Origin of the sequence: Streptomyces sp. NPDC005808 (genome assembly GCF_042871385.1) — a bacterium.
GTDB lineage: Bacteria > Actinomycetota > Actinomycetes > Streptomycetales > Streptomycetaceae > Streptomyces.
In genome coordinates, this window is sequence record NZ_JBIAIK010000010.1 from 56,498 (window position 1) to 275,341 (window position 218,844).

The window sequence follows — 218,844 nt, forward strand, 5'->3', positions numbered from 1 at the left end:
CGGAGAGCACGTTCTTCAGCTTGGTGCGCACGAAGGCCGGGCCCTTGCCGGGCTTGACGTGCTGGAACTCGACGACGGACCAGAGCTGGCCTCCGTCGAGCTTGAGCACCAGGCCGTTCTTGAGGTCGTTCGTGGAAGCCACGGTTGCGGAATCTCCTGGACTGACGTGGACGACCCCGGGGCACGCGCGCGGCCCGAAGGCTAGAGCGCGAGCAGTTCCTTGGTCGTAATGGTGAGTAGCTCGGGTCCGCCGTCCGCCTCGGGGCGTACGACGAGCGTGTCATCGATCCGGACACCGCCCCGGCCCGGGATGTGGACCCCCGGTTCGACGGTGACCGGCACGCAAGCGTCCAGTTTACCCATGGCCGCGGGGGCCAGCTGCGGGTCCTCGTCGATTTCGAGCCCCACACCGTGCCCGGTCAGCGGAGGAAGGCCTTCCGTGTACCCCGCGGAGTCGAGTACCTGGCGGGCCGCGCGGTCCACGTCACGGTAGGCGGCGCCGGGTGCCAGCGCCTCGCGTCCGGCGCGCTGGGCGGCGAAGACGAGGTCGTACAGCTCGATCTGCCAGTCGGCGGGCGAGGTCCCGATCACGAACGTACGGCCGATCTCGCAGCGGTAGCCGCGGTAGCTCGCGCCGAGGCAGACGGAAAGGAAATCTCCCTCCTCGACCCGCCGGTCGGTGGGCCGGTGGCCACGGCGTCCGGAGTTCGGGCCGGTGCCGACCGAGGTCGCGAAGGCCGGGCCGTCGGCGCCGTGGTCGACGAGGCGGCGCTCCAGCTCGAGCGCCAGATGACGCTCGGTCCGGCCGACGAGGATCGATTCGAGGAGCTCTCCCAGCGCCTGGTCGGCGATCTCGGCGCCGATCCGCAGGCAGGAGATCTCCTCCTCGTCCTTGATCACTCGCAGTTGCTCCACCGCGCCGCCCAGGTCGGCGAGGCGCAACCGTGGCGCCACCGAGCCGAGGGCACGGTGGCGGGTCACGGTCAGGTGGTGCTCCTCGACCGCGAGGGACTCGGCGCCCTGGGCCAGCGCCACATCGGCCGCGGCGACGGCCGGGTCACCACCGGGGCCCGGCAGCATCTGCACGCGCAGCGCCTGGTCCGGGCGTCCCTCCCCGGCCTCGCCGCCCGGCGGGCCGCCGAAGAGCAGCACATCCTCACCCCTGCCGAGCAGCAGGACGGCGCCGCGCGGGGCCGCGCCGGCGAGATACCTCACATTGGCCGGGCGGGTGACAAGCGCCGCGGCACTGCCGCCCGCCGTACAGCGCTCCCGGAGCCGCTCTCGGCGGGCCGCGTACACCTCTGACATAAACCGAGCGTACGAGCGGTGGCCGGATGGCGCCGGTTCAACGGGGCTGGACGGGCGGCGGGCCCGCCGGGACTACTGCTGGGGCGTGCCCGCCGTCGACCGCGGGCCCACCCGGACTACCACTGGGGCGGGCTGGCGATCGACCGTGCGAGGACGTCGTCAAGGACGCGGGCCGTGGTCGGTACGTCGAGCTGCGAGTTGTCGATGATGGGGAGCCCCGAGCCGTACCAGCCGGCCATCCGGCCGTGGATGCGGGCGACTTCCTCGTCGGTGAGGCGGCGGTTTCCGGAGCGCTCGGCGTTGCGCTCCAGGACTATCTCCAGGCCCGGCAGCAGGACGACGGGAAGCAGGCCCGGCCCCACGTGCCGCTTCCAGCCGCCGAGGCCGACGACCGGGCGGTCCGGGAAGACGGCGTCGTCGAGGATGCAGGAGATGCCGTTGGCCAGGAAGTTCCGCGCGGCGAATCCACAGGTGCGGCGGGCCAGGCGGTACTGCGCCTCCGAGTGGTCGTTCCACCCCGACTGCGGGTCCGCGAAGCCCGAGCGCACCCATTCGCGTACGTCGTCGAGGCTGATGTGGGCGGTCGGGACCCGGCGGTGATCGGCCCAGTACTTGGCGACGCTGGTCTTCCCGGCGCCCGCGGGACCGATCAGCAGCACCGCGAGCGTGGTGGACGTCGGGTCGGCCTGGCCGACGACGGGCGGCGCGCTCGGCATGGCGACGGGTCCGCCCGGGGGCAGCTGCACATGGCCGGTGGTGTCCGGCTTGGGCGGCAGGGGGGCGTGCTGCGGTACGTGCGGGTGGGGCGCCAGGTGTCCCGGTGGCGGGCCGGTGAAACCCGGGACCGACGGGGGCGGGGGTACGGGACCCGGGTGTCCGGGCTGCGGTCCGGCCGGCGACCAGCCGGCGGCCGGTCCCTGCCCCGGCTGGTGGGGCGGCGGCAGCGGACCCCCCACTGCGTGCTGCATCCGGTGCCACTCCGTCTCGTACAGGCAATTGGCGCTGCGCGAACGGGGTCTCGGTCCCGCTCGCTACCGAACGGTACCTTCCCCGGCCGCCGTTGTGTGAACGGCCGGGGAGGGTACGAAGTGCCCGTCGGCCAGGGGCAAATCGGGCCAAGTGCGGGCCCGTTGGACGTTAAGTTCTTAAGTCACGTCGCCCCGAGCCGTCGATCCGCGCCTACTCCCCCACTTCGGCGTACGCGGCGAGGAGAACGGCCGGGTCGGGGCCCTCCAGGACGGTCGGCTTGGCGAGGCCGTCGAGGACGATGAAGCGGAGCAGGTTGCCGCGGGACTTCTTGTCGACCTTCATGTTCTCCAGGAGCTTGGGCCACTGGTCGTAGCGGTAGCTCAGCGGGAGGCCCACGGACTCCAGGATCGTACGGTGGCGGTCGGCGGTCGCGTCGTCCAACCGGCCCGCGAGGCGGCCGAGTTCGGCGGCGAAGTGCATACCGACGGAGACGGCCGCGCCGTGCCGCCACTTGTAGCGCTCGTTCTTCTCGATCGCGTGCGCGAGGGTGTGACCGTAGTTGAGGATCTCGCGCAGCCCGGACTCCTTGAGGTCGCCGGAGACGACTTCCGCCTTGACCTTGATGGACCGCTCGATCAGCTCGGCCGTGTGCGGACCGGCCGGCGTACGGGCCGCCTCCGGATCCTCCTCGATGAGCTCCAGGATCACCGGGTCGGCGATGAAACCGGCCTTGATGACCTCGGCGAGCCCGGACACGAAGTCGTTGACCGGCAGCGAGTCCAGCGCGGCCAGGTCGCAGAGCACACCGGCCGGCGGGTGGAAGGCTCCGACGAGGTTCTTGCCCTCGGCGGTGTTGATGCCGGTCTTGCCGCCGACCGCCGCGTCCACCATGGCCAGCACCGTGGTCGGGACGACGATCCAGCGCACCCCGCGCAGCCAGGTCGCCGCCACGAACCCGGCCAGGTCGGTGGTGGCGCCGCCGCCGACGCCCACGATGACGTCGGTACGGGTGAAGCCGGACTGCCCGAGCGCCTTCCAGCAGTACGCGGCGACCTCGGCGGTCTTGGCCTCCTCGGCGTTCGGCACCTGGATGGCGACGGCCTCGTAGCCCTGCTCGGCCAGGTCGGCACGGAGGGCCTCACCGGTGCCGGCGAGCGACTCGGGGTGGATGACCGCGACCCGCTGCGCCTTGTCACCGATCAAGGCGCCGAGCTCACCGAGGAGTTGACGGCCGACCAGGACCTCGTAGGGCTCGGTGCCCGCGGTTCCGCCGACCTGGATACGGGTCACTGCCTCGCTCATGCTTCCTTCAACTCCAGTGCGTCGAGGACCGCTTGGGTGACCTCTTCGGGGATGCGGTCGTCGGTGGCGACGACCGCCCGGGCGACCTCGGTGTACAGGTCGCGGCGCGCCTCCATCAGCTCACGCCACTGCCGGCGCGGGTTGACGGCCAGCAGCGGCCGCGCCGCGTTCAGGCCGGTGCGCTTGACCGCTTCCTCGACGTCCATCGAGAGGTACACGACCTGGTGCCCGGCGAGCAGAGCGCGTGTCTCCTCGTCCAGGATCGCGCCGCCGCCGAGCGCCAGGACACCGTCGTGCTCGGCCAGCGCCCGCTTCACGGCCTGCTTCTCGATCGCGCGGAAGACCGGCTCACCCTCGTCGACGAAGATGTCGGCGATGGTGCGGCCCTGCTCGCCCACGATGTCGTCGTCGGTGTCCCGGTAGACACAGCCGAGCCGCTCGGCGAGCAGCGCACCCACCGTGGACTTGCCCACGCCCATCGGGCCGACGAGGACGATCCGCGGACCGGTCACCGTACGACCAGGTTCTCGAGGTAGGACCGCACGTTGCGGCGGGTCTCCGGGACGCTGTCCCCGCCGAACTTCTCCGCCACCGCGTCCGCCAGAACCAGCGCCACCATCGCCTCCGCGACGATCCCGGCTGCCGGAACCGCGCACACGTCCGAACGCTGGTGATGCGCCTTGGCCGCCTCACCGGTGGCCACATCGATGGTCGCCAGCGCGCGCGGCACGGTCGCGATCGGCTTCATCGCCGCACGTACGCGCAACAGCTCACCGGTGGTCAGACCGCCCTCGGTGCCGCCGGAACGCCCGGTGGTGCGCCTGATGCCGTCCTCCGTCCGAGCAATCTCGTCGTGCGCCTGCGACCCCGGCACCCGCGCCAGCTCGAACCCGTCGCCGACCTCGACACCCTTGATCGCCTGGATCCCCATGAGCGCGGCCGCGAGCCGGGCATCCAGCCGCCGGTCCCAGTGCACGTGCGAGCCGAGACCCACCGGCACGCCGTACGCCAGCACCTCGACCACACCACCGAGCGTGTCGCCGTCCTTGTGGGCCTGGTCGATCTCCGCGACCATCGCCTTCGACGCGTCACTGTCCAGGCAGCGCACCGGGTCGGCGTCGAGCTTCTCCACATCGGAGGGCTTGGGGTAGAGGCCGTACGGGGCCTTCGCCGCCGCCAGTTCGACGACATGCGAGACGATCTCGATCCCGGCCGTCTCCTTCAGGTACGAACGGGCCACCGCACCCAGCGCCACCCGCGCCGCCGTCTCCCGCGCGCTGGCCCGCTCCAGGATCGGCCTGGCCTCGTCGAAGCCGTACTTCTGCATGCCCGCGAGGTCCGCGTGACCGGGCCGGGGCCGGGTCAGCGGAGCGTTGCGGGCCACGTCGGCGAGGATCTCGGGATCGATGGGGTCGGCCGCCATGACCTGCTCCCACTTGGGCCACTCGGTGTTGCCGACCATGATGGCCACCGGCGAACCGAGGGTGAGCCCGTGGCGTACGCCGCCCAGGAAGGTGATCTCGTCGCGCTCGAACTTCATCCGGGCACCGCGCCCATAGCCGAGCCGCCGCCGGGCCAGATGGTCCGCCACCATGTCCGTGGTGATCGGCACGCCGGCGGGAAGTCCCTCCAGCGTCGCGACAAGTGCGGGACCGTGGGATTCCCCCGCGGTCAGCCAGCGCAACCTGCTCAACGGTGCTCCTCATGCTCGCGCCCTGGTACTGCTGCTGCGTACGCGTGTCCTCGCGTACCGCGACGGCGCGGCCGGGTGCGCGGCCCAGGCCCGCCACCCCGATCCTCCCACGTCCACGTATCAGAACCGGTCACAGGTCCATCAGACGGACGGACCCCGGCGGGTCAGCGCCCGGCGAGAGCGTGCTCGCCGGCCTTCCGCATGGCGTCGAGCGGCGCGGGGGAACGCCCGGTCATCTGCTCGACCTGGAGCACCGCCTGGTGCACCAGCAGATCGAGCCCGCTCACGACAGCCCCGCCGTACGCCGACCAGCGCGCCGCGAGCCGGGTCGGCCACGGGTCGTACAGCACGTCGAAGAGGGCGGCCGGCTGCTCGGGGACGGCGGATGCCAGCGCGTCCGTGGCGCCCGCAGGAGTGGTGGCGATCACCAGTGGCGCGCGCAGCGCCCGGTCGGCCTCGGCCCAGTCGGCGATGCGCACGTCGACGTCCAGGCGGCCGCCCCATTGCCGCATCTCGGCGGCACGCTTCGCGCTGCGGACGTATGCGACGACCTCGCCCGTGCAGATCCGTGCCAGCGCGGCGAGCGCCGACGAGGCGGTGGCGCCGGCACCGAGGATCGCGGCGGAGTCGACCTGCTCGATACCCCGTTCGCGCAGGGCGGCGACCATCCCGGGGATGTCGGTGTTGTCACCCACACGACGGCCGTCCTCGGTGAACACGACCGTGTTGACTGCCTCCACCGAGCCCGCCGTCTCACTGATCTCGTCGAGCAGTGGGATCACGGCCCTCTTCAACGGCATCGTCAGCGACAGCCCTGCCCACTCCGGCCCGAGCTTCCCGAAGAACTCCGGCAGCGCCTCCTCGTCGACCTCGAAACGGTCGTACGACCAGTCAGCGAGGCCGAGTTCCGCGTAGGCGGCACGGTGCAGCACCGGGGACAGGGAGTGGGCGATGGGAGAACCGAGTACCGCGGCGCGGCGCCCTTTCCTGTGCTCAGCCGTCATTGGCGCGTTGCGCATTGAACTCTTCGACCAACTTCTCGTGCTCGGCCAAGGTCTTGGTGAAATCGGTCGTCTTTCCGTCGATGGAGATGAAGAACATCCATCCACCACTGTCCGGATTCATCGCGGCATTCAGCGCGTCATCGCCTGGATTTCCGATCGGCCCGGGCGGAAGACCCTTGTAGAAGTACGTGTTGTACGGATCGTCGTAATTCCGGATCTCCGTGGTGGAGATATCGATCTTGCTCTCGTTCTTGAGATAGTTGTACGTCGAGTCGAATTCGAGCTTCTGATTGGTCACCGTGTTCGTCGACTTGAGGCGGTTGTAGACGACGGCGGCCATCTTCTTGAAGTCATCGTGCGTGATGCCTTCGGCCTGAACAAGGCTCGCAACCGTGATGACCTGCAACGGGTTGTCCAGGTTGAGCGTCTTGGCTTTCGCTTCGAGATCGTACTCGCCGTACTTCTCGGCGGCCTGCCCGACCATTTTCTTCAATACGTCCGCGGGCTTCATACCCTTGGCAGCCGGATACGTTGCCGGGTAGAGGAAACCTTCCAGCGGATCCTTGATCTTGCTGCTGTTGTTGGCCCAGTCCGGAAGTCCGAGGCTCTTGTATTCCTTCTCGGCGACACTCTTGGTGGTACCGTCAGCAATTTCGAGTTTCTTGTCGATATTTGCGTAAACATCAACGTTGCGCTGACCGGGTGTGACGATCACGTTGTTCTGACTCTTCGGGTCGAGCATCATCTCGACCGCACTCTGCGCCGACATCTCTTTCTTCAGCAGATAGGCGCCCGCCTGGATCTTGTCTCCATCGGGGCTCTGCGACTGCGCCGAAACGAAGGCGTCGACACTCTTGACGACGCCTGCTTCCTTCAGCTTCTGACCGATCGCGTACCCGCCCGAACCCTCGGGGATTTCGACCGTCACCGTCTCGCTCGTGCCGTCCCCCGCATAGTCGGGCGCCGCGCCGAAACGATCCTGGTAGAACTGGTACCCGAAATACCCGACCCCGCCGATCCCGCCCCCGAAGACCAGGACGACCACCAGACAGGCACACCCGCTGCGGCGTTTCTTGCCCTTGCCGCCGCCTCGGCCCTTCTTGTCACCTCGTCCGCCGCGGCCCTTCGGATCGTCGTCGGCGGAGTCGTCGTCATCGTCGCCGCCCCCCGCGAAGAAGGCGTGCTCACCCTGATCGGGTCCGGGATCCCAGTCGGTCTTCGGCTCGGGTTCGGCGCGACGGCGGGCCGGCGGCTCGGGCGGCGGGTAGGCGTCGGGGGTCCCGTACTGGTCGGGCTGCTCCCCGCCGTACGCGACGGGCTGGCCGCCGTAGGGGTCAGCCGGGTCGGCGGGGTAGGGGACCTGCTGGTGCGCCCCGTTGCCCCAGCCGCTGTTGTCGTACTGCTGCTGGCCCTGACCGCCGTGCTGCTGTTGCTGACCCTGATTCAGATACTGCTGTTGCTGACCCTGGCCCGCGTAGGGCTGTTGCCCTTGACCGCCGTACTGCTGCTGGCTCTGGTCCGCGTACTGCTGCTGACCCTGGTCGACGTAGGGCTGCTGACTCTGGGCAGGGAACTGCTGGGGCCCCTGGCCCTGATACTGCTGCTGTTCCTGGCCGTAGCCACCCTGCTGACCGGTGGCCCACTCGCCGTACTGCTGGTGCTGCTGCTGGTGTTGTTGCTGTTGCGGCTGCTGCGGATACTGCTGCGGCTGGCCGCCGTAGGGGGGTTGGCCGTCGTCGGCCTGCCCTCCCCATCCGTTGTCCCCGAACAACGGGTCCTCCGGATGCCACGGTTCGGAGCCTGGGCCCCGGCCATACTCAGTCATTGATCCCCTAGAGCCGCGAGGCGGCGGGCACGCGGTGCTTGCGGCACCGCCTCCGTTCCGTCTCTTCTGCTGTGCGGCGGCTGTTCGAACAGAGCCGCATCGCGCGGAACGTTACCGTATCGCGATCAGACAACCACTTCGACGCCCTCGCCGGGAGATCTACCCGACACCCGTTCGGACTCCAAAGCCTGCTGAAGGATGATCACGGCGGCTGCCTGATCGATGACGGACCTGCCCTTCTTGGCCTTCACGCCCGAGGCGCGCAGGCCCTGACTGGCCGTCACCGTGGTCATGCGCTCGTCCACGAGCCGGACCGGAACGGGAGCGATGCCGCGGGCGAGGTCCTGGACGAAGGCACGGACCTTGACCGCGGCCGGGCCCTCGCCGCCCTTGAGGGAGCGAGGGAGGCCGACGATCACCTCGATCGGTTCGTACTCCTCGACAAGCTGCTTCAACCGGCGGTGCGCGGCCGGGACATCGCGCCCCGGGACCGTCTCGACCGGAGTCGCGAGGATCCCGTCGGGGTCGCAGGACGCGACCCCGATACGGGCATCCCCGACGTCGATCGCAAGACGACGTCCTCTGCGCATGTCCGAAGCCCCTACTTGGCCGTCTCGGCGACGAGCCGCTCGACCGCGTCGATGGCCTCGCCGACAGCCGCCGGGTTCTGGCCACCGCCCTGGGCGACGTCCGGCTTGCCGCCACCGCCGCCGCCGAGGGTCTTGGCGGCCGTACGGACCAGGTCGCCGGCCTTGAGACCGCGCTCTCGGGCGGCTTCGTTGGTGGCGATGACCGTGAGCGGCTTGCCGTTCGCCGTCGTGAACAGGGCGACCACGGCGGGCCGTCCGCCCTGGATGCGGCCGCGCACGTCGAGGACCAGCTTGCGCAGGTCGTCGGCGCTGGTGCCGTCCGGGACCTGGCCGGCGACGAGAGCGACACCGCGTACGTCCTTGGCGGAGTCGACGAGACCGCCGGCGGCCTGGAGGACCTTCTCCGCGCGGAACTTCTCGATCTCCTTCTCGGCGTCCTTCAGCTTGCCGAGCATGGCGGAGACCTTCTCCGGGAGCTCCTCGGGACGGCCCTTGACCAGCTCCTGGAGCTGGGCGACCACCGTGTGCTCACGGGCGAGGAAGTTGTACGCGTCCACGCCGACCAGGGCTTCGATGCGGCGCACGCCGGAGCCGATGGACGACTCGCCGAGCAGCTTGACCAGGCCCAGCTGGGCGGTGTTGTGGACGTGCGTGCCGCCGCACAGTTCCTTGGAGAAGTCGCCGATGGTGACGACACGGACGCGCTCGCCGTACTTCTCGCCGAACTCGGCGATGGCGCCCTGCTTCTTGGCCTCGTCGAGGCTCAGGACCTCGGCGTGCACGTCCAGGTCGCGGGCGAGCACCTCGTTGATCTGCTGCTCGACATCGGCCATCACCGTGTGCGGTACGGCGGCCGGTGAGCCGAAGTCGAAGCGGAAACGGCCGGGCTGGTTCTCGGAACCGGCCTGGGCGGCCGTCGGGCCGAGGGCGTCGCGCAGCGCCTGGTGGGTGAGGTGCGTGGCCGAGTGGGCGCGGGCGATGGCCTTGCGGCGGCGGGCGTCGATGGAGGCCTGGGCCTTGGCACCGAGGGTGACCTCGCCGACCTGGACGACGCCCTTGTGGACGTACACACCCGGGACCGGCTTCTGGCAGTCGCGGACCTCGACGACGGCACCCGTGTCGAGCCTGATGCGCCCGGTGTCGCCGATCTGGCCGCCCCCCTCGGCGTAGAACGGGGTGCGGTCGAGGACGATCTCGACCTCGTCGCCCTCGGTGGCGGCGGGCGACGAGGCGCCGTCGACCAGGATGCCGACGACCGTCGACTCGCCCTCGGTTCTGTCGTATCCGATGAAGTCGGTCTCACCGGCGGCGTCGGCGATCTGGCGGTAGGCGCCGAGGTCGGCGTGGCCGGTCTTCTTGGACCGGGCGTCGGCCTTGGCCTTGTCCCGCTGTTCCTTCATCAGGCGGCGGAAGCCGTCCTCGTCCACCGAAAGGCCCTGTTCGGCGGCCATTTCGAGGGTGAGGTCGATCGGGAAGCCCCAGGTGTCGTGGAGCAGGAAGGCCTTGTCGCCGGCCAGCACCTTGCCGCCGGCGGCCTTGGTCTCCGAGACGGCGGTGTCGAGGATGTTCGTGCCGGCCCTCAGCGTCTTGACGAAGGCGGCCTCCTCGGCGAGGGCCACGGTCTCGATGCGCCTGCGGTCGGAGACCAGCTCCGGGTACTGCCGGCCCATCATCTCGATGACGACGTCGACGAGGTCCTGCACGACCGGGCCGGTGGCTCCGAGCAGCCGCATGTTGCGGATGGCACGGCGCATGATGCGCCGCAGCACATAGCCACGGCCTTCGTTGCCGGGCGAGACGCCGTCACCGATGAGCATCACGGACGTACGCATGTGGTCGGTGACCACGCGCAGCGAGACGTCGGAGGCCGGGGCCGCGCCGTACTCGACGCCGGTCAGCTCGGTGGCCTTCTTGATGACGGCCATCGAGGTGTCGATCTCGTACAGGTTCTGCACGTCCTGCAGGATCATGGCGAGACGTTCAAGGCCGAGGCCGGTGTCGATGTTCTTGCTGGGCAGCTCGCCGAGGATCTCGAAGTCCTCCTTCGAGGTGCCCTCGCCGCGCTCGTACTGCATGAAGACCAGGTTCCAGATCTCCACGTACCGCTCGTCATTGACGGCCGGGCCGCCCTCGACACCGAACTCCGGACCACGGTCGTAGTTGATCTCGGAACACGGACCACAGGGGCCGGGGACCCCCATGGACCAGTAGTTGTCCTTCTTGCCGAGGCGCTGGATGCGCTCGGCGGGGACGCCGATCTTCTCGCGCCAGATCTGCTCGGCCTCGTCGTCGTCCAGATAGACCGTGATCCACAGGCGCTCCGGGTCGAGCCCGTAACCACCCTTGTCCTGGGGCGAGGTGAGCAGCTCCCAGGCGTAGGTGATGGCGCCTTCCTTGAAGTAGTCGCCGAAGGAGAAGTTGCCGCACATCTGGAAGAAGGTGCCGTGCCGGGTGGTCTTGCCGACCTCTTCGATGTCGGGCGTGCGCACGCACTTCTGCACGCTGGTGGCGCGCGGCCACGGCGGCTTGACCTCACCGAGGAAGTACGGCTTGAAGGGGACCATGCCCGCGGGGACCAGGAGCAGAGTCGGGTCGTCCGCGATGAGCGACGCCGAGGGGACGACGGTGTGACCGCGCTCCTCGTAGAAGCTCAACCAGCGGCGGCGAATCTCGGCCGACTCCATCAGTGGTCCTCATTCCGGTTGTACGTGTACGTCGACCTCTCGACGTACGTCGGGTTCTTGCTGTAGTCCGGGTTGTTGCGGTTCTCGATCGCGGCACGGCGTCGGGGGCCCGGCAGTTCGCGGTCGACGGGCGCGTTCAGACCGAGCACCTCGTCGAGTTCGGCCTCGCGCTGGAGCATGCCGTCGCGGACGTCGAGCGCGAAGTCCTTGAGCCGGTGGCCCGCGTCGATCGCCTTGTTCGCGGCCTGCGCCGCGAGGCTCTCGGGGGTCAGCTGCCTGAGCTTGCGGTTGACTTTGGTGGTGGCCCACACGCCCGCGGCTGCGCCCGCGGTGAACCAGAACGTACGGCGGAACATCGCTGCGTCAGTCCTTCTTCCGCTTTCCCCGTCGCGCCGACGGGACGGTGCGGCCCACGATCACGGTACGGCGGGACGCCTTGGGTGGCTCGTTCTCGCGACGGCCTCCGATGGCCCGGCGCACGCCGTAGCCGAAGGCTGCGACCTTGACCAGGGGGCCGCCGAAGGTGGAGGCGACCGTGGTGGACAGCGCCGACGCGTTCGACGTGACCTCCTGGACGTCGGAGGCGATGGCGTCGACGCGGTCGATCTGGGTCTGCGCGGAGCGCACCGCCGAGGAGGCGTCGGCAAGCAGCGGGACGGCCTGGTCGGTCACGTCCGCCACGAGCTTGGTGGTCGCCTTGAGCGTCTGGGCCAGCCTCGCCAGCGCGACGGCGAGGAAGGAAACCAGGATCGCCCAGAAGACGGCCACCAGGATCCCGGCCACCTCTCCACCGGACACTGTGTGCACCCGCTCCCTGTACGTGCATTGAACCTCGGAAACCACCATTACGGTTTCCCGAGCCTATCGCGCCGAGGCCGTCGTTCCGTACCGCATTACCGCCCCCCGGCACCAGACCTACGGGAAGCGATTGTACGGACCGCGCCCAGGTCAGTACGCTCCGTGTCCCATGCGAGGCTCTCAGCGCTCCGACCGTGCAACGCTCGGCAATCTGCCCCTGGAACTCAACGCGTTCGTGGGCCGCTCGGCCGAGCTCGCCCGCCTCGCCGAGGCGCTGGAGACGTCCCGGCTGGTGACGGTGACGGGCATGGGGGGCGTCGGCAAGTCACGGTTCGCGGCGCGGGCCGCGGCACAGACGGACATGCGCGAGGGGGCTTGGCGCGTGGAGCTGTCCGCGGTGCGCGAGCCGGACCTCGTCGAGCACGCCGTCGTCGAGGCGCTGAGCCTGACGGACCACACGTCGAGGCCGCCGCGCCAAGTCCTTCGCGAGGATCTCGCCGAGCGCCAACTCCTGTTGGTTCTGGACGGGTTCGAGCATCTGGTGGACGGCTGTGCCTCGCTGGTGGCCGAGCTGCTGCGGTGTGCGCCGGGGCTGCGGGTGCTCGCCGTGGGGCGTCGGCCCCTGGATCTGGCGGGCGAGCGGCTGTTCCCGCTGGCGGCGCTGACCGAGTCCGAGGCGGCGGAGCTGTTCGAGGACCGGGCGGCGGCCCGGCTGCCCGGGTTCGCGGTGGACGACGGCAACCGGTCCGACGTACGGGAGCTGTGCCGGCGCCTCGACGGGATCCCGCTCGCCGTCGAGCTGGCGGCGGGGCGGTTGAGCGCCCTCTCCCCCGCCCAGCTGCTGTCCCGTCTGGAGGACCGCTTCCGGCTGCTGACAGGCGGCGGGCGTGACGCACTCCCGCGGCATCAGACCCTGCGCACGGCGATCGGCTGGAGCCATGAACTGTGCACACCCGAGGAGCGGCTGCTGTGGTCGCGCCTGTCGGTGTTCGCGGGGCAGTTCGCCCTGGAGGCCGCGGAGTACGTGTGCAGCGGCGACGGCCTGCACAGCGACGATGTCCTCGATGTCCTGGGCGAGTTGCTCGCGCAGTCCGTGCTGTCCCGCGAGGAGACGGCGGCGGGGGTCCGCTACCGGATGCTGGACACGGTCGGCGCGTACGGCGCGCACTGGCTGGAGGCGACCGGCGATGCCCCGCGGCTGCGTCGCCGCCACCGCGACTGGTACATGGGCCTGGCCACCTGGTGCGAGCTGGACTGGTTCTCGCCCCGGCAGGACGAGGTCGCCGCGCGCGTCGAGACGGAGCTGCCGAATCTGCGCCGCGCTCTGGAGCACTGTCTGACCGAGCCGGGTGAGGCACATCTGGGCCAGTACCTCGCGGGCACCCTCTGGTTCTACTGGGTCGGCTGCGGCCGGCTGTCGGAGGGACGGCACTGGCTGCAGCGCGGCGTGGAACTCGACGGTGACCGTGACCAGTCGCGGCTCAAAGCGCTGTGGGTGCTGGGCTATGTGGCGGTTCTGCAGGGCGACATGATCCCCGCACTGACCGCGCTGCAGGAGTGCCGTGCGGAGGCGGACCGTACCGGCAACCCCACGGCGGTGGCCTATGCCGAGCACCGCACCGGCTGCCTGGCCCTGCTCTCGGACGACATGCCACGCGCCGAAACCCTGCTGCGCTCGGCGCTGGAGCGCTACCACGCGATCGGCGAGCTCAACAGCAATGTCCTGATGGGCCAGGTCGAGCTGGCGATGGCCCTGGCGTTCCAGGGAGATCTGCCGGACGCGGTGAATCTGTGCGAGGACGTCCGCCAGGTGTGCGAGGACCACGGAGAGCGCTGGGCACTGGCGTACGCGTTGTACGTCCTGGCGTACGGGGCTCTGGCCGAGCGCGATCAGGCACGGGCGCGGCGCCTCCTGGAGGAGAGCATCGGCATCGGCCACGCCTTCAACGATCTGCTCGGCACGGTCCTCGCCATCGAGCTGCTCGCGCTGGTCACCGCGGAGGAGGGCGATCCGGCGGAGGCCGCCCTGCTGCAGGGAGCCGCTTCCCGCATGTGGCCGTCGGTGGGCCTGCCGCTGTTCGGCTCGGCGTACTACAACGCGCCGCACGAGCGGTGCGAGGCGAGAGCCCGGGAGCGGCTGGGTGACGGGCGGTACGAGGAGTGCGTACGGGAAGGGGCGCGGCTGGGGCAGGAGGCGGCGGTGTCGCGGGCGCTGGGGCGGGCCGGGGTCCGGCCGCTCGGTGCGGTTCCGGCGCCGCGCGCGCTGCGTCCGGACATGCGGAAGCCCGCCGTCTCGCCCACCTCGAAGGGCGGCGAGACGACGGGCTGACACGCAGGTGGTGCTACGTCTGCCGGAGAGTGATCAGCGGGCGTAGTACTCGACGACGAGCTGCTCGTCGCAGATCACCGGGATCTCCTTGCGGTTCGGCTCGCGGTCCAGGCGGAACGCCAGGGCGCCGAGGTTCACCTGGAGGTAGCGCGGGGTCTCGCCGTCGGGGGCGAACCCACCGGCGCGGGAGACCTCGAACAGCGTCTTGCTGCGGCTGCGCTCGCGGACCATCACGACGTCGTCCGGCTTGACGCGGAACGACGGCTTGTCGACCTTGCCACCGTTGACCTCGATGTGGCCGTGGACGACCATCTGGCGGGCCTGGTAGATCGTGCGGGCGATGCCCGAACGCAGGACCAGCGCGTCAAGACGGCGCTCGAGCTCGATGATCAGAGCCTCACCGGTCTTGCCCTGAACCTTGGAGGCACGCTCGTAGGCGCGGACGAGCTGACGCTCGGACACGTCGTACTGCGCGCGCAGACGCTGCTTCTCGAGCAGACGGACCTTGTAGTCCGAGTTCTGCTTACGGCCACGGCCGTGCTCGCCCGGCGGGTAGGGGCGGGCCTCGAAGTACTTGACGGCCTTCGGGGTCAGCGCGATGCCGAGGGCACGCGACTTCTTGACCTTGGGGCGGGACTGATTCGCCACTTCTTCTCTTTCCTGGGTTTCGGCTCACCAGAGTTAAGGGAGGTCGCATCCGCAGCCTGGGAAACCCCGCGGGCCCTTGATGGACCTGCTGGGCAGCCGCTCCCTGGACTGGGCACATACGTGCAGCACGCGAGTGGCCCACCGACCGTTTCCCGATACCGGGAGGGTGGTGGGCTGCCCGCGACACCTTCGACGGTGCGCGACGCTCCTGGAATCCCCCGTGGAGGCGGGGCTCCGGCTGGATGTCCCGTTCTGGTGGTGCCGACCGGAGCCGGACACGGGACGCAGCGCTTCGAGGATTCTACAGGGTGGTCAGGACCGCCCTCGACCGAGGTGCTGCCTGGTCCATTCCACCGCGTCCGCGTAGCGCGCCTCGGCGCCATGACGGGTCGGGGTGTAGTACTCCCGGTCCTTGAGCTCCTCCGGGGCGTACTGCTGCGGGGCGATGCCCTCGGGCAGGTCGTGCGGATACACGTATCCCTGCGCGTGCCCGAGCTTGGCGGCGCCCTTGTAGTGCCCGTCGCGCAGATGCATCGGCACGGGGCCCGCGTGCCCCTTGCGTACGTCCTCCATGGCGGCGCCGATCGCCATGGTCGCGGCGTTGGACTTCGGGGCCAGGGCGAGGGCGATGGTGGCGTGGCTGAGGGTGAGCGCGGCCTCGGGGAAGCCGATCATGGCGACGGCCTGGGCTGCCGCGACGGCTATGGGCAGCGCGTTCGGATCGGCCAGGCCGATGTCCTCGCTGGCGGAGATCATCAGGCGGCGGGCGATGAAGCGGGGGTCCTCACCGGCCTCGATCATCCGCGCCAGGTAGTGCAGGGCAGCGTCCACGTCGGAGCCGCGGATGGACTTGATGAGAGCGCTGGCCACGTCGTAGTGCTGGTCGCCGTCGCGGTCGTACTTCACGGCCGCCCGGTCGACGGTCTCCTCCAGGGTCTGGAGGGTGATCTCCGGCTCGCCCTTGTCGAGCGCGGCCCCGGCGGCGGCCTCCAGGGCGGTGAGCGCGCGGCGGGCGTCACCGCCGGCGATCCGCAGCAGGTGCTCCCCGGCGTCCTCGGGGAGGGCGACAACGTCCTTGAGGCCGCGCTCGTCGGAGAGCGCCCGCTTAAGGAGGCCGCGCAGGTCATCGTCGCTGAGCGGTTCGAGGGTGAGGAGCAGGGAGCGGGAGAGCAGGGGCGAGATCACCGAGAAGTACGGATTCTCGGTGGTCGCGGCGATCAGCGTCACCCAGCGGTTCTCGACGGCCGGGAGGAGGGAGTCCTGCTGGGCCTTGCTGAAGCGGTGGATCTCGTCCAGGAAGAGGACGGTCTCCTTGCCGAAGCCTCCGGTGGCACGGCGTGCGCTCTCGATGACCGCGCGGACTTCCTTGACGCCCGCAGTGATCGCGGAGAGCTCGACGAAGCGTTTGTTGGTGGCCTTGGAGACCACGTACGCCAAGGTCGTCTTCCCGGTGCCGGGCGGGCCCCAGAGGATCACCGAGGAGGGTCCGGCCGGGCCTGTGCCGCTCTCACCGACGAGTCTGCGCAGAGGGGAGCCCGGCTTCAGCAGATGCTGCTGTCCCACGACCTCGTCGAGGACACGCGGGCGCATCCGGACCGCCAGGGGACTGCTGGACGGGTCCTTCTCCTGGCGTTCTTCCGCTGCGGCGGTGAATAGGTCGGGCTCCACGGACAAAACCCTATGTCACGCCACTGACAGCGCCGTCACGCCCGGGAAGGGCCGCTGTCAGCTGGTCCAGAAGTCCCACCAGCGCGTCAGGATCAGCATCCCGATGATCCCGATGTGCAGCACCGGCAGGACCCAGGTGAACTCGCCGAAGAAGCTCTTCAGCCAGTTCGGCGCGGGCAGGAAGCCGTTGCGGATGTTGGACGAGGTCACGTACCAGAACATGATGATCGTCGCGGCCCACGCCAGGCAGCACCACAGGCAGAGCGAGTTGATGCGGTACAGCGACTGGAACTGCAGCCAGGTGCAGAATCCGACGCCGAAGAGCGTGCCGAAGTTGAAGGTCAGCCAGTACCAGCGCGGATAGGTGGCACGGGCCAGCAGGCTCATGCCGACGCCGATCACGATGGCGTACGTCACCAGGCCGAGCATCGGGTTGGGAAACCCGAAGGCCTCGGCCTGGTCGCTCTTCATGATGTTGCCGCAGGACACAACCGGGTTCAGGCTGCACCCGGGCACGAAGTTCGGGTTCTCCAGCAGCTTGAACTTGTCGATCGTGATGACCCAGGAGGCCAGCAGACCGGCCGCACCGGTGATCACCAGCAGCAGGGCGAGCGCACGGCTGCCGCCGACCGTCCGCGGGGCGGCGGCGGTGCGGTCGTCGTGGTCGGTGGAGACGTCCTTGACTGTCGTCTTGCTCATCACGCCGTTTCCATGGTTTCGAAGGGGCCTGCGGGCACGGACATTGTGCCGCACGCACACGCGTGACCACCGTTCGATGGGCATAAGCAAGCACGCACTGCGGCCGGTTGTGCGATGCCGTTCGAGCGGCCCGCGCCCTCAGCCCAGCCGCCCCGCGAGTTCCGCCACGATGCCCTCGACCGCCACGGCGACCTGCTCCCCGGACTCCATGTCCTTGAGCTGCACCACGCCCTCGGCGAGATCCCGCTCACCTGCGACGATCGTGTAGCGGGCGCCCGAACGGTTCGCGTTCTTCATCGCGCCCTTGAGCCCCTTCGCGCCGTAGGAGAAGTCCGCCGCGATGCCCGCCCTGCGCAGCTCGGTGACCGCACCGAAGAGCACTCGTCGGGCTTCCTCCCCCAGGGGGACCGCGAACACGCTGGTTGACGCGGGGAGTTCGAGCGAGACGCCCTCGGCCTCCATGGCGAGGACCGTACGGTCAACGCCCAGTGCCCAGCCGACGGACGGCAGCGCGGGTCCGCCGATCATCTCGGACAGACCGTCGTAACGACCGCCGCCGCCGACCGCGGACTGGGAGCCCAGACCGTCGTGGACGAACTCGAAGGTGGTACGGGTGTAGTAGTCGAGCCCGCGCACGAGCCTCGGATCGTCCTCGAAGGAGACACCGGCGGCCGTGATCAGCTCGCGCACCTCCTCGTGGTATGCCTTGCACGCGTCGCACAGGTAGTCACGCAGCAGCGGCGCGCCGGTCAACTGCTTCTGGACGTCGTCGCGTTTGTCGTCGAGAACCCGCAGCGGGTTGATCTCGGCGCGGCGGAGCGTCTCCTCGTCCAGGTTCAGCCCGCGCAGGAAGTCCTGGAGGGCGGCCCGGTAGACGGGCCGGCACTCCTTGTCGCCGAGGGAGTTCAGCAGGATGCGGAAGTCGCGCAGTCCCAGCGAGCGGTAGGCCTGGTCCGCCAGGATGATCAACTCGGCGTCCAGCGCCGGGTCCTCGGCGCCGATGGCCTCGGCGCCGACCTGCGAGAAGTGCCTGTAGCGGCCCTTCTGGGGGCGCTCGTAGCGGTAGTAGGAGCCCGAGTACCAGAGCTTGACGGGGAGGTTGCCCGCCTTGTGCAGGTTGGCCTCCAGCGCGGCGCGCAGCACGGACGCGGTGCCTTCGGGGCGCAGCGCCAGCCTGTCGCCGCCCTTGGTCTCGAAGGCGTACATCTCTTTGGTCACGATGTCGGTGGACTCGCCGACCCCGCGCGCGAACAGCTCGACGTTCTCGAATCCGGGCGTCTCGATGTAGCCGTAGCCCGAGTTCCTGAGCGGGGCGGCGATCGCCTCGCGGACCGCGAGGTACTTGGCGCTCTCCGGCGGAACCAGGTCGTACGTGCCCTTGGGGGCCTTGAAGGTGCTCACGAAGTCTCTCGTCACATTCCTCGTCGGGGAGCGTCGAGGCTCCCGGGGCCGGCCGCCACCTGCCGCAGATACGGGTTGGTGGCGCGCTCCTGGCCGATGGTGGTCTGGGGGCCATGGCCGGACAGCACCACGGTCGAGTCGTCGAGCGGCAGGCACACGCGGGCCAGCGATTCGAGGATCTCGGCGTGCGAGCCGCCGGGCATGTCGGTGCGTCCGATGGAGCCGGCGAAGAGCAGATCCCCGGAGAAGAAAACGGGGGGAATGTCCGTGTTCTCGGGCATCTGGAAGGCCACCGACCCCTTGGTATGGCCGGGCGTGTGCGCGACGGACAGCTCCAGGCCGGCCAGCTCCAGCCGTGCGCCGTCGGTCAGTTCGCGGACGTCGTCCGGCTCTCCCACGGTCAGTTCGCCCATCAGCGGCATCCCGATGGCGCGGCCGAGCGCCTTCTCGGGGTCGCTCATCATGTACCGGTCCTCGGGGTGGATCCAGGCCGGTACGTCATGCGCTCCGCACACCGGGACGACCGAGGCGACATGGTCGATGTGGCCATGCGTGAGGATGACCGCGACGGGCTTGAGCCGATGCTTCCTGAGCGCGTCCTCGACTCCCTGGGCGGCCTGATGGCCCGGGTCGATGATGACGCACTCCTCACCCGCGCCGGGGGCGACCAGATAACAGTTGGTCCCCCAGGCCCCTGCGGGGAACCCGGCAATGAGCACGATCGTCCTTTGTTTGTGGCGTACGAGGTCATACGGCGTCGTACGGGGCGGGCGGCTGTGGATCAGAGCCTACCGGCGCTGCCGAATCCTCAGCGAACCCATATACGGTACGGGGCACACGCAGGCGGTCGGCTCACAAGACGCACGCGTCCCACTTGACGTACGAGACGCATGAGGAGAAAACCCGGTGGTCACCCAGGAGCAGCGGCGGCGTCAGCTCGCCCGGGAGAAGTTCTTGCGACAGCAGCAGCGGCGAACTGCCGCGCGGCGCAAGACACACGCACGCAACGCGATCATCGCCTCGGTCCTCGGCGTCATCGTGATCGGCAGCGTGGTGTCGTATGCGACCGGGGTCTTCAAGAACGACGACAAGGCGTCCAACGCGGCCGCGGAGGCGACTCCGAGCGCCTCGGCGCCGAGCGCGGTGCCGGATCCGTGCGAGAAGGCCGCCGCGGGCGAGGTGAAGACGGAGACCTGGAAGACGGAACCCGCGATCACCATCGACAAGTCCGCGGACTACACGATGAAGATGGCGACGACCTGCGGCGAGATAGACATCGCGTTGAAGACGGCCGCGGCGCCGCACACCGTGAACTCGTTCAGCTTCCTCGCGGCCAAGGGTTACTTCGATCACACGAAGTGCCACCGGCTCACCACGAACGGCATCTACGTGCTGCAGTGCGGTGACCCGACGGGCGCCGGCTCCGGCGGCCCCGGCTACACGATCCCGGACGAGAACCTGAAGGACAAATCCCTTGCGGGCGGCGTCTATCCGGCGGGCACCATCGCCATGGCCAACACCGGCCAGGCGCACACCGGCGGCAGCCAGTTCTTCCTCGTCTACCAGGACAGTCAGCTACCGGCCAGTTACACACCGTTCGGAACCATTTCCAAGGACGGAATGGCGGTCCTTGAGAAGATCGCGGCGGCCGGCGAGAGCACCGGCGCGGGCGACGGAGCACCCAACGCGACCGTCGTGATCAACAAGATGACCGTGACGAAATCCTGACCGCCAGCTGCGAAATTTCGGTCGCGCGGGATGCGGACAGCCGCCCTGCCGGTCGCCTATGTTGGCCGTTACGAAACTGTGGACGATGCCCGGGGGCGCTGACGCCTCTCGCAGGCATCATGTGGAGGAGGCGCTGTGAGCAGCGACCCGTGGGGCCGCGTCGACGAGACGGGGACCGTGTACGTGCGTACGGCCGACGGCGAGCAGGTCGTCGGCTCCTGGCAGGCCGGTTCTCCTGATGAGGCGCTGGCCTACTTCGAGCGCAAGTACGAAGGCCTGGTTGTCGAGATCGGCCTCCTCGAAAAGCGAGTGAAGACCACCGACCTGTCGGCGAAGGACGCTCAGGCCGCCGTCGCCCACCTGCGCGAGCAGGTGGACGCACACCACGCGGTCGGCGACCTGGCCGCGCTGCGGGAGCGGTTGGACAAGCTCGTCGAAACGGTCGACGCGCGCCGTGAGGAGCGCAAGGCGCAGCGGGCCAAGCAGTCCGACGAGGCGCGGCACGCCAAGGAGGCGCTGGTCGTCGAGGCCGAGGAGCTGGCGCAGAGCGACCAGTGGCGGGCGGCCGGTGAGCGGCTCCGCGCCCTGGTGGACACCTGGAAGGGGCTGCCGCGGCTCGACCGGAAGTCGGACGACGAGCTGTGGCACCGCTTCTCGCACGCGCGCTCGGCGTTCTCCAAGCGCCGTAAGGCGCACTTCGCGTCGCTGGACGCGCAGCGCGAGGACGCCCGCAAGGCCAAGGAGAAGCTGGTCGCGGAGGCCGAAGGACTGTCCTCCTCGACGGACTGGGGTCCGACGGCGGCGCGTTACCGCGAGCTGATGACGGACTGGAAGGCCGCGGGCCGTGCGCAGCGCGAGCACGAGGACGATCTGTGGAACCGCTTCCGCGGCGCGCAGGACGTCTTCTTCGCGGCCCGCAGTTCGGTCTTCGCCGAGCGTGACGCCGAGCAGACGGAGAACCTGAAGCTCAAGGAGGAGCTGGCCGAGGAGGCCGAGAAGCTCCTCCCGGTGCAGGACCTGAAGACGGCCCGCGCCGCCTTCCGTTCCCTCAACGAGCGCTGGGAGGCCATCGGCCACGTGCCGCGCGATGCCCGCCCGAAGGTCGAGGGCCGGATGCATGCGGTGGAGCGGGCGCTCCAGGAGTCCGAGGAGACCGAGTGGCGCCGGACGAACCCGGAGGCACGCGCGCGTGCCGAGGGTCTCACCGGTCAGCTCCAGGCCGCCGTGGACAAGCTCCAGGGCCAGATCGAGACGGCGCGCGCCGCGGGCAACACCGCGAGGGCCGACAAGCTCCAGAAGGAGCTCGACGGCCGTCAGGCGCTGCTCGACCAGGCGCTGAAGGGTCTGCAGGAGTTCGGCGGCTGAACAACGGCGGTCAAGTCATCCGCTTCTACGTAGAGGGGCTCCCGTACGCAACGTACGGGAGCCCCTCTACGTGGTGTCCGGTTACGGCCTGCGGGCCGACGTGACGCGGTAGACGTCGTAGACGCCCTCGACGCCCCGGACCGCCTTCAGGACGTGCCCCAGGTGCTTCGGGTCGCCCATCTCGAAGGTGAAGCGGGACGTGGCGACCCGGTCCCGGGACGTCTGGACGGCCGCGGACAGGATGTTGACGTGCTGGTCCGACAGGACACGTGTGACGTCCGAGAGGAGCCGCGAGCGGTCCAGTGCCTCGACCTGGATGGCGACCAGGAAGACCGAGGACTGGGTGGGCGCCCACTCGACCTCGAGGATGCGCTCGGGTTCACGGGACAGCGACTCGATGTTGACGCAGTCGTTGCGGTGCACGGAGACACCGCTGCCACGGGTGACGAAGCCGATGATGGGGTCGCCCGGTACCGGCGTACAACAGCGGGCGAGCTTGACCCACACGTCGTCGACGCCCTTGACGACCACACCGGGGTCGGCGTTGGAACGGCGTTTGCGGCCGCGACCGCGGGGGGACGGGACGCTCTCGTCGATCTCCTCGGTGGCCGCCTCCTCGCCGCCGAGGGCCTGCACCAGTTTCTGCACGACACTCTGCGCGGCGACATGGCCCTCGCCGATCGCCGCGTACAGGGACGAGATGTCGGGGTAACGCATCTCGTGCGCCAGCGTGACCAGCGAGTCCCCCGTGAGGATGCGCTGGATCGGCAGGTTCTGTTTGCGCATCGCACGGGCGATGGCGTCCTTGCCCTGCTCGATCGCCTCGTCGCGGCGCTCCTTGGAGAACCATGCGCGGATCTTGTTGCGGGCGCGCGGCGACTTCACGAAGCCCAGCCAGTCGCGGGAGGGGCCCGCGCCGGCCGCCTTGGAGGTGAAGACCTCCACCAGGTCGCCGTTGTCCAGGGTGGATTCGAGCGGCACCAGGCGTCCGTTGACCCGTGCGCCTATCGTGCGGTGACCGACCTCCGTGTGGACCGCGTAGGCGAAGTCCACCGGCGTCGCGCCCGCCGGAAGCGCTATCACGTCGCCCTTGGGCGTGAAGACGAAGACCTCGTTGCGGGACAGGTCGAAGCGCAGGGACTCCAGGAACTCGCTGGGGTCCTCCGTCTCCTTCTGCCAGTCGAGCAACTGACGCAGCCACGCCATGTCGTTGACGCCGTCCTTGTCCCTGCCCAGGGCCTTGGGCGCGTCGGTACGCACCTTGGAGGCGCCGGCGGACGGCTCCTGCTTGTACTTCCAGTGCGCGGCGATGCCGTACTCGGCACGGCGGTGCATGTCGAACGTACGGATCTGCAGTTCGACCGGCTTGCCGTTGGGGCCGATCACCGTCGTGTGCAGCGACTGGTACATGTTGAACTTGGGCATCGCGATGTAGTCCTTGAACCGGCCGGGGACCGGGTTCCATCGCGCGTGCACCGTGCCGAGCGCCGCGTAGCAGTCGCGAACCGTGTCGACCAGGACGCGGATACCCACCAGGTCGTAGATCTCCGCGAAGTCACGGCCGCGGACGATCATCTTCTGGTAGACGCTGTAGTAGTGCTTCGGGCGGCCGGTGACCGTCGCCTTGATGCGTGCCGCACGCAGGTCGGACTGGACCTCGTCGGTCACTATGGCGAGGTACTCGTCGCGCTTGGGGGCGCGCTCGGCGACCAGCCGCACGATCTCGTCGTACATCTTGGGATAGAGGATCGCGAACGCGAGGTCCTCCAGCTCCCACTTGATGGTGTTCATGCCCAGTCGGTGGGCGAGCGGCGCGTAGATCTCCAGGGTCTCGCGCGCCTTCTTCTCCTGCTTCTCGCGCTTGAGATAGCGCATGGTGCGCATGTTGTGCAGACGGTCGGCGAGCTTGATGACCAGGACGCGGGGGTCCTTGGCCATGGCGACGACCATCTTGCGCACGGTCTCGGCCTGCGCGGCCTCGCCGAACTTGACCTTGTCGAGCTTGGTGACGCCGTCGACGAGGAGGGCGACCTGGTCGCCGAAGTCGCGCTTGAGGGTGTCCAGTCCGTACTCGGTGTCCTCGACGGTGTCGTGCAACAGGCCCGCCATCAGCGTGGCCGGGTCCATGCCGAGCTCGGCGAGGATCGTGGTCACGGCGAGCGGGTGCGTGATGTACGGGTCACCGCTCTTGCGCTTCTGGCCGCGGTGCCAGCGCTCGGCGACCTGGTAGGCCTTCTCGACCTGGCGGAGCGTCGCCGTCTCGATCTTCGGGTCGTTGCTGCGCACGATCCGCAGCAACGGCTCCAGGACCGGGTTGTAAGGGTTGGTGCGCTGCACGCCGAGCCGCGCGAGACGGGCGCGCACGCGGTTGGAGGAGCCACCGCCGGTGCGAACGGGCTGCGCCGTGGCCGCCGGCCGGACCGCCGGAGTGCTTGCGGGGCGGTCGAGTTCGGGAGGAGCCGGCTTGGGCCGTGGCTGCTCGGCCGCCTTGTCGTCCGGTGCCGACTGGGCGTGCTCGACCGGCCCGCGGCTGATGTCCTTCGCGGGCGTGGCCGCGGGACCCGAGGTCGCTTCGGGCTTGGCGGCTGTGAGTGGCTGGGCCTCGTCTGGCAAGAGGGCTCCTCGTGCGCGTTCCGGGTCCCCGGTCAGGCTCCGGACCCCCCATGGTAGCGATCCTGGGCTTCGGGCTCTCTTTCGCCCGGTGAGACTGTTCGTACAGGAGAAACACCAGAGGCGGGCACCGGATGTCTCCGGGCCCGCCTCCGCGGTGTCCTACGGGTGTCCCAGGGCTTTCCTGAGGCCTTCCTCGCGGTGGCCTCAGAGCTGGAGCAGCGCCTCCAGCGGAGCGCCCGCCAGGGCAGGCTCCAGGCGGGCGCGGCCGCCCAGGAAGCCGAGCTCCATCAGTACGGCGACGCCCGCGACCTCGGCGCCCGCCCGGCGGACGAGCTGGAGCGAGGCCTCGGCGGTGCCGCCGGTGGCGAGGACGTCGTCGACGACCATCACGCGGTCGCCCGCGGCCAGGTCCTCGGCGTGCACCTCGATCTCGGCGGAGCCGTACTCCAGCTGGTACGCCTGGCTCAGGGTCGCTCCGGGGAGCTTGCCCGCCTTGCGTACGGGGATGAAGCCGAGGCCGGCGCGGACAGCGACGGGGGCGCCGAGGATGAAGCCGCGGGCCTCCAGACCGACGATCTTCGTGGCGCCGTGGCGCAGGCTGAGCTCCGCGAGGGTGTCGGTCAGCGCCGTGAACGCGCCCGGGTCCGCCAGGAGCGGGGTGATGTCCTTGAACACCACGCCCGGCTTCGGGTAGTCGGGGACGTCACGGATGCGGCTGAGCAGCAGCTCCTCGATACCGGTCATCGGCGCTTCCCCGAAGGCCGGCCACGGCCCCGGTTGCGGGAAGCGGGCTGGTTGCGCGGGCCGACGACCGCCGGGGTGGCGTCCTCGTCGTCGTCGAACTCCTCCTCGACGACCGGCTCCTCCACGGACTCGCCCTGAGCCGCGGCCTGGGCCCGCTTGGCGAGTACGCGCTTCCTGAGGGCCTTCATCTGCGGCTCGCGCTCCTTGAGGTCGGCGACGAGCGGCGTGGCGATGAAGATCGAGGAGTACGCACCGGCCGCGAGACCGACGAACAGCGACAGCGAGATGTCGTTGAGCATGCCCGCGCCGAGGACACCGCCACCGATGAAGAGCAGGGCCGCGACCGGCAGGAGCGCCACCACCGTGGTGTTGATGGAGCGGACCAGCGTGCCGTTGATCGAGCGGTCGGCGACATCGCTGTAGGTCCAGCGGGTCTGCTTGGTGATGTCCTTCGTCTGCTCCTTGAGGCTGTCGAAGACGACGACCGTGTCGTACAGCGAGTAGCCGAGGATCGTGAGCAGACCGATCACCGTGCCCGAGGTGACCTCGAAGCCGACCAGGGCGTAGATGCCGACCGTGATGGTGATGTCGTGGATCAGGGCGACGAGTGCGGCCACGGCCATGCGCCACTCGAAGGCGATGGCCAGGTAGATCACGACGAGGATCATGAAGATCACCAGGCCCTGCCAGGCCTTGTTGGCGATGTCCTCGCCCCAGCTGGGACCGACCAGGTCGGCGGCGATCTTCTCCGGGTCGACGTTCAGGTCCTTGGCGAGAACGTTCTTGATCTCGTCGGACTTGCCGGTGTCGATGCCGGCGATCTGGATGCGCAGGCCGCCGCTGCCGAGCTTCTGGACGATCGCGTCGTGGCCGGAGGCCTCTTCCGCGTACGTCTCGGCCTGGTCGACCGAGACGCTGGTCTTCTCCGTGGTGAAGACGGCTCCGCCCCGGAACTCGATACCCATGTTCAGGCCGCCGACCGTCAGGCCGAGGATGGCCGTGATGGTGATCAGGATCGAGAGGCCGTACCAGATCTTGCGCTTGCCGACGAAGTCGTAGCCGATCTCACCGCGGTGGAGCCGGGCGCCGAGGGTGCCGAGCTTCGACATCTCACGCCTCCTTCGTGTCGACGGGGGCGGAGGGGCGACGGGTGCGGCGCAGTGGCGGCTTGGCGCCCAGTCGCTTCGGGTCGAGACCGGACCAGCTGTGGCCGCTCGCGAAGAACTGCTTGCGGGCGAGGATCGTCATCAGCGGCTTGGTGAAGAAGAAGACGACGACCACGTCGAGCAGTGTGGTCAGGCCGAGCGTGAACGCGAAGCCCTGGACCTTGCCGACGGTGACGATGAAGAGCACCGCGGCGGCGAGGAACGACACGAAGTCGGAGACCAGGATGGTGCGCCGGGCGCGCGGCCAGGCACGCTCGACGGCCGGGCGCAGCGAGCGCCCTTCACGGATCTCGTCCCGGATTCTCTCGAAGAACACGATGAACGAGTCCGCCGTGATTCCGATCGCGACGATCGCACCACAGACAGCCGGCAGGTTCAGGGCGAACCCGATGGCAGGGCCGAGCAGCGACATGATCACGTACGTGAGGACGGCGGAGACCAGCAGCGAGGCGATGGCGATGATCGACAGGCCTCGGTAGTAGACCACCAGGTAGAGGACGACCAGGGCCAGGCCGATGCCGCCCGCGATCAGACCGGCATGCAGCTGCTCTCCGGCGAGCGGAGCGGTCACCGTGGTGACGCTGGACTCCGTGAAGGTGAGCGGCAGGGCGCCGTACTTCAGCATGTTCGCCAGGTCCTGCGCCTCGGTCTGGTCGAAGGTGCCGGAGATCTCCGCACTGCCGCCGGTCAGCGCCTGGCTGACGTACGGATCGGAGACGACCTCACCGTCCAGGACGATGGCGAACTGGTTCTGCGGGGTCGTGTTCTGCGCGAGCTGACCGGTGATGTCGGCGAACTTCTTGGAGCCACCGGACGTGAAGTCCATGGTGACCTTCCAGCCCGCGGCACCCTGGGTGTCGAAGACCGCGTCGGCCGACTTGATGTCGGTGCCCGACACGGCGGCCGGGCCGAGCACGTACTTCTGCCACTGGCCGGAGGAGTTCTGACCGCAGGCCACGGTGGAGTCGGTGGACTTGGCGCCGTCGCCGGCCGCGGCGCGGGCCGACTTGTCGGTGCAGTCGAGCGCGGTGTACTCCGCCTGGAGCTTGGCGGTCGCGGCATCCACGCTCTCGGTCGCCGACGGCGAGGGACTGGCCTCGGCCGAGGCGTCGGCCGAGCTGGTCGCCGAGGGCGTGGTGTCGGCCTTCAGGGCGTCTGTGACGGCACGGCCCTGGGAGGTCGCCGTGGCCGACGGGGTGGCGGAGGCCGTCCCGTCGGTGGCTTCTTCGGAGGCACTGCTGGAAGGAGTGCTCGAAGCACTGCTGGACGTGCTCGGGGACGGGCTGGCCGACGCGTCGGTCCCGGAGACCTCGGTGGCCAGGACGGGACGGAAGTAAAGCTTGGCGGTGGTGCCGACCTGCTCCCGGGCCTGCTCGGAGTTCGTGCCCTTGGGGATGTTGACGATGATGTTCTTGTCGCCCTGGGTCTGGACCTCTGCCTCGGAGACGCCAAGACCGTTGACACGGCGGTTCATGATGTCGACCGCGGTGTCCATGTTGGTCTTGTTGATCGCGTTGGGCTGGCCCGGTTCGTTCTTCGCCGTGAGCGTGATGCTCGTGCCGCCGGCGAGGTCGATGCCGAGACGCGGAGTGGTGTGCCCGGAGAGGAACATCCCCCCGGTGAGCGCCACGATGGCGATCAGGATGAGGGCCAGCGAGCGCCCCGGCCTGCTCTGGGCGCTCGTGCTCCGGCCCTTCTTCGGTGCTGCCACCTTCTCGTACTCCCTCTCGGGCCGCCTCACGCCGGGTGAGCGCGCGGGCGGCCATGACATGGTGTCGCGATTCCGTGCGAGAACCGCACATCCCCTCGGCGGCGGGGCGCGAGCGGATCGCGCCGCGGCCTGGGGGTGTGCCTACTTCGCGTCGGACTCGCCGTCGGTCTTCTTCGGCTCAGCTTCGTCGGCCTTGGCCTCCGCGGGCTCGTCAGCCTTGGCCTCCGCGGGCTCGTCGGCCTTCGCGTCGGCGGGCTCGGCGGCGGGCTCGTCCACGGCGTCCTTCTTGCCGAGGTCGATGGGCTTGTCGTCGGAAGCGTCGGAAGAGGCGTCGGCGGCGGGCTCGTCGGTCTCGGTGAGGGAGGACGCGTCGTCCGGGACGACGGTGCCATCGGACTTCAGGTCGTGCTCGACGCCGTGGACGATGCGGTTGTACTCGTCGTCGGACAGGACGGCGCCGATGGAGTTCTTGGCGAAGACGAGGTCCACGCCGGGGGCCGCGTCAAGAAGGACCGTCTCCTCGTTGACCTCCTTCACCGTCGCGTACAGGCCGCCGATCGTGCGGACGCCGGTGCCGGGCTGCATCTCATTGCGCATCTGCGCGGCCGCTGACTGCTTGCGCTTGGCCGAGCGGGTCATCAGGAACATCGCCCCGATGAGCACGATGAACGGGAGGAGGGTCACGAGACTCACGGGTCGGAACTTCCTTCAGTCGACCGCGATGGTGAGCGGCCTATTGGATGGGGGTGTGTGCACCGCCGACAAGGGCGGCATCGGCGGAGTCTAAGCGAGTCCGCACTGATGGAACAACGCTCAGCATGGCACCGGGGTTCCTTCCCCGCGCCGGACCAGCGCCGTCACGTCCCGAACAGGTCCTGTTGTCCGTTTCCGCCGGTTGACTGGTGGGGCGGGGTGAGTCCGAGATGTGCCCACGCGGCCGGTGTCGCCACCCGGCCACGGGGAGTACGGGCGAGTAGTCCCTCCCGTACGAGGAAGGGCTCGGCGACCTCCTCCACGGTCTCACGCTCCTCCCCCACCGCGACCGCGAGCGTGGACAGGCCGACCGGACCGCCGCCGAAGAGCTTGAGCAGGGCTTCGAGCACTCCGCGGTCCAGGCGGTCGAGGCCGCGCGCGTCCACCTCGTACACGGCGAGAGCCGCCGAGGCGATGTCCTTCGTGATGAAGCCGTCGGCCTTGACCTGCGCGTAGTCCCGTACGCGACGCAGCAGGCGGTTGGCGATACGGGGGGTGCCCCTGGAGCGGCCCGCGATCTCGGCGGCCCCCACGGTGTCGATCTCGACGTCGAGCAGGTTCGCCGAGCGGTGGATGACCCGCTCCAGCTCGGCGGGTTCGTAGAACTCCATGTGCGCGGTGAAGCCGAAGCGGTCGCGCAGCGGCGGGGGCAACAGTCCCGCGCGCGTGGTGGCGCCGACCAGGGTGAAGGGCGGCAGTTCGAGCGGGATGGCGGTGGCGCCGGGTCCCTTGCCGACGATGACGTCGACGCGGAAGTCCTCCATCGCCATGTAGAGCATCTCTTCGGCGGGACGGGACATGCGGTGGATCTCGTCGAGGAACAGCACCTCGCCCTCCTGGAGCGAGGAGAGGATCGCGGCGAGATCTCCTGCGTGTTGGATGGCGGGGCCGCTGGTGATGCGGATGGGGGCTTCCATCTCGGCCGCGATGATCATCGAGAGGGTGGTCTTGCCGAGTCCGGGAGCGCCCGAGAGCAGCACGTGGTCGGCGGTGGCGCCGCGCGCGCGTGCGGCACGCAGCACGAGGTCGAGCTGCTCGCGGACCTTCTCCTGGCCGATGAACTCGCCCAGGTCCTTGGGGCGCAGCGCGGCCTCGACAGCCTGGTCCTCGCGGTCGGCGGACGCTCCGACGAGCCGCTCGTCGGCGGCTTCGTCGGTCGGGTCGTCCCAGTTCATTGCGTGTGCCTCGCGGGTGATCGTAGGTGGGCCGGGTTCCGCATCCGGGGTCCGGCCCGTGGCGTAGCCGTCGGGGGCCGCCGGGTCAGCGGGCGCGGTTCAGGGTCTGCAGGGCGGCCTTCAGCAGTCGGCCGACCTGCGGGGTGCCCTCGGTGGCCTCGGCCTGCGGAGCGACCGCGGAGACCGCCTCGTCGGCCTCCCGCGTCGCGTACCCGAGGCCGATCAGCGCGGCGTGCAGCTGGTCGCGCCAGCCGGTGCTGACCGGGGCGCCGATTACGGTGCCGGTGCCGACGGGCGCGCCGAGCCGGTCCTTGAACTCCAGGAGGAGCTTCTGCGCGCCCTTCTTGCCGATGCCGGGGACGGCCATGAGTGCCTTCTCGTCGCCGGTGGACACCGCGCGGCGCAGGGCGTCCGGCGTGTGCACGGCGAGCATCGCCTGGGCGAGCCGGGGACCGACGCCACTCGCGGTCTGGAGCAGCTCGAAGGTCCCCCGCTCGTCGTCGTCCACGAAGCCGTACAGGGTCAGTGAGTCCTCGCGTACGACGAGGGAGGTGGCGAGCTTCGCGGGTTGCCCCATGCGCAGACCGGAGAGCGTGTTGGGCGTGCACTGGACGGCGATGCCGATGCCGCCGACCTCGAGAACCGCCGAGTCGGGGGCGAGGGCGGCGACCGGGCCGCTGACGAAGGCGATCATGCGGTACGGCCTTTCGATGCGGGTGGCGATACGGGCTGAGACGCTGCTGGCGCTGCCTGTTTCGATGCGTGCAGGGCGTGGGCCTGCTGGAGCCGGTTCTGCACGACGGCCTGCTGGAGCCGGCTCTGGGCGGGCCCGCGCCAGATGTGGCAGATGGCGAGGGCGAGGGCGTCGGCGGCGTCGGCGGGCTTCGGGGGCGCGTCCAGCCGCAGGAGGCGGGTGACCATCGCCCCGACCTGGGCCTTGTCCGCGCGGCCCTGGCCGGTGACGGCCGCCTTGACCTCGCTCGGGGTGTGCAGAGCGACCGGGATGCCGCGCCGGGCGGCGCAGAGCATGGCGACCGCGCTGGCCTGGGCGGTGCCCATCACCGTACGGACGTTGTGCTGGCTGAACACCCGCTCCACGGCGACGAATTCGGGCTTGTACTCGTCGAGCCACTGCTCGATGCCCTGCTCGATGGCGACGAGGCGCTGTCCCAACTCGGCGTCCACCGGGGTGCGTACGACTCCGACGCCGCGCATGGTGAGGGGCCGGCCGGCGACACCTTCGACGACACCGACACCGCACCGCGTGAGCCCGGGGTCAACACCCAGTACCAGCACCAAGCCCCCTCTTTCGCTTGCCTGTTTGTGCAGGCTATCGGGTGCCGCTGACAAAGCGACGGGCCGACGGGGTGTGTCCCGTCGGCCCGTTCCGCTGTCAGCGCCTCAGGCGTCGACCTTCGCCATGACGTCGTCGCTCACGTCGAAGTTGGCGAAGACGTTCTGCACGTCGTCGCTGTCCTCGAGGGCGTCGATCAGCTTGAAGATCTTCCGGGCGCCTTCTTCGTCGAGCTCGACCTGCATGGTCGGGACGAAGTTCGCCTCGGCGGAGTCGTAGTCGATGTCCGCCCCCTGGAGCGCGGTGCGCACCGCGACCAGGTCGGTGGCCTCGGAGACGACCTCGTAGGAGTCACCGAGGTCGTTGACCTCCTCGGCTCCCGCGTCGAGCACGGCACCCAGGACGTCGTCCTCGCTCAGCTCACCCTTGGGGACGATCACGACGCCCTTGCGGTGGAAGAGGTAGGAGACGGAGCCCGGGTCTGCCATGTTGCCGCCGTTGCGGGTCATGGCGACGCGGACGTCCGAGGCGGCTCGGTTGCGGTTGTCGGTGAGGCACTCGATGAGCACCGCCACACCGTTCGGGCCGTAACCCTCGTACATGATCGTCTCGTAGTCGGCGCCACCGGCTTCGAGACCGGCGCCACGCTTGACCGCGGAGTCGATGTTCTTGTTCGGGACCGAGCTCTTCTTGGCCTTCTGGATGGCGTCGAACAGCGTCGGGTTGCCGGACACGTCGGCGCCGCCCGTGCGGGCCGCGACCTCGATGTTCTTGATCATCTTCGCGAAGAGCTTGCCGCGTTTGGCGTCGATCACGGCCTTCTTGTGCTTCGTCGTAGCCCATTTAGAGTGGCCGGACATCTGCCTGTCTCCTTCGCGTAACCCATCCCGTACGAACTCCCCGGGCTTTTGGAGCCTGGGGGATCCCCAGATCCTACAAGGACTCCGGTGTCCGGTTCGCGCGCACCATGTCGACGAACAGGGCGTGCACGCGGTGGTCCCCGGTCAGTTCGGGGTGGAACGACGTGGCGAGCGCACTGCCCTGCCGTACGGCGACGATGTGGCCCTCGTGCTCCGCGAGCACCTCGGTCTCGGCGCCCACGGACTCGACCCAGGGAGCACGGATGAAGACGCCCTCCACAGGATCGCCGTCGACGCCCGTGACGTCGACCGCCGCCTCGAAGGACTCGTTCTGACGGCCGAAGGCGTTGCGGCGCACGATCATGTCGATGCCGCCGATGGTCTCCTGGCCCGAGCGCGGGTCGAGGATCTTGTCGGCGAGCATGATCATGCCCGCGCAGGTGCCGTAGACCGGCATACCGGCCCGCACGCGCGCGCGGAGGGGTTCCATCAGGCCGAACAGGACGGCCAGTTTGGAGATGGTGGTGGATTCGCCGCCGGGGATGACCAGACCCTCGACCTCGGCGAGTTCCTCGGGGCGCCGCACCGGCCTGGCCACGGCATCCGCCGCGGCCAGGGCGATCAGGTGCTCCCGTACGTCACCCTGGAGAGCCAGGACGCCTATGACAGGAGTGCTCATGGGTGACTACCAGCCACGGTTCGCGTAGCGCTCGGCCTCGGGGAGGGTGTCGCAGTTGATGCCGACCATGGCCTCGCCCAGGTTGCGGGACGCGTCCGCGATGATCTTCGGGTCGTCGTAGAAGGTAGTGGCCTTCACGATGGCGGCGGCGCGCTTGGCCGGGTCGCCGGACTTGAAGATGCCGGAGCCGACGAAGACGCCCTCGGCACCGAGCTGGCGCATCAGCGCGGCGTCGGCGGGGGTCGCGACACCACCGGCGGAGAACAGCACGACCGGCAGCTTGCCCAGCTCGGCGACCTCCCTGACGATCTCGTACGGTGCGCGCAGCTCCTTCGCGGCGGCGTACAGCTCGTTGTTGTCGTAGCCGCGCAGCCTGGCGATCTCGTTCTTGATCTGGCGCAGGTGGCGGACGGCCTCGACGACGTTGCCGGTGCCGGCCTCGCCCTTGGAGCGGATCATGGCGGCACCCTCGGCGATGCGGCGCAGGGCCTCGCCCAGGTTGGTGGCGCCGCACACGAAGGGGGTCGTGAACGCCCACTTGTCGGAGTGGTTGACCTCGTCGGCCGGGGTGAGGACCTCGGACTCGTCGATGTAGTCGACGCCGAGGGACTGGAGCACCTGGGCCTCGACGAAGTGGCCGATACGGGACTTGGCCATGACCGGGATCGAGACCGCGTCGATGATCTCCTCGATCATGGTCGGGTCCGACATGCGGGCCACGCCGCCGTCCTTGCGGATGTCGGCCGGGACGCGCTCCAGGGCCATGACGGCGACGGCGCCCGCGTCCTCGGCGATCTTCGCCTGCTCGGCGTTGACCACATCCATGATCACACCGCCCTTGAGCTGCTCGGCCATGCCGCGCTTCACGCGCGCGGTGCCGGTCGCAGTGGTTTCGGTGGGCTGTGCGGAGTTGGAGAGCGTGCTGGACACGGGTTGACCTCACTCGGTGAAAGAGGGTTGCTGCACTACCGAGGAAACGCGAGTGAACCAGGCCACAGCAAGGGCCAATGGGGAGGCGGTGGCTCATTTTTCTGCGCCCGCGGGGGCGCAGAACCCCCAGGAGCCCCGGGCTCAGCTCGTCGGACGGTCCGCCAGTGCCACCGGGGCCTCGTCGTCCATCTCGAAGGCCAGCGGAAACGGCGCGTGCCCGGCCAGATGGAACCAGCGGACCGCACGGTGCTCGCGGAGCGCCCGGGCGGCCCGTACGGCGTCGTTGTGGAAGCGCCGGGCCATCGGTACCCGCCGAACCGCCTGGGCCAGCTCCCCGGCGGCCTCCTCGCCCCCGGGCGCGGACCGCACGGCCTCGACCTGCTGAACCTCCCCGAACACGGCCCGCAGCGCCTGGCTCAGGTCGCTCTCGGCCACCTCACGTTGCTCCTCCTCGGCCTGCCGGGCCGCGTGCGCCGCCTCGTACAGCACGATCGACGCGGCCGGATCGAGCACTCCGGACGTGGCCAGTTCCTGGGCGACCGAGGCCCGGCGCAGGAGTTGCGCGTCGAGGGCGGCGCGTGCCGCGTCGATCCGGGCGTGCAGCCGGTCGAGCCGGCCCGCGGTCCAGCTCAGGTAGAGGCCGATCGCGACAAGGCCGACGAGGATCCAGATCAGGGTTGGGGTCACGGGCGGAAGGCTACCTGTGCATGGGCTGAGCTCTTCGAGGCCCCGGACACGGGCAGTTGGAAAAGCGAACTGTGCACTTCCTGGGAGGGGCGGACGTGTCCACCCCCCTCAGCTCGTCTCCCTCAGTCCCGAGCCAGCCCGAACCGCGCCCGCAGCCCCGTGCGTTCATCGGCGGCCACGGCCGCCGCCCCGTCCGTCACCGTCTCGTACACGGACAGGATGTCCGCCCCGACGGTCGACCAGTCGAACCGCCGTACATGCGCGCTCCCCCGCTCGCGCAGCTCCGCGCGACGCGCGGGATCGCCGAGGAGCCGTACGGCGGAGGCGGCCAGTGCGTCCGCGTCCTCGTTGGTGAACAGCTCGCCGGCCGCTCCCTGGTCCAGCACCTGCGTGAACGCGTCCAGGTCGGAGGCCAGCACCGGCGCCCCCGCCGAAAGGGCCTCCACCAGGATGATCCCGAAGCTCTCGCCGCCGGTGTTGGGCGCCACGTACACGTCGACACTGCGCAGGAAGCGTGCCTTGTCCTCGTCGCTGACCATGCCGAGGAACTCGACCCGCGCACGCATCTCCGCCGGCAGGTCCTCGACGGCCTCTTTCTCGTCGCCGCGCCCCGCGACCAGGAGCCGGGTCCGCGGGCGCTCCGCCAGGATCTTCGGCAGGGCCTTCATGAGGACGGGCAGGCCCTTGCGGGGCTCGTCGATCCGGCCGATGAAGCCGAGGGTTTCGCCCTGCCACTCGGCCTTGGGCTTGGCGCGGGCGAAGAAGTCGACGTCGACGCCGTTCGGGATGACGACCGCGTCGCCGCCCAGGTGCTCGACCAGGGTGCGGCGCGCGTACTCGCTCACCGCGATCCGCGCGCGGATCTTCTCCAGGGCGGGCTGCAGGATCGGGTACGCGGCGATCATCGCCCGGGAGCGCGGGTTGGAGGTGTGGAAGGTGGCGACGATCGGGCCCTGTGCGGCCCAGCAGGCCAGCAGACCCAGCGACGGCGAGGCCGGTTCGTGGATGTGGATCACGTCGAAGGTGCCGTCGTGCAGCCAACGCCGCACCCGGGCCGCCGACAGGAAGCCGAAGTTCAGCCGGGCCACCGAGCCGTTGTACGGCACGGGAACCGCTCGGCCCGCCGAGACGACGTACGGCGGCAAGGGGGTCTCGTCGTCCGCGGGGGCGAGGACGGACACCTCGTGTCCGAGGCGGATGAGGTGCTCGGCCAGATCACGGATGTGGAACTGGACGCCGCCCGGCACATCCCAGGAGTACGGGCAGACGATGCCGATCCTCACGGGGACCCCTTCTCTGGATACTGCCGAGGACCCTGATCGGGCCCATTCTGGGGGTCCCTCTCAGGATCGAGGTCCTTGAGCCACAAGCGCTGGAGCATGTGCCAGTCCTCCGGATGGTCGGCGATCCCGGTGGCGAAGGCGTCGGCCAGCGCCTGTGTCATGGCAGACGTCTTTTCGGCCCGGGTGCCTGCCTCAGGGACCTCGACAGGGGGGTGTACACGGCCCTGCATCACGGGCGAGTCGTCGTACCAGAGCGTCACGGGAAGGAGCAGGGCACCGGTCTGCTGGGCCAGCAGCGCCGGCCCGGCGGGCATCCGGGTCGCCTCGCCGAAGAACTCGACCTCGACGCCGGACGCGGACAGATCGCGCTCGGCGACCAGACAGACCAGCCCGCCGTCGCGCAGCCGGCGGGCCAGCGTGCCGAACGCGGTGCCGCCGCTGTGCGGCAGGACCTCCATGCCGAGACCCTCGCGATAGGCGACGAAACGGTCGTACAGCGACTCGGGCTTGAGCCGTTCGGCGACGGTGGTGAAGGGGGTCGCGAGCTTGGTGGTGACCCAGGCACCCGCGAGATCCCAGTTGCCCATGTGCGGCAGGGCCAGGATCACACCTTTGCCGGAGGCGATCCCGTCGGTGAGGTGGTGGACGTCCTTCACCTCGAGGCCCGTCTTCACGCGCTCCTCGCTCCACGCCGGAAGGCGGAAGGACTCCATCCAGTAGCGCAGATACGAGCGCATGCCCGCCCTGGAGAGTTCGGCGAGCCGCTCCGGGGTCGCGTCGGGCACCACGCGCGCGTAGTTGCTCTCGAGACGCCGTACGCCCTTGCCGCGTTTCTTCCATGCGATGTCGGCGATGGTCCGGCCCAGCCGCACAGCGACCGGCTCGGGGAGCTTCTTGACGGTGCTCCAGCCGAGCGCGTACGCCCCGTCCGTCAGCCGGTCCTGGAGACCGCTCACGACGGGGTCCCGCTGCTCCGGGCCTCGGCCGCGGCCGCGGCGTCCGCCTCCGCGGACTCCCTGCGCACCGTCACCACGCGCTGGATCAGCGTGACCAGGCTGCCGACGGCGACGATCCACAGAGCGATGGGCAGCAGTACGTCGATGCCGGGCACACCGAACTTGTGGAAGCCCGCGAGGCCCGCCGCGACCAGTGAGATCACCAGCCTCTCGGCGCGCTCGATCAGTCCGTTGACCGCGACCGGCAGACCGATGGACTCGCCACGGGCCTTGGTGTACGAGACCACCTGCCCGCTGGCCAGGCAGAAGATCGAGACGGCGCACAGGACGTTGTTGTCGCCGCTGCCCGCGTACCAGAGCGCGAAGCCGCCGAAGACCGCGCTGTCGGCGACCCGGTCGAGCGTCGAGTCCAGGAAGGCACCCCAGCGGCTGGTGCGGCCGAGCTGGCGCGCCATGTTCCCGTCGACGAGGTCCGAGAACACGAAGAGCGTGATCACGATCGTGCCCCAGAAGAACTCTCCGCGGGGGAAGAAGACCAGCGCGCCCGCCACCACTCCGGCCGTACCCAGGAGGGTGACCGTGTCGGGGCTTACCCCCCGGCGGATGAGAAACGCGGCGAACGGTGTGAGGACACGCGTGAAGAATGCACGCGCGTACTTGTTCAGCATGGCCTTCCCGAGGGTCGGTGTCGCCGCGCGGCCCCTGCTGGCCACCGGCTGGCCCATCGTAGCCACGCGCGCGCTTGTGCGATGGCCGGGCACCCGCGCCACCTCGTCCCGACGTGCTCACGCCGGTCTCCTGGCGCGATCACGTCCGCTGTATGGACGCACCGTGACGCGAGTGGAAAGCTCGAAGACACCGCGGGCGTCACCGGAGCCGCCACCGCACGCGGATCCGCATGTCCGCGCCCACAGTGACCTCACCGTGCACGGGAGGCAAGGCCATGGGCGACAAGGCGAATGCACACCCCGGAGCCGCCGGCAGGGCTACGGCGGCCGACCACCCCGCGTCCGTACGGAATGTGGTGCTGGTCGGCCACAGCGGATCGGGCAAGACGACTTTGGTGGAGGCTCTCGCGCTGACCGCGGGAGCGGTGAACCGGGCGGGCCGCGTGGAGGACGGCGGCACCGTCTCCGACTACGACGAGATCGAGCACCGGCAGCAGCGCTCGGTGCAGCTCTCCCTGGTACCCGTCGAATGGGACGGATACAAGATCAACATTCTTGACACCCCCGGATACGCCGATTTCGTCGGGGAACTGAGGGCCGGTCTGCGAGCGGCGGACGCGGCCCTCTTCGTCGTCTCGGCCTCGGACGGGGTGGACGGCTCGACCCGGATGGTGTGGGAGGAGTGCGCGGCCGTCGGCATGCCCAGGGCCATCGTGATCACCCACCTCGAATCCGCCCGGTCGGACTTCGACGAGATGACGCGGAGATGCGCGGAGGCATTCGGCGCGGACGACCCCGACGCCGTACTGCCCCTGTATCTGCCCCTCCGCGGCGCACCGGGGCCGGACGGGCACGCACCCGTGACCGGGCTGATCGGGCTGCTGTCGCAGCGCCTGTTCGACTACTCCTCCGGCGAGCGCAAGGAGGCCGAGCCCGGCCCTGATCAGCTGCCGCTCATCGAGGAGGCGCGCAATCGGCTGATCGAGGGGATCATCGCCGAGAGTGAGGACGAGACCCTCATGGACCGCTATCTCGGCGGCGCGGAGATCGACCTCAAGACGCTGGTCCAGGACCTGGAGCGGGCCGTGGCGCGCGGGGCCTTCCACCCGGTGCTGGCCGCCGCGCCTGCCGCTGACGGCGCCCGCCAGGGCCTCGGTACGGTCGAACTCCTCGAACTCGTCACGGGCGGTTTCCCGACCCCCCTGGAGCGCGAGGCACCCACGGTCACCACGCCGGACGGCAAGGCGCGCGAGGTCAGCGCCTGCGACCCGGACGGGCCGCTGGTCGCCGAGGTCGTGAAGACCGCGTCCGACCCCTACGTGGGCCGTGTCTCGCTGGTACGGGTCTTCTCGGGCACCCTGCGCCCCGACGAGACGGTGCACGTCTCCGGGCACGGGCTGACCGACCGTGGCCACGAGGACCATGATGTCGACGAGCGGGTCGGCGCCCTGTCCGCGCCCTTCGGCAAGCAGCAGCGGGCCCTCACACACTGCATCGCGGGCGACCTGGCGTGCGTGGCGAAGCTGAACCGGGCCGAGACCGGCGACACCCTCTCTGCCAAGGACAACCCGCTGCTGATGGAGCCCTGGCAGATGCCGGACCCGCTGCTGCCGCTCGCCATCCAGGCACACAGCAAGGCAGACGAGGACAAGCTCTCGCAGGGCCTGGGCCGGCTGGTCGCCGAGGACCCCACGATGCGCCTGGAGCAGAACCAGAACACCCACCAGGTCGTCCTGTGGTGCCTGGGCGAGGCCCACGCGGACGTCGCCCTTGAGCGGTTGCGCAACCGCTACGGCGTCCAGGTCGACGTGATCCCGTACAAGGTCTCTTTGCGGGAGACGTTCGCGGACCGGGCCGCCGGTCGCGGACGCCATGTGAAGCAGTCCGGCGGGCACGGCCAGTACGCGATCTGCGAGATCGAGGTCGAGCCGCTGCCGAACGGCTCCGGTATCGAGTTCGTGGACAAGGTCGTCGGCGGCGCGGTGCCGCGGCAGTTCATCCCGTCCGTCGAGAAGGGCGTACGCGCCCAGGCGGCCAAGGGGGTGGCCGCCGGCCATCCGCTCATCGACATCCGGATCACCCTGCGCGACGGCAAGGCGCACTCCGTGGACTCCTCCGACGCCGCGTTCCAGACCGCGGGCGCGCTCGCCCTGCGCGAGGCCGCGGCCGACGCCAGGATCCATCTCCTGGAGCCGGTGGCCGAGGTGACCGTCATGGTCGGCGACAACTATGTGGGCGCCGTGATGAGCGACCTGTCGGGGCGGCGCGGCCGGGTCGTCGGGACCGAGCAGGCGGGTGGCGGGCGCACGCTCGTACGGGCCGAGGTGCCGGAGATCGAGATCGGGCGGTACGCCGTCGATCTGCGTTCCCTCTCGCATGGGACCGCGCGCTTCAGCCGGAGTTACGCGCGGCACGAGCCGATGCCGCCTCAGATCGCCGAGAGGGTTCGTGAACAGGCGCGGGACGCTTCGTAGTTGAGGAACTCCCAGGAGTGGTCCGGTTTCCCTTCGCGTCGGCGGACGGCTTCGGTCGTCCGCCGACGAATGTCGGTCCCGGCGGATACTCTGAGAACCTGATCAAGACGATGACCTGATCAACAGGTGTGCGAGGCACGGAAGTCGGGAAAGGCCGCAGCAGCGGACAGCGGCGATGGGGGCGGAAGTGGCGTTCGACGGATTCGATTTCACTCCTGGGGCGCAGGTGCCGCTCTCGGGCTCCGAGGGACAGACGGCCGCGACCTATGCCCTCGCCTCGGCGTCATACCGGGACAGCGGGGTCGAGGAGATCCTCAAGGCCGACAACGAATGGCACAAGTCGACCGTCAAACCCCCGCGGATCAAGCTCTTCTCGCCGAACCTGGGCGAGGCCTTCGCGCGGGCGGTGCAGGACCGGATGCTCGGTGCCGGACGCAAGCCGCTCATCCAGTCCTTCGGCACCGAACCGCAGGTCGTGGTGGAGCACTGCCTCGCGGCGAACCGCATCCGCAGGGAGCGCGACAACTGGCTGTCGGCCGTGATGGTGCTGTGCGGTGTGCTCTTCCTGCCCGGGCTGCTGATATGGCTGCTCGTCTTCCAGATCCGGTCCACCATCGCCAGGCAGGAGGACAAGCGGGCCTCCGCCCTCGCCACCACACTCCTGGTCGCCGTCGGCGCCCTCGCCGTGCTCTTCCTGCTCAAGATGCCGTTCACGGGTTTCTGGGCCTGGTATGCGCGTGCGTCGATCATCCTCCCGGTCGTCGGCTGGCTCTGGGCCAAGCAGATCTGCGAGCGCACCGCCAAGGACCTGCGCGAGCGCTGGGGCAGCCTGCTGTCCGGCGGCGCCATCGGCGCGAAGATCCCCGAGGCGGTGCCCGGCAGCCCCGGCGAGTCCGCGGCCGAGCGGCTGCGTCAGGAGCTGGCTCGGCTCGGCGCCGAGCAGCAGTCCAACTCCGTCTTCTACGCCGGGCCCAAGGGGATACTCGGCATGGGCACCCGGTGGGGCAGCTGGCAGCTCGCCGAGGAGCTGGTGGCGCGCGACGCGAACAAGGAGATCCACCCGTTCCGCAGTTGGGACGTCATCCGGTCCATCCACGACCAGCTCCGCATGCTGGAGCGCGGCCCGCTCAACACCGGCGGCTTCACCAAGCCGACGATCAAGCACTGGATCGTGACGCCGATCGGTGAGAACGCCAAGGCGGTGTCGCGGCCGGGCGGTACGGACGTGGACGCGTACACGATCAAGACCCACGCCATACAGGACATCTGCAACAAGCAGCAGTTCGGCAGTGGCGACCGGCACTATCTCGGGGTCCAGTGGACCCTGTGGGACGGCCAGTTGGTCATCACCATGCTGATCACCGTGACCGTGCTGCACCAGACGCTGCGTATCGAGGTCACCGGGCATGCGCTGGGACCGGTTAACTCCCTGTTCACCAGCAAGCCCGAGGCACCCACGAAGGAGGTCGCGAAGGCGGTCAAGTTCTGGGAGACCCGGAAGGTGAATCTGCCGCTGGTCACCACCGACGAGGTCGTACGGCTTGCGGCCCGCGCTCCCCTGACCTGGTATCCGCCGCTCCTCAACTGGCTCGGCGGCACCCTGGTGCTTCCCGAGCCGTTCGGGCTGCGGCACGCCTGGGCCGATCAGCCGTGGCGGCACCGGTTCATGGCCGACGACGCCCTGCGCGCCGCGGCGCCGGTGCTGCGCGTGGTGCACTCCGCCGCGATCAAGGTGCTCGAGGAGAACGGCGTCGACACGGAGCCGTTCGGGAACCGGTCTTCGTTCCTGAGCACCGCGGTGCAGGATCCGATGCCTCGGAAGGCTGATGTGTACGACGCGTAGCGGCTGGTGGCTTGTGGCTGGTGACGGGGGTGTGCGGGGGGGGCGCCTGCGGTTTGTCGTGGGTCGGGGCCGTGCCGGAGCATCCGTCCTCGGTCTGGCGCGGAATCGGTTGCCTATCGAGGAACCGGCGTTGACGCGCCAGCCGCTGCGGGCGGACGTTCCGGCACGTCCCCTTCCGTCGTCGGGCGGCGGCTCCACACGTCCCTCGGCTGTCGGGCGGCGGCCGTCTTCCCTCCGCCGTCGTACGGGTGCGGGTTCCCGGGCTACGACTCACGGCTCGCAGTCTTCTTTGCCGTCGTGTCGTTTCAGGCCGTTGTCGGCCACGCCTCCGCCAGCATCTTGCGGGTGTCTGCCAGGAGTTGGGGCAGGACCTTGGTGTGGCCGACCACCGGCATGAAGTTCGTGTCGCCGCCCCAGCGGGGGACGAGGTGTTGGTGGAGGTGGGCGGCGATGCCGGCGCCGGCCACTGTGCCCTGGTTCATTCCGATGTTGAAGCCGTGGGCGCCTGAGGCCGTACGGAGGGCGGTCATCGCCTGCTTGGTCAGCTCGCCGAGTTCGGCGGTCTCCGGGTCGGTCAGATCGGTGTAGTCCGCTACATGCCGGTAGGGCACGACCATGAGATGGCCGCCGTTGTACGGGTAGAGGTTGAGCACCGCGTACACCTGCTCGCCGCGCCTGACGATGAGCCCGTCCTCGTCGGACTTGGCAGGGATCGAGCAGAACGGGCAGCCGTCGTCGGCGCCGGGGCCGGTGGGCTTGTTCTCACCCTGGATGTAAGCCATCCGATGGGGCGTCCACAGGCGCTGGAACGCGTCCTGGGTACCCACTCCGATCTGCTGCTCCGGCTCACTCGTCATGAGATGCAGCATATTGCTTCGCCCGTTCGCGGCGTGTCGGCGGGTGCCGAACAAAAGGGTCCACGGCCAAGCTGGGGCGATGGACGACGACAGCAGTAAGGACCGCTGGGAACGGCTCACCGAGATCCCGCTCGGTCTGGCCTCGGTGCTGTACCTCGCCGCGTACGCGGTCCGCGTCCTGGCCCACGGTCTGCCCACCGGCCGGCGGGACATCTGCCTCGCCGTTCTGTTCGCCTGCTGGGCTGTGTTCGTCGTCGACTACGCCGTGCGCTGGCGGCTGAGCGGACAGGGGCCCCGGTTCGTACGGAGACACTGGCTGGACACCGTGGTCGTGGTCCTGCCGCTGCTGCGCCCGCTGCGCGTCGTCAAGGTCTACGAGGCCGTGCAGCGTCGGCGTGGAGAGCCCCGGCTCGCGCTGTACTCGCGGGTGATCGTGTACGCGGGCCTGTCCGTCACGCTGCTCGGGTTCGCGGGTGCCCTCGCCGTCTACCAGCAGGAGCATGCGGCGCCGGGCGCGACGATACGCACCTTCGGCGACGCGGTGTGGTGGACCTGCGCGACTCTCGCGACGGTCGGGTACGGGGATGTGGCTCCGGTGACGCCGGCCGGGCGGACGATCGCGGTCGGGCTGATGGCGTGTGGTCTCGCGCTTCTCGGCGCCGTGACGGGGTCGTTCTCGTCGTGGCTGCTGCAGGTGTTCTCGAGTGAGGGCGACGAGAAGCCCCCGAGGAGCTGAAGCAGCTTCCCGGGGGCCTCGATGACGGGGATCAGACCTGCGTCCGCTCCTCGACCACCTTCGCGATCTTGGCGATCGCCTCGTCGAGGGGGATGCCGTTCTCCTGCGAGCCGTCGCGGTAGCGGAAGGAGACGGCACCGGCCGCCATGTCCTCGTCGCCCGCGATGACCATGAAGGGCACCTTCTGCTTCTGCGCGTTGCGGATCTTCTTCTGCATACGGTCGGAGGACGAGTCGACCTCGACGCGCAGGCCCTTCCGCTTCGCCTCGGCGGCGAACTTCTCCAGGTACTCGACATGCGCGTCGCCGATCGGGATGCCGATCGCCTGGACCGGGGCCAGCCAGGCCGGGAACGCGCCCGCGTAGTGCTCCAGGAGCACCGCGAAGAAGCGCTCGATCGAACCGAAGAGGGCGCGGTGGATCATCACCGGGCGCTGCTTGGAGCCGTCGGGGCCGGTGTACTCCAGGTCGAAGCGCTCCGGCAGGTTGAAGTCGAGCTGCACGGTCGACATCTGCCAGGTGCGGCCGATGGCGTCCTTGGTCTGGACGGAGATCTTCGGGCCGTAGAACGCGGCGCCGCCCGGGTCCGGGACCAGCGGGAGGCCCTGCTTCTCGGCCACCTTGCGCAGCGTCTCGGTGGCCTCCTCCCAGACCTCGTCGGAGCCGACGAACTTCTCGGGGTCCTTGGTCGACAGCTCCAGGTAGAAGTCGGTCAGGCCGTAGTCGCGCAGCAGGTTCAGGACGAAGGTGAGCGTCTTGTCGAGCTCGTCCGCCATCTGCTCCTTGGTGCAGTAGATGTGCGCGTCGTCCTGCGTGAAGCCGCGCGCGCGGGTCAGGCCGTGCACGACGCCCGACTTCTCGTACCGGTACACGGTCCCGAACTCGAAGAGCCGCAGCGGCAGTTCACGGTAGGAACGGCCGCGCGCGTCGAAGATCAGGTTGTGCATCGGGCAGTTCATGGGCTTGAGGTAGTAGTCCACGCCCTCGTCGAGCTGCATGGGCGGGTACATGCCGTCGGCGTACCAGTCCAGGTGGCCCGAGGTCTCGAAGAGCTTCCCCTTGGTGGCGTGCGGTGTGTAGACGAACTCGTAGCCCTCTTCCTCGTGCCGGCGGCGCGAGTAGTCCTCCATGACCCGGCGCACGACGCCGCCCTTGGGGTGGAAGACGGCGAGGCCGGAGCCGATCTGCTCGGGGATGGAGAACAGGTCCAGCTCGCTGCCCAGCTTGCGGTGGTCACGCTTCTCGGCCTCGGCGAGGAAGTCGAGGTGCGCCTTCAGCTCGTCCTTGGACGGCCACGCGGTGCCGTAGATGCGCTGGAGCATGGGGTTCTTCTCGCTGCCGCGCCAGTACGCGGCGGCGTTGCGCATCAGCTTGAACGCCGGGATGTAGCGGGTGGTGGGCAGGTGGGGACCGCGGCAGAGGTCCTTCCAGCACAGCTCGCCGGTCTTGGCGTCGAGGTTGTCGTAGATGGTCAGCTCGCCGCCGCCCACCTCGACGTCCGCCCCGTCGTCCGAGGACGCGGCGCCCTTGATGCCGATGAGTTCCAGCTTGTACGGCTCCGACGCCAGCTCCTCGCGGGCGGCCTCGTCGGTGACCGCACGGCGGGAGAAGCGCTGGCCGCGCTTCTGGATCTCCTGCATCTTCTTCTCGATGGCCTTGAGGTCATCGGGATGGAAGGGCTTCTCGACGTCGAAGTCGTAGTAGAAGCCGTCCTTGACCGGCGGGCCGATGCCCAGCTTGGCCTCGGGGAAGAGCTCCTGCACGGCCTGCGCCATGACGTGCGCGGTGGAATGGCGCAGGATGTTGAGACCGTCCTCGGAGGAGATCTCGACAGGCTCGATCTCCTCGCCGTCCCGCACCGCGTACGCCAGGTCCTTCAGCTCACCGCCGACGCGGGCCGCGACGATGGTGCGGTCGCCGTCGAAGAGGTCGGCTGCCGTAGTGCCCGTCGTCACCACGCGCTCTTCCCGCTCGGAATCGCGTTGGATGATCACACGGACATCTGACACCGGTCTTCTCCTGACTGAGGTGGGCGCGTACACGGCCGCGTACGCAGACAGGAATCGTACCGAGCCTCGGGTCCCGTTCGCTAAACGGTTAACCGCCACCCCCTCTCAGTCCCCGCTGCCCGCCTCCTCGAAGAAGGCCGTGATCTCGGCGGTCTCCTGGAGCGACTTCATCAGCCGGTCCCGCTCGGCCTCGTCGACCTGGACCGGTACGACCCCTGAGGCGTCCGTCAGCCGGCGGAAGCCGCCCCGGCTCTCCAGCCGCCCGTGCACCCGCACCGGCAGCCCGACCAGATGGGCGTGGCCCGCTATCCGGTACGCCTCCTCGTCGAGCGTCATCCGGACGTGCGGGACGTCCGCTCCGGCGACGACCTTGAGCCGTACGGTGCCCTCGCCGCGCGGCCCGGACCTGCGCATCCGTACGACGGCGCCCGTAATGCGCACCGGCACGGACGGCTCCCCGCTCAGGAAGCGGGCCCCGGCCTCACGCAGCACGGGCAGGTCGCCGGGCGAGAACTCGACCGGCTCGGTGGGGGCGGCGCAGCCTTCGGGGACGCCGGCCGCGGGCGCCCACTCCACGGCGATCCGTGCGCCCTCCGTACCGCGTACGAGGGCCACCAGGGCTTCCGTGAGCTCGCGGCTGACGCCTGCCTCGACGGCCGCGTCGAAGGCGTCCATGCCGCCGGTGGCGCGCTGGTAGTCGATGGCCTCGCGGGCGGCGTACAGCGCCTGGTGCAGGCGTACGGCGAAGGGGCGCCCGGTGGCGACGGGCACGAAGGCGGTGAGCTGGCGTCCGCCGGGCTCGGCGCCGACCAAGACGCTCTCCAGGGAGGCGACGGCGGGCCTGCGGTGGCGGGCGCCGTAGTAGCCCGCACGCGCGCGCGTGGCCAGTGCTCCGGCCAGCAGCATCTGGCGGGCGGCGGCGCGCAGTTGTTCCTCGACGGTCCAGGGCGTGGCGCCCACCGGTCCGGTCGGCACGTCACGCCACCAGCGAATCTCGTCGCTGGGTACGGCGAGCGCGATGAGGACGTCGCGCGCGGAGGGCGACGCGCTGCGGGAGAGCGCGAGGAGTGCCTCGCCGAGCAGGTCGTCGCTGTCGGGGAAGGCCCGGCTTTCCGGTACGAGCAGGCTCGTACCGCCGCCGCCGGGCCCGGGTGGGGTCCAGCGGCCGTACCGTCCCGGCGCCCCGCCGCGCCGTTGCCAGCCGTGCCTCTGCAGCAGCGCGCCGAGCACGACGGGGTCGACCTTGTCGGGCTCGGGCGGTTCGCTCCAGTGGGCTTCGGCCGGATGCGGCCTCACCGGCCGCAGTACTTCGTCGATCGGGCGGTGCGTCACGGTTTTCCTCCCGTCCCGATCCGCGTCATCATCTCGCAGAGCGCCCTGTCGTCGAAGATGCGCGCGGTCGGTATGCGGACGGTGGTCCTGCGCCGGCCGGTGACGGGGTGACCGGCGAGGTTGATCCAGTAGCAGCAGTGCCGCAGGTCGAGGCGGTCGTGGCTGGCTCGCAGCCATTCGTCCTGGGATCTGGGCACCAGCATCACGACCAGTATTTTGTGCACCGAGACCGGGGTGCGGGCCAGCTTCTCCAGGTGGGCGTTGTCGAGCATGAAGGAGAAGGCGGGGCCCGGCGGGTTCGGCGGTATCTGGTACGTGCACTTGAGCTGCACCTTGATGGTGACTTCGTCGTCGACCGTGTGCCCGGGGGCGCTGTGGCTGACGTGCCAGTCGATGCCATTGTCGGGAAACGGCTGGGACAGTGAGCAGCCTGCGGCTGCCGCGACGGCGTGCAGATAGCCCACCTGCAGTGTCTCCATGCAGGCGGTGGTAGCGAGTGAGCCTCTGTGGGGTGCTGTGCGCTGGGGCAGCAGCCCGCCCCGTTCGGGCTGCGCGAGTGCCATGAGTCCAACAGCCTTCCAAACCAGGTGTATCCCCGCGACGGGCCGCTGAACTGCGAAGACCCGTATCTCTGTTGTCTCCTCCCGGCGTACGGCGCAAACAGCCCGGGTATCACCAAATTGGCAGAAGACGGCGCGTCAGCTGCCTTGGGTGAACGAGGAGTTGTGTTCGTATGACGTGCTGGTACGAGGGCCCCTTGGCCGCGTTCGACACGGAGACCACGGGCGTGGACGTCGAGACCGACCGGATCGTGTCGGCCGCCGTCGTCGTCCAGGATGCTCCGGGCACCCGTCCCCGGGTGACCCGGTGGCTGGTGAACCCGGGAGTGCCGGTGCCCGCGGGGGCGACGGCGGTGCACGGGCTGACGGATGAGCATCTGCAGCGCAACGGCCGCTGGCCGTCGCCCGTGGTGGACGAGATAGCGAGGGAGCTTGCCGAACAGGCCGCGGCGGGCCGCCCGCTCGTGGTGATGAACGCTCCCTTCGATCTGACCTTGCTGGACCGGGAGTTGCGCCGACATCGCGCTTCGTCCCTCGACCACTGGTTCGAGGCGAAGCCGTTGCGCGTGCTCGACCCCCGGGTCCTCGACAAACACCTGGACCGCTATCGCAAAGGCCGGCGCACGCTCACCGACCTCTGCGCGCACTACGGCGTGGAGTTGGAGGGCGCGCACGACGCGGCGGCCGACGCACTGGCCTCCATGGATGTCGTACGGGCGGTCGGGCGCCGTTTCCCGGCCCGCCTGGAGCGGCTGTCCCCGGCCGAACTGCACACCCTCCAGGCCCTGTGGCACGCGGCCCAGGCGCGCGGCCTGCAGGCGTGGTTCGCGCGCAGTGGCTCGGAGGAGGCGGTGGATCCGGCGTGGCCGCTGCGCCCCGACCTGCAGGCGGCGGCGTAGGCCACGGACAGCGAAAAGGGCGTATGCCACGGACAACGAAAAAACCGGTCCGTCTGTGACGGACCGGCTGTCTCCGGGTGGGCGATACTGGGTTCGAACCAGTGACCTCTTCGGTGTGAACGAAGCGCTCTCCCACTGAGCTAATCGCCCGGGAACGCACCGAACAATACAGGTCTCGGCGGCTGTCGTTCAAACCGCTTCGGTCACACCGCGTTCTGGTGTGCGCCCCGAGCTTCCAGATATGCCCTGAGTCCGCGCCGCCCCGCCCGCATCATCAGCGTGTGATTGGCACGGAAGACGGGCCGGCCGGGCACGGCGAACCGCCGCAGCAGCGGCTTGTTCACCTCGGCCACCTGGTCGTACCGGGCCCGGGTACCGGTCCCGTCGGCGGTGAGCGTCCAGCGCGCCCACCCGTCGATGTCGCCGGACATCGAGATCTGCAGGACGCCGCCCTCCGGATCGCGGCACACCTCCTGCCCGGTGAACGTGATGTCGTACGGCAGGGCCGAGCGGATCCGGATGACACCGCTGTGCCCGTCGAGGCGGGTCACCTCCCGCACCTGCGGCCACCAGCGCGGGTACTCCTCGGCCTGCTCCAGCGCGACGTACACGTCGGTCGGCGGCGCCGGCAGGTCCCACACGCTGCGGAAACGGTAACGGTTCCAGTCCATCTACGGAGTGTGCCCGCCCGGGAGATGAGTACCGCCTGAGTATGCGCACTCATGCCGGGGAACGTGGCCGGGACCACACTCCTCGGCATGACCCATATCCCGCCCGCGGCCGAGGAGTTGCGGTTCCTCGACACCGAGCTGCGGCAACTCGACGCACGCCGGGCCCAGTTGCTGGCCCGCCGCGCGTGGCTGATCCACGCGCTGTATCCGGTACCCGCACCCCGGCCCGCCGCCGTACGCAAGCCCGAGACGGCGGGGCACAGCGTCCAGAACGTGCTTCTGATCCTCGGCGGCGTGCTGCTGACCGTCGCCGCGATCGCCTTCACCCTGGTCAGCTGGGGCCACCTGGGGATCGCCGGACGGGCCCTGGTGCTGGGCGCGGTGACGCTGGCCGCGCTCGGCGCACCCGCACCGCTCCTCAGGCGGGGGCTGCGCTCGACCGCGGAGTCGGCGGCGGGGCTGGGTCTCGCGCTGACGGTCCTTGACGCCTACGCGCTGTACGAGGTGGCGTTCACGGAAACGGACGGCCTCGGGTACGCAGCCGTGGCGTCGACGGTACTCGCCGTGGTGTGGGCGGCGTACGGGCTGACGCTCGGCGCGCTGCACTCGCCTCCGCAGGCAGGTCAGCTGCACCTGCCCCTGCCGCTCGCAACGGCCACGGCCCAGCTCCCGCTGCTCCTCTGGGCGGGCGCGGCCGACGCGGGCGCCCACACCGTGACGGCCGCGCTGCTGCTGACGGCCGCGTTCGACACCGCCCTCGCGCTCCGGTCGCCCGTGAAGTCCGTCTGCGTCGTCGCCACCGCTGGCGCTTACGTCATGGGCGGCTGGGGCACCCTGGCCGCCGGCTGGCTGTCCTGGACGGCCTCCGGCACGAGCGCCGTCGCCCGTGCGGCGGCGCTCCTCCTCTTCGCCGCGGCGATCGCCCTGACGGCGGCGTGGCACGCCCCGAAGGCGCGCGTCGGCATCGGCATCGCGCTGACCGGCGGTCTGATCTCGGTCGCCGGTGCCGGTGGCGTCCTGCGCTCGTCGCTGCCCGAGACCTGGACGGTTCCCGGCTATCTGGTGTGCGGTGTCGTCCTGTTGACGGCCCTGCGCACCCGCTTTCCCGAGCCGGTACGGCACGGTCTCGCCCTGGCCTCTGCCTGCGTGCAGGCCGTGGCCGTGCTGTGGGCGCTGTCCACGGTGGTCGTCGCCCTCCTGGGTCCGGTCGGCTGGGTCGACAGGGCATGGTCCGCCTCGCCGCCGACCGTCCGCGACGCGGTGACGACCGAGCTGCCCTGGCCCCCGAACGCGGCCACGGCCCCTCTCGTACTCGCGCTGGTCGCCGCCGTCCTGGCGATGGCGGCCCGCGGCACGGCCTCCCGGCGCCCGCAGGCCCTGGCCGGCGCGCTGACCCTGGTATGGGCAACAGTGCTCATCATCCCCGCAGCCTTTGAATTGCCCTATACGGCCGGCCTGTTGGCGCAGCTCCTGGTGACTGCGGCTCTCGCGGCGCTCACACTTGGGTCTCCTCGGCTCCCGACACTTCCCGAACCCGTACCTCTCGTCGCCCTCTGCCTCTCCCTCCTCACCTCTCTCAGCCTCGCCTTCCTCGCCCTGGCCTCCAGGCCGGCGACTCTGAGCGTCCTGGCAACTCTGACGCTCCTGTTCGCGGTCGCCGCCCGGCACCCGAGCCTCGGCCCGGTCGCCGCACCGGCTTCGCTCGGCTACGCCACTGCCCTCACGTGCGCCGTCGGGGCGTCCCTCGGCTGGCAGCCGCAGCAGACCGCGCTGCTCGTCCTGATGGTGCCCGTAGCCGCCATGCTGCTCGCGGCGCGCCTCGCCGCCTCCCCGACGACCGCGTCCATGGAGATCACCGGAGCCGTCGCCGCCCTGCTCGCCGTCGGCCTCACGGTCACCGATCCGCCGATGCTGGCCCTGGTCCTGGCCCTCTGCGGAGTGATCGCCGCGGGCACCGCCGTACGAGAGGACCGGCGCCCCTTCGGCTACGCGGCGACCGCCCTGTTCGTAGTGGCCACCTGGGTGCGCCTTGCGTCCTGGGACGTCGGCTCCCCGGAGGCCTACACCCTTCCGGTGACCGTCCCGGCGCTGGTCGTCGGGGTGATCCGGCGCCGCGACACCCGCGTCTCGTCGTGGACGGCGTACGGGCCGGGCCTCTCCGTCACCCTCGTCCCGAGCCTCCTCGCGGCGTGGGGCGACGCCCACTGGATGCGCCCGCTGCTACTCGGTGTCGCGGCGCTCGCCGTCACCCTCGTGGGCGCACGGCACCGCCTCCAGGCGCCCCTCGCGCTGGGTGCCACGGTGCTCACCTTGGACGCGCTGCACGAACTCGCCCCGTACATCGCACAGGTGGCCGGCGCGCTCCCCCGTTGGGCGCCTCCCGCACTGGCCGGTCTGCTGCTGCTCGCACTGGGTGCGACGTACGAGCGGCGGATCCGGGACGCGCGGCGAATGCGGGATGCACTGGGAAGGATGCGCTGACAGGCCCACCTCCACGTCATCCCCAGCGGGTCCACCGCTCCGTCGGACCGGCCTCCTCGAAACCGAGTCCGTCCTCAGCGAAGAAGACCTTGCCGATCTGACGGGGGCACAGATGGTGGGCGAAATACTCGACCCAGGTCCAATCCTGTTCGAGCTTGATGCCTGATTGCTCAAATTCCTTCATGCCGAAGACAAGTGACATGGTGTCGGATCTGACGGGTACTCGGGGACGTTTCCCTTTGGCTCTCGAAGTGGAGTAGCACACTTCTCTTGTCGTACTTCCGAAGAAATGTGACGGCGTTCTGGAATACGTCCAGCGGATTTCCACCCGTGCCCTGGTCTGGACCGTCTACCAAAAGGCCGAGCGAACCTGGAAGCGGATCGTTGCCACCCAGTTCCCGAAACCGCTCCGAGCCGGCAACACTGCAGGGGCAGGACGCCCCCAGGCAGAAACGACGAAGGCGGCCCGGTCCACGTCGTACGTGGACCGGGCCGCCTGACGCGGTGGTGGGCGATACTGGGATCGAACCAGTGACCTCTTCGGTGTGAACGAAGCGCTCTCCCGCTGAGCTAATCGCCCGGGCGCACGGAGAACATTACCCCATGTCAGACGGTGGCTTCGACCGGCCGAGGGGTCACCGAGGGCCCCGCACGCGGAGCATCACTCCTTGATGTTCCAGGGCATCTCGAAACCGAACCTCCAGACGTAGACGGCGACGAGGGCCACGATGATCACGAGCCCGATCGTCGTGAGGATGATGTTGCGGCGGCGCACCTCGGGGTCGAGCGCGCGCTGCGTCGCCTCGGTCACTTTGCGTTTCGTCCAGCGGAGCACGAGCTGCGCCCAGACGAACTCGGTCGCCCAGATCGCCATGCCGCCGAAGATCACCAGCCAACCGGGACCCGGCAGCGGAAGCATGATCACGCCCGCGACGACCACCGCGAGCCCCACGATGAAAACGCCCACCTGCCAGCTCAGGTGCAGCGTGCGACGCGCCTTGATGAAATGCGGCGCCCGTGAACCCAGCGGTCGCTCAGCCTTCGTCTCGTCATCGGCCATGGCGATCTCGCCCGGCTCGTCACTCCCCGTATTCATACGGCCAAACCCTACCCGAGAGAAACCAGTCACCGGAATGGTCCTATCCGGCGAACGTACTCTCGGCCGGACGAGTTACGTAAAGGCACGCAAAACACTCAGAGGGGTTTACAACGGCACCGTAGGTGGCATGTCGATTTCGCCGACGTGCGAATCCCCGAGCGCACACTGAGCGAAAGGCCCTGGCGCTTATGAACACCACGGTCAGCTGCGAGCTGCACCTGCGCCTCGTTGTGTCGAGCGAGTCCTCACTGCCTGTTCCCGCAGGACTGCGGTATGACACGGCCGATCCCTACGCCGTGCACGCCACCTTCCACACCGGAGCCGAGGAAACCGTCGAGTGGGTGTTCGCCCGCGACCTCCTCGCCGAGGGCCTGCACAGGCCCACCGGTACCGGCGACGTCCGAGTCTGGCCGTCCCGGAGCCATGGCCAGGGCGTCGTGTGCATCGCCCTGAGCTCCCCGGAGGGCGAAGCCCTGCTCGAGGCCCCTGCGCGGGCCCTGGAATCGTTCCTGAAGCGAACGGACGCCGCCGTGCCCCCCGGCACGGAACACCGGCACTTCGATCTCGACACTGAGCTCTCACACATCCTGGCCGAGAGCTGAGACGAGATACCTCAGAGCCGCCCGGCGCCATCCACTCGGGGAGATGGCTCGGGCCTCGACAACCGCATAGGGAACACACCGGCGCCGTCGCCGCGGATCTCCGCGGGGGCGGCGCCGGTGTGTGCGCCCGGCGGACCACCGCACCCGCGCAGGTCAGTGTCGGCCGCCTCCTGACCGCGCCCCGGCCGAACAGGCACCCCTCCCCCGCGCCACGAAGCTACTACCATCGGCCAGCATCGGGCGGGCGCCGGCCCGACCCCCAGGCCAGGGAGCGAAACGTGCTGATCACCCACGACACCCGGTGTGCCCTCGACGCCGTGGTGGATCTGGTGAACACCGCGCCGGAGGACCACACGACGGACGACGGCCTCGCAGATGTCGCGGCCCTCGCCGATTTCGTACGAAAGCACGAGATCAGCGACGTCGGTGAGCTGTCGGAGTACGATCTCGCGGCCGTGCACAGGGTTCGTGACCGGTTCGCCGGGATCTTCGCCGCCGCCGATCCGCGGTTCGCCGCCGGTCTCATCAACGAACTGATCGCCGCCGCGGGAACCACGCCCCGGCTCACCGACCACGACGGCTACGACTGGCACGTGCACTACTTCGCGCCGGGCGCCTCGATCGCCGACCACCTCGCGGCGGACTGCGGGATGGCGCTGGCGTTCTTCGTGGTGGCGGGGGAGCAGGAGAGGCTCCGCCGCTGCGAGGCACCCGACTGCCGGCGTGCCTTCGTCGACCTGTCCCGCAACCGCTCCCGCCGCTACTGCGACAGCCGCACCTGCGGAAACCGCCTTCACGTGGCCGCGTACCGCGCGCGCCGCAAGGAAGCGGCGGGCTGACCTGCGTATCTCTTCGGGCCCTGGACGAGGAGGCGGGCGTATCCCGGCACGCTCGGCGGGTTGACGGAGCCCTCGGCGGGTGGCGCCAGGGGCTCCGTGTACGGCTCAGAGCAGCAGCAGGTCGTGCAGCGAAGCCATGAGCAGGAGACAGCCGATCACCGCTAGGAAGATCATCAGCGGTGGCTGGGAGAGCGCGAAGAGACAACCACGCCGCTCCTCGGGCGGGGCGGCGGTGTCGCTCTGTGTTGTGTCCAGCATCTCGCGGGCGATGATGACGCAGCGAACTCCCGCTGTCGATCAACACGCACGGAAAATACGGGAGTTCGCCGGATCACGTGATGACGGCGCTCGAACGTGATCGGTTACGCGCGCCGGGTGAGACCTCCCGGTCGTTTCGGTCGGTCATGACGCCTTCATATGCCGTGCTTCTTCAGGATGGCCTCGATGTCGCTGAAGTCGTCCCCGGAGCCGGTGGCCCGAGGTGTCGCCGCAGGCCGGGCAACAGGGCGGGCGGCCTGGCCCAGCGAGGGCGCCGAGGCTGCGGGGGCCACCGCCTCGCGCTGCGCGGCCCGGGCCGCCTTGCGTTCCTTCCGGGTACCGCCACCGCGCCGCTCCACGGCGCGTGTGGTCATGAACAGGAGCCAGGCGCCGCCGAGCACGACGAAGCCCGCCCACGCGGTCGGACTGAACGCCGTGTCGGCCAGCCAGCCGACGATGCCGGTCATCACCAGGCCGACCGGCACGAGTGAGTAGGCGGCGATGCGCGCGGCCGCGAGGAAGCGCTTGCGATAGGCGGTGACCGCGGCAATACCCAGGCCGGCCGCGGAGACGGCGGAACAGACAGTCTCGGCAATCATCCGGTCCTCCAGGCAGGGGCTCGGTCGGGCGAAGTCGGTTCGTCCCCATCCATCCTGCACCGCCCGGCGCCCGGTATGCCATGCTCCGGGCGGACCTCAGGGACATCTCGGGGTCGGCGTCCTCCCCAGGTCCCGGTCACAGCACGCAGGGCGGGGCCCTCGTCGGTCCCGGTCGGGGTACCCGCGACGGAGCTGGAAGACTGGTGTCTATGAACGACTCCTCATCCGCACGTCCGGCCGCCGTTCTGGACGTCTGGTGCGAACTGCAGTGCCCCGACTGCCGCAGCGCCCTCGACGACCTGCGCGCACTGCGCGCCCGCTACGGCGACCGTCTGGAGCTGCGGCTGCGGCATTTCCCGCTGGAGAAGCACAAGCACGCGTTCGCCGCGGCGCAGGCCGCCGAGGAGGCCACGGAGCAGGGGCAGGCGTGGCCCTACATCGAGGCGGTGCTCGGCCGCGTCGAGGAACTGAACCGCCAGGGCGAACCCTTCCTGATCGAAACCGCCCGTGAACTCGGCCTGGACGCCGAGGAGTTCGATACCGCCCTGATCGACGGCCGGCACATCCTGATCGTCGACGCCGACCAGGCCGAGGGCAAGGCCATCGGCGTGACCGGCACCCCGACGTACGTCATCGGCGGCGAACGTCTCGACGGCGGCAAGAGCCAGGAGGGCCTGCGCGAACGCATCGAGGAGATCGCCGACCGTCTGCTGGCCGAGCAGGAGGCGTAACTCGGACAGCGAGCCCCGTACGCCACTACTGCCTCTGACTACAGCAGGCCCTTGTAGAGGTGGTACATCGTCGTCTCGTAGCCGAGGGACTCGTAGAGCCGCTCGGCCGGGGTGTTGCCCGCGAAGACGTTGAGGGCGATGCGGCTCCTGCCGACGGCCACCGCCTGGGCCTCGGCCAGCAGCATGAGCGTACGGCCGTGTCCCTTGCCGCGATGTGCCGCGCGGACCTCGACGTTGTAGACGAAGGCGCTTTGGTCGCGCTCGCCCACCCACAGGTCGCCGACCACCTTGTCCTCGTGTTCCAGGACGCTGACCAGCATGTTCTCGGTAGCGAGCCCCTCCGGCAGCAACTGATCGTGACTCCGGTTCGACTTGGCGTACGCCTCCGCCTCCGGCACACCACGGCTGATCCAGTCCTGCGCGTAACCCTCCCTGCCCTCCCGGTCCCAGGGCTCGTACTCGGCCTGTGTCATGGGGCGGCCACGGCTGCCTGCGGGCAGTTCGGGCGGGGGCACCTCACCGAGCGCCTTCTCCATCCAGCGGTTGCGGGTGACGTACCCGAGCGCCTTGACGAGCCGGAGTCCGGCCTCGGCGCCGGAGGGGACCGAGGTCTCGATCCGCTCGCAACCCCAGCCGCGCGCCACCTCCTCCGCGGCGAGCGCCGCCACCGTGCCCCGGCCGCGCCGCCGGTCCGGCTCCTCGATGCGGAGCTCGCGGATCTGGGCGACGGCCGACCCGAAGACGGGATGGGTCGCGAGGTGTATGGCGCCCACCGGACGACTGTTCACACACACTTGGTAGCGACGCGAACGCGTCCCGTCGACGGCGTGCTGGAGCGGCTCGGTCGGCCGCAGGGTGGTGGTCATCAGTGGTGTTGTACCCGCCCTGCGGCCTGCCGGTCATCCCGTTTCCGCGACCTGGGTGTCCTGCGGGTGACTTACGGGTCCTCTACGGGTCGAGATCGTTCCCGGAGTGCTTGTCGAAGATCCGCATCGCCTTGGCGGTCACCGGCCCCGGCGCGCCCGGGAGTTCGCGGGTGTCGAGACGGTGCACGGCCTGTACGTCCCTGAGCGTGGAGGTCAGGAAGACCTCCTCGGCGGACCCCAGGACGTCCAGCGGCAGATCGGTCTCCTTGGCACCCGTCCATTCCACGGCGAGCGCGCGCGTGATGCCGGCGAGGCAGCCGGAGGCGAGGGGCGGGGTGTGGATCTCACCGTCGAGGACGACGAAGACGTTCGACCCGGTGCCCTCGCACAGCTGACCCACCGTGTTGGCGAACAGCGCCTCGGTCGCGCCCTGTTCGCGCGCGCGGGCCAGGGCGACGACGTTCTCGGCGTACGAGGTGGTCTTGAGGCCCGTCAGCGCGCCGCGCTCGTTGCGGGTCCACGGGACGGTGATCACGGCTGTGGAGTCGGGTCGCCGGGCGGACTCACCGAGGGCGACGACCAGGGTCGGACCTTGCTCACCGCGGTCGGAGCCGAGCGGGCCGTGACCGCCGGTGTACGTGATCCGCAGTCGGCCCAGGGGCATCGGGTTGGCGTCCAGGACGGTGGCGCAGGCGTGGCGCACCTCGTCGAGGTCGGGTTCGGGCAGTCCGAGGCCGCGTGCCGAGCGGGCGAGCCGGTCGAGGTGGCGGGTCAGCGCGAACGGCCGCCCGTCGACCGCCTTCACGGTCTCGAAGATGCCGTCGCCCACGGTCAGTCCGTGGTCGAAAACGGAGACGCGGGCGGCCTCGATGTCCTGCAGCCCGCCGTCGAGCCAGAGCTTCACTGGAATTCCACCTCGCTGGAATGTGCCGGTCCGTCGTTCGACGTGACGTTCCGGTCGGGGTCCGGCGCGCGGCGGAGCCGCTGTCCGGTGCGGCGTCCCCCGGGACACAGCACGTCAGGGTCCCCCGCCTGCCTCGTACTCCCCCGACGCTACCGCGAGGAGCCTGGCGGCCTTCAGCTCGGTCTCCCGCCACTCCCCCTCCGGGTCGGAGCCCCAGGTGATGCCCGCGCCCGTGCCGAACCGCAGAACTCCCACTTCCCGGTCGATCCAGAAAGTGCGTATGCCGACCGCGAGCTCCGCGGTGCCACGGTCGGCGTCGACCCAGCCGATGCCTCCGCAGTAGGGGCCGCGCGGCGCGGTTTCCAGGGCGTCGATGATCCGCAGGGCGCTGGACTTGGGGGCGCCGGTCACAGAGCCGGGCGGGAAGGCGGCGGAGAGGAGTTCCGGCCAGCCCGCGTCCTCGCGCAGTTCGCCGTGGACGGTGGAGACGAGGTGGACAAGGCCCGGGTGTTTCTCGACGACGCACAGGTCGGGGACGGTCACGCTGCCGGTGGCACAGACCTTGCCGATGTCGTTGCGGACCAGGTCCACGATCATCACGTTCTCGGCGTAGTCCTTCTCCAGGAGGTCCGCCTCGGTGCGTCCGGTGCCCTTGATCGGGCCCGATTCGACGGTCCGGCCCGCGCGGCGCAGGAAGAGCTCGGGGGACGCGGTGGCTATCTCCACGCCGTGGCCGGGCAGCCGAATCGTTCCGGCGTACGGCGCCGGGTTGCCGCGAGCGAGCAGGGCGGCGAGCGCGTCCACGTCGGCGTCGGGGGCGACGGGCGCGGACAGGACGCGACAGAGGTTCGCCTGATAGACCTCACCGGCTGCTATGTGCGCGCGGATACGGCGTACGCCCTCGGTGTACGCGGCGCGGTCGAGGGACGACTTCCAGTCACCGGTGGCGGGGCCCCGCCATTGCCCGGGAACCGGCGCCGGCACGGGTTCGTCCCGTATATCCCGGAAACGAGCGCAGACAAGCCGTCCCTCGAAGTCGGCGGACACGGCCCAGAAGCCGGTGGAGTCCAGAGCCGATGCGTCGCTGGTCACATCGACGAGGCCGGTCGCGATGCGGCCGCCGAAGCGAGCGAGGGGAGGGAGGTCGAGCACGCAGTCGAGTCTAGGGTGGGTGACCTGCGGGTGCCCCGGCCGTGTCCGTGGAGTGGACGTACCGCAGCACGCTGCACAAACGCGTTTTTGTGCTGGCCCCGGAATCCGCTAGAGTTCAACACGTCGCCGCGACGCGCAAGCCGAGCGGAAACGACAAGCGGACGTAGCTCAGTTGGTAGAGCGCAACCTTGCCAAGGTTGAGGTCGCCAGTTCGAACCTGGTCGTCCGCTCGCAGGACGTGGGGGCTCTTCCTGATCCCCCGCACTCCTGGTGGAGTGGCCGAGAGGCGAGGCAACGGCCTGCAAAGCCGTCTACACGGGTTCAAATCCCGTCTCCACCTCCAAGGACGATTAGCTCAGCGGGAGAGCGCTTCCCTGACACGGAAGAGGTCACTGGTTCAATCCCAGTATCGTCCACTGGTCCGCAAGGACTCGGTCCGCGAGGATCCCCGCGCGATTAGCTCAGCGGGAGAGCGCTTCCCTGACACGGAAGAGGTCACTGGTTCAATCCCAGTATCGCGCACGCAGCACCAGCAGCAGGCGTGGCTCAGGCCGCGTGACCCGCGCGATTAGCTCAGCGGGAGAGCGCTTCCCTGACACGGAAGAGGTCACTGGTTCAATCCCAGTATCGCGCACCAGCCGAAACCCCCAACCGTCTCGTACGGCTGGGGGTTTCGTCGTCCCGGGGTCCTCGATGGCCCCGGAGACCTCAGGACGAGAAGAGCATGCGGCCGAAACTCTTCTGGCGGTGATGCCCGCCGTAGTGACCGCCGTGGCCTCCGTGACCACCATGCTGCGGGGCTCCCCAGGCCGGCGCGGGCGCGCCCTGGTACGGGCCGGGCTGCGGCGGCGGCGCGGGCTGAGACCACTGGGACTCCATGCGGGTCAGCGACTCAAGCTCGCCGTAGTCGAGAAAGATCCCGCGGCACCCGCTGCACTGCTCGATCTGGACACCATTGCGGTTGTACGTGTGCATCGGCGCATGGCACTTCGGACACTGCATGCTCGGCTCAACTCCTCGCCGTCGGTACTGCTTCCGCCAGGACAGACACTGCCCGGCTTCGGTCGGTTGCACCCTACTTCGCGAAATCGTGCGCCAACTCGGGCGGAGCGCCGCTCATTCGGTCACACGCGTCGACAACGGCCTGCTCCACCTCGTCCAACGGCCGGTCCTCCGCGGCCGACTTGGCGATCGCCAGCGCCGCCGTCTGCACGGTGAGAGCGCGGGCAGCGACGTCCAGTGCGGGCCAGGGGTCGCCGTGGGCGGGGACGGCCGGGCCGCCCGCGAGCCGGTAGGCGGTCAGAAAGCGGGTCCAATCCTCGGGCGGCAGCAGGCCACAGGCGTACCAGGCGGCCGGGCGTGCCAGGTCCCAGGCCGGGACGCCCACGCCGAGGTCGTCCACGTCGATGAGGAGCCATGGCCCGGTCGCCTCGGGGTGGCGTACGAGCTGGCCGAGGTGGAGGTCGCCGTGGCAGAGGGTGGTCACGTCCGGCATGGGGGCTTCCGCGCGGGCCCAGGCCGGGAGGGCGGCCCAGGCACGCAGGACCGGGACGGCCGCCGGCTGCGGGCCCACCGCCCCGAGCCGGGCGATCGCGCGGGCCGCCTTCGCCGGGCCTCGCATGGTCGGCAGCCCGTCCGGCGCGGGCGCCCGGTGCAGGCGGGCCAGCAGCGTGGCGGCGGCCTCCCACGGTGCCGCTTCGGGTTTCTCCGGGTCGACGGGGGTGCCGTACGGCCAGAAGGTCACCAGCCGGCCGTGGAGGTCGGCGGGCACCGGGCGGAGTGGTGCGAGGAGGGTGCCTGCGAGGAGGGGGTCCGCGGCGACGGCCAGGCGGCGGGCGAGCTCCCCCGGGTCCGTGCCGGGCGCGTGCGCCTTGGCGACGGTGTCGCCGTGGCGGACGACGGTTCCGTCCTGACGGTCGGCGAGGACGGTGTCGGGGTGCGCACAGACACGCTCCGCGTGGGCCGTGCCCCGTGCCTTGGCGGTCAGAGCTGGCAGCACGTCTGCGGTCACGAGTCCCCCTGAAGTGCTTACGGTTTCCTGCGAGCGTACGCACGCACCGAAGGCTCTGAACCGCAACCATCAATTGAGCAACCCCAACGGCGAGCAACCACGTCCGCGAAAGCGGTGCCGGTTTAGGCACAAAAAACGGCAATGCCCGCGCAGCTCCCCAGCTGCGCGGGCATTTTCTGCCGTCCGCCGCACCCCCGTCCCCACGGGGTTTCATGGCCGGATGTCCCCGCCCGGACCGCTCTTCCGGGCCTGGGGCGCCGCTCAGCGCCCCAGCATCACGCCCACGGACGACGCTTGTGTGACCACTGCTTCCCAGCCGCCGAAGAGGACTACGAGCAGGGCCGCCAGGGGGAGGACCATCGCTGTCGCCACCAATGGGTGGCGCCGGCCCTGGCGGCGGGTGCCGAACGCGGCGGCGTATGCCTTGCGTCCCTGCGTGCGGATCACTGTCCGCGATGCCGTGTGGGCCATGGTCCTCTCCTGACCGAGCTTCTGTTGTGGTTGGCAGCGGCGAGTGTCTGACCTCGGGGGACGAGTGCTGCACCCGCCGCTTGACAACAAATCTAGGTGTGCGACGCCGATGGGTCGTCATGCCCTCGTACCGATTGGCGGGCCTCCCGGAGGATGACCGGTGACCTGGGGAGTACTCCTCTGGGTGGAGACCAGGTCCGGAGCCTCAGGGTCTTCCCGGAGGGGGTGTCCGGTCTGCCCTCGGCTATCCCGACTGTTCCGAGCTGTCCTCCCGGGGGACCGGCTGCTCCACCAGCGCCAGCACCCGGGTCGCCATGAAGCGCGCGGTACGCACCACTGATCCGCTTCGGGTGACTTCGCTCACTTCTACGACACCTCGGCGTACTGCGGTCTCCACCCTGCGGCCCGCCCTGCTGGCCACCACCTCGTACGTACGTGTCGTGTCCCCGGCGTCCACGACTATCTCCACTCGGTCACCCTTCACGGGCTCAATCCCCCTTCTGCGACGGATGGTTGGGCTCACAGCCAGTCCAAAGCCGTACTGTTCACACGCTCCCTGACCACCTTTCAAGTTTCCCACCCGGCACTGACAATCGATCGGGCCGAGAGGGCGCGGCCTCTGCGCGCCACCGGCCGCGTAAACGTAAGCTGTGGCTCGTCAAACGGACCGGGCAGCGGGGATGGACATGGCGATGATGCGCCTGAGGCGCGAGGACCCGCGTGTCGTCGGCTCGTTCAGGCTTCACAGACGGCTCGGCGCGGGTGGTATGGGCGTGGTCTACCTGGGCTCCGACCGCCGCGGGCAGCGGGTCGCGTTGAAAGTGATCCGCCCGGATCTGGCGGAGGATCAGGAGTTCCGGTCGCGGTTCGCGCGCGAGGTCAGCGCCGCGCGGCGGATTCGCGGCGGGTGCACGGCGCGGCTCGTGGCGGCGGATCTGGAGGCGGACCGGCCCTGGTTCGCCACGCAGTACGTTCCGGGGCCCTCCCTGCACGACAAGGTCGCCGACGACGGGCCGATGGCCGCCGTCGACGTGGCCTCCGTGGGTGCCGCTCTCTCCGAGGGGCTCGTCGCGGTGCACGAGGCCGGTGTCGTACACCGGGATCTCAAGCCGTCCAACATCCTGCTGTCCCCGAAGGGGCCGCGGATCATCGACTTCGGGATCGCCTGGGCCACGGGGGCCAGCACCCTCACGCACGTCGGTACGGCTGTCGGCTCGCCGGGCTTCCTCGCGCCCGAGCAGGTGCGCGGGGCCGCCGTCACTCCGGCTACGGACGTCTTCGCACTCGGTGCCACACTCGCCTACGCGGCGACCCAGGACTCTCCCTTCGGGCACGGCAGTTCCGAGGTGATGCTCTACAGGGTCGTGCACGAGGAACCCCAACTGCACGGCGTTCCGGACGCGCTGGCCCCTCTCGTACGGGCATGTCTGGCGAAGGACCCGGAGGAGCGGCCCAGCACGCTCCAACTGTCCCTGCGGCTCAAGGAGATCGCCGCCCGCGAGGCACAGGGGATGGCCGATGTGCGTCCGCCCCCGCCACGCACCGATCCCGACCGGCCGACGGGACGGCTCGCCGAGCAGTACGCCGAGCAGCGCACCCAGCGACGTCCGCAGGGCACTCCCCCGCCGCGGACGGGCGGAACGATCGGCGGTGGCGGTGGCGGTGGCGGTGGCGGTGGCGGCCCACGGTCGGGGGCGCGTCCCGCTCCCCCGCGGAGCACCGGTCGCTCGGGCAGCAGGCCCGCGCCCCGCAGCGGTACCGGGCGTCCGGGACCCCGCACCACGGGTACGGGCCGGCGGCCCGCCAACCCCCGCCTGTTGCGTCAGCGGCTCTTCGTCTTCGTCGTCGTGACGTTGCTGGTGGCGCTGGGGATCGCGGCGGCGCAGGGGTGTCAGGGTCCGGCGCGCAGCCTCGAAGACGACGGTGGCGTACGGGAGGTCGTACGGCAAGGGCAGTCGTTCGAGCCGCTGCCCGCGGGGGATCTGATGCAGCAGCAGTACCGGAGTGAGCTTCAGCAGGACGGGTAAGGCCTGTCGTACGGGATCGGACTGGTCGACCGGCTCTAGCTAGAGCTGCGGGCGGCCCGTCGCCACCGCGTAGAAGGCGACGGCTGCCGCCGCGCCCACGTTGAGCGAGTCGACGCCGTGGCCCATCGGGATGCGGACCCACTCGTCCGCCGCCATCAAGGCCTTCGTGGAGAGGCCGTCGCCCTCCGCGCCGAGCATCAAGGCGACCCGGTCCATGCGGTGCGGGGCCGCCTCGTCGAGGGACATCGCCTTCTCGTCGGGGGTGAGGGCGAGAAGGCTGAAGCCTGCGTCGCGGACCGACTCCAGGCTCTTGGGCCAGGAGCCGAGACGGGCGTACGGGACCGAGAAGACGGCGCCCATGGAGACCTTCACACTGCGGCGGTACAGCGGGTCGGCGCAGTCCGGGGAGAGCAGGACCGCGTCCATGCCGAGGGCGGCGGCGGAGCGGAAGATCGCACCGATGTTGGTGTGGTCGTTGACCGACTCCATGACGACCACGCGGCGCGCGGTCTGCAGGAGTTCGTCCGCGATCGGCAGCGGTTTGCGCTGCATCGAGGCGAGTGCTCCGCGGTGTACGTGGTAGCCGGTGACCTGTTCGGCGAGCTCCGGGCTCACCGCGTACACCGGGGCCGGAAGCTCGTCGATGACGTCGCGCATGACGTCGACCCACTTGGCGGAGAGCAGCATCGAGCGCATCTCGTACCCGGCGTCCTTGGCGCGTCTGATGACTTTCTCGCCCTCGGCGATGAACAAGCCCTCGGCGGGTTCACGCTTGCGGCGCAGCTCCACGTCGGTCAGACCCGTGTAGTCGCTCAGACGCGGGTCGGCGGGGTCCTCGACGGTGATGAGATCGGCCACAGGGTGATACTGCCTTGTCCTGGTTGCGGTGCCAACGGCTGGGAAGCTGTTGTGTTACCGGGGGTTACTGCCGGGGGTTCCCGGGCTCTGCGGATCGGGTTGCCTATGGGGGTTCCCTGGGGCTATGGCGTGGAGTTCCCCGGGCCGACGTTCACGACCTCGCCGATGACGATGACCGCGGGGGGCTTCACGTCCTGCGCGCGGACGGTTTCCGCGACCGTCTCCAGGGTCGCGTCGACGCGGCGCTGCGCTGCCGTCGTACCTTCCTGGACCAGGGCGACGGGTGTGTCGGCCGCCTTGCCGTTGTCCATGAGCGTGCGGGCGATGGCGCCGATCTTGTCGACGCCCATGAGCACGACGAGTGTGCCGCGCAGTTTGGCGAGCGACTGCCAGTCGACCAGGGAGCGTTCGTCGTCAGGGGCCACGTGGCCGCTGACGACGGTGAACTCGTGGGCGACCCCGCGGTGTGTGACCGCAATGCCCGCGGCGCCCGGCACCGAGATCGAGCTCGAGATACCGGGGACCACCGTGCACGCGATGCCCGCTTCGGCGAGGGCCTGGGCCTCCTCCATGCCGCGGCCGAAGACGAAGGGGTCGCCGCCCTTCAGCCGTACGACCGACTTGCCCTGCTTGGCGTGCTCGATCAGCGCGTTGTTGATGGCCTCCTGGGCCATGAAACGGCCGTACGGGATCTTCGCCGCGTCGATCACCTCGACATGCGGCGGGAGTTCGGCGAGCAGGTCGCGAGGGCCGAGTCGGTCGGCGATGACCACGTCCGCCTCGGCGAGGAGACGGCGTCCGCGGACCGTGATCAGGTCCGGGTCGCCGGGGCCGCCGCCGACGAGGGCGACACCGGGAGTGCGGGTGCGGTGATGCGGAGCCACGAGGGTGCCGTCGCGGAGGCCCTCCACCACCGCGTCGCGGATCGCGGCGGTGCGGCGGGGGTCGCGGCCGCGGGCGTCCGTCGTGAGGACCGCGACGGTGACGCCCTCGCTGTGGCCCGTGGCCGGGGTCCACGCCGTCGCCGCGTCGGCGTCGTCCGAGCGGACGCACCAGACGCGGTGGCGTTCCGCTTCGGCGGAGGCGTCGGCGTTCGCCTTCTGGTCACGGGTGGCGATCAGCGCGTACCAGGCGTCCGCCAGATCACCGTCCTCGTACGGACGCTTCGTCCAGGTGATCTCGCCCGCGTCCGCCATCGCTTCCACGGAGGGGGTGGCCTCCGGGGATACGAGGTGGACGTCCGCGCCCGCGGCGATGAGCGCCGGGAGACGGCGTTGGGCGACCTGGCCGCCGCCGAGGACGACTACGCGGCGGCCGGCGAGGCGGAGGCCTACGGGGTAGGCGGGGTGTTCGGCCATGGCGGTGCGGCTCCTCGGACGGGGTGGGGCTTCGGTGCCTTGGGTTGGCCCCTGACGTGCGGATTTTATGCTGCGAGGGCGAGGGCGAGGGGGTCAGGGTGAGGCGGGGGTTCTTTCCCCCGTCCCGACTCTTCCCGAAACCGGGGGCTGCATCCCCGGGCCCGCATGTGCAGGTGAGTGGGCGGGCTGTGCTCACCCGTTCCGCTTCAGCGGAACGGGTGAGCACAGCCGTGACGGCTACTTCTCAGTCACCCCTGCCGAGTCGAACGTCGCCACCTCGTGCATCGCCCGCGCCGCGCTCTGCACCACCGGCAGCGCCAGCAGCGCGCCGGTGCCCTCGCCGAGGCGGAGGTCGAGGTCGACCAGCGGGCGCAGACCCAGCTTGTTCAGGGCGGCGACGTGGCCCGGCTCGGCGCTGCGGTGGCCGGCGATGCAGGCGGCCAGCACCTCGGGGGCGATGGCACGTGCCACGAGGGCCGCGGCGCCGGCGCTGACGCCGTCCAGGATCACCGGGGTACGGAGGGAGGCGCCGCCGAGGAGGAGGCCGACCATGGCCGCGTGTTCGAGGCCGCCGATGGCCGCGAGGACGCCGATGGGGTCGGCCGGGTCCGGTTGGTGGAGTTCGATGGCGCGGCGTACGACCTCGGTCTTGCGGGCGAGCGTCTCGTCGTTGATGCCGGTGCCCCGGCCGGTCACCTCTGCCGGGTCGGTGCCCGTGAAGACCGAGATGAGGGCCGCCGAGGGGGTGGTGTTGGCGATACCCATCTCACCGGTCAGCAGAGCCTTGTTGCCCGCCGCCACGAGGTCGCGGGCCGTCTCGATACCCACCTCGATGGCAGCGATGACCTCCTCGCGGGTCATCGCGGGCCCGGTCGTCATGTCGGCGGTGCCCGCGCGGACCTTGCGGGGCAGCAGGCCCGGCGTGGCCGGGAGGTCGGAGGCGACGCCCACGTCGATGACGCAGACCTCGGCGCCGACCTGGTTGGCGAAGGCGTTGCAGACCGCGCCGCCGCCGAGGAAGTTGGCCACCATCTGGGCGGTGACCTCCTGCGGCCAGTGGGTGACGCCCTGGGCGTGCACGCCGTGGTCACCGGCGAAGATCGCGACCGCGGCGGGCTCCGGGATCGGCGGCGGGCACATCCGTGACAGACCCGAGAGCTGCGCGGAGATGATCTCCAGCATGCCGAGGGCGCCGGCGGGCTTGGTCATCCGCTTCTGGCGTTCCCAGGCCTCGCCGAGCGCCTTGGCGTCCAGCGGACGGATGTTGGAGATCGTCTCGGCGAGCAGGTCGTGCGGCTCCTCGCCGGGCAGCGCGCGACGGCCGTACGTCTCCTCGTGGACGACCCAGGACAGCGGGCGGCGCTTGGACCAGCCCGACTGCATCAGTTCGGGCTCTTCCGGGAACTCGTCGACGTAGCCGACGCAGAGGTACGCGACGACCTCCAGGTGCTCGGGGAGGCCCAGCGCGCGGACCATCTCGCGCTCGTCGAAGAAGCTGACCCAGCCGACGCCGAGTCCCTCGGCGCGGGCCGCGAGCCAGAGGTTCTCGACCGCGAGGGCGGAGGAGTACGGGGCCATCTGCGGCTGCGTGTGGCGGCCCAGGGTGTGGCGGCCGCCGCGGGTCGGGTCGGCGGTGACGACGATGTTCACCGGAGTGTCGAGGATGGCCTCGATCTTGAGTTCCTTGAACTGTTTCGCGCGGCCCTTGGGCAGCGACTTCGCGTACGCCTCGCGCTGACGGGCGGCGAGTTCGTGCATCGAACGCCGGGTGTCGGCGGAACGGATGACGACGAAGTCCCAAGGCTGGGAGTGGCCTACGGACGGTGCCGTGTGGGCCGCCTCCAGGACACGGAGCAGGACGTCGTGCGGGATGGGGTCGCTGCGGAAGCCGTTGCGGATGTCGCGGCGCTCGCGCATCACCCGCAGGACGGCCTCGCGCTCCGCGTCGTCGTACCCGGGGGCCGCCGGGCCGGTGGACTCTCGTACGTCTGCCACTGCGGCCGTGCTTTCTTCCTGGTCGGCGCCCTGGGTGTCCAGATCGTCCGCTTGCTGTGCGAGTACGGTCTCCGTGGCCACCGGGAGGGGCTCCGGTACGGGGGGTGCCTGGACCTCCGCATCAGCTTCGGCCTCTGCTGCCTCTGCCTCGCGGGGCGCGGGTACGGGGGCGGCGGGCTCCGTTTCAGGGGCGGAGACAGCCGAGGTCTCCTCGGCCGGGGGCTGCTCCTCCGTGGGGAAGGGCGGCACCGTCATGGCGTGCGGCGGGGTCGGGGCGAGGTGCGGGGTCGTCGGCACCGTGCCCTCCACCGGCACGAACTGGCCGAGGGACCGGTCCGGATGGGGCTGCGCCGCGTGGGGGTCAAGAGGCGCGGGCGGGAGACCGGACGGGACTGCTCCGTCGCCGGGGGCCGGGAAGTGTTCGCCATGGGCCTGGCCCACAGCCGCGTGCGGCGCTTGCGCGTGCGCGCCCATTCCTGCCGATACGCCGTGCCGGGGCTCGGCCGCGGCCGGCTCGGCGAACGCCGGGGGCGCGTCCACGGGGAGCGCTTGCTCCTGTGCCTGGGGCAGCGGCGATGACTGCGTCAGGGCGTGGTCGGGAGTGTGCTGGACCTCCACAGGGGATCCCGTGTCCGCGAACTGGGCGGCGGGGTCCGGGAGGTGGCCGACGGAGGTGGCGAACTGGGCTGCCCGAACCGCGAACTGGGGCTCCGGAGCCGCCATCGCGTCGACCGGCTCCTCCCGGTCGGCGGGGTAACCAACCGGATGCACGACCGCGGGGTCCGTGAGCTCTGAGGGGGCCGCGAGTGCTCTGCGCGGTTTCGGCTCGGGCATGATGCTCGGCTCGGGCATGATGCTCGGCTCGGGCGTCATGTTCCGCTCGGGTGCGAGGAACTCGCCGTCCGAGGGGACCGGCGCCTGCGCGGCGAGGTGCGCGGGTGCGGCGTAGGCGTCTGCTGCGGTGTCCGTCGGCTCCGGGGCGTGGGCCGGGTGCGGGGCCCCCGGGAGGGGCGTCTCGTCCAAGTCCTGCGTGAGATGCGAGCCCAGCGATCCGTCCGGGGAGGGCACGGCTTCGGGAGCCTGGGGGGCGAAGGCGTCCGCCGTCAGCTCCGGCAGCGAGGACTCGGGGACGGGCGAGGGTGACGGAACCTCAGCGAGATCCTGGGCTCCGGAAGCCTGCGCCGACCGCGGGACCTGAACGGTTTCCGGTTCCTGAACGGTTTCCGGTTCCTGAACGGTTTCCGGTTCCTGAGAGACCTCAGCGAGCGCCTTGGGCTCAGCCGGGCCCTGGCCGTGGGAAGTCCGAGCCGCCTCGGGGACCTGAACGCCCCCCGACTCCTGCGTGTCCGCCGCGACCGTCTGGCCCTCTGCCACATCCTGCGCCGGATCATGAGGAGCATGCTCGAAAGGCGGCGTGGCCTGGGCGGATTCCACGCCCTGCACCGCCTCCGGGACGACCGTTTCTGCAGCGGCCTGGTCCGGACCCGACGGTGGGGCTCCCCACGGCATCGCACCCTGCGGCGGGATCTCGGAGAGCTGTTGCACATCGAGGTACTCGGGCCCGACGGTCGGCGGCCCGGGGTGGCGTACGGGAGTCACTGGGCTGCTGAACGCGGCTCCGGCAGCGGGGCTCACCCGCGCGCCCGCGGGGCCGCGGTCGGCGAGCGAGCGGACCGGGCTCGCGGAGCCGTCCGGGGTCGGCGGGCCGAGGTGCAGCGGGCGGCGGACCGGCGTCGGCTGCGGGGGCGGCGTGGGGTCCCGCACGGGCTCCGGCGCACGGACGGCACTGAGGTCGACCGAGCCGCTGTCCCGCCCGGCCGTCTCGTGCGGACCGGGCTCCTGCGGACGTGGTTCCTGCAGACCCGGCTCTTGCGGACCGGGTTCATGCAGGCCCGGTTCATGCGGACCTGGCTCGTGCGGGCCCGGTTCATGCGGACCCGGTTCGTGGACGAACGGCATCGGGGCCGGCGGCGGCACCTCGTTGCCCCACGCGCCCTGTGCTCCCGGGGCGCCGGGCATCAGGAGCAGGTCGTCGTCATCGGCGGGGGTCTCGGAGGGTTCGAGGAAGGTGTAGGCACCCGGCGCGAGGACGCCCGGCTGATCCACCATGCCTGCGTTCTCCGGCAGTCCCTCGCCCGGGACCTGGCCGGTGTCAGTCATGCGTACCCCTCGCCCATCGGTTAGTGCTTCCAAGTCCAGCTCGCCCGGAACGGCGCACCGACCGCCCCATGGTGAAGAACGAGCGCGCATGCCCAGCGGCACGAACGACCGGCCAAGAAAGACGACAAAGCCATTAACTGGCATTATCCCGGTCGTTCCGCCCTGGCGACAGCTTGATCCGCGAGGGCCCGCTGTGGACTGCGCCACGTTGCGCGTCCTCCGGTTCCGCCGTACCACACACACCTCAAAACGGGCGTGCTTTCCGGACATTGGCCTACGAAAGGCTGATCCCCCGAGAGCGGTACAACGATCGGCCAGCCTACCGCGCGCAGTACGACAACAGGATCACAGGGCGCGATCGATGCGATCGGGCAGACGGCCTGTGAGCAGGAACGCGACGCTCCGTTCCGTCTCCGTCCAGGCCTTTGTGTCGAGTTCGACGGACTGGATGAGGGCGCACTCCACCTGGTAGCCGTGCTCCGTCAGGTGCCTGCCGATGAGTTCGGCGGCGTCGCGGGTCGAGGCGTGCGTGACGATGCACTGCGGCCGGCGGTCGGCGACCGCGGAAACCACTGCGACTCCGCCGCCCCCGACCCGTACGACGTCGGGTTCGGGCAGGTCCTCAAGGACGTGCGGTGCGGCGCCGTGCACGATCTGCATCTGGACGCCGAAACGGCGCGCGGAATCCTCGGTGCGGGCGCAGGAGCCGGGGTTCTGGTCGACCGCGATGACGGCGGCGCCGGTGCGGGCCGCCTCGGTGGCGAAGGCGCCGCTGCCGGAACCGATGTCCCAGACGAGGTCTCCGACGCGCGGCCCCAGGCGGGCGAGTTGGGCGGCGCGCAGCAGATCCGACTCACCTTCACCGAGTGCGCCGCCGTACGCCTTCGCGGGGAGCGCCCAGCCTCGCGGTCCCGCGGCCGGCTCGGGGCCCGCGATCCAGCTGCCGCCCTCCGCCGCGGCCACGAAGCCGCCGATGACGATGACGACGTTGGGATCGCGCCAGGTGTGGTCGGCCGCCTTGTCGGAGGTGAGGATCGTGACCTGTTCGTTCGCGGTGCCGAGTTCCTCGCAGATGACGAAGGTCCGGTGTACTCCGTCCATGAGGAGGCCGAGTTCGGCGGGGCCCGCGCCGGGTGAAGTGAGAACGGCGACCTTGGTGTGTGCGCGACATACGTTCACTGCGCGCCTCAGGGTGCGGGCATGTGCGACGACCACGTGTGCGTCGTCCCAGGGCATTCCGGCGCGGGCGAACGCGGTGGCCACCGAGGAGACGGCGGGGACGACTTCGACCTCCAGGCCGAACTCGGGGCCCCGCAGGGTGCGGACGACGCCGAAGAAGCCGGGGTCCCCGTCGGCGAGGACGACGGCGCTGCCCCGGTGGCCCGCGATCCGGCGGGCGGCGAGGGCGACGCTGCCGAGGCGTATGCGTTCGGCGGTCGGGGGCACCTCGGGAAGCGCGAGGTGATGGGCCGTGCCGGCCACCAGGGTGGCGGCGGCGAGAGCTGAGCGCGCCGCGGCGGTCAGTGGCGAGCCGTCCCAGCCGATCACCGTGACCCGATCGGCCATCGTCGTCAGTCTCCAGAAAGGTTTTCGCAGGTCTTCAGGCAGGCCCTTGAGCGGGCTCCGTGAGAGTACCTGGTACCGCCGGGCAGCGCCCGAGGGGCTCCGGAGGGTGGCCGCGGTCCCGCGGATGCCGTACCGGGACGGATGGGTCCAGGTCCGCCTCCGGGGACTTCCCCGGTTTCCCTTCGCGGGCTCCCCGGGGTCAGTTCCAGTCGGAGAACGACGTGAAACCGCTGTCGGCGAACTGTTCGCCCACGCCGTCGAGGTCCTCCGGCAGCAGGCTCCACACGATGTAGTCGGTGCGTACGTCGGTCCACTCGCCGCCCTCGGTACGGGTGCGCGCTATGCAGGCGCCCCGCAGGACGCCCTCGCTGATGCAGCCGATCTTCTGGGCCACCTGCTGCGAAGCGGTGTTGTCGGCGGCCGTACGCAGTTCGATGCGCTCGAACTTCTGCTCGCGGAAGAGCCATTGGGCGGTGGCGAGCGCGGCCTCGGAGGCATAGCCCTCGCCGCGGGCCCAGGGGGCGATGATGTACGACAGTTCGGTGGACCGCACGTGCCAGTTCGTCTTGGCGAGCTGGATGATGCCGACCAGGCGCTGGGTGAGGAACTCGGTGACGGCGAGGTCGAGTCCGCGGCCCGCCCGGCGTTCGGTGGGCGCGTAGTCGGCGATCCAGGAGCGGGCACCGTCCTCGGTGAAGGGCTGCGGCACCGCGGTCCAGGCCGCGACCATCTCGTCGTTCATCATCTCGGTCAGAGCGGCGACGTCGTCGTCCTCGAGCGCGCGCAGTACCAACCGCTCCGTGCTGATGGAGATGTCGGGGAAGGTGCTCGTCATGCGCCGCTCCGTAACCTTCGGGAACCTCGGGCCCGAGTAACAACCGGGCCCGCTGAACTGCCCAGCATGCAGCATGAAACCACCGTGACGCACCACGGGGGTCCACCCCGGGTGATGGAGTGGACCCCCTGCGGTGACGAAGGCCGTCAGCCGGAAGTGACCGGCAGGACCGAGCCCTTGTACTTGTCCTCGATGAACTTCCTGACCTCCGGCGAGGTCAGGAGCTCGGCGAGCTTCTTGACCCGCGGATCGTCCTCGTTGCCCTTCTTGACCGCCAGGAGGTTCGCGTAGGGGTTGTCCTTCGCGGACTCCAGGAGGATCGCGTCGGTGGCGGGGCTGAGCCCCGCGTCCTGGGCGTAGTTGTTGTTGATCACCGCCACGGCGACGTCGTCGAGCGAGCGCGGCAGTTGGGCGGGCTCCAGTTCCTTGAACGTCAGGTGCTTCGGGTTGGCCGTGATGTCCTCGGGGGACGCGGTCGTACCGGCACCATCCTTGAGCGTGATGACTCCCTTGGAGGCAAGGAGCTTGAGGGCGCGCCCCTCGTTGGTGACGTCGTTGGGCACCGCGACGGTGGCTCCGTCGGCGAGCTCGGTGACGTCCTCGACCTTCTTCGAGTACACGCCCATGGGCGGCAGGTAGGCCTTGACGACCGACACCAGGTCCGTCCCCTTGGACTTGTTGAAGTCGTCGAGGTAGGGCTGGTTCTGGTAGAGGTTCGCGTCGAGCGAGCCCTCCTGGAGCGCCGTGTTCGGCAGGACGTAGTCCGTGAACTCGGTGATCTCCAGATCGAGTCCGGCCTTCTCGGCCAGGTCCTTCTTTATGTACGACAGGACCTCTCCTGCCGGTACGGCGGTGGCACCGACGACCAGGGCGTCGTCGGTGCCTCCGCCGGAGTCCGAGCCCGAACCGCAGGCGGCCAGTCCGAGGCCGAGGGCGATCGTGGCGGACACCGCGGATATGAGGTGCTTACGCATGGGGAACGCTCCTGAGGACAGCGGGATCAGAACGACGGGATGACGGAGCCCTGGTACTTGTCCTCGATGAACTTCTTGACCTCGGGCGAGGTGAGGAGCTCTGCGAGCTTCTTGACGCGCGGGTCGTCCTCGTTGCCCTGCTTCACCGCAAGGAAATTGCCGTACGGGTTGTCCTTCGCGGACTCCAGGACGAGGGCGTCCTCGGCGGGCGAGAGGTCGGCCTCGATGGCGTAGTTGCCGTTGATCACCGCGGCGTCGACATCCTCGAGGGAGCGCGGGGTCTGGGCCGCCTCCAGCTCCTTGAACTTGAGGTCCTTCGGGTTCTTGGTGATGTCCGAGGGGGTCGCTTCGTTGCCCACGCCGTCCTTGAGCGTGATGATCCCGTTGGCGGCGAGCAGCTTCAGCGCGCGCGCCTCGTTGACGCTGTCGTTCGGAACGGCGATCGTCGCGCCGCTCTTCAGGTCGTCGGCGCTCTTGACCTTGCTGGAGTAGAGGCCGAGCGGCTCCAGGTGCACCGTGACGACGGGCACGATGTGGGTGCCGTTCTTCTTGTTGAAGTCGTCGAGGTAGGGCTGGTTCTGGAAGTAGTTGGCGCCCACGGACCCGTCCTCGGTCGCCGTGTTCGGCGTGACGTAGTCGGTGAACTCCCTGACCTCCAGGTCGAGTCCCGCCTTCTTCGCCAGGTTGTCCTTGACGTAGTCGAGGATCTCCGCGTGCGGGACCGGGCTGGCGGCGACCACCAGCGGACCGCTGGTGTCGGAGGCCGAGTCGCTCTCCGAACCACAGGCGGTGAGACCCAGGGTGAGGGCTCCGGCTGCGAGGACGGCAGTGCTGAGCTTTGTGGCGTTACGCACGAAAAGTGCCTTTCCATGTGGGTGTAGCTGTCCCCGTGATGGGTGATACGGGGAAATCTGCGGGTGAGTTTCGGGGAAATCTGCGGGTGGATGAGGCAGTACTCAGGCGACCTTGCCGACGTCCGCGGCCGCGGGCTCCCCGGCCTTCAGCAGCCTCAGCCGCGGCCCGGATCCGGACCGGCCGCCGCGGCGGTGCAGCCCACGCGCCGCGTAGTCGCCGGCGAACTGGATGACCGAGATGACCACGGCGAGGATCCCTACGGTGATCCACATCAGCTCGGTCTCGAAGCGCTGGTAGCCGTACCGGATCGCGATGTCGCCGAGGCCTCCGGCGCCGACGGTGCCGGCCATCGCCGAGTAGCCGATGAGGGCGACGATCGTGGTGGTCGCCGAGGAGATCAGCGACGGCAGGGACTCCGGCACGAGGACCTTGCGGACGACGGTCCAGGTGTTGCCGCCCATCGACTGCACGGCCTCGACGAGCCCGCCGTCCACTTCGCGGACAGCGGTCTCGACAAGCCGCGCGAAGAAGGGGATCGCCCCGATCGCGAGCGGCACGATGGCGGCCTCACGGCCGATCGTCGACCCGGTGAGCCAGCGTGTGAAGCCCATCAGCGCGACCATCAGGATGATGAACGGCATGGAGCGGGCGATGTTCACGATCTGCCCGATGACCCTGTTCGCCAGCACGTTCTGGAGCAGTCCGCCGCGGTCGGTGAGGACGAGCAGGATGCCGAGCGGCAGACCGCCGGCGACGGCTATGAGCGTGGACCAGCCCACCATGTAGAAGGTGTCCCAACACGCCTGCGACAGCAGTGGCTGCATCTCCGACCAGGTCACTTGGCACTCTCCTTCAGCAGTACGGGCGCCTGGCCCTGCACGTCGATCTGCAGCCCCTGCTCACGCAGGAACCCGATCGGCACGACGTTCTCCTCGTAGCGGCCGGGCAGTTCGATGCGCATCCGGCCGACCTGCTTGCCCGCGACGGTGTCCATCGCGGCACCGAGGATCGAGATGTCGATGTTGTAGGTGCGGGAGAGCTGGGAGATGACGGGCCGGGTGGCAGCCTCGCCGTGGAAGGTGACGTCGACGACCGTGCGGTCGTCGTCGGTCGGGTCGCCGCTCACCGGGAAGAGCGCGGCGGCCAGTTCGGAGCCGGGCGTCGCGAGCAGCTCGCTGACGGTGCCGGACTCGACGATCCTGCCGTTCTCCATGAGGGCGGCCGAGTCGCAGACGGTCTTGACGACGTCCATCTCGTGCGTGATGAGCAGGACGGTCAGGCCCAGCTGCCGGTTCAGGTCGCGCAGCAACTGGAGGATGGAGCGGGTGGTCTCCGGGTCGAGGGCGCTGGTCGCCTCGTCGGAGAGCAGCACCTTCGGGTCCCCGGCGAGGGCGCGGGCGATGCCGACGCGCTGCTTCTGGCCGCCGGAGAGCTGGGCCGGGTAGGACTTCGCCTTGTCGGAGAGGCGGACCAGGTCGAGCAGTTCGAGCGCCTTGCGTGAGCGCTCCCTGCCGGAGACGCCGAGGATCTCCAGCGGCAGCTCCACGTTGTCCTGGACGGTGCGCGAGGACAGCAGGTTGAAGTGCTGGAAGACCATCCCGATGTGGCTGCGCGCCTCGCGGAGCTCCCTGCCCGCGCGGGGGCCGCGGCCGGCGAGCGCCGTGAGGTCCCGTCCGGCGACGGTGACCGTGCCGGAGGTGGGGCGTTCCAGGAGGTTGACGCAGCGGATGAGCGAGGACTTGCCGGCGCCGGACTGGCCGATGACGCCGTACACCTCGCCTTCGCGGACGTGCAGATCGACGCCGTCCAGGGCGGTGACCTCACGGCCGCGCGAACGGTAGACCTTGGTGAGGTCCGTGGTGGTGATCACTGGGGTTTCCGTCACTGTCGAGTGCAGGGCGTGGGTGTGCGCCGGGCACGGGTGCATTCGGTCTTGGACGCGGCACGGTTCTCGCGGTGGCGATGGCAGCCGGGGTCTGAAGAAGAATCGTGTGCGCGGGGCAGCGACCGTCACGTCCGGGGACGGACAGGGCGCGCCGGCTCGCTTCGGGGCGCGAGACTCGGGGTGGTGCGAGGGCCCTCTAGAAGGCGCACATTCGACACATACAACGAGCACCGGGCGTCATGGTCGCCTCGGTCGCAAGGGTGCGGCTGCTCGTCGTGGTCATGGGATCAAGTAAAGCAGACACACAGGTGGCGCCCCCCACCGCTGTCCGTATACCGGACAGCGGTGGACAGCTTTCAGCCCCGGCCGGAGATCTCCACTCCGTGCGCCGTGACCAGCGCCGACAGTGCGGAGAGGTCGTCGACCACGAGGTCGGCGTCCAGCTCGTGGGGCCGGTGGGTTGTGGCCAACGCCACGGTGGTCATTCCGGCGGCGCGGCCCGCCTGCAGGCCCGCCGGGGCGTCCTCGAAGACCACACAGCGGGCCGGGTCGACGCCCAGTTCGCGGGCGGCGAGGAGGTAGGGCTCGGGGTCGGGCTTGCCGCGGGTGATGTCGTCGGCGGTGATCAGCGTCTTGGGGCGGATGCCGACCTCGCCGAGCCGCGCCTCGGCCAGCCGCCGGGTGGCGGAGGTGACGACGGCCCAGCGGTCGGAGGGCAGGGAGGCGAGGAAATCGGCCGTCCCGGGAAGCAGCAGGACCCCGCCCGGTACGTCCTCCACCTCCAGCTGCTCGATGCGCGCGAGGGCCTCGGGGACCAGGTCGGCGGGCAGCAGGTCGGCGGCTATCTCGGCGGCGGGGCGGCCGTGCAGTTCGATCCGGGTGAAGTCCTCGGCGGTGATGCCGTACTCCTGGTACCACCGGGTCCAGCAGCGGTTCACCGACTCAAGGGATGAGACGAGTGTTCCGTCGTTGTCGAAGAGGAGAGCTTCAGCGTGGATCTTCATGCCTTCGACCCTACGGCGCACCCCGGGGGCAAGGGCACCAGGTCTTTTGGCCCGTAATAGGGTCGGCACATGCTTGATGCCCTGACGGTCGCCACGGCCGTCGCCGCGCTCGCGCTCGCCGCCTGGTGCGGCTGGGCCGCCTACCGCGATCAGCCCACCAAGGACTGGCACTTCATCGGCATGGCCGTCGTGTCACTCCTCGCCGCGGTCCAGCTGGTGATCGGCATCGTCCAGCTCGCGCGCGGTGAGAAGCCGGAACAGGGCACGACGATCTTCGTGGCGTATCTGGTCGGCGCCTTCGCCTGCATCCCGGCCGCGGGTTTCATGTCGCTGACCGAGCGCACCCGCTGGGGATCGATCACCGTGGCCGCCGGCGGCTTCGTCCTCGCCGTTCTCGAGGTGCGGCTCTATGACATCTGGGGAGGCTGAGATGACGGCCACGCAGGAGAACGGGACCGCACCTCAGAAGAAGAAGAAGAAGCGGACGCGGCTCATCAGCGGTCCCGGAATGCTGCTGGTCTGGCTGTACGGCGTAATGGTCGTCGGCGCTGTCTCGCGCAGCGCCGTGCAGATCTCGACGGAGTTCGACAAGGCCCCGCTCGCCTACTCGCTCTCCGCGCTCGCGGGGCTCGTCTACGGCTTCATCACGTACTCGCTCGTACGGGGCGGGGAGACGGCCCGCAGGGCGGCGCTGGTGTGCTGCGCCGCCGAGCTCGCGGGCGTGCTGATCGTCGGAACCTGGACGCTGGTGGAGCCGTCCGCCTTCCCCGACGCCACGGTGTGGTCGGACTACGGGATGGGCTATCTGTTCATCCCGGTGCTGCTGCCGGTGTCGGCGATGTACTGGCTTCGCAAGGCCGCTCGTACGACCACGCAGTGACCGGCCTACAACCGCTGCCCGGCAACCGCTAGGCGCTGGCGGCGAACGCGCCCGCGCGGGCGCCCTTCGCCAGGGTCACCAGCGTGAGCCGCTCGTCGACGCGCTCCGTGGACACCTGGGCGTAGCCGTGCTTGCGGTACAGCCGCAGGTTGTGGTCGCTGCGGTGGCCGGTGAAGAGTTCGAAGGACTTGGCCACGCCGTCCGCGCCGAGCCTGGCCTCGATCGCGGCGAGCAGCCGTCCGCCCAGCCCGTGGCGCTGCATGCGCGGGTGGACGATGAGCTTGTTGATACGGGCGATGCCCTCGGCGTCCACTGCGCCGCGGACCGAGGCCACCACCTCGTCGCCGAGCCGGGCCACCAGGACGGTGCCTTCGGCGAGCTCGGCCCTGAGGGAGTCGAGCGGCTGGGTGAGCGGCTCGATGCCGTAGTCGCCGTACAGCTCGGCCTCGCGCTGGTAGCAGAGGTACTGCAGCTTGAGGATCTGCTCGGCGTCCTGCGTGGTCGCCGCCGAGATGGTCACGCTCATGCCCATGTGTGCACGCCTCCCGCTCACCTGTTCCACCGGTCGTCCCCCACTCCTATCCCCGCGGTTCCCCGGCCGCAACCTCCGGCGTGAGCAAACGACGCAGACATCCCAGACATCGGGAACGTTCCGGGCCGAGGCTGCCCTGTGAGATACCCAACTCCCCCGCGATCTCGCGGTAGGTGAGGTCCTTCGGGGAGAGCAGCGCCGTCAGCAGGCTCGGGCAGCGGCCGGGCAGGCGGCGTACCGCGTCATACAACGCGCGATGGCGGGCGGCGGTCATCGCCTGCTGTTCGGGGCCGGGGCCGCGGTCGTCGGCGGGATCGGCGGCGTACGGCTGTTCGACGCGGGCCGTACGGCGGCTGCGGCGGGCCTCGGAGCGGACCGCTCGGCGCAGCCAGCCCTGCGGGTCGACGGGTGGGCCGTCCGTGTCGAGACGCTCCAGGAGGCGCAGCCAGACGGCCTGCTCCAGGTCGCCTTGTTCGGCGCCGGACGCATATGCCTCGGCCGAGGCCTCGGCGGCGAGCAGTGGGCGCAGGGTGGCAACCATCTCGTGTGTCATATGCGGCACGACGCGGCCGCCCCGGCGGGTGGTTGCCGGAGCGGCCGTCTGTCACCCCAACCGGGATGGCGGGGTCATCCGTTGACGAAGTCCGCGCGGGCGAGCACCCCGGTGTCGGCGTTGTCGGTGAAGACGCCGTCGATGCCCGTCTCGAAGTAGACCTTGAAGACGCCGAAGACGTCTCCGTAGGCGTCCGCGTCCGTGCCCTTGCGGTAGGCCGGCGGCAGGAAGGGGTTCTCGTTGCGCATGGTGTAGGGGTGCAGGATCAGGCCCTGCGCGTGTGCGTCCCTGACCAGGGTGGTCGGCTTGGTGAAGTCGCCGTTCGCGTCCTTCGGGATGATCAGGTTCAGCGTGGGGCCGATTCCCTGGGCGTAGGAGGCGATCTCCTTGAGGCCCTTGGGGGTGACGAGGTCGGCGACGGTGCGCGGGTCGCCGGTCGTGACGAAGTCGAAAGGCCTGGTGTTCGCGGCGTCGAGCAGGACCGCGAGCGGGTTGTCGACGAGCTTGTTCATGTGCTGGATGCTGGTCGGCTCGAAGGACTGGATGATGACCGGCGAGTTCTTCTTGTCCTTGCCCGCCTTGCGCAGCAGCTTGGCGAGCATCTGCTCGGTGTCCAGGCCGAGCGCCCGGAAGTAGGTGGGGTGCTTGAGCTCGGGGTAGATCCAGACCTGCTTGCCGCGCTTGCGGGTCTGCTCGTCCTGCCACTTGAGCACCTCTTCGAACGTGGGGATCTCCCAGCGTCCGTTGTAGAGGGTGTTGTGCGGGCGGTTGGCGGGGATGCGCTCGATCGCCCGCAGGGTCTTCAGCTCGGCGAGCGTGAAGTCCTCGGTGAACCAGCCGGTGACGGCGACGCCGTCAAGACTCTTCGTGGTCTTGCGACTGGCGAACTCGGGGTGGTCCGCGACGTCGGTGGTGCCGCCGATCTCCGGCTCGTGGCGGCATACGAGGTGACCGTCCTTGGTGGGTACCAGGTCGCCGGCCTCGACGACGTCCGCGCCGAGGTCGAGGGCGAGCTGGTAGGACCCGAAGGTGTGCTCGGGGCGGTAGCCACTGGCCCCACGGTGTCCGATGATCGTCGGCTTCGGCAGGCTCTGGTAGCCGCCGCCCGACTTCTGCGCGTCCGCCCGGGCCACGCCGGGCAGTCCGAGGACCGCGCCGCCCGCCCCCAGCACCGCGGCTCCGAGCAGCGTCCGCCGTGCGGCGCCCCGCTTCTGTCCGTTCGACTCCTGCGCTCCCATGACCACTCCCGCTGTATTGCCCCCGCGCCTGACAAAGCGGCTCGATCGTAAGTTCCCTTGTGTTACGAGAGGGAGACCTGGGGCGAAACACGCGGGTTCCCCTGCGTGTCGTACGGAACAAGCATGGTGACGGCGCGTCGGCTTTGAATCGGCTGTGCAGGGTACCCGCAGAGCAGCAGCACGGTGAACGTCCACCGCCGGTCGCCGGGTGCTGGGCGGTGAACGGTCGCAGACGGTGATCAGATACGGCGGCGGGCGTGCGGGGGCGCCGGGCGCGAGATGGGTCACATCGTTCACGGCCGCGCGACGGCCTCTCCGGTGGGGCCACCGCAGGTAAACGTACGTCAACAGTGCGTATCCACTCCGTGAACCCGATGTGCAATGCCCCCGGGGCCGCGAGTATCGTCCTCACCTGCACATACTCATACCGAATCCCTTGACACCGGAGGGCCCGTTGTCCCGCTTCGCGCTCATCAAGGCAGTGCTCGGACCGATCATGCGCCTGATGTTCCGCCCCCGGGTGGAAGGTGCGGAGAACATCCCGGGCGAAGGTCCGGTGATCCTGGCCGGCAACCACCTCACGTTCATCGACTCGATCATCATGCCGCTGTTCTGCGACCGTCAGGTCTTCTTCCTCGGCAAGGACGAGTACGTCACCGGCAAGGGCGTCAAGGGCCGTCTGATGGCCTGGTTCTTCACCGGCTGCGGCATGATCCCGGTCGACCGCGACGGCGGGCGCGGCGGTGTCGCGGCGCTGATGACCGGCCGTCGTGTGCTGGAGGACGGCAAGGTCTTCAGCATCTACCCGGAGGGCACCCGTTCTCCCGACGGCCGGCTCTACCGGGGTCGTACGGGGATCGCCCGGCTGGCGATGATGACCGGTGCGCCCATCGTCCCGTTCGCCATCATCGGCACGGACAAGATCCAGCCCGGCGGTGCCGGCTTCCCGCGCCCCGGCCGGGTCACGGTCCGTTTCGGTCAGGCGATGGAGTTCTCGCGGTACGAGGGCATGGATCGCGACCGCTATGTCCTGCGGGCCGTGACGGACTCGGTGATGACCGAGGTCATGCGGCTGTCGGGTCAGGAGTACGTGGACATGTACGCCACGAAGGCGAAGGCCGCGTAGGCGCTCCGCTGGTTACGCCGGGGAACTGCAGGCGCCGGTTCAGCGCCGACCGTTCGTGACCCGTCCTGCCGTTCGCGGCGCCTCTGGCCGACTGGACAGGCTGCTCCTCGGGCGGCCCGCCGTTCGTATGTCCGGCACCGGGGGCGGGGAACCACAGGACGAACGTGGAGCCCTCGCCCACTCGGGAGAACAGCCTCACCCGACCCGCGTGTGACTCCACGATCTGCCGGACGATCGCAAGGCCTAGTCCGGCGTGCCGGTCGCGCCCGCCGCCGTTGGCCTTCGCCCGCCAGAACCGGTCGAAGACCCGGGCCTGGTCACCGTCGAGGATGCCCGGTCCCTCGTCCCGCACGGATATCCACAGCCAGCTCTCCGTCCGTCCGGCGGACACGGTGATACGGGTGCCGGGCGGAGCGAGTCGTACGGCGTTCGAGAGCAGGTTGCCGACGGCTCTGCGCAGCGCGTCGTGGTCGCCGATGACGGTCAGGCCGGTGCTCAGCCTGCGCCGCAGGACGAGTCCCCGCTCGGCGGCCGGAGAAGTGACGGACGTGTCATGGTCGGTGGCTCCTTCGGCCGTGTGGGACGACGTCGGATACGGAGCCAAGACCATCAGGTGGGGGCGAAAACGAGCTTAAAGCCGGGATCCGCCTACGGGTTGGGCCGTCGGCCGGTCCGTTTTCGGCACGTCCGCGGCGCTCTCCTCCAGCTGCTGGCCGCGCAGCAGGAACCACGCCGCCACCGCGGTGCCGAGCAGCACCACCGCGCCGGCGCCCGCGGCGAGCGTGAGCCCGTCGACGAACGCGGTGCGGGCCGAGTCCATCAGGGCAGCCGCGGTGTCCGCGGGCAGACCGGCCGCCGACTCGACGGCGCCCCCGAGGGACTCGTGGGCCTCGGCCGGTGTACCGGCGCGTCCGGTGAAGCCTGCGTAGACGCTGGTCACGATCGAGCCGAGGAGGGCGATGCCGAGGGCGGCGCCGAGTTCGTACGCCGTCTCGGAGACCGCGGACGCGGAGCCCGCCTGCTCCTTGGGCACGCTGGAGAGGATCACGTCGGCCGTGACGGTGAAGGAGAATCCCGCGCCGATGCCGACGACCAGCAGCGCGGCGCCGAGCAGCGGATAGCCGGTGGACCGGCTCAGCAGGGTGAGCGCGGCGAGCGCCAGGCCCACCGCCGCGAGACCACCGGTGACCACGGCGCGCACCGAGAACCGCCGCGCGACCGTACCCGCGATCAGACCCGCGGCCACCGCGCCGATCGCGGCGGGCAGTTCGGCGAGGCCGGCCTCCAACGGGCCCCTGCCCTGTACGAGTTGCAGGTACTGCGAAAGGAAGAAGACCAGCCCGGACAGGCCGAGGATGGTGAAAAGGTCGGCGAGCACAGCTCCGGAGAAGCCTCGGTGACGAAAGAGACGCATGTCCAACAACGGTGAGGAAAGGGTGAGTTGGCGCCGTACGAACCAGTAGAGGGCGCCGGCGCCGAGCAGCCCGGCGGTCACCGCCGGCCACTCGAAGCCGTGCGTGGCGGCCTCCTTCACCGCGTACACGACGCCGATCACGCCGATGAGGGAGAGTCCGACGCTGGTCAGGTCCCACGGGCCGGGGCTCGGGGTGCGCGACTCGGGCAGCAGCTTGACGCCGACGAGGACGAGGACGGCCATCACGGGCAGGTTGATCAGGAAGACCGAGCCCCACCAGAAGTGTTCGAGCAGGAATCCGCCCACCACGGGGCCGACCGCCGTACCGGCGGAGGCGGCCGCGCCCCAGATACCGACGGCGAGACTGCGCTCGCGAGGGTCGTGGAAGAGGTTGCGGATCAGGGCGAGCGTGGCGGGCATCAGGGTCGCACCCGCGACACCGAGCAACGCCCTTGCCAGGATCATCAGTTCAGGTGTCGTCGCATACGCGTTGAGGACGGATATCGCGCCGAAGGCCGTGGCGCCGATCAGCAGCAGCTTCTTGCGGCCGATGCGGTCACCGAGGCTGCCCATGGATACGAGCAGGCCCGCGATCACGAAGGAGTAGACGTCACCGATCCACAGCAGCTGCGTCCCGGACGGCTTCAGGTCCTCGCTGATGTACGGGGTGGCGAGGCCGAGGACGGTCGCGTCGACGGCCACCAGCAGCACGGCCAGGACGAGGACGCAGAGCGCCGGCCAACGGCCCGGGCGCTTCTCCACCTCCGCCACGGATGCCGGCTGCAGAGTGCTGGTCATGATTCCTCTCTCCTTAGTGCACCGCCGAGCAACAGCTCGACGGTCATGAAGTGAAAGTCCTTGGCGGCCACGCGGCCGTCCATCACGGCCCAGGCGCCGGAGGCCATCAGCCCGTAGAGCGCCTCGGTGAGCCAGGCCGGACTGAGGTCGATGCGGAACTCGCCGTGCTCCTGACCGCGCCGGAACAGGTCGCCGATGCGCTGGTCGAGACGGGCCCAGCCCTCGTGCTGTGCGTCGCCCTCGAAGAGCTGGTTCTCCGTGTAGAGGAAGGCCAGCAGGGCCGCGACGGGCTCGATCTCCGCCACCAGCCGCCGTACGGCTTCGCGCGCACTGCCCTCGTCGAGCAGGGCCGCGTCGAGGGCCGCGTCGCACTCCCGGATGCCGAGTTCTTCGAGCGCCCGGACGAGTGCGTCCCGCCCCGCGAACTGGCGGTGCAGCGTGGCCCGGCTGATCCCGGCCGCCTTGGCGACCTCGTCCATGGTGGCGGTGGATTTCCGGGTGAGCAGGGCGGCTGCGCTGCGCAGCACATGTTCACGGTCGACGGCCATGAGACAACTCTAACCCATATGAGACATCAACGTCTCATCGGGCGAGTGCGAGTCTCACCGCTCGGAGCTCATCGAGGTGCTCAGTGCCAGGGCAGCTGCCCGCGCCGCTCCCAGTAGGTGGCCGGTTCCTCCGCCAGCGCGTCGAGCCTGGCGAGCTGGTCGTCACCCAGGTCGACGACCGCCGCGTGCAGATTCGAGGCGAGCTGATTGACCGTGGCCGCGCCGGACAGGACGACTCCGGCCCAGGGCTGCCGCAGGACGAGAGCGAGGGCGACCGCGTCGGCGCCCAGCCCGGCCTCCCCCGCGATGTCGCGCAGACCGCCCGGTGCGTGCTCCGCCGCGAGACGTCCGTTGGCCATGGCCTCCTTGACGATCACGGTGAGTCCGGCGTCGTGGGCCTCGGCGAGCGCGGGCGCGGCCGAGGTCTCCAGCGCGTTGTACGTGGCCTGGACGGTACGGAAGAGAGGCTCGCCGTCGACGGTCACGGTGAGCGCGGCGCGGATCGCGTCGGCCTGGGCGGGCCCACTGGTGGAGAAGCCGATCGAAAGCCCCTGGACGGCGGCCTCGGCCAGCTCGGCGTGGAGTTCCTTGTCGGTGAGGGCCGGACTGTCCGGGGTCACCGAGTGGATCTGGTAGAGGTCGAGCCGGTCGCCGAGCAACTCGGCGGTCTCGGCGCGCTGCTTCTCGTACGTGGCGACGCTGTGGTCCTTGACCTCGTGCGCCTCGGCGTCGGTGCGCCAGGCCGCCGTGTAGGTGTAACCCCACTTGCTGCCGATCACGACGTCGTCGATGTCGGGCCTGCTGTGCAGCCAGTCGGCGAGGAACTCCTCGGAGCGGCCGTACGAGCGGGCCACATCGAAGTAGCGCACACCCTGGGCGTGGGCGGCGTCGAGGAGTTCGTGGGTGCGGGCGCGCAGCGTGTCGACGCTGCGGTTCTCTCCGAGGTCGCGGTCCCGGCCGAGGGTGATGTAGCCGGGGCGGCCGACCGCCGCGAGGCCCAGGCCGATGTGGCAGGTGGGGGTCGTCGCTGTGGCCAGTCGGGCGAAGGGCATCACGGGCTCCGTTCGGTCGGCTCCGGTACGGCTTCGACCAACGTAACCCGCGATGCCCTTCGCTTCCGCCTCGGAGTTCGGTCCCTGCCGTGCCTCCGCCTCGGAGGTCCGTCCCTGCCGTGCCTCCGCCTCGGAGGTCGGTCCCTGCCGTGCTTCGGCCGGCGCGGGAGCGTCGTGGTCCCTACGTGCGGTTCCCCGCGCCCCTGACGGTCACTGCTTGTTCTTGGCCGTTGCCCACTTGTGCTGGGCCGCCACGTCCTGCTTCACCTCTGCCAGCTGGATCGCGACCGCGCTCGGCGCCGTCCCGCCGCGGCCGTCGCGGGAGGCCAGGGCACCGTGGACGTTGAGGACCGTCCGCACCTCCGGCGTCAGATGCGCGGAGATCTTCGCGAACTGCTCGTCGGTCAGGCCGTCCAGCTCGATGCCGTCGGCCTCGGCGACCTTCACGCACTCGCCGGCGACCTCGTGTGCGACGCGGAACGGCACGCCCTGCTTGACCAGCCACTCGGCGATGTCGGTGGCGAGCGAGAAGCCGGCCGGGGCCAGCTCCTCCATGCGCTCGCGGTTGACGGTCAGGGTCGCCATCATGCCGGTGAAGGCGGGGAGCAGGACCTCCAGCTGGTCGCAGGAGTCGAAGACCGGCTCCTTGTCCTCCTGGAGGTCGCGGTTGTACGCGAGCGGGAGGGCCTTGAGTGTCGCCATCAGGCCGGTCAGGTTGCCGATGAGGCGGCCGCTCTTGCCGCGCGCCAGCTCCGCGATGTCCGGGTTCTTCTTCTGCGGCATGATCGACGAGCCCGTGGAGAACGCGTCGTGGAGGGTGACGAAGGAGAACTCCTTCGTGTTCCAGATGATGATCTCTTCGGCGATCCGGGAGAGATTCACGCCGATCATCGCGGTGATGAAGGCGAACTCGGCGACGAAGTCACGGGAGGCCGTGCCGTCGATGGAGTTGGCCACGCTGCCGTGCTCGAAGCCGAGGTCCTTGGCGACAGACTCCGGGTCCAGGCCGAGAGACGAACCGGCCAGAGCGCCCGAGCCGTACGGCGACACCGCCGTCCGCTCGTCCCACTGGCGCAGGCGCTCCGCGTCCCGGGCCAGGGGCTGGACGTGGGCCAGGACATGGTGCGCGAACAGCACCGGCTGGGCGTGCTGAAGGTGGGTGCGGCCGGGCATCGCGACGTCCGGGTGGGCCTCCGCGAGGCCGATCAGCGCGTCCTGGAGATCGGCGATCAGACCGCCGATGATCCGGGCGTGGTCCCGCAGGTACATCCGGAAGAGGGTGGCGACCTGGTCGTTGCGGGAGCGGCCGGCCCGGAGCTTGCCGCCGAGGTCGGGGCCGAGGATCTCCAACAGGCCGCGCTCCAGGGCCGTATGGACGTCCTCGTCGGCGATCGTGCCGACGAGGGAGCCGTCGGCGACGTCCGCCGCGAGCTGGTCGAGGCCCCCGAGCATGCGCGTCAGCTCGTCGTCCGTGAGCAGGCCCGCCTTGTGCAGCACGCGCGCGTGGGCACGCGATCCGGCGATGTCGTACGGCGCGAGGCGCCAGTCGAAGTGGACGGACGCGGACAGCTTGGCCAGGGCCTCGGCGGGACCGTCGGCGAAACGGCCGCCCCAGAGCCGTACGTCACCGCTGTTGCTGCTCACTTGCTGTGCTCCTCGGAAGGTGGGTGGATGTGCGACCGCCTCCCCACCACGAGGCGGCCGTCAGGCTGGTAAGGACGGAACCTACGCCAGGTCCCGCTGCGCCGCGATCTTCGACGACAGGCTGTAGATGTCGATGAAGCCCTTGGCCGCGGCCTGGTCGAAACTGTCGCCCGTGTCGTACGTCGCGAGGTTGAAATCGTAGAGCGACGTTTCGGAGCGCCGGCCGGTGACGACGGCGCGGCCGCCGTGCAGCGTCATCCGGATGTCGCCGTTGACGTGCTGGCTGGCTTCGTCGATGAAGCCGTCCAGGGCGCGCTTGAGCGGGGAGAACCACTGGCCGTCGTAGACCAGTTCGCCCCAGCGCTGCTCCACCTGCCGCTTGTAGCGGGCAAGTTCACGCTCGACGGTGACGTTCTCCAGCTCCTGGTGGGCGGTGATCAGGGCGATCGCGCCCGGAGCCTCGTACACCTCACGGGACTTGATGCCCACGAGGCGGTCCTCGACCATGTCGATCCGGCCGATGCCCTGGGCGCCGGCGCGCTCGTTCAGTTGCTGGATGGCCTGCAGGACGGAGACGGGCCTGCCGTCGATCGCGACGGGGACGCCCGCTTTGAAGGAGATGACGACCTCGTCGGCCTCCCGGGGCTCGGCCGGGTTCGAGGTGTACTCGTAGATGTCCTCGATCGGCGCGTTCCAGATGTCCTCCAGGAAGCCCGTCTCGACAGCCCGCCCGAACACGTTCTGGTCGATGGAGTACGGGGACTTCTTGGAGGTGGCGATCGGGAGCTGCTTCTCCTCGCAGAAGGCGATCGCCTTGTCACGGGTCATCGCATAGTCGCGGACCGGGGCGATGCACCGGAGGTCGGGGGCGAGAGCGACGATGCCGGCCTCGAAGCGGACCTGGTCGTTGCCCTTGCCGGTGCAGCCGTGCGCGACCGTGGTGGCGCCGTGCTTCTGGGCGGCGGCGACGAGGTGCTTGACGATCGTCGGCCGGGAGAGCGCGGAGACCAGCGGATAGCGGTCCATGTAGAGGGCGTTGGCCTTGATCGCCGGGAGGCAGTACTCCTCGGCGAACTCGTCCTTGGCGTCCGCGACCTCGGCCTCGACGGCACCGCAGGCGAGCGCACGCTTGCGGATGACGTCCAGGTCCTCGCCACCCTGGCCGACGTCCACGGCGACGGCGATGACCTCGGCGCCCGTCTCCTCGGCGATCCAGCCGATGGCGACTGAGGTGTCCAGACCGCCTGAGTAGGCGAGTACGACGCGCTCGGCCACGGGCTTCTCCTCACAATGCGTTCGCTGACATGTATGAGTATGCAGTGTGATGCATGATTCGTCAATCGGAACACGACCCCCGGACAGGCAGCCGCAGGCTTCGAAATTCCTTAGACAAAGTAAGGAACTTGCTCAATAATCGTTAGACATGGGAAAGACTTACGAACGCATTGACGGCAGACTGCGTACGTTCATCGAGGCGCAGCCCCTCTTCTTCACCGCGACCGCACCCCTGGCGGGGGACGGCACGATCAACCTCTCCCCCAAGGGACTCACCGGCTCCTTCGCCGTGCTGGACGAACTGACCGTGGCCTACCTGGACTTCGCGGGAAGCCATGCCGAGACGATCGCCCATCTGCGGGAGAACGGCCGGATCACCCTCATGTGGTGCGCCTTCCAAGGAGGGCCGAACATCGTCCGCGTGCACGGCCACGGTGAGCCCGTCTTCCGTGACGACCCCCGGTTCGGTGAACTGCTCGCCCACTTCCCGGACATCGACCCGACCCCGCACGGCCTCCGCGCCATCATCGTCGTGACGGCCGACCTGATCCGCGACAGCTGCGGGTACGCGGTGCCCTTCATGTCTTACGACGAGGACCGCGACGTGCACGCCAAGCGCTTCGCGCGCGAGGACGACGCCTCGCTCGACGCGTACTTCGGGAAGAAGGAACACATCGCGACGAGCATCGACGGCCTGCCCGGGCTGCCCCTGCCACTGCCTCCCACCCCTGCCTGAGCCTGCCTGCACGTCCGCCTGAGCCTGAACCCCTGCCTGAGCCTGAACTCCTACCTGGGCCTGAACTCCTGCCTGGGCCTGAATCCCTGCCTGGGCCTGCACCTCGCGGAATCTCGCACCACTCCGTGCCGTATGTCGGAGTACAGACAGTTTGTCGATCTCCGGGCTACATAGGGCTGTTGTGATTATTTGACGGAATTCTCCCTTCCGCCGTTCGCAGCCCTTACGCTCGGCAATACCGCCCTTTGGGCGGGAACGCCAGGAGCACATGGGGGATCAATGTTCCGACCCGCTCGCGAACCTCAGAGCAAACGTCATGTCCGCAACTCCTTCTTCGTTGTCGGCGAGGGCATCCTCGCCGACCCCGGGACCGAGGGCCCGGCAGATCGGCCGCCGACATCAACCATCGCCGCACTCCGCAAGTTCCAGTTCTCCCGCCTCGGCAAGCAGGCTGAGGAGACGCAATTACTCGACCGGGCCACCCGCCAGGAACTCGCCGAGGCGATGACGGACCGGACCCTCGCGCAGCCCGACTCGGACAATCCGACGGTGCCGGCGGGCTTCACGTATCTCGGTCAGTTCGTGGACCACGACCTGACCCTGGACGCCACGGCCGTACAGCTGGACGAGGACATCACGGTCCAGCAGCTGCTCCAGGGGCGCTCACCGGCCCTGGACCTCGACAGCCTCTACGGCCTCGGCCCGGAGAACCGCTTGGGCCGGCGGTTCTACGAGGACGACGGCATCCGGCTGAAGACCGGCACCACACAGGGCCTGGTGGACGGCGACGAGATCACCCGGCTTCCGCTCACCGGCTTCGATCTGCCCCGGGTGGGCGTCGGCTCACTGATCTCCGAGCGGCGCCGACCGCTGATTCCGGACGCGCGCAACGACGAGAACCTCATCGTCGCGCAGATCCACACCGCCTTCATCCGCTTCCACAACCGGCTCGCGACCGACCTTCTCGACAAGGGCGTGTCCAGTGCCGTGCTGTTCGAGTCGGCACGCGAGGCGATCGTCAAGCACTACCAGTGGATGGTCCGCCACGACTTCCTTCCGAGGATCGTCGACAGCGCCATCCTCGACGAGGTCTTCACCAAGGGGCGCACGTACTTCGAGCCGTCGGCACACGACCAGGAACACCCCACGATGCCGATCGAGTTCTCCGTGGCCGCCTACCGTCTCGGCCACAGCATGGTGCGAGGCGCCTACAACTGGAACAGGGTCTTCGACAACGGCGGCGGCACACTGCCGCTCCTGTTCCGCTTCACCGGCACCAGCGGCATCCTCTCGCCGCCGCCCGCTGACACCAGGGACCCCGAGGCGGGCAGCTTCGAGCACCTGCCCACCAACTGGATCGCCGACTTCCGGCGCCTGTTCGACTTCCGCGCGGGCGGCCGCGAGGACCTCGGCGTGACCGACGCGGAGTTCAACCTCGCCAAGCGCATCGACACCCTGCTGGTCAATCCGCTGGCCGACCTGCCGCTCGGCTCCTTCGGCGGGCGCGGACAGCCGCCGGTCGACGCCGCCGAGCTGAACCTGGCGTTTCGCAACCTCACCCGGGCCAACATGCTGAGTCTCGCGACGGGACAGCAGATGGCCGAGCAGCTCGGCGTGAAGCCGCTGCTCCCGTCCGACTTCGACAACCGTCCCGGCGGAGTCCAGATCTCCGACGCGCTCAAGGAGAAGCTCGTCGACAACTGCCCGCTGTGGTTCTACATCCTCCGCGAGGCCGAGGTGAACGGCGGCGGCCGGCTGACCGGCGTAGGCGGACGCATCGTCGCCGAGGTGTTCCACCGAGCCATCGAGGGCAGCCGGTACTCCATCGTCCGCGATCCGTTCTGGCGGCCCTTCCTCACCCCCGACCCGGAAAGGAAGAGCCGGGGCCTCTTCGAGATGACCGACCTGCTGCTGTACGCCTTCGAGGGCAGGACGACTCTCCTCAACCCCCTGGGTCCGTAACCGCAGACCCTGTGCACAGCGCGGATTCCGGGCGCCCGGGAGGGCACCCGGAATCCGCGGAACCACCGCCGGTCGACGCCGAATCCGCGGAACCACCGCCGGACGACGTCCGAATCCGCGGAACCAGCGCCGGACGACGTCCGGTCGGCCCACCCGGGCTGCCCCGACCGCTGCCTCCCCGTAGCGTCCGCTCCATGCCTCGTCCCGGTGCCGCCGTCCTCCTCGCGTCCGTGTCCCTCCTCCTCCTGGGCCTGGCCCCGAGCGGTCCGCCTCCGCTGCCCGAGCGGATGGCGGACACCGGTGGCGGCACGCAGCTCATCACCGCGCAAGCCGCGCGGACGTCTTCGACCAAGGGGACCGTCACCTGGTGGGACCGGCGCGACGGGAACTGGGTGAAGGCCGGTTCGGCGGCCGCACGCTTCGGCGCCAAGGGGCTGGTCGAGGGCGGCTCGCGGAGACAGGGGACGAACACGACACCGACCGGGCTGTACGGCCTTCCGTACGCCTTCGGGATCAAGGCCGCGCCCAGCGGGACCAAGACCCCCTACCGGCGTGTCCACCAGAATTCCTGGTGGTGCCAGGACAACGACTCCCGCGCCTACAACCGGTGGACCGAGCCCCGCGCCGCCGACTGCCGCGCCGCCGAGTCCGAGCACCTGATCTCGTACACCACGCAGTACTCGCACGCCCTGGTCATCGGGTTCAACTACGAGCGGCCGGTGCGAGGGCGCGGCGCCGGCATCTTCCTGCATGTCAACGGGCGGTCAGCGACGGCTGGTTGTGTGTCGGTGCCCGACGACGCGATGCGGCGGATCGTGAAGTGGGCCGACCCGGCGCGCAGGCCGCACATCGCGATCGGCACCGAGCGCGGGGCGACCGCTCTCACTCGCTACTAGGGATGTCGCGATCGGTGACCATGGCTGGCCGCGGGCCGCCTGTGGCCGGCCGCGCAGTTCCCACGCCCCTAATGGGCGCTACTGGCGTCCGTCGGCAGCCGGACCGTGAACGTCGTCGCCCCCGGGTGGCTCTGCAGCGCCACCGTGCCGCCGTGGGCCGAGACCACCGCCGCCACGATCGAGAGGCCGAGTCCCGCGCCGCCGCCCTCGCCGTCGGTGCGGCGTCGGTCCGCTCGGGTGAAGCGTTCGAAGACGCCTGGCTGGACGTACTCCGGTACTCCGGGGCCGTCGTCGCGAACCGTCAGGACGGCCGTAGTCGCGTCCGCTGCCAGTGACACCGTCACCCTGGTGCCAACGGGCGTGTGCAAACGGGCGTTGGCCAACAGGTTGGCCAACACCTGCTGAAGTCTGTGCCCATCGCCGGTCACCGTCACCGGCTCCTCCGCCAGTTCCAGGGTCCAGCGGTGGTCAGGGCCGGCGGCCCGCGCGTCGGTGACCGAGTCGAGGACGAGGTGGGTCAGGTCAACGGGGAGTCGTTCCAGCGGGCGGCCCGCGTCGAGGCGGGCGAGGAGCAGCAGATCGTCGACCATCTCGCCCATCCGCGCCGACTCGGCGGCGATCCGCTCCAGGGCGCGGGTCACCTCCGGCGGCACGGGGCCCGGGTGCAGCAGGGCCAGTTCGGCGTGTCCCCGGACCGAGGCGACCGGGGTGCGCAGCTCATGACTGGCGTCGGCGGCGAAGCTGCGCAGCCGTTCCTCGCTCGCGTGCCGCTTGGTCAGCGCGTCCTCGACATGGCCGAGCATGCGGTTGAAGGCGCCGGCGACCTGGCCCACCTCGCTGCGCGGGTCGGACTCCGGCGCCCGCGGCGGCAGCGCCACCTCACCGCTGGCGAGCGGGAGTTCGCTGACGCGGGTCGCGGTCGCGGCGACCCGGCTCAGTGGCCGCAACGACCAGCGCACCCACAGGGCTCCGGCGACCCCCATGACCGCGAGGGCGGCGCCGAAGACGCAGGCGGCGACCAGTTCGAGGCGGTGCACGGCGGCCTCCACCGGTTCCAGGGGGAGCCCGGTGATCAGTACGTCGCCGTCCTGCCCGTGCCACGCCGTCAGCCGGTAGGAGCCGAGCGCGGAGAGGCGCACGCTGTGTCCGTCGCCGTCGACCGGCACCGCGGCGAGGGCCTTACGGTCGCCGGCGGTCAGCGCCACGTTCAGGTCGGTGGGGTCGGTGCCGGCGCGGACGACGGCTTGGTTGGTGACGGTCCCGTCGAGCAGCCGGGCGCCGAAGGTGCCGGTGGCCTGACGGCGGGTGTCACCGTGCTCGTCGCCGTCGTGGTCGGCGGGCTTGACGCTGCCGGCGTGCTCCAGACTCGCGGGGAAGCTGGCGCCCGCGTCCTGCAGCTGCTGGTCCAGGCGGCCCGTGAGGAACCCGTCCAGTTCGAGCACGGCGGCCACGCCGACGGCGGCGCAGCTGACGGCGAGCAGCACCACGAGCCCCGCGGTGAGCCGGGCCCGGAGCGTGTGCGGGCGCGGCAACCGCAGCCCTCGCGACCCACGGCCGCGGAGCCGGCCCGCGCGCAGCCGAAGCCGCCGCCCGCTACCTCGGAGCCGGCCCTCCCGCAGCCGGGCCCACGGCCACCGCACCCCCGCCCACCGCGCACTCACCGGCCCACGACCGGTTTGAGCACGTATCCCGCGCCCCGCACCGTATGGATCATGGGCTCGCGGCCCGCGTCCACCTTCTTGCGCAGATAGGAGATGTAGAGCTCCACGACATGGGCCTGGCCGCCGAAGTCGTACGACCAGACGCGGTCGAGGATCTGCGCCTTGCTCAGCACCCTGCGCGGATTGCGCATCAGATAGTGCAACAGTTCGAACTCGGTCGGTGACAGCTCGATCAGCTCGCCGCCGCGGGTCACCTCGCGGGCCTCCTCGTCCATCACCAGGTCCCCGACGACGAGGCGTGGTCCCTCGTCCAGCTGGCGGGCCATGCCCGCGCGGCGCAGCAGGCCGCGCAGCCGGGCCACGACCTCCTCCAGGCTGAACGGCTTCGTCACATAGTCGTCGCCGCCCGCGGTGATGCCCGTGATGCGGTCCTCCACGGCGTCCCGCGCGGTGAGGAAGAGGACGCAGACGTCGGGCTTCACGGCATGCAGATCGCGCAGTACGGCGAATCCGTCGGTGTCGGGGAGCATGACGTCCAGGACGACGGCATCGGGCAGCAGGCCGCGCGCCTCGGTGACGGCCGCGGCCCCGTCGCCCGCCGTCCGCACCTCCCAGCCCTCGTAGCGCAGGGCACCCGAGAGGACCTCGGCCAGGTCCGGGTCGTCGTCGACGACGAGGACACGGACGGGGGTGCCGTCGGGGCGGGTGAGCTCGGGGCGGCCGGAGCGAAGTGTGTTCATGGCTTCTCACAGCATCGCCCCTCTTCGGCCACGGGGCCGCCCGGTCAAGCTCTGAGTTTCCTCTGAGTGCGCCGACAAGGCTCACGGCGGGTCACCCGGGTGTACGCACCCCTCGTACGCCGCTCGCTCAGAGCCCGCTCAGAGGTTCGGACCGCACAGTTGTCCGCCGGACAGCCGAAAGGACGAGCACATGACCACCGTGTACGAACAGCGTGCGGCGCCTGCCGTGCCGCTGGAGGCACGCCGCTCCCCGGCCGGGCCGCTACTGGCCCTGCTCTGGGCCGGTGCGCTCGCCGTGGTCGCGCTGTGGTGGACGGACACCCGTTCGGTGGTCGGAGCGGCCGGCTGGCTGACCGACGCCGGGCGGATCGCGGGGCTGCTGTGCGGCTACGGCTGCGCGGTGCTCGTCGGTCTGATGGCGCGTGTCCCGCTCCTGGAGCGGCGGATCGGCTCGGACCGGGTGGCCCGCTGGCACGCCATGGCGGGGCGGTACACGATCTGTCTGCTGGTGGCGCATGTCACCCTGATCCTTTTCGGGTACGCCGCCCAGGACGGCAGCGGGATCGTGCACGAGGCGACGACCGTCGTCCTCACGTACCCGGAGATGCTCAAGGCCACGGCGGGCACGCTGATCCTGCTCGCCGTCGGGATCCTTTCCGCCCGTGCGGTGCGGCGCCGGGTGAGCCACGAGTTCTGGTACTACGTGCATCTGCTCACGTACGCGGCCCTCTTCCTCGCCTTCGGACATCAGCTCGCGCTGGGCGCCGACTTCACGGGGAACTCCCTCGCGCAGGCCGCCTGGTACGCGCTGTACCTGGGCGCCGCGGCGCTCGTGCTCTGGTTCCGGATCCTCACCCCGATCCGGCTCAACCTGCGCCACCAACTGCGGGTGGAGTCGGTGCACCGTGAGTCACCGGACGTGTTCTCCGTCGTCGTTCGTGGGCAACACATCGATGAACTCCAGGCGCAGCCGGGGCAGTTCTTCCGCTGGCGGTTCCTCGCGGACGGAATGCGCTGGACCTCCTCGCCGTACTCACTGTCGGCGCCACCCCGGCCCGACCTGCTGCGCATCACGGTCAAGGCGCTCGGCGGCCACAGCGCGTCCGTCGCCCTCCTGCGTCCCGGAACACGGGTGTGGGCCGAGGGCCCGTACGGCTCGCTGACCGCGGACCGGCGCAGCTCGCGCAAGGTGCTGCTGATCGCGGCCGGGGTCGGCATCACACCACTGCGGGCCCTGTTCGAGACGCTGCCGGGTCAGGTCACGCTGCTCTACCGGGCACGGACGCCCGAAGACCTGGCGCTGGGCGCCGAGTTGGAGGCCATCGCGCAGTGGCGCGGGGCACACGTGGTGTACGCGCTCAACGGCGCGGACGGCTCCCGGCCGCGCTTCACGGCCCAGACGCTGCGTGCGGCCGTCTCCGACGTCGGCGGGCACGACGTGTACGTGTGCGGGCCCGACGCCTTCGCACGCGACGTGTACGTGGCGTTGCGTGCGGCCGGGGTCCCCGACCGCCGCATCCACCACGAGTCGTTCGAGCTGTGAGCACCGTAGATCCTCTGAAGCGCAGGAGCGCTGCGAGCACCGTAGATCCACTGAAGCGCAGGAGAGCTGTGAGCACCGTAAATCCCTTGAAGCGCCTGAGAGTTGCGAGGTCCCTGTGCACGCCCTGAACCGGAACCGCCCGCTGCGCCGCGTCGTGCTGGCGACCGCCGCGACCGTCTCGAGCGTCGTACTGCTGCTGTCGCTGAAGCCGCACAGCACGCCGTCCGTCGCCCTGCCCGCCACCAACGGCACGAGCTCGACCGGCAGCAGCAGCCCCGGCACCGGCACCACCACCGGGACGCTCACCGGCAGCACTGTGCAGACCCGCTACGGCCCCGTGCAGGTCCGCGTCACCTTGAAGAGCGGCAAGATCACCGACGTCACGGCCGTCACCTATCCCCAGGACAACCCGAGGGACCAGGAGATCAACAGCTACGCGATCCCTCAGCTCAAGAGGGAGGCGATCAGCGCGCAGAGCGCCAACATCGACACGGTGTCCGGCGCCAGTTACACGAGCGACGGTTATCGCCAGTCCCTCCAGTCCGCACTGGACTCAGCAACCGGTTGAACGCACCGCACTCGCCCCACGTACCTCTGGGCCAAGGGGGCCACTCCCCTTTCCACGTCCCCACGTCCCCACGGACGACCACGGAGGAACCGTGTCCACGATCGCCGGTGGCCGCGCCGCGCGGCGCCAGACCATGCGCCGTATCCGCCCTCGCCGCTCTCCCGCAGTCCCTCTGCTGCTCGCTGTCTGGGCAGGGGCGGCCGGCGTCATCTGGCTGTGGTGGAGCAACACGCCGTCCATCGCGGACCACACCAGCCGGATGATCAACGCGGGCCGGATCACAGGCCTGTTGGCCGGGTACTTCATGGCCCTCGTGGTGCTGCAGATGGCACGGGTGCCCGCCCTGGAGCGCCGGGTGGGCTCCGACCGGGTGGCCCGCTGGCACGCGATGAGCGGCCGGTACACGATCAGCCTGGTCATCGCCCATCTCGTCCTGACGATGTACGGCTACGCACTCCAGTCCGGCCGGACGTTCGGAGACATCGTTCAGCAGACCATCGACTCGGTCAACCAGCTGCCCGACATGGGCAAGGCCGCCATCGGCACCGGCCTGTTGTTCCTCATCGGCCTGCTCTCCATGGGCCCGGTGCGCCGCAGAATGCCGTACGACACCTGGTACCACATCCATCTGCTCACCTACGCCGCCGTGTACCTGTCGTTCTGGCACCAGCTGTCCACCGGCAACGACTTCGCCGTCCAGCCCGCCGCGACGACGGCCTGGTACGCGCTGTACGGGACGGTGACCGCGCTGATGATCTGGTACCGGGTGGTCGTGCCGGTCCGGCTGAACATGCGGCACCGGATGCGCGTCGAAGCGGTGATCGAGGAGGCGCCGGGGATCGTGTCGGTGCTGATCGGCGGGCGGAAGCTGCACCGGATGGGTGCCGAGGCCGGGCAGTTCTTCCGCTGGCGCTTCCTCGCGCCGGGGATGCGGCTCAGCTCCCACCCGTACTCGCTGTCGGCCGCGCCCCGCCCCAACATGCTGCGCATCACCGTGAAGGCGATCGGCGACCACAGCGCCGCGTTGCGCGAGCTGGAGCCCGGCACCCGAGTCTGGGCCGAGGGGCCGTACGGCGCGCTGACGGCGGCCAAGCGCAGCCGCGGAAAGGTTCTGCTGGTGGCCGGCGGCGTCGGCATCACGCCGATGCGGGCGCTGTTCGAGACACTGCCCGGCTCCTCCGGTGACCTGACGCTGCTCTACCGGGCCAACAGCACCCAGGATCTGGCCCTGTGGGACGAACTGGCGGCCATCTCCAAGGAGCGCGGGGCCCGCCTGATGTACGCGGTGAACAGCCCCGACGGGGAGCGCCCGGACATCTCGGCGGACAGCCTGCGCCGCAAGCTGCCGGACATCGAGAGCCATGACGTCTTCATGTGCGGGCCGCCCGGCTTCGCGCAGCAGGTGTACGAAGCACTGCGCGGCGCGGGAGTCCCCGCCCGCCGTATCCATCACGAGTCGTTCCAGATGTGAGCGACGGGAGTCAGGAGCGATGAAGAAGAGCCACCCCCTCAGGCGTGTCGTGCTCGCCACCGCCGCCACCGTGTCCGGGATCGTCCTGCTGCTGTCTCTGAAGCCCGGGTCCGACCCGGCCTCCGCTTCGGCGCAGGGCGGAGCGGCTGCCCAGGCGACGGTGGCCGGGCAGGAGTCGCCGCAGGGCGGCAGCTCGGGCCAGTCGTCCTCCGGCGCCCGTACGGTCACCGGAAGCGTCGCCGAAACCCAGTACGGGCCCGTCCAGGTCCGTCTCACCCTCAGCGGCGACAAGATCACCAAGGCCGAGGCGGTCCAGGCGCCCAGCGGCGGCCAGAGCACCACGGTCACCGAGGACGCCGTACCGAAGCTCAACCAGGCGGCCGTCGCCGCGGGCACCGCCGACATCGACGCCGTCTCCGGAGCCACCTACACGAGCGCCGGATACAAGCAGTCCCTCCAGTCGGCCCTCGACCAGGCCGCCCAGAGCGCACCGGCCGAGCCGGCCGCGTCGCCGTCCCAGCCTGCCGCGTCGTCCGCGGCAGCCGCGGCACCCGCCCCCGACGGCCAGACCGTCGACGGCGACGTCGTCCAGACCGAGTACGGGCCCGTCCAGGTCCGCCTCACCCTGAACGGCACATCGATCTCCAAGGCCGAGGCCATCCAGGCACCCAGCGGGGGACAGAGCACGGAGGTGTCCAGCAATGCCGTACCGAAGCTCAACCAAGCGGCCGCAGTCACCCAGAGCGCCGATATCGACGCGGTCTCCGGAGCCACCTACACGAGCGCCGGATACAAGCAGTCCCTCCAGTCCGCCTTGGACAAGGCCGGTGCCTGACCCGGCGCAGGCCCCGCCCGCGCTGCGCCACGTCGAGGAGGTGATGGGAACGGTCTTCTCGTTCGACGTGCGCGGCGGTGAACCAGCGGCTGTCCAGGCCGCGTTGGCGGAGGCGGTCGCCCAACTCCACCGGGTGGACGAGGTGTTCAGCACCTACCGTCAGGACAGCCAGGTCTCGCGTCTCGCGCGCGGTGAACTGACGGTCGCGGAGTGCGATCCGGAGGTCGCCGAGGTGCTCGATCTGTGCGCCGAGGCGGAGCGGCTCAGCGAGGGCTGGTTCAGCACGACGTACGAGGGACAGCTCGACCCGACCGGTCTGGTGAAGGGCTGGTCGACCGAGCGCGTGGCCCGGCTCCTCGCCGCGGCCGGCGCGAGCGGCGTCAGTGTGAACGGCGGCGGAGACGTCCAGCTGTGCGGCGTGCCCGGACCGCAGCGGCCGTGGCGGGTCGGCGTGGCGGATCCGCTCCGCCCGGGTTCCCTCGCGGCCGTGGTCTCCGCCGCGGGTGTCGACGAACTGGCCGTCGCCACCTCCGGCACCGCCGAGCGGGGCGCCCATATCGTCGACCCGCGCACCGGCAAGTCCGCGGTCACCGACCTGGTCGCCGTGACCGTGGTCGGCCCCCATCTGACCTGGGCGGACGCGTGGGCGACGGCGGCCTTCGCGATGGGCTCCCGCCAGGCCCTGGACTGGCTGGAGGCGCTCCCGGACGTGGAGGCCCTGCTCATCACGGCGGGGGACGAGGTCAGGTGTACGGGCGGGCTCGCTCGACGACTTGGCTGAGTCCTCCCGCAAAGGAGAGCCGGCACACGGCGGCGCACCCCCCGGAAACCCGGGGCGCGCCCCCACTCCCGTACACCTCAATGGGTGTTCTGAGCCAGCCTCAGGAGGTGATCGGCCAAGGCCTGCCCCCCGGCAGGCTCCCGGCTGATCAGCAGCAGGGTGTCGTCCCCGGCGATCGTGCCGAGAATGTCGTGCAGCTCGGCCTGGTCGATCGCCGAGGCGAGAAACTGCGCCGCCCCCGGAGGGGTACGCAGCACCACGAGGTTCGCGGAAGCCTCCGCGGAGATCAGCAGCTCCGCGGACAGCCGCCGCATCCGCTCCTCCTTCGCCGACTCCCCCAGCGGCACGCGCGGCGTACGGAAGCCGCCTTCGCTCGGTACCGCGTAGATGAGGTCGCCGTCGTTGTTGCGGATCTTCACCGCGTTCAGCTCGTCCAGATCCCGGGAGAGCGTCGCCTGGGTGACGTTCAGCCCGTCGTCGGCGAGCAGTTTCGCCAACTGGCTCTGCGAACGCACCGGTTGCCGGTTGAGGATGTCCACGATCCGGCGGTGGCGTGCGGTGCGGGTCTGCGGTACGGCAGGCCCTGCGTGCTCGTGGTCCTGCGCCTGACTCATCGTCGTCTCATTCCCCGGTTCGTCCTTCCCCGTCGACCGCGTCGAGAACACCGGGGAGAACCTGGAGAAACGCGTCCACTTCGTCATCGCCGAGGTTCAGCGGCGGCATCAGCCGTACGACATCAGGGGCGGGCGCGTTGACCAGAAGACCGGCATCCTGAGCCGCCTGTTGCACCTTTGGTGCGAGTGGCTCGGTGAGCACGATACCCAGGAGCAGGCCCGCGCCCCGGACATGGTCGATCAAGGGGTGCCCGAATGACTCGATTCCGTCGCGCAGTTTCTCGCCCGTGCGCTTCACGTTGTCGAGGAGTCCCTCGGACGCGATCGTGTCGAGTACGGCGAGTCCGGCGGCGCAGACGACCGGGTTGCCGCCGAAGGTCGTGCCGTGGTGGCCCGGCTTCAGCAGCTCGGCGGCCCGGCCGAAGGCGACGGTCGCGCCGAGCGGCAGCCCGCCGCCGAGCCCCTTCGCCAGCGTGACGACATCGGGCAGGACCCCCTCGTGCGCCTGGTACTCGAACCAGTGTCCGGTCCGGCCGATTCCGGTCTGTACCTCGTCAAGGACGAGAAGCGCGCCGGTCGCGGCGGTGATCGCGCGGGCGGCCTTCAGATAGCCGGCCGGAGGCACGACCACACCGTTCTCGCCCTGCACCGGCTCGATGATCACCAGTGCGGTGTCCTCGGTGACCGCTGCGGCGAGGGCCTGCGCGTCGCCGTACGGGACATGGGTGACGTCACCGGGCAGCGGCAGGAACGGGTCCCGCTTGCCCGGCTGGCCGGTGAGCGCGAGCGCGCCCATGGTCCGGCCGTGGAAGCCGCCCTGGGTCGCCACCATGTGCTTACGGCCGGTCAGCCGTCCGATCTTGAAGGCGCCCTCGTTGGCCTCGGCGCCCGAGTTGCAGAAGTACACCCGGCCGGCCCGCCCGAAGAGCTGGAGCAGCCGTTCGGCGAGCGCGACGGGCGGCTCGGCGACGAACAGGTTGGAGACATGGCCGAGCGAGCCGATCTGCTTGCTGACCGCCTCGACGATCGCCGGGTGGGCGTGCCCGAGCGCGTTGACCGCGATGCCGCCCATGAAGTCGAGGTACTCCTTGCCGTCGGCGTCCCACACCCGGGTGCCCTCGCCGCGCACGAGGGGCAGCCGCGGGGTGCCGTAGTTGTCCATCAGCGAGCCCTGCCAGCGCTGGGTGAGCTCTGCGTTGGTCGCGGTGCTGGTCATGCGTCCCCCTCGGTCATCTCGTCCGGCACGACCATCGTGCCGATCCCCTCGTCGGTGAAGATCTCCAGCAGGATCGAGTGCTGGACCCGGCCGTCGATGACCCGGGCCGTGGTGACGCCGTTGCGTACGGCGTGCAGGCAGCCCTCCATCTTCGGCACCATGCCGCTGGCCAGCTCGGGCAGCAGCTTCTCGAGCTGGGTGGCGGTGAGGCGGCTGATCACCTCGTCGCTGTCGGGCCAGTCCTCGTAGAGGCCCTCGACATCGGTGAGGACCATCAGGGTTTCGGCACCCAGCGCCGCAGCGAGTGCCGCAGCCGCCGTATCAGCATTGACGTTGTAGACATGTCCGTCGTCCTGGGAGCGGGCGATCGAGGAGACGACCGGGATGCGGCCGTCGGAGAGCAGCGCCTCGATGGCGCCCGTGTCGATTGCGGTGATCTCGCCGACCCGGCCGATGTCGACCAACTCGCCGTCGATCTCGGGCTGGTGCTTGGTGGCGGTGATGGTGTGCGCGTCCTCGCCGGTCATGCCGACGGCGAGCGGCCCGTGCTGGTTGAGCAGCCCGACCAGCTCACGCTGCACCTGTCCGGCCAGCACCATGCGTACGACGTCCATGGCGTCCTCGGTGGTGACCCGCAGGCCCGCCTTGAACTCGCTGACGATGCCGTGCCGGTCGAGGGCGGCGCTGATCTGGGGGCCGCCGCCGTGCACGACGACGGGCTTGAGGCCGGCGTGGTGCAGGAAGACGATGTCCTGTGCGAAGGCGGCCTTCAGGTCCTCGTCGATCATGGCGTTGCCGCCGAACTTGACGACGACGGTCTTGCCGCGGTGGCGGGTCAGCCAGGGCAGTGCCTCGATGAGGATCTGGGCCTTGGGGAGTGCGGTGTGTTTCCGCGTCATGTTGCTCATGAGCTGTAGGCGCTGTTCTCGTGGACGTAGTCCGCGGTGAGGTCGTTGGTCCAGATCGTGGCGGTCTCGTCGCCTGCGGCGAGGTCGGCGACGATGTGGACCTCGCGGTAGCGCATGTCGACGAGCTCGCGGTCCTCGCCGACGCCGCCGTTCTTGCAGACCCAGACGCCGTTGATGGCGACGTTGAGCCGGTCCGGTTCGAAGGCGGCCTTTGTCGTGCCGATCGCCGACAACACCCGTCCCCAGTTTGGGTCTTCGCCGTGGATCGCGCACTTGAGGAGGTTGTTGCGGGCGATGGAGCGGCCCACCTCGACGGCGTCGTCCTCGGTCGCGGCGTTCACGACCTCGACCTTGATGTCCTTGCTCGCGCCCTCGGCGTCCCGGATGAGCTGCTGTCCGAGGTCGTCGCAGACCTTCCGTACGGCTTCGGCGAACTCGCCCTGTTCCGGGGTGACTTCGGACGCCCCGGAGGCAAGCAGCAGCACGGTGTCGTTGGTCGACATGCAGCCGTCGGAGTCGACGCGGTCGAAGGTGGTGCGGGTTGCGGCGCGCAGGGCCCGGTCCAGTACGTCGCTCTCGATGTCGGCGTCCGTCGTCAGGACCACCAGCATGGTGGCGAGGCCGGGGGCCAGCATGCCGGCGCCCTTGGCCATGCCGCCGACGGTCCAGCCGTCGCCGGTGACCACGGAGGTCTTGTGGACGCTGTCGGTGGTCTTGATGGCGATGGCGGCCTTCTCACCACCGTGCTCGCTCAGCGAGGCGGTCGCCGTCTCGACTCCCTTGAGCAGTTTGTCCATCGGGAGCAGCAGGCCGATGAGGCCGGTGGAGGCGACGGCGACCTCGGCCGCGTTGAGCCCGAGGGTGTCGGCCACCTTCTCGGCGGTGGCATGCGTGTCCTGGAAGCCCTTGGGGCCCGTACAGGCGTTGGCGCCACCGGAGTTGAGGATCACCGCGGTCACCCGGCCGCCCTTGAGCACCTGCTCGGACCAGAGCACCGGCGCGGCTTTCACGCGGTTGGAGGTGAAGACGCCCGCCGCGGCCTGACGGGGCCCGGTGTTGACCACGAGGGCCAGGTCGGGGTTGCCGTTCTCCTTGATGCCTGCTGCGATGCCGGAGGCGGTGAAGCCTTTGGCAGCGGTGACGCTCACGGTGCGACTCCGATCGTGGAAAGACCCATGTCCTCGGGCAGTCCGAGGGCGATGTTCATGCTCTGGACGGCACCGCCCGCGGTGCCCTTGGTCAGGTTGTCGATGGCGCTGATCGCGATGATGCGGTGCGCGGCGGCGTCGAAGGCGACCTGTACCTGAACGGCGTTGGAACCGTAAACAGACGCCGTCGCGGGCCACTGCCCCTCCGGCAGCAGGTGCACGAACGGCTCGTCCGCGTACGCCTTCTCGTACACGGCCCGTACGGACTCCGCGGTGACGCCGGCCTGCGCCCTGGCGCTGCACGTGGCGAGGATGCCGCGGGGCATCGGGGCGAGGGTCGGCGTGAAGGAGACGGTGACGGGCTCGCCCGCTGCGGCGCCGAGGTTCTGGATGATCTCGGGGGTGTGCCGGTGGCCGCCGCCGACGCCGTAGGGGGACATGGAGCCCATCACCTCGCTGCCGAGGAGGTGCGCCTTCGGTGTCTTGCCGGCGCCCGAGGTCCCGGAGGCGGCGACGATCACGGCCTCGTTCTCCGCGAGGCCCGCCGCGTACGCCGGGAAGAGCGCCAGGGAGGCGGCCGTCGGATAGCAGCCGGGCACCGCGATGCGCTTGGACCCCTCCAGCGCGGCGCGGGCACCCGGCAGCTCGGGGAGGCCGTACGGCCAGGTCCCGGCATGCTCGGAGCCGTAGAACCTCTCCCAGTCGGCCGGGTCCTTCAGCCGGAAGTCGGCGCCCATGTCGACGACGAGGACCTCCGGGCCGAGCTGCTCGGCGACAGCGGCGGACTGCCCGTGCGGCAGCGCGAGGAACACGACATCATGCCGTCGGCTTTGACCTGCGAGTACCTCGGTGGTCGTCTCTTCAAGGACACGGTCGGCCAGTGGCAGCAGATGCGGCTGGAGCGCGCCCAGCCGCTGACCGGCGTTGGAGTTGCCGGTCAGAGCGCCGATCTCGACCTCGGGGTGCACCAGAAGCAGCCGCAGCAGTTCCCCGCCCGCGTACCCACTCGCTCCCGCCACCGCCGCACGTACCGCCATGGAACCCTCCTCCTCGATGGCATGACTATACGTTTCGCTGCACGTTTATGCAATGCCGAACTCGTCGCGGAGCGCCCACATGTGACTGAGCAGCTCAGGTGGCACCGTTCGCCAAGTACGGTGCGCAGTCCGCTGCTGCGCTGTCGACCGAGCCGTTTGCCAGGCGGAATCATCCGCCAAGGGTGGTTGGGCCGAGCCGGGACGGCAGTTGGCGCACAGCCACTGCCACGGCCTCCTGCGCTGTGGCGAATTGGCCAAGGTCCTGGCTGATGAGGCCCCTACCCACTCCGAACGTGCCGTCGCTGTTGGCGCTCAGGCACGGTCCGACGGGCGTCAGGTCCGGGCGGGTGGTGGTCGAGAAGCGCAGTGCCCAGTGGCTCGTGAACGGGTAGAGAGCGCGCAGCGCCGACTCGGCGTGCGCCGCCTCGATCAGGTTGTGATACGTCTCCTGCCAGGCGTATTCGAGTTCGGCCGCCTCCTGGCGCTTGCCCTGCCATTCGGATGCCGTCAAGCGCGCGGGATCGTTGTCGGGCACCTCGAACCGGCCGGTCAGGTGCACGAAGGGTGCCGCCTGTCGGATGTCGTCCAGGGTCGCCCCGTCGTGCCACGCTCGGGCGGCGGTGGCGACCTCCGCCAGGTCGTCGGTACTGCCGTCGATGAGGGACATGCTCTGGAGCGGTTCCTCGCCGCGGATCGACCACCGCCGTTCGTGCGACCAGGCGCTGATCGCCAGCGGCTCGCGGTGCGGCAGGGTACTTGCAACGGCCGCGTGGCGCAGCGAACCGAAGTCCTGAGACGTGACGGGGACGGCACCGAGGCAGCCGTCCGCCTCGGCCCGGAGCGCTGCGGCGAGGCTGCCGCAGGCCGCAACGTCGGGGTACAGGACGGAGGGATCGGGAGGTGTAGGCACGGCTCCTGATTGTGCCCCCGCCGCCGATTCCCAGGGCAGGCGGATAGCGCGCTAGAGGCCTGGGCAGCTCCATCAAGGTGCTGATAGCACCCGGTCAGGCCGTGCAGGACGTCGGACCGCCTCACGAGCACACTCACGAACAGTGAACGTCCACCATCATGATCCGCCAACTACTAACCCTCTCAATATCCGCCAACAAGAATTCTCCAGCGCTCCTGACCTGCTCAGTTCAGCTTGTGATCCGCCAACTAAAATTCTCGGTCGCACATAGGATCACCGGCATGACGCTGCGACCCGTTCAGGTGAACATCAAGGCCCTTGACGACTCGGCGGTCGGCCGGTTCTGGGCGGCGGCGCTCGGCTGGGGTGTGTCCAGCTCGGAACCCGGCGCGACCAGCGTCAAACCCGCCGGCTTCGACTGGCTGGACCCGGCCGGCGTCTGCGTCGACGTCATCGCCGTCCCGGAACCCAAGACGGCGGTGAAGAACCGGGTGCACATCGATCTCGCCACCCCCTCTGCGACCCATCAGGCGGAGTTGGTCGCGCGGCTGAGGGCTCTCGGTGCGAAGCCCGCCCACGTGGGCCAGAGCGGTGATGTGCCGTGGACGGTCCTCGCCGACCCGGAGGGCAACGAGTTCTGTGTGCTGGAGCCTCGGGAGATCTACCGGGACACCGGGCCGATCGCCACGGTGGTGGTCGACTGCGAGGATCCGCGGGCCATGGCCGCGTTCTGGGACGAGGCGATCGACTGGACCCTGCACGAGACAACTGACGATCACGCGGTGTTTCGCTCGGCCGTGGGCGTCGGCCCGTATCTCGAGTTCCTCCGCACACCCGGCGGGAAGACCGCGCCGGACCGCGTCCATCTCGACCTGGTGCCGGGCCCCGCTGACGACAAGGCGGCGGAGGTGGCACGGTTGCGGGCCCTCGGCGCCGCCGACCTCGATGTCGGCCAGGGCAACGTCTCGTGGACGTGCCTGACCGACCCGGAGGGCCACGAGTTCTGTGTACTCGCCCGGTCCTGACGCGCAGCCTCGACGACGGCAGTGAGTACCGGATCGTGAAGATCTACCACGAGCCCTCGACGCTCACCGGCGAGCTCGCCGCGCTGGGCTGGTCCGCCGACGTCCGGCCACTGGGTGACTTCATCGTCGCGGTGGCCGAGCCCCTGCCGTAGAGCTGAGGCCCGACGCCGCTCGGCCCGAGATTTCGGTGTGGCCGTGCCCTGACACCGGGCCGAGGGAGGTTCCGTGCCCTGACACCGGGCCGAGGGAGGTCAGGAACGCGCGCCCCGGGACTGAGCGGCTTCGTCGGCCTTCTTTTCCTTGATGCGCGCCGTTTCCTTGCGGACCTCGGCCTGGGTGGCGCGCTCGCGCAGCAGCCACTCGGGGCCCTCCGACTTCAGCGCCTCGATCTGCTCCGTGGTGAGGGCTTCGGTGACCCCGCCGCGCGCGAGCCCGGCGATGGAGACGCCCAGCTTGGCGGCGACGACCGGCCGCGGGTGCGGGCCCAGGTCCCGCAGCTCCAGCAGCCACTGGGGCGGCTCGGCCTGCAGCGCAGCCAGCTCGGCCCGCGAGACGACACCCTCCTGGAACTCGGCGGGGGTGGCCTCGAGGTACACACCCAGCTTCTTCGCCGCAGTCGCGGGCTTCATCGTCTGGGTGTTCTGGTGCGACGTCATGGGGTCAAGGGTAACGAGCGTATGGACCGGCTCCGACCAGCACGGCTGCGTGCACCCCCGGTGAGGTGGGCCGCCGGGCATCGGCCCACCGCAGTGCCCCGCCCCAAGGCCACGGCCGGTAACCTGGCGAAGTGACCGGCTCCGAAGCATCCCCGTCGTTCAGGCTCGCGTACGTCCCGGGGGTGACGCCCGCGAAGTGGGTGCGGATCTGGAACGAGCGACTGCCCGACGTCCCCCTGACGCTCGTCGCGGTGTCCGCCGCGGAGGCGTTCGACGTCCTGCGCAGCGGTGGCGCGGACGCCGGTTTCGTACGGTTGCCGGTCGACCGTACGGACCTCAGCGCGATCCCGCTCTACACCGAGACCACGGTGGTCGTGGTCCCCCAGGATCATGTCGTCGCAGCGGTCGACGAGGTGTCCACGGCCGACCTCGCCGACGACATCGTGCTGCATCCCCTCGACGACACCCTCGACTGGGATCGGCTGCCCGGGCAGGCCGCGGTCGAGCGTCCCGCCACCACGGAGGACGGCGTCGAACTGGTGGCGGCCGGCATCGGAGTCCTCGTCGTCCCCCAGTCACTGGCCCGCCTGCACCACCGCAAGGACCTCACCTACCGCACCGTCACGGACGCCCCCGAGTCACGCGTCGCCCTCTCCTGGCCGGAGGAGAAGACCACCGAGCTGGTGGAGGACTTCATCGGGATCGTCCGCGGCCGTACGGTCAACAGCACCCGCGGTCGCACCCCCGCATCCGCCCCGGCCGATCCAAAAGCCAAGACCAAGGCCAAGGCCAGTCCCAAGCGTCCCGAGACGGGCGGCGGCGCCCGGAGAAAGCCCGCGACCGGCAAGGCGACGGGCAAGGCGACCGGCAAGAGCCCCCGGAGCGGCGGAGCCGGAGGCACCAAGGGCGGCAAGCGCGGCAAGCCCCGCGGCCGTTCCTAGTGCCTGGAAATCAGGGCCCGGAAGGTGACGGAAAGCGGGACAGGGTGGGCGAGTTCTGGCCGGTGGGCGACGCGCTGGCATACCTGGCCGGGGACTGGCGGGTGGAGCGCGCGGTGCGGGATCTGGCGAGCGGCGCCGAGGGGCATTTCACAGGGACGACGGTTTTCGAACCGATGGAGGCCTCCGGTCCCGGACCGATGGAGGGCTCCCCTCCGGGACCGACGAAGAACACCGGTCCCGGACCGACGAAGAACACCGGTCCCGGACCGACGAAGAACACCGGTCCCGGACCGACGGAGAACACCGGTCTCCGGCACCACGAATCCGGCACCTTCCTGTGGCAGGGCACATCCAGGCCGGCCGAGCGGACGCTGTGGTTCCTGCCGGGACGAGGCCCGGGCACCGCGGACGTACGGTTCTCCGACGGCCGCCCCTTCCACGACCTGGACCTGACCTCCGGGCGGTACGTCGCCGACCACCCCTGTTCGGCGGACCTCTACCGGGGCGAGTTCACCGTCCTCGACGAGCACCGCTGGCGGACCGTGTGGCGCGTGGCGGGCCCCGCGAAGGACCTCGTACTCACCACGGACTACACCCGCGAAAACACGGATCACCACAACCCCGAGGACGTCGGCTACCTGCGCGAAGACTGAGGGAACGCCCCTTCGAAGCGCAGGTTCCAGCGCCCCGCGATGCCTGTCACGGTGATCGTCGACAAGGGACGGACGTCCACGTTCCAGTACGTCGAGGGCTGCGCCTTCAGGGCGTAGACAACGGCGGCGCGGACCACGGACGGTTCGGCCACGGCGACGATACGACCGCCGTCGTCGGCGGGCCGGGTGTCGAGCCAGTTGCCCACCCGGGCGATGAAGGCCAGCAGCGACTCGCCTCCGTGGGGCGTGGATCGCGGGTCGGCGAGCCAGCCGTCGACGGCCTCGGGCTCGCGGGCCATCGCCTCGCCCAGTGTGAGACCCCGCCACCGGCCCATGTCGCAGTCGCGCAGGGCGAGTTGGACGAGCGGCGCGTAACCGAGCGCGTCCCCGGTGGCCCGGCTGCGCGGAGTCGGTGCGCAGTAGCGCAACTCGGCCGCGGCCAGCGGGACCAGCTCGTGGGCCGCGCGCTGCACTTCCGCCCAGCCCGCCTGGTCCAGCGGCTGGTCGTCCTCGAAGCGTTCCGCAAGCAGCGAGGAGCTGCGCGCTGCGGCGACGAACGTGACCCGAACATGCATGCCGAGATCGTGGAACGCGGAACTCCGCAGGTCAAGAGGGGTCACGCAGGGTACACGTGAAATCACCGCAGTATGAGCGCCATCCACTGGTCCGGCCGGTCCAGCGCCTTGAAGCCGAGCTTCTCGTAGACACCGTGCGCGTCCTGCGTGGCGAGGAGCACCCGGCGTACACCCAGCGGTTCGAGGTACCCGCGTACGGCGGCGACCAGGGCGGTGCCCAGCCCCTTGCCCCGGGCCGCCGGGTCGACGTAGACATCGCAGAGCCACGCGAAGGTCGCCTCGTCGCTCACCACGCGCGCGTACGCGACCTGCTCCCCGGACCTCGCGTCGTACACCCCGAAGTTGAGCGATCCCGCGATAGCGCGCTCCTGCGTCTCACGCGAACGCCCGAGGGCCCAGTACGCGTCGGTGGAGAGCCAGCGGTGTACGCGGGCGACGTCGATGCGCGTGGAGTCGGCGGAGATCTCGTAGCCCTGGAGCAGGCCCTGTGTGTCGGTCATACGGGGACAGTCGCAGCTCGGGTTGCCGCGGGGCGAGTGGTTTTTCGCTCCCTCCGCCGTTCGGCACGTGGAGGGCTCCGTCCCAGACCGGGCCAACCGGTGCCACCGGTCGTAGACTTGGGACCACGGACCGCTACTCCCGTACAGAACGAGGAGGCCGTTCAGATGCACGCAGTCGAGGGCGACCAGTTGGTGCAGCACGGCAGGGTCGTCGGGCAGCAGGACAAGATCGCCGAGATCGTCGAAGTCATGGGCACGGAGGGCACTCCCCCGTACCGTGTGCGCTTCCAGGACGGGCACGAGGCCGTGTGCTCGCCGGGCCCGGACTCCGAGATCCGGCACAAGGACGCCGGCCAGGGTCAGTAGCTCAGCGCGCGAACCGTTGCGACCGCTGGTAGTGGTCGGCGACGAGGCGTGCCATCGCACCGATCCGGTCGGCTCCGACTTCCTTGGCCGAGAAGAACACGTGCCCGCCCACCTGCGGGTATTTCCCGGCGAAGGTGAGATGCCGGGAAAGCTCGGCCGGGTCCTGCCAGGCGGCGGACTGCGCCGGATCACCGGCCTTGTACAGGGCCTCCCCGACGTACAACTGCACGCCACTGCCCTCGGCGACCTCGGCCCACCAGGGCACCAGCTTCGCGTAGTCGGCGGCGGCGAGGCCGATGTTCCAGTACAGCTGCGGAACGATGTAGTCGATCCAGCCCTCACGGACCCACTTCCTGGTGTCGGCGTGCAGATCGTCGTACGTCTGCACGCCGGCCCGGGTCGCCGAGCCGAGCGGGTCGGTCGTCGCGTTGCGCCAGACCCCGAAGGGGCTGACCCCGAAGCGCGCCGTCGGCCGGATCGCCTTGATACGGGCCGCCGTCTCCCGCACCAGCCGGTTGATGTTGTCGCGCCGCCAGGCCGCCCGGTTCGGGAAGCCCGCGCCGTACGCCGCGTAGGCCTTGTCGTCGTCGAAGACCTGGCCGGCGACCGGGTACGGGTAGAAGTAGTCGTCCCAGTGCACGGCGTCGATCTCGTACCTGCTCAGCGCGTCGAGCATGGCGTCCTGGACGAAGGCGCGGACCTGGGGCAGTCCGGGGTTGTAGTAGAGCTTCCCGCCGTACGGGACGACCCAGTCGGGGTGCTTGCGGGCCGGGTGGCCCGCCACCAGCCGAGTCGGGTCGGTGTGGTTCGCGATCCGGTACGGATTGAACCAGGCGTGCAGTTCGAGACCCCGCGCGTGGGCCTCCGCTACCGCGGTGCCGAGGGGGTCCCAGCCGGGGTTCCTGCCCTGGACGCCCGTGAGGTACTGGGACCACGGCTCGTACGGGGAGGGCCACATGGCGTCGGCCGTGGGGCGCACCTGGAACATCACGGCGTTGAGTTTGCGGCGTACGGCCGTGTCGAGATGGGCGCGGAGTTCGGTGCGCTGCTGGGCGGCGGTCAGTCCGGTGCGTGAGGGCCAGTCGCGGTTGGCGACCGTCGCCAGCCACATCCCGCGCATCTCCCCCGCCGCGCGAGGCCGGTCAGGCACGGCTGCGGCGTCTCCCCCCGTCACGAACCCCGAGAGCGTCGCCGCCGCGGCCAATGTGAACGCCCGGCGTGACAGTCGCCCCATCCTCGCACCCCTTACCCATCGGATCCGCCTCGTCACGGACCGTCTCCCCGCACAGCATGCCCGACCCGCACGATCGATCATCGATACTTGGGAGTAACGTGCACGATCGGAGCAGGCCCCTCACAACGGGCGCCCTGCCAAGGCCGATGATCAGCGGAAAGGGACGATGTGACCGACATCGAACGCGTCGGAGTGGTGGGCTGCGGCCAGATGGGAGCGGGCATTGCCGAGGTGTGCGCCCGCGCCGGTCTTGACGTCAAGGTGGCCGAGACCACCGGTGAAGCCCTGGAGATCGGCCGTACCCGGCTCTTCAACTCCCTCTCCAAGGCGGCCGAGCGCGGGAAGATCTCCGAGGAGGAGCGGGACGCGACGCTGGCGCGGCTCAGCTTCACCACGGACCTGGGCGAGTTCGCCGACCGTGACCTGGTGATCGAGGCCGTCGTCGAGAACGAGCAGGTGAAGACGGAGATCTTCCAGGTCCTCGACCAGGTGGTGACCCGGCAGGACGCGATCCTCGCCTCCAACACCTCCTCGATCCCGCTGGTCAGGCTCGCCGTCGCCACCTCGCGCCCCGACCAGGTCATCGGCATCCACTTCTTCAACCCCGCCCCGGTGCAGAAGCTGGTCGAGCTGATCCCGGCGCTCACCACGTCCGAGGGCACCCTCAGCCGGGCGCAGGCGCTCGTCGAGAAGATCCTCGGCAAGCACGCGATCCGCGCCCAGGACCGCTCCGGCTTCGTGGTCAACGCCCTGCTGATCCCGTATCTCCTGTCCGCGATCCGGATGTTCGAGTCGGGCATCGCGAGCCGCGAGGACATCGACAACGGCATGGAGCTGGGCTGCGCCCACCCGATGGGCCCGCTCAAGCTGTCCGACCTGATCGGCCTCGACACGGTGGCCTCGGTCGCGTTCTCCATGTACGAGGAGTACAAGGAGCCGCTGTACGCCGCTCCCCCGCTGCTCCAGCGCATGGTGGACGCGGGCAGGCTCGGCCGGAAGTCGGGCTCGGGCTTCTACACCTACGCCTGATTACGCTCAGTCAGACCCAGGCTCACGCGGGCCCGGCACCCCTTTCGGTGCCGGGCCCGCGCCATTCACACGCCGTGTGCGCACCGGGCCCGCATATGCCGCTCGCACACGCTCCCCACGCGCCCACCAGGCGAGTTGACTTTCCGTGCGCAAGTAAAGGCTGTGACGACTACGGAAAGGAGCCGACTCGTGACCGCCAACCCCGAGCATCCCGTGGCACCGAGGGAACTCGCCGAGTTACGCCAGTCCATCGAGGTGGGTCTCACCCGCATCGAGGGCGGACTGGCGCTGCTCACTCAGCGCGACGACCAGGCCGCCAAGGATCTCGACGACCTGAGCGCACGGATCGTCGCCCTGGAACACACCCGCTGGCCACTGCCCACCCTCGCGGTCGTCGCGGCCGTGGGCGCACTGGCCGTGGCGGTCTGGCAGGCCCTGGGCCACTAGGACCTGATCCGCCGGACAGGCCCTGGATCCCCGGACGCCGTGGGGGGATGGATCAGGGCAACGCGTCCTGCCCGAGCCTGAGATGGTGCAGAAGGAGCAGTGCGGCAGCCATGTTGGCGGCCGGGACCTCGCCGCGGGCGACCATGTCGGGGACGAGCTTGAGGGGAACCCATTCCCGACGGTCGGACTCGAAGTCGTCCACGGGGTGGCCGATGTACGCGCCCTCGTCGGCCCAGAAGATGTGGTGCCGAGCGTCGGTGAGCCCGTTGGAGGGCTCGACGCTCATCAGATGGCGCAGAGGTCCTGGTCGCCAGCCGGTCTCCTCCTCCAGTTCGCGGGCCGCCGCGGCGACGATGTCCTCGCCGTCCTCGACGACGCCCGCCGCGAGCTCCCATCCCCAGCTGTCGGTGATGAAACGGTGCCGCCACAGGAGCAGCACCTCGTTGGCCGCGTTCACCACGGTCGCCACGGCCACGGGACGCAGCCGTATCAAGAAGTGATCGAGGTGCCGGCCGTCCGGCAGCTCAACGTCTGCGAGATTGACGCTGAACCAGCGGTTTTCATACACAGTCTGTTCGTTCTGTTTCGTCCACTGCACGGTTCTGCCACCTTCCGCCGAGTAGATGGCAATATGGCAGCAGGAACGTTCTGGCAGCAGGCGCACAGCGGCGCACGGTTCGGCAGCGGGTCGGCTGCGAGGCGGTGTTCGGTCGGTGGCTTACAGCGGTACGCGCAGTGCCCCGTCGATGAGTTCCGCGGCCTCGGAGGTGCCCGCGCATCCACTGGCCACCAGGTGCTCGCGCACCGCGCGCAGTCTGTCGCGCAGCCGCTGGGACTCCATCCCCCGGGCCTGTTCGGCCATTTGGAGTGCGGTGGCGACCGCCTTGTCGGCATTGCCCTGGCGCAGTTCGATCTGGCTGAGCACCGCGAGCCGGTGCACCCGCCCCCGGTCATGGGCCGGGTTGTCGACGGCGGCCACGGCGTGCTCGTCCGCCGCCATCAGGTCGCCGAGGCTGAGCAGCGCCTCCGCCACTTGTACGTTGACCAGGCCCGGTTGGACATAGCCGGTCTCGTCGGGCTCGTAACCGCGCCGGATACGCTCGGCGGCCTGCTCGGCACGCCGGATGCAGGACAGTGCGCTGCTGCCGTCGCCGAGGTGCGCGTACGCCTTGGCCTGCATCGCGTAGAGGTCGGAGGCGAGCGCCGGAGTGATCTGCCGCCCCGCGGCGCGCAGCGCGGCCTCGGCGAAGGCGACGGCCTGCCGGTGCTCCCGCATGAACAGCGACTGGTTGACGAGGAGAGCTATGACGTACGCCCCAAGCCCCCTGTCCCCGCTGGCTTTCGCCAGCCGCAGAGCCTGGTGGAAATAGCGCTGGGCGAGGCCGTGCGCGTCAGAGTCGTAGGCGCAGATGCCCGCGATGGCCACCAACCCGCCGGTCGCGCGGTGCAGTTGGCGTCCGGTGGCGTCGGTGTAGCTGCCGCGCAGCAGCGGCGCCGTCTCGGAGTTGAGGAAGCCGACGATCCGGGTGCGGGTCGCGATGCCGCCCGCCTTGCGGTACATCTGCTCGTAGTGCGCGCGGGCCGCGCGGAGCATCTCGATGTCGGCCATGCTCACGTGTTGGCGTCCGCCACGCGAGACGTCCACATCCTCGGGCGGGTTCTCCCACTCCCATACCGGCATCACGGCAGGCGTTCCGGTGACGGCCGGTGCGCCGAGGATGTGCGGGCGCTGCTGTTCGTCGGAACGCCACAGGGCGGTGGCCCGCTCGACGAAACCGGAGAGCGTGGTGCCGTGCGGGGCGGACGGCTCGCCGGGTACGCCGAGACCGATGTCGTCGAGCGTGACGGGCCGGTGGAGTCTGCCGGCGAGCACTTCGCAGATCAGGTCGGGCACCTGACCGCGCGGCCGCTGGCCCTTCAACCACCGCGCGACGGCGGTGTGTTCGTACCTGAGCGCGAGACCGCGCGCTCTCCCTGCCTGGTTGACGTGAGCGGCGAGTCCCGCGTGCGAGATGCCCGCCTCGTCGAGAATCGCGTCGAGCAGAGTATTGGGCTGCATAGGAGGCCCCCCGGGTGGCTCGGTGCCGACCGTGTGGTCAGAGTAGTGGGTCCCGTTTCACACGGGGTGTGAACAGAGTGCTCGGATCCGGGCAGTACACGCGCTGTCGCAGAGCGTTCGCGGCCGGTTGACTGAGATGCCTCGCAAGAGGCCGGCCGGGCCGCCGGCTCCCCCTCGTACAGTGCGGCGGCCCGATCCCGCGCCGTCCGCCCAGCTGCCTGCCCGACACTCCGTGGCGGGGCGGACGGCTCCGCCGGGTCACCACGGGTTGGATCGCTCGTGGTCCGCGGGTGCGTGGTAGCTGGCTGCGCGGCTCCCCGCACCCCTGAAAGCCCTGCGCTCACGTGACTTGATGGGCCACCGGGTGAGGTTGTTGCGCCGGTACGCGTGTGCGGTCGTTGCGCAGCACCAGCAACGCTATGTCGTCCGCGGGCATCCCGCCCGTATGGCTCAGGACTTGGCTGAACAGCGCGCTCAGGACGGACTGCGGTGAGAGCGGCTGGACGCGGACGGCTTCGGTGAGCGCGGCCCGCAGGGGAAAGAACCGGCCCTGGGCGTCGCGCGCGTCCTCGACTCCGTCGGTGTGCAACAAGAGCCCCTCACCGGGCAGGAGTTGGCCGTAGTGCAGGACGGGCAGCTCGGCCGGGAGAGGGAACGGCCCGAGCGGGGGCAGCGGTTCGGCGCAGGACAGCCGCTCGACGCGGCCGCGTACACCGCTCGGCTCGGCATGGCCCCGCAGCAGATAAGGCCACGGATGACCGCAGTTGACGGCGTACACCGCGCCGTCGCGGCGGATCTCCAGGAGCAGCAGGGTGACGAACTCCTCGGCGACCGGGCTGTCGGTGTCGAGGCCGGACGAGGGGTGCTCGGCGCGGCCCCGCTCCCGCAGATGCCGGGCCAGCGCCCGCTCAAGTCTCCTCAGTACGCAGCCGAGTTCGGGCTCGTCGTACCCGGCCTCGCGGAAACTGCCGAGGACGGCGGCGACGGTTCCGATGGCCCCGAGGCCGTGCCCGCGGACGTCACCCATGACGACCCGTACACCGTGCTCGGTGGCGATCACCTCGTACAGATCACCGCCGATGCTCGCACCGCGATCGGCGGAGACCTGCGCGGCAGCGACGTTCAGCCCGTCGATCCGCGGGGGCAGCGGCCGCAGCAGCACGCTCTGGGCGGCGCCCGCCACCTTGCGGATCTGCCGGATCTCCCGCCGCAGCCCCGTTCTGACGTGGAGTATCAGCCCCGTCCCGACCGCGAAGAAGACGGTGCAGGTGACGATGCGGGCACAGAACCCGTTCTGCTGCGCGAGCGGGCAGGCCATCTTGTACGTGATCGCCATCGCGCCCCAGACGGTGGGCAGCCCCAGGCCCAGTGCCCGCCGCAGCGGCTGCCGGTCGGCCCTGCGGACCGCCCGGCCGAGGCCCACTCGAAGGCCACGCCTTCTGACCGGCCGGGGTCTCCTTGCGCGCACCGCCCGGAAGAGCCCGGCCCGCAGACCGTTTCCCCGGCCGACCACGGGCAGGACCGCCCGGGCCAGCACTCGCGCATGCGTACGGGGCGTCGCCCTGCAGGGAGCCCCACCAGCCTTGATACGGATCATGCCGATTGGCCCCCCAATAGGCCCTGCCACCGCAGAGGGCCTCCGCGAGGCCGGTCCGATTCTGTCCACCGCATGGACCGATCGGGCCAGATCGCCGGGACTTGTCACCCGAAGGAGTGAGGGGTCCATCCAGTGCTGGTGAGGGGTACATCCAGTGCCACGGATGTACCCCTCAGTCAGCCCCTGTCAGCCGTCCGCCATGCCCCCGGCGCAGGACGCAACCGTCCGCTGTGCGCCGGACAGGAGTGTCAGCCCGTCCGCTACGCCCCGCGCAGGACCGCCCCCGTCGACTCGCCCGCGAGGGCCACCGCCGCGTCCCGGGCCTCGGAGGCCTCGTCGACGGTCAGGGTGCGGTCAGCGGAGCGGAACCGCAGCGCGTAGGCCAGCGACTTCTTGCCCTCGCCGAGCTGCTCGGCGTTCTCGTAGACGTCGAACAGCCGGATGGACTCCAGCAGTTCACCCGCCCCCTCGCGCAGCGCCGCCTCGACGTCCACGTGGGGCACGGACCGGTCGACGACCAGTGCGACGTCCTGGGTGGCCACCGGGAAGGTAGAGATCTTCGGACCCTTCGGAACGCCCGAGCTCGCCTGCTCCAGCGCGTCCAGGTCCAGTTCCATCGCGCTGGTGCGCGCAGGCAGACCCAGCGTCTTCAGCACACCGGGGTGCAGCTCACCGGCGTACCCGATGACCTTTTCCGCACCGTCGACGACGACGGCCAGCTCGGCACAGCGGCCCGGGTGCCACGGCCCGTACTGCCCGCCGCGGACGAGGAGTTCGGTCCCGGCCTCGCGGGCCAGCGAGCGCGCCGCCTCGATCGCGTCGGCCCAGTCGGCCGGGCGGCCCTTGCCCCACCAGCCGGCCTGTTCGCGGGCGCCCGTGAGGACGACAGCGGCGTGCCGGGGCTGGGCGGGGAGCGCGGCGGTGAGCGACGCGATCTCCTCGTCGGTGGGACGGCGGTCGACGGGCAGCCGCCCGGCGACGCGCAGTTGCTCGCGCGGGTGGAAGACCAGGCCGGTCTCGAAGAGCGCGAGGTCGTGGCTGCCGCGTCCGTCGTTGCGGCGCAGCGCGCCGAGCAGGCCCGGCAGCAGCGTCGTACGGAGCGCGGGCTCCTCGTCGGAGAGCGGGTTGACCAGCTTGACGACCTTGCGCTTCGGGTCGTCGGCGGCCAGCGCGAGCTGGTCGAAGACGTGCTCCCCGATGAAGGGGTAGTTCGGCGCCTCGACATATCCGGCACCGGCAAGCGCGCGGCCGACACGGCGGTGCAGCCGCTGCCTGTCGGTCAGCCCGAGGCCCGCCGGGGGCTTCGGCAGGGTGGAGGGCAGGTTCTCGTAGCCCTCCAGGCGGATGACCTCCTCCGCCAGGTCGTTCGGGTCTGTCAGGTCGGGCCGCCAGGACGGCACGGTGACGATCAGCTCGTCCTGCCCGTACACGTCGCAGCCGACCTGCTGGAGACGGCGTACGACGGTCTCGCGGCCGTAGTCGACACCGGCCACCTTGTCCGGGTGGTCCGCCGGGATGGTGATGGTGTGCGGCGCGGAGGGTGCGATGACCTCGGTGACTCCGGCGTCGGCGGAGCCGCCCGCGAGGATCACGAGCAGGTCGACGGTCCGCTGGGCCGCGGCGGACGCGGCCTGCGGGTCGACGCCGCGCTCGAAGCGCTTGGACGCCTCGGAGGCCAGCTTGTGCCGGCGCGCGGTGCGGGCGATGGAGAGCGCGTCGAAATGCGCGGCCTCGACGACGACCTCGGTGGTGGTGCCCTCGGTATCGTCGATCTCCGTGTTCGCGCCGCCCATGACGCCCGCGAGGCCGATCGGACCGCGGTCGTCGGTGATCACCAGGTCCTCGGCGTCCAGCGTGCGCTTGACGCCGTCGAGGGTGGTGAGCTTCTCGCCCTGCTCGGCCCGGCGCACACCGATCGTGCCCTGGACGCGGGTGCGGTCGTACGCGTGCAGGGGCTGACCGAGCTCCAGCATCACGTAGTTGGTGATGTCGACGGCGAGCGAGATCGGGCGCATGCCCGCCTTCTGGAGGCGGCGCCGCAGCCAGATCGGCGAGCGGGCCTCGGGGTCGAGCCCCGTCACCGTGCGCGCGGTGAAGCGATCGCAGCCGAAGGGGTCGGACACCTGCACCGGGTAGCCGAACGCGTTCGGCGCCGGTACGTCGAGCAGCGCCGGGTCGCTCAGCGGCAGTCCGTACGCGATGGCGGCCTCGCGGGCCACCCCGCGCAGCGAGAGCGCGTAACCGCGGTCGGGCGTGACGGCGATGTCGAGGACCTCGTCGACGAGCTGGAGCAGCTCGATCGCGTCGGTACCGACCTCGACCTCCGGCGGCAGGACGATGATGCCGCCGCTGCCGTCGTCGCCCATGCCCAGCTCGTCGCCGGAGCAGATCATGCCGTGCGAGGTCTTGCCGTACGTCTTGCGCGCGGCGATCGCGAAGTTGCCGGGCAGCACCGCGCCCGGCAGGACCACGACGACCTTGTCGCCGACGGCGAAGTTGCGGGCGCCGCAGACGATCTCCTGGGGCTCACCGGTGCCGTTGGCAGTGCCGACGTCGACCAGGCAGAAGCGGATGGGCTTCTTGAAGCCCTCCAGTTCCTCGATGGACTGCACCTGACCGACGACCAGCGGACCCTTGAGGTCGGCGCCGAGCTGCTCGACGGTCTCGACCTCGAGGCCGGCGGAAATGAGCTTGGCCTGGACGTCGCGCCCGGTCTCCGTCGCCGGCAGGTCGACGTACTCCCGCAGCCAAGAAAGCGGGACCCGCATCAGATCTCCATCCCGAACGGCCGGGTGAACCGGACGTCACCCTCGACCATGTCTCGCATGTCTTCGACGTTGTGGCGGAACATCAGCATCCGCTCGATGCCGAACCCGAAGGCGAATCCGCTGTACTTCTCGGGGTCGACACCGCAGGCGATCAGCACCCGCGGGTTGACCATGCCGCAGCCGCCCAGCTCGATCCAGCCCTCGGAGGAGCAGGTCCGGCAGGGGCGGTCGGGGTTGCCGACGGACTCGCCCTTGCAGACGTAGCAGAGCATGTCCATCTCGGCGGACGGCTCGGTGAAGGGGAAGTAGTTCGGGCGCAGCCGGGTCTTCATGTCGGCGCCGAAGAGCGACTGGACCATGTGGTCCAGGGTGCCCTTGAGGTCGGCCATGGTCAGGCCCTCGTCGATGGCGAGGAGCTCGATCTGGTGGAAGACCGGGGTGTGCGTGGCGTCCAGCTCGTCGGTGCGGTACACGCGGCCGGGACACACGATGTAGACCGGCGGCTCGCGGTCGAGCATGGCACGGGCCTGCACGGGCGAGGTGTGCGTCCTCAGCACGACACCGGACTCGTCGCCCTCAGTGCCCTTGGGGCCCTGGACGAAGAAGGTGTCCTGCATCTGCCGGGCCGGGTGGTCGGGCGTGAAGTTGAGGGCGTCGAAGTTGAACCACTCCGCCTCGACCTCGGGGCCCTCGGCGATCTCGTATCCCATGGACACGAAGACGTCCGCGACCCGCTCCATCATCGTGGTCAGCGGGTGCCGGGCGCCGGGCGGTACACGGTCGTACGGCAGCGTGACGTCCACCGCCTCCTCGACCAGCACACGGGCGTCGCGGTCGGCCTCCAGCTCCGCCTGACGGGCGGCGAGCGCCTTGTTGACCGCGCCGCGGGCCTGGCCGACGAGCTTGCCGGCGGCTGCCTTGGCGTGCGGGGGCAGGGCGCCGATCTCGCGGTTGGCGAGGGCCAGCGGGGAGGCGGCGCCGGTGTGGGCGACCTTGGCCTCCTGGAGCGCGTCGAGGTCACCGGCGGCCGCGAAGGCGGCGAGCGCCTCGTCCCGCATGCGCTCGATCTCTTCCGGTTTCAGGGCCTCGACCTCTACAGGGTCGTACGACTTATTCGGTGCCGACATCTCTTCCCGTGCTTCCGGTTGGCTGGCTGGGGTCCCCGTTCTACGGCGTTCTACGGCCCGGAGACGCTTCGTCTCTGAAATGGAGACGCAAAGGTGCCAGAGGCCGAGTCTAACGGGGGTGACGTGTGCGAATGCGCCCGTGGGTCCTCGCTCGGCGTTACAGCAGATACGCCGGGGTGCCCACGGGCAGCGTAAATCGGAACTCGGCGCCGCCGCCGGGGGCACGGCCGACCGTGATGGTGCCGCCGTGGGCTTCGACGATGCCCTTGACGATGTACAGCCCGAGGCCCGTCCCGCCGCGCTTGCTGCCCCGCCAGAAGCGGGTGAAGACGCGGTTCATGGACTCCTCCGGGATGCCGGTGCCCTCGTCGCTCACGGTGACCGATGTGGCCTCGTTCCTGCCGTCCTCCCCTTCACGCGGGGAAGCCGAGGGCGTGACGTCGATAGTGACGGTTCCCTCGCCGTGGCGCACCGCATTTTCGATGAGGTTGCTGAGCACCTGGTCGACCTTGTCGGGGTCGGCCCAGAGGGCGGGCAGCGGATGCTCGATGCGCACCAGGAAACGGTCGGCCGACTGGCCGGAGGCGACATAGGCCTGGATGTGCCGGCCGACGGCGGCGCCCATGTCGACAGGCTGGCGGCGCAATTCGAGCCGGCCTGAGTCGATGCGTGAGATGTCGAGCAGCTCGGCGATGAGCCGGGTGACGCGGTTGGCGTCGGCGTCGACGGTCTCCAGCATGAGCTTCTTCTGGTCGTCCGTGAACCGTTCCCACTTGGCCAGCAGCGTGGCCGTGAAGCCCTTGACGGAGGTGAGCGGCGAGCGCAGTTCATGGGCGACGGTGGCGATGAGTTCGGCGTGGCTGCGCTCGGTGCGGCGGCGGGCCTCGGTGTCGCGCAGGGAGACGACGACGCGCTGGACCGGGCCGGTGGGGCGCGTGCGCACGTACCGCGCGGAGACGAGCACCTCGCGCCCGCCGGGGAGGAGCAGATTCCGCTCGGGCTGTCCGACCCGGATGGCGAGACCGCCGTACGGGTCGGTCACCTGCCACCATCTGCGCCCTTCGAGGTCCTCCAGGGGCAGGGCCCATTCGAGCGGGTGTCCGAGCGCGTCGGCGGCGGACACGGCCGCGATACGGGCGGCGGCGGCGTTGAAGCAGATCACCCGGCCGCGCTCGTCGGCGACGACGAGTCCGTCGGGGAGGTCGTCGGGGTCGATGCCGAGGCCGGCTCCGAGGCCGACGAGAAGCCCGGCTCCCTGAGCGGCTTCCTGCTCGGCTCCGAGTTCGGCGGCGTCACCGCGCCGGGACGCTGGTGTAGCGCGTACGTCCCGTGCTCGCGGTGCCTTGTGCGCACCGCTCGTGCCGACACTCATCCCCGTCTCCCACCTCTCGTCCGGCAGTGGGCCCCGAGCAGGTCACCCTACTAGCTCTCGGTGACGGAGCGGCACCCTCCGGAGCCGCGCTGTGCACGGGCGGACGCGTAGAGACATACGGCTGCGGCGGTGGCGAGGTTCAGGCTCTCGGCCTTTCCGTGGATGGGTACGCGCACGACGGCGTCGGCCAGCGCGCGCGTCTCCTCGGGAAGCCCCCACGCCTCGTTCCCGAACACCCAGGCGGTCGGACCGCCCATGGTGCCCTTGTCCAGCTCGTCGTCGAGGTCGTCCGCCCCGACGCCGTCGGCCGCGAGGATCCGTACACCCGCGTCCTTGAGCCCCTGTACAGCCCGCTCGACGGGCACACCCACGGCGACGGGCAGATGGAACAGGGACCCCACCGAGGCCCGTACGGCCTTGGGGTTGTAGAGATCCACGGACGCGTCGGTGAGTACGACTGCCTCGGCACCGGCGGCGTCCGCGCACCGCAGCACGGTGCCGGCGTTACCGGGGTCGCGCACGTGCGCGAGTACGGCGACGAGCCTGGGCCGCTCCTTGAGGATCTCCTCGAAGGGCGTGTCCAGGAAGCGGCAGATCCCGACAAGTCCCTGGGGGGTGACGGTCGTCGAGATGTCGGCGATGACCTCCTCGGCGGCGAGGTGCACCCGCGCTCCGGCTTTCTGGGCGTCGGCGACGATGTCGGCGTACCGCTCCTCGGCCTCGACCGTCGCGAACAGCTCGACGAGGGTCGCGGTCCCGTCGCGGCGGTGCGCCGCCGCCTCCCGCACGGCCTGCGGCCCCTCGGCGAGGAACAGCCGCTCCTTCCCCCGGAAGTTCCGCCTGGCCAGCCGCCGCGCGGCCAGGACGCGGGGCGACTTGGGGGAAATCAGTTCAGGAGCGGCAACCAAGCAACTCACCTTCAGGGAGGAAGCCCGGGGGCGCGGGGAACTGCGCGAGCAACCCACCACCACCGACGGACGACGAACAACGGACGACCGCAGACGCAAGCGGACCCGTAGGCCGGAAGGCCTACGGGTCCGGTTGACCGGCTCAGCACACGCCCTGAGCACCCAGCTCAGGCCGGCTGTATCCGCTCAGGCCAGCGTCAGCGTCACGCGGCCTTCGGCGCGTTGACGTCCGACGGCAGCGCCTTCTGCGCGACCTCGACGAGCGCGGCGAACGCGCCCGCGTCGTTGACGGCCAGCTCCGCGAGGATCTTGCGGTCGACCTCGATGTTGGCCGCGTTCAGACCCTGGATGAAGCGGTTGTAGGTGATGCCGTTGGCGCGGGCAGCGGCGTTGATGCGCTGGATCCACAGCCGGCGGAAGTCGCCCTTGCGCTTCTTGCGGTCGTTGTAGTTGTAGACCAGGGAGTGGGTGACCTGCTCCTTGGCCTTGCGGTACAGGCGCGAACGCTGACCGCGGTAGCCGCTGGCGGCTTCGAGGATCGCCCGGCGCTTCTTGTGGGCGTTGACTGCCCGCTTGACGCGTGCCACTTGTTAACTCCTTGTAGCGGGGCCGTGGTGGGACTCACACGGCCCGAAATCGATGGGGTCCCGGTCCTGACGTAGGGCGCGCTGCGATCGAACGATCAGCGCCCGGTACGTCACTTGCCGAGAAGCTTCTTGATCTTCTTGGCGTCGCCCGGGGCCATCTCGGCGTTGCCGGTGAGGCGGCGCGTCAGGCGGGACGACTTGTGCTCGAGCAGGTGGCGCTTGCCGGCACGCTCACGGAGCACCTTGCCGGAGCCGGTGATCTTGAAGCGCTTGCTGGCACCGCTGTGCGACTTGTTCTTCGGCATAGCGCCGTTCTCTCCTCGTCAGTGGCGTTCCGGTGCCCGGTCGTGAAACCGGGCACGGTGGAACGTCATATCTATTGCTGGCATCCCTGGACGGGTGTCCCGGGACTCCCCGGACTCTCGTCCCGGGCTCCCGGAGCGTTCGCCCTGGGGTCTAGACCTCGGCGGAAGCCTGGGCCGGAGCCTCGGTGTCTTCGGTGTCTTCGGTGTCGACATCGTCCACGTCGTCCACGTCGGGGATGTCGTCGCCCGCGTGGTTCTGCGACTTGCCCGGGTTGGCCTTCGCTTCGGCCTTGCGAGCCGCCTGGGCCTCACGGGCCTCGGCCATAGCCTCGGTCTTCTTCTTGTGCGGACCGAGAACCATGATCATGTTCCGGCCGTCCTGCTTCGGGTTCGACTCGATGAACCCGAGGTCCTCGACGTCCGTTGCGAGACGCTGCAGCAGTCGGTAGCCGAGCTCCGGCCGGGACTGCTCGCGACCACGGAACATGATCGTGATCTTGACCTTGTCGCCCTGCTTGAGGAACCGGACGACGTGACCCTTTTTGGTGTCGTAGTCGTGCGGGTCGATCTTCGGCCGGAGCTTCATTTCCTTGATGACCGTGTGCGCCTGGTTCTTGCGCGCCTCACGGGCCTTCATGGCCGACTCGTACTTGAACTTCCCGTAGTCCATGAGCTTGCAGACGGGCGGACGAGCGCTCGCCGCCACCTCGACCAGGTCGAGGTCGTACTCCTGCGCAAGCTCCAGGGCCTTGGCAAGCGGAACAATCCCGACCTGCTCGCCGCTGGGACCGACAAGTCGCACCTCGGGAACACGAATCCGGTCGTTGATGCGGGGCTCGGTGCTGATGGATCCTCCTCGGTAGCACCACACGGCGGTCTGGCGGACAGCCGCGTATGTCTCTGATGACAGTTGGACCAACCACCGCGGGACATGAAAAATGCCCCGGACGGAACACAGGCGGGGCTCCAAGGACTACCGGAGCACCGCCGCGGTGATCCGCGGGGCGCACATCGGGCGACTCCATCGTCCGTACGGAACGATGGTGACCGCCTGACCGGGTGACCCGCCGTCCCGGAGGACAGTCAGGTGGGAGTTCGGAGCCTCCACTTGTGGGCCGGGCACGCTGACATACTTCTTGGCGCGTCCGACCGGTCGTAACTCAAGGTTAGCAGCTCGGACTGAGAACGGCTAACCGAGGCCAAATGGGGCCTGTCCCCGCCGGGGACCTATCGTGGGGGTCATGAGTGACACCCCTCCCCAGACGCCCGACTACGACACCATGACCCGCGACATCGCCGAGGTCCCCGCGGTCGAGGTGATCGTGACGGTCGCCGTCAACCTGATGAGCGCCGCCGCAGTGAAGCTCGGCCTGACGGAGGAGGGCGACGAGCACAAGGACCTGGACGAGGCGCGCAAGCTGGTGCACGCGCTGGCCGGGCTGCTCGACGCGAGCGCGACCGAGATCAGCTCCTTCCACGCGGCACCGTTGCGCGACGGTCTCAAGTCGCTCCAGCTCGCGTTCCGCGAGGCGTCGGTCGTCCCGGACGAGCCGGGCCAGGGCCCGGGCGAGAAGTACACGGGCCCGGTCTACGGCTGACTCACCCGCTCCACGACCGACCGACTCACCCGGTCCACGACCGGTTCACCCGCCCCCCGCCCGGCTCACCGGTCCACGGCTGGTTCATCGGCTCCACAAGCGGCTCACACATCTCGTACGTACAAGGGCTCGCCCGGCGGCGTCGCCCCGGCCGGCAGGAGTGCCAGGTCCAGGCCGCGCACCAGGCGGGCCCTCAGCGTCTCGTCGGCAGCCAGCCGTTCGGCGACCGCACGGGCGGTCTCGGCCGGAGAAGCGGACCGGCCCAGTACGAGGGCCAGCGTGCCGTCCGCCTGTCCCGGGCCGAGATGCGCGCGGAGCACGGCGGGCTCGGCGGCCACGGCCGCACGAACGGCTTCGGTGACGGCCGGGTCGGCGAGGGGATCCGTGCTCGTACGCCCCTCGGCGAGCGCGAGCAGCGCGGGGCCCGTCAGCTCGTACGGCACCGGACCCGCCAGGTCGAGCACGACGGTGTCGGCCTTCTCGTGCGCGGCGGCCTGCAGTGCCTGATGCAGGGGTACGGCGACGGGGCGGGCCTCCGGATCCCAGCGGGCCAGCGACTCGGTGGAGGTGAAGGCGGGCAGGGCGGTACGGTTCCCGGCCTTCAGGGTCGGCACGGCCATGTCGCTGGTCTTCTCGTGGCGCAGCCCGTTCTCGTCCTCCTCGACCTCACCGAGGACCGCCACTACGGGCACCAGCAACCGGGCACCCTTGAGGGCCTCCAGGACCGGCCCCACGGCGGTGCGGTCCTCGGCCCAGGCGGTGAGCGCCGCCGTCAGCCGGGGATCGGCGGAGCCGTCGTCGTCGGAGTAGCCGGAGTCGGGAATGTTCTTGTTCGCCACGGTCCCCGACCCTATCGGTGGGATGCAGTTGGGCTTGTGCGGCCCCTGAAACGTGGACTTGACGGGTCTCATGGGATTCTCATCCATCCCTGACACAGATTTCACATGCGTCTAACCATGGGCACAGGCCCGGCGCCCAGCATCGCGGGATGGACCGTCACAGAGCCAGTCGACGTCGCGCCCGCCCGTCCGGCCGCAGGCCCTTCGTCTATGCCGCGGTCGCCTCCGTCGTCCTCGTGGGCGGTACGGCAGCCGGGGCCGTATATATGAAGGCTCAGGCTCACGACGGCCAGGACCTCGTCTCGACGTCCTCTCCGTCCTCGGCTGCGCCGAGCGTCAGCGAGGAGGCATCGGTGGAACCGGTTACGGCGCCCGTGGTGGACCGGGACGCGCTGCTTTCCGAGGCGATGAAAGCCGTGACGGTCCCCAGCGGCGCCGAGGCGTCGGTGTCCGTCCTCGACGTCGACTCCGGCGAGAGTGCCGCGTACGGCGAGGGAGCCTTCGACACGGCGAGCATCGTGAAGGTCGACATCCTGGCCACGTTGCTGCTCCAGGCGCAGGACGCGGAACGGCAGTTGACGGCGACGGAGAAGGCCAACGCCACCCTGATGATCGAGAACAGCGACAACACGGCCGCGACCACCTTGTGGAACGAGATCGGCAAGGCGGACGGCCTCGACACCGCGAACAAGAGCTTCGGGCTGACGGAGACCGCGGGTGGGGACGGCGCGCTGTGGGGTCTGACCCAGACCACGGCGGCCGACCAGCTCACCTTGTTGCAGCAGGTGTTCGGTGAGGACTCGAAACTCAGCGAGACCTCGCAGACGTACATGCAGGGGCTCATGAGTGAGATAGCCGTCGATCAGCACTGGGGTGTGTCGGCCGCGGCCGACGGTTCCGACTGGGCCCTGAAGAACGGGTGGCTGGCGCGCAGCGCGACCGGGCTGTGGGACATCAACAGCATCGGTCGGGTCACCGTGGACGGCCACGACTACCTGGTCGCGGTGCTGTCGAACGGCACCACGACGAAGACGAAGGGGATCTCGCTGGTCGAGTCGGTGGCGAAGGCGGCGGTGTCGGTGTTCCAGGACACAACCGCCGATCCCACAGCTACGGCCACGGCCACCGACTAGTTGGTTCATACGCAGACGGTCATGGTCGTACGAGAAGGGTCCTGGTCGGACGTAGGCGGTCCTGCTCGGACCCTGGCCGGTCTGTTCGGACGAAGAACGTCCCGTCAGAAATGGTCGTACCCGCGCGGTCCCCTGCGGCCCCGCCACAGGACAACCGCCGCGGCGAGCAGCACCGCGCCGAGGCCGCCCGCGACGGGGCCGACCCACCCGGCGGGATCCGTGTCCTCGTCGGGGGCGTCCGGGCCCGGCCCGAAGTACTCCTGGCCGTACGCCGCCTGCAGCCCCTCGGGCTCGATCCGGCCGCCCTCCTTGATGGCGGCGGCCGGGTCGATGAAGCCGTAGCCGCGGGAGTCGTCACGGCCGCCTGCGGGGGCGTTGCGGGCCGTGTCCTCCAGGAGCTGCTTGATCTGGGCCGGGGAGAGGTCCGGATGGGCCGCCTTGATCAGCGCGACGGCGCCGGAGACGAACGCGGAGGCCGCGCTCGTCCCCCAGCCCTCGTAGTACTTCTCGTCCGGGTCGGCGATGACGACGTCGACACCGGGGGCACTGACGGTGGCGTACCAGCGGCGGGTGGAGAACGAGGCGCGGGTGCCGTTGCTGTCGACGGCGGTCGCGGCGATCACGCCCGGGTAGGCCGCGGGGTAGGAGATGTGGTCGCCCTTCTCGCCGCCGTTGCCGGCCGAGGCTACGACGACCGCGCCCTTCTTGAGGGCGTACTGGACGGCCTCGTCCTCGGCGGGTTCGGGGTGGGCGGAGGCGGAGTCGTCGCCCAGGGAGAGGTTGATGACGTCGGCGCCGTGGTCGGCGGCCCAGCGGATGCCGTCGGCGAGGGCGTTGCCGCGGGTGTTGCGGGCCTTCGTACGGGAGGCGTCGCCGTCTTCGAGGATGACGCGGACGGGGAGGATCTTGGCCTCGGGGGCGATGCCCATCACTCCGTCGGCGTCGTCGAGTCCGTGTCCGTGGCCGGCGATGATCCCCGCCATGGCGGTCCCGTGCCTGGCCCACGCCCGGTCACCGGGGGCCGCTCCGAAGCCGACCATGTCCCTGCCTGCGAGGACGTTGCCCTCCAGGTCCGGATGCTGGTCGTCGACGCCGGTGTCGAGGACGGCGACGGTGATCCCCTGGCCCTTGGTGGTCTGCCAGGCCTCCTGGGTGTGCATCGCGTCGAGGGCCCACTGCTGGGCGCGGATGCCGTCTGCGTGGGCGCTGGTTGCGGGAACCAGGGCGAGGGAGGCGGCCAGCAGGACGCTGAGGAGACCGGCGCTGCGGGTGCCGAGGCCGCCGGCGGTACGGCGACCGGTCCTGCGGGTGCCGACGTGGTCGTGGTCGGCCCTCCCGGTCATGACGGCTTCTCCGTGGCCGCGGTGACGGTCCTGCGGAAGTCTCGCTCGACGCGATCGGCGAGGCCCTGTGCGTCGTGGCCGAGGCCGGCCTGGGCCGGGGCCGTGGTCTCGCCGGACTTCATGGCGTCCTCGGCGGCCTGCGGGTCGCTGACGACGCGGCCGTCGGCGAAGCCCGAGACGGCGTAGACGACGACGGGGGCGTCCGTGAGGACCGACACCGTCCAGGAGGCACGTTGCTCGTCGCCGAAGCCGGCCGCGACGGTGCCCTCGACCGCGTAGGGGCGGGGCATCAGGTCGCTGCGCCGGTCCAGGCCGTCCTTCTGGAAGCGGGTCTGCAGGGAGGTCATCGCTATCGCGTCCGCCTTGGTGAACAGCAGCCCGACGGTGGTGACGAGGCTCCGGGTCGCATCCGTGTACGTGGCGCGCAGCAGCCGCAGGCAGCCCACCGGTGCGAGGGCCTTGCGCAGGAGGGGGTCGAAGGCGTTCGCGCAGTCGGTGTCCGGGGCGACGGCGACCCGCGTCCAGGTGCGGTCCGCGCCGCCGGGTCCCGCGCCCTCGCCCTGCACGGTGGGCGGGAAGAGCTGGTCCACCGGCACGCTGTGCCAGAGCTCACCGGCCGCCGCGAACTCGGTCCGCGCGTCGGAGCCGGCCGAGCTCTCCCCGGTCAGCCAACTTCCCGTCACCGCACCGCCGATGAGGCCGAGGCCCAGCACGACGCAGGCCGCGGCGGCCAGCGCCCGGGGCCGGGTACGTCCGCCGAGTGGACGTACGCCCACGGTGTCGTCGTACGTCTCCGGCTGCCCGAAGGTCACGAACGGGCGCTCCACGGCCGGTGTCTGCGACCGGGGTGCGGGGACCGGGGGCTGTGCGGGCGGCTCGGCCGGGATGGGCCGGAGCCGCCTGGTGGTCTCCGTGGCGCTCTCCTCGGGCATGGTGGTCCGCCGCGCCTCACCGGGCGCCGGGGGCGCGTCGGGGAACCGTGCGGAGGCCGCCGGCGGGGGCGGGGACACCGGGGCGGGCCGCCGATGCGGGCGCAGACCCGGGAATCGCCGAATCCCCTCCTCGTGTCGGGGAGCTTCGTCGGGGTCCGGCGCCGAGGCACGTGCGGCATCCGGAGTCGGCACCTCCGCGTCGGCGGAGCAGTCGAAGAAGTCGAACGACCTCGGCGGCGACGGTACGCGAGGACCGCGCCCTGCGCCCGCGTCCGCCCCGGACGACCGGGGACCGCCGTCGCCTTCGCGGGGTTGCGATCCCGGCTGTGGCTGGTTCGGCGGTGGTTGGTTCGGCGGTGACTGGTGGTCAGGCCCCGGAGGCTGGTCCGGATTTTGCGGGCTGCTTGGAGTCGGAGGCCGGTCCGGGTGGGGAGGGGCCGCCGGGCGAGGTGGGACTGGCGGGCGTGGGGGAATCGAGGCGCGACGCGCTTCCGTGCTCATGCACCCCCCGTTCCCTGGTACCCGGGCCATCGGCTCGCCTCGGAGCTCTTCCAGCCGCCGTCGCTGTGCGGGGAGTGCGTCCGTCCGGGTCGCCCGCCACGGGCACGCATACCCGCACCGGGGGGCCGTCACCCCGGGCATACCCCGCCCGGGCAAGGTCGTTCCTCCCTGCGTGCGCGTCACTCTACGGGTTGACGTCGGCCCGGAGGGAACCAGTCCGCAGGCCCGGGGCATCTGCCCGGATCGTCCCCCTACCCAGCGGTAATCCCGTCTGGCAGGCTTCGGTCATGACTGCCCGCGCCGCAGACCGGGCCCGCTACGACCGGGCCACCGCTCACCTCGACGCCCCTCTCGCGATCGTGGACCTGGAGGCCTTCGACGCGAACGCCGACGATCTCGTCCGCAGGGCCGGCGGCAAACCGGTCCGTGTCGCCAGCAAATCCGTCCGCTGCCGCGCCCTCCTCGAACGCGTCCTCGCGCGGGACGGCTTCGCCGGAATCATGTCCTTCACCCTCGCCGAGTCGATCTGGCTGGCCCGCTCCGGCTTCGACGACATCCTGCTCGCCTACCCGTCCGCCGACACCAGGGGCTTCGCCGAGCTGGCCTCCGACCCCAAGCTCGCCGCCGCCGTGACCGTCATGGTCGACGACCCGGCCCAGCTGCGTTTCATCGACGAGGCACGCCAGGGCGGCACCGAAGTCGTGCGCGTCTGCCTGGAGTTGGACACCTCCCTCCAGCTGCTCGGCGGGCGGGTCCGGGTCGGCGCCCTGCGTTCGCCGCTGCGCTCCCCCGCCCAACTCGCCGAGATGGCCCGTACGGTGACCCGGCGGCCCGGCTTCAAGCTCGTGGGGATCATGGCGTACGAGGGGCACATCGCCGGTGTCGGGGACGCCGTCGACGGGCGGCCCTTCCGGTCGCGTGCCGTCCGCCTTATGCAGGCAACGGCCCGCAAGGAACTCATCCAGCGGCGCGCCGACGTCGTCAGTGCCGTACGGGCCGTGCAGCCCGACCTGGAGTTCGTCAACGGCGGCGGCACCGGCAGCGTGCAGCACACGGCGGCTGAGGACGCGGTCACGGAGATCGCGGCGGGCTCGGGACTGTACGTACCGCGGCTCTTCGACAACTACACCTCGTTCAGCGGGCGTCCGGCCGCGCTCTTCGCCCAGCCCGTCGTCCGCCGGCCGGGCGTCGGAATCGTGACCGTCCTCGGCGGCGGCTACCCGGCCTCGGGCGCCGCCGGTCCCGACCGGCTGCCCGTGCCCTACCTCCCGGAGGGGCTGAAGTACGACCCACAGGAGGGCCCGGGCGAGGTGCAGACCCCGCTGATCGGCGCCCCCGCGGACGACCTGCTCATCGGCGACAAGGTGTGGTTCCGGCACGCCAAGGCGGGGGAGCTGTGCGAGCGGTTCGACACGCTCCAACTGGTGGCGGGCGACTCGGTGACGGCAGCCGTCCCGACGTATCGCGGGGAAGGGCACACCTTCCTCTGACGCCCCCGGCGTCTACTGGGCCGGGCCGATGCTGCTGCCCACGCCCCCACCGGTGTCCGTGTCGCCCACCGGCCGGATCCCCTTGGTGATGCGGTCCATGTCGGACAGCGGTGGCCCGTCCTCGCCCGCGTCGAAGGCGAAGCGGACGATGACCAGCGCCTGAGAACCCACGCTGGACGGAAACGCCAGCGACTGGACGTAACCCCCGGGTCCCACCGCGGTCTTGACCTGCCAGCGCACGAAGTACCCGGCACGCCCGGCGACCGCGACCGCCCCCGCCTTCACCTCTTTGTGGGAGTCGATGCCGTGGTAGGGGCGCCGGTCGACGAGGTCGCGGTCGTAGGCGCTGTCCGCCGCGTCCCCGATGTCCTTGCGCGCGAGGGCTTCGGGGGACTTCTCGTCGTTCCCGGTGACCGTGCGCGAGATGACCCACCCGTGGCGGCAGAGACCGGGGTCGCCGGGGCAGTCGTACGTCCCCGGAGTGGTCAACACGACATCGTCCTCGACGACGTTCTCCGGCCTCGCCCAGCCGTCGAGCAACGGCAAGGTGATGCCGTTGAGTTCGTCCACGACGACCGCCGGATCATCGGCAGGGGGCACGTCGGCCGCCGGCTCGGAAGAGAACGGGGTGGTCGGCTCCGTGGTCGACGTGGTGTTGGTCGGCGTGGTGTTGGTCGCCGCGTCGGCGGTGTCGTCGTTCCGGCCGAGGAGTACGGCGCCGGTGACGATCGAGGCGACCAGCACGGCTCCCGCGACGACGAGGGCGACGGCCTTGGCGCGGCCGGAGCTCCCGTCGGGGAACTCCGGCCGCCCCAACGGCTGTTGGAGCACCTCGGGCTGACGCCGGTGGTCGGTCCACGCGGTCCCGTCCCACCAGCGCTCGACGAGCGGGTACGACGGGTCGCGGTACCAGCCGGGCGGGGGCTTCATGCTCATCCCGGCACTCTAGGACGTGCGCCGAAGATCGGTACACGGTGTCCGGCACACGTCTGCCTCACAGGGCAGTACACCTAGGACCTGTCCTAGAGCGGCGTGACGTACGCTCCCGAGATTCCGCCGTCCACCAGGAAGTCGCTGGCGTTGACGAAGGAGGAGTCGTCGCTGGCGAGGAACGCGACCGCCGCGGCGATCTCGTCGGCCTCCGCGAACCGGCCGACGGGGATGTGCACGAGCCGACGCGCGGCCCGCTCGGGGTCCTTGGCGAACAGCTCCTGGAGCAGCGGGGTGTTGACCGGCCCGGGGCACAGGGCGTTGACCCGGATGCCCTCCCGCGCGAACTGCACGCCCAGTTCACGGGACATGGCCAGCACACCGCCCTTGGAGGCCGTGTACGAGATCTGCGAGGTCGCTGCCCCCATCCGGGCCACGAAGGACGCCGTGTTGATGATGGAGCCCCTGCCCTGGCGTCGCATGTAGGGGATCGCGGCCTTGCAACACAGGTAGACGGAGGTGAGGTTGACCTCCTGGACCCGCTTCCAGGCCTCCAGTCCCGTCTCCAGGATGGAGTCGTCGTCGGGCGGTGAGATGCCCGCGTTGTTGAAGGCGACGTCGACGGAGCCGTAGGTGTCGTACGCCGTCCTGAAGAGCGCTTCGACCTCCTCGGGGTCGGTGACGTCGACCTTCACGAAGATCCCGCCGGCCTCCTCGGCGGCCGCCTTGCCGCTCGTCTCGTCGACGTCGCCGCAGACGACATGGGCGCCCTCGGAGGCGAGGCGGCGAGCGGTGGCGAGACCGATGCCGCTGCCCGCGCCGGTGATGACGGCGGTACGACCGACCAGCCGGCGGCAGATGATGTCTGAGGTGTCGGGGGTGTCTGCGGTCACTGTGCGGGGCCTTCCGTGCTGATGAAGACGTTCTTGGTTTCGGTGAATGCGGTGAGGGCGTCCGGGCCGAGTTCGCGGCCGATCCCCGACTGCTTGAAGCCGCCGAAGGGGGTCCAGTAGCGGACGCTGGAGTGGGAGTTGACGGACAGGTTCCCGGCGCGGACGGCTCCCGAGACGCGCAGGGCGCGGCCGACGTCGCGCGTCCAGATGGAGCCGGACAGGCCGTACTGGGTGGCGTTGGCGAGCCGGATCGCATCCGCCTCGTCCTCGAAGGGGAGGACGACGGCGACCGGGCCGAAGACCTCCTCGACGGCCACCCGCGCGTCGGGCTCGACGTCGGTGAGGACGGTGGGCGGGAACCAGAAGCCCGGGCCCTCGGGGGCCTTGCCGTGCATGCCGGGCGCGTCGGCGGCGACGTACGAACGTACGCGTTCCAACTGCACCTTGGAGATCAGCGGGCCCATCTGGGTCCGCTCGTCGGACGGGTCGCCGACGACGACGGACGCGAGGGCCGGGGCGAGGAGTTCGAGGAAGCGGTCGTAGGCGGAGCGCTGGACGAGGATGCGGGTGCGGGCGCAGCAGTCCTGGCCGGAGTTGTCGAGGAAGGCCATGGGAGCCGCGGCGGCGGCGGCCTCGACGTCGGCGTCGGCGAAGACGATGTTCGGGCTCTTGCCGCCGAGTTCGAGGGTGACGCGCTTGAGGAGGGCCGAGCCCTTTGCCAACACCTGTTTGCCCACGGCGGTTGACCCCGTGAAGACGATCTTCGCGACGTCGGGGTGCTCGACGAGTGCGTTCCCCGCGACGGGACCGGCACCCGGGAGTACCTGGAAGAGGTGCTCGGGAAGGCCCGCCTCCAGGGCGAGCTCGGCCAGGCGCAGAGCGGTGAGGGGTGTCGTCTCGGCGGGCTTGAGGATGACCGCGTTCCCGGCCGCGAGTGCCGGTGCGGTGCCCCACGCGGCGATCGGCAGGGGGAAGTTCCAGGGGGCGATGACGCCGACGACGCCGAGCGGTTCGAGGATCGTGATGTCCAGGCCGCCGGAGACCGGGATCTGCCGGCCCGTCAGCCGCTCCACTCCCCCGGCCGCGTAGTCGAGCAGATCCCGGACGTTGCCCACCTCCCAGCGGGCGTTGCCGATCACGTGACCGGCCTCGCGGACCTCCAGCCGGGCGAGTTCCTCGAGGTGATCGTCGACGACGACGGCGAAGCGGCGCAGCAGCCGGGCGCGCTCGCCCGGAGCCAGGGCGGCCCACCGGACTTGCGCCTTCCCCGCCCGTGCGACGGCGGCATCGACGTCCTCGGGGGTGGCGCCCGGGAGGGTCGCGATGACCTCCTCGGTCGCCGGGTTGAGTACCTGGAGTTCGTGCTCGTGCGACAAGGAGGCCCTCATAGACGTTCGAAGGAGCGGCGCAGCTCCCAGTCGGTGACCGCGGCGTCGAAGGCGTTCAGCTCGACGCGTGCCATGTTGCGGTAGTGCGCGACCACCTCGTCGCCGAAGGCGGCCCGGGCGATGGGGCTGTTCTCCCAGAGCTCGGCGGCCTCGCGAAGGGTGGTGGGGACGTGCTCGTAATCGGCGGCGTACGCGTTGCCCGCGCACACGTCCGGCAGCTCCAGCTTCTGCTCGATGCCGTACAGGCCGGCCGCGACGAGGCCGGCGACGGCCAGGTGCGGGTTGACGTCACCGCCGGGCAGCCGGTTCTCGAAGCGCATCGAGCGGCCGTGGCCGACGACGCGGAGGGAGCAGGTGCGGTTGTCGTAGCCCCAGGCGACGGCGGTGGGGGCGAAGGAGCCCGGCTGGAAGCGCTTGTAGGAGTTGATGTTCGGGGCGTAGAGGAGCGAGAAGTCGCGGAGCGCGGCGAGCTGTCCGGCGAGGAAGTACCGCATGGTCTGCGACATGCCGCCCGGGTCGTCGGAGGAGCCGGCCATCACATTGGTGCCGTCCTTGTCCGCCAGCGAGAGGTGGATGTGGCAGGAGTTGCCCTCGCGCTCGTTGTACTTCGCCATGAAGGTGAGCGAGACGCCCTCCTGGGAGGCGATCTCCTTGGCGCCGGTCTTGTAGACGGCGTGCTGGTCACAGGTGACGAGGGCCTCGTCGTACTTGAAGGCGATCTCGTGCTGGCCGGGGTTGCACTCGCCCTTGGCGGACTCGACGATCAGGCCCGCCGCCTGCATCTCGTTGCGGATGCGGCGCAGGAGCGGCTCGATCCGTCCCGTGCCAAGGACCGAGTAGTCGATGTTGTACTGGTTCGCCGGGGTGAGGTCGCGGTAGTGCGCGTCCCAGGCCTGCTCGTAGGTGTCCTTGAAGACGATGAACTCGAGTTCCGTGCCGACCTGGGCGGTGAGGCCGAGTTCGGCGAGGCGGTCCAGCTGGCGCCGCAGGATCTGGCGGGGCGCGGCCACCACCGGGGAGCCGTCGTTCCAGGCGAGGTCGGCGATGAGGAGGGCCGTGCCCTCGTTCCACGGCACCCGGCGCAGGGTGCTCAGGTCGGGGTGCATGGCGAAGTCGCCGTATCCCCGCTCCCAGGAGGACATCTCGTAACCGTCGACCGTGTTCATCTCGGTGTCGACGGCGAGGAGGTAGTTGCAGCCCTCCGTGCCGTGTTCCAGGACGTCGTCGAGGAAGAAGCGCGCGGCGAACCGCTTGCCCTGGAGCCGTCCCTGCATGTCCGGGAAGGCCAGGACGACCGTGTCGATCTCGCCGCCCGCGACCAGGCTGCGCAAGCCCTCGACGGTGAGCGGGGGTGTGCGGTCTGCCACCGGAAAAGCCTCCTTGGGTCAGCCGAGAGTCATAAGGTATTGCTGAGAACCATTGCTTGGGAAGGGGGCACGACCAGATGACGTGGGCGGAATCCGACGGCGGGGCGGACGACCGGCTGACGCCGGTGCTGCGGCCGGTCCGGGCGGGCAACGGTTTCGAGGAGGCGCTGGAGCAGATCCTCCAGATCGTCCGGCTCGGCCTGGTGCCGGGCGGTGAACGGCTGCCCGCCGAGCGGGAGTTGGCGGAGCGGCTCGGGATCAGCCGGGTGACGCTGCGCGAAGTACTGAAGGTGCTCCAGGACCAGGGACTCCTCGAGTCGCGCCGCGGCCGGTACGGCGGCACCTTTGTGCTGCCGAGGGCCGACGCGCCCGGCGAGCACGAGCTGCGGCGCCGGGTCGCCGAGGTCGACATCGAGGACGTGCTGCGCTTCCGCGAGGTCCTCGAGGTCGGCGCGGCGGGCCTGTGCGCGACGCACGGCCTCGACGACGAGCAGGCCGGCCGGCTGCGCGAGGCCCTCGCCCGCACGCGGGACGCTCCGCTGGCCGACTACCGACGTCTGGACACCAGGCTGCACCTCACCCTCGCCGAACTGTGCGGCTCCCCTTCGCTCGCCGCCCGGTACGCGGCCGTACGCGCCTCCGTGAACGACCTCCTCGACTGCATCCCGCTCCTCGTACGCAACCTGGAGCACTCCCAGCAGCAGCACTGCGCGCTGGTCGAGGCGGTCCTCGACGGGGACGCGGACGGGGCGCGGGAGATGATGCGGGAGCACTGCGGGGGGACGGCGGCGCTGTTGAGGGGTTTCCTGACCTGAGGCTCCGCAAAGGTATGGGGGCTTTCCATTGAGCTCGGAGATTGAAATCGGAGGAAATCGCGTGGGCGGCAGGCCGTTGATCGGTGTGAGTACGTATCTGGAGTCCAAGGCGCGCTGGGGGGTGTGGGAGCTGGAGGCGGCGTTGCTGCCGGTCGGCTATCCGCGGCTCGTGCAGCGGGCCGGCGGGCTTGCCGTGATGCTGCCGCCGGACGATCCGGCGTACGCGGCGGAGACCGTCGCCCGCCTCGACGGGCTCGTCGTCGCCGGTGGGCCCGACGTCGATCCCGTCCGCTACGGCGCCGAGCGCTCGCCGCGCACCGGGCCGCCCGCCCCGGAGCGCGACGCCTGGGAACTCGCCCTGATCGACGCCGCGTTGGCCTCCGGCACGCCGCTCCTCGGCATCTGCCGGGGCATGCAGCTCCTCAACGTCGCCCTCGGCGGAACGCTCGTCCAGCACCTCGACGGCCACGTGAAGGACGTCGGGGTGTTCGGCCACCACGACGTGACTCCCGTGCCGGGGAGCCGGTACGCGGCTCTCGCGCCGGAGCCGACCGCCGTGCCGACGTATCACCACCAGGCGGTGGACCGACTCGGTGACGGACTGCTGCCCTCGGCCCACGCGACGGACGGGACGGTGGAGGCCGTCGAACTTCCCGGTCCTGGGTGGGTGTTGGGGGTGCAGTGGCATCCGGAGATGGGGGACGACGTGCGGGTCGTGCGGGGGTTGGTGAGGGCGGCGTCCTGAGGCAGCGCCAGCGGTTCTTCGCCCCCTCAGACCCCCCGCGTCAGCGACAACAAGTCCCGCGCGGGCCCCGTAGGCCGATGCCCCGTCGGCCACACCGCCCGCAGGGACCGCCGTAGTTGGACGTCGGACAGCGGGATGCTCACCAGCCGGTGGGCGGAGAGTTCCTCGCCGAGGGCCAGTTCGCTCAGGACGGCGGGGCCCGCGCCGCTGACGACGGAGGCCTTGACCGCGGTGGTGGAGGACAGCTCGATGAGCGGGCGGGCGAGGCCACCGAGGGCGGCGTCGAGGACCTGGCGGGTGCCCGACCCCTCCTCGCGGAGGATGAGCGGCGTCGCCGCCAGCTCCGCCGCGGCCAGGGGCTGCCGACGGCGTGCCCATGGATGGTCCGGCGCCGTCACCACGATCAGCCGGTCATGCGCGATGACCGCCGAATCGAGGCCGGCCGGCACGGACAGCCCCTCGACGAACCCGACGTCGGCCTCGTCGGCGAGGAGACGTTCGGCGACGGCCGCCGAGTTCCCGGCGAGGAGCGACACGGCCGTGTCGGGGTGCTGAGCACGAAGCGCGATCAGCCAGCCCGGCAGCAGATACTCGGCGATCGTCATGCTCGCCGCGACACGCAGCCGCGAGTCCCGTCGGTCCCGCAGCGCCTGGGCACCCACGTCGAACGTCTCGGCCGCCTCCACGACCCTCCGCGCCCAGTCCGTGACGAGCGCCCCGGCCTCGGTGAGACGCGACCCGCGCGGTGAGCGGTCGACGAGGGCCACGCCGAGTTGTCTTTCCATCGAGCGGATCCGGCTGCTGGCCGCCGGCTGGGTGATCCCCAGTTCCTGGGCGGCCCGTCCCAGACTGCCCAGCCGGGCCACCGCGAGCAGCAGCTCCATCGCCCCCAGATCCGGCACCCGGTGCGCGATTCCCGTCCGTTCCCCAGCCCTGTCGTCAGCCCTACTACTCATAACTCCAGTTTATGCCCTCATAGGGCGGTACTCCCTGGTGGGCGGCGCGCCGCGGCGGGACCTTGGAAGCATGGTCACCACACAGCCCGCCGCAGCGTTGTTCCCCATGGCCGGTACCCGGCACACCACCACCCTCCGGTACCTCGGCCCGAACTGGTACGCCTCGGTGATGGGCACCGCGATCGTGGCGACGGCGGGCGCCGGGCTCCCCGGGGCCGTTCCCGGCCTGCGGACCGTCTGCGCCGCCGTCTGGGCGCTGGCGCTGGCGATGCTGGTGGTCCTGCTCGCCGCCCGCGCCCTGCACTGGACGCACCATCGCGACCAGGCGCGCGCCGGCTTCCTCGACCCGGCAACGGCCCCGTTCTACGGCTGTCTGTCCATGGCCCTGCTGGCCGTGGGTGGCGGCGCCCTGGTCGTGGGCCAGGACTGGATCGGTCTGGAAGCGGCGGTCGCGCTGGACGCCGTCCTGTTCGGGGCCGGGACGGTCATCGGCCTCGCCTGCGCCGTGGCCGTCCCGTACCTCATGGTGGCCCGGCACCGGATCGAGCCCGGGCAGGCGAGCCCCGTGTGGCTGCTCCCCGTCGTCGCCCCGATGGTGTCCGCGGCGCTCGGTCCGCTCCTCGTCCCCCATCTCCCGGCCGGCCAGGCGCGGGAGACCCTCCTCCTCGGCTGCGTCGCGATGTTCGGGCTGAGTCTGCTTGCCACCTCGCTGATGCTGCCGCTGATCTTCGCCAGGCTGCTCGCCGATGGCCCGCCGCCGCTCGCCCTGACCCCGGCCCTGTTCCTGGTGCTCGGCCCGCTCGGTCAGTCCACGACCGCGGTCGGCAAGTTCGCGGACTTCGCGCCCGGCGTGGTGCCCGCCCCGTACGACCAGGGTTTCAGCGATCTCGCGGTCCTGTACGGCGTCCCCGTGATGGGCTTCGCACTGCTCTGGCTCGCCCTCGCCACCGCTCTGGTGCTGCGCGCCCGCCGTCGCGGGATGGGCTTCACGATGACGTGGTGGTCGTTCACCTTCCCGGTGGGGACGTGCGTCACCGGCGCGGAGAGCCTGGCCCGGCACACCGGTCTCGTCGCCTTCAGTGTCCTCGCGGTCGCGCTGTACGTCCTGCTCGTGGCCGCCTGGTCGGTGGCCGCCGTCCGCACGGCCCGCGGCCTGCTCAGCGGCGAGCTGCTCGCAGCGCCTCGCCCAGCAGCCGCGGAGCCTGCGCCAGCGAGGGCCCGTACCAGGTGAGCAGGCGTCCGTCGACGAGCGCGCACGGCACGCCCTCGAACGCCTCGGGTCCGTCGGCGGCGGTGAAGCGGTACGGCTCGTCGGGCAGGATCACGAGTTCGGGGGCCGCCGCCTCGAGCTCGGGCAGCGGGACGCGCGGATAGCGTTCCTCGTGGTGCGCGTACACGTTGTCCACGCCGAGGCGGGCCAGTACGTCCCCGGCGAAAGTGTCCCGGCCGAGCACCATCCAGGGACGCCGCCAGATGGGCACGACCGCGGTCGTACGACGGGCTGGAACCACCAGTTCCGCCCATGCCCGCTCCGCCTCCTCCAGCCACCGCGGCCGGGTCTGCGCTCCGCACGCGTACAGCACCCGCTGCAGTTCGGAGAAGGCTCCCGGCACGTCCCGTACCTCGGTGACCAGGACCTCGATGCCCGCCGCGCGCAGGGCCGTCAGGTCGGGCTCGCGGTTCTCCTCCTCGTTGGCGAGGACGAGGTCGGGAGCGAGCCGCACGATGCTGTCGACGTCGGGATTCTTGGTGCCGCCGATCCGTACGACGTCGAGGTCCGCCGGATGGCTGCACCAGTCCGTCGCGCCGATCAGCGCTCCGGGCAGGGAGAGGGCCACGGCCTCGGTGAGTGAGGGAACGAGCGACACGACGCGCCGGATGTCGCACCCGGGTTCAGCGCCTGCCGAGGTCCCGGGCACAGCGCTTTCCGAGGTCCAGGGCACAGCGCCTGCCGAGGTCCCGGGCTCAGCGCCTGCCAACGTTGTGGCGGTCCTCCACCGCGTCGATGTGGTCGGCGACCTCCACCACGATCACCCGGGTGTCCGGCACGGTGGCCCGCCACCGGTGCCGCACTCCGCCTGTCAGATACATGGTGTCGCCGCGCCCGAGGCGATGGGCACGGCCCTCCGCCTCGACCTCGACGGCGCCCTCGACGACGTACATCAACTTGTCGTTGCGGAGCTGCAGTTCACGCACCTCGTCGTGGTCACCGGTGAATTCGGTGGCGTGCAGCTGGTGGTGACCGCGCACCAGGGGGCGCACCTGTGCGTCGGGGGCGTACTCGGCGGATTCCGCGCGCACGACGTCGACGCTGCACGCCGGGTCGGCCGCGGCGAGCAGTTCGACGGCCGTGGTGCAGAGTGCGTCGGCGACTCTCTCCAGGGAGCTCTTGCTGGGCCGGGCACGCTCGTTCTCGACCTGGCTGAGAAAGGGCACCGACAGGCCGCTGCGCTCGGCCACCACGGCAAGGGTGAGGTCCAGGGCACGGCGGCGCCGCCGTACTGCCGCACCCACCCGAAGGGGTTGTTCTTTGTGGTCGCCCATCGCTTCGGCTCCCTCCCTTGCGTCGTCGGTCCCTACTACAGCTAGTGCTTCGGCCCACTACTTCTGAAGAGTTGTTTGCACCCTACGCATGTTCGGCAAACCGTTTCACGCACCCGTCACATCGCAGACACGCAGAAGGGGGGTAGGGGTCACAGTTCGCGCCAATAGAGGAGCTGGCCCGCTTCGCCGGGCGCCGCGCCCTCGCCCGGGACGAAAAGGCTGACAAGCAGGGCCGGATGCCCCTGCGGGTCGGTGAGCAGGGTCGCGGACGGGTTGGCGAAGGCCCGGCTGCCGCCGTGGGTGCGCAGAGTCAGCCGTTCGGCCCGTCCGGTCGCCGGATCGTAGGCGTACGTCCGCCAGCTCCCGAAGTCCTCGCGCCGCCGTTGGCCCTCTATCAACACCAGCTCCGTTCCCCCGAGTTCGAGGGCCGAGCGGTCGCCGATGTTTCCGCCGGTCCCCCACGCCTCCAGCGCCCGGTCCAGGCGTTTGTCGGGCTCGGCCTGCCAGGTCGTGAAGTCCGTGAGTGTGGCCCGGAGTTGGCGGTCGGTGCCGCACTGCTCCTGATAGTGGCCGGTGAGTTCGACCGTCCCGTCGTGCACGGCCGTGATGTCCGGTGTGCCCTCTGCACAGCGTGAGAGGGTGCGCGACGCGTCGTAGGCATGTTCGGCGTTCCCGGCCAGCAGGGCGTCGAGATCGGCGTAGCCGCGTACCGCGATGTGGTTGTCCGGATCCTTCTCGTACGCCAGTACGTAGCCACCGGCGCCGTCGGGGGCGAGTGTGGGCTGACTGGTGCCCGCGCCGAAGTCGTGGCGGCGGGTCCAGGTACGCAGATCCGTGGAGGTGGCGACGGCCGAGTGGAAGCGGCCGTCGGCGAGGGTCGAGTGGTAGACGGCGAGATAGGTGCCGTCCGGTGCCTGGGTGATCTCCGCGGTGTCCATGGTGTGGCCGGAGTCGTCCCGCAGGTCGTACGCGTAACCGTCGGCCTCGCGCACGTCCCCGGCCAGGGACTCCAGCCGCGCCGTGACCGCGGACGGGGGTTCCGCGTGCGCGCCCGGCGACACAGCCGTCAGCAGCACCACGAGGAGGGCGACCAGGCGGCCGGGGCGGAGCAGGGATCGCACAGGGTCTCACAGGAACGCGGGGAGAAGGGGAGCCGAGCGTACGGACCGGTCGCGGGCTCCGGGAACTCCATGAGGGGTGGCCTTCGCCACACGGGACACGCGACCCGCGCGGCAAAGGTCCACCCCTCACCGAAAGACCCTTCGCCGAAGAATCTGGGACCTACTTGGCGGACTACTGCGGAGTCATCCGCTCCACCATGTCCGGGTGCTCCTTGAGCCACGCGGCCACGGCGTCCTCCTCATGTCCCTGGCCCTGGTCCTTGATCTCGGCCTCCAGGCTGCCGAGTTCGTCCTCGCTCATCCTGAAGTTCTTGATCCACTCGGCGAGTTGCGGATACTGCTCCGGGAAGTTCTTGCTGGAGATCGTCCGGATCGTGTTGCCCTCGCCGAACAGCTTCTTGTCGTCCGCGAGCTTGGTGAGGTCGTACTCGCTGTAGGCCCAGTGCGGCGACCACAGGACGACGGCGACGGGCTCCTTCTTGGCGTACGCGCGCTTCAGCTCGGCCAGCATCGCGGGCGTGGAGCCGTCGACGACCTGGTACTCCTTGTCCAGGCCGTAGCCGGGAAGCACCTTCGTCTTGAGCAGGTTCATCTCGCCGGTGCCCGGCTCGATGCCGATGATCTTCCCGCCGAAGGTGCTGCCCTTGCCCTTGAGATCCGCGAGAGACTTGACGTCCTTCACGTACGACGGGACAGCGATCTCCAGCGAGGTCGGTTCGTACCAGGTGCCGAGGTCTCTCAGGTCGTTCTTGTGCTGATCCCAGTAGTTGGACTGGGCGTACGGCAGCCAGGCGTCGAAGTTGAGGTCGAGATCGCCGGAGGCCAGTCCCGTGTAGACCGGGCCGACGTCCATCTGCTTCAGGTTCATCGTGTAGCCGCGCCGGGCCAGGACGTTCTTCCACAGGTAGGTGACGGCGACGTCCTCGTCCCAGGGGAACCAGGCGACGTCCAGCGCGCGCTTCGTCTCGGCACCGGCCGCGGCGCTCTTGACCGGGGCGAGCTTGTCGACGACGCCGGGGTTCTTCTTCAGCCAGGCGCGCACGGCGTCCTGCTGCTTGCCCTGGCCTGCCTTGTTGATCTCCGACTCGAGGCTGGTGAGCTGCTGCTCGGTCATCTTGAAGTTCTTGAGCCACTCGCCGACGACCGGGTTCTCCTGGGCGAAGCCCTTGCGGGAGAGCGTGTGCACGCCGTCGCCCGAGCCCCAGGCGCCCTTCGGGTCCTTGAGCTTCTTCAGGTCGTAGTCGCTGTACGCCCAGTGCGGCGACCACAGGGTGACGACGACGGGCTCCTTCTTGGCGTACGCGCGCTTCAGCTCGGCCAGCATGGCGGGCGTGGAGCTGTCGACGACCTTGTACTCCTTGTCGAGCCCGTACTCCTTGAGGACCTTGGTCTTGAGCAGGCTCATCATTCCGGCGCTGGACTCGATGCCGGTGATCTTGCCGCCGAACTCGTCGGCCTTGCCCTTGAGATCTTCCAGGGAGTTGATGTCCTTCATGTACGAGGGCACGCTCAGCTCCAGCGACGTGGGGCCGTACCAGGAGCCCAGGTCGTCGAGTTGCTTGCCGTACTTCTTCCAGTACTGCTCGTGGGTGGTCGGCAGCCAGGAGTCCGTCTCGAAGTCGATGTCGCCCTGGGCGAGCGAGGTGTAGAGGGGGCCGGCGTCGAGCTGCTTCGTCTCGACTTCGTAGCCGCGCTGCTCCAGGATCTCCTGCCAGAGGAAGGTGGAGGCTATGCCCTCGTCCCAGGGGATGTAGCCGATGGTGATCTTCTTGCCCTGGCCGACGTCCTTGCCGTCGGCGGCGGCGGTGGACGTGGTGGCGCTGCCGCCGAAGATGCCCATGCCGCCCGCGACCAGCGCGAGCACGACGACGCCGACGACGGCCACGGCCGGGCGGGGGCGGTAGGACCAGATCTTCAGGCCCTGCGCGGCCCGCAGCCTGGCGGAGGTGCGACGGCCGAGCGGCGAGACCTGGGTGCCCAGGGCGCTGGTCATCCGGTCGAGGTAGATCGCCAGGATGACGATGGCGACACCCGCCTCGGAGCCGAGGCCGACGTTCAGCTGGCCGATGGCCTGGTTCACGTCGCCGCCGAGTCCGCCCGTGCCGACCATGCCGGCGATGGCGGCCATCGACAGGCCCAGCATGATGACCTGGTTGACGCCCGCCATGACGGTGGGCAGGGCCAGCGGAAGCTGGATGCGCAGCAGGGTGTCGCGCGGGGTGGTGCCGAACGCGTCGGCGGCCTCGACCAGCTCCTTGTCGACCTGGCGGATGCCCAGCTCGGTCATCCGGACGCCGGGGGCCAGCGCGAAGATCAGGGTGGCGACCATGCCCGCGGGGGCGCCGGTGCCGAAGAACAGGATGGCCGGGATGAGGTAGATCATCGCGGGCAGCGTCTGCATGAAGTCGAGCACGGGGCGGACGACACTGCTGACCCGGTCGGAGCGCGCCGCCCAGATGCCCACGGGCACCGATATGACGAGGGCGATGACGGTCGCGACGAGGACGAGCGAGAGGGTCACCATCGCGTCCTCCCACAGTTCGAGGGAGTCGATGAAGGCGAATCCCACGAAGGTGAGGACACCGGCGGACGTACCGCGCAGCCAGAACGCGATCACGGCGAAGATGGCCGCGAGGAGGAGCGGTTCGGGGGCCTGGAGAACGGCGTTGACACCGTCGTAGGCACCGTCGAACACGGTCTTGAGGAAGTCGAAGAGCCACGCCATGTGGTTGAGCAGCCAGTCGACGGTGTCGTTGACCCAGTCACCGAACGGAATCCTAGGCACCGGCCGTCACCGCCTTGTCGCGCGGCGTGCCGCAGCGGACGGGGGTCCCCTGCTCATCTCCCAGGTAGCCGACGAGCCGCTGTCTCGGGACGACCCCGACCAGTTTCTTTCTCTTGTCGAGCACCGCGACGGGGTGCGAGACGCGGGCGCTGATCGCGCAGAGTTCGTTGAACGGCGTGGCGGGCGTGGCGGTCTCGCAGGCGCAGTCCGCCTCGTCGCCGCTCAGGTCGGTGTCCATCACGGACTCCGCGGTCAGCACACGGGAGCGGTCCACGTCCTGGGTGAAGGAGGCGACGTAGTCGTCCGCGGGGCGCACCAGGATGTCCTCGGCGGTGCCGATCTGGACGATGCGGCCGTCGCGCATGACGGCGATCCGGTCGCCGAGCCGCATGGCCTCGTTGAGGTCGTGCGTGATGAAGACGATGGTCTTCTTGAGCTTCTTCTGGAGTTCGATCAGCTGGTCCTGCATGTCGCGGCGGATCAGCGGGTCGAGGGCGCTGAAGGACTCGTCCATCAACAGCAGGTCGGCGTCGGTGGCGAGCGCGCGTGCCAGACCCACGCGCTGCTGCATACCGCCCGACAGTTCGTCGGGCCAGGACTTCTCCCAGCCCGCGAGGCCGGCCAGCTCCAGGGCCCGGGTGGCACGCTCGTCGCGCTCGTCGCGCGGCACGCCCTGCACTTCGAGGCCGTACGCCGCGTTCTCGTGGACGCTGCGGTGCGGAAAGAGCGCGAAGTGCTGGAAGACCATGCTGATCTTCCTAGCCCGGACCTCGCGCAGGTCGCGGGCGCTGAGCTGCGTCAGATCCTGACCGTCGAAGCGCACATGGCCCGCGGTCGGCTCCAGCAGTCCGTTGAGCATCCGCAGCAAGGTCGACTTACCGGAACCGGACAGGCCCATGACGACGAAGGTCTGGCCCGGCTCCACCGTGAAGGAGACGTCGAGCACCGCGGCGGTGGTGCCGTCGCCTCGGAGTTCCTCACGGTCCGCTCCCTGACGGAGCCGTTCCATCGCCTCTTCGGGTCGTCTGCCGAACACCTTGTACAGGTGCTCGGCTTCTAGCCTGGATGACACGTGTGCCTCTCGTCCGGACGGTTTGAGCGCTTCGACGGTGGAGCGCTCGATCGATTGGTCCTCTGCAGCTCGGTCGTACGACGGTTGAAGACGCAACCGGCTGTGTTTCAGAGGCCGCCCCTGCCCCCGCTTGTGCGGAGCAAACACAAGAGTGGTTCAGGTCACTGCCGGAGGCGGTCGCTGTCAGTGCCGTACGGCATGATGCGGAGCGTGACCAGACGCCTGATGCTCCTCGACACCGCCTCCCTTTACTTCCGGGCCTATTTCGGGGTCCCGGATTCCGTGAAGGCCCCGGACGGCACGCCGGTGAACGCCGTGCGCGGGCTGCTGGAGTTCATCGACCGCCTGGTCAGGGACCATCGTCCGGACGACCTGGTGGCCTGCATGGACGCGGACTGGCGCCCTCAGTGGCGGGTCGATCTCATCCCGTCCTACAAGGCGCACCGCGTCGCGGTGGAGACCGAGACCGGCCCGGACGAGGAGGAGATCCCCGACACCCTCTCCCCGCAGGTGCCCGTCATCGAGGACGTCCTCGACGCGCTGGGCATCGCACGCGTGGGAGTGTCGGGGTACGAGGCGGACGACGTGATCGGCACCTTCACCGGACGCGCCACCGGCCCGGTCGACATCGTCACGGGCGACCGCGACCTGTACCAACTGGTCGACGACAAGCGGGAGGTCCGCGTCCTCTATCCCCTCAAGGGCGTCGGCCTGCTGCAACTCACCGACGAGGCGTGGCTGCGCGAGAAGTACGGCGTCGACGGCCCGGGGTATGCGGATCTGGCGCTGCTGCGCGGCGACCCCAGCGACGGACTGCCCGGCGTCCCCGGCATCGGGGAGAAGACGGCGGCCAAGCTGCTCGCCGAGTTCGGTGACCTGGCCGGAATCATGGCAGCGGTGGACGACCCGAAGGCCAGGCTGACTCCCTCGCAGCGCAAGCGCCTCGACGAGTCACGGCCGTACGTCGCCGTGGCTCCCACGGTCGTCAAGGTCGCCGGAGACGTCCCTCTGCCGGACGTCGACACCGCGCTGCCACGCGTACCGCGCGACCCGGCGGCGCTGGACGAGTTGGCCGTACGGTGGGGTTTGGGCGGTTCGTTGCACAGGTTGCTCTCGACTCTTCAGGTTTGAGGTGTTAACTGGAGAGAGGTGCTAACTTAGGTAAGCCTAAGCTCGTCACATGGGAGGCCGTCATGGCAGAGCGTCCGGAACGCAGGACTCCGAAGCCGCACACCGCGCGGGTGGTGCGGACCGAGCGGCTGACCCCGCACATGCAGCGGGTCGTCCTCGGCGGCGAGGGCCTCGCCGAGTTCACCGCGGGCTCCAGCACCGACCACTATGTGAAGCTGCTGTTCGGCGCGGAGGGTGTCAGCTACCCCGAGCCGTTCGACATGAAGGTCATCCGCGAGGAGTTCCCGCGCGACCAGTGGCCCGTGACCCGCACGTACACGGTGCGCCACTGGAACGCCGAACACCGCGAACTGACCCTCGACTTCGTGGTGCACGGCGACGAGGGCCTCGCCGGGCCCTGGGCCACAAAGGTCCAACCGGGCGAGCTCGTACGCTTCCTGGGCCCCGGCGGTGCGTACGCCCCCGACACGAGCGCGGACTGGCATCTGCTCGCCGGTGACGAGAGCGCCCTGCCCGCGATCGCCGCCGCTCTGGAGGCGCTGCCCGCGGGCTCCGTGGCCCATGCCTTCGTGGAGGTCTCGGACCGCGACGAGGAGCAGAAGATCGACTCCGATGTGGACGTCGTCTGGCTGCACCGGGGAGAGCGGCCCGTCGGCGAAGCGCTCGTGGAGGCCGTGCGCGCCCTGGAGTTTCCCGAGGGCCGGGTGCACGCGTTCGTGCACGGCGAGGCAGGCTTCGTGAAGGAGCTGCGCCGGCTGCTGCGGGTCGAGCACGGGTTCCCGCGCGAGGACCTGTCGATCACCGGCTACTGGCGGCTCGGGCACAACGAGGACGGCTGGCAGGCGTCGAAGCGGGAGTGGAACGCGAAGGTGGAGGCGGAGCAGGAGACGTCCGCCTGATCACAGGGAGACATGCACAGCAGAGGCGGCCACGCGTCACGCGGGCCGCCTCCTGACGTTTCCGGGCGGGCTGCACCGAACCATTGCCAGGACCTCCGCCTTCCGCGGACCGGGACCGGGGTGACGTGGTCGGTCGGTGGAAGTGCTCGCGCCGGCGAGCGCCGAACTCCCTTCGGTCATCGCCCAGTTGAGCGGATGGAAGCCAGTCGGTGTGCCGCATCCGGGACGGTGCACCGAACGCTCCCTCGGAGCAACGGCGGCTCTCCCGTACGGGCGTGAGGACTTAGGCCCGCCGCGGACATGACCGCGTCACGCGAGCGAAACAGGCCCTCCCTAATTTCTGTCACCCGACAGGAATACCGCCGGGACAGGAATACCGCCGGATTACCGCCCACCCTTCCGCGCCGAAGGCAGGTGCCACCGTGACCACCACCGCTCCCTCCGACGTACGCCCGGACCCACCGGAATCCACCGGCGACCAATCCCTCGCCGAGTTCGGCTACCGCCAGGAACTGCACCGCAGCCTCGGCCGGTACGCCTCGTTCGCCGCCGGGTTCTCCTTCATCTCCGTGCTGACGACCGTCTTCCAGTTCTTCGCCTTCGGCTACGCGTTCGGCGGCCCTGTCTTCTTCTGGACCTGGCCGGCCGTCCTGGTGGGCCAGCTGCTGGTGGCCGCGTGCTTCGCTGAACTGGCCGCCCGTTATCCGATTTCGGGCTCGATCTACCAGTGGTCCTCGCGGCTCTCGAACCTCTCCTTCGGGTGGTTCGCCGGCTGGATCATGGTGATCGGGCAGATCGTGGTGGTCGCGGCGGCGGCGCTCGCGCTGCAGATGGTGCTGCCCGCGATCTGGTCGGGTTTCCAGCTGGTGGGCAGCGATCCGACGCCCACCAGTGCCGACGGCGCGGCAAACGCGGCGGTCTTCGGCGTTATCCTGCTCGCCCTGACCACGCTGGTGAACCTGCTCGACAACCGGGTGATGTCCATGGTCAACCGGGTCGGTGTGACCGCCGAGATCATCGGCGCGGCCCTGATCATCGTGCTGCTGCTGACCCACTCCGAGCGCTCCCCCGGCATCACCTTCCACTCCGCCGAGGGCAGCACCGGCCTGTTCGGGGCGCTGATGGTGGGCTCCTTCATGGCGGCATACGTGATGATCGGCTTCGACAGCGCGGGCGAGATGAGCGAGGAGACCCGCGATCCACGCCGTACGGCACCGCGTACGATCCTCACCGCGCTCGGCGCGGCGGGCCTGCTCGGCGGCCTGATCGTCCTCGGCGGACTGCTCGCCGCCCCGAGCCTCACGGACGGCCGCCTCGGGGTGGAGGGCCTGAGCTACGTACTGACCAGCACCCTCGGTGACGGAGTCGGGCGCGCCCTCCTCGCCGACGTGGTGGTGGCCATCGCGGTGGCCACCCTGGCGATCCAGACGGCCGCCTCCCGCATGCTCTTCTCCATGGCCCGCGACGGCCGGCTGCCCTTCTCGGCCCGCCTGGCCAAGGTCAACCCGCGCACCGGCATGCCCAACGCCCCTGCCCTGGTCGTCGGCGTCCTCGCGGCCGCCGTACTGCTCCTCAACTTCGCCTCTCCGGAAGCGTTCCTGGCCATCGGCACCACCTGCATCGTGATGCTGTACCTGGCATACGCGATGGTCACCGGACCGCTCCTCGTGCGGCGACTACGCGGGCAGTTCCCCGGCCCGGACGGCGTCGACGAAGAGGGGCGTCCCCTCTTCTCTCTCGGCCGCTGGGGCGTCCCGGTCAACGCGATCGCCCTCGTCTACGGCCTCTTCATGACCGTCAACCTCGCCTGGCCCCGCGCCGCGGTGTACGACCCGGCCGGCGGGCACTGGTACTTCCAGTGGTTCACCGTGCTGTTTCTCCTGGTCACCGTAGGGCTCGGCTTCCTGTGGAGGGCCCTAGAGGCCCAACGGGGGCGCTCGGCGGCGGAAGTCGCCCCTGTGGAGTCCCTCCCGACACCGACCCCCTAGCGAACCGTCATCGGGAGGCGCAACGCGGCTACGGACGGCGTCGCGGGGGCGGGCCCCGGCCAGCCGGCACGGGGCCTTCTTCGCCGTGGTTAGAAGCGGTCTGTGCAGGTCAGACAGATGTGGGCCGCATTCCACTTGGCGAGGGACATCCGGTACCGGGCCGCCGCTGCCTGTACGACCGCACCCCACACCAGACCGCCGACCGCGACCAGCAGGCCGAGCAGGACCTCGCCCGACGCCGTGAACGCGATGCCCGCCAGCACAGCCAGTAGCGCCATCCACACCTTGGCGTCGGGCTCCGACGGCGGCTTGTACGTGTCCCGCAGCGGCGACTCGGCCGGCAGGCTCTGCCAGTAGTGGGCGAGATTCACTATGTTCCCCGACTGGCAATTCATGCGGTGCATACCAACCCCCCGAGATTCAGCGGCAGTTGAGCGAAGGTTCAGGGGGCTGGGGAGGGGGCGGCAAGGCTACCGGCAAGTGTGTGAGCGGGGCCACAAACCGGGCGTGGCAAGGGCCTCATATGCATCAGGCATGACCCTCAGGTAGTTGCGCGGTCACGCTTCGGGAAGCTCCGGCCCAACCTTCGCGGACATGGTGAAAGGGGAGGCAGGTGGCGGGAGGCGCGGGACGCGGTTCCCGCCTCGTACGCTGGCCGGGTGAGACGTAGATCCAGGATCCCGCCCTCCCCCCTGCCGCAGCGTGACGGGGTCGACCCCGTACGGCTCAGGCTGCCGGAGGGCGGGGGGTGGGTCACCGTGCGGGAGCATCTGGTGGAGCGGCTCGCGCCGCCGGCCGAGGTGATCGACCGGATGCTCGCGGACGGGCTGGTCGTCGCGGCGGACGGGCGGCCGGTGGCGGGCGACACGGCGTATGCGCCGGGGATGTTCCTGTGGTTCCACCGTGAGCCGCCGGACGAGGAGCGGGTGCCTTTCGCGCTCGACATCGTGTACCGCGACGAGCACATCGTGGTGGCCGACAAGCCGCACTTCCTCGCCACCAATCCGCGCGGAAGTCATGTCAGGGAGACCGCCCTCGCCCGGCTGCGAGTGGACCTCGGTATCCCGGCGCTCGGCGCCGCGCACCGCCTCGACCGGCTGACGGCCGGGCTCCTGCTGTTCACGGTGCGGCCCGAGGAGCGCGGCGCGTACCAGACGCTGTTCAGCGCGAAGCTGGTCAGGAAGGAGTACGAGGCCCTCGCCCCGTACTCCCCCGACCTCGCTCTGCCGCGCACCGTCCGCAGCCGGATCCTGAAGGAGCGCGGTGTGATGGCCGCCCGGGAGATCGAGGGCGAGCCGAACGCCGTCACCAGGGTGGAGCTGCGCGACCGTCGCGACGGCGTCGGGCGCTACCGGCTGACGCCCAGCACCGGGCAGACCCACCAGCTCCGGGTCCACATGAACGCGTTGGGCGTGCCGATCCTCGGCGATCCCCTCTACCCCGTGGTGACCGGCCCCGTGCCGTCCGGAGACTTCCGGCGTCCGCTTCAACTGCTGGCGCGGAGGCTGGAGTTCACCGATCCGATCACGGGGCACGAGCACCGGTTCGTCAGCGGGCGGGTACTGGAGGCCTGGACTTCGTACGACGACTGGACGTCCCCGGGCCCCCTTGAGGGGTCGACTCAGTAGCCGCGCCACCAGCGCAGGAAGCGCTGCCAGGCGCCGAGGCGGTGTGCGGGCTCCGGCGCCGGAGCGGGCTGCGGGGCCACCGGCTGCGGCGCGGGCGCGGACGACGCCGAGTCCTCCGTCGTGACCTGCCAGTTCGGCCGCTGGCGCGGCATCGCGTGAAGGGCGGGCAACTGGGTGACGTCCTGCTGGGGTTTCGGCTGGAAGCGCACCGGCAGCTCGACCAGGTGGCGCGAGGACATCGATGCCCGCCAGCGCAACTCGTGTTCCTCGCAGTCGAGTTGGATGTCGGGTACGCGCATCAGCAGCGCGTCGACACCGACGTCGGCGATGGCACGGCCGATGTCCTGGCCGGGGCACTCGTGGGGACCGCCGCCGAAGGCGAGGTGGGACCGGTTGCCCTGCATGTTGGCGGCGAGGTCGGGGCGCACCTTCGGGTCGATGTTGCCCGGCGCGATCCCGAAGAGCAGTCCGTCGCCCTTGCGGATGCGTTTGCCGCCCAACTCCGTGTCCTGCTTGGCGAAGTAGCCCAGTACGGCGCTGAACGGCGGCTCGTCCCACAGGGACTGCTCGACCGCCTCGGGCACCGTCATCTGCCCGCCGTTCAACTGAGCGCGGAACCGCGGGTCGGTGAGGACCATGCGCAGCACGTTGGCGATCAGGTTGGCGGTGGCCTCGTACGCGGCGAGCAGCACGAGCCACAGGTGCTGGGTGACCTCGTCGTCGGTGAGCCGCGCCGGGTGATTGATGAGGTGGCTGGTGAAGTCCTCCTCGGGCTGGGCGCGGCGGCGGGCCGTCTGCCGTGCCAGGACGCCCTGGACGTACTCGTTGCTGGCGATCGCCGTCTCGGTGCCCTTGAGCAGGTCGCGAGTGGCATGCACGATGCGGTCGTTGAACTCCTCGGGCATGCCGAGGATCTCGCACATCACGGCCATCGGCAGATGCTCGGCGAACTGGCCGACCAGGTCGGCACTGCCCTGCTCGCAGAACTCGTTGACGAGGCGCTGGGTGGCGCGGTTGATGTGGCGCCGCAGACTGCGGTGGTCGATGGTCGACATGGCGCCGGTGACCGCTCCGCGCAGCCGCAGGTGCTCGTCGCCCTCGGCGTGCGAGCAGATGGGCTGCCAGGCGATGTGCGGCGCGAGCGGGTGGTCGGGGCCCGCCGTGCCGTCCTGGACCGCGGTCCACAGGCGGCTGTCGCGCGCGTAGTGCGAGGGGGTGCTCACCATGTGCAGGTTCTCGCCGTGGCCGAGCACCATCCAGATCGGCACGTCGTTGTGGAGCAGCACGGGGGCGACGGCGCCGTGTTCGGCGCGGAGTTTCTCGTAGAGGGCGCCCAGGTCCTCCGCCTCCGGTCCGTACATCCGGCGCACCCCGCCGGGACCGAGGCCGTGGGCGGGGCAACCGGGTGGCGGTTCGAGCGTGAGGTCGTCCGTACCGGTGGGGGACATACCTGTTGGGGACATACCGGTCGGGGAGTGGGATTCAGGCGTCACGTGATCGCTCCGAAGCTGAAGTAGATCCGGTGTCTTGGGAGTTGTCCGGTGTCTCGGGAGTTGGTGTGCGTACGGGCCGGTGCGGGGTCGCGTCTTTGTCGGTGCCGTACGGGGATCAGGCGCCCGGCGAGGTCATCGCCAGTGAGTGCAGGAAGCGCATCAGCGTCATCAGGACGTCCCGGCTGGAGGCCCTGCGGCGTGCGTCGCACTGCACGATCGGGATCTCCTCGGCCAGGTCGAGCGCGGACCGCAGATCCTCGATCGGGTAGTCGGGTGCGTCCGGGAAGGTGTTTATGGCGACGACGAACGGCACACCGCGTTCCTCCAGGCGGCCGATCACGTCGAAGCTGACCTCCAGGCGGCGGGTGTCGATCAGCACGACCGCGCCGAGCGCTCCCTCGAAGAGGCCGTTCCACAGGAACCAGAAGCGCTCCTGGCCCGGCGTTCCGAACAGGTAGAGCACCAGCTGTTCGGTGATCGAGATGCGGCCGAAGTCCATGGCGACGGTGGTGGCCGTCTTGGTCTCGGAGCCGTAGTTGTCGTCGACTCCGATCCCGGCCTGCGTCATGGTCTCCTCCGTGGTCAGCGGCTTGATCTCGCTGACGGAGCCCACCATGGTCGTCTTGCCGACTCCGAAGCCGCCGACGATGACGATCTTCACGGCTGCCTGGGTCGTGTGCGGCAGATGGTCCTCGGCGCGAGGGCCCGTGATGGTGTCAGAGCTTTTGAAGTCCATGCATCACCGCTTCGAGGAGGGAACGGTCGGGGAGCGCCGAGCGGACGATCGGGGCGCGCGCCTGTACCAGTTCGGCCGCCAGCAACTCGGTGAGCAGCACGGTCACCACGCTGACCGGCAGGTTGAGATAAGCCGATAATTCGGCCACGGACAGGGGTGCCGTACAGAGCCGGACCAGTGCCGACTTCTCCGGCTGGGCGTTGGGCGGCGGCGCCTCGGCACGCGCCACGATCAACGTGACCAGGTCGAGGGCCGCACGGTCGCCGCCCTCGGCCCCGCCCGTGAGCAGGTATAAGCGCTCGGGGTTCTTCGGGTCCTGACCTTCCTTGGGAGATCCCTCGTTCGGGGGTCCCCCCTGGGAGGGATCCTCGGGGAGGAGTCCCTCGTCGGGGGGTCCGGCAGGTTCTTCCTTGGGGTAGCGCCGTCGGCGTTGCGGAGGAGTCATACGGTCTGCCCGTTGCGCCGGGGCGGACTCGTCAGGTGGGCTCCGATCCGGACGACGAGGTCGCGCATGCGGTTGCTCATCAGTCCGGGCTCCGCGGTCTGGTTGGCGAGGACCGCGAGATAGGCGTTGGGGCCTGCCGACATCAGGTAGAAGTAGCCGCCGTTGATCTCGATGATGACCATGCGCATCCGGCCGTCGCTGTTGGGGATCTCGCCCGCGACGGCTCCGGCCAGGCTCTGCAGGCCCGCGCAGGCCGCGGCGACGCGGTCGGCGGCGTCCGGGTCGCCGCCGTACCGGGCGATGCGCAGTCCGTCGGCGGAGAGCACCACGATCTGCTGGACGCCGGGGACGCCGTCGGCGAGTTCCTTCAGCATCCAGTCGAAGTTGGCACGCTGCTGGATCACTTGAGGTCCCCTTCGTCGTCGGCCTCCACAGGGGCCGGCTTGGTGTTCGTGCCGGATGCGGCGGCCGGGTCCGGGTCGCCCTTGAGCCCTTCCATGAACGCCTCGACCCACAGGCCGGGTTCGGGTTCCTTCTCCTCCGGTACGGGCGTGGCCGCCCACGCGGGAGCCGCGGCGGCGGCCGCTTCCGCGGCGGCGGCGTCCGCCCGGGCCTCGGCGACCCGCTGATGGAAGGAGACCTTGACCCGGCTGCGGCGCTGCGGCAGGCCGTTGGCGGTCCACTCGGTGACCACGGGGGCGTCGTCCTCCATGGCGCCGAGGGGGGTGGAGACCCGGGGGCCGGTGGTCGGGCGGCGCTTCTTGGGCTTGCGGTTGGGGCCCTCGACGCCGCCGGTGTCCATGGTCGGGACGGAGGCGATGCCGATGCCGTGCGCGAGGCCGGGAGCATCGTCGGTGGTGAGCATGGCGCGCGGCGCGACCAGGACGGCGCGGACACCGCCGTATGCGGACTGCCTGAGCGAGACCTGCATGTTGTACATCTTCGCGAGCCGGCCGACGACGGCCATGCCGAGCCGCGGGGTCGCGCCGAGGGAGTCCATGTCGACACCGAGGGCGGCCTGCCGGAGCAGGTCCTCGGCCTTGTCACGGGCCTCGTCGCTGAGGCTGACGCCGCCGTCCTCGATCTCGATGGCGATGCCGGTCTGCACCTCGAGGGCGGTGACGTGCACCTTGGTGTGCGGCGGCGAGTAGCGCGTGGCGTTGTCGAGGAGTTCCGCGACGGCGTGGATGAGCGGTTCGACGGACACGCCGTTGACGGCGACCTCGACGACGTTGTGCAGCTCGATGCGGCGGTACTCCAGGATGCGGGACATCGCGCCGCGCAGCACGCTGAACAGCGGTACGGGCTCGGGCCACTGACGTCCGGGGCGACCGCCGCCCAGGACCGCGATGGAGTCGGCGAGGCGGCCGATCAGCGCGGTGCCGTGGTCGATGCGCAGGAGGTCGTCGAAGACCTCGGGGTTGCGACCGTGGTCCTCCTCCATCTCGCGGAGTTCCTTGTTCTGCTGGTGGACGATCGCCTGGACGCGCCGGGCGATGTTGACGAAGGCGCCCTGCGCGGAGTCGCGCATCGCCTCCTCGCGGTCGATGATCTTGAGCACGGTCTTCAGCAACTCGCGCTGCGGCCCGGGGAGTTCGCCGAGGTCCGGGTCGGTCTCGGGGAGGGTGCGGATCACCTCCGCCGGAGACACTCCGGCATGCAGTCGTGCGAGCCCGACGGGCAGCACTTCGTGGGTGAAGAACAGGATTTCCTGGTCATGGGCTGCGATGCGCTGTTCCAGGTATGCGGTGCGTCGGGCCAGGTCGGCGCGCAGATCACGGGCGACGCGGCCGCGCCGGACGGCTTCGGCGCCGATCGCGATGACCAGGAGCGTCGCGATGGCTCCGCACCAGCCGACGGCGGCGCGGGCCGGATCCGTCACCACGGCGACGGCGGCTCCGGTCGCCGCGGCCATCACTATGGCCGGCAGCAACAGCACGCGCGCGTAGGGAAGTTCGCGGCCACCGGGAGGCGATTGAACACTCACCATGTATGCCCTCTGAGACAAATCGACTGGGGAATCGGGAGGTTTGCAGGGGAAACGGCATGCATCAAACTGGATCTACGTAACTTTTGCGAACAAGCGCACGAATACACCTCAACTCGGTGCGCTGCGGGCGAGCTTAGTCCGACCGGATCATCGCCGTGTCATATTCAGCAAGCACCTGAAATCGCCTTCGCAACAGGAGTACTCTCAGCTCCATTTACACGCTGCGGCTTCGATCGAACACGGCGTGTGACGACGTACAGGCATGCGAACCGCACCCGAGCGGGCCCGAGTTGTCAGATTCCGGCTCAGACTCCGGCGATGCGGAGGGCCGCGTCCGCGGTGGCCTCGGCGAACGCGGACACCGGCCGTTCCGGGTCGGAGCGGTGGACGAGGATCACGCCCTCGATGAGGCCGAACACCAGATCCGTCCGCAGATCCAGCTCACCTTTGGCGAGCAGACCCCCGACCGTCGTCGCCGCGAGCAACTGCCGGTAGGTGTCCTTGAGTTCGGCGCGTACGGCATGGAAACCCGCGAAGCGTTCGGTGCGGACCTCGGGCAGCAGATAGAGCCCGCCCAGATTGTGCGGGCCGCCGCAGAGCAGCTCGACGTCCTTGCGGCACAGCTCCCAGAGACGACCCTCGGCCGGGGTCGCGTCGGCGGCGAGGAGTTCCCGGGCGAGGGCGAGCGAGGGCGTGACCGTGGACTCCAGGAGCTCGGCGAGCAACTCCTCCTTGCCGGAGACGTAGTGGTACATCGACGCCTGGCGCATACCGGCCAGTTCGGCGACGGCACGGGTGGTCGTGGCGGCGTACCCCCGGGTCGTGAACAACTCGGCGGCGGCGTCGAGCAGTTCGTCTCGCGGCGACAGACCACTGTCCGGCCGCTGATCCACCCGCGGCCGGCCGACCCGTCGTCCACCACCGGTTCCCATGTGTTCGATCCTCGCACACCGGGTCACCCGGCGATCACCGTGAGGGATCGGTAACGGGACGGCAACGCACGAGACACGGCACCGACCCTCGCCGCTCCTAATTTCTGTCGAGCGACAGAAATGACGTCGACGCACAGAAACACCGGAGAACGTCGACCCGACAGATCCGCCGGAGATCGTCGACCGACACATACACCGGAACCGGAGGACCCGCGATGGCGACAGCAACCCCACACGGCGCACGCGCCCACGCCCGCTCCCAGGGCGGGACCCGCACCGAGGCCATGCCCGTCGTCCCGGCGAGCGGCTGGCCCGCGCCGCCCTGCGAGGCGGGCCATCTGGTGTGGGCGGAGACGGTGGCGGGCGGCAACTACACACACAAGGTGCTGGCCCGCGGCACCGAGCTGCGCCTCACCGACCTGACCGGCGACGCCTGCGCGCATCTGCTCCTGTACGTCGCCGACCGCCCGTGGGAGCGCCTGAACGTGGCGGACACGGTCAAGGTCCAGTGGAACGCGTATCTGGGCGAGGGACAGCTCCTGCTGTCCGACCAGGGCCGCGTGCTCGCCTCGCTGGTCGCCGACACCTCCGGACGGCACGACGCACTGTGCGGCACCTCCACACTCGTACGGAACACCGAGCGGTACGGCGACGGGGCGCCGCAGTCCGCGTCGCCGGCCGGGCGCGAGCTGTTCAAACTGGCCGCGGCCAAGAACGGGCTCGAACCACGCGATCTGCCCCCCTCGCTCTCCTTCTTCCAGGGCGTGGCGGTACGCGACGACGGCTCCCTCGACTTCACCGGCTCGGCCGGTGCGGGCGGCAGCGTGACCCTGCGGGCCGAGCAGGACATCACCGTGCTGCTCGCGAACGTGCCGCACCCGGCCGATTCGCGTGCGGAGTACGTCAGTTCCCCACTGGAGGTGCTCGCCTGGCGCTCGGAGGCGACAGGGCCGGGCGACCCGCTGTGGGAGGCCACACCCGAGGGCCGCCGCGCCTTCCTGAACACCGCCGAATTCCTTACCGCTAGGGGGCTCATATGACGTCCGTGGAAGTACCGGCCCGCGCCGCCTGGTCCGCCGTCGTGAGCGGGGGCGGCACGCTCACCATCACCGACCTGCACGGCAACCAGGCCGTGGACTTCCTGGTGTACGACGCCCACGACAAGGCCGTCCGCTACAGCGCGCCCGACACGATCCACGCGCAGGGCAACCTCTTCCTCACCACCGGCAGTGTGCTCATGTCCAACGAGCACACCCCGCTGATGACCGTCGTCGAGGACGAGGTCGGCCGGCACGACACGGTCGGCGGTGCCTGCTCCAAGGAGTCGAACACGCTCCGGTACGGGCATCACACCTGGTCACAGCACGCGTGTGTGGACAACTTCCTCGCGGAGGGCGCCAAGTACGGCCTGGGCAAGCGGGATCTCGTCTCGAACATCAACTGGTACATGAACGTGCCGGTGGAGCAGGACGGCACCCTCGGCATCGTCGACGGCATCTCCGCCCCCGGGCTGAAGCTGACCCTGCGCGCCGAGCGCGATGTGCTCGTACTGGTCTCCAACTGCCCCCAGATCAACAACCCTTGCAACGGCTTCGAGCCGACCGCGGTCCGGATGACCCTCGGGGCGCCGGAATGACCTTCGACACGCTGCTGATCGCCAACCGGGGCGAGATCGCGGTCCGGATCATCCGGACCGCGCGCGAACTCGGCCTGCGCACGGTGGCGGTGTACTCCGACCCGGACCGCTCGGCACCCCACGTAAGACTGGCCGACGAAGCGGTGCGGCTCGGCCCCGCGCCCGCCAAGGAGTCGTACCTCGACGCCGAGCTCGTCCTCAAGGCGGCGAAGGACACCGGCGCCGGGGCGATCCACCCCGGCTACGGCTTCCTCTCCGAGGACGCGGCCTTCGCGCGGCGCTGCGAGGAGGCGGGGATCGTCTTCGTGGGTCCGACGCCGGAGCAGCTGGAGCTGTTCGGGGCCAAGCACACGGCGCGGGCGGCGGCGCAGGCGTCCGGAGTGCCCCTGGCGCCGGGCACGGGACTGCTCGCCGGCCTGGCGGAGGCCCTGCGCGAGGCCGGACACATCGGGTACCCCGTGATGCTCAAGGCCACCGGCGGCGGCGGTGGCATCGGTATGTCGGCCTGTCGCTCGGCCGAAGAGCTGACCGAGGCCTGGGAGAGCGTGCAACGCGTCGCCGCGGCCTCCTTCGCCTCGGCGGGGGTGTTCCTGGAACGGCTGGTGGAGGGCGCCCGCCACGTCGAGGTGCAGGTCTTCGGCGACGGCCAGGGCCATGTCGTCACCTTCGGCGACCGCGACTGCTCGCTCCAGCGCCGCAACCAGAAGGTCCTGGAGGAGGCTCCCGCACCGGGCCTGCCTCCTTCCGTGCGCGAGCAACTCGCCGCGGCGGCACGCGACTTGTGTGCGTCGGTGGACTACCGCTCGGCCGGAACCGTCGAGTTCGTGTACGACGCCGCCCGCGAGGAGGCGTACTTCCTGGAGGTCAACACCCGTCTCCAGGTGGAGCATCCGGTCACCGAGGAGGTCTACGGGGTCGACCTCGTCGCCTGGATGCTGCGCCTGGCGCGCGGTGAGTCGGACGTCGTACGGGACCCGGGGCCGCCGCGCGGTCACGCCGTCGAGGCCCGGGTGTACGCGGAGGACCCCACGCGCGAACACCGGCCCAGCGCGGGCCTGTTGACGCGGGTCGAGTTCCCCGACGGCGAGGGCGTCCGGGTGGACGGCTGGGTGGAGACGGGGACGGAGGTCACCACCTCGTACGACCCAATGCTCGCGAAGGTCATCGCGTACGGCTCGGACCGGGCGCACGCCCTGGAACGGCTCGACGAGGCACTGGCCAGCACCCGGGTCGACGGGATCGAGACGAACCTCGGGCTGGTGCGCGCGGCGCTGTCGCAGGAGTCCTTCCGGCGCGCCACGCATTCGACGGCGACGCTCGCCGAGGTCGCCGATCCGACCCCGCGCGTCGAGGTCGTCTCGGGCGGAACGCTCACCACCGTCCAGGACTGGCCGGGCCGCACCGGCTACTGGCAGGTCGGGGTGCCGCCGTCCGGCCCGATGGACGACCTGTCCTTCCGCCTCGGCAACCGGGCCCTGGGCAACCACGAGGGCGCACCCGGCCTGGAGTGCACGCTTCAGGGCCCGGCCCTGCGCTTCACCCACGCCACCACCGTGTGTGTGACGGGCGCTCCGGCGCCGGTCACCGTGGACGGTACGGCGGTCGCGCAGTGGGAGCCGGTCACGGTGCCGGCCGGGGCCGTACTGGAGATCGGCGCTCCCGCCGACCACGGACTGCGCGCGTATGTTCTCTTCGCGGGTGGCGGCCTGGACGTGCCCGCGTTCCTGGGCAGCGCGTCCACCTTCACGCTGGGACGGTTCGGCGGGCACGGAGGGCGGGCGCTGCGGACGGGGGACGTGCTGCACGGAGGCTCGGTGGCGCCGGGCACTCCGGTGCCGACCGCCGACCGGCCGGTCTTCGGGTCGAGCTGGCATGTCGGCGCGCTCGAAGGTCCGCATGCCGCACCGGAGTTCTTCACCGAGGAGGACATCCACGACTTCTACGGCGCGGAGTGGAAGGTCCACTTCAACTCGGCGCGCACGGGCGTACGGCTGGTCGGTCCGAAACCCCGCTGGGCACGAAAGGACGGCGGCGAGGCGGGCCTGCACCCCTCCAACATCCACGACACGCCCTACTCGGTGGGCGCCGTCGACTACACGGGCGACATGCCGGTGCTGCTCGGCCCGGACGGCCCCTCGCTCGGCGGCTTCGTCTGCCCGGCCACGGTCGCACGCTCGGAACGCTGGAAGCTGGGGCAGCTTCGCCCCGGTGACACGGTTCGGTTCGCACCGGTCGCCGATGACGGCTCGACGCGGGCCGCGATCGTCGACGGCGGCGTACTCGCGCGGGACGGCGACGTGACGTACCGGCGCAGCGGCGACGACAACCTGCTGGTCGAATTCGGCCCCATGCAACTGGACCTGGCCCTGCGCATGCGGGTGCACGCCCTGATGGAGGCGGTGACCGCAGCCGCGCCGGCCGGGGTCACGGACCTCACCCCGGGCATCCGTTCCCTGCAGATCCAGATGGACCCGCAGCGTCTGCCGCAGCGTGAACTCCTCGCGGCCGTAAGGCAGATCGTGGATGCGCTCCCGCCGAGCGACCAACTGGTGGTGCCCTCCCGCACAGTTCACCTCCCCCTTTCCTGGGACGACCCCGCCACCCGTGAGGCGATCGCCCGCTACATGGCCGGCGTTCGCGACGACGCACCCTGGTGCCCGTGGAACATCGAGTTCATCCGCCGCGTGAACGGCCTCGACTCGGTGGACGACGTGTATCGCACAGTCTTCGACGCCGAGTACCTCGTACTGGGCCTCGGCGACGTGTACTTGGGCGCCCCCGTCGCGACACCCCTGGACCCGCGCCACCGTCTCGTCACCACCAAGTACAACCCGGCGCGCACCTGGACCGCGGAGAACTCGGTCGGCATCGGCGGCGCCTACCTCTGCGTCTACGGCATGGAAGGCCCCGGCGGCTACCAGTTCGTCGGCCGTACGACCCAGGTGTGGTCGCCCTGGCAGCAGCGCGGCGCGTTCGAGCAGGGCTCGCCCTGGCTGCTGCGCTTCTTCGACCGCGTCAAGTGGTACCCCGTCGAACCCGACGAACTCCTCGAACTGCGCGCCGACATCATCTCCGGCCGCTTCGTACCACGTATCGAGGAGGGCGAGTTCTCCCTCGCCGCGTACGAGTCCTTCCTCGCCGAGAACGCCGACTCCATCGGGGAGTTCCGGGCCCGGCAGGGCGGCGCATTCGCCGCCGAGCGGGACGCCTGGGAGGCGGCCGGCGAGTTCACGCGGGCGGAGGCCGTGTCGACCCCGACAGCTCCGGCCGCCGAGGTGACAGTTCCCGCCGGCGGCCGCCTGGTAGAAGCCGATTTCGCCGCCTCCGTATGGCAGTTGAACGTCCGCCCCGGCGACGAGGTGACCCTCGGCCAGCCCCTCCTCTCCTTGGAGGCCATGAAGATGGAGTCCAGAGTTCCCGCCCCGATGAACGGCGTGGTGACGGAAATCCTGGCGAAGCCGGGGGACCAGGTGGAGGCGGGGACCCCACTGATCGTGCTGGCACCGGCGAGTCCAGCGGTGTTTTGAAGTCCCCCGGGTCGGTGTGCGGGCAGCACCATGAAACCGGCCTGGTGGTCTGTGAGCAGGCGTTCCGCACGGCGGAACGGGTGGGCACAGACCACGCACCGCCCGCAGTCGAGCACGAGACCCGAGGCAAGGAGCACAGATGTCGTCCCTCACCCAGACCCGTGTCCAAAGGGCCTACGCCCGCATCGCAGAGGTCGACCGCCCCGAGGTCTGGATCAACCTGCGCCCCCAGGCGGAGGTAGAGCAAGAGGCGCGCGTCATCGACGGGCGAATCGCCGCAGGCGACCGCCTCCCCCTCGCAGGCAAGCTCTTCGCCGCGAAGGGCAACATCGACGTGGCAGGCCTCCGGACCACCGCCGGCTGCCCGGCGTACGCGTACACCCCGGAGGGCGACGCCCCGGTGGTCGCCCGCCTCCGCGCGGCCGGCGCGATCGTCCTCGGCACCACGAACCTGGACCAGTTCGCCACCGGCCTGGTCGGCACCCGCTCGCCCCACGGCGCCGTACGGAACGCCCTCGACCCGGCCAGGATCAGCGGCGGCTCCAGCTCGGGATCGGCGGTCGCCGTCGCCCTGGGCATCGTCGACCTCGCCCTCGGCACGGACACGGCGGGCTCGGGCCGCGTCCCCGCCGCCTTCAACGGCATCGTGGGCCTCAAGCCGACCCGCGGCCTGGTGCCCACGACCGGTGTCGTCCCCGCCTGCGCCTCACTGGACTGCGTGACCGTCTTCGCCCGTACGCTCCCGGAGGCCGAGCAGGCCCTCGCGTACATGGCCTCGCCGCCGACCCGCGATCTCCCCGCACTCCGCCTGCGGACGCCGGGCCCCTGGCGTGTCGCCGTGGCCACCCCGGCACAGCTCGGCGAGCTGGACGAGGGCTGGGCGGCGGCGTACGAGGGGGCGGTCGACCAGCTCAGGTCGGCCGGCGCCGAGTTGCGCACCATCGACCTCAGCCCCTTCACCGAGGCCGCCGCGATGCTCTACGAGGGCGCGTTCGTCGCCGAGCGCTACACCGCTGTAGGAAGCTTTGTCGACAAGTTGATCGGCGAGGGAGGTGCGGGCCTTGATCCGACGGTCGCCGGGATCATCACCCGCGCCCGGGACATTCCGGCCCACCAGCTCTACGCCGACCAGGACCGTCTGGCGGCCCTCCGCACCCGCGCCCTCACCCAACTCGGTGACGCGGACGCCCTGTTGCTGCCCACTGCTCCGGGCCACCCCACTCTCGCCGCGGTCGCCGCCGACCCGCTGGGCGCCAACGCCCGCCTGGGCCGCTTCACCAACTCCACGAACCTCTTCGACCTGGCGGCGGTCGCCGTCCCCGCGGGCACCGTGGGCGGACTGCCCTTCGGCGTGATGGTGATCGGCCCGGCGTTCACCGACGAGCGCCTCGCCCGGATCGCCCGCCTGCTCCAGCCGCAGCTCCGGGTCGCGGTGGTGGGCGCACACCTGTCGGGCCAGCCGCTCAACGGCCAACTCCTCTCCCTGGGCGCCGAGTTGGAACGTACGACAATGACGGCACCCGCCTACCGCCTGTACGCACTGTCCACCACACCTCCCAAGCCCGGCCTGGTCCACATCGGAGAAGGCGGCGCCGCCATCGAGGCCGAGGTGTGGCGGCTCCCCGCCGAGGGCCTGGGCCGCCTGCTCGCCGAACTCCCCCGCCCGATGGCCCTGGGCCGAGTCGAACTGGCCGACGGCAGTCACGTCCCCGGCTTCCTGTGCGAGCCGTCCGCGCTCGAAGGAGCCGAGGACATCACGAGGTACGGAGGCTGGCGCTCCTATCTCCGGGCCCGTACCTGAGAATTCAGCCCCTCCGGCACTCGATGAGCGGGGGTCCAGGAGCAGAGCCCCCTGGCGGGCCTGGGGCGGAGCCCCGGAAGAACGGGAAGGGCAGGGGCGGAGGGGGGCGAAAAACTCCCCCACTCCCCCACTCCCCTACCCACCCGCACCACCAGAACCACCGACCCCCGCCCAAAGGTCACCCCACCGACGAGTAAGCCACCACTCCTCGCAGCAGCCCGTCCACCGCCTTACGCGCGTTCTTCGCGACCGTGGAGCCCGCCGCCCCGGAAACAGGCGCCGCGGCCGAGATCTGCCCCAGCACGTCGATCACCTGCTTGCACCACCGCACAAAGTCCCCCGCAGGCATCTCCGCCTCGCGCAGCACCTCATCGAGCCCCTTGCCGGAGGCCCACTCGTAAGCGGCCCACGCGAACCCCAGATCGGGCTCGCGCTGTCCGACACCCTCGGTCTGGGTGATCCCGAAGTCCTCCTCCAGGGCATCGAGGCGCCCCCAGATCCGCACCATCTCACCGAGCGCGGCCTTCGCCTTGCCGGACGGCACTTTCGGCGCCATCGCATCGTCCGCGACCCGGGACTCGTACACCAGCGCCGAGATGCAGGCGGCGAGTTCGGGCGGACTGAGCCCCTCCCAGACCCCGGCCCGCAGGCATTCACTGGCAAGCAGGTCGAGTTCGCCGTACAGCCGCGCGAGCCGCTTGCCGTGTTCGGTGACCTCGTTGCCCCGCAGGTAGTCGAGCTCGGTCAGGAGCGCCACGATCCGGTCGAAGGTGCGGGCGATGGTGTTCGTCCGGCCCTCGATACGCCGCTCCAGTTGCGAGGTGTCGCGCAACAGCCGGTGATAGCGCTCGGCCCAACGGGCGTGGTCCTCACGGTCGTTGCACCCGTGGCAGGGGTGCGCCCGGATAGCCGTGCGCAACCGCGCGATCTCTCGGTCGTCTGCGGCTTCGGCCCGCTTCTTGCGGTGCCGGTCGGCGACGATGTGTCCGGCCTTGGTGCGCAGCGCGGACGCCAGATCGCGGCGCGACTGCGGTGAGCGCGCGTTGAAGCTCTTCGGGATCCGCATCCGCTCCAACGCCTCGACGGGCACCGGGAAGTCCATCGAGGCCAGCCGCTTCACCTGGCGCTCGGCGGTGAGCACCAGCGGGCGCGGGCCGTCGTGCTGCTCGAAGCCCCGGTGGCCGTTGGACCGCCCGGCGGGCAGCCCGGGGTCCAACACCAGTGCGAGACCCGCGTACTTGCCGGTCGGAACGTGGATGACATCGCCGGGCTTGAGCTTCTCGAGCGCGACGGCCGCCTCAGCGCGCCGCTGCGCCGCGCCCTGCTTGGCCAGCTCGGTCTCACGGTCCTTGAGCTCGCGGCGCAGCCGCATGTACTCCTCGAAGTCCCCGAGGTGACAGGTCATCGACTCCTTGTAGCCGTCGAGACCCTCCTCGTTGCGCTGCACCTGCCGGGAGATCCCGACGACCGACTTGTCGGCCTGGAACTGCGCGAAGGACGTCTCGAGCAGCTCGCGCGAACGATGCCGCCCGAACTGCTCGACCAGGTTGACCGCCATGTTGTACGACGGCTTGAAGCTGGAGCGCAGCGGGTAGGTGCGGGTGCCCGCGAGTCCCGCCAGGTGATCGGGGCTGATGCCGCGCTGCCACAGCACCACCGCATGGCCCTCGACATCGATGCCGCGGCGCCCTGCACGGCCGGTGAGCTGGGTGTACTCACCTGGTGTGATGTCGGCGTGCTGCTCGCCGTTCCACTTGACGAGCTTCTCCAACACCACCGAGCGGGCCGGCATGTTGATGCCGAGCGCGAGGGTCTCGGTCGCGAACACCGCCTTCACCAGGCCGCGTACGAACAGTTCCTCGACGACCTCCTTGAACGTGGGCAGCATGCCCGCGTGGTGGGCCGCGATGCCGCGCTCCAGGCCCTCCAGGAACTCGTAGTAGCCCAGGACGTGCAGGTCCTCCGTAGGGATGGAGGCCGTTCGCTCCTCGACGAGTTCGCGCACCCGCACGCGGGCGTCGTCGTCGTTCAGTCTCAGGCCTGCGTACAGGCACTGCTGGACGGCGGCCTCGCAGGCCGCGCGGCTGAAGATGAACGTGATGGCGGGCAGCAGCCCTTCGGCGTCCAGCCGTTCGATGACCTCGGGCCTGCTCGGTGTCCACACCCGCGAGCGCTGTCTGCGCTCGCGCTCCCGGTCCGCGTCGCGCATCGCGCGGCCCCGTCTGCGGTCCTGGTAGGACGGACGGCTCGCCTCCATCCGCGCCAGGCGCGTGAGGTCGGGGTTGACGGCCTTCTTGTGGCCCTCCCCCTCCTCGAAGAGGTCGTACATCCGCCGTCCGGCGAGCACATGCTGGAACAGCGGCACGGGCCGGTGCTCGGAGACGATCACCTGGGTGTCGCCGCGCACCGTGTCCAGCCAGTCGCCGAACTCCTCCGCGTTCGACACCGTCGCCGAGAGCGACACCAGGGTCACCGACTCGGGGAGGTGAATGATCACTTCTTCCCAGACGGCGCCCCGGAACCGGTCGGAGAGGTAGTGCACCTCGTCCATCACGACATAGCCGAGTCCAAGGAGGGTCTGTGAGCCCGCGTACAGCATGTTGCGCAGCACCTCGGTGGTCATCACGACCACCGGAGCCTCGGAGTTGACGCTGTTGTCGCCGGTGAGCAGGCCGACCTTGTCCGCTCCGTAACGGCGGCAGAGATCGGCGTACTTCTGGTTGGAAAGTGCCTTGATCGGCGTCGTGTAGAAGCACTTTTTGCCCTGCTGGAGGGCGAGGTGGACGGCGAACTCGCCGACGATCGTCTTGCCGGAGCCGGTGGGCGCGGCCACGAGTACACCCTTGCCCGCTTCGAGCGCCCGGCAGGCCTCGATCTGGAAGGGGTCGAGGCCGAAGTCGTACATCTCGCGGAAGCCGGCGAGAGCGGTGGCCTGCTCGACAGCGCGCTTCCGTGCTGCCGCGTACCGCTCGGCCGGAGAGAGGTCCTCTGTCATCGTGCTTTCGAGACTACCGGGAGCCACTGACAACAGGACGATCAATATCCGGATCCACGTCTGTGAAACCCCAGATCCCAGCAGCTCAGGCAATCGCCACCCGCACCGCACCGCGCACGCACCGCGCCGTGAGCGGCAGCGGCCCGAGCGGCTCCCCGTCCGCGTACCCGGTGACACCGTCGGCGACGAGCCCGACCGTGGCCGCCCGGTACACGGTGACCTTGGGATGATCAAGATGCGTGCCCCGGTAGACCCTCGGGAACACCTTGAGCAGTGTCGTACGACTGCAGTCACCGACCACCGTCACGTCGAACAGTCCGTCGCCCAGGTCCGCACCCGGGCAGATCTTCATGCCCCCGCCGTACGACGATCCGTTGCCGACCGCCACAAGCGTCGCCTCCACCTCCTGAGCCTCGCCGCCGTCCAGCGTGATCCGGTAGCGGACGGGCTTGAAGGCGGCCAGTTCGGCGAGCATCGCCAGGTCGTACTTGAAGCGGCCGGTGGGCCATCGCATGCGGTTGCCGCGGTCGTTGACCCGTGAGTCGAAGCCGGAGGCGAGGACGGTGGCGAACCAGGTGCCGCCGACCCTGCCCAGGTCGACGTCACGCAGCCGTTCGCTCTTGAGTGCCTCCGCGATCACCCGCGCCGCGGCCGCCGGATCGCGTACGGGCAAGCCCAGAGCCCGCGCGAAGTCGTTCCCGGTGCCCACCGCGACCAGGCCGAGTGGAGTGCGCGTCCCCGCGACGGCCTGCAGGGCGACGTGGGCCATGCCGTCCCCGCCGACGGCGATCAGCGCGCCCGTTCCGTCCGTGACGGCGCCACGCGCCCGCGTGAGGGCGTCCTCGGCGTTCTCGCCGAGGACTGTGCGGACGGAGAATCCCGCCGCCCGCAAAGCAGAAGCGGCCGGCTGCGCCGCGTGGGCGCCCCGGCCGCGTCCCGCGGTGGGGTTGACGAAGAGGGTGATCTCGCTGGTCACGAGCCTGACCCTACGATCTCTCCGCGCCGCGTCAGGTCACGTCGTCGTAACCGTTGACGCGCTCCGAGTTCGCCTGCTCCGGCAGTGCCGCCCGGCTCGCCGACACCGTCTCGACCTCACCGATGGCCTCGGGCGTGAGGTCCAGCTCGGAGGCCTCGTCGTCCGCCGGTCCCGAGGCGTCGCGCCGGCGCCTGCGCCGGTCGTTCAGCAGCGAGAAGGCGACCGCGCCGAAGTACAGGACCCAGATCGGTCCGGCGAGCGCCAGCATGGTCAGCGGGTCGGTGCTGGGCGTGGCCACGGCCGCGAAGACCGTGATGCCCATGATCATGCCGCGCCACCAGCCGAGCATCCGCTTGCCGGTGATCGCCCCGGTGAGGTTGAGGAAGACCAGCAGCAGGGGCAGTTCGAAGGAGAGGCCGAAGACGAGCACCATGCGCGTGACGAGGTCGAGCAGATCGTCCAGTGGCAGGAGGTTGGAGGTGCTTTCCGGCGTGAATTCGAGCAGCACCTTCGCCGTGGTGGGCAGCACGGTGTAGGCGAAGTAGGCGCCACCCAGGAAGAGCGGGGCACCCGTGCCGACGAACGCGTAGGCGTACTTCCTCTCGTGCCGGTGCAGACCGGGGGCGACGAAGCCCCACAGCTGGTAGAGCCAGACCGGCGAGGCAAGCACGACACCGGCGGTCAGCGACACCTTCAGCGCCAGCGTGAAGGGGGTGAGCAGACCGTTGATCGTGATCTGCGCGCACGGTTCGGTGGACGACGACTTCGCCAACTGCTCGAAGCTCTGCCGGCAACCGACCGAGTCGAGGATCGGCCTGGTGATGAGATTGATGATGTCGTTGTAGAAGAAGGCGGCGACGACCGTGATGGCGACGATGGCGAGCATCGCCTTCGCGAGCCGGTTGCGGAGCTCGCGAAGGTGTTCCGCAAGAGGCATCCGCCCCTCGGGATCCTTCTCCTTCTGGCGGGCAGGCTTCAGCAACCCACGTTCCCATCTCGTACGGCGGGCCGGAGGTCACCGGCCCTGCGTCAGCGCTTGGTCGTCGAGTCCGTCGGCTCGGTGACCGGGCGGGAGCTGGTCACGTCGCCGGGTGCGGCCTGGATGGTGCGCTGAGCCGGGGGCTGCTCGTCGGCGGCCGGCGGGGCGGCCGGAGCGGCGGACGTGTCCTGGCCCTCCGTCTTCATGGCCTTGGCCTCGCTCTTCAGGATGCGCGCGGACTTGCCCAGAGAGCGCGCCATGTCCGGAAGCTTCTTCGCGCCGAACAGCAGGATGATGACGACGAGGATGAGAATGATCTCGGGAGCGCCGAGCCTTCCGAACATAAGTCTTTACCTTCTCACCGAGGCGGCATGGATTGGGGGCTGTCCGATCGGTCGGACATGCGTCCGACCGTCGCGCTGACAGCGATCGTAACGCTCAGGGGTAAACGCGGGGCAATCCCTGTGCGTACTCCCAGTTCGCGACCCGCGCCTCGTTTATCGGGGCCGCGACCAGCAGCGTACCTGTCGTTCCCGCAAAGGTGACAGGGCGAAAGCCCCGCAAAGCACGGCGAACCCACGGCTCAGAGCGAGTCCACGGAGCGAGCCGTGGTCACGGCCGCGCGCTCCAGGTCCTCGGCCGCCCTGCCGATGCGCTGCGCGGAATCGGAAACCTGCCTGCCCAGACGTTCGGCTTCGAGGGAGACCCGGACAGCCAGCACACCGAGAACGGCGATTCCCAAGAAACCCACAGCGATCGCAAACATCGGCCAGAACATGACGACGACCCTAGACGACCCCGGCCGAGCCGGGGACCGCCACTGGGCATCTGCTAGACGGTCGAGTGCAGGCGCAGTGTCCGCACCCCGCCCCCGGTGAGGAGCTCCACGATGCGCTCACCGGCGGGCTTGCGGACGGCGGCGCCGCACTCGGGGCAGGTGAAGGAGTAGAAGGTGGTGCGGCTCGACGCACCGATGGCCAGCATCAGGGCGCCCGCCCCGAGCTCGAAAGCGGCCCGGCAGTCGGGGCAGCCGGCCCGGAAGACCGTCTCGACCACCCTTCTCATCCCGGCGAAGGCCGTGCCGACGGACACCTCCGGGCCGCAGCCCGCCGAGGCACCTGCCGCCCGGCCCGAAGGACCGGCCTTCCCTGCCGCACCGGTCGTCTCCGACACACCAGACATCGTCGACGTGCTCAAAGCCCTTGCTCCTGCCTGTCGTACGGCCCGTCCTGAACTCCCTGAGGCCCGTCGTAGGCCGCGAGTGCCTCGCGGGCCGCCTGCTGGGCACTGTCCGCGAGATCCCGCGGTGAGACGATCCGGCCGTCGCGGCCCAGGCGCAGCGCCAGCCTCCGCAGCGACGTGGGATCGGGGGTCCGCAAGGTGATACGCAGTCCGCCGTCCGCAAGCTCGTCCGCGGTGTCGTGCGGGTAGTACTCGGCGACCCAGCGCCCGCCGGGGCCGACCTCCACGACCACCTCGGGGTCCTCGGCCGCCGGCTGCACGAGCCCTTCGGAGAGGTCCCGCATCTCGATCTCGGGCGGCGCGGACGGCTCGTCCAGGATGCGGATCTCGGCAACCCTGTCCAGCCGGAAGGTGCGGCGTGCCTCGGAGCGGCGGCACCAGGCCTCCACATAGGTGTGGCCGACGCTGACCAGGCGGATCGGGTCGATCTCGCGCTCGGAGAGCTCGTCGCGCGAGGGCGAGTAGTAGCGGATCCACAGCCGGCGCCGCTCCGAGATGGCCCGGTCGACGTCCGCGAAGACCCCGCCCTCGGACTCGAAGGTGACCGAGAGCCGGGAGCTGGCCCCGGCCGCCTCGCCCGAGGCGGCCTCCACCTTGGCGGTGGCGCGCAGCAGCGCCTGCCGGTCGCCCTCGCGCAGTCCGGGCAGCGTGGACACCGCGCGGGCGGCCACCAGCAGCGCGGTCGCCTCGTCGGCGGCGATCCGCAGCGGCTCGGCCGCGTCCGCGCCGAGGGCACCCGGGTTGCGCCACCAGATCCGGTCGCCGTCGGTGTCGATGTCGAGCAGGTCGCCGCCGCGGAAACTGGTCCCGCACAGCGGCAGCACATCGAGGTCGGAGATCAGCTCGTCCTCGGTGATCCCGAAGGCCCGGGCGACATCGCTGACGCGCGCGCCGGGGCGCTCACGCAGATACGTGACCAGCGAGAGCATCCGCCGGGTCTGGTCGATCGCGTTCGTGGGCCTGGCCGGTTTTCCTGCCACTTTCCTGATTTTCCCCTCAGCCCTTGGCCACGGCGCGCAGCCGGTCGACGACATCCGCCCGCAGCTCGGCCGGCTCCAGGACCACCACGTCGGGCCCGAACTCGACCAGCCAGGCGTCCAGACCGTGCCCGTACGGAATCTCCAACTCGTCCCACCCGTCCCCGAGTTCCCGTACGGAGACGGCCTTGGCCCGCAGCGGGTAGCCGGCGCCGGTGCGCAGCCTGATCAGCGCGGAGCGGTCGGCGATCTCGCCCGCCCAGCTCGCGACGGTCTCGCGCACGGTGACGACGTCGGGAACGTCGGCGGTGTACCGGCCCGCCCGGGTGCGGACCTTGCCGGTGATTCGCGAGAGCCGGAAGACGCGCTCGGCTCCCCGGTCACGGTCCCAGCCCGCCAGATACCAGTGCCCGCGCCAGCATTCCAGGGCCCACGGTTCGACAAGGCGGGGCTCGGGGCGCACAGCGGTGGCCTTGCGGTAGTCGAAGGCGACCGGACGGCGGTCGCGGCAGGCGAGCATCAAAGGCTCGAAGGCCGCCTCGTGCACGGGGATGTGCGGTTCCAGGGCGCCATGGGGCTCGTAGGGGTCGACATCCTCGGGCAGGCCGGCGGCGCGCAGCTTCTGCAGGGCGCCGCTCGCGGCACCCGCGAGGCGGGCCTGCTGCCACACCTTGGCGGCGAGGCCGAGGGCGGCGGCCTCCTCGGCGTCGAGGGTGATGGCCGGCAGCCGGTTGCTGTCACGGCGTGCGAGATAGCCGACCTCACCGTCGAGGTTCTCCACCGTCTCGATGACCAGGCCGAGTTCGCGCAGATCGTCCTTGTCTCGTTCGAACATCCTGTTGAAGGAGTCGTCCGAACTCGCCTCCAGATAGGCCTCGATGGACTCGCGAAGCTCGCGCTTGCTGAGCGGCCGCCGTGTCCCGAGCAGACACAGCGCCAGGTTCATCAGCCGCTCGGCCTTGGCAATGGCCATCGACGCCCTTCCTATGGTGCTTCCGACCGATGACCGTACCGCTCCGAAGTGTCGTGGCAAAAGCCGAAGGCCCATGCCCGGAAAGGCATGGGCCCCAGATGATCAAGTCCGGTCAGACCTCGCCAGATGATGTACGACGATCAGACCTCGACTCTGTCGATCCGCGACGCTGTGGATAGGCCGCGACTCAGACCGCGACGAGGTCGCAGACGAAGATCAGCGTCTCGCCGGGACCGATCCGGCCACCGGCGCCGCGGTCGCCGTACGCGAGGTGCGCCGGGATGACCAGCTGGCGGCGGCCGCCCACCTTCATGCCCTGCACGCCCTTGTCCCAGCCGCTGATGACCTGGCCGACACCGAGCTGGAACTCGAGCGGCGTGCCGCGGTTCCAGGAGGCGTCGAACTCCTCGCCGGTGGAGAAGGCCACGCCCACATAGTGGACCTTGACGAAGTCGCCGGCCTTGGCCACCGCCCCGTCGCCCTCCCAGATGTCCTTGATCTCGAGGTCCGCCGGGGGCTCGCCGCCCGGGAAGTCGATCTCGGGCTTGTCGATGCTCACGTCTCTAGCTCCTGCTTGTTCGCGTAAAGGCCTTTAAGCAACTCCGACAGTCTCACATCCCCGCAGGCGTTACATCTTCGCCAGGATGTCGACCGAGAACACCAGTGTGGAGTCCTTGCTGATGCCACTTCCCTCCGGCGGGCTGTCGCCGTAACCGAGGCTCGGCGGGACGACGATCAGGACGCGGCTGCCGACCTTCTTGCCGGTCAGCCCCTGGGCCCAGCCCTTGACGACCTGCGTGAGCGAGAACGACGTCAGCGAGTCCCTGCTGTACGTCGAGTCGAACTCCTTGCCGTCGGCCCAGAGCACACCCTTGTACTGCACCAGGACGGTGCTGTCGGCCGCGACCTCCGCGCCGTCGCCCTCGATGACGTAGTTCGCCACGAGCTTCGTCGGGGCGTCCGACTTCGGTACGTCGATGGAGGGGGCCTTGCCATCGGTGTTGGTGCCGACCTTCGGGAGGTCGATGTTGTCCTGCGCGACCGTCTTGCCCTGGGCGGAGCTCGTGGAGTTGAACGTGTTCTGCACGTCGACGACGAACACCAGGGTGTCCGTGCCCTTGATGCCCGCCTGCGTGTTGCCCTCCGTGCCGTAGCCCCAGGTCGGCGGCACGGACATCTCGACGCGGCTGCCGACCTTCTTGCCCACCAGGCCGTAGCGCCAGCCGTCGATGATGCTGCCCTGCGCGAGCTGGATGAGCAGAGGCGTCTTGCGGTCGTAGGAGTTGTCGAAGACCTTCGCCGTCGCCCAGACCTGGCCGAGGTAGTGGGCCTCGATGTAGTCGTTCTCCGCGACTGTCTTGCCGCTGCCCGCGATGACCGTCTTGACGGCCAGGTCCTTCGACGGGTCGCCGCTGCCCTTGGCGACGGTCGGCTTCTCACCGAACTTCGCACCGGCCGTGATGGCCGGCAGCGGTCCGTCGACGATCTTCGGCGGCGGCGCGGCCGAGGCGGAGGCCGAAGCCGACGGGCTGCTGCTGGACTCAGCCGTGTCCGACTTGTCGTCACCGCAACCGGCGAGTGTGACGAGTCCAGCGGGTACGGCTAGAAGAAGTGAGCGTCGGCGCACGGTGGGGGCCCTCGTTCGGTCGATCTTGGTTGATGGCGTGCGCGCTACCTTACTGACGTTTGGGCGCCGTCCGGGGTTCCGGCCCGCCCCTGATTCCGGCCGGGAATCGGGGCGTTGTCCCCCTGAGCAGCACTGTCAACACGAGAAGGGCGCCGTACGGAAAACGTACGACGCCCCGCGTTGCGTTCCGCGATCAAGGCCGGAACACTTCGCTCACATTCCCGCGATCAACTTCTCCACCCGGTCGTCGACGCTGCGGAACGGGTCCTTGCACAACACGGTGCGCTGCGCCTGGTCGTTGAGCTTGAGGTGCACCCAGTCGACCGTGAAATCCCGGCGCTGTTCCTGAGCGCGCCGGATGAAGTCGCCGCGCAACCGCGCCCGAGTGGTCTGCGGGGGCACGGACTTGCCCTCGAAGATCTTCAAGTCGTTGCAGATGCGGGCGGCTTGTCCCTTCCTCTCCAGGAGGTAGTAAAGACCTCGCCGACGGTGGATGTCGTGGTAGGCGAGGTCTATCTGCGCGACGCGCGGGTTGGACATGGTCATGTTGTGCTTCGCCCGGTACCGCTCGATGAGCTGGTACTTCATGACCCAGTCGATCTCGGTGCCGATCCGGTCGAGGTCCTCGGCCTCGATCGCGTCGAGCGTGCGGCCCCACAGTTCGAGGACCTGCTCGACGACTCCCGTGCGGATGCCGCGGCGCTCCACGAAGTCCACGGCCTTCTCGTAGTACTCGCGCTGCACATCGAGGGCGGAGGCCTCCCGGCCGCTGGCCAGACGCACCTTGCGCCGGCCCGTGATGTCGTGGCTGACCTCGCGGATCGCCCGGATCGGGTTCTCCAGGGTCAGGTCGCGCATCACCGTGCCCGCCTCGATCATGCGCAGCACCAGATCGGTGGCGCCGACCTTGAGGAGCATGGTCGTCTCGGACATGTTCGAGTCGCCGACGATGACGTGCAGCCTGCGGTAGCGCTCGGCGTCGGCGTGCGGTTCGTCGCGTGTGTTGATGATCGGCCGGGAGCGGGTCGTCGCCGAGCTGACGCCCTCCCAGATGTGCTCGGCGCGCTGGCTGACGCAGTACACGGCGCCCCGCGGGGTCTGCAGCACCTTGCCGGCACCGCAGAGGAGCTGCCTTGTGACGAGGAACGGAATCAGAATGTCCGCGAGTCGGGAAAACTCCCCGTGCCGGGCCACCAGATAGTTCTCATGGCACCCGTAGGAGTTTCCTGCCGAGTCGGTGTTGTTCTTGAACAGGTAGACGTCGCCCGCGATTCCTTCCTCGTGCAGGCGTCGTTCGGCGTCTACCAGGAGTCCTTCGAGAATGCGTTCGCCGGCCTTGTCGTGGGTGACCAGTTCGGTCAGGTTGTCACATTCGGGTGTGGCGTATTCCGGATGTGATCCCACGTCGAGATAGAGGCGGGCACCGTTCCGCAGAAAGACATTGCTGCTGCGGCCCCATGACACGACACGGCGGAAGAGGTACCGCGCCACCTCGTCGGGAGACAGGCGGCGCTGTCCCCTGAACGTACACGTGACGCCGTACTCGTTCTCCAGCCCGAAAATGCGGCGGTCCATGACTGAACATTACGCCCGATCCCCTGACCGCAAACGGGGTTCGACGGCACGGTTTGGATCATTTTCCGATGAGACCGCAACCACCTCCGTGTTCGCGGCGGCTGCGAGGACCCGCCCCGTGGCCAGCAGAACCACCAGCGCGGCGGCACCCGCGGCACCCGGAACGGCGTAGCCCCACACCGCCCCGCCCCACTCGACGACCGGGCCCGCCAGGCCCGTTCCGACGGACGCTCCCACGGTGAACGTGGTCACAAGCCAGGAGAACGCCTCGGTGACGGTGCCCTTGGGAGCGTGCCGGTCGACGAGGACGAACGCGCAGGCGATACAGGGCGCGAGGAACACCCCGGCGAGGGTGGTGAGGGCCGTCATGGCGACCGGGCCGGGCACCAGCAGCAGTGGCACGTAACACACCGCCAGGAGGGCCACGAGCAGCCGCAGCCGCCGCTCGGGCGCACCGGTCCACTGTCGCGCGCCGTACGCCGTACCACCGAGGAGGGCGCCGAAGCCGATGCCCGCCATCAGCCACCCGTACACCGCGTCCCCGCCATGTCCGTCCGCGTACGACACGGAGGCGACCGTGATCGAACCGAGCGCGATCCCGACGAACAGGAAGGCTCCGAGCAGGGCCACCAGCCCGGCCGACCGCAGCGCGCCGAGCCAGTGCGCCTCGCGCGGAGCCGAGCGCCACGCGCGCGAGGGGGGCGACACGACCACGGAGAGGGCGCCCAGGACGCCGATGACGTTCAGGACGAGCAGCGCGGCCTGGGCGGACCAGAGCGCCACGCACAGCGTCACCAGCAACGGCCCGACGGTGAACATGATCTCCTGCGCCACGGCGTCCATCGCGTACGCGGTGTGCACCTGCTCCTCCTTGCGGAGGACGGACGGCCACAGCGCTCGCAGCCCGCCTTCCAGGGGCGGCGTGAAGAGCCCGGCAATCACCATGGCGACGTACGCGACCGGCAGCGGGTCAGTGCCCGCGAACGCGAAGAGCGCCATCCCGAGAGCCGAGACGAGCGCGGCGGGCAGTTGGACACGCGGCTGCCCGTACAGGTCCACGAGCCGCCCGAGCAGCGGCTGCCCCACGGCATTGGACACCCCGTACACGGCGGCCAGCGCACCCGCCAGGCTGTACGTGCCGCCCTCCGCGCGGATGAAGAGCACGACGGCGATGGCGGCGGTCGCGTTCGGAAGCCGCCCTATGAGCGTCCCGGTGAGCAGCCGGGCCGCATGCCGCGCCCGGAGGATCTCCACATATCCCGCGGCCATGACGTGCCCTTCCAGTAATCCGGTGAAGTCCGAAGTTTTACGTATAACTTCTTCTCTCATAAGTACCATGTGCGCAGTCCGCGAGTCCAGACGAGGGAGCAGGTCGACGGTGGCACGAGGTAGCACGCGCCCCACGAGCCGGGACGTCGCCCAGGCTGCCGGCGTCTCCCAGGCCGCGGTCTCGCTGGTGCTCGGTGACAAATGGCGCGGCCGGGTGTCCGAGGCGACAGCCGAACGGGTCCGGGAAGCCGCCAAGGAGCTCGGCTACCGCCCGAACCTGGCCGCCCGCAACCTGCGCCTCGGCCGCACCCGCACCGTCCTCCTCGTGGTCCCCGCCCTGACCACCGAGTTCTTCGCGGGCGTCTACACGGGCGCCGCCCGGGTGGCCGCCGAGCACGGCTTCGGCGTCGTCCTCTACCCCTCCCCCGAGGGCGTCGGCCCCGCGCGGGATCCCTTCGGCTCGGCACGCGCCGCCCTGGACGGCGTGATCGCCTCCTCCATGGCGGCCGACGCGCTCACCGCGATCCGCGGCGACCAGCTCCCCCTGGTCATGCTCGACAGCAACCCCGAGGGCAGCGTGGGTGCGGCAACCGTCAACCTCGACATCAGGGACGGCGTACGCCAGGTCGCCGAACACCTCCTCGCCCTGGGCCACCGCCACTTCCTGCACCTGGCGGCCGACGTCCCCTCCTGGACCTTCGAGGTACGAGCCCAGGAACTCACCACACGCCTCGCCGAGGTCCCCGGCACCAGCCTCCGCACCGCCCGCGCCCCGATCTCCATCGAGGGCGCCCTGGAAGCCGCGGAGACCGCCCTGGCGGTCCCCGGCCCCCGGCCGACGGCTCTTGTCTGCGACGACGACAAACTGGCCGCAGGCGCCTACAAAGCGGCCCGCCGCCTGGGCCTGCACATTCCCGACGACCTCTCTGTCACCGGCCTGGACGACCTGGCCCTCGCCAGAGCCATCGACCCCGAACTGACCACGGTCCGCCTGAACGCCGAACTCTTCGGCGAACGCGGCATGCAGGCCCTCCTCGCCGTCCTGGAGGGCCACAGTCCCCCAGAGGGCGACATCCCGGTGCAACTGGTCGTCAGAGGCTCCACAGCCCCACCACGCCCCTCAGGACCCTGATCCCAGGCCCGCGTCCGCACCCAGACCGAGAGGCAGCCAGCCTCCCCTGGCAGAAGGAGCCGGGCGCCGAGAGGCCCGCCCCGCCCCGAACCACAGGCGCCCGAAGGGCAGGCACCCCGAACGCGGCGCCCCAGACCCCACGCACCCCAAACGCCGCGCGCCCCAAACCCCACCTACCCCAAAACGCCGCGTGCCCCGGCCGCCAAGGCCCGGGGCACGCGATAAGCAACAACACAGTCCGAGACTCACTACTCGTCGTCGGGATCCTCCGCCTCGGTAGCCGTAGACGCCCCGTCCGCCTCCAGCAACCGAGCCAACTGCCGCCCGACAATCCGCTTGAACTTCCGCTGCTGCGGCCGCGTCCGATCCAGGATCGCCACCTCGAGCCGCTCCGCCGGAATCTCCCGCTCGCCCCCGTTCGCCTCACGCGACAGGGACTGCACGGCCAGCTTCAAAGCCTCGGCAAGCGACATGCCGTCTTCATGGCGCTGATCCAGATACGTGCTGATCTGCTCGGCATTACCACCCACCGCGACCGACCCGTGCTCATCCACGATCGACCCGTCGTGCGGCAGCCGGTAGATCTGATCGCCCTCGGGGGTGTCCCCCACCTCGGCGACCACGAGTTCCACCTCGTACGGCTTCTCGGCCGCACTGGAGAAGATCGTGCCCAGCGTCTGGGCATAAACGTTGGCAAGGCCGCGCGCGGTCACATCGTCACGGTCGTAGGTGTAACCCCGCAGATCGGCATAACGCACGCCACCGATCCGCAGATTCTCGTACTCGTTGTATTTGCCGGCGGCGGCGAAGCCGATCCGGTCATAGATCTCGCTGAACTTGTGCAGCGCGCGGGACGGGTTCTCGCCGACGAACACGATGCCGTCGGCATACTGCAGCACAACGAGGCTGCGGCCACGGGCGATGCCCTTACGGGCGTATTCCGCCCGGTCGGCCATCGCCTGCTGGGGTGAGACATAGAACGGCGTCGACACCGGCTATCCGTCCCTTTCTGTCGAAGTCACTGGATCGCCTTCCAAGAAGTCGCTGTCCGAGCGACTACCAGGCAGTGGCCACCACGGGGTCACTGCCAGGCAGCCACTGTCAGAGCAGCGCGGCTCGCGGACCGTCGGGCTGCTCAAGACGCCGCTCCAGGATGGAGCGGGCGATCTCGGACGACTCCTCGTCGCCCAGACGGCGGAATCCGTCCTCGGTGATCACGGTGACGATCGGGTAGATCCGGCGGGCGACGTCGGGACCACCGGTCGCCGAGTCGTCGTCGGCCGCGTCGTACAGGGCCTGGACGACGAGGGTCGTGGCCTCCGCTTCGGACAGGTCCTTGCGGTAGAGCTTCTTCATGGCCCCGCGCGCGAAGACCGAGCCGGAGCCGGTGCCGGCGAAGCCGTGCTCCTCGGAGCGGCCGCCGGTGACGTCGTAGGAGAAGATCCGGCCCTTCTCGCGGTCCACGTCGTAGCCCGCGAAGAGGGGAACCACCGCGAGGCCCTGCATGGCCATGCCGAGGTTCGAACGGATCATCGTGGACAGGCGGTTCGCCTTGCCCTCCAAGGAGAGTGTGGCGCCCTCCACCTTCTCGAAGTGCTCCAGCTCCAGCTGGAACAGCTTCACCATCTCGACGGCCAGACCCGCCGTACCGGCGATGCCCACCGCCGAGTACTCATCGGCCGGAAAGACCTTCTCGATGTCACGTTGCGCGATGACATTTCCCATGGTGGCCCGCCGGTCACCGGCGAGAACCACACCGCCGGGGAACGTCACGGCCACGATGGTCGTGCCGTGCGGAGCCTCGATCACGCCCTGGGTGGGCGGCAGCTGCCGCCGGCCGGGAAGCATGTCGGGCTGGTGGTCGGAGAGGAAGTCCATGAAGGACGACGACCCGGGCGTCAGGAAGGCAGCCGGCAGACGCCCGGTGCTACGAGGGTTGGCTTCCACGCGATTCCTTCCACGTAGGCTGCGGCCCGCCGTGGACGGCCGAGCCGATCATCAAATCTGTGCACGGACCATACCCGCGCGAACGCCGATCATCCGTCCCGGCGTCGACCCGCTGGATCAGGCCGACTCCGGGGCGGACAACTGGCGTTACTCTCCGCCCTTTTGAACGAAGGACCTCACGAAGTCCTCAGCGTTCTCTTCGAGCACATCATCGATTTCGTCGAGGACGGAGTCCACGTCGTCGCTCAGCTTCTCCTGACGTTCCTTGAGGTCCTCGGAAGACTGCGCGTCCTGCGCCTGCTCCTCGACCTCCTCGGTGGAACGCGTGGCCTTCTGCTGTCCGCCGTCGGTGTCCTTGGTCGCCATAAACCCTCACCCCGCTCGGTTCGACGTTCTTGATCAGACCCTACAAGCAGGGTCCGACATCGGCCCCGCAGTTGCTACAACGTCCGGGAGCCACCTCGATGATTCCCGGACGCGGCTTCTTTCCACCCCGATCCGCCGCGCCGACCCCGTCGGTCGTGCGCGCCCCTCCGTGGCCGCTCAGCCGCCCGACAGGACCTTGACCAGGTCTTCAGCCGTGCGGCAGCGGTCCAGGAGCTCCTTGACGTGATTACGCGTTCCGCGAAGCGGCTCCAGGGTTGGGACGCGCTGGAGCGAGTCGCGGCCCGGCAGATCGAAGATCACCGAATCCCAGGAGGCCGCCGCGACATCGTCGGCGTACTGCTCCAGGCAGCGCCCACGGAAGTACGCGCGGGTGTCCTCCGGCGGCTTCGTACGGGCCCGCTCTACGTCCTGCTCGTCCAGGAGTCGCTTCATCTTGCCCCGCGCCGCCAGGCGGTTGTAGATGCCCTTCTCGGCCCGCACGTCGGCGTACTGGAGGTCGACCAGGTGCAGCCGGGCGGCGTCCCAGTCGAGGTTGTCACGGCGCTGGTAGCCCTCCATGACCTCCCGCTTGGCGACCCAGTCGAGTTCCCCGGAGAGGCTCATCGGGTCGTTCTCCAGCCGGTTCAGGGTGTCCTCCCAGCGGAGCAGGACATCCACGGTCTGGTCGTCGGCGTCCGACCCGAACCGTTCCTCCACGTACTTGCGGGCCAGCTCGAAGTACTCCATCTGGAGCTGGACAGCGGTGAGTGTCCGGCCGCTGCGGAGCGTGACCAGGCGCTTGAGAGTGGGGTCGTGCGAGACCTGATGGAGCGTGCGTACGGGCTGGTCGACCGCCAGGTCCACGGCGATGAAGCCGTCCTCGATCATCGAGAGGACCAGGGCCGTCGTGCCCAGCTTCAGATAGGTCGAGATCTCGGAGAGGTTCGCGTCGCCGATGATCACGTGCAGCCTGCGGTACTTCTCGGCGTCCGCGTGCGGCTCGTCGCGCGTGTTGATGATCGGGCGCTTCAGGGTGGTCTCCAGGCCCACCTCGACCTCGAAGTAGTCGGAGCGCTGGCTGAGCTGGAAGCCGTGCTCGTGCCCGTCCTGACCGATACCGACGCGGCCCGCTCCGGTGACGACCTGACGTGAGACGAAGAACGGCGTGAGGTGGCGCACGATGTCCGAGAAGGGGGTCTCCCGCTTCATCAGGTAGTTCTCGTGCGTGCCGTACGAGGCGCCCTTGTTGTCGGTGTTGTTCTTGTAGAGGTGGATCGGCTGGGCGCCCGGAAGCTGGGCCGCGCGCTCCGCGGCCTCCGCCATGATGCGCTCGCCGGCCTTGTCCCACAGGACGGCGTCCAGCGGGTTGGTGACCTCCGGCGAGCTGTACTCCGGGTGTGCATGGTCCACGTACAGCCGTGCGCCGTTGGTGAGGATGACATTGGCCAGGCCGATGTCCTCGTCGGTGAGCTGGCTGGAGTCGGCGGCCTCGCGAGCGAGGTCGAAGCCCCGCGCGTCCCGCAGCGGATTCTCCTCCTCGAAGTCCCAGCGGGCGCGGCGCGCCCGGTGCATCGCCGCCGCGTACGCGTTGACGATCTGGGACGAGGTGAGCATGGCATTGGCGTTCGGGTGACCGGGGACGGAGATCCCGTACTCCGTCTCGATGCCCATTACTCGCCGTACGGTCATGCGGCCCTCCTTGCCCGGCAGTGCCCTCGGTCGGGGGCGCTGCTCAAGTACCGCTGGTGCTCCGGCGCGTGTGCGGTGCCCGTCCCCGCACTTCGCGACTCGGCGGTACGAAAGAGCCTAGAACGCCTTTGCACTGGTGGGGAGATCATTTGCGTCATTGCCTCGCTCCAGCCGTGACCCGGAAAACAGTCGGCTGCGGGTACCCACGGAGGGCACCCGCAGCCGCCCTGTCTATTACAGGTACTGACCGGTGTTGGCCACCGTGTCGATGGAGCGACCGGTGTCCGCGCCCTGCTTTCCGGTGACCAGCGTACGGATGTACACGATCCGTTCGCCCTTCTTGCCGGAGATGCGGGCCCAGTCGTCCGGGTTGGTGGTGTTCGGCAGGTCTTCGTTCTCCTTGAACTCGTCCACGCATGCCTGGAGGAGGTGGGAGACCCGAATGCCCTTCTGGTTCTGGTCGAGGAAGGCCTTGATGGCCGCCTTCTTGGCGCGGCCGACGATGTTCTCGATCATGGCGCCGGAGTTGAAGTCCTTGAAGTACAGGACTTCCTTGTCACCGTTGGCGTAGGTGACCTCGAGGAAGCGGTTCTCCTCGGACTCGTCGTACATGTGCTCCACGGCGGTCTGGATCATGTTGGTGACCGTGGCCGCCCGGTCGCCGCCGTGCTCACCGAGGTCGTCGGAGTGCAGCGGAAGGCGCTCTGTGAGGTACTTCGCGAAGATGTCCTTCGCCGCTTCGGCGTCCGGGCGCTCGATCTTGATCTTCACATCGAGTCGTCCGGGGCGCAGGATCGCGGGGTCGATCATGTCCTCGCGGTTCGAGGCGCCGATCACGACCACGTTCTCCAGGCCCTCGACGCCGTCGATCTCGGCGAGCAGCTGGGGGACGATGGTGTTCTCCACGTCCGAGCTGACGCCTGATCCACGGGTGCGGAACAGGGACTCCATCTCGTCGAAGAAGACGATGACGGGAGTGCCTTCGCTGGCCTTCTCACGTGCACGCTGGAAGACCAGGCGGATCTGCCGCTCGGTCTCGCCGACGTACTTGTTCAGGAGCTCGGGGCCCTTGATGTTGAGGAAGAAGCTCTTGCCGGCGCCCTGACCGGTGACCTCCGCGACCTTCTTGGCCAGCGAATTGGCAACGGCCTTGGCGATGAGCGTCTTGCCGCATCCAGGAGGCCCGTACAGCAGGACGCCCTTGGGCGGCCGCAGTTCGTGCTCCTTGTACAGATCGGGGTGGAGGTACGGGAGCTCGACCGCGTCGCGGATCATCTCGATCTGGTTGCCCAGGCCGCCGATCTGCTCGTAGCCGATGTCCGGGACCTCTTCGAGGACGAGCTCCTCGACCTCACTCTTGGGAACGACTTCGTAGACATAGCCGGAACGGGGTTCGAGAAGCAGGGCGTCGCCGGGGCGGATGACGACGTCCAGGAGCGGCTCGGCGAGCCGTACCACCCGTTCCTCGTCGGTGTGCCCCTGCACGAGGGCTCGTTCGCCGTCCTCGAGGATCTCCTTGAGGGTGACGATCTCGCCGACGCTCTCGTACTCCATGGCCTCGACCACGTTGAGGGCTTCGTTCAGCATCACTTCCTGGCCGCGCCTGAGCTCTTCGAGCTCCACGCTGGGGCTGACGTTCACCCGGAGCTTGCGGCCCCCGGTGAAGATGTCCGCCGTGCCGTCCTCGTTGGCCACGAGGAAGACACCGAAGCCTGCCGGCGGCTGTGCGAGCCGGTCGACCTCCTCCTTGAGGGCCACGATCTGGTCGCGGGCCTCACGGAGCGTGTTGGCGAGCCGCTCATTCTGAGCGGACACGCCGGCCAGATTCGTCTGCAACTCGACGATCCGCTCTTCGAGAATCCTCGTGTGTCGCGGAGAGTCGGCGAGCTTGCGTCGCAGGACGGCGATCTCCTGCTCAAGGTAGGCAACCTGCCCGGCGGGGTCATCGGACCCTCTACCCGGGCGGATGCCGCGGTTCATGTCGTCGTCGTGGGCTGCCACGGTCCTCACCTCCTCCAAGGGGAGCTGGACGCTTCCAGACCCTACCTGGGTGGGTGTCGATTGAAACCCCTAGATCACAAAGACTGTCGGGGTGTGTCCGATCTTCACCCTTGCGCTCTCCCTCACGCCAGTGGAATACCCACCCAACATGATTGGGAAGCGGACGGAGGTAGGGTCGAAGTGTTCAACACCCGTCAGAGCTGGCCCGACTTGCAGGGATATCGGGTCACTGGGCGCAGGAAACGGCAGGAGAAAGACCGTGCAGCAGGAGGCCGGAGTCGGCGGCGAGGCGCTAGAGGTCTGGATCGACCAGGATCTCTGTACCGGAGACGGGATCTGCGCCCAGTACGCTCCCGAGGTCTTTGAACTGGACATCGACGGCCTGGCGTACGTCAAGGGCTCCGGCGACGAACTGCTGCAGGCCCCGGGCGCCACAACGCCCGTACCACTGCCGCTTCTGCGCGATGTGACGGACTCCGCGAAGGAGTGCCCGGGCGACTGTATCCACGTACGTCGGATTTCGGACAAGGTCGAGATTTACGGCCCTGACGCGGAGTGACCGCTACCGCACTCCGCGTCACTGATGTCTACTTGCTCACACCCTCCGCGGCGCGGAGGGTGTTTTCGTACGCCCGGACCGCGCAGGGCGATCACACACTCTGAGCCCCGGAGGGTGTCGAGCGGACGAACACCCCGTTCTTCCACTGCCACTTGACCAGCTCCTTCACGTCCGGGCAGCAACTCGGCACCTCGGACGACGAGTACCCGAGCAGGGTGGCGGTGACGGCGCCGTCACTCAGCGCGAAGTCGGTGACGCTCAGGCGGTCCTTGGGGTCGACCAGAGTGGCCACGACGCGGGGCTCGGACTCGTCCTTGGCCTGGGTGAGGACGTAGACACCGTTGGGCGGGGTGCCCGAGCCCGCGTCACAACGGACCACGGCCACCGTCTCGGGACGTCCGTCACCGTCGAGGTCTCCGGAGGCCTTCTTCTGGACGAGGACCTTTACGGGCCCGCACTCGATCGGGAAGTCCACGGCGGACGGGTCGGGGGCCGCGGCGGAGGCCTGAGCCGGCTTCGCATCGGGGCCGGACTGCGCCGCTGTGGCCGGGTCGGGCTGCAGTAGGGAGGAGAGCGCGACGACTCCGGCGACGGCGGTGGCCGTGGCGACCCACTGGATAGGGCTGGTGTTCGTGTGTGCCAGTTCCGGGACGGCGGATTGCTGCACTAGGAGTGTCTCCCGTGAGGGCTGTGCCGGTGGGGGTGTCCCGCATGGTGCCACACGTCACAGTGCGGCGGAACGGCGGGGTCCGCACTTCTGACGGACATTCGGCGGACCTTTGGCCGACCTTTGGCGGCACGCCAACAGGAGAGCGCTGTGGCCGAGTTCCCCGGTTGTGCCGGGAACTCGGCCACAGTTGTGGTGCGTTGGTTACGTCAGCGGCCCATGCCGCCGTCGGCGTTCGGACCGGTGTAGTCGTCGCCGTAGGCGCCCTTGGAGGGGCGGCGGCGCCGCATGGGCGGCTCGACGCCGTCCGCGAGGCGGCGGGCGGTGAGCAGGAAGCCGGTGTGGCCGATCATCCGGTGGTCCGGGCGGACGGCCAGGCCCTCGACGTGCCAGTTGCGGATCATCGACTCCCAGGAGGTCGGCTCGTTGAAGGAGCCGATCTCGCGGATGGACTCGACGGTCCGCGCGAGCTGGGTGGTGGTGGCGACGTAGCAGCAGAGGATGCCGCCGGGGACGAGTGCCTTGGAGACGGCCTCCAGGCACTCCCAGGGGGCCAGCATGTCGAGGATGACGCGGTCGACGTCGGTGTCCGACAGGTTGTCCTGGAGGTCGCCCACGGTGAGCTGCCAGGCGGGGTGCTTGTCGCCGAAGTAGCGCTCCACGTTCTGCTGGGCGATCTCGGCGAAGTCCTCGCGGCGCTCGTAGGAGTGCAGCATTCCCTGATCGCCGATGGCGCGCAGCAGGAAGGCACTGAGTGAGCCGGAGCCGACGCCCGCCTCCACGACGCGGGCGCCGGGGAAGATGTCGGCGAAGGCCAGGATCTGCCCCGCGTCCTTGGGGTAGACCACGGCGGCGCCGCGGGGCATGGAAAGGACGTAGTCGGGGAGCAGGGGGCGCAGCGCGAGATAGGCGACGTTCCCCGTGGTGCGGACAACGCTGCCCTCGGGAGCACCGATCAGCTCGTCGTGCGGGAAAGAACCCTTGTGGGTGTGGAAGTTCTTTCCGGCTTCGAGCGTGAACGTGTAGTGGCGGCCCTTGGGGTCGGTCAGCTGAACCTGGTCCCCGACCTTGAAGGGCCCGCGCCTGCGGGCGGCACCGGTCGGTTCGGACATGTGACCAGCCTACCGGTCCCGCAAGAGGCACCCGACCACTGCCCGGACCACCACTAGGCGGGCCGGGCCATGGCTTTCACGAAGGCGCGTTCCACGTCGGCGGCGGACAGGACGCCGTAGATCTCGCCGGAGTCCTCGACGACCAGGTACTCGGTGGCGGGGTTCGCGCGCAGGGTGTCCAGGAGGTCCTCGCCGGCAAGCTCGGCGGAGACGCGCATGCCGTCGGTGAGGTCCTGGGCGAGGCCGCTGACCGCGACCCAGGGGCGGCGGTGCTCGGGTACGCCGACGATGGCGGCCTCACGGACCAGGGAGAGCGGCCTGCCGTCGGCATCGACCACGACCAGGGCGCGGGCGCCGGCGTCGTTGGCGCGGCGCAGCGCTTCCGAGAGCGGGGTGCTGGTCTCGACCGGGACCGCGCGCCGGGTGAGCGCGCGGGCGCGCAGCTCCGGAAGGTGTTCGCGCAGGCGGGCCATCCGCAGGCTGTTGCCGGCGCCGGTCCAGATGATCGCGGCGAGGATGGCGGCGAGCAGGGCGTCCGTGACGGTGTCCATGCCGCCCATGTCGTCGGAGGACTCGCCGAGCGCTCCGGACTGGGTGAGCAGCGGCAGCCCGATGAGTACCGAGACGGCGAGGGCACGGCCCACCCAGGCGGCGGCGATCGTGCCGCTCATCGGCCTGCCGGTGATCTTCCAGACGACCGCGCGGAGCATCCGGCCGCCGTCGAGGGGCAGCCCGGGCAGCAGGTTGAAGGCTGCCACGATGAGGTTGGAGATCATCAGGCCACCCAGCAGGACACCTGGCACGGTGCCCGGATCCACGGTCTGCATGGCGAGGTAGAAGATGCCCGAGAGGACGAGGGAGAGCAGCGGCCCGACGAAGGCCAGTACGAACTCGCGGCCCGGGGTCTCGGACTCCTTCTCGATCTCCGAGACCCCGCCGAAGAACTGCAGCTGGATCCGGCGCACGGGCAGCCCGAAGCGCAGGGCGGCGACCGTGTGGGCCAGTTCGTGGACGAGCACGGAGGCGTAGAAGGCGACCGCGAAGAAGAGGGATACCAGGTAGCGCAGGCCGCCGAGTTCGGGCAGCACGCGGTCGAGCTGGCCGCCGAACACCCAGGTGATCAGGGCGGCGACGAGGAACCAGCTGGGAGCGACGTACACGGGGACGCCGAAGGGGCGGCCCATGAGCAGCCCGCCGCCGGGTCCCTTCTCGCGGCGCGGCGGCCGTCCCTTGCCGGAGCCGGACGTGGCGCGCGTCCTGGCGGAGTCCTCGGTCCCGGGTTCACCCTGCGCACCGGTGTGCGGACTGACGCCGTCCAGGGGGCCGGGGTGGGCTTGGGGATCGTCGGTGGGACGGTGGGCGGGCGCAGGTTCGTCCGAGACGCGGGAGGTGGCCGAGGGCTCGTCCGATGAACGGGGCTCGGACGGAGACTCGTCCGAAAGACGCGAAGCCGACGAAGGCTCGTTCGAGGTGTCCATGGCGGGCTCGGTCTCCGCCGCGGGCCGACGCGCCTCGGTGTCGCCGACCGGCTCCGAAGGTGTGGCGGAGTTCTCCGGCCTCTCCCGTTCTGGGCGCGTGGCGTCCGCGGCGGGGCCCTCGGAGGCCTGGGGCCCCTCGTGGCGCTCGGCCGCTTCGTCGGTACCGGAGCGCGGCTTTCCGCTCCCGCCGCTCTCGTCCACGATGTCCCCTCGTTCGAAGCGTCCTCCACTCCCGATCATGCGGAGCAGGGTCTGTGGTCGATGGTATGCGGCCGTCGCGGCACGTTCCGCCCCGGCACCCCCTCTGTTTTCCACGGCGTTGCAGGAGCCACGACCACCGGACCCTGAGTATCAGCATCGATGTCAGTGGTGAGCCGTAAGGTCTGTCGTCATGGAAACCAGCACCGAGGGCGTGGCCGAGAGCGGCATCGCGGACGCACCCGCCGAAGCCGTGGCGACGGTGGCGGCCCTGCCACCCACGTCCCTGTCGCCGTCGCGCGCCGGCGACTTCATGCAGTGTCCGCTGCTCTATCGGTTCCGGGTGATCGACAAGCTCCCCGAGAAGCCGAGCGAGGCGGCCACACGCGGCACGCTGGTGCACGCGGTGCTGGAGCGGCTCTTCGACGTACCAGCGACGGAGCGTACGGCGCCGCGTGCGAAGTCCTTGATCCCCGGCCAGTGGGACCGGCTGCGCGAGACGCGGCCGGAGGTCGTGGAGCTGTTCGCCGACGACCCCGAGGGCGAGCGGCTGGCGCGCTGGCTCACCGAGGCCGAGCAGCTGGTGGAGCGCTGGTTCACGCTGGAGGACCCGACCCGGCTGGAGCCCGCCGAGCGGGAGCTGTTCGTCGAGGCCCAACTCGACTCAGGGCTCAAGCTGCGCGGGATCATCGACCGCGTCGACGTGGCGCCGACGGGCGAGGTGCGGATCGTCGACTACAAGACGGGCAAGGCCCCAAGGCCCGAGTACGCCGAGAGTGCCCTGTTCCAGATGAAGTTCTACGCCCTGGTGGTGTGGCGGCTGAAGCAGGTGGTCCCGCGCCGGCTCCAGCTCGTCTATCTCGGCAGCGGCGACGTACTGACGTACGACCCGGTGATCGCGGACCTGGAGCGCGTCGAGCGCAAACTGCACGCGCTGTGGGAGGCGATCCGGGAGGCCACCGAGTCGGGTGACTGGCGGCCCCGGCCCACCAAGCTCTGCGGGTGGTGCGACCACCAGGCGGTGTGTCCGGAATTCGGCGGTACTCCCCCGCCGTACCCGCTGCCCGTCAGGGCGCCGGAGTCCGGTGACGCCCAGCAGGGCAGAATGGGGCCGGACTAGCGAAGGAGACTCACGTGGCCATCCGCGTCCTACTGGTCGACGACCAGCCGTTGCTGCGCACCGGCTTCCGGATGATCCTGGAAGCGGAGCAGGACCTGGCAGTCGTCGGCGAGGCCGGTGACGGTCTCCAGGCACTCGACCAAGTCCGTGCCCTGCAGCCCGATGTGGTTCTGATGGATATCCGTATGCCCAGGATGGACGGCGTCGAGGCGACCCGGCAGATCACCGGCCCCGGCCGGGACGGTCCGGCGAAGGTGCTGGTGCTGACGACCTTCGACCTCGACGAGTACGTGGTGGAGGCGTTGCGGGCGGGCGCCAGCGGCTTTCTGCTCAAGGACGCGCCGGCCAACGAGCTGGTGCAGGCGATCCGGGTGGTGGCCTCGGGCGAGGCGATGCTCGCGCCGAGCATCACGCGCCGCCTGCTCGACAAGTACGCGAGCCATCTGCCGTCCGGCGACGACCCAATGCCGGACACCCTGCACACACTGACCGACCGCGAGGTCGAGGTGCTGAAGCTGGTGGCCCGTGGGCTGTCCAACGCCGAGATCGCGGCCGACCTGTTCGTGAGCGAGACCACGGTCAAGACGCATGTGGGGCACGTCCTGACCAAGCTGGGCCTGCGCGACCGGGTGCAGGCCGCGGTGTACGCGTACGAGAGCGGGCTGGTGCGCCCCGGCGCTCAGTAGCCCGCACGCACAGCGCAGAGGGCGGTCCCTTCCTCCGGGAGGAAGGGACCGCCCTCTGCGTACACCGTGCCGGGGTCAGTCCTTGCTGATCTCCCAGAAGCGGAAGACGGTCGAAGCGTCGAGGCAGTACTCCAGGCCGTAGACGTTGTCGCGGATGACCGCGTACTGCTTTGCCTGCCAGAGCGGGATGAGCGGCAGTTCGTCGGCCACGATGTCCTGGAGCTTGCCGTAGTCGGCCTCGGTGGAGCCGCGGTTGCTCTCGGCGGCCGTCTCCGGGATGAGCTGTCCGGTGATCGTGCTGTTGCTGTAGTTGTTGCCCAGCACGTTGCCCTCGCCGAAGAAGGGGGCTGTGAAGTTGTCCGGGTCCGGGTAGTCGGGCACCCAGCCCTTCACGTACACGCCGTACTTGCCGTTGGCGATGTCCTTCTCGTACTGGTCGAAGGCGACGGACTTGACGGTCGCGTCGAAGAGACCGCTGGCGTTGAGCTGCTTGGCGATCGTCCTGAACTCCTCGTCCGTGGAGGGTCCGTAGCGCGACGGCGTCGACCAGAGGGTCAGTTTCACCTTGTCGGTGATCCCGTCGGCGCGCAGCGCGGCCTCGGCCTCGGACGGGGAGGGGCTGGCGCCGTAGGTGTCGAAGAAGGCCGTGTTGTGGCCCACGATGCCGGCCGGGATGATCGAGTAGAGCGGTGTCGCCGTGTCCTGGTAGACCTCGTCGACCAGGGCCTGCCGGTCGAGCAGATAGGCGATGGCCTTGCGCACCGAGAGCTTGCCCGCCACCGGGTCGTTCATGTTGAAGACCAGGTGCTGCACCTCGGCGCTGGTCCCCTCCACGACGTTGACGCCCGTGCCGGTGGAGGTTTCGTTCTCGATGTCCGCGATGTCGTCGGCGGCGAGGCCTCGGTAGGCGATGTCGATCTCGTTGTTCTCCAGGGCCTTCTTCAGGGCGGTCCGGTCGCCGTGGAAGAACTTCAGCGTCACACCGGAGTTCTTGACCTGGGCGGTGCCCCGGTAGCTGTTGTTGACGGAGAAGACGGCCTTGTCCTTGCTGAACGAGTCCAGCTTGTACGGTCCCGAGCCGACCGCCTTGTTGTCGGTACGCAGTCCGTTCTCGGCGTACTGCTTGTGGTCCACGATCGAGCCGGCGCCGGAGGCGATCTTGCTGGGGAAGGTGGCGTCGGCGTACTTGAGCTTGAAGACGACGGTCTCGGCGTCGGGTGTCTCCACCTTGTCGAGCATGGGGAACATGATCGCGGGACCGGCGTCGTCGTTGATCTTCAGCATGCGGTCGAAGGAGAACTTGACGTCCTCGGCGGTGAGCGCGTCACCGTTGCTGAACTTCAGCCCGCTCTGCAAAGTACACGAGTAAACCGTTGTGGTGGTGTCCGTGAACGAGCACTCCTTGGCGGCCTCCGGCTCAGGCTCCGTACCGCCCTTGGGGAAGCTCAGCAACGACTGGAAGACGTTGTTGAACAACAGCCAGGAGCCCGGGTCGTAGCCGGACGCCGGGTCGGTGGCGAGGACGTCGTCGGACATCCCCATCACGATGGAGGATCCGGTGCCCCCCGAGCCGCCGGACTGCGAACCGCAGCCGGTGAGGAGGCCGACGGCCAGCCCGGCCGTGACGGACAGAACTGGCCACTGGTTGCGGAGATTCACGTGTTGTGCCTTGTCGTTGGTTCTCGGGGATGGCCGGATCTCGCCGGTGTGGGGCCCGGCGAGGGCAGGTCCGTCAGCCGCTCACCCCGCGACCGAGCTCCCACAGCTGCAGGGTCGAGGAGGAGTTGAGCGCCCACTCGGCGCCGGTGATGTCGTCCCGCGCCGCGATGTACTGCTTGCCCTGCCACAGCGGCAGCACGGGTACGTCGTCGGCCACGATGTCCTGGATCTCGGTGATGCTCTTCGAGGCGGTGAGACGGTCGGCCTCGCGGCGGGACTCCGGGATCAGGGTGTCGATGATCGTGCTGTTCGAGTAGGGCGACTTGAGGAAGTTGTCCTTGTCGAGGAACGGCGCTATGTAGTTGTCGGCGTCCGGGAAGTCAGGGAACCATCCCATGCCGAAGACCTCGTACTGGCCGTCGCGCTCGGCCGGGACGAAGGTGTCCCAGGGCGAGCCCTTGATGTCGACGTCGAACAGGCCACTGGCGTTGAGCTGCTGCTTGAGCTGCTCGAACTCGTCCGCGGTGACCGAGCCGTAGTGGTCGGTCGTGTAGTTCAGGGTGAGCTTCACCGGCGTGGTGATGTCGGCCTGCTCCAGCAGCGTCTTGGCCTTGCTCACGCTCGGCTCGCCGTACTTGTTGAAGAACGAGTTGGAGTGGCCGGTGATGGTGGCCGGGACCAGCGAGTAGAGCGGGTCGGCCGAGGTGCCGTAGACCTTGGAGACGAGCTCGCCACGGTTGATGACCTGGGCCATGGCCTGGCGGACCGCCGCGGACTTCACGGACGGGTCGTCGGTGTTGAAGGCCAGGTAGCGGATCTCAAGACCGGGCATCTCGATCAGGTCGATGTTGCTGTCCGTGGCGCTGCCGAGCTTCTTGATCTGCTCCGGCGTCATCGAACGGGTCATCAGGTCGATGTCGCCACTGTTGAGCGAGTCGCCCATCGCGTCGGCGTCCGCGAAGGAACGCATCTCGACCTGGCTGTTCTTGATCGTCAGAACACCCTTGTAGTTGGGGTTCTTGGTGAAGACGGCGTTGACGAGCTCGTCGTCCTTCACCTCGGCCTTGAACGTGTACGGGCCGGAGCCGTCGATGCTGAAGCCGTCGCGCAGCTTGCCCTTGTCGTAGTCGTCGGGGTTGACGATGCCGGCGACCGGGGTCGACAGCTTGAAGGGGAAGGTGGCGTCCGCGGTCTTGAGGTGGAAGATCACCTCGCTGTCGCCCTGGGTCTCGACGGTGTCGACGGTGGACAGCAGCGCGAAGACACCACTGTCGGCCTGGAGCGACAGGGCGCGGTCGATCGAGAACTTGACGTCCTCCGCGGTGACGGGGTCGCCGTTCGCGAATGTCAGGTCCTTGCGCAGTGTGCAGGCGTAGCGCTCGTTGCCCGTGTCGGTGAAGCCGCACTCCTCGGCGGCTTCGGGCTGGGGTTCGCCGTCACCGCGCGGGATGATCATCAGGGTCTGTACGGTCTGGCGGAGGATGTTCCAGCTGCCGACGTCGTACGCGTACGCCGGGTCGAGGGGAGCCGGGGCGTCCTTCGATGCGATGAACCGGTCGGTGGTGCCGACAATGATCGGGTCACCACTGCCGCTCCCGCCGTTGGCCCCCCCACACGCGGCGAGCACCGGGGCGAGCAGGCCGATCACGGCCGGCAGCACCAAAGTCTTGCGGTTCATGCTCGAGTTTCTCCAGAGCTGTTGATTCCGCGAGCCCGGCATGCAGGGGTGGTGCTGCGGGTCACGGAGATACGGCGATGTTCTCGCGACGACATTAGTCCGCACCGCCACCGCGGCCCCCAGGGACCGGAGTTGAGTTCCCATCACGCTGTGATACGGGTCGTGGACACACCGACAACCCGAGAGCGGAAGGATTCGTGCAGCGATTCACCAATCGGGACACAAGGTCACGTCAGCCGTCCCCGCAAGGGAGTTCGCGACATATGCCAGGCCCGATGTCGACCCCTGGTCAAGTGGCGAACCTCACACTCGCGACTCCGCCGGGAAGTACCGGAATTCAGCCATCCCGGCCTCTTTCCAATTCCCTGGAGGGATTCGCCGCGGATTCGGCGCGGATCCACCGGCGGGCTCTCCGGCCCAATCGCGTATTCAGTTCCGCACGCTGGGTGAACGCCTACCGGATTTCCGTCATCAGGCCGCGGAGAAAAGGCAGGTCGACCTCTTCCAGAGAGGCCACGATGGTACGTCGGGCAGCCGGCGCGATGGGGACCAGCGAGGGAACCGCGATCACCTGGCAGCCGGCCGCCTCGGCGGCGGCGACCCCCGTCGCGGTGTCCTCGATGACAGCGCAGCGGGCCGGTGCGGCGCCGAGTCCCGCGGCCGCAAGCAGATACGGGTCGGGGAACGGCTTGGTCCGCTCCACCTCGTCGCCCGCGACGGTGAGCGCGAAGTACTGGGGGCCGATGGAGTTCAGGATGCGGTCGATGATCCGCCGGTGCGAGGCGGATACCAGGGCGGTGGGGATCTCGTGCGCCGCCAGTTCCGCGAGCAGTCTGGCCGCCCCCGGCATCAGCGGCAGCGAGTGGCCGATGCGGGCCTCGAACCCGTCGTTCAGCAGCACCGTCAGCTCGGCGAGGGTGATGTCGGCTCCGGTGGCCTCGATGAGGAATCCGGCGCTGCGGGTCATCGGGCCGCCGATCACCACATGGCGCCAGGAGTCGTCGAGCACATGGCCGAGGGACGCGAAGACCTCTGCCTCGACATCCCACCAGAAGCCCTCGGTGTCCACCAGAGTGCCGTCCATGTCGAGGAGCACGGCTTCCAGGGCAGAGCCTTCGGCCGTACGGGTTCCGAGCGCGGGGACCGTACTGGTCATCCTGGCGCACCTCCTTGAGGGACAACCAGGCCGGTCGCCCCTCTTTGGCAAGGGGGCAACCGGCCTGCGGTGGACCGACCAGTGTACGTCGTGTCCGATCAGCGTGCGTTGAAGTACTTCGCCTCCGGGTGGTGGATCACGATCGCGTCGGTGGACTGCTCGGGGTGGAGCTGGAACTCCTCGGAGAGCACGACGCCGATTCGCTCCGGTTCGAGCAGCTGAGCGATCTTGGCACGGTCCTCCAGATTGGGGCAGGCCCCGTAGCCGAGGGAGAAGCGGGCGCCCCGGTACTTCAGGGCGAACATGTCCTCCATCTCGTTCGGGTCCTCGCCGGAGAAACCGAGCTCGGAGCGCACCCGCGCGTGCCAGTACTCGGCGAGGGCTTCGGCCAACTGGACGGAGAGGCCGTGCAGTTCGAGGTAGTCACGGTAGGAGTTGGACTCGAAGAGCTTGGCGGTCTCCGCACCGATCCGCGAGCCCATGGTGACGACCTGAAGGCCGACGACATCGGTCTCGCCGGACTCCTCCGGGCGGAAGAAGTCGGCCAGGCACAGCCGGCGGCCACGGCGCTGGCGCGGGAAGGTGAAGCGGGTGCGCTCATTGCCCTGCTCGTCCAGGATGATCAGGTCGTCGTCCTTGGAGACGCACGGGAAGTAGCCGTAGACGACGGCCGCTTCCAGCAGGTTGTCGGTCTGCAGCTTGTCCAGCAGGCCGCGCAACCGGGGCCTGCCCTCGGTTTCGACCAGTTCCTCGTACGTCGGCCCGTCGCCCGCGCGTGCCTGCTTCAGGCCCCACTGGCCCTTGAACAGCGCGCCCTCGTCGAGCCAGGAGGCGTACTCCTTGAGCTGGATGCCCTTGATGACGCGGGTGCCCGTGAAGGGCGGGGTGGGCACAGGGTTGTCGACGGCGACGTCGGAACGCACATGCCCCTCCTCGGGGCGCTCCTCGACCTCGGTGACGGCGGCCGCGGGCCGCACCCGGCGCTGCTTCAGCTCGGGCAGCACGGCTCCGGGGACCCCGCGCTTCACCCCGATCAGCGCGTCCATCAGGCGCAGGCCTTCGAAGGCGTCGCGGGCGTAGCGGACCTCACCCTGGTAGATCTCGTACAGGTCCTGCTCGACGTACGCCCTGGTCAGTGCCGCGCCGCCGAGGATCACCGGGAACTCGGCGGCCAGCCCGCGCTGGTTGAGCTCCTCCAGGTTCTCCTTCATGATCACCGTGGACTTGACCAGCAGGCCGGACATTCCGATGACGTCGGCGCGGTGCTCCTCGGCGGCGTCCAGGATCGCCGAGACGGGCTGCTTGATGCCGAGGTTGACGACGGTGTAGCCGTTGTTGGACAGGATGATGTCGACGAGGTTCTTGCCGATGTCGTGGACGTCGCCGCGGACCGTGGCCAGCACGATGGTGCCCTTGCCCTCCGCGTCCGACTTCTCCATGTGCGGCTCCAGGTAGGCCACCGCGGTCTTCATGACCTCGGCGGACTGGAGCACGAACGGCAGCTGCATCTGGCCCGAGCCGAACAGCTCACCGACCACCTTCATGCCGTCCAGGAGCGTCTCGTTGACGATGTCGAGGGCGGGGCGGAGCTCCAGGGCGTCGGCCAGATCCTGTTCGAGGCCGTTCTTCTCGCCGTCGATGATGCGCCGCTTGAGCCGCTCGTTCAGCGGCAGCGCGGCCAGTTCCTCGGCCCTGCCCGCCTTCAGCGACTTGGTGGTGGCGCCCTCGAACAGCGCCATCAGCTTCTGCAGGGGGTCGTAACCCTCTGCGCGACGGTCGTAGATCAGGTCCATGGCCGTCTGGACCTGCTCCTCGTCGAAGCGCGCGATCGGCAGGATCTTCGACGCGTGGACGATCGCCGAGTCCAGGCCCGCTTTGACGCACTCGTCGAGGAAGACCGAGTTGAGCAGGACGCGGGCGGCCGGGTTGAGGCCGAAGGAGATGTTGGACAGGCCGAGGGTGGTCTGTACGTCCGGGTGGCGGCGCTTGAGTTCGCGGATGGCCTCGATGGTGGCGATGCCGTCCTTGCGGGACTCCTCCTGGCCGGTGCAGATGGTGAAGGTCAGGGTGTCGATGAGGATGTCCGACTCGTGGACGCCCCAGTTGGTCGTCAGGTCCTCGATCAGCCGCTGGGCGATGGCGACCTTGTGCTCGACGGTGCGGGCCTGGCCCTCCTCGTCGATGGTCAGCGCGATCAGTGCGGCACCGTGCTCGCGGGCGAGCCCGGTGACCTTCGCGAAGCGGGACTCGGGACCGTCGCCGTCCTCGTAGTTCACCGAGTTGATGACCGCCCGGCCGCCCAGCTTCTCCAGGCCCGCGCGGAGCACGTCGACCTCGGTGGAGTCCAGCACGATCGGCAGCGTGGAGGCGGTGGCGAAACGGCCGGCCAGCTCCTTCATGTCGGCGACACCGTCACGCCCGACGTAGTCGACGCAGAGGTCGAGCATGTGCGCGCCCTCACGGATCTGGTCGCGGGCCATCTCCACACAGTCGTCCCAGCGGGCCTCCAGCATCGCCTCACGGAACTTCTTCGACCCGTTGGCGTTCGTCCGCTCGCCGATCGCCATGTAGGCGGTGTCCTGCCGGAACGGCACCGTCTGGTAGAGGGAGGCGGCACCCGGCTCCGGGCGCGGGTCGCGGGCCCCCGGCGTCATGTCGCGCACGCGCTCCACGACCTGGCGCAGGTGCTCGGGCGTCGAACCGCAGCAGCCGCCGACCAGTTGGAGGCCGTAGTCGCGTACGAAGTTCTCCTGCGCGTCGGCCATCTCGGGAGCGGTCAGCGGGAAGTAGGCGCCGTCCTTGGTCAGTACGGGCAGACCGGCGTTCGGCATGCACATCAGGGGTGTACGCGAGTGGCGGGCCAGATAGCGCAGGTGCTCGCTCATCTCGGCCGGGCCCGTGGAGCAGTTCAGCCCGATCAGGTCGATACCGAGCGGCTCCAGCGCGGTGAGCGCCGCGCCGATCTCCGAGCCGAGCAGCATGACGCCCGTGGTCTCGAAGGCGAGCGAACAGATCAGCGGCACTTCCAGCCCGAGGGCGTCCATCGCGCGGCGTGCGCCGACCAGGCTGGACTTGGTCTGGAGCAGGTCCTGCGTGGTCTCCACGATCAGGGCGTCCGCGCCGCCGGCGAGCAGGCCCTCGGCGTTCTGCTGGTAGCCGTCGCGCAGGACGTCGTACGGAATGTGGCCGAGCGACGGCAGCTTGGTGCCCGGACCGATCGAACCCAGCACCCAGCGCTGACGGCCGTCCTTGGCGCCGAACTCGTCGGCGACCTCGCGGGCGATCCGGGCGCCCGACTCGGACAGTTCGAAGATGCGGTCGGCGATCTCGTACTCGGTCGCCGCCGAGTGGTTGGCGCCGAAGGTGTTGGTCTCCACGCAGTCGACGCCCACGGAGAAGTACTCCTCGTGGACGGACCGGACGATGTCGGGGCGGGTGAGGTTCAGGATTTCGTTGCAGCCCTCGAGCTGCTGGAAGTCCTCCAGCGTCGGGTCCTGCGCCTGAAGCATCGTGCCCATCGCACCGTCGGCCACCACGACGCGGGTGGCGAGGGCCCGGCGGAGCGCTTCGGCACGCGCCCGGCTCTCAGCAAGCTCGGACGAAAGGGACGGGTTCGGCAACGAGGCCATGAAGATGCTCCCTGGAGTGCGACGGCTGTCGGCTTTGCGCTTCCCATGGAACGCGCACCCGCCCAGGTTAGCCCGGAGCGCGGCCATAGGGTCGGGGCGTCCATGGGACGGACGGGCGTGGCGCATGCGTCGGCGTGGCCGGACGGACGAAATTCGTGGCGGCCACCCATTAGCGGGAGGTCGGCAAGGACCGGTAGTGTTCGACATTGCCGAACGGCGGCAGTGAACCGTCCGCCGTCGGCCGAAGGGGACGGAGGCAGCACGGCGATGGCACGGAACATCCAGTCGCTCGAACGGGCGGCAGCGATGCTGCGGCTCCTCGCGGGCGGCGAGCGGCAGCTCGGTCTGTCCGACATCGCCTCCTCGCTCGGTCTGGCCAAGGGTACGGCCCACGGCATCCTGCGCACCCTTCAGCAGGAGGGCTTCGTCGAGCAGGACGGCGTCTCCGGGCGCTATCAGCTGGGTGCCGAGCTGCTGCGGCTCGGCACCACCTATCTCGACGTGCACGAGCTGCGGGCGCGCGCCCTGGTCTGGACGGACGATCTGGCCCGCTCCAGCGGCGAGAGCGTCTATCTGGGCGTGCTGCACCAGCAGGGCGTGCTGATCGTGCACCACGTGTTCCGGCCGGACGACAGCCGTCAGGTCCTGGAGGTCGGGGCCATGCAGCCGCTGCACTCCACGGCACTGGGCAAGGTTCTCTCCGCATACGATCCGGTGGCGCACAGCGAGGTCCTGGAGGCCGAACGCAAGGCCTTCACGGCGCGCACGGTGAGCGAGCCGGACCAGTTCGAGGGCGTGCTCGACCTGACCCGCGCACGCGGGTACGCGGACGATGTCGAGGAGACCTGGACGGGCGTCGCCTCGGTCGCCGCCCCCATCCACAACCGGCGGCGGATGCCCGTCGGCGCGGTCGGCATCACCGGGGCCGTGGAACGGGTCTGCAGGAACGGGGAGCTGCGCCCCGAGCTGATCGCGGCGGTACGGGACTGCGCCCGCGCCGTGTCGCGGGACCTGGGCGCCGGGCGCTTCTGAAACCCACAGATTTCTTACGTTCGTACAGGAGAGGGCCGGGATGCCAAGGGCGTCCCGGCCTTCGCCGTTCGCTCACAAGATCGATGGCTCACAGCAACCAATAACGATCGCGTTTTCGATAACAGAGCTCTTGACGTGCCGGTAACCCGAGAGCAAGACTCCCGTCCATCGGTCGGCATTGTCGAACACCTAACGGCAATACGCGCTAGAGTGGGACAACGCCAAGGCCGGCCGCATCGCTCTCTCTCCGAGAGCACGAACCACCGGCGGGACCCGGGGGTTCGGCTTTCCCTGGACGAAGGACAAAGGAGTCGCGGGTGTCCAGCTCCGACATCTTCATCGGCGAGACCATCGGTACCGCCGTTCTCATCCTGCTGGGCGGTGGCGTGTGCGCCGCCGTCACGCTGAAGGCATCCAAGGCGCGTGGCGCCGGATGGCTGGCCATCGCCTTCGGGTGGGGCTTCGCGGTACTGACCGCGGTCTACATCTCCGCGCCCCTTTCCGGCGCCCACCTCAACCCGGCCGTGACCCTCGCGCTCGCCATCAAGGACGGCGGGTGGGACAACGTACCCATCTACTGGGCCGGTCAGCTGCTGGGCGCCATGATCGGTGCCGCACTGGTCTGGGTCGCGTACTACGGCCAGTTCCACGCGCACCTCACCGACCGGGAGATCGTCGGCGACCCGGGCGAGAAGGCCAGGACCAAGGCCGTCGAGGCCGAGGAGAAGGGCGCGGGCCCTGTGCTCGGCATCTTCTCCACAGGGCCGGAGATCCGGAAGGTGTGGCAGAACCTCGCCACCGAGATCATCGGCACCTTCGTGCTCATCCTGGCGATCCTGACGCAGGGCCTGAACGGCAACGGCGACGGCCTCGGCACCCTGGGCGCCCTGATCACCGCGCTCGTCGTGGTGAGCATCGGCCTCTCCCTCGGTGGCCCGACCGGCTACGCGATCAACCCGGCCCGTGACCTCGGCCCGCGCATCGTGCACGCCCTGCTGCCCCTGCCCAACAAGGGCGGTTCCGACTGGAGCTACGCCTGGATCCCGGTGATCGGTCCACTGATCGGCGGCGCGATCGCTGCGGGTATCTACAACGTCGCATTTGCTTAGAGCACCGCTGGTGAGCACCGCCTGAGAGCCGCACGTTCCGCCGCACCGCTTCACACAGCACCGCCGCACAGCACAGCGCCGTAGAGGTAGATACAGCCCCTTCACATGGACCTTCAGGAGCACACCGTGACCGACGCACAGAACACAGGCACCCTTTCCCACGGCGCAGGGCCGTTCATCGCCGCCATCGACCAGGGCACCACGTCCAGCCGCTGCATCGTCTTCGACCGGGACGGCCGCATCGTCTCCGTCGACCAGAAGGAGCACGAGCAGATCTTCCCGAAGCCGGGCTGGGTCGAGCACAACGCCACCGAGATCTGGACCAACGTCCAGGAGGTCGTCGCCTCGGCCATCGAGAAGGCCGGCATCACCCGCGACGACATCAAGGCCATCGGCATCACCAACCAGCGCGAGACCACGCTGCTGTGGGACAAGAACACCGGTGAGCCCGTCCACAACGCGATCGTCTGGCAGGACACCCGCACCGACGCCCTCTGCAAGGAGCTCGGCCGCAATGTCGGCCAGGACCGCTTCCGCCGCGAGACGGGCCTGCCGCTCGCCTCCTACTTCGCGGGACCCAAGGCCCGCTGGCTGCTCGACAACGTCGAGGGCCTGCGCGAGCGCGCCGAGGCCGGCGACATCCTCTTCGGCACCATGGACAGCTGGGTCATCTGGAACCTGACGGGCGGTGTCAACGGCGGCCGGCACGTCACCGACGTCACCAACGCCTCCCGCACCCTGCTGATGAACCTGCACACCATGCAGTGGGACCCGAAGATCGCCGAGTCCATCGGCGTTCCTCTGCCGATGCTGCCCGAGATCCGGTCCTCCGCCGAGGTGTACGGCGAGATCACCGGCGGCAGGCTCGGCGAGCTGCTCGGCGGCATCCCCGTCGCCTCCGCGCTCGGTGACCAGCAGGCGGCCCTGTTCGGCCAGACCTGTTTCTCCGAGGGTGAGGCCAAGTCCACGTACGGCACCGGCACCTTCATGCTGATGAACACCGGTCACAAGGTCATCAACTCCTACAGCGGGCTGCTGACCACCGTGGGCTACCAGATCGGCGACCAGAAGCCGGTCTACGCACTTGAGGGCTCCATCGCCGTCACCGGTTCGCTGGTGCAGTGGATGCGCGACCAGATGGGCCTGATCAAGTCCGCCGCCGAGATCGAGACGCTCGCGTCCTCGGTCGAGGACAACGGCGGCGCCTACTTCGTGCCGGCCTTCTCCGGCCTGTTCGCCCCGCACTGGCGTCCCGACGCCCGCGGTGTGATCACCGGTCTGACCCGCTATGTCACCAAGGCACACATCGCGCGCGCCGTCCTGGAGGCCACCGCGTGGCAGACCCGTGACGTCAGCGACGCCATGACGAAGGACTCGGGCGTCGAGCTCACGGCCCTCAAGGTCGACGGCGGCATGACCTCCAACAACCTGCTGATGCAGACCCTGGCCGACGTCCTGGACGCCCCCGTGGTGCGCCCGATGGTCGCCGAGACCACCTGCCTGGGCGCCGCCTACGCCGCCGGTCTCGCCGTCGGCTTCTGGACCAACACCGAGGACCTGCGCGCCAACTGGCGCCGGGCCGCCGAATGGACCCCCAACATGGCCGCGGAGACCCGCGACCGTGAGTACAAGAGCTGGCTCAAGGCCGTCGAGCGGTCCATGGGCTGGCTCGACGACGACTCTGTCGAGGAGTAAGAACGCGCATGACCACTCAGCCCACCCTGCAGTCCGTACCCGCCGTCGGTACGCGCCCGGCCCCCGGCTCCGCCGTCTCCGATTTCAAAGCGGTGAGTCGCGCCGAAACCCGGGAACAGCTTTCCAAGGCGTCGTACGACCTTCTCGTCATCGGCGGCGGCATCCTCGGCATCTCCACCGCCTGGCATGCGGCACAGTCCGGGCTGCGGGTGGCTCTGGTGGACGCCGGTGACTTCGCCGGCGCCACCTCTTCCGCCTCCTCCAAGCTTCTCCACGGCGGTCTGCGCTACCTGCAGACCGGCGCGGTGAAGCTGGTCGCGGAGAACCACTTCGAGCGCCGTGCGGTCTCCCGCCAGGTGGCCCCCCATCTCGCGAACCCGCTGACCTTCTACCTCCCCGTGTACAAGGGCGGCCCGCACGGCGCCGCGAAGCTCGGTGCCGGTGTGTTCGCTTACTCGGCGCTGTCCGCCTTCGGCGACGGCGTCGGGCACCTGCTGAGCCCCTCCAAGGCCGCGCAGGACGTGCCCGAGCTGCGCACCGACAACCTCAAGGCCGTGGCCGTGTACGGCGACGACCAGATGAACGACTCCCGGATGGCCCTGATGACGGTCCGCGCGGCCGTCGAGTCCGGCGCCGTCGTCCTCAACCACGCCGAGGTCACCGGCCTGCGCTTCACCCAGGGCCGGGTGACCGGTGCGGAGCTCAGGGACGGGCTCTCCGGTGACGAGTTCGGGGTGTCGGCGCGCCTGGTGCTCAACGCCACCGGCCCGTGGGTCGACCACCTGCGCAAGATGGAGGACCCCGACTCGGCTCCCTCCATCCGCCTTTCGAAGGGCGCGCACCTGGTCCTCAAGCGCACCTCGCCCTGGAAGGCCGCGCTCGCCACCCCCATCGACAAGTACCGCATCACCTTCGCCCTCCCCTGGGAGGACATGCTGCTGCTCGGCACCACCGACGAGGAGTACGAGGGTGACCCGGCGGACGTCGCGGTCAACGAGAAGGACATATCCCAGATCCTGGACGAGGCCGCGTTCTCCATCCGCGACCAGCAGCTCTCCCGTGACCTGATCACGTACTCCTTCGCCGGACTCCGCGTGCTGCCCGGCGGGCCCGGCGACACCTCGAAGGCCAAGCGCGAGACGGTCGTCACGGAAGGCCGCGGCGGGATGCTGTCCGTCGCGGGCGGCAAATGGACCACCTTCCGGCACATCGGCCGTACGGTCATGAAGAAGCTGGAGTCGCTGCCCGGGCACCCGTTGGGCGACGATTTCGAGCCGATCTCCTCGCTGCCGAAGAAGATGCCGCTGCCCGGTGTCGCCAACCCGCGCGCGGTCGCGCACCGCCTGCTCGCCGACGGCCCGGCGTCGGGCCCGCGCATGGCGGCCGACACCGCCAAGCACCTGGCCACCCACTACGGTTCGCTGGCCTTCGACATCGCACGCCTCGCCGACGACAACACGGAGCTCGCCGAGCGCGTCCACCCTGACGCCCCGGAGATCTGGGCGCAGGTCGCCTACGCCCGGGACAACGAGTGGGCCGAGACGGCGGACGACGTGCTGCGCCGCCGTACGACGCTGACGATCCGCGGGCTTGCCACGGACGAGGTGCGGGGCAAGGTTCAGGAACTGCTCGACAAGAAGTAGACCGACCGGGCGGTGATGTGAGGGGGGCGGCTTCCGCGAAAGCCGCCCCTCACGCGTGCCGCAGTAAGAGCGCCCTCACCGAGGCCGACGTGGAGCCGACGGCGGATTCCCTCTCCGGTCAGCCCGCCGGCCCGCATAATGAGCGGAGACATCGGATGTGTGAGCGGATGCCTTGGCGACATCCCGAACGGCATGCTGAACGACAGGGAGGCCCGCCATGGCAGTCACCGACGAGGCGATCGAGAAGATCAAGGGAATGATCGTCTCCGGCTCGCTCCACCCCGGCGACCGGCTTCCCAAGGAGAGCGAACTCGCCGCCGAACTCGGGCTGTCCCGCAACTCCCTGCGCGAAGCGGTGCGCGCCCTCTCCCTCATCCGCATCCTGGACGTCCGGCAGGGCGACGGCACGTACGTCACCAGTCTGGACCCCCAACTCCTGCTGGAGGCAGTGAGCTTCGTCGTCGACTTCCACCGCGACGACACCGTGCTCGAATTCCTCGCGGTCCGCCGCATCCTGGAGCCGGCCGCCACAGCGATGGCGGCCTTGCGCATCAGCGAACAGCAACTGAAGGCGTTGGCGGCCCAGTTGGACGCGCTCGGCGACGCACCTTCGGTGGAGGAACTCGTCGCCGGCGACCTGGAGTTCCACCGTGGCATCGTGCAGAGTTCCGGGAACTCGGTGCTCTGCTCCCTCCTCGACGGCCTCTCAGGGCCCACGACCAGAGCCCGTATCTGGCGAGGACTCACCCAGGAGGACGCGGTCAGCCGCACCCTGCACGAGCACCGCGCGATCCTCACGGCCCTGCGCGACCGCGACGCGGAGGCGGCCCGCTCGTGGGCGACGGTACATATCGCGAGTGTGGAGCAGTGGCTGCGTTCGACCCTGTGAGACGCCCCGGACATCCACCGGGTCCCCTGGCAGCCCGACGAGGCCGGGTGGCGGTGTCGCGTGTTTCCGGCCCCCCGGTGGGGCAGTGATCCGTTCACTCCCCCGTGCAAGGGGGCTGCGGAGGCCCCCTTCGTACGCCGTAAGGTTGGGGCGTACGTGAGGGCACGTCGGAAGGAGGCACTGGGTGATCGAGCTCGAGGGGGTTCCCGAGCTGGTCGACCCGGTCATGGTGGCCGCGTTCGAAGGCTGGAACGACGCCGGCGACGCCGCCTCCACCGCGGTCGCGCATCTGGACAAGGAATGGAAGGGCGAGGTGTTCGCGGCGTTGGACGCCGAGGACTACTACGACTTCCAGGTGAACCGCCCCACCGTGTGGCTGGACGGCGGTGTCCGCAAGATCACATGGCCGACGACAAGGTTGTCGGTGGTCCGGGTAGGCGGCGAGAAGCCGCGTGATCTGGTGCTGGTCAGGGGCATCGAGCCGTCGATGCGATGGCGCTCGTTCTGCAACGAGCTGCTGGGCTTCGCGCACGAGCTCGGCGTGGAGCTGGTGGTGATCCTGGGCGCGCTGCTCGGTGACACCCCGCACACACGTCCGGTACCGGTCAGCGGGGTGACGTCCGACGCGGACCTGGCCCGCACGATGGACCTGGAGGAGACCAAGTACGAGGGGCCCACGGGCATCGTCGGCATCCTCCAGGAGGCGTGCACCCACGCGGGCGTACCGGCCGTGTCGCTGTGGGCGGCCGTACCGCACTACGTCTCGCAGCCGCCGAACCCGAAGGCCACCCTGGCCCTCCTCAACCGCCTGGAGGACCTGATCGACCTGCGCATTCCGCTGGGCGAGCTGCCCGAGGACGCGCGGGCCTGGCAGCTCGGGGTCGACCAGCTGGCCGCCGAGGACAGCGAGGTCGCCGAGTACGTGCAGTCGCTGGAGGAGGCCCGGGACACCGCCGATCTGCCGGAGGCATCCGGCGAGGCGATCGCCCGGGAGTTCGAGCGCTATCTGCGCAGACGGGACGGCGGCGGGCCGGCCGCGCAGGCCGGGGGCCACGCCACCGAGAGCGGCGACGCGGCCTCCTACCTCCGGGACGGCCCAGGCGGCCGCCCCCGGCCGCCGAAGCCGCAGCTGCCCGGGGCGGAGGCCGGAACCGGGGCGGACGAGACCGGGGCGGACGACGAGGGTCCCGACGACACGTCCACGGATTCCAAAGAGCCCACAGATCCGAAAGAGTCCACAGATCCCAAGGAATCCTCGGATTCCAAGGAGTCGTGGGATTCCAAGGAGTCCTCGGATCCCTCCGATTCCTCGGAGGACTGAACGAGGGTCTGACGCCTGACCTGACGTCTGAGGGGCGGTACGCAGAACGCGTACCGCCCCTCAGTTCGTCATGGTCCCGCCCGTGCACAGGAGTCCGTCCGAGCGGTCAACAGTCGCTGTCGCCCCATCGCATGACATCCGCCTCCTCAGCATTTGGCCTGATTGCCTCGTGACAGCTGTTTCAGGACGGATTGCACAGGTTGCCCAATTCAACTTGTTTCTAAACCAAGTTGATGCGATCGGGGGTGGACGAGTGGCCGTCCGCGTAGCAGGGTGTGCCTCGAAGGCGCGGCCCGGGGACGGGACATGGCACCGCGTCATCCCGCGAACAGAGCACCCGTATGGACCGAGCCAAGAGCACCCGCATGGACCGAAGGGAGCGGTACGCGATGACCGACCAGGTAGAGCCGGCGCAGGGCCCGGGAACCTCCGGGCCGGGGCCCGACGGAGCGGGATTCACCTACCGAGGAGCCGAGCAGGAGCTGATCGTGGTCGCACGTCCTGAGGCCAGGCTTCGTGCCCGGGCCGAGGGCGTACGTTCGGCGGCGGGCGCCGATGTGTCGGCCCTCAACATGTTCCTCAGCGACGAACAGCTTTCCCTGGAGCCGCTGTTCGGGAGCGAGGAACGTCTGCGGCAGTCCACGGCGGCTGCCACCGAGACCGGCCCCGACCTCGCGCTCTTCTACCGGGTGCGCGGCATCGAGAGCCGCGCCCAGGAACTGCGCTCACGGATCGCGGCACTGCCGGAGATCGACACGGCGTACGTGAAGCCCGGCGCCGTACCGGCGTCCGTGGGATCGATGGGGCGGGCGACGGAGAGCGCCGACGACGGCCGGCGGGTGAAGGAAGGGGCGCCCGTCACCCCGGACTTCACCAGCCGCCAGGGATATCTGCGCCCGGCGCCCGAGGGGATCGACGCGTACTGGGCCTGGCAGCGGCCGGGCGGCACGGGTCAGGGCGTGACGGTGATCGATGTGGAGGGAGCCTGGCAACTCGGCCACCAGGATCTGGCCGCGAAGCTCGCGGGCGTCGTCGTCGGCACCCCGCTGACCGACCTCGCCTGGCGTAACCACGGCACGGCCGTCATCGGCGTCATAGGCGGCGACCGCAACGAGCACGGGATCACCGGAATCGTGCCGGACACGGTGACCGCGGCGGCGTCCTTCCAGGGCATCGGCACGGCGCCCGCGATCCACGCGGCGGCCGACCGCCTCGGCGCGGGCGACATCATTCTGATCGAACTGCACGCCCCAGGACCGCGGTTCGACTTCGAACCGCGCGACGACCAGCAGGGCTACATACCGATCGAGTGGTGGCCGGACACCTTCGCGGCCGTCCGGTACGCGACCGCCAAGGGCGTGCTCGTCGTGGCGGCCGCGGGCAACGGCGCCGAGTCGCTCGACGACGGCGTGTACGAGCGCCGCCCCGCCGAGTTCCCGGAGTGGTGGCGCAACCCGTTCAACCCCTCCAACCAGTCCTCCGGCGCGATCCTGGTCGGCGCGGGCGCACCACCGCCCGGCACGCACGGGCGCGACCACGGCCCGGACCGCTCGCGGCTCGCGTTCTCCAACTACGGGGCACGCGTGGACGCGCAGGGCTGGGGACGCGAGGTCACGACCACCGGCGGCACCTGGGACCGGCCCGGTGACCTGCAGGGCGGGGCCGAGGAGATCGGCTGGTACACGGACACGTTCTCCGGGACCTCGTCCGCCTCCCCGGTGGTGGTCGGCGCCCTGGCCGCGCTGCAAGGCATGCTCAAGGCAGCCGGACAGGAGCCGATCTCCCCCGACCGGGCCCGCGCGTTGTTGCGGGCCACGGGGTCCCCGCAGCAGGACGCGCCGGGCCGGCCCGCCTCCCAGCGGATCGGCAACCGGCCGGACATCAAGGCGGCGGTCACCCATCTGCTGCCGGACGCGATCGGCTCGGGCCAGGCCGAGCGGTACTGGGACGAGCTGTTGCCGTACCCGCGTGAACTCCCGCCCAGGCTCCGGCTGTTCGTGGCCGGCGACTGGCGCAACCTCAACAACCCGTCCGCCGAGACCCGCCAGGCGGTGCACTCCGCCTTCGCGGGGGGACGGCCCGACGTACGTGTCTGGTTCTCGGACGACGAGATCGTCGGCCTGGTCGTCACGGGCTGACAAAACCCATCAATGCTCAACCCATGAGGGAAGGTGGCACCCGCATGAGCACCACCCCGCAGATGAGCCAGCTGGGACAGCAGCAAGGGCAGCAGGGACAGCAGGGCCAGGGCCAGCAAGGCCAGGGCCAGGGCCAGCAGGGCCCGAGCACGGCGCCCCCGCAGGCGTACGGGCAGCAGCAACCGTTCGGACAGCAGCAGCCCTTCGGCCAGCAGATGCAGCAACCGTTCGGACAGCAGCAACCGTTCGGCCAACAGATGCAGCAGCCGTACGGGCAGCAGGGCTTCGGCCAGCAGCCCTTCGGCCAGCAGGGCCTCGGTCAGCAGGGCGGCATCGGCCAGCAACAGCAGCAGATCCCCCAGCAGCCTCCACAGCCCCAGCAGCAGATCCCCCAGCACCTGCAGCAGCAGTTGCAGCAGCTCGGGCAGCAACAGCCTTTCCAGCAGCTGCTTCAGCAGCTCGGCGGACAGCAGTTCGGCGCGCAGCAGCAGGCTCAGCCGCTGGTCGTGCGCAGCGCCGCCGAGACACAGGCGCTGGTGAGCGGCGTGGCCGAGCACTTCTGGGACGTCGTGACCCCGCTGCCCGGCCAGCCGTCGATTCTCTATCTGTACATCAACCAGGCGTGGCGCCCTCTGGTGAACCCGAACCAGGTGACGCATGACGTGGTCCAGGAAGCCTTCGCCTTCGGGCAGCAGGTCATCGGGATCTACGAGTCGAACAGCAACGCCATTCAGGCCGTCATCGTGAACAAGTAGAACAAGTAGAACGAGCAACGACGGACGGCTCTCGCATCACAGCGGCGCCGGGTGGGTGAAACCCCGCCCGGCGCCCGTCTGTTGTCAGAGAGCCACTCCGAGGAGGGCGTCCACAGCGCGTGACACGACACCCGGGGCGCCCTCGTCCGTGCCACCCTGCTCCTGCTGGAGCGCGGCCCAGCGGTCGACGGCGGCGAGCGCCGTCGGTGCGTCCAGGTCGCCCGCGAGGGCCTCGCGGATCTCCTCGACGAGCGCGTCGGCGGACGGCCCGTCCGGGCGCGACACCGCGGCCCGCCAGCTCTCCAGCCGCGCGAGGGCCTCGTCGAGAACCTCGTCCGTCCACTCCCAGTCGGCCCGGTAGTGGTGTGCGAGCAGCGCGAGCCGAATGGCGGCGGGGTCGACGCCGTTGCGCCGGAGCGTCGACACGAAGACGAGGTTGCCCTTGGACTTCGACATCTTCTCGCCGTGCAGCGCGACCATACCGGCGTGGACGTACGCCTTGGCCATGGGGAACTCGCCGGTCAGCACGTGGGCGTGCGAAGCGCCCATCTCGTGGTGCGGGAAGGCGAGGTCGGAGCCGCCGCCCTGGACGTCGAAGCCCATTCCCAGGTGGTCCAGGGCGATGGCGACGCACTCGATGTGCCAGCCGGGACGGCCGAGCCCCAGCGAGCCGCCGTCCCAACTGGGTTCGCCCTCGCGCGCGGCCATCCAGAGCATCGGGTCGAGCGGGTTCTTCTTGCCCGGACGGTCCGGGTCGCCACCGCGCTCGGCGGACAGCAGGCGCATGGCGGCGGCGTCCAGGTGGGACACCTTGCCGAAGTTCGGATCCGACTCGACGGAGAAGTAGACGTCCCCTTCGAGCTCGTACGCCGCTCCCGCGTCCCGCAGCCGCTCGACGAGCGGAACGATCCCCGGTATCGCCTCGACGGCACCGATGTAGTGCTTGGGGGGCAGCATCCGCAGTGCGGTCATGTCCTCGCGGAAGAGGGCGGTCTCCTTCTCGGCGAGCGCCACCCAGTCGACACCGTCCCGCTCCGCGCGCTGCAGCAGCGGATCGTCGACGTCGGTCACGTTCTGCACGTAGTGAACCTGCCGCTTGGTGTCGAGCCACACGCGCTGAACGAGGTCGAACGCGTTGTAGGTCGCCGCGTGCCCCAGATGGGTCGCGTCGTACGGCGTGATGCCGCACACATAGATACGGGCGACGGGACCGGGGTCAAGACGGACGAGCCCACCGGTCGCGGTGTCGTGGATCCGGAGGTCGCGGCCCTCACCAGGCAGGGCGGGGACGTCGGAAGCGGGCCAGGCATACATGCAATGAGCGTAACCGGCCGGAAGTTACGTATACGAACCGGACCTGCTCTGATGGCCGGGAAGGCGGTCTTGCGCGAAGCGCTGCCGTATGTCTCGGCGGGGTTCCCCTGCCGTCGCCGTCACGTGGGAGCCCTCACACCGGCGGCCAGGGAATCGCCGGCCATTCTCCGCTCGGCTCGGGATGCTTCCCCGACGCCAGCATCGCCTCGACACGCGCGCGTGTGGCGTCCACCTCCGCGTCGGTGACGAGTTCGGCCAGCCGGGTGGCGAGTGGCGCACCGGGCGCCAGTCCGTCCCGCAGGGCGGAGAGCACCGAGACCGCCTCGACGGGCAGCGACTCCCCCGCCCACCCCCACAGCAGCGTCCGCAGTTTGTTCTCGGCGTTGAAGGTGACCCCATGGTCGATGCCGTACAGCCGTCCCTCGCCGGCGGGCAGCAGATGGCCGCCCTTGCGGTCAGCGTTGTTGATCACGGCGTCGAGCACGGCGAGCCTGCGCAGCCGCGCGTCGTCGGCGTGCACGAGCAGCGCCGTCTTCCCCTCGGCGACCTCGGCGAACCCGATCGCCTTCCAGCCCTCGGAAGGCTCCTCGCCGTCCACCAGGGCCAGCAGCTCGGCTTCGGGAGCCGCCTCGATCCAGAGCTGGCACATGCCCTCGCCGTACGGCCCGTCCCGCAGCACGGTGGTCGGCACGAGACCCCACCCGGTCGCCTCGGACACCTCGTACGCGGCGACCTCGCGCTGCGCCAGGTTCCCGTCGGGGAAGTCCCACAGGGGGCGCTCCCCGGCGATCGGCTTGTAGACACAGAACGCGTCCCGGCCCTCGTAGGAGACGGAGCAGTACAGCACCGCGTTCGACGCCTCGCGGATGCGTCCGCGTACCTTCAGCTCACCTTTGGCGAGCAACTCGGCCGTGGTCACGCTCCGCGGCGGTATCCGTTCTGGCGCGGACATACGTGTCCTTCCGGGTCGAGCGGGAGGCTGCACAGTGGGCAGGGCGGCCGGCCGGCGTTGACGACGTCGAGGGCGCGTTTGGCGAAGGCACGGGCCTGTGCGCCGGTGAGCCGGACCCGGAGCATCGGCGGGCCGTTCTCCTCGTCCTGGAGCAGCCGCTCCTCGGCCTCGGCGAGGTCCTCATCGGATTCGGCGTCGAGCTCCACGAGAGCCTGCGCCTCCACGATCATGCGCTGCTCGTCACCGTCCCAGGCCAGCGCCATGGTGCCGACCCGGAACTCCTCCTCGACGGGGGCGTCGAGGGGGGCGGTGTCGGACACCTCGGAGGGAGCCACGGCGGGCACGGGCGCGCTGCCGCCGGTACGCCGTACGACCTCGTCCAGGAGCTCGTCCATGCGTTCGGCGAGCGCGGCAACCTGGGTCTTCTCCAGGGCCACGCTGGTCACCCGGGGGCCGGAGGTGGCCTGCAGGAAGAAGGTACGGCGCCCGGGCAACCCGACCGTACCGGCGACGAAACGGTCCGGGGGGTCGTAGAGGAACACCTGACGGGACACGTCCTGTCTCCATTGATTCGGCATGAGGACCGGCTGGCGGCGTCGGCCCGCATCGGCTGCTGACAAGTCTGCTGACAACTACGGGTGCAACTACGGATGACAACTACTGCGCTGCTTCGAACGCTTCACCCTACTGCGGCCGACGATCACGGTGCGCCCGCACCGCCCCCGACCGTGGCGTCACCGCTCGGGGGTTCCTCGCGCGGCGCCAGGGAGGCGAAATCACCGGTGTCTCCGAGGCGCACGAGAAACGGCCGCATTCGTGTGTAACGGATCGCGGTGATGGAACACGGTTCGACAGAGATCCGCTGGAAGAGGTCGAGATGAAGTCCGAGTGCTTCCGCCACAAGGGATTTGATGATGTCGCCGTGCGAGCACATCAGGTACACGGCGTCGCTGCCGTGATCGCGCTCCACGCGCGCGTTCCACTCGCGTACCGCCTCGGCGGCCCGTGTCTGCATGGCCCGCATCGACTCGCCGCCGGGGAACGCCACCGCCGACGGATGCGTCTGGACGACCTCCATCAGCGGCTCGTCCATCAGCTCGGCGAGCTTGCGGCCGGTCCAGTCGCCGTAGTGGGCCTCCCCGATGCGCTCATCCGTGTGCGCCCGCAGCTCCGGCCGTGCGTCGAGGAGTGGCTGAATGGTCTCCTGGCAGCGTTGCAGGGGGCTCGTGACCACCTCGGAGATCGGCAGTGCGGCAAGCCGCCCGGGGAGCGCCGCGGCCTGCTGGGCGCCGCGCGCGTCCAGGGCGACGCCGGGTGTCCAGCCGGCGAGCAGTCCGGATGTGTTGGCGGTGGAACGTCCGTGCCGGACAAGGATCAGGGTGGGCATGCGGCCCAGCGTAAACGGGCGCCCCGGGGACCGGGTCCGGTCCCCGGGAGGAGCTGGCCGGAGTGCGCCCCGACTCCTTCGGCGGAAGAATACGCTCCGTGATCGTCGACAGTGCCATCTACCGGGACGGACACCGCACGGAAGGGCCCGACGACCTCTCCGACGCCCTGGCCGAGGCCCGTGCGGCGGGCAACGCGTTCCTCTGGATCGGGTTGCACGACCCGACGGAGCGGGAGTTCGACCTCGTCACCGAGGAGTTCGGGCTGCACCCGCTGGCGGTCGAGGACGCCCTGAAGGCACACCAGCGGCCCAAGCTGGAGGTGTACGACGATTCGCTGTTCATGGTCCTCAAGCCGGTCGTGTACGAGCCGGACAGCGACACCGTCACCACCGGCGAGGTCATGGTCTTCATCGGCGACTGCTTCGTGGTGACCGTCCGGCACGGCGAGGGCTCGCCGCTCGCGGCGGTACGGCACCACCTGGAGGCCGATCCCGACCAGCTCCGCCTCGGACCCACCGCGGTGCTCTACGCGATCGCCGACGCCACCGTAGATCACTATCTGGAGGTGGCGACCGAGCTGCAGACCGACCTCGAGGAGCTGGAGGCGGAGGTCTTCTCACCGAATGCAGGCGGCTCACGGCCGACCGCCGCACGGATCTACACCTTCAAGCGCCAGATCCTGGAGTTCCGCAGGGCCACGGTCCCGCTGTCGGTCCCGCTGAGCAGGCTGGCGCGCACGGGCCCCAACGCGACGGCCGTGCCCTTCGTGCACGAGAAGGCACAGCCCTTCTTCCGCGACGTCAACGACCATCTGATGCGCGTGAACGAGTCGGTGGAGAGCCTGGACCGCCTGGTCTCGGACATCCTCGCGGCCCATCTGGCGCAGATGAGCGTGCGCCAGAACGACGACATGCGGAAGATCTCCGCGTTCGCCGCGATGGCCGCGGTCCCCACGATGATCGCGGGCATCTACGGCATGAACTTCGACCACATGCCCGAGCTGCACTGGCTGTGGTCGTATCCGGCGGTGATCCTGCTGATGGTGCTCCTGGAGATCGTCCTGTACCGGCTCTTCAAGCGGCGGGGCTGGCTGTAGTCGGGCCCTTCAGCGGGATCGCCGGAAACCGGGCTCCACGCGCGCGTGGCGATGTCGATGTCGATGTGATGGCGATGGCGATGGCGATGGCGATGGGCTACACGAACTCGGGTGCCGCGGCCGCGGGCCCGCCCAGCGCGTCGCGCCGCTCCGGCATACGGAGAGAAACCATCCGGCGCCAGCCCAGGGCCCGCTCGTAGGCGTAGACGGCGTGGATGGCCGCGACGAGCGTCGCGGACCTGACCCTGGACCAGCCGAGAATGCGGCCCATGTGGGCCATCACGGCGAGGCTGACGTCCCGGTAGACGCGGATCTCGGCGTGCGCACACTCGCGCAGCGTCCGCTGGATGGCCCGGCCGTGTCCGGCGCTCGCGAAGCGCAGCAGTTCCTCATGGCAGTACGCGAGGTGGTTGTCCTCGTCGTTCGAGATCATCTTCACGGCCCGGCCGACGTCAGGGTGGTCGGAGAAGTGCTTGCGCAGCAGCTCCATCTCCTCGGAGGCGCGCTGTTCGGTCACCCTGCTGTGGGCCAGATAGGTGACGATGTCCTGCACGCTCAGCGGCTCGTCGCTCTTGAGCTTGTCGTGCGCGAGACCGATCCCGTGCCGCTCCAGGAGCATGGTGTAGTCGGTGTCGGACGGGACCTCGACGGGTGTCAGGCCGCGCTTCTTCATGAGGGCGTTGAAAATCCGCCCGTGTTTGTCCTCATCGGCGCCGTGCCGGGTGATCTTGGGGGCCAGATTCCGTTCACTCTGGGGGACGAGCGCGGCGATCCGCGCGTTCTCCCAGCCCCCCTGCGACTCCCCGCTGGCAGCAATGGAGCAGAAGAGCCGGAACGACTCGTCGTTGTCGAGGATCTCCCGGAACAGACTCTTGGCCGAAAGCATCACTGCCACCTCCATACAGGGTTTCCACAGAAACCGAGTCAAATGGGTTGGCAGGAGCGCGGCAACCGATATGTCAGACAACTCCGCCGAACGAAGGACGGAGAGGGACGCTCAGGGGCGTAACCAAAAGGGGCCCTGGCGCGTTGTTCCCGGTGACGGCCGTGGCGGGGAGACCCCCGAGCCCCCACCACGGCCGCAGAAACCGATTCGGCGACTTTCGCCGCGTTACGCCAGACCGGCGCGCTCCAGGGCGTCGGTACCGGCCCGGAGCGAGGCGATCCGGTCCTCCAGCGAGAATCCCGCGGGGGCCAGCGTGAGCGTGGTGACCCCGGCCGCGGCGTACGCCTTCATCCGGTCGGCGATGCGGTCGACCGAGCCGAGCAGGGTGGTCTGGTCGATCAGCGAGTGCGGAATGGCGGCGGCCGCCCCCTCCTTGTCGCCGGCCAGGTACTTGTCCTGGATCTCGGCGGCCTCCTTCTCATACCCCATGCGCTGGGCGAGCTGGTTGTAGAAGTTCTGCTTGCGGCTGCCCATCCCGCCGACGTACAGCGCCGTGTACGGCCGGAACATGTCGGCCAGCGCGGTCACGTCCTTGTCGTCACCGAGGGCGAGCGGCAGCGTCGGGCAGATGTCGAAGCCCTCAAGTGTCTTGCCGGCCTTCTCGCGACCCGCGCGCAGGTGCGTGATCGCGGTGTCCTCCAGGTGGTCGGCCGACGGGAAGATCAGCAGCGCGCCGTCGGCGATCTCACCGGTCTGCTCCAGGTTCTTGGGGCCGATCGCGGCGATGTAGAGCGGGATGTGCTCGCGCTCCGGGTGCACGGTCAGCTTGAGCGGCTTGCCCGGGCCGCCCGGCAGGGGCAGCGTCCAGTGCGTGCCCTCGTACGAGAGCCGCTCGCGCGTCATGGCCCTCCGCACGATCTCCACGTACTCGCGGGTGCGCGCCAGGGGCTTGTCGAACTTCACGCCGTACCAGCCCTCGGAGACCTGCGGCCCGGAGACGCCGAGGCCGAGGCGGAAGCGGCCGCCCGAGAGCGAGTCCAGAGTGGCGGCCGTCATCGCGGTCATCGTCGGCTGGCGGGCCGGGATCTGGAAGATTGCCGAGCCGACGTCGATGCGCTCGGTCTTGGCGGCGACCCAGCTGAGCACGGTGGCTGCGTCCGAGCCGTAGGCCTCGGCGGCCCAGCAGACCGCGTAGCCGAGCCGGTCGGCCTCCTGGGCGACGGCGAGATTGTCCGCGTCCATTCCGGCGCCCCAGTAGCCGAGGTTGATCCCGAGCTGCATGGCCGATTCCCCTTACCGATCAGTAACGTCCCTTGTGTCCGAGACACTAGCGCGCTGGTGGACGCCGTGGCAGGGACGGGCGGGGTCCTGTCTCCAAACTCCCGCGGTTCACCCTCAGGGCGGGCCCCGCGGGCGCCTGGTGCACGCAATCGCAAAGCGTCGGAAGATTCTCGTAACGGGTATCCAAGAACTTTTCGGCAACGCGGCGAGCGTGCGTGCCACGCGTCGCGGGGCAGGCGGGAGTTGGCGACACGGCCCACAGGACTTCACCGGGTTCTGGTTGTCCACAGGCCCCCCACGCGGAGAGCCGTGGCCAGTAATCTCGGCGTCCATGGAGCAGAGGCATCTCGGCCGTACAGGCCTGCGTGTGTCCCGGATCGGACTCGGCACCCTGACGTGGGGCCGGGACACCGACGAGCATGACGCGGCGCATCTGTTGAAGGCGTTCTGGGAGGCGGGCGGGACCCTCGTCGACACCGCGGACGTGTACGGGGACGGGGAGGCCGAGTATCTGCTCGGACAGCTCATAGAAGGGCTCGTGCCGCGCCGGGACCTGGTCATCTCGACGAAGGCGGGGAGCGTACCCGATCCGGACCGCCGTTTCGACGGCTCGCGCGGGCATCTGCTGTCGGCTCTCGACGCCTCGCTCACCCGCCTCGGCACCGACTATGTGGACGTGTGGCACGTCCACGCCTTCGACCCGGGAACCCCGCTGGACGAGACCCTCCAGGCGCTCGACCTGGCCGTCAGCAGCGGGCGCGCGCGGTACGCCGGAGTGTCCAACTTCTGCGGCTGGCAGCTCGCCAAGGCGGCGACCTGGCAGCTCGCGGCGCCCGGGGTGCGGACCCGGCTGGCCAGTACGCAGATGGAGTACTCCCTGCTGCAGCGCGGCGTCGAGCGGGAGGTGCTGCCTGCCGCCCTCGACCTGGGCGTCGGCCTGCTCCCCTCCTCACCGCTCGGGCGGGGCGTGCTCACGGGCAAGTACCGGGGCGGGACACCGTCCGACTCCCGGGGCGGTTCCGAACACCTCGCGCCCTTCGTCGCGCCGTACCTCGACGAGGCGGCGAGCAGCATCGTGGACGCCGTGACGACCGCGGCGGACGGCCTCGCCGTGACACCGCTCCAGGTGGCTCTCGCCTGGGTCCGGGACCGGCCGGGTGTCGCCGCCCCGATCATCGGTGCGCGCAACGCGCAGCAGCTCACGGCCGCGTTGTCAGTGGAGACCCTTAGTCTTCCTGACGAGATCTGCCGGGCGCTCGACGATGTGTCGGCACCGGTGCACCACTATCCCGATCACGACTGGAGCACGCTGTGAGCACGGAGCCCGAGACCACGGAGGACGCGGAGCCGGGGGCGCCTGGTGCGGCCGCCCCCCAGGGCGACGACACGGGCGGGGACACGGGCGGGGACACCGGCGGGGACACGGGCGCCGGCACGGACGAGGGTTCGGCCGCCACCGCCGAGGGCGCCGAAAGCGCCGCCAAACAGCTGTCCGAGGCCGCGGCCGAGTTGGCGGCGCAGCGTCTGGAGCGCGAGCGGATCGCGCGGCGGAAGGCCGAGAAGCAGGGCCCTGTCGAGGCCGGTCGCAAGCTCAGCGGGACGGCTGCCGATCTGCTGGCCGCGGTACGGGCCGTGGAGAGCGGCGAGAAGCCCGTGGCCAGGGCGTTCCGTGAGCCCGAGGCGGTGCCCCGGGCCACCACGCCGGAGCCCGTGCGGCCGGCCCGGCCCGCCTCGGCCCCGACCGGCGCGCCCTCGGCCGTCGCGCCGGAGGCCGTCGCGACCGTACACGCGGTCCTCACCGAGGGCGGCGCGCCCGACACGCTCGCACCGCAGGTCGTGACCGCCCTGGGCGAGGCTGCGGACGAGCAACTGCGCGAGGATCCCTGGCAGTTGCTGCGTGTCCCCGGGGTGCGGCCCGAGCAGGCCGACGGGTTCGCCCGGGCGCTGCTCGGCGCGGAGTGCGGCCCGGACGACGAGCGGCGGGGCCGGGCGGTCACCGTCTGGCTCCTTGAGCAGGCGGCCCTCGCCGGACACACCGTCCTCGACGCCGCGGCGCTCACCGCCGCGCTCGCCCAGCGCTCGGTGCCGGACCCGGACGAGGCCGTGCAGAGCACCCTGGCGGAGGGCGAGGCGCTGGTCTTCCATGACGCGCTCGACACCGCCGCGCCCGCGGCGGAGGAGGACGAGGAGACCGAGGAGCGCCCGGTCCGCGTCCTCGTCGGCCTGGAGCGGTACGCGCTGGCCGAGGAGAGCCTCGCCGACAGCCTCGCCCGCGTGGTCAACGCACTGCCGAAGCAGGACGCGACCGACTGGGCGTCCGCCGCCGGTTCGGCGTCCGGTTCCACCGCCGAGCTGATCGGCGCGGTCGCCGGTCACGGCGTCGTCCTGCACACCGGCGGCGATGCGTCCCGCGGGGAACCGGCGGCGCTGATCGCCGTGGCGCAGGGGCTCGGCCTGCGGGCGTACGCCGCCGCACACACGCCGGACGGCCGCCGCCGTTTCGCCGCGCTGCTCTCGGGAGCAGAGCCACACGGCGACGCGCATCAGGAGGTTCAGGAACAGGCAGTCGTCACCGTCGCCGGTCTGCTCGCCGGCGCCGAAGGTCCTGGCAGGGACGCGGAGGGCACGTTCGGCCTCGACCTGCTCGTCGTCCTGGACGCGCCGCAGCTCGACATCGAGACGGCGGCGATGCTGGCCGAGTCGCTGCCGGACGGGGCACGACTGGTACTGAGCGGGGACCCCGGGGTGCTGTGGTCGGCGGGCCCCGGGCGGGTGTTCGCGGACCTTCTCGCGGCCCGCGTCTGCCCGCAGGTCGCCTCGCGGACACCGGACCCCGGACCCATCGGCGAGCTGGTCTCAGGCATCGGGATCGGCGAGCTGAACCAGGTCGAGGCGCCCGGCAAGGAGGTCGTGATCGTCCCGGTGCGGGACGCCGGGGAGGCGGTGCACCGCACGGTGCAGCTGGTCGCGGACTCGGTGCCCCGCGCGATCGGCATCCCGGCCGAGCAGACGCAGGTGATCACTCCGGGGCACGGTGGAGCGGCCGGCACCCGTGCGCTGAACATCGCGCTCAAGGAGCGGCTCAACCCCGGTCCCGGCCGCTTCGGCGGCTTCGACCCGGGCGACCGCATCGCGTACTCCCCCGCGCCGGGCCGCACAGTGCCGGGGCACGTGGTGAAGGCCGACGCCGACGGGCTGCACCTGGAGTGCGCGGGCGCCCCCGTCGTCGTACCCAAGGAGCGGGTGGAGGAGTCCGTGCGGCTCGGCTGGGCGCTCACGGCACACCAGGCGGTGGGCCTGCGCCTGCCCGCCGCGGTCGTTGTGCTCCCCGGCGACGCCGCAAAGTCACTGACCAGGCCGTGGATCTACACGGCCTTCGGACGCGCCGAGCGGCACCTGTCCGTGGTCCACGGAGTTGACCAGGCGCTGGCGCACGCGGTGGCGGAGGTCCCGCAGAAGCCGCGCACGACCCGCCTGTCCACCCTGCTCACGGCGCAAGTGCCGGTGCCGACGGTGCCGACGACGGCGGGCTGAGCCCCGTAAGCGCAGAAGTGGCGGTCACCGGGCTCCGGTGACCGCCACCTCGTACGACTGGCTCAGCGATCCGCGTCCAGCGGCTCCAGATCCCCGTCGGCGCCGAGGTCGTCCTCAAGGTCCTCGTCGTCCGAGTCGTCGTCGAAGACGGCACTGACGTCGAAACGGCAGACGACGCGCTGGGGGTCGATCGATTCGAAGGGGGCCTCAAGCCATTCTCCGGGCTCGGCGGCCTCGTCGGCGGCTGTCACCCAGAGCGTGGAGTCGCCCTCCTCCAGACCAAACTCCTTGTGCCGGGAGGCGATCTCGTCCGGCTCGAACTCGCCGAACAGGACGCCGAGCGCACCGTGCACCGTACCGGCCGCCGCGTCGAAGGCCGCGCTGGCAGTGGCCCCGTCCTCCTCCACGGCCTCCACCCGCTGGGCCTGCGCCAGCAGCCGCTGTGGCTCCACGACCGCGTAGTCCCGGCGGATCAGGACGCTCAGCGCGTTCGGCTCCTCCGGGCCCGTGTAGGGGGGCAGTGTGTCCTCGGAACCGGGGATCTCGAAGGGTGTGACCTCGTCATAACGTTCGTAGAGGAGCTCGTCGTACTCCTCGGCCGCGGAGGCCAGCTCGTTGAACGCCTCGTAGACGGCCGGGTCGTCATCGCCCGTCCTGCGCTCGACCGCGGCCAGGTGACGGTCGAGCGCGGTCTTGATCGCCTCGGCGGCGGCGCGTACCTCGGCAGCGGTGGGCTGCACAGCATCAGACATAGTGCAGACGCTATCCGTACAGGGCCTCTGCCCCCC

Annotated in this window: 198 protein-coding genes and 7 tRNA genes (1 of these 205 running past the window's edge); 63 read left to right on the forward strand and 142 right to left on the reverse strand. The window is 69.9% G+C overall.

The window, feature by feature from the left end; translation table 11 throughout:
• The 12 genes from efp to ACFYPC_RS22625 all read right to left on the reverse strand — a co-directional run.
• Positions 1-142: the beginning of an elongation factor P gene (gene efp / locus ACFYPC_RS22570; protein ID WP_266467608.1), read on the reverse strand. 425 nt of this gene lie to the left of the window's left edge; only the first 142 of its 567 coding nucleotides appear in the window; it begins with the start codon at positions 140-142; the stop codon falls past the left edge of the window.
• A gap of 59 nt (positions 143-201) precedes the next feature.
• A complete protein-coding gene (locus tag ACFYPC_RS22575; RefSeq protein ID WP_388679015.1) occupies positions 202-1,308 on the reverse strand; it encodes a M24 family metallopeptidase in 1,107 nt (368 codons plus the stop codon).
• Positions 1,309-1,424: 116 nt separating this feature from the next.
• Positions 1,425-2,276 (reverse strand): Pro-rich N-terminal domain-containing protein, encoded by an 852-nt coding sequence (locus ACFYPC_RS22580; protein WP_388679017.1) that lies wholly within the window; start codon positions 2,274-2,276, stop codon positions 1,425-1,427.
• A gap of 211 nt (positions 2,277-2,487) precedes the next feature.
• Positions 2,488-3,579 (reverse strand): 3-dehydroquinate synthase, encoded by a 1,092-nt coding sequence (aroB, locus tag ACFYPC_RS22585; protein WP_388679019.1) that lies wholly within the window; start codon positions 3,577-3,579, stop codon positions 2,488-2,490.
• On the reverse strand, positions 3,576-4,058 hold the full coding sequence (locus ACFYPC_RS22590; RefSeq protein WP_388679467.1) for a shikimate kinase: 483 nt from the start codon (positions 4,056-4,058) through the stop codon (positions 3,576-3,578). Before ACFYPC_RS22590 ends, aroB begins: the two co-directional genes overlap by 4 nt.
• Positions 4,059-4,087: 29 nt before the next feature.
• A complete protein-coding gene (gene aroC, locus ACFYPC_RS22595) occupies positions 4,088-5,272 on the reverse strand; it encodes a chorismate synthase (RefSeq protein ID WP_388679022.1) in 1,185 nt (394 codons plus the stop codon).
• A gap of 164 nt (positions 5,273-5,436) precedes the next feature.
• Positions 5,437-6,276 (reverse strand): shikimate dehydrogenase, encoded by an 840-nt coding sequence (locus ACFYPC_RS22600; RefSeq protein WP_388679025.1) that lies wholly within the window; start codon positions 6,274-6,276, stop codon positions 5,437-5,439.
• On the reverse strand, positions 6,266-8,101 hold the full coding sequence (gene mltG, locus ACFYPC_RS22605) for an endolytic transglycosylase MltG (protein WP_388679028.1): 1,836 nt from the start codon (positions 8,099-8,101) through the stop codon (positions 6,266-6,268). Before mltG ends, ACFYPC_RS22600 begins: the two co-directional genes overlap by 11 nt.
• 125 nt (positions 8,102-8,226) lie before the next feature.
• Positions 8,227-8,691: a Holliday junction resolvase RuvX gene (ruvX, locus tag ACFYPC_RS22610; protein WP_388679031.1), complete on the reverse strand. Its 465-nt coding sequence runs from the start codon at positions 8,689-8,691 to the stop codon at positions 8,227-8,229.
• Positions 8,692-8,702: 11 nt separating this feature from the next.
• On the reverse strand, positions 8,703-11,375 hold the full coding sequence (gene alaS, locus ACFYPC_RS22615; RefSeq protein ID WP_388679033.1) for an alanine--tRNA ligase: 2,673 nt from the start codon (positions 11,373-11,375) through the stop codon (positions 8,703-8,705).
• Complete coding sequence (locus ACFYPC_RS22620; protein ID WP_388679035.1) at positions 11,375-11,731, reverse strand: DUF6167 family protein; 357 nt, start codon at positions 11,729-11,731, stop codon at positions 11,375-11,377. The genes alaS and ACFYPC_RS22620 overlap by 1 nt, the downstream gene beginning before the upstream one ends.
• A gap of 7 nt (positions 11,732-11,738) precedes the next feature.
• A complete protein-coding gene (locus ACFYPC_RS22625; RefSeq protein WP_388679037.1) occupies positions 11,739-12,182 on the reverse strand; it encodes a DUF948 domain-containing protein in 444 nt (147 codons plus the stop codon).
• 160 nt (positions 12,183-12,342) lie between these two features.
• Between ACFYPC_RS22625 and ACFYPC_RS22630 the strand changes: the two genes are divergently transcribed.
• Complete coding sequence (locus ACFYPC_RS22630; protein ID WP_388679040.1) at positions 12,343-14,502, forward strand: ATP-binding protein; 2,160 nt, start codon at positions 12,343-12,345, stop codon at positions 14,500-14,502.
• 33 nt (positions 14,503-14,535) lie between these two features.
• Here the strand turns inward: ACFYPC_RS22630 and rpsD are convergent, their stop codons facing one another.
• The 5 genes from rpsD to ACFYPC_RS22655 form a co-directional block, all read right to left on the reverse strand.
• The gene (rpsD, locus tag ACFYPC_RS22635; RefSeq protein ID WP_043683972.1) at positions 14,536-15,150 is read right to left on the reverse strand and encodes a 30S ribosomal protein S4; all 615 of its coding nucleotides are present in this window, start codon (positions 15,148-15,150) and stop codon (positions 14,536-14,538) included.
• 312 nt (positions 15,151-15,462) lie between these two features.
• Positions 15,463-16,818 carry a replication-associated recombination protein A gene (locus ACFYPC_RS22640; RefSeq protein ID WP_388679043.1) on the reverse strand — a complete coding sequence of 452 codons (1,356 nt, stop codon included), beginning with the start codon at positions 16,816-16,818 and terminating at the stop codon, positions 15,463-15,465.
• A 57-nt stretch (positions 16,819-16,875) separates the two neighbouring features.
• Positions 16,876-17,517 (reverse strand): vitamin K epoxide reductase family protein, encoded by a 642-nt coding sequence (locus ACFYPC_RS22645; protein ID WP_388679046.1) that lies wholly within the window; start codon positions 17,515-17,517, stop codon positions 16,876-16,878.
• Between the two features lie 138 nt (positions 17,518-17,655).
• Positions 17,656-18,918 (reverse strand): histidine--tRNA ligase, encoded by a 1,263-nt coding sequence (hisS, locus tag ACFYPC_RS22650; protein WP_388679048.1) that lies wholly within the window; start codon positions 18,916-18,918, stop codon positions 17,656-17,658.
• An 11-nt stretch (positions 18,919-18,929) separates the two neighbouring features.
• The gene (locus ACFYPC_RS22655; protein ID WP_388679050.1) at positions 18,930-19,637 is read right to left on the reverse strand and encodes an MBL fold metallo-hydrolase; all 708 of its coding nucleotides are present in this window, start codon (positions 19,635-19,637) and stop codon (positions 18,930-18,932) included.
• Positions 19,638-19,824: 187 nt separating this feature from the next.
• On the opposite strand from ACFYPC_RS22655, the gene ACFYPC_RS22660 reads away from it, so the two are divergent.
• Entirely contained in the window at positions 19,825-20,646 is an 822-nt protein-coding gene (locus ACFYPC_RS22660; RefSeq protein ID WP_388679053.1) for a peptidylprolyl isomerase, read from the forward strand.
• A gap of 135 nt (positions 20,647-20,781) precedes the next feature.
• Positions 20,782-22,011, forward strand: coding sequence for a DUF349 domain-containing protein (locus ACFYPC_RS22665; protein WP_388679056.1), 1,230 nt, complete (start codon positions 20,782-20,784; stop codon positions 22,009-22,011).
• 81 nt (positions 22,012-22,092) lie between these two features.
• On the opposite strand, the gene ACFYPC_RS22670 is transcribed toward ACFYPC_RS22665, so the two are convergent.
• From ACFYPC_RS22670 to pgsA, 15 genes are all read right to left on the reverse strand, one after another.
• Entirely contained in the window at positions 22,093-24,624 is a 2,532-nt protein-coding gene (locus tag ACFYPC_RS22670) for a RelA/SpoT family protein (RefSeq protein WP_388679058.1), read from the reverse strand.
• 204 nt (positions 24,625-24,828) lie between these two features.
• The gene (locus tag ACFYPC_RS22675; RefSeq protein ID WP_388679061.1) at positions 24,829-25,368 is read right to left on the reverse strand and encodes an adenine phosphoribosyltransferase; all 540 of its coding nucleotides are present in this window, start codon (positions 25,366-25,368) and stop codon (positions 24,829-24,831) included.
• Positions 25,365-26,477, reverse strand: coding sequence for a protein translocase subunit SecF (gene secF, locus ACFYPC_RS22680; protein ID WP_388679064.1), 1,113 nt, complete (start codon positions 26,475-26,477; stop codon positions 25,365-25,367). The genes ACFYPC_RS22675 and secF overlap by 4 nt, the downstream gene beginning before the upstream one ends.
• 1 nt (position 26,478) lies before the next feature.
• Positions 26,479-28,245, reverse strand: coding sequence for a protein translocase subunit SecD (secD, locus tag ACFYPC_RS22685; RefSeq protein ID WP_388679066.1), 1,767 nt, complete (start codon positions 28,243-28,245; stop codon positions 26,479-26,481).
• Positions 28,246-28,386: 141 nt separating this feature from the next.
• Positions 28,387-28,938, reverse strand: a complete 552-nt coding sequence (gene yajC / locus ACFYPC_RS22690; protein ID WP_388679069.1) for a preprotein translocase subunit YajC — start codon at positions 28,936-28,938, stop codon at positions 28,387-28,389.
• Between the two features lie 164 nt (positions 28,939-29,102).
• Positions 29,103-30,173, reverse strand: coding sequence for a Holliday junction branch migration DNA helicase RuvB (gene ruvB / locus ACFYPC_RS22695; protein WP_388679072.1), 1,071 nt, complete (start codon positions 30,171-30,173; stop codon positions 29,103-29,105).
• Between the two features lie 85 nt (positions 30,174-30,258).
• Positions 30,259-30,867, reverse strand: a complete 609-nt coding sequence (ruvA, locus tag ACFYPC_RS22700; protein WP_388679075.1) for a Holliday junction branch migration protein RuvA — start codon at positions 30,865-30,867, stop codon at positions 30,259-30,261.
• A complete protein-coding gene (gene ruvC / locus ACFYPC_RS22705; RefSeq protein ID WP_388679470.1) occupies positions 30,864-31,469 on the reverse strand; it encodes a crossover junction endodeoxyribonuclease RuvC in 606 nt (201 codons plus the stop codon). Before ruvC ends, ruvA begins: the two co-directional genes overlap by 4 nt.
• A 105-nt stretch (positions 31,470-31,574) precedes the next feature.
• Positions 31,575-32,327 carry a YebC/PmpR family DNA-binding transcriptional regulator gene (locus ACFYPC_RS22710; protein WP_388679077.1) on the reverse strand — a complete coding sequence of 251 codons (753 nt, stop codon included), beginning with the start codon at positions 32,325-32,327 and terminating at the stop codon, positions 31,575-31,577.
• Positions 32,328-32,400: 73 nt separating this feature from the next.
• Positions 32,401-33,006, reverse strand: a complete 606-nt coding sequence (gene pdxT, locus ACFYPC_RS22715) for a pyridoxal 5'-phosphate synthase glutaminase subunit PdxT (protein WP_388679080.1) — start codon at positions 33,004-33,006, stop codon at positions 32,401-32,403.
• A gap of 6 nt (positions 33,007-33,012) precedes the next feature.
• Complete coding sequence (gene pdxS / locus ACFYPC_RS22720; RefSeq protein WP_384389175.1) at positions 33,013-33,936, reverse strand: pyridoxal 5'-phosphate synthase lyase subunit PdxS; 924 nt, start codon at positions 33,934-33,936, stop codon at positions 33,013-33,015.
• A gap of 141 nt (positions 33,937-34,077) precedes the next feature.
• Positions 34,078-34,623, reverse strand: coding sequence for a hypothetical protein (locus ACFYPC_RS22725; protein WP_388679083.1), 546 nt, complete (start codon positions 34,621-34,623; stop codon positions 34,078-34,080).
• Between the two features lie 122 nt (positions 34,624-34,745).
• The gene (locus tag ACFYPC_RS22730; protein WP_388679084.1) at positions 34,746-35,906 is read right to left on the reverse strand and encodes a glycosyltransferase family 4 protein; all 1,161 of its coding nucleotides are present in this window, start codon (positions 35,904-35,906) and stop codon (positions 34,746-34,748) included.
• Positions 35,903-36,862: a phosphatidylinositol mannoside acyltransferase gene (locus tag ACFYPC_RS22735; RefSeq protein WP_388679086.1), complete on the reverse strand. Its 960-nt coding sequence runs from the start codon at positions 36,860-36,862 to the stop codon at positions 35,903-35,905. The genes ACFYPC_RS22730 and ACFYPC_RS22735 overlap by 4 nt, the downstream gene beginning before the upstream one ends.
• The gene (gene pgsA / locus ACFYPC_RS22740; RefSeq protein ID WP_388679473.1) at positions 36,859-37,587 is read right to left on the reverse strand and encodes a phosphatidylinositol phosphate synthase; all 729 of its coding nucleotides are present in this window, start codon (positions 37,585-37,587) and stop codon (positions 36,859-36,861) included. The genes ACFYPC_RS22735 and pgsA overlap by 4 nt, the downstream gene beginning before the upstream one ends.
• 218 nt (positions 37,588-37,805) lie before the next feature.
• Here pgsA and ACFYPC_RS22745 point away from each other — a divergent pair, with 218 nt between their 5' ends.
• Together ACFYPC_RS22745 and ACFYPC_RS22750 are read left to right on the forward strand one after the other, a co-directional pair.
• Positions 37,806-40,004: an elongation factor G-like protein EF-G2 gene (locus ACFYPC_RS22745; protein WP_388679089.1), complete on the forward strand. Its 2,199-nt coding sequence runs from the start codon at positions 37,806-37,808 to the stop codon at positions 40,002-40,004.
• A 175-nt stretch (positions 40,005-40,179) separates the two neighbouring features.
• A complete protein-coding gene (locus ACFYPC_RS22750) occupies positions 40,180-41,847 on the forward strand; it encodes a hypothetical protein (protein WP_388679091.1) in 1,668 nt (555 codons plus the stop codon).
• A gap of 305 nt (positions 41,848-42,152) precedes the next feature.
• Here the strand turns inward: ACFYPC_RS22750 and ACFYPC_RS22755 are convergent, their stop codons facing one another.
• Positions 42,153-42,716, reverse strand: coding sequence for an HIT family protein (locus ACFYPC_RS22755; RefSeq protein WP_388679094.1), 564 nt, complete (start codon positions 42,714-42,716; stop codon positions 42,153-42,155).
• 67 nt (positions 42,717-42,783) lie between these two features.
• Here ACFYPC_RS22755 and ACFYPC_RS22760 point away from each other — a divergent pair, with 67 nt between their 5' ends.
• Positions 42,784-43,440, forward strand: coding sequence for a potassium channel family protein (locus tag ACFYPC_RS22760; protein ID WP_388679096.1), 657 nt, complete (start codon positions 42,784-42,786; stop codon positions 43,438-43,440).
• A 31-nt stretch (positions 43,441-43,471) separates the two neighbouring features.
• Here ACFYPC_RS22760 and thrS read toward each other — a convergent pair whose 3' ends face one another.
• From thrS to ACFYPC_RS22775, 3 genes are all read right to left on the reverse strand, one after another.
• Complete coding sequence (gene thrS, locus ACFYPC_RS22765) at positions 43,472-45,448, reverse strand: threonine--tRNA ligase (RefSeq protein WP_388679099.1); 1,977 nt, start codon at positions 45,446-45,448, stop codon at positions 43,472-43,474.
• A gap of 105 nt (positions 45,449-45,553) precedes the next feature.
• On the reverse strand, positions 45,554-46,780 hold the full coding sequence (locus tag ACFYPC_RS22770) for a hypothetical protein (protein ID WP_388679102.1): 1,227 nt from the start codon (positions 46,778-46,780) through the stop codon (positions 45,554-45,556).
• Positions 46,777-47,343: a DUF4365 domain-containing protein gene (locus tag ACFYPC_RS22775; protein ID WP_388679104.1), complete on the reverse strand. Its 567-nt coding sequence runs from the start codon at positions 47,341-47,343 to the stop codon at positions 46,777-46,779. The genes ACFYPC_RS22770 and ACFYPC_RS22775 overlap by 4 nt, the downstream gene beginning before the upstream one ends.
• 170 nt (positions 47,344-47,513) lie before the next feature.
• On the opposite strand from ACFYPC_RS22775, the gene ACFYPC_RS22780 reads away from it, so the two are divergent.
• Positions 47,514-48,239, forward strand: coding sequence for a 3'-5' exonuclease (locus ACFYPC_RS22780; RefSeq protein WP_388679107.1), 726 nt, complete (start codon positions 47,514-47,516; stop codon positions 48,237-48,239).
• 78 nt (positions 48,240-48,317) lie between these two features.
• On the opposite strand, the gene ACFYPC_RS22785 is transcribed toward ACFYPC_RS22780, so the two are convergent.
• Together ACFYPC_RS22785 and ACFYPC_RS22790 are read right to left on the reverse strand one after the other, a co-directional pair.
• Positions 48,318-48,389, reverse strand: a tRNA-Val gene (locus ACFYPC_RS22785).
• A gap of 53 nt (positions 48,390-48,442) precedes the next feature.
• Positions 48,443-48,910, reverse strand: coding sequence for an SRPBCC family protein (locus ACFYPC_RS22790; RefSeq protein ID WP_388679110.1), 468 nt, complete (start codon positions 48,908-48,910; stop codon positions 48,443-48,445).
• An 87-nt stretch (positions 48,911-48,997) separates the two neighbouring features.
• Here ACFYPC_RS22790 and ACFYPC_RS22795 point away from each other — a divergent pair, with 87 nt between their 5' ends.
• Entirely contained in the window at positions 48,998-51,391 is a 2,394-nt protein-coding gene (locus tag ACFYPC_RS22795; RefSeq protein WP_388679113.1) for an SCO7613 C-terminal domain-containing membrane protein, read from the forward strand.
• 16 nt (positions 51,392-51,407) lie between these two features.
• On the opposite strand, the gene ACFYPC_RS22800 is transcribed toward ACFYPC_RS22795, so the two are convergent.
• The 3 genes from ACFYPC_RS22800 to ACFYPC_RS22810 all read right to left on the reverse strand — a co-directional run bounded on the left by ACFYPC_RS22800 (position 51,408) and on the right by ACFYPC_RS22810 (position 52,487).
• Positions 51,408-51,593, reverse strand: coding sequence for a hypothetical protein (locus ACFYPC_RS22800; protein ID WP_388679115.1), 186 nt, complete (start codon positions 51,591-51,593; stop codon positions 51,408-51,410).
• A gap of 303 nt (positions 51,594-51,896) precedes the next feature.
• A tRNA-Val gene (locus ACFYPC_RS22805) sits at positions 51,897-51,971 on the reverse strand.
• An 81-nt stretch (positions 51,972-52,052) separates the two neighbouring features.
• The gene (locus ACFYPC_RS22810; RefSeq protein WP_388679117.1) at positions 52,053-52,487 is read right to left on the reverse strand and encodes a TIGR02611 family protein; all 435 of its coding nucleotides are present in this window, start codon (positions 52,485-52,487) and stop codon (positions 52,053-52,055) included.
• Between the two features lie 191 nt (positions 52,488-52,678).
• On the opposite strand from ACFYPC_RS22810, the gene ACFYPC_RS22815 reads away from it, so the two are divergent.
• Both ACFYPC_RS22815 and ACFYPC_RS22820 read left to right on the forward strand, forming a co-directional pair.
• Complete coding sequence (locus tag ACFYPC_RS22815; RefSeq protein WP_003959770.1) at positions 52,679-53,092, forward strand: SsgA family sporulation/cell division regulator; 414 nt, start codon at positions 52,679-52,681, stop codon at positions 53,090-53,092.
• Between the two features lie 278 nt (positions 53,093-53,370).
• Positions 53,371-53,931 (forward strand): CGNR zinc finger domain-containing protein, encoded by a 561-nt coding sequence (locus tag ACFYPC_RS22820; RefSeq protein WP_388679120.1) that lies wholly within the window; start codon positions 53,371-53,373, stop codon positions 53,929-53,931.
• Positions 53,932-54,036: 105 nt separating this feature from the next.
• Here ACFYPC_RS22820 and ACFYPC_RS22825 read toward each other — a convergent pair whose 3' ends face one another.
• Entirely contained in the window at positions 54,037-54,189 is a 153-nt protein-coding gene (locus ACFYPC_RS22825) for a hypothetical protein (RefSeq protein WP_010988207.1), read from the reverse strand.
• A gap of 155 nt (positions 54,190-54,344) precedes the next feature.
• Positions 54,345-54,788: a hypothetical protein gene (locus ACFYPC_RS22830; RefSeq protein ID WP_388679123.1), complete on the reverse strand. Its 444-nt coding sequence runs from the start codon at positions 54,786-54,788 to the stop codon at positions 54,345-54,347.
• 209 nt (positions 54,789-54,997) lie between these two features.
• Between ACFYPC_RS22830 and ACFYPC_RS22835 the strand changes: the two genes are divergently transcribed.
• On the forward strand, positions 54,998-55,519 hold the full coding sequence (locus ACFYPC_RS22835) for a DsbA family protein (protein WP_388679126.1): 522 nt from the start codon (positions 54,998-55,000) through the stop codon (positions 55,517-55,519).
• 38 nt (positions 55,520-55,557) lie between these two features.
• Here the strand turns inward: ACFYPC_RS22835 and ACFYPC_RS22840 are convergent, their stop codons facing one another.
• The 3 genes from ACFYPC_RS22840 to ACFYPC_RS22850 form a co-directional block, all read right to left on the reverse strand.
• Positions 55,558-56,385: a GNAT family N-acetyltransferase gene (locus tag ACFYPC_RS22840; RefSeq protein WP_388679128.1), complete on the reverse strand. Its 828-nt coding sequence runs from the start codon at positions 56,383-56,385 to the stop codon at positions 55,558-55,560.
• 82 nt (positions 56,386-56,467) lie between these two features.
• Positions 56,468-57,289, reverse strand: coding sequence for an aminotransferase class IV (locus tag ACFYPC_RS22845; RefSeq protein WP_388679131.1), 822 nt, complete (start codon positions 57,287-57,289; stop codon positions 56,468-56,470).
• A gap of 114 nt (positions 57,290-57,403) precedes the next feature.
• Positions 57,404-58,441: a chorismate-binding protein gene (locus tag ACFYPC_RS22850; protein WP_388679133.1), complete on the reverse strand. Its 1,038-nt coding sequence runs from the start codon at positions 58,439-58,441 to the stop codon at positions 57,404-57,406.
• Positions 58,442-58,598: 157 nt separating this feature from the next.
• On the opposite strand from ACFYPC_RS22850, the gene ACFYPC_RS22855 reads away from it, so the two are divergent.
• The 5 genes from ACFYPC_RS22855 (at position 58,599) to ACFYPC_RS22875 (ending at position 59,078) form a co-directional block, all read left to right on the forward strand.
• Positions 58,599-58,671 (forward strand) — tRNA-Gly (locus ACFYPC_RS22855).
• Between the two features lie 39 nt (positions 58,672-58,710).
• Positions 58,711-58,784 (forward strand) — tRNA-Cys (locus ACFYPC_RS22860).
• 1 nt (position 58,785) lies between these two features.
• Positions 58,786-58,857, forward strand: a tRNA-Val gene (locus tag ACFYPC_RS22865).
• Between the two features lie 34 nt (positions 58,858-58,891).
• Positions 58,892-58,963: transfer RNA gene (locus ACFYPC_RS22870), tRNA-Val, on the forward strand.
• A 40-nt stretch (positions 58,964-59,003) separates the two neighbouring features.
• Positions 59,004-59,078 (forward strand) — tRNA-Val (locus tag ACFYPC_RS22875).
• A gap of 71 nt (positions 59,079-59,149) precedes the next feature.
• Here the strand turns inward: ACFYPC_RS22875 and ACFYPC_RS22880 are convergent.
• The 4 genes from ACFYPC_RS22880 to ACFYPC_RS22895 form a co-directional block, all read right to left on the reverse strand.
• Entirely contained in the window at positions 59,150-59,443 is a 294-nt protein-coding gene (locus ACFYPC_RS22880; protein ID WP_388679136.1) for a zf-TFIIB domain-containing protein, read from the reverse strand.
• A gap of 73 nt (positions 59,444-59,516) precedes the next feature.
• Complete coding sequence (locus tag ACFYPC_RS22885) at positions 59,517-60,452, reverse strand: phosphotransferase family protein (RefSeq protein WP_388679139.1); 936 nt, start codon at positions 60,450-60,452, stop codon at positions 59,517-59,519.
• Between the two features lie 261 nt (positions 60,453-60,713).
• Positions 60,714-60,923, reverse strand: coding sequence for a hypothetical protein (locus ACFYPC_RS22890; RefSeq protein ID WP_388679142.1), 210 nt, complete (start codon positions 60,921-60,923; stop codon positions 60,714-60,716).
• A gap of 244 nt (positions 60,924-61,167) precedes the next feature.
• A complete protein-coding gene (locus ACFYPC_RS22895) occupies positions 61,168-61,407 on the reverse strand; it encodes a hypothetical protein (protein WP_266824867.1) in 240 nt (79 codons plus the stop codon).
• Between the two features lie 196 nt (positions 61,408-61,603).
• Between ACFYPC_RS22895 and ACFYPC_RS22900 the strand changes: the two genes are divergently transcribed.
• The gene (locus tag ACFYPC_RS22900) at positions 61,604-62,950 is read left to right on the forward strand and encodes a serine/threonine-protein kinase (RefSeq protein WP_388679475.1); all 1,347 of its coding nucleotides are present in this window, start codon (positions 61,604-61,606) and stop codon (positions 62,948-62,950) included.
• Between the two features lie 39 nt (positions 62,951-62,989).
• On the opposite strand, the gene ACFYPC_RS22905 is transcribed toward ACFYPC_RS22900, so the two are convergent.
• From ACFYPC_RS22905 to ACFYPC_RS22950, 10 genes are all read right to left on the reverse strand, one after another.
• Positions 62,990-63,808 (reverse strand): TrmH family RNA methyltransferase, encoded by an 819-nt coding sequence (locus ACFYPC_RS22905; RefSeq protein WP_388679144.1) that lies wholly within the window; start codon positions 63,806-63,808, stop codon positions 62,990-62,992.
• Between the two features lie 122 nt (positions 63,809-63,930).
• A complete protein-coding gene (gene cobA / locus ACFYPC_RS22910; RefSeq protein ID WP_388679147.1) occupies positions 63,931-65,166 on the reverse strand; it encodes a uroporphyrinogen-III C-methyltransferase in 1,236 nt (411 codons plus the stop codon).
• 237 nt (positions 65,167-65,403) lie between these two features.
• Positions 65,404-69,321 carry a nicotinate-nucleotide--dimethylbenzimidazole phosphoribosyltransferase gene (gene cobT / locus ACFYPC_RS22915; RefSeq protein WP_388679150.1) on the reverse strand — a complete coding sequence of 1,306 codons (3,918 nt, stop codon included), beginning with the start codon at positions 69,319-69,321 and terminating at the stop codon, positions 65,404-65,406.
• A 345-nt stretch (positions 69,322-69,666) separates the two neighbouring features.
• Positions 69,667-70,887, reverse strand: coding sequence for a precorrin-6y C5,15-methyltransferase (decarboxylating) subunit CbiE (gene cbiE / locus ACFYPC_RS22920; RefSeq protein ID WP_388679153.1), 1,221 nt, complete (start codon positions 70,885-70,887; stop codon positions 69,667-69,669).
• A gap of 199 nt (positions 70,888-71,086) precedes the next feature.
• Positions 71,087-71,722 (reverse strand): GNAT family N-acetyltransferase, encoded by a 636-nt coding sequence (locus ACFYPC_RS22925; RefSeq protein WP_388679155.1) that lies wholly within the window; start codon positions 71,720-71,722, stop codon positions 71,087-71,089.
• Positions 71,723-71,868: 146 nt separating this feature from the next.
• Positions 71,869-72,696 (reverse strand): MetQ/NlpA family ABC transporter substrate-binding protein, encoded by an 828-nt coding sequence (locus ACFYPC_RS22930; RefSeq protein WP_388679157.1) that lies wholly within the window; start codon positions 72,694-72,696, stop codon positions 71,869-71,871.
• A 26-nt stretch (positions 72,697-72,722) separates the two neighbouring features.
• Complete coding sequence (locus tag ACFYPC_RS22935; RefSeq protein WP_388679160.1) at positions 72,723-73,550, reverse strand: MetQ/NlpA family ABC transporter substrate-binding protein; 828 nt, start codon at positions 73,548-73,550, stop codon at positions 72,723-72,725.
• Between the two features lie 102 nt (positions 73,551-73,652).
• Complete coding sequence (locus ACFYPC_RS22940; RefSeq protein ID WP_388679163.1) at positions 73,653-74,390, reverse strand: methionine ABC transporter permease; 738 nt, start codon at positions 74,388-74,390, stop codon at positions 73,653-73,655.
• A complete protein-coding gene (locus ACFYPC_RS22945; protein ID WP_388679165.1) occupies positions 74,387-75,421 on the reverse strand; it encodes a methionine ABC transporter ATP-binding protein in 1,035 nt (344 codons plus the stop codon). The genes ACFYPC_RS22940 and ACFYPC_RS22945 overlap by 4 nt, the downstream gene beginning before the upstream one ends.
• A 371-nt stretch (positions 75,422-75,792) precedes the next feature.
• Positions 75,793-76,440 (reverse strand): HAD family hydrolase, encoded by a 648-nt coding sequence (locus ACFYPC_RS22950; protein ID WP_388679168.1) that lies wholly within the window; start codon positions 76,438-76,440, stop codon positions 75,793-75,795.
• Positions 76,441-76,509: 69 nt separating this feature from the next.
• Between ACFYPC_RS22950 and ACFYPC_RS22955 the strand changes: the two genes are divergently transcribed.
• Both ACFYPC_RS22955 and ACFYPC_RS22960 read left to right on the forward strand, forming a co-directional pair.
• Entirely contained in the window at positions 76,510-76,869 is a 360-nt protein-coding gene (locus tag ACFYPC_RS22955) for a hypothetical protein (RefSeq protein WP_388679170.1), read from the forward strand.
• A gap of 1 nt (position 76,870) precedes the next feature.
• Positions 76,871-77,320, forward strand: coding sequence for a hypothetical protein (locus ACFYPC_RS22960; RefSeq protein ID WP_388679173.1), 450 nt, complete (start codon positions 76,871-76,873; stop codon positions 77,318-77,320).
• A 28-nt stretch (positions 77,321-77,348) separates the two neighbouring features.
• On the opposite strand, the gene ACFYPC_RS22965 is transcribed toward ACFYPC_RS22960, so the two are convergent.
• The 3 genes from ACFYPC_RS22965 to ACFYPC_RS22975 all read right to left on the reverse strand — a co-directional run bounded on the left by ACFYPC_RS22965 (position 77,349) and on the right by ACFYPC_RS22975 (position 79,643).
• Complete coding sequence (locus tag ACFYPC_RS22965) at positions 77,349-77,852, reverse strand: GNAT family N-acetyltransferase (protein WP_388679176.1); 504 nt, start codon at positions 77,850-77,852, stop codon at positions 77,349-77,351.
• A gap of 46 nt (positions 77,853-77,898) precedes the next feature.
• Positions 77,899-78,405 (reverse strand): RNA polymerase sigma factor, encoded by a 507-nt coding sequence (locus ACFYPC_RS22970; RefSeq protein ID WP_388679179.1) that lies wholly within the window; start codon positions 78,403-78,405, stop codon positions 77,899-77,901.
• Between the two features lie 74 nt (positions 78,406-78,479).
• Positions 78,480-79,643 (reverse strand): glycerophosphodiester phosphodiesterase, encoded by a 1,164-nt coding sequence (locus tag ACFYPC_RS22975; RefSeq protein WP_388679182.1) that lies wholly within the window; start codon positions 79,641-79,643, stop codon positions 78,480-78,482.
• Positions 79,644-80,097: 454 nt separating this feature from the next.
• On the opposite strand from ACFYPC_RS22975, the gene ACFYPC_RS22980 reads away from it, so the two are divergent.
• Entirely contained in the window at positions 80,098-80,769 is a 672-nt protein-coding gene (locus ACFYPC_RS22980) for a lysophospholipid acyltransferase family protein (RefSeq protein WP_388679184.1), read from the forward strand.
• Here the strand turns inward: ACFYPC_RS22980 and ACFYPC_RS22985 are convergent.
• The 6 genes from ACFYPC_RS22985 to ACFYPC_RS23010 form a co-directional block, all read right to left on the reverse strand.
• Positions 80,708-81,379: a sensor histidine kinase gene (locus ACFYPC_RS22985; RefSeq protein WP_388679187.1), complete on the reverse strand. Its 672-nt coding sequence runs from the start codon at positions 81,377-81,379 to the stop codon at positions 80,708-80,710. The two genes, ACFYPC_RS22980 and ACFYPC_RS22985, sit on opposite strands and share 62 nt — an antisense overlap.
• 21 nt (positions 81,380-81,400) lie before the next feature.
• Entirely contained in the window at positions 81,401-82,981 is a 1,581-nt protein-coding gene (locus ACFYPC_RS22990; RefSeq protein WP_388679189.1) for an MFS transporter, read from the reverse strand.
• Positions 82,978-83,529 carry a TetR/AcrR family transcriptional regulator gene (locus ACFYPC_RS22995; protein ID WP_388679191.1) on the reverse strand — a complete coding sequence of 184 codons (552 nt, stop codon included), beginning with the start codon at positions 83,527-83,529 and terminating at the stop codon, positions 82,978-82,980. The genes ACFYPC_RS22990 and ACFYPC_RS22995 overlap by 4 nt, the downstream gene beginning before the upstream one ends.
• 80 nt (positions 83,530-83,609) lie before the next feature.
• Entirely contained in the window at positions 83,610-84,581 is a 972-nt protein-coding gene (locus tag ACFYPC_RS23000) for an aldo/keto reductase (protein WP_388679194.1), read from the reverse strand.
• Between the two features lie 210 nt (positions 84,582-84,791).
• Positions 84,792-86,225, reverse strand: a complete 1,434-nt coding sequence (gene argH, locus ACFYPC_RS23005; protein WP_388679196.1) for an argininosuccinate lyase — start codon at positions 86,223-86,225, stop codon at positions 84,792-84,794.
• Positions 86,226-86,306: 81 nt separating this feature from the next.
• Positions 86,307-87,500 carry an argininosuccinate synthase gene (locus tag ACFYPC_RS23010; protein ID WP_388679199.1) on the reverse strand — a complete coding sequence of 398 codons (1,194 nt, stop codon included), beginning with the start codon at positions 87,498-87,500 and terminating at the stop codon, positions 86,307-86,309.
• Positions 87,501-87,648: 148 nt separating this feature from the next.
• Between ACFYPC_RS23010 and ACFYPC_RS23015 the strand changes: the two genes are divergently transcribed.
• The 3 genes from ACFYPC_RS23015 (at position 87,649) to ACFYPC_RS23025 (ending at position 91,094) form a co-directional block, all read left to right on the forward strand.
• Positions 87,649-88,236, forward strand: a complete 588-nt coding sequence (locus tag ACFYPC_RS23015) for a pyridoxamine 5'-phosphate oxidase family protein (RefSeq protein ID WP_388679202.1) — start codon at positions 87,649-87,651, stop codon at positions 88,234-88,236.
• Positions 88,237-88,515: 279 nt separating this feature from the next.
• Positions 88,516-90,198: a heme peroxidase family protein gene (locus tag ACFYPC_RS23020; protein WP_388679204.1), complete on the forward strand. Its 1,683-nt coding sequence runs from the start codon at positions 88,516-88,518 to the stop codon at positions 90,196-90,198.
• Between the two features lie 194 nt (positions 90,199-90,392).
• The gene (locus ACFYPC_RS23025; protein WP_388679207.1) at positions 90,393-91,094 is read left to right on the forward strand and encodes a L,D-transpeptidase; all 702 of its coding nucleotides are present in this window, start codon (positions 90,393-90,395) and stop codon (positions 91,092-91,094) included.
• 68 nt (positions 91,095-91,162) lie between these two features.
• Here the strand turns inward: ACFYPC_RS23025 and ACFYPC_RS23030 are convergent, their stop codons facing one another.
• Positions 91,163-92,632 carry a sensor histidine kinase gene (locus tag ACFYPC_RS23030; RefSeq protein ID WP_388679477.1) on the reverse strand — a complete coding sequence of 490 codons (1,470 nt, stop codon included), beginning with the start codon at positions 92,630-92,632 and terminating at the stop codon, positions 91,163-91,165.
• A gap of 119 nt (positions 92,633-92,751) precedes the next feature.
• A complete protein-coding gene (locus ACFYPC_RS23035; RefSeq protein WP_388679209.1) occupies positions 92,752-93,495 on the reverse strand; it encodes a response regulator transcription factor in 744 nt (247 codons plus the stop codon).
• 190 nt (positions 93,496-93,685) lie between these two features.
• Here ACFYPC_RS23035 and ACFYPC_RS23040 point away from each other — a divergent pair, with 190 nt between their 5' ends.
• The 5 genes from ACFYPC_RS23040 (at position 93,686) to ACFYPC_RS23060 (ending at position 98,693) form a co-directional block, all read left to right on the forward strand.
• Positions 93,686-95,038, forward strand: coding sequence for a ferric reductase-like transmembrane domain-containing protein (locus ACFYPC_RS23040; protein WP_388679212.1), 1,353 nt, complete (start codon positions 93,686-93,688; stop codon positions 95,036-95,038).
• A gap of 115 nt (positions 95,039-95,153) precedes the next feature.
• Complete coding sequence (locus ACFYPC_RS23045) at positions 95,154-95,606, forward strand: FMN-binding protein (protein ID WP_388679215.1); 453 nt, start codon at positions 95,154-95,156, stop codon at positions 95,604-95,606.
• A gap of 133 nt (positions 95,607-95,739) precedes the next feature.
• On the forward strand, positions 95,740-97,077 hold the full coding sequence (locus ACFYPC_RS23050) for a ferric reductase-like transmembrane domain-containing protein (protein WP_388679479.1): 1,338 nt from the start codon (positions 95,740-95,742) through the stop codon (positions 97,075-97,077).
• Positions 97,078-97,096: 19 nt separating this feature from the next.
• A complete protein-coding gene (locus tag ACFYPC_RS23055) occupies positions 97,097-97,912 on the forward strand; it encodes an FMN-binding protein (protein ID WP_388679217.1) in 816 nt (271 codons plus the stop codon).
• A gap of 43 nt (positions 97,913-97,955) precedes the next feature.
• On the forward strand, positions 97,956-98,693 hold the full coding sequence (locus tag ACFYPC_RS23060; protein WP_388679482.1) for an FAD:protein FMN transferase: 738 nt from the start codon (positions 97,956-97,958) through the stop codon (positions 98,691-98,693).
• Positions 98,694-98,770: 77 nt separating this feature from the next.
• On the opposite strand, the gene ACFYPC_RS23065 is transcribed toward ACFYPC_RS23060, so the two are convergent.
• The 6 genes from ACFYPC_RS23065 to ACFYPC_RS23090 form a co-directional block, all read right to left on the reverse strand.
• Positions 98,771-99,307, reverse strand: coding sequence for an arginine repressor (locus ACFYPC_RS23065; protein WP_388679220.1), 537 nt, complete (start codon positions 99,305-99,307; stop codon positions 98,771-98,773).
• A 7-nt stretch (positions 99,308-99,314) separates the two neighbouring features.
• Entirely contained in the window at positions 99,315-100,523 is a 1,209-nt protein-coding gene (locus ACFYPC_RS23070; protein ID WP_388679222.1) for an acetylornithine transaminase, read from the reverse strand.
• Complete coding sequence (argB, locus tag ACFYPC_RS23075; RefSeq protein WP_388679225.1) at positions 100,520-101,431, reverse strand: acetylglutamate kinase; 912 nt, start codon at positions 101,429-101,431, stop codon at positions 100,520-100,522. The genes ACFYPC_RS23070 and argB overlap by 4 nt, the downstream gene beginning before the upstream one ends.
• Positions 101,428-102,579, reverse strand: a complete 1,152-nt coding sequence (gene argJ / locus ACFYPC_RS23080) for a bifunctional glutamate N-acetyltransferase/amino-acid acetyltransferase ArgJ (protein ID WP_388679227.1) — start codon at positions 102,577-102,579, stop codon at positions 101,428-101,430. Before argJ ends, argB begins: the two co-directional genes overlap by 4 nt.
• Positions 102,576-103,616 (reverse strand): N-acetyl-gamma-glutamyl-phosphate reductase, encoded by a 1,041-nt coding sequence (gene argC / locus ACFYPC_RS23085; RefSeq protein ID WP_388679229.1) that lies wholly within the window; start codon positions 103,614-103,616, stop codon positions 102,576-102,578. The genes argJ and argC overlap by 4 nt, the downstream gene beginning before the upstream one ends.
• Before the next feature lie 169 nt (positions 103,617-103,785).
• Positions 103,786-104,526 (reverse strand): DUF6193 family natural product biosynthesis protein, encoded by a 741-nt coding sequence (locus ACFYPC_RS23090; protein WP_388679231.1) that lies wholly within the window; start codon positions 104,524-104,526, stop codon positions 103,786-103,788.
• Between the two features lie 281 nt (positions 104,527-104,807).
• Here ACFYPC_RS23090 and ACFYPC_RS23095 point away from each other — a divergent pair, with 281 nt between their 5' ends.
• Positions 104,808-105,551: a VOC family protein gene (locus ACFYPC_RS23095; protein WP_388679234.1), complete on the forward strand. Its 744-nt coding sequence runs from the start codon at positions 104,808-104,810 to the stop codon at positions 105,549-105,551.
• 251 nt (positions 105,552-105,802) lie between these two features.
• On the opposite strand, the gene ACFYPC_RS23100 is transcribed toward ACFYPC_RS23095, so the two are convergent.
• Complete coding sequence (locus ACFYPC_RS23100) at positions 105,803-106,207, reverse strand: DUF5997 family protein (RefSeq protein WP_388679236.1); 405 nt, start codon at positions 106,205-106,207, stop codon at positions 105,803-105,805.
• 131 nt (positions 106,208-106,338) lie between these two features.
• Here ACFYPC_RS23100 and ACFYPC_RS23105 point away from each other — a divergent pair, with 131 nt between their 5' ends.
• Both ACFYPC_RS23105 and ACFYPC_RS23110 read left to right on the forward strand, forming a co-directional pair.
• Positions 106,339-107,148 carry a LysR substrate-binding domain-containing protein gene (locus tag ACFYPC_RS23105; protein WP_388679239.1) on the forward strand — a complete coding sequence of 270 codons (810 nt, stop codon included), beginning with the start codon at positions 106,339-106,341 and terminating at the stop codon, positions 107,146-107,148.
• Between the two features lie 44 nt (positions 107,149-107,192).
• Positions 107,193-107,801: a DUF6314 family protein gene (locus ACFYPC_RS23110; RefSeq protein WP_388679242.1), complete on the forward strand. Its 609-nt coding sequence runs from the start codon at positions 107,193-107,195 to the stop codon at positions 107,799-107,801.
• Here ACFYPC_RS23110 and ACFYPC_RS23115 read toward each other — a convergent pair.
• Together ACFYPC_RS23115 and ACFYPC_RS23120 are read right to left on the reverse strand one after the other, a co-directional pair.
• Entirely contained in the window at positions 107,783-108,376 is a 594-nt protein-coding gene (locus ACFYPC_RS23115) for a histidine phosphatase family protein (protein WP_388679244.1), read from the reverse strand. The genes ACFYPC_RS23110 and ACFYPC_RS23115 overlap by 19 nt on opposite strands.
• Positions 108,377-108,438: 62 nt before the next feature.
• Positions 108,439-108,876, reverse strand: coding sequence for a GNAT family N-acetyltransferase (locus tag ACFYPC_RS23120; protein WP_388679247.1), 438 nt, complete (start codon positions 108,874-108,876; stop codon positions 108,439-108,441).
• A 165-nt stretch (positions 108,877-109,041) separates the two neighbouring features.
• Between ACFYPC_RS23120 and ACFYPC_RS23125 the strand changes: the two genes are divergently transcribed.
• The gene (locus ACFYPC_RS23125; RefSeq protein ID WP_388679249.1) at positions 109,042-109,242 is read left to right on the forward strand and encodes a DUF1918 domain-containing protein; all 201 of its coding nucleotides are present in this window, start codon (positions 109,042-109,044) and stop codon (positions 109,240-109,242) included.
• 1 nt (position 109,243) lies between these two features.
• Here the strand turns inward: ACFYPC_RS23125 and ACFYPC_RS23130 are convergent, their stop codons facing one another.
• Positions 109,244-110,476, reverse strand: a complete 1,233-nt coding sequence (locus tag ACFYPC_RS23130; protein ID WP_388679251.1) for a glycoside hydrolase family 10 protein — start codon at positions 110,474-110,476, stop codon at positions 109,244-109,246.
• Between the two features lie 168 nt (positions 110,477-110,644).
• Between ACFYPC_RS23130 and ACFYPC_RS23135 the strand changes: the two genes are divergently transcribed.
• Positions 110,645-111,505, forward strand: a complete 861-nt coding sequence (locus tag ACFYPC_RS23135; protein ID WP_388679254.1) for a 3-hydroxybutyryl-CoA dehydrogenase — start codon at positions 110,645-110,647, stop codon at positions 111,503-111,505.
• Between the two features lie 189 nt (positions 111,506-111,694).
• Positions 111,695-111,952 (forward strand): hypothetical protein, encoded by a 258-nt coding sequence (locus ACFYPC_RS23140; protein ID WP_384380098.1) that lies wholly within the window; start codon positions 111,695-111,697, stop codon positions 111,950-111,952.
• Positions 111,953-112,004: 52 nt separating this feature from the next.
• Here the strand turns inward: ACFYPC_RS23140 and ACFYPC_RS23145 are convergent, their stop codons facing one another.
• The 10 genes from ACFYPC_RS23145 to infC all read right to left on the reverse strand — a co-directional run bounded on the left by ACFYPC_RS23145 (position 112,005) and on the right by infC (position 123,546).
• Entirely contained in the window at positions 112,005-112,550 is a 546-nt protein-coding gene (locus tag ACFYPC_RS23145; protein ID WP_388679257.1) for an NUDIX domain-containing protein, read from the reverse strand.
• A gap of 120 nt (positions 112,551-112,670) precedes the next feature.
• Positions 112,671-114,011, reverse strand: coding sequence for a transcriptional regulator (locus ACFYPC_RS23150; RefSeq protein ID WP_388679260.1), 1,341 nt, complete (start codon positions 114,009-114,011; stop codon positions 112,671-112,673).
• Between the two features lie 340 nt (positions 114,012-114,351).
• On the reverse strand, positions 114,352-115,434 hold the full coding sequence (locus ACFYPC_RS23155; protein WP_388679262.1) for a PP2C family protein-serine/threonine phosphatase: 1,083 nt from the start codon (positions 115,432-115,434) through the stop codon (positions 114,352-114,354).
• A 434-nt stretch (positions 115,435-115,868) separates the two neighbouring features.
• Entirely contained in the window at positions 115,869-118,376 is a 2,508-nt protein-coding gene (gene pheT / locus ACFYPC_RS23160; protein ID WP_388679265.1) for a phenylalanine--tRNA ligase subunit beta, read from the reverse strand.
• Entirely contained in the window at positions 118,376-119,503 is a 1,128-nt protein-coding gene (gene pheS, locus ACFYPC_RS23165) for a phenylalanine--tRNA ligase subunit alpha (protein WP_388679268.1), read from the reverse strand. The genes pheT and pheS overlap by 1 nt, the downstream gene beginning before the upstream one ends.
• Positions 119,504-119,660: 157 nt before the next feature.
• Positions 119,661-120,875, reverse strand: coding sequence for an ATP-binding protein (locus ACFYPC_RS23170; RefSeq protein WP_388679270.1), 1,215 nt, complete (start codon positions 120,873-120,875; stop codon positions 119,661-119,663).
• Between the two features lie 50 nt (positions 120,876-120,925).
• On the reverse strand, positions 120,926-121,783 hold the full coding sequence (locus ACFYPC_RS23175) for a TrmH family RNA methyltransferase (RefSeq protein ID WP_388679273.1): 858 nt from the start codon (positions 121,781-121,783) through the stop codon (positions 120,926-120,928).
• A gap of 203 nt (positions 121,784-121,986) precedes the next feature.
• A complete protein-coding gene (rplT, locus tag ACFYPC_RS23180) occupies positions 121,987-122,370 on the reverse strand; it encodes a 50S ribosomal protein L20 (RefSeq protein ID WP_019066261.1) in 384 nt (127 codons plus the stop codon).
• Positions 122,371-122,480: 110 nt separating this feature from the next.
• Positions 122,481-122,675 carry a 50S ribosomal protein L35 gene (gene rpmI, locus ACFYPC_RS23185; protein WP_003947156.1) on the reverse strand — a complete coding sequence of 65 codons (195 nt, stop codon included), beginning with the start codon at positions 122,673-122,675 and terminating at the stop codon, positions 122,481-122,483.
• A gap of 151 nt (positions 122,676-122,826) precedes the next feature.
• Complete coding sequence (gene infC, locus ACFYPC_RS23190) at positions 122,827-123,546, reverse strand: translation initiation factor IF-3 (RefSeq protein WP_388679276.1); 720 nt, start codon at positions 123,544-123,546, stop codon at positions 122,827-122,829.
• A gap of 370 nt (positions 123,547-123,916) precedes the next feature.
• Here infC and ACFYPC_RS23195 point away from each other — a divergent pair, with 370 nt between their 5' ends.
• Positions 123,917-124,273 carry a DUF1844 domain-containing protein gene (locus ACFYPC_RS23195; protein WP_388679279.1) on the forward strand — a complete coding sequence of 119 codons (357 nt, stop codon included), beginning with the start codon at positions 123,917-123,919 and terminating at the stop codon, positions 124,271-124,273.
• 104 nt (positions 124,274-124,377) lie between these two features.
• Here the strand turns inward: ACFYPC_RS23195 and ACFYPC_RS23200 are convergent, their stop codons facing one another.
• Positions 124,378-125,112 carry an SseB family protein gene (locus ACFYPC_RS23200; RefSeq protein WP_388679281.1) on the reverse strand — a complete coding sequence of 245 codons (735 nt, stop codon included), beginning with the start codon at positions 125,110-125,112 and terminating at the stop codon, positions 124,378-124,380.
• Between the two features lie 149 nt (positions 125,113-125,261).
• On the opposite strand from ACFYPC_RS23200, the gene ACFYPC_RS23205 reads away from it, so the two are divergent.
• On the forward strand, positions 125,262-126,245 hold the full coding sequence (locus tag ACFYPC_RS23205; RefSeq protein ID WP_388679283.1) for a serine hydrolase: 984 nt from the start codon (positions 125,262-125,264) through the stop codon (positions 126,243-126,245).
• Positions 126,246-126,349: 104 nt separating this feature from the next.
• On the opposite strand, the gene mycP is transcribed toward ACFYPC_RS23205, so the two are convergent.
• Together mycP and ACFYPC_RS23215 are read right to left on the reverse strand one after the other, a co-directional pair.
• The gene (gene mycP / locus ACFYPC_RS23210; RefSeq protein ID WP_388679286.1) at positions 126,350-127,588 is read right to left on the reverse strand and encodes a type VII secretion-associated serine protease mycosin; all 1,239 of its coding nucleotides are present in this window, start codon (positions 127,586-127,588) and stop codon (positions 126,350-126,352) included.
• Positions 127,585-128,520, reverse strand: coding sequence for a hypothetical protein (locus ACFYPC_RS23215; RefSeq protein ID WP_388679288.1), 936 nt, complete (start codon positions 128,518-128,520; stop codon positions 127,585-127,587). The genes mycP and ACFYPC_RS23215 overlap by 4 nt, the downstream gene beginning before the upstream one ends.
• Positions 128,521-129,308: 788 nt before the next feature.
• On the opposite strand from ACFYPC_RS23215, the gene ACFYPC_RS23220 reads away from it, so the two are divergent.
• Positions 129,309-130,511 carry an amino acid deaminase/aldolase gene (locus ACFYPC_RS23220; RefSeq protein ID WP_388679290.1) on the forward strand — a complete coding sequence of 401 codons (1,203 nt, stop codon included), beginning with the start codon at positions 129,309-129,311 and terminating at the stop codon, positions 130,509-130,511.
• 12 nt (positions 130,512-130,523) lie between these two features.
• Here ACFYPC_RS23220 and ACFYPC_RS23225 read toward each other — a convergent pair whose 3' ends face one another.
• From ACFYPC_RS23225 to ACFYPC_RS23240, 4 genes are all read right to left on the reverse strand, one after another.
• Positions 130,524-131,447, reverse strand: a complete 924-nt coding sequence (locus ACFYPC_RS23225) for a DUF2510 domain-containing protein (RefSeq protein WP_388679292.1) — start codon at positions 131,445-131,447, stop codon at positions 130,524-130,526.
• A gap of 86 nt (positions 131,448-131,533) precedes the next feature.
• Positions 131,534-132,334 carry a 3-oxoacyl-ACP reductase gene (locus ACFYPC_RS23230; protein ID WP_388679295.1) on the reverse strand — a complete coding sequence of 267 codons (801 nt, stop codon included), beginning with the start codon at positions 132,332-132,334 and terminating at the stop codon, positions 131,534-131,536.
• Positions 132,331-133,722 (reverse strand): aldehyde dehydrogenase family protein, encoded by a 1,392-nt coding sequence (locus tag ACFYPC_RS23235; RefSeq protein ID WP_388679298.1) that lies wholly within the window; start codon positions 133,720-133,722, stop codon positions 132,331-132,333. Before ACFYPC_RS23235 ends, ACFYPC_RS23230 begins: the two co-directional genes overlap by 4 nt.
• Entirely contained in the window at positions 133,719-135,089 is a 1,371-nt protein-coding gene (locus ACFYPC_RS23240) for a glutamine synthetase family protein (RefSeq protein ID WP_388679301.1), read from the reverse strand. The genes ACFYPC_RS23235 and ACFYPC_RS23240 overlap by 4 nt, the downstream gene beginning before the upstream one ends.
• A gap of 77 nt (positions 135,090-135,166) precedes the next feature.
• On the opposite strand from ACFYPC_RS23240, the gene ACFYPC_RS23245 reads away from it, so the two are divergent.
• Positions 135,167-135,904 (forward strand): FadR/GntR family transcriptional regulator, encoded by a 738-nt coding sequence (locus ACFYPC_RS23245; protein WP_388679304.1) that lies wholly within the window; start codon positions 135,167-135,169, stop codon positions 135,902-135,904.
• Positions 135,905-135,980: 76 nt separating this feature from the next.
• Positions 135,981-136,649: a gamma-glutamyl-gamma-aminobutyrate hydrolase family protein gene (locus tag ACFYPC_RS23250; RefSeq protein WP_388679485.1), complete on the forward strand. Its 669-nt coding sequence runs from the start codon at positions 135,981-135,983 to the stop codon at positions 136,647-136,649.
• A gap of 26 nt (positions 136,650-136,675) precedes the next feature.
• Here the strand turns inward: ACFYPC_RS23250 and ACFYPC_RS23255 are convergent, their stop codons facing one another.
• The gene (locus ACFYPC_RS23255; protein ID WP_388679306.1) at positions 136,676-137,605 is read right to left on the reverse strand and encodes a LysR family transcriptional regulator; all 930 of its coding nucleotides are present in this window, start codon (positions 137,603-137,605) and stop codon (positions 136,676-136,678) included.
• Between the two features lie 70 nt (positions 137,606-137,675).
• Here ACFYPC_RS23255 and ACFYPC_RS23260 point away from each other — a divergent pair, with 70 nt between their 5' ends.
• A complete protein-coding gene (locus ACFYPC_RS23260; protein WP_388679309.1) occupies positions 137,676-138,836 on the forward strand; it encodes a TDT family transporter in 1,161 nt (386 codons plus the stop codon).
• Here ACFYPC_RS23260 and ACFYPC_RS23265 read toward each other — a convergent pair.
• The 5 genes from ACFYPC_RS23265 to ACFYPC_RS23285 form a co-directional block, all read right to left on the reverse strand.
• A complete protein-coding gene (locus tag ACFYPC_RS23265) occupies positions 138,763-139,485 on the reverse strand; it encodes a helical backbone metal receptor (protein ID WP_388679487.1) in 723 nt (240 codons plus the stop codon). The genes ACFYPC_RS23260 and ACFYPC_RS23265 overlap by 74 nt on opposite strands.
• 85 nt (positions 139,486-139,570) lie before the next feature.
• Positions 139,571-140,149 carry a helix-turn-helix domain-containing protein gene (locus ACFYPC_RS23270; protein WP_388679312.1) on the reverse strand — a complete coding sequence of 193 codons (579 nt, stop codon included), beginning with the start codon at positions 140,147-140,149 and terminating at the stop codon, positions 139,571-139,573.
• A gap of 149 nt (positions 140,150-140,298) precedes the next feature.
• Entirely contained in the window at positions 140,299-141,270 is a 972-nt protein-coding gene (locus ACFYPC_RS23275; RefSeq protein ID WP_388679315.1) for a hypothetical protein, read from the reverse strand.
• A 172-nt stretch (positions 141,271-141,442) separates the two neighbouring features.
• Positions 141,443-144,055 carry an ABC transporter permease/substrate binding protein gene (locus ACFYPC_RS23280; RefSeq protein ID WP_388679318.1) on the reverse strand — a complete coding sequence of 871 codons (2,613 nt, stop codon included), beginning with the start codon at positions 144,053-144,055 and terminating at the stop codon, positions 141,443-141,445.
• A complete protein-coding gene (locus tag ACFYPC_RS23285) occupies positions 144,048-145,127 on the reverse strand; it encodes a glycine betaine/L-proline ABC transporter ATP-binding protein (protein ID WP_388679321.1) in 1,080 nt (359 codons plus the stop codon). The genes ACFYPC_RS23280 and ACFYPC_RS23285 overlap by 8 nt, the downstream gene beginning before the upstream one ends.
• Positions 145,128-145,328: 201 nt before the next feature.
• On the opposite strand from ACFYPC_RS23285, the gene ACFYPC_RS23290 reads away from it, so the two are divergent.
• From ACFYPC_RS23290 to ACFYPC_RS23300, 3 genes are all read left to right on the forward strand, one after another.
• On the forward strand, positions 145,329-146,258 hold the full coding sequence (locus ACFYPC_RS23290; protein ID WP_388679489.1) for a 5'-3' exonuclease H3TH domain-containing protein: 930 nt from the start codon (positions 145,329-145,331) through the stop codon (positions 146,256-146,258).
• Positions 146,259-146,320: 62 nt separating this feature from the next.
• Positions 146,321-147,157 carry a siderophore-interacting protein gene (locus tag ACFYPC_RS23295; RefSeq protein ID WP_388679323.1) on the forward strand — a complete coding sequence of 279 codons (837 nt, stop codon included), beginning with the start codon at positions 146,321-146,323 and terminating at the stop codon, positions 147,155-147,157.
• A 422-nt stretch (positions 147,158-147,579) separates the two neighbouring features.
• Positions 147,580-149,145, forward strand: coding sequence for an amino acid permease (locus ACFYPC_RS23300; RefSeq protein WP_388679325.1), 1,566 nt, complete (start codon positions 147,580-147,582; stop codon positions 149,143-149,145).
• Positions 149,146-149,234: 89 nt separating this feature from the next.
• On the opposite strand, the gene ACFYPC_RS23305 is transcribed toward ACFYPC_RS23300, so the two are convergent.
• Positions 149,235-149,549, reverse strand: a complete 315-nt coding sequence (locus tag ACFYPC_RS23305) for a hypothetical protein (RefSeq protein ID WP_388679327.1) — start codon at positions 149,547-149,549, stop codon at positions 149,235-149,237.
• Positions 149,550-149,804: 255 nt separating this feature from the next.
• On the opposite strand from ACFYPC_RS23305, the gene ACFYPC_RS23310 reads away from it, so the two are divergent.
• Complete coding sequence (locus ACFYPC_RS23310; RefSeq protein ID WP_388679329.1) at positions 149,805-150,773, forward strand: RluA family pseudouridine synthase; 969 nt, start codon at positions 149,805-149,807, stop codon at positions 150,771-150,773.
• On the opposite strand, the gene ACFYPC_RS23315 is transcribed toward ACFYPC_RS23310, so the two are convergent.
• From ACFYPC_RS23315 to ACFYPC_RS23340, 6 genes are all read right to left on the reverse strand, one after another.
• Positions 150,767-152,236, reverse strand: coding sequence for a cytochrome P450 (locus ACFYPC_RS23315; protein WP_388679492.1), 1,470 nt, complete (start codon positions 152,234-152,236; stop codon positions 150,767-150,769). The two genes, ACFYPC_RS23310 and ACFYPC_RS23315, sit on opposite strands and share 7 nt — an antisense overlap.
• Before the next feature lie 145 nt (positions 152,237-152,381).
• Positions 152,382-153,002, reverse strand: coding sequence for an ATP/GTP-binding protein (locus ACFYPC_RS23320; protein WP_388679331.1), 621 nt, complete (start codon positions 153,000-153,002; stop codon positions 152,382-152,384).
• Positions 152,983-153,447, reverse strand: coding sequence for a DUF742 domain-containing protein (locus ACFYPC_RS23325; RefSeq protein ID WP_388679334.1), 465 nt, complete (start codon positions 153,445-153,447; stop codon positions 152,983-152,985). Before ACFYPC_RS23325 ends, ACFYPC_RS23320 begins: the two co-directional genes overlap by 20 nt.
• Positions 153,444-153,851 carry a roadblock/LC7 domain-containing protein gene (locus ACFYPC_RS23330; RefSeq protein ID WP_365434670.1) on the reverse strand — a complete coding sequence of 136 codons (408 nt, stop codon included), beginning with the start codon at positions 153,849-153,851 and terminating at the stop codon, positions 153,444-153,446. The genes ACFYPC_RS23325 and ACFYPC_RS23330 overlap by 4 nt, the downstream gene beginning before the upstream one ends.
• Positions 153,848-155,437, reverse strand: a complete 1,590-nt coding sequence (locus ACFYPC_RS23335; protein ID WP_388679337.1) for a sensor histidine kinase — start codon at positions 155,435-155,437, stop codon at positions 153,848-153,850. Before ACFYPC_RS23335 ends, ACFYPC_RS23330 begins: the two co-directional genes overlap by 4 nt.
• Before the next feature lie 305 nt (positions 155,438-155,742).
• Positions 155,743-156,369 (reverse strand): TetR/AcrR family transcriptional regulator, encoded by a 627-nt coding sequence (locus tag ACFYPC_RS23340; RefSeq protein ID WP_388679340.1) that lies wholly within the window; start codon positions 156,367-156,369, stop codon positions 155,743-155,745.
• 215 nt (positions 156,370-156,584) lie between these two features.
• On the opposite strand from ACFYPC_RS23340, the gene ACFYPC_RS23345 reads away from it, so the two are divergent.
• The 4 genes from ACFYPC_RS23345 to atzF all read left to right on the forward strand — a co-directional run bounded on the left by ACFYPC_RS23345 (position 156,585) and on the right by atzF (position 163,333).
• The gene (locus ACFYPC_RS23345) at positions 156,585-157,409 is read left to right on the forward strand and encodes an urea amidolyase associated protein UAAP1 (protein ID WP_388679343.1); all 825 of its coding nucleotides are present in this window, start codon (positions 156,585-156,587) and stop codon (positions 157,407-157,409) included.
• Positions 157,406-158,005 (forward strand): urea amidolyase associated protein UAAP2, encoded by a 600-nt coding sequence (locus tag ACFYPC_RS23350; RefSeq protein WP_388679346.1) that lies wholly within the window; start codon positions 157,406-157,408, stop codon positions 158,003-158,005. The genes ACFYPC_RS23345 and ACFYPC_RS23350 overlap by 4 nt, the downstream gene beginning before the upstream one ends.
• Positions 158,002-161,532 (forward strand): 5-oxoprolinase/urea amidolyase family protein, encoded by a 3,531-nt coding sequence (locus tag ACFYPC_RS23355; protein ID WP_388679348.1) that lies wholly within the window; start codon positions 158,002-158,004, stop codon positions 161,530-161,532. The genes ACFYPC_RS23350 and ACFYPC_RS23355 overlap by 4 nt, the downstream gene beginning before the upstream one ends.
• A 139-nt stretch (positions 161,533-161,671) precedes the next feature.
• Positions 161,672-163,333, forward strand: a complete 1,662-nt coding sequence (gene atzF / locus ACFYPC_RS23360; RefSeq protein WP_388679351.1) for an allophanate hydrolase — start codon at positions 161,672-161,674, stop codon at positions 163,331-163,333.
• A 178-nt stretch (positions 163,334-163,511) separates the two neighbouring features.
• On the opposite strand, the gene ACFYPC_RS23365 is transcribed toward atzF, so the two are convergent.
• The 12 genes from ACFYPC_RS23365 to ACFYPC_RS23420 all read right to left on the reverse strand — a co-directional run bounded on the left by ACFYPC_RS23365 (position 163,512) and on the right by ACFYPC_RS23420 (position 175,946).
• The gene (locus ACFYPC_RS23365; protein ID WP_388679352.1) at positions 163,512-166,373 is read right to left on the reverse strand and encodes a DEAD/DEAH box helicase; all 2,862 of its coding nucleotides are present in this window, start codon (positions 166,371-166,373) and stop codon (positions 163,512-163,514) included.
• Between the two features lie 40 nt (positions 166,374-166,413).
• Positions 166,414-167,304: a diacylglycerol kinase gene (locus ACFYPC_RS23370; protein ID WP_388679355.1), complete on the reverse strand. Its 891-nt coding sequence runs from the start codon at positions 167,302-167,304 to the stop codon at positions 166,414-166,416.
• 31 nt (positions 167,305-167,335) lie between these two features.
• Positions 167,336-168,286: a twin-arginine translocase subunit TatC gene (gene tatC / locus ACFYPC_RS23375; RefSeq protein ID WP_388679357.1), complete on the reverse strand. Its 951-nt coding sequence runs from the start codon at positions 168,284-168,286 to the stop codon at positions 167,336-167,338.
• A 47-nt stretch (positions 168,287-168,333) separates the two neighbouring features.
• A complete protein-coding gene (gene tatA, locus ACFYPC_RS23380) occupies positions 168,334-168,627 on the reverse strand; it encodes a Sec-independent protein translocase subunit TatA (RefSeq protein ID WP_388679360.1) in 294 nt (97 codons plus the stop codon).
• Between the two features lie 239 nt (positions 168,628-168,866).
• Positions 168,867-169,061 carry a hypothetical protein gene (locus ACFYPC_RS23385; RefSeq protein WP_388679363.1) on the reverse strand — a complete coding sequence of 65 codons (195 nt, stop codon included), beginning with the start codon at positions 169,059-169,061 and terminating at the stop codon, positions 168,867-168,869.
• A gap of 53 nt (positions 169,062-169,114) precedes the next feature.
• Positions 169,115-169,456, reverse strand: a complete 342-nt coding sequence (locus tag ACFYPC_RS23390) for a hypothetical protein (protein ID WP_388679364.1) — start codon at positions 169,454-169,456, stop codon at positions 169,115-169,117.
• 20 nt (positions 169,457-169,476) lie between these two features.
• Complete coding sequence (locus tag ACFYPC_RS23395; protein ID WP_388679366.1) at positions 169,477-170,505, reverse strand: helix-turn-helix transcriptional regulator; 1,029 nt, start codon at positions 170,503-170,505, stop codon at positions 169,477-169,479.
• A gap of 16 nt (positions 170,506-170,521) precedes the next feature.
• Positions 170,522-171,475 carry a helix-turn-helix transcriptional regulator gene (locus tag ACFYPC_RS23400; RefSeq protein WP_388679369.1) on the reverse strand — a complete coding sequence of 318 codons (954 nt, stop codon included), beginning with the start codon at positions 171,473-171,475 and terminating at the stop codon, positions 170,522-170,524.
• A 187-nt stretch (positions 171,476-171,662) separates the two neighbouring features.
• On the reverse strand, positions 171,663-172,034 hold the full coding sequence (locus ACFYPC_RS23405; RefSeq protein ID WP_385736092.1) for an FKBP-type peptidyl-prolyl cis-trans isomerase: 372 nt from the start codon (positions 172,032-172,034) through the stop codon (positions 171,663-171,665).
• Positions 172,035-172,103: 69 nt separating this feature from the next.
• Positions 172,104-173,102: an FKBP-type peptidyl-prolyl cis-trans isomerase gene (locus tag ACFYPC_RS23410; protein ID WP_388679371.1), complete on the reverse strand. Its 999-nt coding sequence runs from the start codon at positions 173,100-173,102 to the stop codon at positions 172,104-172,106.
• A gap of 213 nt (positions 173,103-173,315) precedes the next feature.
• Positions 173,316-174,677 carry a Pup--protein ligase gene (pafA, locus tag ACFYPC_RS23415; protein ID WP_388679374.1) on the reverse strand — a complete coding sequence of 454 codons (1,362 nt, stop codon included), beginning with the start codon at positions 174,675-174,677 and terminating at the stop codon, positions 173,316-173,318.
• A gap of 9 nt (positions 174,678-174,686) precedes the next feature.
• Positions 174,687-175,946, reverse strand: a complete 1,260-nt coding sequence (locus ACFYPC_RS23420) for an MFS transporter (protein ID WP_388679377.1) — start codon at positions 175,944-175,946, stop codon at positions 174,687-174,689.
• Positions 175,947-176,055: 109 nt separating this feature from the next.
• Here ACFYPC_RS23420 and ACFYPC_RS23425 point away from each other — a divergent pair, with 109 nt between their 5' ends.
• Positions 176,056-177,078 (forward strand): LacI family DNA-binding transcriptional regulator, encoded by a 1,023-nt coding sequence (locus ACFYPC_RS23425; RefSeq protein ID WP_388679379.1) that lies wholly within the window; start codon positions 176,056-176,058, stop codon positions 177,076-177,078.
• Positions 177,079-177,326: 248 nt separating this feature from the next.
• Here ACFYPC_RS23425 and prcA read toward each other — a convergent pair whose 3' ends face one another.
• From prcA to arc, 5 genes are all read right to left on the reverse strand, one after another.
• A complete protein-coding gene (gene prcA, locus ACFYPC_RS23430) occupies positions 177,327-178,070 on the reverse strand; it encodes a proteasome subunit alpha (protein ID WP_388679381.1) in 744 nt (247 codons plus the stop codon).
• Between the two features lie 109 nt (positions 178,071-178,179).
• Complete coding sequence (prcB, locus tag ACFYPC_RS23435) at positions 178,180-179,025, reverse strand: proteasome subunit beta (protein WP_388679383.1); 846 nt, start codon at positions 179,023-179,025, stop codon at positions 178,180-178,182.
• Between the two features lie 147 nt (positions 179,026-179,172).
• Positions 179,173-179,391 carry a ubiquitin-like protein Pup gene (locus ACFYPC_RS23440; RefSeq protein WP_388679386.1) on the reverse strand — a complete coding sequence of 73 codons (219 nt, stop codon included), beginning with the start codon at positions 179,389-179,391 and terminating at the stop codon, positions 179,173-179,175.
• A gap of 177 nt (positions 179,392-179,568) precedes the next feature.
• On the reverse strand, positions 179,569-181,080 hold the full coding sequence (gene dop, locus ACFYPC_RS23445; RefSeq protein ID WP_388679389.1) for a depupylase/deamidase Dop: 1,512 nt from the start codon (positions 181,078-181,080) through the stop codon (positions 179,569-179,571).
• Positions 181,081-181,314: 234 nt separating this feature from the next.
• Positions 181,315-183,081, reverse strand: coding sequence for a proteasome ATPase (gene arc, locus ACFYPC_RS23450; RefSeq protein ID WP_388679392.1), 1,767 nt, complete (start codon positions 183,079-183,081; stop codon positions 181,315-181,317).
• A gap of 259 nt (positions 183,082-183,340) precedes the next feature.
• On the opposite strand from arc, the gene ACFYPC_RS23455 reads away from it, so the two are divergent.
• A complete protein-coding gene (locus tag ACFYPC_RS23455; RefSeq protein WP_388679394.1) occupies positions 183,341-183,640 on the forward strand; it encodes a ferredoxin in 300 nt (99 codons plus the stop codon).
• Positions 183,641-183,731: 91 nt separating this feature from the next.
• Here the strand turns inward: ACFYPC_RS23455 and ACFYPC_RS23460 are convergent, their stop codons facing one another.
• The 3 genes from ACFYPC_RS23460 to ACFYPC_RS23470 all read right to left on the reverse strand — a co-directional run bounded on the left by ACFYPC_RS23460 (position 183,732) and on the right by ACFYPC_RS23470 (position 187,098).
• On the reverse strand, positions 183,732-184,307 hold the full coding sequence (locus ACFYPC_RS23460) for a hypothetical protein (RefSeq protein ID WP_388679397.1): 576 nt from the start codon (positions 184,305-184,307) through the stop codon (positions 183,732-183,734).
• A gap of 209 nt (positions 184,308-184,516) precedes the next feature.
• Positions 184,517-185,419, reverse strand: a complete 903-nt coding sequence (locus ACFYPC_RS23465) for a tRNA (adenine-N1)-methyltransferase (RefSeq protein ID WP_388679400.1) — start codon at positions 185,417-185,419, stop codon at positions 184,517-184,519.
• A gap of 53 nt (positions 185,420-185,472) precedes the next feature.
• Positions 185,473-187,098 (reverse strand): site-2 protease family protein, encoded by a 1,626-nt coding sequence (locus ACFYPC_RS23470; protein ID WP_388679494.1) that lies wholly within the window; start codon positions 187,096-187,098, stop codon positions 185,473-185,475.
• 190 nt (positions 187,099-187,288) lie between these two features.
• Here ACFYPC_RS23470 and ACFYPC_RS23475 point away from each other — a divergent pair, with 190 nt between their 5' ends.
• Positions 187,289-188,215, forward strand: a complete 927-nt coding sequence (locus ACFYPC_RS23475; RefSeq protein ID WP_388679403.1) for a RecB family exonuclease — start codon at positions 187,289-187,291, stop codon at positions 188,213-188,215.
• Between the two features lie 14 nt (positions 188,216-188,229).
• The gene (locus ACFYPC_RS23480; RefSeq protein WP_388679406.1) at positions 188,230-188,901 is read left to right on the forward strand and encodes a response regulator; all 672 of its coding nucleotides are present in this window, start codon (positions 188,230-188,232) and stop codon (positions 188,899-188,901) included.
• A 75-nt stretch (positions 188,902-188,976) separates the two neighbouring features.
• On the opposite strand, the gene ACFYPC_RS23485 is transcribed toward ACFYPC_RS23480, so the two are convergent.
• From ACFYPC_RS23485 to metH, 4 genes are all read right to left on the reverse strand, one after another.
• The gene (locus ACFYPC_RS23485; RefSeq protein ID WP_388679409.1) at positions 188,977-190,560 is read right to left on the reverse strand and encodes an ABC transporter substrate-binding protein; all 1,584 of its coding nucleotides are present in this window, start codon (positions 190,558-190,560) and stop codon (positions 188,977-188,979) included.
• A 73-nt stretch (positions 190,561-190,633) separates the two neighbouring features.
• On the reverse strand, positions 190,634-192,238 hold the full coding sequence (locus ACFYPC_RS23490) for an ABC transporter substrate-binding protein (RefSeq protein ID WP_388679412.1): 1,605 nt from the start codon (positions 192,236-192,238) through the stop codon (positions 190,634-190,636).
• 454 nt (positions 192,239-192,692) lie between these two features.
• Positions 192,693-193,394, reverse strand: coding sequence for an HAD family hydrolase (locus tag ACFYPC_RS23495; RefSeq protein ID WP_388679414.1), 702 nt, complete (start codon positions 193,392-193,394; stop codon positions 192,693-192,695).
• A gap of 98 nt (positions 193,395-193,492) precedes the next feature.
• Positions 193,493-197,023, reverse strand: coding sequence for a methionine synthase (gene metH / locus ACFYPC_RS23500; protein ID WP_388679417.1), 3,531 nt, complete (start codon positions 197,021-197,023; stop codon positions 193,493-193,495).
• Between the two features lie 267 nt (positions 197,024-197,290).
• On the opposite strand from metH, the gene ACFYPC_RS23505 reads away from it, so the two are divergent.
• The 8 genes from ACFYPC_RS23505 to ACFYPC_RS23540 all read left to right on the forward strand — a co-directional run bounded on the left by ACFYPC_RS23505 (position 197,291) and on the right by ACFYPC_RS23540 (position 207,605).
• Positions 197,291-198,055, forward strand: coding sequence for an IclR family transcriptional regulator (locus ACFYPC_RS23505; RefSeq protein WP_388679420.1), 765 nt, complete (start codon positions 197,291-197,293; stop codon positions 198,053-198,055).
• 317 nt (positions 198,056-198,372) lie between these two features.
• Positions 198,373-199,164, forward strand: coding sequence for an MIP/aquaporin family protein (locus ACFYPC_RS23510; protein ID WP_388679422.1), 792 nt, complete (start codon positions 198,373-198,375; stop codon positions 199,162-199,164).
• Positions 199,165-199,269: 105 nt separating this feature from the next.
• On the forward strand, positions 199,270-200,859 hold the full coding sequence (gene glpK / locus ACFYPC_RS23515; protein WP_388679425.1) for a glycerol kinase GlpK: 1,590 nt from the start codon (positions 199,270-199,272) through the stop codon (positions 200,857-200,859).
• 8 nt (positions 200,860-200,867) lie between these two features.
• Positions 200,868-202,502, forward strand: coding sequence for an FAD-dependent oxidoreductase (locus tag ACFYPC_RS23520; RefSeq protein WP_388679428.1), 1,635 nt, complete (start codon positions 200,868-200,870; stop codon positions 202,500-202,502).
• 217 nt (positions 202,503-202,719) lie between these two features.
• Entirely contained in the window at positions 202,720-203,391 is a 672-nt protein-coding gene (locus tag ACFYPC_RS23525; protein ID WP_388679431.1) for a FadR/GntR family transcriptional regulator, read from the forward strand.
• A gap of 184 nt (positions 203,392-203,575) precedes the next feature.
• The gene (locus ACFYPC_RS23530; protein ID WP_388679434.1) at positions 203,576-204,712 is read left to right on the forward strand and encodes a PAC2 family protein; all 1,137 of its coding nucleotides are present in this window, start codon (positions 203,576-203,578) and stop codon (positions 204,710-204,712) included.
• A gap of 389 nt (positions 204,713-205,101) precedes the next feature.
• On the forward strand, positions 205,102-206,850 hold the full coding sequence (locus ACFYPC_RS23535) for a S8 family peptidase (protein ID WP_388679436.1): 1,749 nt from the start codon (positions 205,102-205,104) through the stop codon (positions 206,848-206,850).
• Positions 206,851-206,894: 44 nt separating this feature from the next.
• Positions 206,895-207,605, forward strand: a complete 711-nt coding sequence (locus ACFYPC_RS23540) for a hypothetical protein (RefSeq protein ID WP_388679439.1) — start codon at positions 206,895-206,897, stop codon at positions 207,603-207,605.
• Between the two features lie 84 nt (positions 207,606-207,689).
• On the opposite strand, the gene mshC is transcribed toward ACFYPC_RS23540, so the two are convergent.
• The 4 genes from mshC to ACFYPC_RS23560 form a co-directional block, all read right to left on the reverse strand.
• Positions 207,690-208,919 carry a cysteine--1-D-myo-inosityl 2-amino-2-deoxy-alpha-D-glucopyranoside ligase gene (gene mshC / locus ACFYPC_RS23545; protein ID WP_388679442.1) on the reverse strand — a complete coding sequence of 410 codons (1,230 nt, stop codon included), beginning with the start codon at positions 208,917-208,919 and terminating at the stop codon, positions 207,690-207,692.
• A gap of 133 nt (positions 208,920-209,052) precedes the next feature.
• Positions 209,053-209,871 carry an SCO1664 family protein gene (locus ACFYPC_RS23550; RefSeq protein WP_388679445.1) on the reverse strand — a complete coding sequence of 273 codons (819 nt, stop codon included), beginning with the start codon at positions 209,869-209,871 and terminating at the stop codon, positions 209,053-209,055.
• A complete protein-coding gene (locus ACFYPC_RS23555) occupies positions 209,835-210,425 on the reverse strand; it encodes a DUF3090 domain-containing protein (RefSeq protein WP_388679447.1) in 591 nt (196 codons plus the stop codon). Before ACFYPC_RS23555 ends, ACFYPC_RS23550 begins: the two co-directional genes overlap by 37 nt.
• 146 nt (positions 210,426-210,571) lie before the next feature.
• Positions 210,572-211,258 carry a histidine phosphatase family protein gene (locus ACFYPC_RS23560; protein ID WP_388679449.1) on the reverse strand — a complete coding sequence of 229 codons (687 nt, stop codon included), beginning with the start codon at positions 211,256-211,258 and terminating at the stop codon, positions 210,572-210,574.
• A gap of 98 nt (positions 211,259-211,356) precedes the next feature.
• Here ACFYPC_RS23560 and corA point away from each other — a divergent pair, with 98 nt between their 5' ends.
• On the forward strand, positions 211,357-212,355 hold the full coding sequence (corA, locus tag ACFYPC_RS23565; protein ID WP_388679451.1) for a magnesium/cobalt transporter CorA: 999 nt from the start codon (positions 211,357-211,359) through the stop codon (positions 212,353-212,355).
• A gap of 97 nt (positions 212,356-212,452) precedes the next feature.
• Here corA and ACFYPC_RS23570 read toward each other — a convergent pair whose 3' ends face one another.
• Positions 212,453-213,241 (reverse strand): ferritin-like domain-containing protein, encoded by a 789-nt coding sequence (locus ACFYPC_RS23570; protein WP_388679497.1) that lies wholly within the window; start codon positions 213,239-213,241, stop codon positions 212,453-212,455.
• Between the two features lie 225 nt (positions 213,242-213,466).
• Positions 213,467-214,522 carry an LLM class F420-dependent oxidoreductase gene (locus tag ACFYPC_RS23575; protein WP_388679454.1) on the reverse strand — a complete coding sequence of 352 codons (1,056 nt, stop codon included), beginning with the start codon at positions 214,520-214,522 and terminating at the stop codon, positions 213,467-213,469.
• A 331-nt stretch (positions 214,523-214,853) separates the two neighbouring features.
• Between ACFYPC_RS23575 and ACFYPC_RS23580 the strand changes: the two genes are divergently transcribed.
• Complete coding sequence (locus tag ACFYPC_RS23580; protein WP_388679456.1) at positions 214,854-215,837, forward strand: aldo/keto reductase; 984 nt, start codon at positions 214,854-214,856, stop codon at positions 215,835-215,837.
• Positions 215,834-218,056 (forward strand): helix-hairpin-helix domain-containing protein, encoded by a 2,223-nt coding sequence (locus ACFYPC_RS23585; RefSeq protein ID WP_388679459.1) that lies wholly within the window; start codon positions 215,834-215,836, stop codon positions 218,054-218,056. Before ACFYPC_RS23580 ends, ACFYPC_RS23585 begins: the two co-directional genes overlap by 4 nt.
• Before the next feature lie 62 nt (positions 218,057-218,118).
• Here ACFYPC_RS23585 and ACFYPC_RS23590 read toward each other — a convergent pair whose 3' ends face one another.
• On the reverse strand, positions 218,119-218,808 hold the full coding sequence (locus ACFYPC_RS23590) for a hypothetical protein (protein ID WP_388679461.1): 690 nt from the start codon (positions 218,806-218,808) through the stop codon (positions 218,119-218,121).
• Between the last annotated feature and the right edge of the window lie 36 nt (positions 218,809-218,844).

Excerpts from the sequence above, each read along its gene's own strand:
- ACFYPC_RS23400 (WP_388679369.1), bottom strand. The coding sequence starts at position 171,475 with ATGGCCATTGCCAAGGCCGAGCGGCTGATGAACCTGGCGCTGTGTCTG.
- ACFYPC_RS23065 (WP_388679220.1), bottom strand. The coding sequence starts at position 99,307 with ATGAGTCAGGCGCAGGACCACGAGCACGCAGGGCCTGCCGTACCGCAG.
- ACFYPC_RS23465 (WP_388679400.1), bottom strand. The coding sequence starts at position 185,419 with ATGTCCGAACCGACCGGTGCCGCCCGCAGGCGCGGGCCCTTCAAGGTC.
- ACFYPC_RS23560 (WP_388679449.1), bottom strand. The coding sequence starts at position 211,258 with ATGCCCACCCTGATCCTTGTCCGGCACGGACGTTCCACCGCCAACACA.
- ruvB (WP_388679072.1), bottom strand. The coding sequence starts at position 30,173 with ATGAACTGGGACGACCCGACCGACGAAGCCGCCGACGAGCGGCTCGTC.
- ACFYPC_RS23025 (WP_388679207.1), top strand. The coding sequence starts at position 90,393 with ATGCCTCGTCCCGGTGCCGCCGTCCTCCTCGCGTCCGTGTCCCTCCTC.
- pdxT (WP_388679080.1), bottom strand. The coding sequence starts at position 33,006 with ATGAGCACTCCTGTCATAGGCGTCCTGGCTCTCCAGGGTGACGTACGG.
- ACFYPC_RS23475 (WP_388679403.1), top strand. The coding sequence starts at position 187,289 with ATGGAAACCAGCACCGAGGGCGTGGCCGAGAGCGGCATCGCGGACGCA.
- ACFYPC_RS23340 (WP_388679340.1), bottom strand. The coding sequence starts at position 156,369 with ATGGGAACCGGTGGTGGACGACGGGTCGGCCGGCCGCGGGTGGATCAG.
- ACFYPC_RS23305 (WP_388679327.1), bottom strand. The coding sequence starts at position 149,549 with ATGCACCGCATGAATTGCCAGTCGGGGAACATAGTGAATCTCGCCCAC.
- ACFYPC_RS22975 (WP_388679182.1), bottom strand. The coding sequence starts at position 79,643 with ATGGGAGCGCAGGAGTCGAACGGACAGAAGCGGGGCGCCGCACGGCGG.
- ACFYPC_RS23535 (WP_388679436.1), top strand. The coding sequence starts at position 205,102 with ATGACCGACCAGGTAGAGCCGGCGCAGGGCCCGGGAACCTCCGGGCCG.
- dop (WP_388679389.1), bottom strand. The coding sequence starts at position 181,080 with ATGACCGTACGGCGAGTAATGGGCATCGAGACGGAGTACGGGATCTCC.
- ACFYPC_RS22815 (WP_003959770.1), top strand. The coding sequence starts at position 52,679 with ATGAACACCACGGTCAGCTGCGAGCTGCACCTGCGCCTCGTTGTGTCG.
- ACFYPC_RS23490 (WP_388679412.1), bottom strand. The coding sequence starts at position 192,238 with ATGAACCGCAAGACTTTGGTGCTGCCGGCCGTGATCGGCCTGCTCGCC.
- ACFYPC_RS23345 (WP_388679343.1), top strand. The coding sequence starts at position 156,585 with ATGGCGACAGCAACCCCACACGGCGCACGCGCCCACGCCCGCTCCCAG.
- ACFYPC_RS23235 (WP_388679298.1), bottom strand. The coding sequence starts at position 133,722 with ATGAGGGCCTCCTTGTCGCACGAGCACGAACTCCAGGTACTCAACCCG.
- ACFYPC_RS23355 (WP_388679348.1), top strand. The coding sequence starts at position 158,002 with ATGACCTTCGACACGCTGCTGATCGCCAACCGGGGCGAGATCGCGGTC.
- ACFYPC_RS23195 (WP_388679279.1), top strand. The coding sequence starts at position 123,917 with ATGAGTGACACCCCTCCCCAGACGCCCGACTACGACACCATGACCCGC.
- ACFYPC_RS23325 (WP_388679334.1), bottom strand. The coding sequence starts at position 153,447 with ATGACTCCTCCGCAACGCCGACGGCGCTACCCCAAGGAAGAACCTGCC.
- ACFYPC_RS22890 (WP_388679142.1), bottom strand. The coding sequence starts at position 60,923 with ATGGCCCACACGGCATCGCGGACAGTGATCCGCACGCAGGGACGCAAG.
- ACFYPC_RS23100 (WP_388679236.1), bottom strand. The coding sequence starts at position 106,207 with ATGACGTCGCACCAGAACACCCAGACGATGAAGCCCGCGACTGCGGCG.
- ACFYPC_RS23055 (WP_388679217.1), top strand. The coding sequence starts at position 97,097 with ATGAAGAAGAGCCACCCCCTCAGGCGTGTCGTGCTCGCCACCGCCGCC.
- ACFYPC_RS22965 (WP_388679176.1), bottom strand. The coding sequence starts at position 77,852 with ATGGGCATGAGCGTGACCATCTCGGCGGCGACCACGCAGGACGCCGAG.
- ACFYPC_RS22590 (WP_388679467.1), bottom strand. The coding sequence starts at position 4,058 with ATGGGCGTGGGCAAGTCCACGGTGGGTGCGCTGCTCGCCGAGCGGCTC.
- ACFYPC_RS23350 (WP_388679346.1), top strand. The coding sequence starts at position 157,406 with ATGACGTCCGTGGAAGTACCGGCCCGCGCCGCCTGGTCCGCCGTCGTG.
- ACFYPC_RS23170 (WP_388679270.1), bottom strand. The coding sequence starts at position 120,875 with ATGAGTGTCGGCACGAGCGGTGCGCACAAGGCACCGCGAGCACGGGAC.
- aroB (WP_388679019.1), bottom strand. The coding sequence starts at position 3,579 with ATGAGCGAGGCAGTGACCCGTATCCAGGTCGGCGGAACCGCGGGCACC.
- ACFYPC_RS22675 (WP_388679061.1), bottom strand. The coding sequence starts at position 25,368 with ATGACCGGTATCGAGGAGCTGCTGCTCAGCCGCATCCGTGACGTCCCC.
- pheT (WP_388679265.1), bottom strand. The coding sequence starts at position 118,376 with ATGCGGGTCCCGCTTTCTTGGCTGCGGGAGTACGTCGACCTGCCGGCG.
- ACFYPC_RS22930 (WP_388679157.1), bottom strand. The coding sequence starts at position 72,696 with ATGCGTAAGCACCTCATATCCGCGGTGTCCGCCACGATCGCCCTCGGC.
- ACFYPC_RS23125 (WP_388679249.1), top strand. The coding sequence starts at position 109,042 with ATGCACGCAGTCGAGGGCGACCAGTTGGTGCAGCACGGCAGGGTCGTC.
- ACFYPC_RS22830 (WP_388679123.1), bottom strand. The coding sequence starts at position 54,788 with ATGATTGCCGAGACTGTCTGTTCCGCCGTCTCCGCGGCCGGCCTGGGT.
- ACFYPC_RS23040 (WP_388679212.1), top strand. The coding sequence starts at position 93,686 with ATGACCACCGTGTACGAACAGCGTGCGGCGCCTGCCGTGCCGCTGGAG.
- ACFYPC_RS23315 (WP_388679492.1), bottom strand. The coding sequence starts at position 152,236 with ATGTCCCCAACAGGTATGTCCCCCACCGGTACGGACGACCTCACGCTC.
- ACFYPC_RS22750 (WP_388679091.1), top strand. The coding sequence starts at position 40,180 with ATGGGGGCGGAAGTGGCGTTCGACGGATTCGATTTCACTCCTGGGGCG.
- ACFYPC_RS23495 (WP_388679414.1), bottom strand. The coding sequence starts at position 193,394 with ATGACCAGTACGGTCCCCGCGCTCGGAACCCGTACGGCCGAAGGCTCT.
- ACFYPC_RS23245 (WP_388679304.1), top strand. The coding sequence starts at position 135,167 with ATGACGTGGGCGGAATCCGACGGCGGGGCGGACGACCGGCTGACGCCG.
- ACFYPC_RS23295 (WP_388679323.1), top strand. The coding sequence starts at position 146,321 with ATGGCAGAGCGTCCGGAACGCAGGACTCCGAAGCCGCACACCGCGCGG.
- ACFYPC_RS23095 (WP_388679234.1), top strand. The coding sequence starts at position 104,808 with ATGACGCTGCGACCCGTTCAGGTGAACATCAAGGCCCTTGACGACTCG.
- ACFYPC_RS22575 (WP_388679015.1), bottom strand. The coding sequence starts at position 1,308 with ATGTCAGAGGTGTACGCGGCCCGCCGAGAGCGGCTCCGGGAGCGCTGT.
- alaS (WP_388679033.1), bottom strand. The coding sequence starts at position 11,375 with ATGGAGTCGGCCGAGATTCGCCGCCGCTGGTTGAGCTTCTACGAGGAG.
- secF (WP_388679064.1), bottom strand. The coding sequence starts at position 26,477 with ATGTCGAAGCTCGGCACCCTCGGCGCCCGGCTCCACCGCGGTGAGATC.
- ACFYPC_RS23540 (WP_388679439.1), top strand. The coding sequence starts at position 206,895 with ATGAGCACCACCCCGCAGATGAGCCAGCTGGGACAGCAGCAAGGGCAG.
- ruvX (WP_388679031.1), bottom strand. The coding sequence starts at position 8,691 with ATGCGCAGAGGACGTCGTCTTGCGATCGACGTCGGGGATGCCCGTATC.
- ACFYPC_RS23525 (WP_388679431.1), top strand. The coding sequence starts at position 202,720 with ATGGCAGTCACCGACGAGGCGATCGAGAAGATCAAGGGAATGATCGTC.
- ACFYPC_RS22630 (WP_388679040.1), top strand. The coding sequence starts at position 12,343 with ATGCGAGGCTCTCAGCGCTCCGACCGTGCAACGCTCGGCAATCTGCCC.
- ACFYPC_RS22600 (WP_388679025.1), bottom strand. The coding sequence starts at position 6,276 with ATGACGGCTGAGCACAGGAAAGGGCGCCGCGCCGCGGTACTCGGTTCT.
- ACFYPC_RS23260 (WP_388679309.1), top strand. The coding sequence starts at position 137,676 with ATGGTCACCACACAGCCCGCCGCAGCGTTGTTCCCCATGGCCGGTACC.
- ACFYPC_RS22790 (WP_388679110.1), bottom strand. The coding sequence starts at position 48,910 with ATGGACTGGAACCGTTACCGTTTCCGCAGCGTGTGGGACCTGCCGGCG.
- ACFYPC_RS23575 (WP_388679454.1), bottom strand. The coding sequence starts at position 214,522 with ATGCAGCTCGGGATCAACCTCGGCTACTGGGGCGCCGGAATGGACGCG.
- ACFYPC_RS23270 (WP_388679312.1), bottom strand. The coding sequence starts at position 140,149 with ATGGGCGACCACAAAGAACAACCCCTTCGGGTGGGTGCGGCAGTACGG.
- ACFYPC_RS22580 (WP_388679017.1), bottom strand. The coding sequence starts at position 2,276 with ATGCAGCACGCAGTGGGGGGTCCGCTGCCGCCGCCCCACCAGCCGGGG.
- ACFYPC_RS23505 (WP_388679420.1), top strand. The coding sequence starts at position 197,291 with ATGGCACGGAACATCCAGTCGCTCGAACGGGCGGCAGCGATGCTGCGG.
- ACFYPC_RS22970 (WP_388679179.1), bottom strand. The coding sequence starts at position 78,405 with ATGACACACGAGATGGTTGCCACCCTGCGCCCACTGCTCGCCGCCGAG.
- ACFYPC_RS22840 (WP_388679128.1), bottom strand. The coding sequence starts at position 56,385 with ATGACCACCACCCTGCGGCCGACCGAGCCGCTCCAGCACGCCGTCGAC.
- ACFYPC_RS23020 (WP_388679204.1), top strand. The coding sequence starts at position 88,516 with ATGTTCCGACCCGCTCGCGAACCTCAGAGCAAACGTCATGTCCGCAAC.
- ACFYPC_RS22950 (WP_388679168.1), bottom strand. The coding sequence starts at position 76,440 with ATGAAGATCCACGCTGAAGCTCTCCTCTTCGACAACGACGGAACACTC.
- ACFYPC_RS23290 (WP_388679489.1), top strand. The coding sequence starts at position 145,329 with ATGCGGAGCGTGACCAGACGCCTGATGCTCCTCGACACCGCCTCCCTT.
- ACFYPC_RS23205 (WP_388679283.1), top strand. The coding sequence starts at position 125,262 with ATGGACCGTCACAGAGCCAGTCGACGTCGCGCCCGCCCGTCCGGCCGC.
- argB (WP_388679225.1), bottom strand. The coding sequence starts at position 101,431 with ATGAGCAACATGACGCGGAAACACACCGCACTCCCCAAGGCCCAGATC.
- atzF (WP_388679351.1), top strand. The coding sequence starts at position 161,672 with ATGTCGTCCCTCACCCAGACCCGTGTCCAAAGGGCCTACGCCCGCATC.
- ACFYPC_RS22780 (WP_388679107.1), top strand. The coding sequence starts at position 47,514 with ATGACGTGCTGGTACGAGGGCCCCTTGGCCGCGTTCGACACGGAGACC.
- ACFYPC_RS22990 (WP_388679189.1), bottom strand. The coding sequence starts at position 82,981 with ATGACCAGCACTCTGCAGCCGGCATCCGTGGCGGAGGTGGAGAAGCGC.
- rpmI (WP_003947156.1), bottom strand. The coding sequence starts at position 122,675 with ATGCCGAAGAACAAGTCGCACAGCGGTGCCAGCAAGCGCTTCAAGATC.
- ACFYPC_RS23215 (WP_388679288.1), bottom strand. The coding sequence starts at position 128,520 with ATGCCCGAGGAGAGCGCCACGGAGACCACCAGGCGGCTCCGGCCCATC.
- ACFYPC_RS23060 (WP_388679482.1), top strand. The coding sequence starts at position 97,956 with ATGGGAACGGTCTTCTCGTTCGACGTGCGCGGCGGTGAACCAGCGGCT.
- ACFYPC_RS22985 (WP_388679187.1), bottom strand. The coding sequence starts at position 81,379 with ATGGTCTTGGCTCCGTATCCGACGTCGTCCCACACGGCCGAAGGAGCC.
- pgsA (WP_388679473.1), bottom strand. The coding sequence starts at position 37,587 with ATGGGCCAGCCGGTGGCCAGCAGGGGCCGCGCGGCGACACCGACCCTC.
- mltG (WP_388679028.1), bottom strand. The coding sequence starts at position 8,101 with ATGACTGAGTATGGCCGGGGCCCAGGCTCCGAACCGTGGCATCCGGAG.
- ACFYPC_RS23550 (WP_388679445.1), bottom strand. The coding sequence starts at position 209,871 with ATGTCCGCGCCAGAACGGATACCGCCGCGGAGCGTGACCACGGCCGAG.
- ACFYPC_RS23520 (WP_388679428.1), top strand. The coding sequence starts at position 200,868 with ATGACCACTCAGCCCACCCTGCAGTCCGTACCCGCCGTCGGTACGCGC.
- mycP (WP_388679286.1), bottom strand. The coding sequence starts at position 127,588 with ATGACCGGGAGGGCCGACCACGACCACGTCGGCACCCGCAGGACCGGT.
- pheS (WP_388679268.1), bottom strand. The coding sequence starts at position 119,503 with ATGTCGGCACCGAATAAGTCGTACGACCCTGTAGAGGTCGAGGCCCTG.
- ACFYPC_RS22645 (WP_388679046.1), bottom strand. The coding sequence starts at position 17,517 with ATGAGCAAGACGACAGTCAAGGACGTCTCCACCGACCACGACGACCGC.
- ACFYPC_RS23000 (WP_388679194.1), bottom strand. The coding sequence starts at position 84,581 with ATGCCCTTCGCCCGACTGGCCACAGCGACGACCCCCACCTGCCACATC.
- ACFYPC_RS23035 (WP_388679209.1), bottom strand. The coding sequence starts at position 93,495 with ATGAACACACTTCGCTCCGGCCGCCCCGAGCTCACCCGCCCCGACGGC.
- ACFYPC_RS22795 (WP_388679113.1), top strand. The coding sequence starts at position 48,998 with ATGACCCATATCCCGCCCGCGGCCGAGGAGTTGCGGTTCCTCGACACC.
- pafA (WP_388679374.1), bottom strand. The coding sequence starts at position 174,677 with ATGGACCGCCGCATTTTCGGGCTGGAGAACGAGTACGGCGTCACGTGT.
- cbiE (WP_388679153.1), bottom strand. The coding sequence starts at position 70,887 with ATGGCCGATCGGGTCACGGTGATCGGCTGGGACGGCTCGCCACTGACC.
- ACFYPC_RS23570 (WP_388679497.1), bottom strand. The coding sequence starts at position 213,241 with ATGCTTTCGGCCAAGAGTCTGTTCCGGGAGATCCTCGACAACGACGAG.
- ACFYPC_RS22925 (WP_388679155.1), bottom strand. The coding sequence starts at position 71,722 with ATGACGAGCACCTTCCCCGACATCTCCATCAGCACGGAGCGGTTGGTA.
- ACFYPC_RS22960 (WP_388679173.1), top strand. The coding sequence starts at position 76,871 with ATGACGGCCACGCAGGAGAACGGGACCGCACCTCAGAAGAAGAAGAAG.
- ACFYPC_RS23115 (WP_388679244.1), bottom strand. The coding sequence starts at position 108,376 with ATGCATGTTCGGGTCACGTTCGTCGCCGCAGCGCGCAGCTCCTCGCTG.
- ACFYPC_RS23420 (WP_388679377.1), bottom strand. The coding sequence starts at position 175,946 with ATGGCCGCGGGATATGTGGAGATCCTCCGGGCGCGGCATGCGGCCCGG.
- ACFYPC_RS23385 (WP_388679363.1), bottom strand. The coding sequence starts at position 169,061 with ATGTTCTGGCCGATGTTTGCGATCGCTGTGGGTTTCTTGGGAATCGCC.
- ACFYPC_RS23015 (WP_388679202.1), top strand. The coding sequence starts at position 87,649 with ATGGGAAAGACTTACGAACGCATTGACGGCAGACTGCGTACGTTCATC.
- ACFYPC_RS22825 (WP_010988207.1), bottom strand. The coding sequence starts at position 54,189 with ATGCTGGACACAACACAGAGCGACACCGCCGCCCCGCCCGAGGAGCGG.
- ACFYPC_RS23335 (WP_388679337.1), bottom strand. The coding sequence starts at position 155,437 with ATGGTGAGTGTTCAATCGCCTCCCGGTGGCCGCGAACTTCCCTACGCG.
- ACFYPC_RS22955 (WP_388679170.1), top strand. The coding sequence starts at position 76,510 with ATGCTTGATGCCCTGACGGTCGCCACGGCCGTCGCCGCGCTCGCGCTC.
- ACFYPC_RS23255 (WP_388679306.1), bottom strand. The coding sequence starts at position 137,605 with ATGAGTAGTAGGGCTGACGACAGGGCTGGGGAACGGACGGGAATCGCG.
- ACFYPC_RS23440 (WP_388679386.1), bottom strand. The coding sequence starts at position 179,391 with ATGGCGACCAAGGACACCGACGGCGGACAGCAGAAGGCCACGCGTTCC.
- ACFYPC_RS23150 (WP_388679260.1), bottom strand. The coding sequence starts at position 114,011 with ATGCAGCCCAATACTCTGCTCGACGCGATTCTCGACGAGGCGGGCATC.
- ACFYPC_RS22880 (WP_388679136.1), bottom strand. The coding sequence starts at position 59,443 with ATGCAGTGTCCGAAGTGCCATGCGCCGATGCACACGTACAACCGCAAT.
- ACFYPC_RS22775 (WP_388679104.1), bottom strand. The coding sequence starts at position 47,343 with ATGGCACTCGCGCAGCCCGAACGGGGCGGGCTGCTGCCCCAGCGCACA.
- ACFYPC_RS22760 (WP_388679096.1), top strand. The coding sequence starts at position 42,784 with ATGGACGACGACAGCAGTAAGGACCGCTGGGAACGGCTCACCGAGATC.
- ACFYPC_RS22835 (WP_388679126.1), top strand. The coding sequence starts at position 54,998 with ATGAACGACTCCTCATCCGCACGTCCGGCCGCCGTTCTGGACGTCTGG.
- ACFYPC_RS22810 (WP_388679117.1), bottom strand. The coding sequence starts at position 52,487 with ATGAATACGGGGAGTGACGAGCCGGGCGAGATCGCCATGGCCGATGAC.
- ACFYPC_RS22710 (WP_388679077.1), bottom strand. The coding sequence starts at position 32,327 with ATGTCCGGCCACTCTAAATGGGCTACGACGAAGCACAAGAAGGCCGTG.
- tatA (WP_388679360.1), bottom strand. The coding sequence starts at position 168,627 with ATGTTCGGAAGGCTCGGCGCTCCCGAGATCATTCTCATCCTCGTCGTC.
- ACFYPC_RS23320 (WP_388679331.1), bottom strand. The coding sequence starts at position 153,002 with ATGGACTTCAAAAGCTCTGACACCATCACGGGCCCTCGCGCCGAGGAC.
- ACFYPC_RS23070 (WP_388679222.1), bottom strand. The coding sequence starts at position 100,523 with ATGACCAGCACCGCGACCAACGCAGAGCTCACCCAGCGCTGGCAGGGC.
- ruvA (WP_388679075.1), bottom strand. The coding sequence starts at position 30,867 with ATGATCGCCTTCGTCAGCGGCCCGGTCGCCGCCCTCGCCCCCGACTCG.
- ACFYPC_RS22800 (WP_388679115.1), bottom strand. The coding sequence starts at position 51,593 with ATGTCACTTGTCTTCGGCATGAAGGAATTTGAGCAATCAGGCATCAAG.
- argC (WP_388679229.1), bottom strand. The coding sequence starts at position 103,616 with ATGGCGGTACGTGCGGCGGTGGCGGGAGCGAGTGGGTACGCGGGCGGG.
- ACFYPC_RS22900 (WP_388679475.1), top strand. The coding sequence starts at position 61,604 with ATGGACATGGCGATGATGCGCCTGAGGCGCGAGGACCCGCGTGTCGTC.
- cobA (WP_388679147.1), bottom strand. The coding sequence starts at position 65,166 with ATGGCCGAACACCCCGCCTACCCCGTAGGCCTCCGCCTCGCCGGCCGC.
- ACFYPC_RS23130 (WP_388679251.1), bottom strand. The coding sequence starts at position 110,476 with ATGGGGCGACTGTCACGCCGGGCGTTCACATTGGCCGCGGCGGCGACG.
- ACFYPC_RS23050 (WP_388679479.1), top strand. The coding sequence starts at position 95,740 with ATGCGCCGTATCCGCCCTCGCCGCTCTCCCGCAGTCCCTCTGCTGCTC.
- metH (WP_388679417.1), bottom strand. The coding sequence starts at position 197,023 with ATGGCCTCGTTGCCGAACCCGTCCCTTTCGTCCGAGCTTGCTGAGAGC.
- ACFYPC_RS22755 (WP_388679094.1), bottom strand. The coding sequence starts at position 42,716 with ATGCTGCATCTCATGACGAGTGAGCCGGAGCAGCAGATCGGAGTGGGT.
- glpK (WP_388679425.1), top strand. The coding sequence starts at position 199,270 with ATGGACCTTCAGGAGCACACCGTGACCGACGCACAGAACACAGGCACC.
- ACFYPC_RS23580 (WP_388679456.1), top strand. The coding sequence starts at position 214,854 with ATGGAGCAGAGGCATCTCGGCCGTACAGGCCTGCGTGTGTCCCGGATC.
- ACFYPC_RS23225 (WP_388679292.1), bottom strand. The coding sequence starts at position 131,447 with ATGAGCATGAAGCCCCCGCCCGGCTGGTACCGCGACCCGTCGTACCCG.
- ACFYPC_RS23220 (WP_388679290.1), top strand. The coding sequence starts at position 129,309 with ATGACTGCCCGCGCCGCAGACCGGGCCCGCTACGACCGGGCCACCGCT.
- mshC (WP_388679442.1), bottom strand. The coding sequence starts at position 208,919 with ATGTATGCCTGGCCCGCTTCCGACGTCCCCGCCCTGCCTGGTGAGGGC.
- ACFYPC_RS22620 (WP_388679035.1), bottom strand. The coding sequence starts at position 11,731 with ATGTTCCGCCGTACGTTCTGGTTCACCGCGGGCGCAGCCGCGGGCGTG.
- ACFYPC_RS23590 (WP_388679461.1), bottom strand. The coding sequence starts at position 218,808 with ATGTCTGATGCTGTGCAGCCCACCGCTGCCGAGGTACGCGCCGCCGCC.
- ACFYPC_RS22995 (WP_388679191.1), bottom strand. The coding sequence starts at position 83,529 with ATGGCCGTCGACCGTGAACATGTGCTGCGCAGCGCAGCCGCCCTGCTC.
- ACFYPC_RS22745 (WP_388679089.1), top strand. The coding sequence starts at position 37,806 with ATGGGCGACAAGGCGAATGCACACCCCGGAGCCGCCGGCAGGGCTACG.
- cobT (WP_388679150.1), bottom strand. The coding sequence starts at position 69,321 with ATGACTGACACCGGCCAGGTCCCGGGCGAGGGACTGCCGGAGAACGCA.
- ACFYPC_RS23120 (WP_388679247.1), bottom strand. The coding sequence starts at position 108,876 with ATGACCGACACACAGGGCCTGCTCCAGGGCTACGAGATCTCCGCCGAC.